216 protein-coding genes, 8 tRNA genes, 1 pseudogene, 3 riboswitches and 1 other annotated feature (1 of these 229 cut by a window edge) are annotated in these 230,686 nt (G+C 46.1%); of the genes and pseudogenes, 136 read left to right on the plus strand and 89 right to left on the minus strand.

What is annotated here, in order from left to right; all coding sequences use genetic code 11:
- Positions 1–312: 312 nt before the first annotated feature.
- The 3 genes from H8698_RS07805 to H8698_RS07815 all read right to left on the minus strand — a co-directional run bounded on the left by H8698_RS07805 (position 313) and on the right by H8698_RS07815 (position 3,112).
- The gene (locus tag H8698_RS07805) at positions 313–603 is read right to left on the minus strand and encodes a hypothetical protein (RefSeq protein ID WP_249312331.1); all 291 of its coding nucleotides are present in this window, start codon (positions 601–603) and stop codon (positions 313–315) included.
- 55 nt (positions 604–658) lie between these two features.
- The gene (locus H8698_RS07810) at positions 659–1,726 is read right to left on the minus strand and encodes a hypothetical protein (protein WP_249312342.1); all 1,068 of its coding nucleotides are present in this window, start codon (positions 1,724–1,726) and stop codon (positions 659–661) included.
- 564 nt (positions 1,727–2,290) lie between these two features.
- Positions 2,291–3,112: an ArsR/SmtB family transcription factor gene (locus H8698_RS07815; protein ID WP_249312347.1), complete on the minus strand. Its 822-nt coding sequence runs from the start codon at positions 3,110–3,112 to the stop codon at positions 2,291–2,293.
- A 439-nt stretch (positions 3,113–3,551) separates the two neighbouring features.
- Between H8698_RS07815 and H8698_RS07820 the strand changes: the two genes are divergently transcribed.
- Genes H8698_RS07820 through H8698_RS07840 form a run of 5 tightly spaced genes read left to right on the plus strand, consistent with a single transcriptional unit; the run spans position 3,552 to position 8,288 of the window.
- Positions 3,552–4,346, plus strand: coding sequence for a hypothetical protein (locus H8698_RS07820; protein ID WP_177678582.1), 795 nt, complete (start codon positions 3,552–3,554; stop codon positions 4,344–4,346).
- Entirely contained in the window at positions 4,339–5,061 is a 723-nt protein-coding gene (locus tag H8698_RS07825; RefSeq protein WP_249312353.1) for an HPr-rel-A system PqqD family peptide chaperone, read from the plus strand. The genes H8698_RS07820 and H8698_RS07825 overlap by 8 nt, the downstream gene beginning before the upstream one ends.
- Positions 5,058–6,077: a radical SAM/SPASM domain-containing protein gene (locus tag H8698_RS07830; RefSeq protein WP_249312361.1), complete on the plus strand. Its 1,020-nt coding sequence runs from the start codon at positions 5,058–5,060 to the stop codon at positions 6,075–6,077. Before H8698_RS07825 ends, H8698_RS07830 begins: the two co-directional genes overlap by 4 nt.
- Positions 6,074–7,261 carry an HAD-IIIC family phosphatase gene (locus H8698_RS07835; protein ID WP_249312369.1) on the plus strand — a complete coding sequence of 396 codons (1,188 nt, stop codon included), beginning with the start codon at positions 6,074–6,076 and terminating at the stop codon, positions 7,259–7,261. Before H8698_RS07830 ends, H8698_RS07835 begins: the two co-directional genes overlap by 4 nt.
- Positions 7,251–8,288 (plus strand): nucleotidyltransferase family protein, encoded by a 1,038-nt coding sequence (locus tag H8698_RS07840; RefSeq protein ID WP_249312377.1) that lies wholly within the window; start codon positions 7,251–7,253, stop codon positions 8,286–8,288. Before H8698_RS07835 ends, H8698_RS07840 begins: the two co-directional genes overlap by 11 nt.
- Positions 8,289–8,331: 43 nt before the next feature.
- Here H8698_RS07840 and H8698_RS07845 read toward each other — a convergent pair.
- A tRNA-Glu gene (locus tag H8698_RS07845) sits at positions 8,332–8,406 on the minus strand.
- A 168-nt stretch (positions 8,407–8,574) separates the two neighbouring features.
- On the opposite strand from H8698_RS07845, the gene H8698_RS07850 reads away from it, so the two are divergent.
- The 3 genes from H8698_RS07850 (at position 8,575) to H8698_RS07860 (ending at position 11,275) form a co-directional block, all read left to right on the plus strand.
- Complete coding sequence (locus H8698_RS07850) at positions 8,575–9,477, plus strand: dihydrodipicolinate synthase family protein (RefSeq protein ID WP_249312384.1); 903 nt, start codon at positions 8,575–8,577, stop codon at positions 9,475–9,477.
- 15 nt (positions 9,478–9,492) lie between these two features.
- The gene (locus H8698_RS07855; RefSeq protein WP_249312398.1) at positions 9,493–10,848 is read left to right on the plus strand and encodes a sialidase family protein; all 1,356 of its coding nucleotides are present in this window, start codon (positions 9,493–9,495) and stop codon (positions 10,846–10,848) included.
- Between the two features lie 121 nt (positions 10,849–10,969).
- On the plus strand, positions 10,970–11,275 hold the full coding sequence (locus H8698_RS07860; protein ID WP_249312406.1) for a DUF6809 family protein: 306 nt from the start codon (positions 10,970–10,972) through the stop codon (positions 11,273–11,275).
- A 44-nt stretch (positions 11,276–11,319) separates the two neighbouring features.
- On the opposite strand, the gene H8698_RS07865 is transcribed toward H8698_RS07860, so the two are convergent.
- A complete protein-coding gene (locus H8698_RS07865; protein WP_249312413.1) occupies positions 11,320–12,675 on the minus strand; it encodes a GH39 family glycosyl hydrolase in 1,356 nt (451 codons plus the stop codon).
- Between the two features lie 144 nt (positions 12,676–12,819).
- On the opposite strand from H8698_RS07865, the gene H8698_RS07870 reads away from it, so the two are divergent.
- The 6 genes from H8698_RS07870 (at position 12,820) to H8698_RS07895 (ending at position 25,209) form a co-directional block, all read left to right on the plus strand.
- Positions 12,820–13,617 (plus strand): AraC family transcriptional regulator, encoded by a 798-nt coding sequence (locus tag H8698_RS07870; protein ID WP_249312421.1) that lies wholly within the window; start codon positions 12,820–12,822, stop codon positions 13,615–13,617.
- A gap of 183 nt (positions 13,618–13,800) precedes the next feature.
- Entirely contained in the window at positions 13,801–14,646 is an 846-nt protein-coding gene (locus H8698_RS07875; protein WP_249312426.1) for a sugar phosphate isomerase/epimerase family protein, read from the plus strand.
- A gap of 53 nt (positions 14,647–14,699) precedes the next feature.
- A complete protein-coding gene (locus tag H8698_RS07880) occupies positions 14,700–18,332 on the plus strand; it encodes a right-handed parallel beta-helix repeat-containing protein (RefSeq protein WP_249312432.1) in 3,633 nt (1,210 codons plus the stop codon).
- Between the two features lie 20 nt (positions 18,333–18,352).
- Entirely contained in the window at positions 18,353–20,152 is a 1,800-nt protein-coding gene (locus H8698_RS07885; protein ID WP_249312442.1) for a discoidin domain-containing protein, read from the plus strand.
- 30 nt (positions 20,153–20,182) lie between these two features.
- A complete protein-coding gene (locus tag H8698_RS07890) occupies positions 20,183–21,955 on the plus strand; it encodes an S-layer homology domain-containing protein (protein ID WP_249312447.1) in 1,773 nt (590 codons plus the stop codon).
- Positions 21,952–25,209 (plus strand): S-layer homology domain-containing protein, encoded by a 3,258-nt coding sequence (locus H8698_RS07895; RefSeq protein ID WP_249312453.1) that lies wholly within the window; start codon positions 21,952–21,954, stop codon positions 25,207–25,209. Before H8698_RS07890 ends, H8698_RS07895 begins: the two co-directional genes overlap by 4 nt.
- Before the next feature lie 99 nt (positions 25,210–25,308).
- Here H8698_RS07895 and H8698_RS07900 read toward each other — a convergent pair whose 3' ends face one another.
- Positions 25,309–26,691, minus strand: a complete 1,383-nt coding sequence (locus H8698_RS07900) for an MATE family efflux transporter (protein ID WP_249312457.1) — start codon at positions 26,689–26,691, stop codon at positions 25,309–25,311.
- Positions 26,692–26,914: 223 nt separating this feature from the next.
- On the opposite strand from H8698_RS07900, the gene H8698_RS07905 reads away from it, so the two are divergent.
- Entirely contained in the window at positions 26,915–27,610 is a 696-nt protein-coding gene (locus H8698_RS07905; protein ID WP_249312467.1) for an MgtC/SapB family protein, read from the plus strand.
- Between the two features lie 35 nt (positions 27,611–27,645).
- Here H8698_RS07905 and H8698_RS07910 read toward each other — a convergent pair whose 3' ends face one another.
- Positions 27,646–30,525, minus strand: a complete 2,880-nt coding sequence (locus H8698_RS07910; protein WP_249312468.1) for a glycoside hydrolase family 2 TIM barrel-domain containing protein — start codon at positions 30,523–30,525, stop codon at positions 27,646–27,648.
- Between the two features lie 93 nt (positions 30,526–30,618).
- Entirely contained in the window at positions 30,619–31,413 is a 795-nt protein-coding gene (locus H8698_RS07915; protein ID WP_249312472.1) for an AraC family transcriptional regulator, read from the minus strand.
- A gap of 120 nt (positions 31,414–31,533) precedes the next feature.
- Here H8698_RS07915 and H8698_RS07920 point away from each other — a divergent pair, with 120 nt between their 5' ends.
- The 3 genes from H8698_RS07920 (at position 31,534) to scfB (ending at position 34,845) form a co-directional block, all read left to right on the plus strand.
- On the plus strand, positions 31,534–33,195 hold the full coding sequence (locus H8698_RS07920; protein ID WP_249312479.1) for an amylo-alpha-1,6-glucosidase: 1,662 nt from the start codon (positions 31,534–31,536) through the stop codon (positions 33,193–33,195).
- Positions 33,196–33,260: 65 nt separating this feature from the next.
- Positions 33,261–33,413, plus strand: a complete 153-nt coding sequence (gene scfA, locus H8698_RS07925; protein ID WP_177677513.1) for a six-cysteine ranthipeptide SCIFF — start codon at positions 33,261–33,263, stop codon at positions 33,411–33,413.
- A gap of 58 nt (positions 33,414–33,471) precedes the next feature.
- Complete coding sequence (gene scfB / locus H8698_RS07930) at positions 33,472–34,845, plus strand: thioether cross-link-forming SCIFF peptide maturase (RefSeq protein WP_249312480.1); 1,374 nt, start codon at positions 33,472–33,474, stop codon at positions 34,843–34,845.
- A 44-nt stretch (positions 34,846–34,889) separates the two neighbouring features.
- Here scfB and H8698_RS07935 read toward each other — a convergent pair whose 3' ends face one another.
- The 6 genes from H8698_RS07935 to H8698_RS07960 form a co-directional block, all read right to left on the minus strand.
- Positions 34,890–35,303, minus strand: a complete 414-nt coding sequence (locus tag H8698_RS07935) for a GNAT family N-acetyltransferase (RefSeq protein WP_249312481.1) — start codon at positions 35,301–35,303, stop codon at positions 34,890–34,892.
- The gene (locus H8698_RS07940; RefSeq protein WP_249312482.1) at positions 35,300–36,046 is read right to left on the minus strand and encodes a class I SAM-dependent methyltransferase; all 747 of its coding nucleotides are present in this window, start codon (positions 36,044–36,046) and stop codon (positions 35,300–35,302) included. The genes H8698_RS07935 and H8698_RS07940 overlap by 4 nt, the downstream gene beginning before the upstream one ends.
- Positions 36,047–36,068: 22 nt before the next feature.
- Positions 36,069–37,343 carry a methionine gamma-lyase family protein gene (locus H8698_RS07945; RefSeq protein WP_249312483.1) on the minus strand — a complete coding sequence of 425 codons (1,275 nt, stop codon included), beginning with the start codon at positions 37,341–37,343 and terminating at the stop codon, positions 36,069–36,071.
- Between the two features lie 16 nt (positions 37,344–37,359).
- Positions 37,360–37,923 (minus strand): indolepyruvate oxidoreductase subunit beta, encoded by a 564-nt coding sequence (locus tag H8698_RS07950; RefSeq protein WP_249312490.1) that lies wholly within the window; start codon positions 37,921–37,923, stop codon positions 37,360–37,362.
- A 19-nt stretch (positions 37,924–37,942) separates the two neighbouring features.
- Entirely contained in the window at positions 37,943–39,673 is a 1,731-nt protein-coding gene (gene iorA, locus H8698_RS07955) for an indolepyruvate ferredoxin oxidoreductase subunit alpha (RefSeq protein ID WP_249312500.1), read from the minus strand.
- A gap of 150 nt (positions 39,674–39,823) precedes the next feature.
- Entirely contained in the window at positions 39,824–40,543 is a 720-nt protein-coding gene (locus H8698_RS07960; protein ID WP_249312505.1) for an SDR family NAD(P)-dependent oxidoreductase, read from the minus strand.
- 155 nt (positions 40,544–40,698) lie between these two features.
- On the opposite strand from H8698_RS07960, the gene H8698_RS07965 reads away from it, so the two are divergent.
- Positions 40,699–41,442 (plus strand): helix-turn-helix domain-containing protein, encoded by a 744-nt coding sequence (locus H8698_RS07965; RefSeq protein ID WP_249312520.1) that lies wholly within the window; start codon positions 40,699–40,701, stop codon positions 41,440–41,442.
- Between the two features lie 13 nt (positions 41,443–41,455).
- On the opposite strand, the gene H8698_RS07970 is transcribed toward H8698_RS07965, so the two are convergent.
- Genes H8698_RS07970 through H8698_RS07980 form a run of 3 tightly spaced genes read right to left on the minus strand, consistent with a single transcriptional unit; the run spans position 41,456 to position 47,222 of the window.
- On the minus strand, positions 41,456–43,090 hold the full coding sequence (locus tag H8698_RS07970) for a ribulokinase (RefSeq protein ID WP_249312536.1): 1,635 nt from the start codon (positions 43,088–43,090) through the stop codon (positions 41,456–41,458).
- Positions 43,091–43,102: 12 nt separating this feature from the next.
- The gene (locus H8698_RS07975) at positions 43,103–43,960 is read right to left on the minus strand and encodes a type 1 periplasmic-binding domain-containing protein (RefSeq protein WP_177680520.1); all 858 of its coding nucleotides are present in this window, start codon (positions 43,958–43,960) and stop codon (positions 43,103–43,105) included.
- A 40-nt stretch (positions 43,961–44,000) separates the two neighbouring features.
- Entirely contained in the window at positions 44,001–47,222 is a 3,222-nt protein-coding gene (locus tag H8698_RS07980) for a UvrD-helicase domain-containing protein (RefSeq protein ID WP_249312539.1), read from the minus strand.
- Between the two features lie 109 nt (positions 47,223–47,331).
- On the opposite strand from H8698_RS07980, the gene H8698_RS07985 reads away from it, so the two are divergent.
- Together H8698_RS07985 and H8698_RS07990 are read left to right on the plus strand one after the other, a co-directional pair.
- A complete protein-coding gene (locus H8698_RS07985; protein WP_249312545.1) occupies positions 47,332–48,612 on the plus strand; it encodes a glycoside hydrolase family 140 protein in 1,281 nt (426 codons plus the stop codon).
- 22 nt (positions 48,613–48,634) lie between these two features.
- Positions 48,635–49,168: a flavin reductase family protein gene (locus H8698_RS07990; RefSeq protein ID WP_249312552.1), complete on the plus strand. Its 534-nt coding sequence runs from the start codon at positions 48,635–48,637 to the stop codon at positions 49,166–49,168.
- Between the two features lie 262 nt (positions 49,169–49,430).
- On the opposite strand, the gene H8698_RS07995 is transcribed toward H8698_RS07990, so the two are convergent.
- From H8698_RS07995 to H8698_RS08010, 4 genes are all read right to left on the minus strand, one after another.
- Positions 49,431–49,625 (minus strand): hypothetical protein, encoded by a 195-nt coding sequence (locus H8698_RS07995; protein ID WP_249312558.1) that lies wholly within the window; start codon positions 49,623–49,625, stop codon positions 49,431–49,433.
- A gap of 99 nt (positions 49,626–49,724) precedes the next feature.
- A complete protein-coding gene (locus H8698_RS08000; RefSeq protein ID WP_249312566.1) occupies positions 49,725–50,105 on the minus strand; it encodes a hypothetical protein in 381 nt (126 codons plus the stop codon).
- Positions 50,105–50,362, minus strand: coding sequence for a hypothetical protein (locus tag H8698_RS08005; protein ID WP_249312570.1), 258 nt, complete (start codon positions 50,360–50,362; stop codon positions 50,105–50,107). The genes H8698_RS08000 and H8698_RS08005 overlap by 1 nt, the downstream gene beginning before the upstream one ends.
- 132 nt (positions 50,363–50,494) lie before the next feature.
- Positions 50,495–50,770 carry a hypothetical protein gene (locus tag H8698_RS08010; protein WP_249312574.1) on the minus strand — a complete coding sequence of 92 codons (276 nt, stop codon included), beginning with the start codon at positions 50,768–50,770 and terminating at the stop codon, positions 50,495–50,497.
- A 233-nt stretch (positions 50,771–51,003) separates the two neighbouring features.
- On the opposite strand from H8698_RS08010, the gene H8698_RS08015 reads away from it, so the two are divergent.
- From H8698_RS08015 to H8698_RS08030, 4 genes are all read left to right on the plus strand, one after another.
- Positions 51,004–51,183 carry an antitoxin gene (locus H8698_RS08015; protein WP_249312581.1) on the plus strand — a complete coding sequence of 60 codons (180 nt, stop codon included), beginning with the start codon at positions 51,004–51,006 and terminating at the stop codon, positions 51,181–51,183.
- Positions 51,184–51,234: 51 nt separating this feature from the next.
- Positions 51,235–52,008 (plus strand): Fic family protein, encoded by a 774-nt coding sequence (locus H8698_RS08020; RefSeq protein ID WP_249312588.1) that lies wholly within the window; start codon positions 51,235–51,237, stop codon positions 52,006–52,008.
- A gap of 163 nt (positions 52,009–52,171) precedes the next feature.
- Positions 52,172–52,393: a type II toxin-antitoxin system HicA family toxin gene (locus H8698_RS08025; protein ID WP_249312592.1), complete on the plus strand. Its 222-nt coding sequence runs from the start codon at positions 52,172–52,174 to the stop codon at positions 52,391–52,393.
- A 12-nt stretch (positions 52,394–52,405) separates the two neighbouring features.
- Positions 52,406–52,750 (plus strand): toxin-antitoxin system HicB family antitoxin, encoded by a 345-nt coding sequence (locus tag H8698_RS08030; RefSeq protein WP_249312598.1) that lies wholly within the window; start codon positions 52,406–52,408, stop codon positions 52,748–52,750.
- A gap of 1,123 nt (positions 52,751–53,873) precedes the next feature.
- Here H8698_RS08030 and H8698_RS08035 read toward each other — a convergent pair.
- From H8698_RS08035 to H8698_RS08055, 5 genes are all read right to left on the minus strand, one after another.
- Positions 53,874–54,629 carry a sigma-70 family RNA polymerase sigma factor gene (locus H8698_RS08035; protein WP_249312613.1) on the minus strand — a complete coding sequence of 252 codons (756 nt, stop codon included), beginning with the start codon at positions 54,627–54,629 and terminating at the stop codon, positions 53,874–53,876.
- 105 nt (positions 54,630–54,734) lie between these two features.
- Positions 54,735–55,511 carry an ATP-binding protein gene (locus H8698_RS08040; protein WP_249312623.1) on the minus strand — a complete coding sequence of 259 codons (777 nt, stop codon included), beginning with the start codon at positions 55,509–55,511 and terminating at the stop codon, positions 54,735–54,737.
- Between the two features lie 21 nt (positions 55,512–55,532).
- Positions 55,533–56,339 carry a phage replisome organizer N-terminal domain-containing protein gene (locus H8698_RS08045; RefSeq protein ID WP_249312626.1) on the minus strand — a complete coding sequence of 269 codons (807 nt, stop codon included), beginning with the start codon at positions 56,337–56,339 and terminating at the stop codon, positions 55,533–55,535.
- Positions 56,340–56,352: 13 nt separating this feature from the next.
- On the minus strand, positions 56,353–56,595 hold the full coding sequence (locus H8698_RS08050) for a helix-turn-helix domain-containing protein (protein ID WP_249312628.1): 243 nt from the start codon (positions 56,593–56,595) through the stop codon (positions 56,353–56,355).
- Positions 56,592–56,777 (minus strand): hypothetical protein, encoded by a 186-nt coding sequence (locus H8698_RS08055; protein ID WP_249312639.1) that lies wholly within the window; start codon positions 56,775–56,777, stop codon positions 56,592–56,594. Before H8698_RS08055 ends, H8698_RS08050 begins: the two co-directional genes overlap by 4 nt.
- A gap of 146 nt (positions 56,778–56,923) precedes the next feature.
- Here H8698_RS08055 and H8698_RS08060 point away from each other — a divergent pair, with 146 nt between their 5' ends.
- Positions 56,924–57,541 (plus strand): helix-turn-helix domain-containing protein, encoded by a 618-nt coding sequence (locus H8698_RS08060; RefSeq protein WP_249312641.1) that lies wholly within the window; start codon positions 56,924–56,926, stop codon positions 57,539–57,541.
- Positions 57,516–58,901 carry a tyrosine-type recombinase/integrase gene (locus H8698_RS08065; RefSeq protein WP_249312643.1) on the plus strand — a complete coding sequence of 462 codons (1,386 nt, stop codon included), beginning with the start codon at positions 57,516–57,518 and terminating at the stop codon, positions 58,899–58,901. The genes H8698_RS08060 and H8698_RS08065 overlap by 26 nt, the downstream gene beginning before the upstream one ends.
- Before the next feature lie 105 nt (positions 58,902–59,006).
- Here H8698_RS08065 and H8698_RS08070 read toward each other — a convergent pair.
- Both H8698_RS08070 and H8698_RS08075 read right to left on the minus strand, forming a co-directional pair.
- Positions 59,007–59,083: transfer RNA gene (locus H8698_RS08070), tRNA-Arg, on the minus strand.
- 80 nt (positions 59,084–59,163) lie between these two features.
- Positions 59,164–60,966 (minus strand): glycoside hydrolase family 127 protein, encoded by a 1,803-nt coding sequence (locus H8698_RS08075; protein ID WP_249312647.1) that lies wholly within the window; start codon positions 60,964–60,966, stop codon positions 59,164–59,166.
- 101 nt (positions 60,967–61,067) lie between these two features.
- Between H8698_RS08075 and H8698_RS08080 the strand changes: the two genes are divergently transcribed.
- Positions 61,068–61,844: a helix-turn-helix domain-containing protein gene (locus H8698_RS08080; protein ID WP_249312653.1), complete on the plus strand. Its 777-nt coding sequence runs from the start codon at positions 61,068–61,070 to the stop codon at positions 61,842–61,844.
- On the opposite strand, the gene H8698_RS08085 is transcribed toward H8698_RS08080, so the two are convergent.
- Entirely contained in the window at positions 61,841–62,695 is an 855-nt protein-coding gene (locus tag H8698_RS08085; protein ID WP_249312663.1) for a polysaccharide deacetylase family protein, read from the minus strand. The two genes, H8698_RS08080 and H8698_RS08085, sit on opposite strands and share 4 nt — an antisense overlap.
- 95 nt (positions 62,696–62,790) lie before the next feature.
- Between H8698_RS08085 and H8698_RS08090 the strand changes: the two genes are divergently transcribed.
- The 17 genes from H8698_RS08090 to H8698_RS08170 all read left to right on the plus strand — a co-directional run bounded on the left by H8698_RS08090 (position 62,791) and on the right by H8698_RS08170 (position 86,388).
- The gene (locus H8698_RS08090) at positions 62,791–63,837 is read left to right on the plus strand and encodes a M23 family metallopeptidase (RefSeq protein ID WP_249312675.1); all 1,047 of its coding nucleotides are present in this window, start codon (positions 62,791–62,793) and stop codon (positions 63,835–63,837) included.
- A gap of 73 nt (positions 63,838–63,910) precedes the next feature.
- On the plus strand, positions 63,911–65,197 hold the full coding sequence (locus H8698_RS08095; RefSeq protein ID WP_249312684.1) for a glycosyltransferase: 1,287 nt from the start codon (positions 63,911–63,913) through the stop codon (positions 65,195–65,197).
- An 82-nt stretch (positions 65,198–65,279) separates the two neighbouring features.
- The gene (gene mnmG / locus H8698_RS08100) at positions 65,280–67,190 is read left to right on the plus strand and encodes a tRNA uridine-5-carboxymethylaminomethyl(34) synthesis enzyme MnmG (protein ID WP_249312692.1); all 1,911 of its coding nucleotides are present in this window, start codon (positions 65,280–65,282) and stop codon (positions 67,188–67,190) included.
- Positions 67,191–67,215: 25 nt separating this feature from the next.
- Complete coding sequence (locus tag H8698_RS08105; protein ID WP_249312698.1) at positions 67,216–68,094, plus strand: YicC/YloC family endoribonuclease; 879 nt, start codon at positions 67,216–67,218, stop codon at positions 68,092–68,094.
- Between the two features lie 18 nt (positions 68,095–68,112).
- Positions 68,113–68,397, plus strand: coding sequence for an extracellular matrix/biofilm regulator RemA (gene remA / locus H8698_RS08110; RefSeq protein WP_249312703.1), 285 nt, complete (start codon positions 68,113–68,115; stop codon positions 68,395–68,397).
- Positions 68,387–68,989, plus strand: a complete 603-nt coding sequence (gene gmk, locus H8698_RS08115; RefSeq protein ID WP_249312712.1) for a guanylate kinase — start codon at positions 68,387–68,389, stop codon at positions 68,987–68,989. Before remA ends, gmk begins: the two co-directional genes overlap by 11 nt.
- A 29-nt stretch (positions 68,990–69,018) precedes the next feature.
- Complete coding sequence (gene rpoZ, locus H8698_RS13510) at positions 69,019–69,342, plus strand: DNA-directed RNA polymerase subunit omega (RefSeq protein WP_249312717.1); 324 nt, start codon at positions 69,019–69,021, stop codon at positions 69,340–69,342.
- Positions 69,335–70,660: a 30S ribosomal protein S12 methylthiotransferase RimO gene (rimO, locus tag H8698_RS08125; protein WP_249312724.1), complete on the plus strand. Its 1,326-nt coding sequence runs from the start codon at positions 69,335–69,337 to the stop codon at positions 70,658–70,660. Before rpoZ ends, rimO begins: the two co-directional genes overlap by 8 nt.
- A 20-nt stretch (positions 70,661–70,680) precedes the next feature.
- Entirely contained in the window at positions 70,681–71,208 is a 528-nt protein-coding gene (gene pgsA, locus H8698_RS08130; protein WP_249312728.1) for a CDP-diacylglycerol--glycerol-3-phosphate 3-phosphatidyltransferase, read from the plus strand.
- Between the two features lie 74 nt (positions 71,209–71,282).
- On the plus strand, positions 71,283–71,573 hold the full coding sequence (locus H8698_RS08135) for a cupin domain-containing protein (protein WP_249312731.1): 291 nt from the start codon (positions 71,283–71,285) through the stop codon (positions 71,571–71,573).
- 41 nt (positions 71,574–71,614) lie between these two features.
- Entirely contained in the window at positions 71,615–72,979 is a 1,365-nt protein-coding gene (locus H8698_RS08140) for a citrate/2-methylcitrate synthase (protein WP_249312734.1), read from the plus strand.
- An 89-nt stretch (positions 72,980–73,068) separates the two neighbouring features.
- Complete coding sequence (locus H8698_RS08145; RefSeq protein ID WP_249312736.1) at positions 73,069–75,006, plus strand: aconitate hydratase; 1,938 nt, start codon at positions 73,069–73,071, stop codon at positions 75,004–75,006.
- Positions 75,007–75,029: 23 nt separating this feature from the next.
- Entirely contained in the window at positions 75,030–76,241 is a 1,212-nt protein-coding gene (locus H8698_RS08150; protein WP_249312741.1) for an NADP-dependent isocitrate dehydrogenase, read from the plus strand.
- A 142-nt stretch (positions 76,242–76,383) separates the two neighbouring features.
- On the plus strand, positions 76,384–77,007 hold the full coding sequence (yunB, locus tag H8698_RS08155; RefSeq protein WP_249312742.1) for a sporulation protein YunB: 624 nt from the start codon (positions 76,384–76,386) through the stop codon (positions 77,005–77,007).
- A gap of 193 nt (positions 77,008–77,200) precedes the next feature.
- On the plus strand, positions 77,201–81,211 hold the full coding sequence (locus H8698_RS08160) for a GDSL-type esterase/lipase family protein (protein WP_249312743.1): 4,011 nt from the start codon (positions 77,201–77,203) through the stop codon (positions 81,209–81,211).
- Between the two features lie 182 nt (positions 81,212–81,393).
- Positions 81,394–85,335, plus strand: a complete 3,942-nt coding sequence (locus H8698_RS08165) for a GDSL-type esterase/lipase family protein (protein ID WP_249312744.1) — start codon at positions 81,394–81,396, stop codon at positions 85,333–85,335.
- 126 nt (positions 85,336–85,461) lie between these two features.
- The gene (locus H8698_RS08170) at positions 85,462–86,388 is read left to right on the plus strand and encodes a glycosyltransferase (protein WP_249312745.1); all 927 of its coding nucleotides are present in this window, start codon (positions 85,462–85,464) and stop codon (positions 86,386–86,388) included.
- A 225-nt stretch (positions 86,389–86,613) separates the two neighbouring features.
- Here the strand turns inward: H8698_RS08170 and H8698_RS08175 are convergent, their stop codons facing one another.
- The 5 genes from H8698_RS08175 to H8698_RS08195 all read right to left on the minus strand — a co-directional run bounded on the left by H8698_RS08175 (position 86,614) and on the right by H8698_RS08195 (position 92,327).
- A complete protein-coding gene (locus H8698_RS08175) occupies positions 86,614–88,653 on the minus strand; it encodes a DUF6449 domain-containing protein (protein WP_249312746.1) in 2,040 nt (679 codons plus the stop codon).
- A complete protein-coding gene (locus H8698_RS08180) occupies positions 88,628–89,527 on the minus strand; it encodes an ABC transporter ATP-binding protein (protein ID WP_249312747.1) in 900 nt (299 codons plus the stop codon). Before H8698_RS08180 ends, H8698_RS08175 begins: the two co-directional genes overlap by 26 nt.
- The gene (locus H8698_RS08185; RefSeq protein ID WP_249312748.1) at positions 89,524–89,910 is read right to left on the minus strand and encodes a GntR family transcriptional regulator; all 387 of its coding nucleotides are present in this window, start codon (positions 89,908–89,910) and stop codon (positions 89,524–89,526) included. Before H8698_RS08185 ends, H8698_RS08180 begins: the two co-directional genes overlap by 4 nt.
- Positions 89,911–89,971: 61 nt before the next feature.
- The gene (locus tag H8698_RS08190; protein ID WP_249312749.1) at positions 89,972–91,534 is read right to left on the minus strand and encodes a B12-binding domain-containing radical SAM protein; all 1,563 of its coding nucleotides are present in this window, start codon (positions 91,532–91,534) and stop codon (positions 89,972–89,974) included.
- A gap of 196 nt (positions 91,535–91,730) precedes the next feature.
- Entirely contained in the window at positions 91,731–92,327 is a 597-nt protein-coding gene (locus H8698_RS08195) for a recombinase family protein (protein ID WP_249312750.1), read from the minus strand.
- A gap of 143 nt (positions 92,328–92,470) precedes the next feature.
- Between H8698_RS08195 and H8698_RS08200 the strand changes: the two genes are divergently transcribed.
- The 3 genes from H8698_RS08200 to H8698_RS08210 are packed head-to-tail and all read left to right on the plus strand — an operon-like array spanning position 92,471 to position 95,222.
- The gene (locus tag H8698_RS08200) at positions 92,471–93,250 is read left to right on the plus strand and encodes a DeoR/GlpR family DNA-binding transcription regulator (protein WP_249312751.1); all 780 of its coding nucleotides are present in this window, start codon (positions 92,471–92,473) and stop codon (positions 93,248–93,250) included.
- Complete coding sequence (locus tag H8698_RS08205) at positions 93,247–94,011, plus strand: alkaline phosphatase family protein (protein WP_249312752.1); 765 nt, start codon at positions 93,247–93,249, stop codon at positions 94,009–94,011. Before H8698_RS08200 ends, H8698_RS08205 begins: the two co-directional genes overlap by 4 nt.
- Positions 93,987–95,222 (plus strand): MFS transporter, encoded by a 1,236-nt coding sequence (locus H8698_RS08210; RefSeq protein ID WP_249312753.1) that lies wholly within the window; start codon positions 93,987–93,989, stop codon positions 95,220–95,222. The genes H8698_RS08205 and H8698_RS08210 overlap by 25 nt, the downstream gene beginning before the upstream one ends.
- Positions 95,223–95,270: 48 nt before the next feature.
- Here H8698_RS08210 and argH read toward each other — a convergent pair whose 3' ends face one another.
- Positions 95,271–96,641: an argininosuccinate lyase gene (gene argH, locus H8698_RS08215; protein ID WP_249312754.1), complete on the minus strand. Its 1,371-nt coding sequence runs from the start codon at positions 96,639–96,641 to the stop codon at positions 95,271–95,273.
- Positions 96,642–96,763: 122 nt separating this feature from the next.
- Between argH and ruvC the strand changes: the two genes are divergently transcribed.
- Genes ruvC through H8698_RS08245 form a run of 6 tightly spaced genes read left to right on the plus strand, consistent with a single transcriptional unit; the run spans position 96,764 to position 104,256 of the window.
- The gene (gene ruvC, locus H8698_RS08220) at positions 96,764–97,264 is read left to right on the plus strand and encodes a crossover junction endodeoxyribonuclease RuvC (RefSeq protein ID WP_249312755.1); all 501 of its coding nucleotides are present in this window, start codon (positions 96,764–96,766) and stop codon (positions 97,262–97,264) included.
- Between the two features lie 5 nt (positions 97,265–97,269).
- Positions 97,270–97,860, plus strand: coding sequence for a Holliday junction branch migration protein RuvA (gene ruvA, locus H8698_RS08225; RefSeq protein ID WP_249312756.1), 591 nt, complete (start codon positions 97,270–97,272; stop codon positions 97,858–97,860).
- An 11-nt stretch (positions 97,861–97,871) separates the two neighbouring features.
- Positions 97,872–98,933, plus strand: a complete 1,062-nt coding sequence (ruvB, locus tag H8698_RS08230) for a Holliday junction branch migration DNA helicase RuvB (protein ID WP_249312757.1) — start codon at positions 97,872–97,874, stop codon at positions 98,931–98,933.
- Positions 98,934–98,945: 12 nt separating this feature from the next.
- Positions 98,946–100,925, plus strand: coding sequence for a GTP-binding protein (locus tag H8698_RS08235; RefSeq protein WP_249312758.1), 1,980 nt, complete (start codon positions 98,946–98,948; stop codon positions 100,923–100,925).
- 18 nt (positions 100,926–100,943) lie between these two features.
- Complete coding sequence (locus H8698_RS08240) at positions 100,944–102,203, plus strand: hypothetical protein (RefSeq protein WP_249312759.1); 1,260 nt, start codon at positions 100,944–100,946, stop codon at positions 102,201–102,203.
- Positions 102,204–102,228: 25 nt separating this feature from the next.
- Positions 102,229–104,256, plus strand: a complete 2,028-nt coding sequence (locus tag H8698_RS08245) for a hypothetical protein (protein ID WP_249312760.1) — start codon at positions 102,229–102,231, stop codon at positions 104,254–104,256.
- A 144-nt stretch (positions 104,257–104,400) separates the two neighbouring features.
- Here H8698_RS08245 and H8698_RS08250 read toward each other — a convergent pair whose 3' ends face one another.
- A complete protein-coding gene (locus H8698_RS08250) occupies positions 104,401–106,044 on the minus strand; it encodes an L-lactate permease (protein WP_249312761.1) in 1,644 nt (547 codons plus the stop codon).
- A gap of 143 nt (positions 106,045–106,187) precedes the next feature.
- A complete protein-coding gene (locus H8698_RS08255) occupies positions 106,188–107,009 on the minus strand; it encodes an Mrp/NBP35 family ATP-binding protein (protein WP_177678784.1) in 822 nt (273 codons plus the stop codon).
- Between the two features lie 180 nt (positions 107,010–107,189).
- Between H8698_RS08255 and H8698_RS08260 the strand changes: the two genes are divergently transcribed.
- The 9 genes from H8698_RS08260 (at position 107,190) to H8698_RS08300 (ending at position 111,061) form a co-directional block, all read left to right on the plus strand.
- Complete coding sequence (locus H8698_RS08260; RefSeq protein WP_177678786.1) at positions 107,190–107,390, plus strand: cold-shock protein; 201 nt, start codon at positions 107,190–107,192, stop codon at positions 107,388–107,390.
- 139 nt (positions 107,391–107,529) lie between these two features.
- On the plus strand, positions 107,530–108,408 hold the full coding sequence (gene hslO, locus H8698_RS08265; protein ID WP_249312762.1) for an Hsp33 family molecular chaperone HslO: 879 nt from the start codon (positions 107,530–107,532) through the stop codon (positions 108,406–108,408).
- Between the two features lie 68 nt (positions 108,409–108,476).
- Positions 108,477–108,552, plus strand: a tRNA-Val gene (locus H8698_RS08270).
- Between the two features lie 179 nt (positions 108,553–108,731).
- The gene (locus tag H8698_RS08275; protein WP_177678125.1) at positions 108,732–109,016 is read left to right on the plus strand and encodes a hypothetical protein; all 285 of its coding nucleotides are present in this window, start codon (positions 108,732–108,734) and stop codon (positions 109,014–109,016) included.
- Between the two features lie 175 nt (positions 109,017–109,191).
- A tRNA-Asp gene (locus H8698_RS08280) sits at positions 109,192–109,268 on the plus strand.
- Between the two features lie 6 nt (positions 109,269–109,274).
- A tRNA-Phe gene (locus tag H8698_RS08285) sits at positions 109,275–109,350 on the plus strand.
- 26 nt (positions 109,351–109,376) lie between these two features.
- Positions 109,377–109,451: transfer RNA gene (locus tag H8698_RS08290), tRNA-Gly, on the plus strand.
- 59 nt (positions 109,452–109,510) lie between these two features.
- A tRNA-Cys gene (locus H8698_RS08295) sits at positions 109,511–109,585 on the plus strand.
- Positions 109,586–110,035: 450 nt separating this feature from the next.
- On the plus strand, positions 110,036–111,061 hold the full coding sequence (locus H8698_RS08300; RefSeq protein ID WP_249312763.1) for an NAD(P)H-dependent amine dehydrogenase family protein: 1,026 nt from the start codon (positions 110,036–110,038) through the stop codon (positions 111,059–111,061).
- A 165-nt stretch (positions 111,062–111,226) separates the two neighbouring features.
- Here the strand turns inward: H8698_RS08300 and H8698_RS08305 are convergent, their stop codons facing one another.
- The gene (locus H8698_RS08305; protein ID WP_177678129.1) at positions 111,227–111,664 is read right to left on the minus strand and encodes a DUF5684 domain-containing protein; all 438 of its coding nucleotides are present in this window, start codon (positions 111,662–111,664) and stop codon (positions 111,227–111,229) included.
- 148 nt (positions 111,665–111,812) lie between these two features.
- On the opposite strand from H8698_RS08305, the gene H8698_RS08310 reads away from it, so the two are divergent.
- The 3 genes from H8698_RS08310 (at position 111,813) to H8698_RS08320 (ending at position 113,610) form a co-directional block, all read left to right on the plus strand.
- The gene (locus tag H8698_RS08310) at positions 111,813–112,220 is read left to right on the plus strand and encodes a cytidine deaminase family protein (RefSeq protein WP_249312764.1); all 408 of its coding nucleotides are present in this window, start codon (positions 111,813–111,815) and stop codon (positions 112,218–112,220) included.
- Between the two features lie 221 nt (positions 112,221–112,441).
- Positions 112,442–113,128 carry a nucleotidyltransferase domain-containing protein gene (locus H8698_RS08315; RefSeq protein ID WP_249312765.1) on the plus strand — a complete coding sequence of 229 codons (687 nt, stop codon included), beginning with the start codon at positions 112,442–112,444 and terminating at the stop codon, positions 113,126–113,128.
- On the plus strand, positions 113,125–113,610 hold the full coding sequence (locus H8698_RS08320; protein ID WP_249312767.1) for a GNAT family N-acetyltransferase: 486 nt from the start codon (positions 113,125–113,127) through the stop codon (positions 113,608–113,610). The genes H8698_RS08315 and H8698_RS08320 overlap by 4 nt, the downstream gene beginning before the upstream one ends.
- Before the next feature lie 38 nt (positions 113,611–113,648).
- Here the strand turns inward: H8698_RS08320 and H8698_RS08325 are convergent, their stop codons facing one another.
- A complete protein-coding gene (locus tag H8698_RS08325) occupies positions 113,649–114,401 on the minus strand; it encodes a YetF domain-containing protein (protein ID WP_249312772.1) in 753 nt (250 codons plus the stop codon).
- A gap of 173 nt (positions 114,402–114,574) precedes the next feature.
- Between H8698_RS08325 and H8698_RS08330 the strand changes: the two genes are divergently transcribed.
- Together H8698_RS08330 and H8698_RS08335 are read left to right on the plus strand one after the other, a co-directional pair.
- Complete coding sequence (locus tag H8698_RS08330) at positions 114,575–115,756, plus strand: Gfo/Idh/MocA family protein (protein ID WP_177678140.1); 1,182 nt, start codon at positions 114,575–114,577, stop codon at positions 115,754–115,756.
- A gap of 5 nt (positions 115,757–115,761) precedes the next feature.
- On the plus strand, positions 115,762–116,592 hold the full coding sequence (locus H8698_RS08335; protein ID WP_249312773.1) for a sugar phosphate isomerase/epimerase family protein: 831 nt from the start codon (positions 115,762–115,764) through the stop codon (positions 116,590–116,592).
- A gap of 36 nt (positions 116,593–116,628) precedes the next feature.
- Here the strand turns inward: H8698_RS08335 and H8698_RS08340 are convergent, their stop codons facing one another.
- The 7 genes from H8698_RS08340 to melA all read right to left on the minus strand — a co-directional run bounded on the left by H8698_RS08340 (position 116,629) and on the right by melA (position 126,150).
- A complete protein-coding gene (locus H8698_RS08340; protein WP_249312774.1) occupies positions 116,629–118,008 on the minus strand; it encodes an FtsW/RodA/SpoVE family cell cycle protein in 1,380 nt (459 codons plus the stop codon).
- Positions 118,001–118,366 carry a PadR family transcriptional regulator gene (locus tag H8698_RS08345; protein WP_249312775.1) on the minus strand — a complete coding sequence of 122 codons (366 nt, stop codon included), beginning with the start codon at positions 118,364–118,366 and terminating at the stop codon, positions 118,001–118,003. The genes H8698_RS08340 and H8698_RS08345 overlap by 8 nt, the downstream gene beginning before the upstream one ends.
- A 131-nt stretch (positions 118,367–118,497) precedes the next feature.
- A complete protein-coding gene (gene fucO / locus H8698_RS08350) occupies positions 118,498–119,646 on the minus strand; it encodes a lactaldehyde reductase (RefSeq protein ID WP_249312776.1) in 1,149 nt (382 codons plus the stop codon).
- A gap of 86 nt (positions 119,647–119,732) precedes the next feature.
- The gene (locus H8698_RS08355) at positions 119,733–121,187 is read right to left on the minus strand and encodes a polysaccharide deacetylase family protein (protein WP_249312777.1); all 1,455 of its coding nucleotides are present in this window, start codon (positions 121,185–121,187) and stop codon (positions 119,733–119,735) included.
- Between the two features lie 187 nt (positions 121,188–121,374).
- On the minus strand, positions 121,375–122,637 hold the full coding sequence (locus H8698_RS08360) for a purine-cytosine permease family protein (RefSeq protein ID WP_249312778.1): 1,263 nt from the start codon (positions 122,635–122,637) through the stop codon (positions 121,375–121,377).
- Positions 122,638–122,653: 16 nt separating this feature from the next.
- On the minus strand, positions 122,654–124,465 hold the full coding sequence (locus H8698_RS08365; RefSeq protein ID WP_249312779.1) for a transporter substrate-binding domain-containing diguanylate cyclase: 1,812 nt from the start codon (positions 124,463–124,465) through the stop codon (positions 122,654–122,656).
- 362 nt (positions 124,466–124,827) lie between these two features.
- The gene (gene melA / locus H8698_RS08370; RefSeq protein WP_249312780.1) at positions 124,828–126,150 is read right to left on the minus strand and encodes an alpha-galactosidase; all 1,323 of its coding nucleotides are present in this window, start codon (positions 126,148–126,150) and stop codon (positions 124,828–124,830) included.
- A 125-nt stretch (positions 126,151–126,275) separates the two neighbouring features.
- Between melA and H8698_RS08375 the strand changes: the two genes are divergently transcribed.
- Entirely contained in the window at positions 126,276–127,109 is an 834-nt protein-coding gene (locus tag H8698_RS08375) for a helix-turn-helix domain-containing protein (RefSeq protein ID WP_249312781.1), read from the plus strand.
- A 39-nt stretch (positions 127,110–127,148) separates the two neighbouring features.
- On the opposite strand, the gene H8698_RS08380 is transcribed toward H8698_RS08375, so the two are convergent.
- The 3 genes from H8698_RS08380 to H8698_RS08390 form a co-directional block, all read right to left on the minus strand.
- A complete protein-coding gene (locus tag H8698_RS08380; protein ID WP_249312782.1) occupies positions 127,149–127,484 on the minus strand; it encodes a hypothetical protein in 336 nt (111 codons plus the stop codon).
- 15 nt (positions 127,485–127,499) lie between these two features.
- On the minus strand, positions 127,500–128,249 hold the full coding sequence (locus tag H8698_RS08385; protein ID WP_249312783.1) for a polysaccharide deacetylase family protein: 750 nt from the start codon (positions 128,247–128,249) through the stop codon (positions 127,500–127,502).
- 123 nt (positions 128,250–128,372) lie between these two features.
- Complete coding sequence (locus tag H8698_RS08390) at positions 128,373–129,596, minus strand: argininosuccinate synthase (RefSeq protein ID WP_177677360.1); 1,224 nt, start codon at positions 129,594–129,596, stop codon at positions 128,373–128,375.
- Between the two features lie 275 nt (positions 129,597–129,871).
- Here H8698_RS08390 and H8698_RS08395 point away from each other — a divergent pair, with 275 nt between their 5' ends.
- The 3 genes from H8698_RS08395 to H8698_RS08405 are packed head-to-tail and all read left to right on the plus strand — an operon-like array spanning position 129,872 to position 133,310.
- Positions 129,872–131,653, plus strand: a complete 1,782-nt coding sequence (locus tag H8698_RS08395) for a serpin family protein (RefSeq protein WP_249312784.1) — start codon at positions 129,872–129,874, stop codon at positions 131,651–131,653.
- Positions 131,654–131,680: 27 nt separating this feature from the next.
- Positions 131,681–132,496, plus strand: coding sequence for an AraC family transcriptional regulator (locus H8698_RS08400; protein WP_249312785.1), 816 nt, complete (start codon positions 131,681–131,683; stop codon positions 132,494–132,496).
- Positions 132,497–132,509: 13 nt separating this feature from the next.
- Complete coding sequence (locus H8698_RS08405; RefSeq protein ID WP_249312786.1) at positions 132,510–133,310, plus strand: Cof-type HAD-IIB family hydrolase; 801 nt, start codon at positions 132,510–132,512, stop codon at positions 133,308–133,310.
- Between the two features lie 32 nt (positions 133,311–133,342).
- Here the strand turns inward: H8698_RS08405 and H8698_RS08410 are convergent, their stop codons facing one another.
- The 3 genes from H8698_RS08410 to H8698_RS08420 are packed head-to-tail and all read right to left on the minus strand — an operon-like array spanning position 133,343 to position 135,969.
- Positions 133,343–134,695 carry a hypothetical protein gene (locus tag H8698_RS08410; protein ID WP_249312787.1) on the minus strand — a complete coding sequence of 451 codons (1,353 nt, stop codon included), beginning with the start codon at positions 134,693–134,695 and terminating at the stop codon, positions 133,343–133,345.
- 12 nt (positions 134,696–134,707) lie between these two features.
- Positions 134,708–135,187 (minus strand): 23S rRNA (pseudouridine(1915)-N(3))-methyltransferase RlmH, encoded by a 480-nt coding sequence (rlmH, locus tag H8698_RS08415; RefSeq protein ID WP_249312788.1) that lies wholly within the window; start codon positions 135,185–135,187, stop codon positions 134,708–134,710.
- Entirely contained in the window at positions 135,184–135,969 is a 786-nt protein-coding gene (locus H8698_RS08420; RefSeq protein ID WP_249312789.1) for an MBL fold metallo-hydrolase, read from the minus strand. The genes rlmH and H8698_RS08420 overlap by 4 nt, the downstream gene beginning before the upstream one ends.
- 217 nt (positions 135,970–136,186) lie before the next feature.
- On the opposite strand from H8698_RS08420, the gene H8698_RS08425 reads away from it, so the two are divergent.
- Together H8698_RS08425 and H8698_RS08430 are read left to right on the plus strand one after the other, a co-directional pair.
- The gene (locus H8698_RS08425) at positions 136,187–136,678 is read left to right on the plus strand and encodes a CarD family transcriptional regulator (RefSeq protein ID WP_177680170.1); all 492 of its coding nucleotides are present in this window, start codon (positions 136,187–136,189) and stop codon (positions 136,676–136,678) included.
- A gap of 22 nt (positions 136,679–136,700) precedes the next feature.
- Positions 136,701–137,060: a cell division protein ZapA gene (locus H8698_RS08430; RefSeq protein WP_177680169.1), complete on the plus strand. Its 360-nt coding sequence runs from the start codon at positions 136,701–136,703 to the stop codon at positions 137,058–137,060.
- A gap of 98 nt (positions 137,061–137,158) precedes the next feature.
- On the opposite strand, the gene H8698_RS08435 is transcribed toward H8698_RS08430, so the two are convergent.
- On the minus strand, positions 137,159–137,446 hold the full coding sequence (locus H8698_RS08435) for a DUF6809 family protein (protein WP_249312790.1): 288 nt from the start codon (positions 137,444–137,446) through the stop codon (positions 137,159–137,161).
- Positions 137,447–137,635: 189 nt separating this feature from the next.
- On the opposite strand from H8698_RS08435, the gene H8698_RS13405 reads away from it, so the two are divergent.
- Together H8698_RS13405 and H8698_RS08445 are read left to right on the plus strand one after the other, a co-directional pair.
- Positions 137,636–137,866, plus strand: a complete 231-nt coding sequence (locus H8698_RS13405) for a helix-turn-helix domain-containing protein (RefSeq protein ID WP_249312791.1) — start codon at positions 137,636–137,638, stop codon at positions 137,864–137,866.
- Positions 137,867–137,930: 64 nt separating this feature from the next.
- On the plus strand, positions 137,931–138,125 hold the full coding sequence (locus H8698_RS08445) for a helix-turn-helix domain-containing protein (protein WP_249312792.1): 195 nt from the start codon (positions 137,931–137,933) through the stop codon (positions 138,123–138,125).
- Positions 138,126–138,162: 37 nt separating this feature from the next.
- On the opposite strand, the gene dapB is transcribed toward H8698_RS08445, so the two are convergent.
- From dapB to H8698_RS08460, 3 genes are read right to left on the minus strand one after another with little or no spacing between them, the layout of a single operon-like run.
- Complete coding sequence (dapB, locus tag H8698_RS08450; RefSeq protein WP_249312793.1) at positions 138,163–138,921, minus strand: 4-hydroxy-tetrahydrodipicolinate reductase; 759 nt, start codon at positions 138,919–138,921, stop codon at positions 138,163–138,165.
- Positions 138,922–138,933: 12 nt separating this feature from the next.
- Positions 138,934–139,818: a 4-hydroxy-tetrahydrodipicolinate synthase gene (gene dapA / locus H8698_RS08455; protein WP_249312794.1), complete on the minus strand. Its 885-nt coding sequence runs from the start codon at positions 139,816–139,818 to the stop codon at positions 138,934–138,936.
- A gap of 19 nt (positions 139,819–139,837) precedes the next feature.
- On the minus strand, positions 139,838–140,842 hold the full coding sequence (locus H8698_RS08460; RefSeq protein ID WP_249312795.1) for an aspartate-semialdehyde dehydrogenase: 1,005 nt from the start codon (positions 140,840–140,842) through the stop codon (positions 139,838–139,840).
- A gap of 95 nt (positions 140,843–140,937) precedes the next feature.
- Positions 140,938–141,119: riboswitch (Lysine riboswitch) on the minus strand.
- 153 nt (positions 141,120–141,272) lie between these two features.
- Here H8698_RS08460 and yajC point away from each other — a divergent pair.
- From yajC to H8698_RS08490, 6 genes are all read left to right on the plus strand, one after another.
- Positions 141,273–141,650, plus strand: a complete 378-nt coding sequence (gene yajC, locus H8698_RS08465; protein ID WP_249312796.1) for a preprotein translocase subunit YajC — start codon at positions 141,273–141,275, stop codon at positions 141,648–141,650.
- Positions 141,651–141,803: 153 nt separating this feature from the next.
- Complete coding sequence (locus H8698_RS08470) at positions 141,804–142,238, plus strand: TIGR04086 family membrane protein (protein ID WP_249312797.1); 435 nt, start codon at positions 141,804–141,806, stop codon at positions 142,236–142,238.
- A gap of 104 nt (positions 142,239–142,342) precedes the next feature.
- The gene (cmk, locus tag H8698_RS08475; RefSeq protein WP_249312798.1) at positions 142,343–143,014 is read left to right on the plus strand and encodes a (d)CMP kinase; all 672 of its coding nucleotides are present in this window, start codon (positions 142,343–142,345) and stop codon (positions 143,012–143,014) included.
- 19 nt (positions 143,015–143,033) lie between these two features.
- Positions 143,034–143,609: a lysophospholipid acyltransferase family protein gene (locus H8698_RS08480; RefSeq protein ID WP_249312799.1), complete on the plus strand. Its 576-nt coding sequence runs from the start codon at positions 143,034–143,036 to the stop codon at positions 143,607–143,609.
- A 5-nt stretch (positions 143,610–143,614) separates the two neighbouring features.
- Entirely contained in the window at positions 143,615–145,624 is a 2,010-nt protein-coding gene (locus H8698_RS08485) for a bifunctional 4-hydroxy-3-methylbut-2-enyl diphosphate reductase/30S ribosomal protein S1 (RefSeq protein ID WP_249312800.1), read from the plus strand.
- A 79-nt stretch (positions 145,625–145,703) separates the two neighbouring features.
- The gene (locus tag H8698_RS08490) at positions 145,704–147,857 is read left to right on the plus strand and encodes a hypothetical protein (RefSeq protein ID WP_249312801.1); all 2,154 of its coding nucleotides are present in this window, start codon (positions 145,704–145,706) and stop codon (positions 147,855–147,857) included.
- Positions 147,858–147,882: 25 nt separating this feature from the next.
- On the opposite strand, the gene mscL is transcribed toward H8698_RS08490, so the two are convergent.
- The 5 genes from mscL to prfA form a co-directional block, all read right to left on the minus strand.
- Positions 147,883–148,329, minus strand: coding sequence for a large-conductance mechanosensitive channel protein MscL (gene mscL / locus H8698_RS08495; RefSeq protein WP_249312802.1), 447 nt, complete (start codon positions 148,327–148,329; stop codon positions 147,883–147,885).
- 33 nt (positions 148,330–148,362) lie between these two features.
- Complete coding sequence (locus H8698_RS08500) at positions 148,363–149,085, minus strand: DUF5131 family protein (RefSeq protein ID WP_249312803.1); 723 nt, start codon at positions 149,083–149,085, stop codon at positions 148,363–148,365.
- A gap of 1 nt (position 149,086) precedes the next feature.
- The gene (locus H8698_RS08505) at positions 149,087–149,470 is read right to left on the minus strand and encodes a VOC family protein (protein ID WP_249312804.1); all 384 of its coding nucleotides are present in this window, start codon (positions 149,468–149,470) and stop codon (positions 149,087–149,089) included.
- Positions 149,471–149,538: 68 nt separating this feature from the next.
- Positions 149,539–150,093 (minus strand): ECF transporter S component, encoded by a 555-nt coding sequence (locus tag H8698_RS08510; protein ID WP_249312805.1) that lies wholly within the window; start codon positions 150,091–150,093, stop codon positions 149,539–149,541.
- Between the two features lie 73 nt (positions 150,094–150,166).
- Positions 150,167–150,340: riboswitch (FMN riboswitch) on the minus strand.
- Positions 150,341–150,391: 51 nt separating this feature from the next.
- Positions 150,392–151,468, minus strand: a complete 1,077-nt coding sequence (gene prfA / locus H8698_RS08515) for a peptide chain release factor 1 (protein WP_249312806.1) — start codon at positions 151,466–151,468, stop codon at positions 150,392–150,394.
- 262 nt (positions 151,469–151,730) lie between these two features.
- Here prfA and H8698_RS08520 point away from each other — a divergent pair, with 262 nt between their 5' ends.
- Complete coding sequence (locus H8698_RS08520) at positions 151,731–154,904, plus strand: carbohydrate-binding protein (protein WP_249312807.1); 3,174 nt, start codon at positions 151,731–151,733, stop codon at positions 154,902–154,904.
- Positions 154,905–154,961: 57 nt separating this feature from the next.
- Here the strand turns inward: H8698_RS08520 and H8698_RS08525 are convergent, their stop codons facing one another.
- Genes H8698_RS08525 through H8698_RS08535 form a run of 3 tightly spaced genes read right to left on the minus strand, consistent with a single transcriptional unit; the run spans position 154,962 to position 157,456 of the window.
- Positions 154,962–155,774, minus strand: coding sequence for a sugar phosphate isomerase/epimerase family protein (locus tag H8698_RS08525; RefSeq protein ID WP_249312808.1), 813 nt, complete (start codon positions 155,772–155,774; stop codon positions 154,962–154,964).
- A gap of 16 nt (positions 155,775–155,790) precedes the next feature.
- Complete coding sequence (locus H8698_RS08530) at positions 155,791–156,729, minus strand: 6-phosphogluconolactonase (RefSeq protein WP_249312809.1); 939 nt, start codon at positions 156,727–156,729, stop codon at positions 155,791–155,793.
- Between the two features lie 22 nt (positions 156,730–156,751).
- Positions 156,752–157,456 (minus strand): PIG-L deacetylase family protein, encoded by a 705-nt coding sequence (locus tag H8698_RS08535; RefSeq protein ID WP_249312810.1) that lies wholly within the window; start codon positions 157,454–157,456, stop codon positions 156,752–156,754.
- Positions 157,457–157,583: 127 nt separating this feature from the next.
- Here H8698_RS08535 and H8698_RS08540 point away from each other — a divergent pair, with 127 nt between their 5' ends.
- The 3 genes from H8698_RS08540 (at position 157,584) to H8698_RS08550 (ending at position 161,613) form a co-directional block, all read left to right on the plus strand.
- A complete protein-coding gene (locus H8698_RS08540) occupies positions 157,584–158,465 on the plus strand; it encodes an AraC family transcriptional regulator (protein ID WP_249312811.1) in 882 nt (293 codons plus the stop codon).
- Positions 158,466–158,564: 99 nt separating this feature from the next.
- The gene (locus H8698_RS08545) at positions 158,565–159,575 is read left to right on the plus strand and encodes a Gfo/Idh/MocA family protein (protein WP_249312812.1); all 1,011 of its coding nucleotides are present in this window, start codon (positions 158,565–158,567) and stop codon (positions 159,573–159,575) included.
- A gap of 58 nt (positions 159,576–159,633) precedes the next feature.
- Positions 159,634–159,906: a binding site (T-box leader), on the plus strand.
- A gap of 54 nt (positions 159,907–159,960) precedes the next feature.
- A complete protein-coding gene (locus H8698_RS08550; protein WP_249312813.1) occupies positions 159,961–161,613 on the plus strand; it encodes an AMP-binding protein in 1,653 nt (550 codons plus the stop codon).
- A gap of 33 nt (positions 161,614–161,646) precedes the next feature.
- Here H8698_RS08550 and H8698_RS08555 read toward each other — a convergent pair whose 3' ends face one another.
- From H8698_RS08555 to pflB, 4 genes are all read right to left on the minus strand, one after another.
- Positions 161,647–162,225, minus strand: a complete 579-nt coding sequence (locus H8698_RS08555) for an acyltransferase (protein WP_249313416.1) — start codon at positions 162,223–162,225, stop codon at positions 161,647–161,649.
- On the minus strand, positions 162,222–163,442 hold the full coding sequence (locus H8698_RS08560) for a TolB-like translocation protein (RefSeq protein WP_249312814.1): 1,221 nt from the start codon (positions 163,440–163,442) through the stop codon (positions 162,222–162,224). Before H8698_RS08560 ends, H8698_RS08555 begins: the two co-directional genes overlap by 4 nt.
- Before the next feature lie 113 nt (positions 163,443–163,555).
- A complete protein-coding gene (gene pflA / locus H8698_RS08565; protein WP_249312815.1) occupies positions 163,556–164,263 on the minus strand; it encodes a pyruvate formate-lyase-activating protein in 708 nt (235 codons plus the stop codon).
- A 16-nt stretch (positions 164,264–164,279) separates the two neighbouring features.
- Positions 164,280–166,508: a formate C-acetyltransferase gene (gene pflB / locus H8698_RS08570; protein WP_249312816.1), complete on the minus strand. Its 2,229-nt coding sequence runs from the start codon at positions 166,506–166,508 to the stop codon at positions 164,280–164,282.
- A 47-nt stretch (positions 166,509–166,555) separates the two neighbouring features.
- A riboswitch (ZMP/ZTP riboswitch) is annotated at positions 166,556–166,639 on the minus strand.
- A 160-nt stretch (positions 166,640–166,799) separates the two neighbouring features.
- Between pflB and H8698_RS08575 the strand changes: the two genes are divergently transcribed.
- The 22 genes and pseudogenes from H8698_RS08575 to H8698_RS08675 all read left to right on the plus strand — a co-directional run bounded on the left by H8698_RS08575 (position 166,800) and on the right by H8698_RS08675 (position 185,172).
- A tRNA-Ser gene (locus H8698_RS08575) sits at positions 166,800–166,891 on the plus strand.
- Positions 166,892–166,965: 74 nt separating this feature from the next.
- On the plus strand, positions 166,966–167,982 hold the full coding sequence (locus H8698_RS08580; RefSeq protein ID WP_249312817.1) for an alpha-L-fucosidase: 1,017 nt from the start codon (positions 166,966–166,968) through the stop codon (positions 167,980–167,982).
- Between the two features lie 45 nt (positions 167,983–168,027).
- On the plus strand, positions 168,028–169,539 hold the full coding sequence (locus H8698_RS08585) for a tannase/feruloyl esterase family alpha/beta hydrolase (RefSeq protein WP_249312818.1): 1,512 nt from the start codon (positions 168,028–168,030) through the stop codon (positions 169,537–169,539).
- Between the two features lie 43 nt (positions 169,540–169,582).
- Complete coding sequence (locus H8698_RS08590; protein WP_249312819.1) at positions 169,583–170,722, plus strand: DUF2264 domain-containing protein; 1,140 nt, start codon at positions 169,583–169,585, stop codon at positions 170,720–170,722.
- Positions 170,723–171,090: 368 nt separating this feature from the next.
- Positions 171,091–171,336: pseudogene (locus H8698_RS13560) on the plus strand (replication initiator protein A).
- Positions 171,337–171,474: 138 nt separating this feature from the next.
- Complete coding sequence (locus H8698_RS08600) at positions 171,475–172,365, plus strand: LysR family transcriptional regulator (protein ID WP_177680132.1); 891 nt, start codon at positions 171,475–171,477, stop codon at positions 172,363–172,365.
- Positions 172,366–172,460: 95 nt separating this feature from the next.
- Positions 172,461–172,814, plus strand: a complete 354-nt coding sequence (locus H8698_RS08605) for a MerR family transcriptional regulator (RefSeq protein WP_249312820.1) — start codon at positions 172,461–172,463, stop codon at positions 172,812–172,814.
- Positions 172,815–172,840: 26 nt separating this feature from the next.
- Entirely contained in the window at positions 172,841–172,978 is a 138-nt protein-coding gene (locus H8698_RS08610; protein ID WP_249312821.1) for a hypothetical protein, read from the plus strand.
- 23 nt (positions 172,979–173,001) lie between these two features.
- Positions 173,002–173,661 carry a flavodoxin gene (locus H8698_RS08615; RefSeq protein WP_249312822.1) on the plus strand — a complete coding sequence of 220 codons (660 nt, stop codon included), beginning with the start codon at positions 173,002–173,004 and terminating at the stop codon, positions 173,659–173,661.
- An 11-nt stretch (positions 173,662–173,672) separates the two neighbouring features.
- Positions 173,673–173,987 carry a hypothetical protein gene (locus H8698_RS08620; RefSeq protein WP_249312823.1) on the plus strand — a complete coding sequence of 105 codons (315 nt, stop codon included), beginning with the start codon at positions 173,673–173,675 and terminating at the stop codon, positions 173,985–173,987.
- Positions 173,988–174,004: 17 nt separating this feature from the next.
- Positions 174,005–174,217 (plus strand): tautomerase family protein, encoded by a 213-nt coding sequence (locus H8698_RS08625; protein ID WP_249312824.1) that lies wholly within the window; start codon positions 174,005–174,007, stop codon positions 174,215–174,217.
- Positions 174,218–174,247: 30 nt separating this feature from the next.
- Positions 174,248–175,411 (plus strand): iron-containing alcohol dehydrogenase, encoded by a 1,164-nt coding sequence (locus H8698_RS08630; RefSeq protein ID WP_177680127.1) that lies wholly within the window; start codon positions 174,248–174,250, stop codon positions 175,409–175,411.
- A 25-nt stretch (positions 175,412–175,436) separates the two neighbouring features.
- The gene (locus tag H8698_RS08635; RefSeq protein WP_249312825.1) at positions 175,437–176,852 is read left to right on the plus strand and encodes a flavodoxin; all 1,416 of its coding nucleotides are present in this window, start codon (positions 175,437–175,439) and stop codon (positions 176,850–176,852) included.
- Positions 176,853–176,864: 12 nt separating this feature from the next.
- Entirely contained in the window at positions 176,865–178,058 is a 1,194-nt protein-coding gene (locus H8698_RS08640) for a flavodoxin (RefSeq protein ID WP_249312826.1), read from the plus strand.
- Between the two features lie 94 nt (positions 178,059–178,152).
- Entirely contained in the window at positions 178,153–179,193 is a 1,041-nt protein-coding gene (locus H8698_RS08645) for an aldo/keto reductase (RefSeq protein ID WP_249312827.1), read from the plus strand.
- 184 nt (positions 179,194–179,377) lie between these two features.
- Positions 179,378–180,079, plus strand: a complete 702-nt coding sequence (locus H8698_RS08650; RefSeq protein ID WP_249312828.1) for a carboxymuconolactone decarboxylase family protein — start codon at positions 179,378–179,380, stop codon at positions 180,077–180,079.
- Positions 180,079–180,486 carry a cupin domain-containing protein gene (locus tag H8698_RS08655; RefSeq protein ID WP_249312829.1) on the plus strand — a complete coding sequence of 136 codons (408 nt, stop codon included), beginning with the start codon at positions 180,079–180,081 and terminating at the stop codon, positions 180,484–180,486. Before H8698_RS08650 ends, H8698_RS08655 begins: the two co-directional genes overlap by 1 nt.
- A 16-nt stretch (positions 180,487–180,502) precedes the next feature.
- The gene (locus H8698_RS08660; RefSeq protein ID WP_249312830.1) at positions 180,503–181,207 is read left to right on the plus strand and encodes a DUF4405 domain-containing protein; all 705 of its coding nucleotides are present in this window, start codon (positions 180,503–180,505) and stop codon (positions 181,205–181,207) included.
- Positions 181,208–181,221: 14 nt separating this feature from the next.
- Complete coding sequence (locus H8698_RS08665) at positions 181,222–183,021, plus strand: flavodoxin (protein ID WP_249312831.1); 1,800 nt, start codon at positions 181,222–181,224, stop codon at positions 183,019–183,021.
- Between the two features lie 252 nt (positions 183,022–183,273).
- On the plus strand, positions 183,274–183,516 hold the full coding sequence (locus tag H8698_RS13515; RefSeq protein WP_430393576.1) for a helix-turn-helix domain-containing protein: 243 nt from the start codon (positions 183,274–183,276) through the stop codon (positions 183,514–183,516).
- 191 nt (positions 183,517–183,707) lie between these two features.
- Positions 183,708–184,130, plus strand: a complete 423-nt coding sequence (locus tag H8698_RS08670; protein WP_249312832.1) for a helix-turn-helix domain-containing protein — start codon at positions 183,708–183,710, stop codon at positions 184,128–184,130.
- Positions 184,131–184,203: 73 nt separating this feature from the next.
- The gene (locus tag H8698_RS08675) at positions 184,204–185,172 is read left to right on the plus strand and encodes a glycoside hydrolase family protein (protein ID WP_249312833.1); all 969 of its coding nucleotides are present in this window, start codon (positions 184,204–184,206) and stop codon (positions 185,170–185,172) included.
- Positions 185,173–185,247: 75 nt separating this feature from the next.
- Here H8698_RS08675 and H8698_RS08680 read toward each other — a convergent pair whose 3' ends face one another.
- Positions 185,248–186,156, minus strand: a complete 909-nt coding sequence (locus H8698_RS08680) for a M14 family metallopeptidase (RefSeq protein WP_249312834.1) — start codon at positions 186,154–186,156, stop codon at positions 185,248–185,250.
- Between the two features lie 77 nt (positions 186,157–186,233).
- Here H8698_RS08680 and H8698_RS08685 point away from each other — a divergent pair, with 77 nt between their 5' ends.
- Positions 186,234–187,001 carry a M23 family metallopeptidase gene (locus tag H8698_RS08685; protein WP_249312835.1) on the plus strand — a complete coding sequence of 256 codons (768 nt, stop codon included), beginning with the start codon at positions 186,234–186,236 and terminating at the stop codon, positions 186,999–187,001.
- Positions 187,002–187,092: 91 nt separating this feature from the next.
- On the opposite strand, the gene H8698_RS08690 is transcribed toward H8698_RS08685, so the two are convergent.
- On the minus strand, positions 187,093–187,326 hold the full coding sequence (locus H8698_RS08690) for an HPr family phosphocarrier protein (RefSeq protein ID WP_177680114.1): 234 nt from the start codon (positions 187,324–187,326) through the stop codon (positions 187,093–187,095).
- A 157-nt stretch (positions 187,327–187,483) separates the two neighbouring features.
- Here H8698_RS08690 and H8698_RS08695 point away from each other — a divergent pair, with 157 nt between their 5' ends.
- The 12 genes from H8698_RS08695 (at position 187,484) to H8698_RS08750 (ending at position 195,973) form a co-directional block, all read left to right on the plus strand.
- Complete coding sequence (locus H8698_RS08695; RefSeq protein WP_249312836.1) at positions 187,484–188,116, plus strand: hypothetical protein; 633 nt, start codon at positions 187,484–187,486, stop codon at positions 188,114–188,116.
- A gap of 364 nt (positions 188,117–188,480) precedes the next feature.
- The gene (locus tag H8698_RS08700; RefSeq protein ID WP_177680112.1) at positions 188,481–188,801 is read left to right on the plus strand and encodes a helix-turn-helix domain-containing protein; all 321 of its coding nucleotides are present in this window, start codon (positions 188,481–188,483) and stop codon (positions 188,799–188,801) included.
- Positions 188,802–188,809: 8 nt separating this feature from the next.
- Complete coding sequence (locus H8698_RS08705; RefSeq protein ID WP_177680111.1) at positions 188,810–189,031, plus strand: helix-turn-helix domain-containing protein; 222 nt, start codon at positions 188,810–188,812, stop codon at positions 189,029–189,031.
- Positions 189,032–189,044: 13 nt separating this feature from the next.
- Positions 189,045–189,266, plus strand: coding sequence for a helix-turn-helix domain-containing protein (locus H8698_RS08710; protein WP_177680110.1), 222 nt, complete (start codon positions 189,045–189,047; stop codon positions 189,264–189,266).
- Between the two features lie 11 nt (positions 189,267–189,277).
- Positions 189,278–189,502: a helix-turn-helix domain-containing protein gene (locus tag H8698_RS08715; RefSeq protein WP_177680109.1), complete on the plus strand. Its 225-nt coding sequence runs from the start codon at positions 189,278–189,280 to the stop codon at positions 189,500–189,502.
- Between the two features lie 160 nt (positions 189,503–189,662).
- Complete coding sequence (gene tgt, locus H8698_RS08720) at positions 189,663–190,787, plus strand: tRNA guanosine(34) transglycosylase Tgt (protein WP_249312837.1); 1,125 nt, start codon at positions 189,663–189,665, stop codon at positions 190,785–190,787.
- An 18-nt stretch (positions 190,788–190,805) separates the two neighbouring features.
- Positions 190,806–191,459, plus strand: a complete 654-nt coding sequence (gene epsC / locus H8698_RS08725; protein ID WP_249312838.1) for a serine O-acetyltransferase EpsC — start codon at positions 190,806–190,808, stop codon at positions 191,457–191,459.
- Positions 191,460–192,863, plus strand: a complete 1,404-nt coding sequence (gene cysS / locus H8698_RS08730) for a cysteine--tRNA ligase (RefSeq protein ID WP_249312839.1) — start codon at positions 191,460–191,462, stop codon at positions 192,861–192,863.
- An 8-nt stretch (positions 192,864–192,871) separates the two neighbouring features.
- Positions 192,872–193,288 carry a Mini-ribonuclease 3 gene (locus tag H8698_RS08735; RefSeq protein WP_249312840.1) on the plus strand — a complete coding sequence of 139 codons (417 nt, stop codon included), beginning with the start codon at positions 192,872–192,874 and terminating at the stop codon, positions 193,286–193,288.
- 19 nt (positions 193,289–193,307) lie between these two features.
- Positions 193,308–194,168, plus strand: a complete 861-nt coding sequence (locus H8698_RS08740) for a YitT family protein (protein WP_249312841.1) — start codon at positions 193,308–193,310, stop codon at positions 194,166–194,168.
- Between the two features lie 18 nt (positions 194,169–194,186).
- Complete coding sequence (locus H8698_RS08745; RefSeq protein ID WP_249312843.1) at positions 194,187–195,035, plus strand: transketolase; 849 nt, start codon at positions 194,187–194,189, stop codon at positions 195,033–195,035.
- Positions 195,036–195,037: 2 nt separating this feature from the next.
- On the plus strand, positions 195,038–195,973 hold the full coding sequence (locus H8698_RS08750) for a transketolase family protein (protein ID WP_249312845.1): 936 nt from the start codon (positions 195,038–195,040) through the stop codon (positions 195,971–195,973).
- 30 nt (positions 195,974–196,003) lie between these two features.
- Here the strand turns inward: H8698_RS08750 and H8698_RS08755 are convergent, their stop codons facing one another.
- The 7 genes from H8698_RS08755 to H8698_RS08785 all read right to left on the minus strand — a co-directional run bounded on the left by H8698_RS08755 (position 196,004) and on the right by H8698_RS08785 (position 203,666).
- Complete coding sequence (locus tag H8698_RS08755) at positions 196,004–196,471, minus strand: hypothetical protein (RefSeq protein ID WP_249312847.1); 468 nt, start codon at positions 196,469–196,471, stop codon at positions 196,004–196,006.
- Positions 196,472–196,497: 26 nt separating this feature from the next.
- The gene (locus H8698_RS08760) at positions 196,498–197,772 is read right to left on the minus strand and encodes a family 43 glycosylhydrolase (RefSeq protein WP_249312849.1); all 1,275 of its coding nucleotides are present in this window, start codon (positions 197,770–197,772) and stop codon (positions 196,498–196,500) included.
- 32 nt (positions 197,773–197,804) lie between these two features.
- The gene (locus tag H8698_RS08765; protein WP_249312851.1) at positions 197,805–198,641 is read right to left on the minus strand and encodes a YitT family protein; all 837 of its coding nucleotides are present in this window, start codon (positions 198,639–198,641) and stop codon (positions 197,805–197,807) included.
- 189 nt (positions 198,642–198,830) lie between these two features.
- Complete coding sequence (spo0A, locus tag H8698_RS08770) at positions 198,831–199,637, minus strand: sporulation transcription factor Spo0A (RefSeq protein ID WP_249312853.1); 807 nt, start codon at positions 199,635–199,637, stop codon at positions 198,831–198,833.
- A 255-nt stretch (positions 199,638–199,892) separates the two neighbouring features.
- On the minus strand, positions 199,893–201,011 hold the full coding sequence (gene rpoD, locus H8698_RS08775) for an RNA polymerase sigma factor RpoD (RefSeq protein WP_249312854.1): 1,119 nt from the start codon (positions 201,009–201,011) through the stop codon (positions 199,893–199,895).
- On the minus strand, positions 201,004–202,782 hold the full coding sequence (dnaG, locus tag H8698_RS08780) for a DNA primase (RefSeq protein ID WP_249312856.1): 1,779 nt from the start codon (positions 202,780–202,782) through the stop codon (positions 201,004–201,006). The genes rpoD and dnaG overlap by 8 nt, the downstream gene beginning before the upstream one ends.
- An 80-nt stretch (positions 202,783–202,862) precedes the next feature.
- Positions 202,863–203,666: an AraC family transcriptional regulator gene (locus H8698_RS08785; protein WP_249312857.1), complete on the minus strand. Its 804-nt coding sequence runs from the start codon at positions 203,664–203,666 to the stop codon at positions 202,863–202,865.
- A gap of 153 nt (positions 203,667–203,819) precedes the next feature.
- On the opposite strand from H8698_RS08785, the gene H8698_RS08790 reads away from it, so the two are divergent.
- The 5 genes from H8698_RS08790 to H8698_RS08810 all read left to right on the plus strand — a co-directional run bounded on the left by H8698_RS08790 (position 203,820) and on the right by H8698_RS08810 (position 210,709).
- The gene (locus tag H8698_RS08790; RefSeq protein ID WP_249312859.1) at positions 203,820–204,497 is read left to right on the plus strand and encodes an RraA family protein; all 678 of its coding nucleotides are present in this window, start codon (positions 203,820–203,822) and stop codon (positions 204,495–204,497) included.
- A 24-nt stretch (positions 204,498–204,521) separates the two neighbouring features.
- Positions 204,522–205,220, plus strand: a complete 699-nt coding sequence (locus H8698_RS08795) for an SDR family oxidoreductase (protein WP_249312861.1) — start codon at positions 204,522–204,524, stop codon at positions 205,218–205,220.
- A 15-nt stretch (positions 205,221–205,235) separates the two neighbouring features.
- Positions 205,236–206,297 carry a glycoside hydrolase family 88 protein gene (locus H8698_RS08800; protein WP_249312864.1) on the plus strand — a complete coding sequence of 354 codons (1,062 nt, stop codon included), beginning with the start codon at positions 205,236–205,238 and terminating at the stop codon, positions 206,295–206,297.
- Positions 206,298–208,295 carry a hypothetical protein gene (locus H8698_RS08805; protein WP_249312867.1) on the plus strand — a complete coding sequence of 666 codons (1,998 nt, stop codon included), beginning with the start codon at positions 206,298–206,300 and terminating at the stop codon, positions 208,293–208,295.
- 206 nt (positions 208,296–208,501) lie between these two features.
- Positions 208,502–210,709, plus strand: a complete 2,208-nt coding sequence (locus H8698_RS08810) for a carbohydrate binding domain-containing protein (RefSeq protein WP_249312869.1) — start codon at positions 208,502–208,504, stop codon at positions 210,707–210,709.
- 28 nt (positions 210,710–210,737) lie between these two features.
- Here H8698_RS08810 and H8698_RS08815 read toward each other — a convergent pair whose 3' ends face one another.
- Positions 210,738–210,977 (minus strand): hypothetical protein, encoded by a 240-nt coding sequence (locus H8698_RS08815; protein WP_249312871.1) that lies wholly within the window; start codon positions 210,975–210,977, stop codon positions 210,738–210,740.
- A gap of 263 nt (positions 210,978–211,240) precedes the next feature.
- On the opposite strand from H8698_RS08815, the gene H8698_RS08820 reads away from it, so the two are divergent.
- The 6 genes from H8698_RS08820 to H8698_RS08845 all read left to right on the plus strand — a co-directional run bounded on the left by H8698_RS08820 (position 211,241) and on the right by H8698_RS08845 (position 215,669).
- The gene (locus H8698_RS08820; RefSeq protein ID WP_177678733.1) at positions 211,241–211,471 is read left to right on the plus strand and encodes a helix-turn-helix domain-containing protein; all 231 of its coding nucleotides are present in this window, start codon (positions 211,241–211,243) and stop codon (positions 211,469–211,471) included.
- An 11-nt stretch (positions 211,472–211,482) separates the two neighbouring features.
- Positions 211,483–211,713, plus strand: coding sequence for a helix-turn-helix domain-containing protein (locus H8698_RS08825; RefSeq protein ID WP_177678731.1), 231 nt, complete (start codon positions 211,483–211,485; stop codon positions 211,711–211,713).
- Between the two features lie 14 nt (positions 211,714–211,727).
- Positions 211,728–211,943 (plus strand): helix-turn-helix domain-containing protein, encoded by a 216-nt coding sequence (locus H8698_RS08830; protein WP_249312874.1) that lies wholly within the window; start codon positions 211,728–211,730, stop codon positions 211,941–211,943.
- A gap of 18 nt (positions 211,944–211,961) precedes the next feature.
- Positions 211,962–212,189, plus strand: coding sequence for a helix-turn-helix domain-containing protein (locus H8698_RS08835; protein ID WP_249312877.1), 228 nt, complete (start codon positions 211,962–211,964; stop codon positions 212,187–212,189).
- Between the two features lie 134 nt (positions 212,190–212,323).
- Positions 212,324–212,842 carry a manganese efflux pump MntP gene (locus H8698_RS08840; protein ID WP_346726841.1) on the plus strand — a complete coding sequence of 173 codons (519 nt, stop codon included), beginning with the start codon at positions 212,324–212,326 and terminating at the stop codon, positions 212,840–212,842.
- 187 nt (positions 212,843–213,029) lie between these two features.
- Positions 213,030–215,669 carry a cation-translocating P-type ATPase gene (locus H8698_RS08845; protein ID WP_249312880.1) on the plus strand — a complete coding sequence of 880 codons (2,640 nt, stop codon included), beginning with the start codon at positions 213,030–213,032 and terminating at the stop codon, positions 215,667–215,669.
- Between the two features lie 39 nt (positions 215,670–215,708).
- Here the strand turns inward: H8698_RS08845 and H8698_RS08850 are convergent, their stop codons facing one another.
- The 8 genes from H8698_RS08850 to dgoD form a co-directional block, all read right to left on the minus strand.
- Entirely contained in the window at positions 215,709–217,568 is a 1,860-nt protein-coding gene (locus tag H8698_RS08850; RefSeq protein ID WP_249312882.1) for a M56 family metallopeptidase, read from the minus strand.
- An 18-nt stretch (positions 217,569–217,586) separates the two neighbouring features.
- Complete coding sequence (locus H8698_RS08855) at positions 217,587–217,952, minus strand: BlaI/MecI/CopY family transcriptional regulator (protein ID WP_249312885.1); 366 nt, start codon at positions 217,950–217,952, stop codon at positions 217,587–217,589.
- Positions 217,953–218,085: 133 nt separating this feature from the next.
- Entirely contained in the window at positions 218,086–218,682 is a 597-nt protein-coding gene (locus H8698_RS08860) for a GNAT family N-acetyltransferase (protein WP_249312888.1), read from the minus strand.
- On the minus strand, positions 218,682–220,016 hold the full coding sequence (locus H8698_RS08865; RefSeq protein WP_177678717.1) for a Na+/H+ antiporter NhaC family protein: 1,335 nt from the start codon (positions 220,014–220,016) through the stop codon (positions 218,682–218,684). The genes H8698_RS08860 and H8698_RS08865 overlap by 1 nt, the downstream gene beginning before the upstream one ends.
- A 159-nt stretch (positions 220,017–220,175) precedes the next feature.
- Entirely contained in the window at positions 220,176–221,945 is a 1,770-nt protein-coding gene (locus tag H8698_RS08870) for a glycosyl hydrolase family 95 catalytic domain-containing protein (protein WP_249312892.1), read from the minus strand.
- Positions 221,946–222,045: 100 nt separating this feature from the next.
- Positions 222,046–222,231: a hypothetical protein gene (locus tag H8698_RS08875; protein WP_249312894.1), complete on the minus strand. Its 186-nt coding sequence runs from the start codon at positions 222,229–222,231 to the stop codon at positions 222,046–222,048.
- A gap of 29 nt (positions 222,232–222,260) precedes the next feature.
- Positions 222,261–223,037: an SDR family NAD(P)-dependent oxidoreductase gene (locus tag H8698_RS08880; RefSeq protein ID WP_249312897.1), complete on the minus strand. Its 777-nt coding sequence runs from the start codon at positions 223,035–223,037 to the stop codon at positions 222,261–222,263.
- Between the two features lie 21 nt (positions 223,038–223,058).
- Positions 223,059–224,219: a galactonate dehydratase gene (gene dgoD, locus H8698_RS08885; protein WP_249312900.1), complete on the minus strand. Its 1,161-nt coding sequence runs from the start codon at positions 224,217–224,219 to the stop codon at positions 223,059–223,061.
- Positions 224,220–224,355: 136 nt separating this feature from the next.
- Between dgoD and H8698_RS08890 the strand changes: the two genes are divergently transcribed.
- Positions 224,356–225,111 carry a helix-turn-helix domain-containing protein gene (locus H8698_RS08890; RefSeq protein ID WP_249312903.1) on the plus strand — a complete coding sequence of 252 codons (756 nt, stop codon included), beginning with the start codon at positions 224,356–224,358 and terminating at the stop codon, positions 225,109–225,111.
- 185 nt (positions 225,112–225,296) lie between these two features.
- Here the strand turns inward: H8698_RS08890 and ftsX are convergent, their stop codons facing one another.
- The 3 genes from ftsX to H8698_RS08905 all read right to left on the minus strand — a co-directional run bounded on the left by ftsX (position 225,297) and on the right by H8698_RS08905 (position 228,022).
- The gene (gene ftsX, locus H8698_RS08895; RefSeq protein WP_249312906.1) at positions 225,297–226,184 is read right to left on the minus strand and encodes a permease-like cell division protein FtsX; all 888 of its coding nucleotides are present in this window, start codon (positions 226,182–226,184) and stop codon (positions 225,297–225,299) included.
- Entirely contained in the window at positions 226,174–226,860 is a 687-nt protein-coding gene (gene ftsE, locus H8698_RS08900; RefSeq protein ID WP_177678063.1) for a cell division ATP-binding protein FtsE, read from the minus strand. The genes ftsX and ftsE overlap by 11 nt, the downstream gene beginning before the upstream one ends.
- 85 nt (positions 226,861–226,945) lie before the next feature.
- Positions 226,946–228,022, minus strand: a complete 1,077-nt coding sequence (locus tag H8698_RS08905) for a PucR family transcriptional regulator (protein ID WP_177678061.1) — start codon at positions 228,020–228,022, stop codon at positions 226,946–226,948.
- 240 nt (positions 228,023–228,262) lie between these two features.
- On the opposite strand from H8698_RS08905, the gene H8698_RS08910 reads away from it, so the two are divergent.
- The 3 genes in view from H8698_RS08910 to H8698_RS08920 are tightly spaced (at most 22 nt apart) and all read left to right on the plus strand, a layout consistent with a single transcriptional unit that may run on beyond the window.
- On the plus strand, positions 228,263–229,447 hold the full coding sequence (locus tag H8698_RS08910; protein ID WP_249312909.1) for an aspartate aminotransferase family protein: 1,185 nt from the start codon (positions 228,263–228,265) through the stop codon (positions 229,445–229,447).
- Positions 229,448–229,462: 15 nt separating this feature from the next.
- Positions 229,463–230,389: an ornithine carbamoyltransferase gene (gene argF, locus H8698_RS08915; RefSeq protein ID WP_249312913.1), complete on the plus strand. Its 927-nt coding sequence runs from the start codon at positions 229,463–229,465 to the stop codon at positions 230,387–230,389.
- 22 nt (positions 230,390–230,411) lie between these two features.
- Positions 230,412–230,686 carry the 5' portion of a GNAT family N-acetyltransferase gene (locus tag H8698_RS08920; protein ID WP_249312915.1) on the plus strand. The gene runs 190 nt beyond the window's last position, so 275 of the gene's 465 nt are visible here — the first part of the coding sequence; it begins with the start codon at positions 230,412–230,414; the stop codon falls past the right edge of the window.

A 230,686-nucleotide genomic window follows, 5' to 3' on the forward strand; every position in this document is an offset into this window, starting at 1 on the left:
CAAAAAGTAACGTGGCGCCTACGCTGTTCGCTTGTAAACGCGCTCACGACGCTTTGGCTTGCTAACAACTTTTTGCGGGTGCGCCTGCGGCGTAAAAGATATCTAAATTGTTCACTATTCCCACGTCGGAGCAAAGTACGCTTTGCTCCGTTTTTCTTTGCAAGAAAAACATCCGTCCGCTTCCTTGCTCCTCCTTTTCCGCAAAAAGTCACGTGGCGCCTACGCTGTTCGCTTGTAAACGCGCTTACGACGCTTCGGCTTGCTAACAACTTTTTGCGGGTGCGCCTGCGTCGCAAAAGATATCTAAATTGTTCACTCTTCCCACGTCGCGGCAAGTCTTTTTGGCTTGCCGCTTTTTTGCATGAAAAAGCGGCTTCGCATTTCGGACTGCCGCTCCTTTTCCCAAAAGGTCACGCTTGCACAGGCTTGCTCCCTTGTAAACGCGGGCATAACGCCTCTACTGTCGCTACCAACCTTTTGGGAGCCCTTCGGCTGCCGGATGGAATATCTATATTGTTCACTTTTACAAAAAGAGAGCACGTCATATGACGTGTTCTTTCGTTTTTTAATATTCAGATTAGCGAGAAATTGCGTGTCCTCCATCGAAATAGCCCCCCGTTGCCAACTTTAGGCGATGGGGGGAGTTAAGTTATAAATTTTAAGAAACTCGTTCAATCAGCTCGGTGCAAAGCGAAATATCCATTTGTTTCAGGCCAAGCAATAAATTTTTAATCCGTTCAACGTTTTCTTTTCGATAGGTAAAACCAAATTTTAAATATAGGTTAAAGCACATGGTAGCATAATCCACACATTCGCCTGCAGGCGCAAGCAATGGCTCTAACTTAAAATTTTGTTCTTTAATTAAATATTGAATTCGTTTCTGCATGGTAAGCTTGTGGTCATAAAGAAACGTAAAAATCCGGTCGTCAATTCTGTTTTCATTGATATAATTTGGTTTATATAGAATTTTGTCTAAATATGCTTCAATAATATCATAAATTTCAAGTCCGTAGCAAAACGCGTCCTTCCGAAACGGCGTGTTACGGATTTTCGCCAAAAATCCTGTTCCCGGGTCGGAATTTAAATAATCTTTTAAAAACTGTGAAAACAAGCCGCAGTCGAATTCATAATGAAAATCTTTCGGTTTAATCAAATATATAGAATTTTCCTCCATTTGGTGGTCTTTATCAAAGAGCGGAATAAATTCGTCGGCCTCTAAAAAGGCATGGTTTAAATCGTCAAAGCGCATTGTAAAATGCTGAAAGCGGCCGTTGTCAATGTGGTCGGCCAAATAAACCTCCTGCAAATCACGGTCAAACCCGGTTATGTAGGCCTTGTGAGAATAGTTTCTGCCGCGGATTTTCGTCTGGCTGAACGTAGCGTCAATGAAATAGCCTTGCGAAACAAAGTCTGTTACAAAATCGCAAAACGTTGGGTAGCTGGTTTTCACAATTTCACGGTTTAAGGTGTTTTTGTCGACGAACGGGCACAAATCCCACACATTGCACAAAAATTGGGATGTTGTAGGAATGCATGACGGGTGAAATAAAACAGAGGGAGGTGCGTTGTCATCTTCTGTTTTCGCAACGCCCAGCGTGTTCACATAAAAATTCATATACCAGTGATAGGCGGTTTCCTTCGGCAAAATGGTGGAAATAAAAAAATTGTCGGAAGACCAAGTTTTAAACTGTGGTTCGTGAAACTGCAATGTAAATCTGTTTTCCATAAAAAACCTCCGTTCTTTTGAAAATATAGCACAAATTGGCTGCCATGTCAAGGCCCGCTTAGAAAGAGAACAGCGCAAAGTACCCAACTGGCGCTTTGCGCTGCTTGCTAATTTTAGCCATAACTTGAATGCGATGCGTTTCATCTTGTGTGTGTTTAAAAATATAATAATCCCTTTTACCCCTTTAAAAAAAGATAATAATCCTCTTGCAACGCTTTCAAGTTATACTAAAATTATTCTAACAAAACGCATTATATCACAAAGTTTTCCATTTTGCAATACCATAATGTCATATTTTTTAAAAATTTTTGAATTTTTTCTCATAAAATATCTAATTTACGATAAATGTGATAATATGCGCGTGTGAGATTTGGGCAAAACAAAAACCGCAGCAAACCAAATTGTTCACCACGATTTTTGCAATGCAAATTAACGGTAGAACCCAAAACTGCAGCCGGAACGGGCTGCCGCCAGAATGTGCATTGACAATTTGTCTGCTGTTAAGGTTAAGCAAGCAGGCTTTTTCCATGTCTTTTTCATGATGAAATTCCCCCCTTTTCTTTTTCATTTGTTTGAAAATTTACTTAAAACGCCGATAACGGCGTCGAAGTACTTTCTGTTGAGGCTGTAAAGAATGGTTTTTCCTTCATTTCTCGTCTTTACAATGCCAATTCTCATCATCATGGTAATATGATGATATGCTGTGGAGCCGGAGAAGCTGAAAATCTTTTCTAAGTCCTTGCAGGTAACTTCTTCCCGTTCCAATAATAGCTGCAAAATTTTAACGCGGCTTTCTTCACACAATGCGTTGCCCAAATCCAGTAGGTTTACATCCTTTCTGTTTCTTGCTACATCAATAACAGAAAGATAGTCATATCCGAGAAGATATACCGCACCCTCCTCAATGCCAAAGAAATTAATAGTAAATTTAGTTAAAAGACAATAAGAAACGTATAATGATTGGTTGTTTTTTTTGAGAAAGCTTAGGTCCCTTAAACCTTTCATATTCTCGTTTAAAATCTCAAAGGTTGTTTGATTAAAAACCTCAAGAATTTTTTGATAGTTCTTTTCATAATATTGCGTAAGCATAATTTCCTTTGTCATCAGCTCATAGCGAAGCGTTTGGATGTAAGGATCGGGGTCAATAAAAAATTCATACAGCTTGCTTTTTTCCTCGCCGGAATAGCTTGATTTTTTAATGTGTGAAAACAGCGGTGTGTTAGACCTCATGCACGCTTCCACCTCTTCATCCGGCAGGTCGTAAAAATAGAACCGAATCAGGCTTTCTTTTAACCGTTCCTTGTCAGCCAGTTCATTCAGCAAAAACTTAAAATTAAACGTCGTCGTAAATTGTTCCTTATACGGATTGTAATATTGCGTAGTCATAAAACAACGACCGTTTTCGATTATATGAAAAAAAACATATAAATCCTCTGGGATGTCAGCAAACTGTTCAATCACATCATTATAGAACTTTATGTTTTCAGACAGTTTATCATCAACTTTGAGATCATTTAAACGAAGCTTTGTGTTAAACCTGAGGATAAAAATAAAAAACAAATCGTATATATATCCTGGTTCTTTTAATAAACGAATTTGGGGCATAACGTCACCTCCACAACTTACTGTAAATAAATTATATCATAGAAGTTTTGAAAAATCAAGAGTTATTATATCATATAAGTAAAAAATATGCAATATAATTAGTTATATTTTCCAAAAATTCGAAATTTGTCTGATTTTACTTTTAAGTTGCATGTAAAAAGTTGATTTATTATAGAAAGTATTATATACTATAATAAATTGACGAAAAAGGAATGACATCATGGAACAAGTAACACTAAATCTGCCATTTCAAACTTCATTTCAAATTTCAACCAACAGCAAAGAGCTTGTTGGCATGCTGAAATTAAAATATGGCAAATATGTAACAACAACCGCCGCCGAAAACGCAAAACACATTTCGGCTTTCAAAAAAGACGGCATTTATCAGGTTGCATTTGAAGACACGAACGTAACAGACGAAAGCGGCGCCTTTGCCATTGACGAAATTGTGGCAAACAACACCGTTTACGACGAGGCCGTTTTCGCTCTCCACGGCGCCGCTGTGGAGCACCGCGGCAAAGCATATTTGTTTTTAGCCTCAACCACCAGCGGAAAAAGCACCCTCACCAGCTTTTTAACCACCAACGGCTTCGGCTATTTAACCGACGACTGCATTTTGCTGGACAGGACAAGCTTTTGCGTCTATCCGTTTACCACCCCAATCCACCTGCGGGAGGGCGGTCTGAACGTTCTAAAACGCCTGAATTCTGCACCAAAATCCTTTGAAGTGATTGACGACGAGAAATTTGAACGGTTTGTTTATACGCCGTCAAACTGCGTAACCCGCCCGGCGGAGCTTGACAAAATCTTTTTCATTGCCCGAACGGAGCAGGAAAACAGCCTGAACCAAATGGACACCATTTCCCGCATGACGGCGCTGATGAAAGCGCCCATAACGCCCTATCCCGTTACGCCGGACTATTTAAAATTTATCTCAAAGCTTGCGGCAAAAAACTGTTTTGCGCTCAACTATTGCGACATGGCGTTTGCGGCGGAGGTGATTCAAAATGGATAGCGCCCTTTTAAACCGGCTTTTGTTCGCGCAGACAGCCTCCGGCAAAGAGGTGGATATTTCTGTTGTTGGCGTTAGCATGAACCCCACGTTTTATGAAAACGACACCATAACGGTGAAAAAGTTCGACGATTATGAAATCGGCGACGTTTTGGTGTTCACCTATAAATTGGGCGAACTTTTGGTGCACCGCCTGCTGGACAAAAAAGAAGGGCTATACTTTTGCAAGGGCGACAATTCGTTCCGGCTGGAGGACATTTCAAAAAACCAAATTGCCGGCAGGGTTATCCGGCTGAACCACAGGCCCCTTGCGCCTTGCTCTAAGCAGCTTATCACGCTTTCTTACCAGGTAAACCGCGCATTTGTAAACTGCCGGTATGACATAGAAAAAACAAAACAGACAGACGTTTATCAGCTTTATAAAACGACATTTTTAAGAAAGAGGGACACAATTATGACTTACAAAAAAAATGAAGCGATGGATTACATTCAAACCGACGAAACATCTCTTGCCGTTTTCGATCCGGAAACCGGCGACACCCATTTCTTTGACGAAACGGGAATTGACATTCTAAACATTTTAAATGAACCCTGCGATTTAGAGCAGCTGCTTTCAAAATTAAGCGAGCTTTACGATGTGGCGCCGGAGGTTATGAAAGCGGACGTAGAAGAATTTCTGGCCGACACAACAGAAAAAAAGGTTGTTGAAGTGCTATGAATGTAAAATCTGTTTATGTTGAAACCACAAATATTTGCAATTTAAATTGCAAAACCTGTTACAACCGCTCGGGGCTGAACAAAGAAAGGAAAGAAATTTCAAAGGCCCAGCTAGAAGAAATTATTAAGCTGTTTTTACCGTTCGGGCTGTCCCGCTTTTTAATTTCCGGCGGCGAACCGGCCCTGCACACAGAGTTTGATAAAATTTTAGATTTGGTTGACGCTTATCCCAATCTGTCCTTTGGCATTGTGACAAACGGCACGGTTCACAGCCAAAAGCTCATTGAATTTTTAAACACCCGTGAAAACTTTACCCTGCAAATCAGCTTAGACGGGTCAACCGAAGAGCAAAACAGCAAAACCCGCGGCGCTGGGCACTTTGCAAAGGTTTTGGAGTTTGCAAAGCAAATTCACAGCAAATCTGCCAGCCCGCTTTTGAAAATGGTCATTTCCCAAAACAATTACGACGACATTGAAAGCTTTTATAAGCTGGCGGTTTCGCTGAACTTTACGCCGGAATTTGCGTTTATTTTTCGCTCCGGCAACGGCGCGTCCGGCTGGGAAGATAAGGCGGTTTCGCCCCAGCAGAAAATTAAGGCCCTAAACCTCATTGACGGGCTGAACAAAACCTATGGCGTGAACGCGGTTTTGCCGTTTTGCACCGGAAAATGCCCGTTTACGAAGGGTGACAGCAACCTTTCCCTCTGCATAAAGACAGACGGATCGGTTCAGCCCTGCCAAATGCTTTATCAGGAACAATTCACCCTGGCAAACGCGCTTTCTTTCGACTTAGGTGCATTTCAAGCCGGGCTTTCCCGCATTGTTCAAATTGCGCAGGAGAGGCTTGCGCTGGATTACGGCTGCAAAAAATGCATGCTGAACAAATATTGCGGAAAGGGCTGTGTGGGCGCGGCCGCTAACTTAAACGGCGACCCCTTAACAACAGATGGCGACTGCGAGTTTAGAAAACTGCAATTGCTGTCACATCAAATGCGGGGAGTGATGAAAAGGCCATGAACGAACAGACAATTTATAAAATTTTAAGTGTTGTTACAGAAAAAAGCGAAGAAGCTTTAATGGCGTTTTCAAAAGACCAAAGCCTTTTGGATTTAGGGCTGGATTCCATTAAATTCATTCAATTCATTGTTGCGGTGGAGGAGGCGTTTCAAATTGAAATTCGCGACAGCGATTTGCTGTTTTCCAAATTTGAAACCATTGAAAAACTGTTTTCCACCCTTTCCGGCTATTTGGAAAGCACGCCCCTGAAAAAAGTTTTGGTCTGCGACTGCGACAATGTGTTATGGCGCGGCGTGGCGGGGGAAGAGGCGGTTTCGCTGGACATTGACACGCTTTCTTTGCAGCAGGAAATTGTAAATTTATGTAACCGGGGCGTATTGGTCTGTCTGTGCAGCAAAAACGACCGGGCCAATTTTGAGCAGGCATTTGAAAACCCTGATATGGTGTTAAAAAACGAACATATTGCAATTGCTAAAATTAATTTTCGCGACAAAGCAGCCAATTTAAAAGAAATTGCGGCGGAGCTGAACGTTTCGCTGAACAGCTTTGTTTTTTTAGACGACAGCGACTATGAGCTGGGGCTGATTTCCGCCCTGCTGCCGGAGGTTTGCGTTGTTAAGGCGGATTATCACGATTTATCTTTTATAAAAACGGTGAGCGGCCTATTTTCGCAAAGCGCCTCTACCATGAACAGAACTGCGTTATATAAAGAACAAAAAGAGCGCGAGAAGGAAAAGCTTCATTTTAAAACGGTTGATGAATATAACAACTCGCTGGAAACAAAAGCCGTTTTCTGCCCGGCAGACAGCGGCTCCGCCGGGCGCATTGCAGAGCTTTCTCAGAGAACAAACCAGTTTAATCTGTCTGGCAGGCGATATGCGGAGCAAGAAGTTTTAGACATGCTTGCGCAAAAGAAGTATCACATTCGAACCCTTTCCGTATCGGACAAATACGGCGATATGGGTTTGGTCGGCGCTGTGATTTACGAAGAAAAAGCAGACTGCATTGTGCTGCATTCGTTTTATCTTTCCTGCCGCGCCTTTGGCAGAGGGTTTGAAACCCTGATGATAAACGAAATGAAAGCCATGGGAAAGCCCCTTTTTGGCGTTTACAACGAAACGGATAAAAACCGGAAGCACAAATCCTTTTACAACGACAACGGAGTTGGCCTGTATGAATTATGATGAATTTTTAAACAATATTCGCATGCTGAGCCGCGGGGAAACGCCCGGGCAAGACATGACAGAGCTTTTGCAAACACACAATTGCGGCTGTTTGCTCAGCCAGGAAAAGCGCGATTTAACGGCAGACACCTTAAACAAAATTTGCATTGGCGAGCGTTTTCGGGCCTGCAAAGCTGTTTTTGCGGCTTTTGAAGAAAATAACATTCCCTATGCCGTCATCAAAGGCGCAGTTTTGTCTGAAATGGCATATGGCGACGCGTTTTGCAGGCGGTCCGGCGACATTGACCTGCTATTGCTGCGGGAAAATATCGACATGGCAAAGCAAATTATGCTCAATTGCGGCTTTGTTCAGGGCCGGGTGACGGACGAGGGAATTGTGCCGTTTAACAGGAGGGAGCTGTTGTTTCAAATCTCGGCGAGCCACCAGACGGCGCCGTTTATTAAGAAAACGGCAAATCCTGTTTGCCCCTATGTGAACGTTGATGTGAATTTGGATATTTTCTGGGGAGAAAGTGATGTAAAAGCAGACATGCCCTTTGTGTTAGAGCACACCGAATGTGCAGAAATCAACGGCCTAAAACTGAAAAAGCTAACGCCGGAGCTGGAATTCATTGCGCTGTGCCTGCACCATTATAAAGACGCAAATTCCATTTATTTATTATGGCAAAAAGGTTTAAGCCTGTCGCTGTTTTGCGACATATATTTCTATTTGAAAAATAACAGGTTGAATCTGCAGAGCTTAAAAGCAGCCTGCCGGCATTTGCAGGCCGAAGACTTTGTTTATTACTGCGTTTATTACTGCAACGAAATTTTTAACGACGGTTTGCTTGCGCCCTGTTTAGAGGCTTTGAAAACAGAAACCTCTGAACGAAATTTAAACGCGTTCGGACTGGAAAAAGCAGAAAGAAAGCCATGGAACATCAGCTTTGCGGAACGGCTGTTTTCAGGCTGTTTAAAACAATATTTTGAAAAGGTTTTAAGCCCGGAAGACCTGCAAAAAATTAAAATCAACAGTGAATTGATGTAAATGAAAACCCCCGAAATGATTTCATTTCGGGGGTTTTTGAAGCTGGTGACCCGTAGGGGACTCGAACCCCTGTTTTCGCCGTGAGAGGGCGACGTCTTAACCGCTTGACCAACAGGCCACACCAATAACAAATATATTATAGCACAGATTTTTTTAAAATGCAAGAAAAATTTTAAATATTTTAACGGAAAAATGAAAATGTCCGATTGGGATAAAAAAATGTCTGCTTCGGATATTTCTTGCTGATTTAAAAATTGATATAATAACGGTGAAAAGGAGTGAAACCATGAACAAAATAAAAAAAGGCGCATGGGTGACTATGATAACGCCCTACACGCCCGACGGAAAAATTGATTATGCGGCCTGCGGGCGGCTGGTGGAGTGGTATGTAGAATCGGGCTTAGCGGGTATTTTTGCCGTTTGCCAGTCCAGCGAAATGTTTTTTTTAACCCGTGAGGAACGGCTCGCGCTGGCACGGTTTGTCATTCAAAAAGCGGCTGGGAGAATTTCTGTTGTGGTGTCTGGCCATGTGTCAGACACGGTGGAGGAACAAACAGAGGAACTTTGCCAAATGGCAGAGCTTGGCCCCGATGCGGTGGTGCTCATCAGCAACCGGTTAGTTGCCGGCGGCGAAAAGAATTTTATTTCAAACTGCGAAACCATTGTTCGGGCAATGCCAAAACACATGCCGCTGGGCATGTATGAGTGCCCGTTTCCGGAAAAACGGCTTTTAAAGCACGATGAAATTTCATATTTAAACAGCACAGGCCGCTTTCTTTTTGTAAAAGATACCTGCTGTGACATAGACGAAATGCGGGCGCGGGCAAAACTGATTTCGAACGACTTTATGTTTTTTAACGCCAACAGCGCCACGCTTTACGAGAGCCTAAAGGCCGGTTTTGCGGGTTACTGCGGCGTAATGGCAAACTTCCATCCGCGGCTCTATGCCTGGCTTTGCGCGCACATTGAGGAGGAAAAGGCATATTTTATCAGCCGCGTTTTAGGCGTTATGTCGGTGATTGAAGCGCGGGATTATCCCGTCTGTGCAAAACGGTATTTAAAAAATCAGCTTGGCTTTCCTGTTACGGAATTGTCACGGTCGAAGCGGGCAAACTTTGTTCCGGCAATCGACCAGGAATTAGAGGGCATAAAGACGCTGACGAACTATGCTGAAAGCCTGATAAAATAAGGAGGAGCTTTAACTATGAAAGGCATTGCCAATTGGAATGAAACACCCTACATCCCGGCCAATGAGCGGGCAAAAAGTAAAAACAAACCCTATGTGTGCCGCCTGGCGCCGGAAAAAAACGGTGTAAGCGGAGAGTGGATTTATCCGGGAAACAGCAAGGTGGGCGGCAGGCACACCCTTTTTGTACGCAAACAGGGGGAGAATAAATGGCAAACCGCCCCGGCGGAAAACGGGCAGTTTTCACTGGGCGGTCTGGCGGAAGGCTGCGAATATGAGCTGTATATCCAAGCCGAAAACGGCGGGAAAAGCCGCACGCGGCTGTTTGCCACCGGCGCCTATCCCGGAACCTGTGTAACCTATCATCACCCGGAAGACACACAGTATGATTGTTCGGGGCGATATACCTGCAGCCCGTCAATGGTGCGGGTGCCCAGCGGCGCGCTGGTTGCCTCCTGCGATTTGTTTCTTGCCGCCGGCCCGCAAAATCTGCAAATTTTGTTCCGTTCGGAGAACGACGGCAAAACCTGGCGCTATGTAACCGAGCTTATGCCCAGCTTTTGGGGCAGGCTGTTCGTTCATCGGGGCGAGCTTTACATGCTTTCCGTGTCGAAAGAATATGGCGATGTGCTCATAGGAAAGTCTGAAGACGAGGGTAAAACGTGGAAAACGCCCACCGTAATCGCCCGGGGGTCGTCGCTGTTTTCCTGCGACGGATGGCACCGCGCTCCCATGGCAATGGTGCCCTTTGGCGGGCGGCTGTGGAGCGGCATTGAGTTTGGCTCGTGGCACAATCTGCGGTTTGGAAATTCGCTGATTTCAGCAGACGAAACAGCCGATTTGCTAAACCCCGAAAGCTGGTGCATTACAGAGGTGCTCACCGACATTCCCGCTCAAAGTGACGGAACAACCGCTCCGGCCATTGAGGGCAACGCGGTTATCTCGCCGGACGGCAGACTTTACGATTTTCTGCGTGTGGGCAGCAGAGAGGGAGGCGGCACGGCCCTGATTTTGGAGGGCGACCCGCAAAAGCCGGAAAAAATGCTGGAGTTTGCCCGCTACGTGAAGTTCCCCATGGGACACACAAAATTTGAGCTTATGGCCCATGCAGGAGCATATTATGCGGTTGGGAACGACAACGCGCCCCACAGAAATGTGCTTTCGCTCTACTGTTCGAAAAATTTGGACGATTGGGAGCTGGTGAAGCACTTAATTGATTTTAAAGACTGCGACCCGGAATATACGGCGTTTCAATATCCCGCCGCGTTTATTGAGGAGAACACACTCTATGTGCTGTCACGAACAGCGCTGAACGGCGCCCACAATTTTCACGACGCAAACTACATTACGTTTCACAAGTTTCCGCTGAAATAAAAAGAAACCCGGCAGGCTTTGCGGCTTGCCGGATTTTTTTAAAATACACTGCGTCACAATTGCGTCAATGTTATCATCTTCAAATTTTATTTGTTATAATACCAATTGGAGGTGAAAAAAAATGGAAACAATATTAAAAAAGCTCTATTCAGGAGAATTGGACCCAACAAAATTTTATGAACCGGAAAGCGCAGAATATTGGAAAGAGGACGCAAAAGTGAATGCCATTTTAACCAAATGGGCCAACAAACTGGGAAGTGACGACAACCTCGAGTTTTTTGACGAAATGTTTTCCATCTATGTTGAAATGGTGGGATTGGAACGGGAAGAAATTTTTCAGTATGGCTTTAACCTGGCAGTGAAGCTCATGAGCGAAGCTTATTCCGCCAAATTGTCCGAAGAGATGTATCCTCACCAGCGCAATTAAACACGCCCCGTTACGAGCTCGTAACGGGGCGTGTTTTTTTCTGTTTAAAAGTTTTTCAGCAAAATCACCTGATTTTGTTTTAACACAAAGCTTGCCGGGTTTTGGTCTGTTTCGGTTAAAAAATGTTCCTGGTCGAGCAAAAATCCTTTCATAGCGGGGGAGAGGTTGGTGGAAAGCACCGCGTCTTTTTCCGAAATGTTCGCAATCAGGGCGGCATGTTTGCCGCCGTCCGCCGCAGCCAATGCATAAACCCCCTGCTGCGCGCCGCTTACCCCTGCCTGGCTTCCCAAACGGTAAAGCTCGCCGAAGGCGGCAAATGCATAATAGGTGCAAAAGGGCTCATAGGTAATGGGGTTAAACAGCCCGCCGTAAACCGACTGGCCAATCCGCGCGTCGTAATAGCACAAAATGTCTGTCTTTTTGTTCTGCATGGCGCACATCATGGCCGCCGCGTTGGCCGAAGCAAAAGATGTGCCGCGCAGCTCTTTTTTCGGCGCGTTGTTCCACTCGTTCAGCTGCGTTTCCAAATGGCCGAAGCCAAAATCACACAGGCAGCGGTCAACAAAATCTGCAATCTGTTCGACCTCAGCCACCGAGTCGTAGCTGTGCCAGGAGAAAAAGTCTATGGGTGAGCCGTGCTGTTTCATGTAATCGAAAAACGCAAAGAAAAAGGTGAGCATGTGCTTCGCCCGGGGAGATTTTGCATATTCGCGCATTTCTTCACTTAATTCATTGGAACTGGCCTTTTCCGGAACGCCAAATTTTAGCGGCTCATTAAAAATGCTGTAAAATCCGGAGGAAGCAAATCCCCCTACCTTAATGCTACTGCCAAAGCACTTCTTTAAGTGTTTTGCCGTTACGTCGTAAAGCGCAAAATATTCTTTGTCCGTGCCGGTCCACATCTGATTTTCCCCGGGAAGGCCGTTGTCCGGCTCATTCCAAATCTCCCAGTAAACAATGCCAAAATGAAAACCGTTTGCCCAGCCCTCGTTATAGTGGCGAATAATGTGTTCACAAATCCGTGCCCATTTGCCAAAATCTTTTGGCGGATGAATGTGGTAAGCGCGGATGTAACACTGGTTTTCAATGGTAACGCCCAAACGGAAAATGGGCGGGCAGCCGTAATCCATTAAAGCGGAAACCAGCGTGTCGGTAAATGCAAAATCATATGAGGCGGGGTCGGTTTCATCTGCGTTAAAATCCCGAAAAATATTTGGTATGTCCACAAACCGTCCGCCGCCATAGGCTCCGCCCACGTCGTGCAGCCGGGTGAACGGAACCGCCGCCTCTTTCAAATAGGAAAAATAAGAATAGTCAACTCCCAAAAAGGGCGGCTGGCCAACGCCGTGCATGGGCTTTATGCGGCCTGTTTTCTGATTAAAATTAAACTGAATGTTCATGCTCACCACTCCAATCTTGCTTTTATCATACAACGAAAACCAAAAAAGTCAATAAAAAAGGCAACGAAAAATTTTCGTTTTTTCTTATTTTAAATTGAATTACAATATGTTATAATAAAACTTATCAGATGAGGAGATGGTAATATGCTTTCAGATAAACTGAATATTACAGATATTTATTGCGTATGGCCATTTTATTCAAAAAGCCATATTGTTGGAACCAGACAATATTATGCAAATACGCACCGCTATTACGAACTGAGCTATGTGTTAGACGGCGAGAGCTTGAGCACATACAATGGAAAAACGGTGCGGAACAGCCCCGGAACGGTGCAGTTTTTGCCCAAGAAAACGGCAGAAAACAAGCATTATATTGATTTTATCTCTAAATATAGCTGCATTACATTCTTTTTCGACAGCGACGTTCCTCTTTCCAATGAGATTATGACATTTGATTTATCGAACAATTCTAAGGTAAAAGCAATTTTTGAAAAGGCGCTTCACATTTGGAGCAGAGGGGAAACGGGACATTACCACCAATGCGCCTCGCTTTTATACCGGGTGTTGTATGAAGTTGAAAAGAGCTGCTGCGCCGACTACATGGCCTCAAGTGCAGAAAAAAGGATTGAGCCTGCGGTGGAATATATTCACAATTACTATTGCGACAGGGATTTTTCCTATGAGTGTCTGCCTGCGCTGTGCGGCCTGAAATATTCCTATTTTTTCAGGCTGTTTGTGAAGCGGTTTGGCATTTCGCCCTCGCAGTATGTTAAAAAAATGAAGATAGAAAAAGCTTGTCAATTGCTTTGGATTAACAAGTTTTCCGTTACGCAGATTGCGGAAATGCTGGGGTACAGCGACGTATATTACTTTAGCCGGCAGTTTAAAGACCAGATGGGCGTTGCCCCGTCGCACTATGTGTCTTCCATACCGCAGTTATAATGCATCTATCAAAAAATATCCCCCCAAGATTAACCTTGGGGGGATATTTTTTTTGTAAAAACAAAATTTTTAGTACAACAAAATACAAATAACAATCATATTCCATTGTAATGCAAAAATGGCTCTGGTATAATTTCATCAAAATTTACAAAGCAAATAACCAATAAAAAGGATGATGAAGCCATGAAAATGGGGATTACGATTGTACACTTCCCGCACCGCAGTGTTTGTGAAAACATAAAGTTTTTTGCAGAAAACGGATTTGACGCCATTGGATTTCACGGGCCGCAATTTTATGACGACGTGAAAGATTCAACAACTGGAAAAGTGCTGGCGGAAACCATAGAAAAATGCGGCGTAGCCGCCACGGTACATCATATGATACCCAAGCCGGAGGACAAAGAAGCGTGTGAAAACTTTTATGATGAGATGAAGGCAATGAAACAATGGCAGGAAGAATATGGCTTGTTGCATGTTTTATCCTTTGACGTTTGGATTTTGGATAAGTCCAAAGTTGCCCAAATGATGCAGCATGCCATTGATACGTTTGCCGGCACCGGAACAAAAATAGCGTTTGAGGATTTTCCGCTGAATACTTACGAGCTGATGCAATCGGGCTTAAATTTTTCAGATGAATCCGGCATTTTAATGGACTTTGGCCACACAAATGCACGCCTTAGCACGGTGGGAACAAACCAAAACTGTTTTTTGGCAAATAGGGGCGAGGGCGCGCCGCTCATGCCCGGCGACAACAGCGTAGAGGCGTTCCGCATGGCGTTTTTGAAAAAGCCCCTGCCGGTTTTTGAGCTTCACCTTCATAACAATAACGGAATAGACGACCAGCACGACTTTATTGAAAACGGCACGGCAGATTTTCGTGGAATTGCAAAAATGCTAAAGGAAGTGGGATTTAAGGGCATTGCCTCTTTTGAAGCGGGGCCGGCTCTGCACGGCAAAACAGGCGAGGAAGCGGACAAAGCGACGATTGAAAGCCTGAAAAATTGGAAAAAGTGGCTAAGTGAAGATTAAACAACTTGTGCAAATGGGAAACCCCAACAATCAATCAAGAAAGGAAGGAACGTATGAAAAAGATTATTGCATTGCTTATGGCAATGGCACTTTTGCCGAGTTTCACCGCATTTGCTGAAAACAGCCGTGTCATTCAAAGCGAGCTGTTTGTATCCCCAAGCGCAAGCATTGACGGCGACGGCACAAAGGAACGCCCGTATAAAACCATAGAGCAGGCGCAGGAAGCAGTCCGCACTATGAACACGCAAATGACGGGAGACATCGTGGTAAACCTGCTTCCCGGGCGGTATGAGCTTACGGACACGTTAGAGTTCACAGCAAAAGACTCCGGCTCGAACCACTACGATGTAATCTACCGCGGCAGCGGCGACGACACAACCCTATCCGGCGGAAAAGCGGTCAGCGGCTGGAAACAGGGCGAAAACGGAATCTGGACGGTACCGGTGGAAGCAGATTTCGTGCGCGAGCTTTATGTGAACGAAACCCCTGCAAGCCGGGCGTCCAGCAGCAAGCGCGTCGCTGGGATTGCAAACTACCAGGCCCCCGACTCTTACTATAAAAACTACGGCTCCGACGGGTTCTACGCCAACAAATCGGAAATCGGGCTTTATCAAAACCCCGGCGACATTCAGCTCATGTGGAACGTGAGCTGGCGCGTTTATTATATGAACGTGGAAGACATCACAGCAGACCCGGAAAACGAAAGCCGGGTCATTGTAAAAATGGAACAGCCGGCGTGGGGCGCCATGTACGCCACAACGGCCTATACCAGCCCGCGTTTTCACTACGGCTTTACGGTGGAAAACGCCAAAGAGGTGTTAGACGAGCCGGGCGAGTTTTATTTCGACAAACAGGAAAAGCTTCTATATTATAAGCCCCGTGAGGGACAGGATATGACAAAAGCCGAAACCATTGTTCCGGCAATCGACCGGCTGGTGATGTTCCGCGGCAAACACTGTCAGACCTGCGACGGCAACCTGCGGGTAAAAAATATCCGGTTTGAAAACGTGCGCTTTGCCCACTCTACTTGGGGCGCGGTAGACGGGCTGGGCTTCACCACCCGCCAGGCGGAGGTAATGAACATTCCGGCGTCCCGGGGAAAACACGTGCCCGGCGCGGTACAGCTTGAATATACCGACGAAGTAGACATTGAAAACTGTACCTTTTTCGGCATCGGCGCCGCGGCGCTGTCGTTAAGCGAAAGCGTGAAAAAGGGCGAGTATAACAAAAACGTATTTTCCGACATCGGGGCAAGCGCCTTAGTGGCGGGAAAAGAGTGGCACTCGAAATACTTTGAGCCGCAAAACCCGAAGGCGGCGGCCAACGTAGCCTTCCGAAAACCCTTAATCGGCTCTTACCAATATGTAACCGGACAAATGGAAAACTATTGCCTTTCCATGTTCTCGTCCTACCACGAACAATTCTACGACGAGTTCTACACCGCCCTCGGCAGCACCTGGCAGGGGGAGCCCTGGGCCAAAGACAAAGGCATAAAGCCCTGGCTGATGATAGACCTGGAGGAGGCCTACACCATCGACAGCTTGAAGCTGGGCTTTGCGGAGGGTGTCACCGAGGAGCAGAGAAGAAACATAGAAATTTTAGGCTCCAACGACCCCAAATTTGAAACCTACATCACCTTTGCCACATTTGACAAGCCCGCGGCAAACCTGCAAACCGTTCCGGGCAATAAAACGGAAAAAGTGCGCTATCTGATGATACGCAAAACCGTTCCCGAAGCCTTCGGCATTTCCCAGCTTTGGGCCTACAGCTACGATGAAGCGCCCAAAGGCTCAACGGGAATCTGCGTAGACAACACCTTTTCCAATAACTACATAACGAAAACCGGCAAGTTCAACATGGGAGCTCCGGCAATCCACGCGCTTTATACCAATGGGCTAAACCTGTCCCACAACGAGATTAACGACGTGTCCTACACGGCCGTCTCCTTAGGCTGGGGCTGGGAGGCCATCGATTCCGCCGAAACGGGCAACAACACCGTAGCTTACAACAAATTAACCAACTATAACCAAATGTGCTTCGACGGCGCCGCCATATACACCTTAGGCGACCAGCCCGGCACAAAAATCAATCATAACTATATGTCCGGCCAGAATCTGGGGCAGGCAATCTATTTCGACCAGGGCACGCAGTTTATCGTGGCGGACAACAACGCCATGACCGACGTAAACCAAAGCGTGTTCATCTGGCACCCAACGGTTATGAACAACAAGGTCTATCACACCTATTCCGCGTCGGGCCTGTTTACAAAGAACAACCCCAACAACGTGCTGAACGAAATTCAGACGTTCCCGGCAGGCTCGCCCCCGGCGGAGGCCTATAAAATCCAGCGGGAAGCGGGAATTGAGCCTGCGGTGCGCGAGGCTGTCGTAAGCCGCGTTCCCGATACGCCCGACCCATACCTTCGCGGCCGCGAGGCATTCGAGGGCGTGGCCCGAACGGTGAATAACAATCCTGCCCACCCGGATTCGGAGTCCTTGCAGGAAATGACAGAGATTTTTTTAGCCGACCCCACCCTGGGCAAAGTTCCGGGAAAAAGCGCCTATGAAGAAATTTATGAGATAAAGGAGCTTTATAACCGGTGCGTGACCTCTGAATTTGGTCTTGATGAAAGCCTTGCGTTAAAAGAAAAGCTGCTGGCGGCGGCGGAGGGTATCACCCATAAATCCCTTAATGAAATGCTTGCGTTCTGCAAGGAGGCGCTTTTAAAAGCCACAGTGGGCAAAACGCTGAACGCCTATCCCCGGGAGGCGGTGGACGCTCTCACAGAAGCCGTAAACGGCATAACCGCTTCCGACCGGGCGGACGAATTTGCAGAATACGCGGCGGTGCTGCGCTTAGAAACCGCATATGCCGCATTTGAAGCGGCAAAATACGCCGCAGACGTGGAATATGCCTATGTTCCGGGCGGAACCACCGAAATCAATCAGGAAACAAAGAGCATTACCATCACCATTCCCCAGGCGGCGGATTTTGCCGCCGTGAAACCGGAATTTGTGGTGTCGCCCGGCGCAGAGCTGGCGCAAGACCCCAGCGCAAAGCAGGACTATTCCAAAGAAACGGTGGTTCCGGTTTACCAGCCGGAGCTAAAACGGTATGTATATTGGAAACTGAACGTGGTAAAGAAAAACGAACCCGTCCTATCTGAAAAAACTGTTTCGGCAGAACGTTCGCAATGGAAATCGCTCAACAAAAACATCGCACCGCAAAGCGATAACGGCGTGCTGACACTGTTTGCCAACTACCAGCCCTATCTGTATCAAAAAGGCAGATTCGACAAGGAAGTAAACGTGAGCTTATGTGCGGAAACGAAAGACGCAAACAACGAAATCAGCCTGATTTTCGCCGCAGGCAATCCGAACATGGAAAGCCTGAATCAAACAGGCGCAGAAAATAACCATTACCGCATTGCGCTTTCCGGCAGCGCCGCGCGGCTTTACAGAGTGAAAGACGGGCAGGCGCAAATGGTTTCGGAAACGCAGAATAACGGCTTTTCCTACGGCGAATGGAACAATATCCAAATCAAGGCCGCGCAGGACGGCAATTACGACAACATAACCGTGTATATCAACGGCGCGGCGGTACTGAATGCCAACAGCATAGAGAGGCTTGGAACGGTTGGATATTTCGGAATTCGCAGTAACAGTCAAAAAATAAAAATAAAATAACGTAACAGGAGGAAAATTTTATGAAAAAGTTTTTATGTGTTCTGTTGTCCCTGGGCATGCTGCTAACAGCTGCAAACGTATGTGCAGCGCCGGGAGACGTGGTAAACGTGGCCTTAGACAAACCGGCTTTTGCAAACCAGCAGTACGGCGCACTTACGCCGAGCAATGCCACAGACGGAAGTGCATTAACCTGCTATGCCGGCACATGGGGCGCGGCAGGCACCAACGTAACGTTTTACGTAGACTTGGGCGAGACGTATCCTATCCACAGCTTAAAGCTGCTTTTAGGCGGAACCGACCAGGAAGCGCAGCGGAAAAACTTCAATATTTACCTTACCAATGAGCGCCCCGTTTGGACAGCGGCAGGGGAGCGCGTTCTGGTTCATGAACAGGCAGAAGACCCCGGCGACGATGTGGAATTAAACGTCTCCGTGCCCGACGAGGCGAAAGCCGAAGCATACCGCTACGTTGTAGTGGAGAAACAGGACCAAGCCACGGGCCTTGCGATTCGTGAAATTGAGGTTTACGCTCCCGCAGACAGCGTTCCGGAAAAGCCGTCTTACATGGTGGAAATCGGAAGAAACAAAACGGCGCTGTCAAACGATAACTTCGACACCTCTGCCAGCTATATGCTAAACGACGGAAACGCCGCCACCATCGTGGCAGGCGAAACCAGCGGAACTTCAGAAACGGGCGCCCTGCGCTATAAAGCGTGGATTGATTTAGGCGCGGCCTTCCCCATTGAAGGCGTGAATATTTCCATTACCAAAGGCAACGACACCTGGTTTTTCATCTACGGCTCAAACGACCCGACCTTCGCCGAAAGAGACACCCTCTACACCGGAGAGGGAACCCCCTTAGGGCAGGATTTTAAATTCCTTGAAACGCCGGAAGAAATGAAAGCCACGCCGTATCAGTATATCATGGTAGAGCGCAACAACGGGAAAGCCATGGCAATCAGCGAGCTTGAGGTTTACACCACCAACACCGCCGCGGAAGAAACGGAAGTTTCAGAGCAAAACGGCCGTGTCATTGAAGTCGGCCGGGGGAAAAAGGTTGTTTCCAACAGCTTTGCAGGTTCTTATGTGGCGGAGAACATTAACGACGGTGTAGATTCAAGCTTTTGGCAGGCAAACTGGCCCACAACGGAAGAACACTATGCGTTTATCGACATGGAAAAACCAATTTCCGTTGCAAGGGTAACCACCTTCGGTGTACAAACGGTGGCAGCGGGCAGAACCGACGCAGATTTAAAAATCGTAGCCACCAACGACCCGAACCTGGCGCCTGAAAACTGGGACACCTTAGCCACCTGGGAGGCAAACAAAACAACCCTTCCCCGCAGGGAAATGATGTTCACCCCGGCGGCGGAGTTTGCGAAAAACACCTACCGCTTTGTGGGAATCAGTACCATTTTGGGAACCGGAACAAACGGCATGCAGGAGCAGCGCGTGGCGGAGCTTAAGGTTTATACCTACGCACAGGATTTTAAAGAAACCATCAATCCCATTGCGGCCGCATGGAACAGCGAAACGAAAACGGCGGAAATCTCATCGGTTATGGTAACCAATGCAAACACGCCTTACAACATGATTGCGGCGGCATATCAAACAGACGAGGACGGAAACAACCAGATGATTGGCGTAAGGATTCAGGAAATTTCCGGCCTGGTGCAGGGAGCTTATCAGCCCGTCTCCATGACGGCGGACCTTTCCGGCGTGGAGGGGATTGAAAACGTCACGAGAATCCGCGTAATTTTGGTCGATACCTTAGACCGTATGTGCCCGAAAATGACGGCCTATGACATTTCCCTATCTTAAACAATAGGGGAAAACCGAAGGAGTGAAAACATGATACGAAAAAGGCTTGCTCGGCTTTTATTAGCTGCAATGATGGCATTTTCCGCCTTTTCCGTTTCAGCTGAGGGTGATAACAGCAGTTTAACGGCCAAACTTTCAGATTCCTCAGTTGAAATTGCAGGAACAACCAGCGCAGGCTATGTGCAAATTGTTGTAATGAAGCCCCTGCGGGATTTTTCTGAAATCACGGCGGAAAACTTTAAAGAAATTGTCTATTACACAGACACCCTTGCAGTGACCGGCGGAGGTTTTTTGTGCAAAATATCGCTGCCCGAAGATGCAGAAAACGGAAGATATGCGGTAAAAGCCATTTTTAATGAGGAATCTGGCTGTGCGGAAATGAAAACCAGCTTTTTTAAAACTTCAAACGAATATACAAAAGAAATGACAGCAGCCTACTTATCTGCAGATAAAAGCAATTTTCGCAAGGTTTTTGAAACCTATGGCGAGGTTTATGACGAAACAGATTTGTTTGCAAAAGAAATTGGCGGGCTGCTCATTGAACACGAAGAAGCAGTTTCCGAGTGCTTCATCATTGCAAAAAACGGCATGGTGAACCACACGTTTACCGAAACGCCCGAAACGGTGACGGCGCTGGGCGACATCACCAACATGCTTAAGTGCACGCTCATGCTGTATCATATGAGCTATTCCGACGACTTTGAAGCGTATGTGGAGCTATATCGCGAAACAATGCCCCTTGTGTTTGACGAAAATTACGACAAAACAGAGTTTTCCCACATATTTAAAATGGTTCGGGAAAAAGATGTGCAAAACATAGACAAAACGTTTGTAAATGCAGTTCGGAAAACCATAGGACTTTCCTTAATTCTAAACGGCAGCAATGCCGACAAGGCAAAGGCGCTGGAGCGCTTCAGCAGTGAGCTTGGCATAGCAAAGAAGACGCTGGAAAACAGCGGCTTTGCCCTTTTGGAAATTGCCAAATATCTTGAAAATGATGAAGCAGCGGTGAAAGAATATGCAGGCGGCATGGAAAGCGCCGTAAAAGACGCAATTGACGCCCTTGAGAAAAAGAATAACAGCGGCGGCTCGGGTTCTGCCGGCGGTTCGGGCTCCGGTTCCGGTTCCGGCTCCGGCAGTTCCGGCGGACGGGGCAATTCCTCTATTTCGGTTGGAAACCGGGAACCTGCAGGCACTCCCGACCCATCGACACCGCCGGACACGCCGGAACCCAACCCGCCTTTTTGCGACCTGGACGGCGTTTTGTGGGCAAAAGACGCAATTTTAAATTTATATCAGAAAAAAATCATCAGCGGAAAGGAAAACGGACGTTTTGCCCCGCAGGACAACCTGTCCCGCGAGGAGGCGGTTAAAATTCTGGTCGGCGCATTTGGTCTTTTTGAAAAGCAGGAGGACCTGCACTTTTCAGACTGTAACGTGGAGGATTGGTATTATCCATATGTAAGCATTGCAGTGAAAAGCGGCATTGTGCGGGGTATTTCCGAAACCCTTTTCGGAACCGGAACAAATATCAACCGGCAGGATTTTGCGGTGATGCTCAGCAGAACACTTACAGCCGCCGGCTGTAAATTAAACGGGGAAAAGGCAGTTTCCTTTGCAGACGGCGAAGCGATTTCAGAATATGCCCGGGCAGACGTTGACGCGCTCAGCGCGAACGGCCTTTTTGTGGGCGACGAGAGTCAGCGGTTTTACCCACAAAACAGCATTACAAGGGCAGAAGCCGCCGTGGCAATTGAACGGGCGGTTAACTTTACCGAAAGCAGTCAGGAGGTGCAGCCATGAAAAAATTAATCAGTTTGCTAATGGCGGTGCTTGTGTTTTCCAGCATTTTATGTGTGCCGGCAGCCGCCCTTGAAAACGTGGCGCTGAACAAGCCCACGGCAGCCTCCTCTGTTTATGCGGCAGGCACAACCGGCCCTGCCAATATAAACGACGGCAACAGAAGCAACTATTTTGCCAGCGGAGGCGCGGTTTTAGAGGGAACCGTAAACGGAAACCAGTTTGTCAGAATTGACCTTCAGGAACCCTGTGAAATCGACTCGGTTGTTCTCTATACCCGTGTGGATGTAGACGACGGCAGATACCGCAAAAATTTAGCGGTAGAGTTTTCCAACACCGTTGATTTTGCAGAAAAAGAAAGCGTGCAGGCGGTGGGAAACGAACCGGTGGGCTTTAAAGAATCCATTGCGGTGGATTTAAACTTAAAGCGTCCATACCGATATGTGCGCGTTGTGCAGTCGGCGGGAGACAGCCTGCTGGTGTTAGCTGAGGTAGAAGTGTTCGGCGAAGCCGCGGCATTAACGGATGAGGATAACAACACCGTCCCGGCGGAATATGCCGACGCCGCGGCAAGTGAATATGCCGGCCCCATCCGCCTTTTGCAGGTGATGGGCGTGATGTCGGGAATAGACGAAACCGCCTTCGGCGTGAACAAAATCGTGTCGCGGGCACAGGCGGCCGACGCCATTGTGAAAGCCGCCAACCCCGACTATCCCAAAGCAGAAAAACAGCCGTTTTCTGATGTAGACAGCGCGTTCTGGGCGGCAGACACCATAAGCAGGGCATGGGATTTGGGAATCATTAAAGGCGATGGCAACGGTGACTTTCGGCCGAACGACCCGGTGAGCGAGCTTGAGGCCATTACCATGATGCTGCGCGCACTGGGCTATGGAGCGTTTTTAGAGGCTAGAAACAGCGTTTCACAAACCATTTCCGCCGCAAAACAGGCCGGGCTGGTGAAAAGCTTTCAGGCGGACAAAAACGAATATATCGGCCGCGGCAAGTTTGCCCAAATGCTTTACCGCATGCTGCGGAGCAATGTGGCGGTTGTAAAGGAAATCAACGGCGACGGCCTTCGTTATGAAACAAGAAAATGTCTGCTGGAAGACTTGCATGGCATTTTGCTGGAAGAAGGGCTGGTAAAGCAAAACCGATATTCCCATTTGAGCTGGCCGAAACAGTCTTCCGGAAACAATGCCGTAATCGGCACTGAAAATTTGCTCGACTCCCGGGGAATTTTAGACAGCCTTTTGGGTTACAACGTAACGTATGCAACACAGAAGGACCAACCCGAACAAATTTATATCGCATGGCCCGAAGACAATGAAACCGTAACCATAAAAGCCGAAGAGTTAGACAGCACCAAAGAGGAAATAAAAAAAGGAAGCGTTCGGGTTCTGCGTGCGGACGGCAAAAAAGAGCATTACACCCTTTCTGCGGCGAAAGACATTGTGATAAACGGCGTGTCCTATCCTGAGGCACTGCCGGAGGATTTATTGATTTCAGCGGGAACCGTTACGCTGATTGACAACGACAGCGACGGAAGCTACGACGTGGCAGACGTACAGTCCTACGAGGTGATGGAGCTTTTGCTGGTCGCCGACAAGGGCGAGGAGCTTATGGTTACCGACTCTTTTGGAAAAACAGAAACCTTAGTCAAAGAGAATACCGCCGTTTTTTATGTGAACGGGTCGGAAGCAAAAACGGGAAAAATAAAAACAGGCCGGGTTATCCGCCTGTATCAATCGAAAAACGGACAGAAAAGCAAGGTTGTTTTGCTGGATAACACCATATCCGGCATGGCAGAAAACATTGCCCAAGGAATAAGCGTTACGGTTGGCGGAACGGTTTATCCATATGCCGCCGGACTGAAAAGCAGCGAACACCAGGAGGAATTTGCCCCCGGCGATGTTATTACCCTTTATTTAGACGAAGAAAATAAGGTGGAATGGATTTTAAAAGACGCAGAACTACAGAGCGGTGACTGGATTATCGGATTTTCACAAAAGGTAAACCTGGCAAAAAGCATGAGCGACAAAACCCAGTTCCGCATTTATAATCAAGACGGGGCGTTTGAAACACTGTTTGTTGCGGACAAGGTTTTTGTTGACGGCAAAAGAATGTCCCACGACGAACTGACGGAAACGGTAAGAAAAAATCCGGAAAATTATGTGCTGGAGTTTGTCCGTTACCAAAGGAATGACAGCGGAGAAATTTTTCGTCTTGACACCATGTATGAGGGGGAGCGGGAGGACGGCGAAACCATGAGCTTTTACCGAAAAAGCACCGGCGGCAGCATGGTGACGGAGGTAAACGCTATTTATAACGGGCAAACCTATGTTATGCCCGCAAAGGGTGACGCGCTCACCTTTGTGATTCCGCAGATAGACGGAGAATTCACCGACGACGAGGAATATGACTATGTATATGACATCAAACAGCTTTCCCACGTCATTTACAATCATAACGACAACGGTGACACTACTGTTTCCTCCTACATGCTGGGGGAAGACGGATTTCCAAAGTTCTTTGCAAATATAAAAAATTATAAGGGCGGCTCCGGCCTGAATGTGCGCCTGGTTTCGGACACGGCAAACATGCCGGTTTTGCTGGTTGAACGTGTAAACGCAGCAATGAAAGACGACATAACCGGCTACACCATTCACGTTAGAAACCTGAAGAACGGCAAAACAGAGCAATATTTTGTGGAAGACCAGATAAAGCTGTTTGAAACGGGAAAGGTGTTTCAGGAAAAGCAGGAGTGGTTAGACGCCAACATGTGGCTGGACGAAAGCAAAATTTTCAGTGCGGATCCGGCTGTTTTGCAAAATTATGTCAGCGGTTTTTCTGATTTGTCCTTTGGGGACATCATTGGGTGCGAATTGGCGTCAGACAGGGTAACGGCCATTGAGCGCCTTTACCGGTATGACAAAACAACAGCGCCGGAACTGTTAAACAGCGTTTGGTATTCCGGCGGGCAGCACCCAAAATGGTTTTTCTCGCGAAACAGGCTGCAGCTTGGAACGGTTGATCAAACCGACAAGATTTCGGTCACCTTTCAGACCAAGGAAGGGGCGCAGGAACGCTTTTACCTATCCTCATTTTTCAGCACGCTGTATGTCTGCGATAACACTCGGGAGAAAATTACAACCGAAAACGGCGCCAACATCAGCGCATACTTAACCGATCAGACGAAGTTTATGTATCTGTGTTCCTCGGGAACGCCGGTTTGCATCGTTGCATATACCTTTGATTAGACACGATAATTTGATAAATTGTTCTCTCTCTCCTTAGGCTGTGCGCAAAATTGCGGCCTAAACGGAAAATGCCTGTAGAACGCTACAGGCATTTTTACGTTATTCAATTGCTTGCACATTTTCCGTGTCCACTGAGTGAATAATCAGCTTTTTCCACCGTCCCGTTAAGAAGAAGCCCAGGCCAAAAACCATGGCGGCGGCAGATGCAATGGGTCCGCCCAGACCAACGCCCAACAGCCCCATATTGAGCACCATGCCGAATATGTAAGATGCGGGGATTCGGAACAAGAGAGACGACATAATGCCGTTAATCAGCGAAAAGTTGGTGTGCCCCGCACCGATAAACAAACCGTTAAAGCAAAAGCACAGAGGAGCTACCAAATAGTCATATTTAAACGCTTTTATGTATGCAACGCCGTTTGCAATGAACTCAGGGTCGTTTCCGAACAGGCGCATACAGCTTTCCGGGAACACGCCTACGATAAAGAATATCACAATGCTGATGGCCATGGAAATTGCCATGCCAACCAGCATGGTTTTGGCAGCCCTGTCATACTTTTTCGCGCCGATGTTTTGGGCACTCATGGCGGAAACCGAGGTGCTCATGGCAATGCCGGGTAAAATAGCAAATCCGTTCAGCTTGCCAACTGCGCCCACCGCGGCAGAGGCCATAACGCCAATGGAGTTTACCAGCGCCGTTAAAAACAGAAACGACGCGCTTGTGGCAACATTCTGAATAGACGTGGGAATGCCAATTTTCAAAATCAGCTTTAGCTGCTTTTTTGTTGCGCCTTTAAACGAGTCTAAGCTAAAGTCGAAAATAAAGTTGTTTTTTCTAAGGTAAAGAATGCACAAAATCATGCTGATGGCCTGGGACATAATCGTCGCCAAAGCAGCTCCGGCTGCGCCCATATGAAACACTGCGACAAACAAAAGGTCGAGCACAATGTTCACGCCGCAGGCAATTGCCACAAAAATAAGGGGATTACGGCTGTCGCCCAAACCGCGCATAACCGCGCTTAAGGCATTGTAGCCAAAAATGAAAATCGTGCCCAGCATGCTGATGAAAAAGTATATCCTTGCCTCGGAGAAAGACTCTGCCGGCGTTTGAATGAGCCGAAGCAGCGGTTCCTGCAGCGCCAGCATGGCCACAGTGATGATCACAGCGGCAACGGTGAGCGACACAAACAGCGTTGCAATGGTTTCGTGCATGGAATTCCTATCGTCTGCCCCCATATACTGCCCGATTAAAACCGTTGCGCCGACGGCCAGACCAAACACCATGTTGGTGATTAAAAACGAAACCTGCCCGCCGATATTTACGCCGGACATTGCCACCTCTCCTGCAAACTGGCCCACCACCAGCATGTCAACCGTGCTGTAAAGGGACTGGATTAAGTTCGAAATTAGAACAGGAAGCGAGAACAAAACAAGCTGTTTTACCACGTTCCCTTCTGATAAATTGTTTTCAAATTTTGCCATTTTTAAGTAAATACCTCGCTATTTTATGGTGATAATTTCATATTTATTGTACCATTTTTTTTTAAAACGGGCAAGGGCTTTTTGCTTGATTCTGCGCTTTTTGTCAAATGTTATCAGAAAAAATTTTTAAATCTTTCGATTGTTTGTAACTATTTTTTTCCTTGACGGGGATAAAACATTGCTGTATAATATATAATATTTTAATAGAGGAGAGAGGAAATAAATGGAGTTCATTTTTTCAAACGGAGTTTCGCAGCTCGACTGCATTGCAAGAATTGTGGCAGCCTGCCTGTGCGGCGCGCTGATAGGGTTCGAGCGCAGCCGGCGGCAAAAGGAGGCCGGCATCAGAACGCACATCATTGTGGCATTAGGCTCGTCTTTGATGATGATTGTGTCGAAATATGGTTTTTTTGACATGGTGGACATTCACAGCGGAGTGTTCACCGGCGACAGAATTGCCGCTAACATCATAACCGGCGTGTCGTTTTTAGGCGCGGGCATGATATTTTTCCGCGGCAGCTCGGTGAAAGGCCTAACCACCGCGGCGGGCATCTGGTCTACCGCAGGGGTGGGGCTTGCCGTCGGGGCAGGGCTTTACATCATTGCTGGAACGGCCACGGTGCTGATTTTAATTATTCAAATCATTTTCCACAAATGGCAAATTAGCGCAGACACCCAGGTGTTCGGAAAAATTGTGGTGGTTTTGGAAAACGACGAGGCCAAAATTGATTTCATTGCAGGCACATTAAAAAATGAGGGGATTGAAATTGTTTCCAGCCGGTTTGAAAAACTTGGCGACGACAAGGCAAAAATTACCTATGCAGTGCGCTCCGACAATGAGGTTTCTGCCAAACAGTCTGCAAGACTTTCGCGGATTATTCCCGAAATGGTGTCGTTAGAGGTGCACAGCAACACATAAAAAGAGCGGAACCAAGCGGTTCCGCTCTTTTTATTTTATTCTTTTGTAAGCCCAAAAGAAAATGCAAACTCAATTTGCTTCTCTTTCAGCCGATACCGCTCAAGCAGCGCCGGCCCGCAGGAATTCGAGCCAATTCCGGAAACCTTGTAGTCAATCCGCACGTTCACGGCGCCGTTCTTTTTAAGCTCGTCAATGTGCCCTGCCCGGGAGAGATCTAAGCTGTCAAACTCCGACACGTTACATTCAAACCCATATCCTGTAAACGTAAGCCCGTTATTAAATGCAAGCTCCTTTGTGTTGGTGTGGTTGCCGTGCTCTTGGGGTTTTACATAATTCACATACTCGTCTGCTGCCGAGCTGTGAAACAGCCCCATGCGGGCAAAGGCGCGCATGTCGGCGTAATTTTCGTCCGGCCCCATGCCAAAATACGAAAAGCGGCTGTTTTCTAAAAGGGTTTTAAACTCAAAGCCCAGCCGCGGCAGCCACACGCAGTCCTCCCGCACAGAGCCTGAGAGGGAAACGTCCACCGTGCCGTCGGTGAAAAACGCATAGACTGCGGTATAGCGGAAAAACGGTTTTCTGGAAATGCCGGCAAGGGAGCCTGTTACCGTAATCACGTTGTTGTCTGTGCGGCAGTCATAAACCTTTGAAAACACCTTGTTAAAGTTCTCGCCGGACTGGTTGTCGCTGTCAGACCATTCCCATTTTTTCCGGATATGCCTGTCGTTGTCTGTGGGCGCCCGCCAAACAGAAAGCTTGGTGGGGGAAACCAGCTGTTCTTTGCCGTTTCGTTTTATCGAAACAAACCCGCCCAAAAGCTTTGAAAATTCATAAACAAAGCCATCTCCCCGGGCGATAATGGTTTTTTCGGTTTCCGTCAGCGCCAGGGCCTCGCGCGGGGCCTCGTGCGATTGTTTTGGAACAGAAAGCTCGTGCTGAACGAAGGCGACCTCGTGGCCGTTTTTGTCAGTAAACGATGCGTTTAAATATGCCCCCAAACGGCAGCCGGTAACGTTTCCAATTAACGCGGCCACGTTCAGCTCGCGGCTTTCTTTGGGACGCACATCAAGCGTATAATCCCCCTCCGCCACAGTTTCGCCGTCCGCCATTACGGAGAGCTTTAACGAAAACTCCGAAAGATTGGTAAAGTCATAAAGGTTTGTTATGGTTAAATCCGTGCCGTTCAGCGAAGCTGAAATGTTTTGATAGGCGGCCTTAATTTCCTTCGAGCCGGCTTTCAGCCGGCGGTCGTGGGTCACCATTCCGTCACAACAGAAGTTGTGGTCGTGGGTGCCCTCGCAAAAATCGCCGCCATATTTAGGTACGCCGTCAATCACAACGGTGTGGTCAGCCCACTCCCAAACACAGCCTCCGATAAAGGCGGGATAGCGGTAACAAAAATCCATATATTCCAAAACCGTTCCGGGGCCGTTGCCCATTGCGTGAGCAAACTCGCATAAAAACAAAGGCTGTTTATTTTCCGGGTTTGTTAAATACCCCTCAACCGTCCGGTTGTTTTGCTCTTTGGAATAGGCCTCGTTTTTATACACTTCAGGATACATAATCGAATACACGTCAGCGTGGTCTAAATATCCCAAACGGGACGCGTCCTCACAGTGAACGAGCGCACCCGGCCTGCGTGCGCGGAGCCATTTCACCATTTCATAGTGGTTTGGCCCGTGGCCGCTTTCGTTTCCGGTGGACCACATAATGATGGACGGGTGGTTTTTGTCCCGCTCGAAGGCGCGTTCCATGCGCTCAACATAGCTTTTCGTCCACTCTTTTTTGTTGCCCGGCCAGTCGGAATTGTCGTTGTCATAGCCATAGCCGCAGACGCGGGTAACAAAACCGTGGGTTTCCAAATCGGTTTCCAGCACCACATAAAGCCCAAGCTCGTCGCACAAATTCAAAAACTTCGGCGGGGGCGGGTAGTGGGACGTTCTCACGGTGTTAATGTTTAACGACTTCATCAATAAAAGGTCGTTTAAAATTGCTTCGTCTGTCTGATACCAGCCGGTGTAGGGGTCGGTGTCGTGGTGGTTCACGCCTTTTAACTTCACCGGCACGCCGTTTATGATAAGGGCGCAGTCCGGGCCGATTTCCACAGTTTTAAACCCGGTTTTGATTGTAATGACTTCGCCGGCTGCCTCAAATTTCAAGGTGTATAAATAGGGCTTTTCGGCGTTCCAAAAAACAGGATTTTCAACGGCAAAGGAAACCCCGTCCTGCCCGGTTTTTGTTTCTAACACACGGCCCTCGCCGTCGCACAGTGTGACGTTGGCGCTGCCGCTGAATTTTGCAGTTATCGCACATTTTTCTGCCAGCACCTCAATGTCCGTCAAATGCCCCTGGGGGCGGGACAGCATATAAACGTCTCTGAAAATGCCGTTAAAACGGAAAAAGTCCTGGTCTTCCAAATAGCTTCCTGAGCACCACTTCAGCACCTTTGCGCGCAGGGTGTTAACACCTTTTTTTACAAAAGGCGTCACGTCAAACTCCGCCTGCAAATGGCTTCCCTGGCTGTAGCCTGCAAATTCGCCGTTTATGTATAAAAACACACAGGAGGAAACGCCCTCAAACACAATATAGGTTTGGTTGCCGGCGTTTTCTACGTTAAACTCCCGCTCATAAATCCCGGCAGGGTTTCTGTCGGGCACAAAAGGCGGGTCAACCGGATAAGGGTAGTTCACGTTGGTGTAGTTGGGGTCTTCATAGCCCAAAGTCTGCCAGCAGGACGGAACGCTGATTTCGTCCCAGCCGGAGATAGAATCAGTCACGTCTGCCTCACTGTCAAAGTAATGAAACCTCCAACGGCCGTTTAAAAGCGTATATGCCCCCTCGTTTTCCGGAATGTAATAGCTCCGCTGAGGGAGGCGGTTTATAGCAATGTTATCTAAATCTTCATAAAAACGCATGGTCAAAACTCCTTTCTATCCTGCATTATATCGTCAGGCAGACCAAAAGTCAATATAATTTTCATGCAGTTTTATATGAAAATATTCCACGCCCTACGGCTGGTACATCAGCTTTTTATATTTGTGGGGAGTGCTGCCGGTGAACGCCTTAAAAACGCGGTTAAAGTAGTTGGGGGAAGAAAAGCCGCACGCAGAAGAAATTTCCGTCATAGTCAAATCGGTTTGCTCCATCAGCACAATGGCGCGGGAAATCCGTACCCGGGTAAGATACACAATGGGCGAAAGCCCCGTAATCTCTTTAAACAGCCGGGAAAAATGAAACTTGCTTAAATTCACATGGTCGGCAAGCTCCTCTACCGTGATGTCAGACGAAAAGTTTTTTAAAATAAATTCCGCCGCCTTTTTCACCGCAGCATTGTGCTTCAGTTCGCCGGTCAGCGCAAAAATCCGGCAGATATAAATGTTTAAAAGAGAAAGCAGCGCGCGGATTGCGGCGGATTGATAGGCGTGCTCCACGCTGTATTCTTTATATACTAAAGTGAGCAGCTGGCTTAACTCCGCATTTTTTCCGATAACCGGATTGTAATCTGCCATGAGAAACGACAAGTCCGGCGCGCTGCCGTTCCATTCTGAGGCGGGAACCACCAATGCCCGCAGCATGCAGCCGTTTTCTGAATGGCCTGCGTGAAAAAGACCGGAATGAATAAACACAATGTCGCCCCGGGAAACCGGATAAGACGTTTGCCCCACAGTAATTGTCATGGCGCCCTCTAAAATTTCAATATATTCAAAATAAGAGTGCCAATGGGGACAAATCAGCTGTCCCGGCCCGCTTTGCAGTGTAATCCGAATGGGCTTTGCGCCAAATTCCTCTTTTTTTTCCAGCATTCCGTGCACGAAATCCACCTCGTTTCGCAATATTTTACAATATTATAGCATTATTTCTATAGAAACAGCAAGATTTATATGTTAAAATACAGCTATATTTTGTGCGAAAGGGGAATTTTTATGCAATTACCAAATATTTGGGGCCAGGGCGCCCTGTTTGCCTATTCGGGACTTGAGGGGGAGTGTACGCTGAAAAACAGCTTTACCTGCACCCTCTTAGGCGACAATTTAGGACTGCGTTTGCATACGGACAAGGCCTGCGACCTTTATGTTACCACTGAGGAAGTCTGCGACATACGCTATCAAATTGTGGCGTCCGACATAATCTCTGCCGAAATCGAAACCCGCGGCGCAGTTTACGAAACCTTGTTTTTATTCTATAACCAAAACACCATAATCGGAAAATGCCGGAAAGGGAGCGTTCAGCTCCGCATGGTAAACAACGCAGACCGGCCGCCGTATTTTTATGAAACCAGCACGGAAACAGAAACCTGTTTTTCCGTTTCCACCCAGCAGGAAACAGCGGTTACGCCGGAAATGGTCGCACAAACCGCGGCAAAAAAGCTGGCGTTTTACGAAGCCCTTCCCGACGTTGGCCTGAAAGACAAGGCAATCGAAAAAGCCTTTTATAAGGCTGTATCTGTTATGAAATCCCAGGTCTATTCAAAAGAAGGACAGTTCAAACGGAACTGGACAACGCCGGACAGACTGCCCCATAAGGCGCTCTGGCTGTGGGACAGCGTGTTCCACAGCTTCGGAAACCGCTTTATTTCCGAAGCACTGGCAAAAGACAGCATTCTTGCTGTGCTGGACGCTCAAAGACAAGACGGCTTTATTGCCCACATGGCTACGCCGGATTCTATTTCCGACGTTACCCAGCCGCCGGTGCTGGCCTGGGGCATTATGAGGCTTTTTAACAGAACCAAAGACATCGCTTTGCTCGAGGAAACTTATCCGAAACTGCGCGGCTACTTAACGTGGAATATGGAAAACAGAACAGACAAACACGGCCTTTATGTTTGGCATGTGGACACAACCAGCGTAGACTGCCGGTGTGACGAAAGCGGAATGGACAATTGCTCCCGCTTTGACGGTGTGAAAGACATGGAATGTATCGATTTTTCCTGTTTCATGGTCATGGAGGCCGAAGCCATGGCGTCTATGTGTGAGATTCTTCAAAACGGCGAAGGTCCGTTTTGGAAAGCGTTTGCGGAGGAGTTAAAGGAAAAAATCAACACCCGCCTGTGGGATGAGGCAGATGGCTTTTATTACGACAGAATTGTGGCAAACGACAGCTTTCACAAGGTAAAATCCAACGCCTCGTTTTTGCCCATGCTTGCCGGCGTGTGCAGCACAGACCAGGCGGCAAAGCTTGTGGCGCACCTAGATAACCCCGACACATTTAAAGAAGCCGTCGGCGTACCCGGCATTGCCAAAGAAGACCCCACATACGGTACAGACATGTGGCGCGGCCCCGTTTGGCTGAACTATAACTATCTTGTGCTGGAGGGCCTGAAGAAATACGGCTATATTGAGCGTTACGAAACGTTTGTGAAAGGCCTTGTGAAAGAAGTGACAAAATGGTATCTGTCAGACGGGGTGCTCTACGAGTTTTACGACCCCTCCGGCGCCACGCCCCCAAGCAGACTGATGCGCAAGGGGCCGGTTATCGAGCCATATAATTTTAATATCCGCTACCAGGCCATACGCGACTACGGCTGGACTTGCTCTATGTTTGCATGCATCATTTTAGAAAATAAACACCTGTTTGAAAGCACTTGACAACAACCGCCGCCTGTGGTATAATTTCTTTTATACAATTGTACATAAAAAAGGAGCGAATTAAAATGACGAGAATTCAAACACTTGAAACAAAAGATTTGAAAAAAAGCTTAGAAAACGGCGGCTGCGGCGAATGTCAGACCTCATGCCAGTCGGCCTGCAAAACTTCCTGCGGCGTTGCCAACCAGCAGTGCGAAAACTGCGGGGAAAACAAGTAATAAACGGATTAGTAAGCGGGGCTGTTTTTAGCAGTCCCGTTTTTTTACGGAGGAATTTATGATACACCAATACAAACTGGGCGGCTATAACCTGGTTTTAGACATGGCAAGCGGCAGCGTCCACTCGGTGGACGACGTGGCCTACGACGCAATCGCCATGTTTAAAACCCACAGCCGCAAAGATTTAATAACAGCGTTGCAAACCAAATATGAAGAAGACCCCACCGTGAATGAGACAGAGCTTGCGGCACTCATTTCCGACATCGAGGCGCTGGAAAAAGACGGAAAGCTTTTTTCAAAGGATATTTATGAAAATAAAGCCTTCGACTTAAAAAACCGCCACACAGAAATTAAGGCCCTATGCCTGCACATTGCCCACACCTGCAATTTAACCTGCGACTACTGCTTTGCCAGCCAGGGGAACTTTTGCGGCGAGCGGGCGCTTATGTCCTTTGACGTGGGCAAGCGTGCCATCGACTTTTTGGTGGAGCATTCGGGAACGCGAAAAAATTTAGAGGTAGATTTTTTCGGCGGCGAACCGCTGATGAATTTTGGCGTGGTAAAGCAAATTGTTGCCTATGCCCGGTCCATTGAAAAAGAACACAACAAAAACTTTCGCTTTACCTTAACCACCAACGGAATGTTAATTGACGACGACGTGATTGACTTTGCCAACCGCGAGTGCCACAACGTTGTGCTGTCGTTAGACGGGCGGCGGGAAGTCCACGACCTTCTGCGCAAAACCGCCGGCGGAACGGGAAGCTACGACATCATTGTTCCCAAGTTTCAAAAACTGGTGGAAAAACGCGGCGGCAAGGGCTATTACATAAGGGGAACGTTCACCCACAACAATCCCGACTTTACCAACGACCTGTTTCATATGCTGGATTTAGGCTTTACGGAGCTTTCCATGGAGCCGGTGGTGTGCGCGCCAAACGACCCCTATGCCTTAACGGACGAAGATATTGAAACGGTCTGCCGGCAGTATGAAATTTTGGCGGAGGAAATGATAAAGCGCGAAAAGCAGGGAAAAGGCTTTACGTTTTACCACTATATGATTGATTTAACCGGCGGACCGTGCATATATAAACGGATTTCCGGCTGCGGCTCCGGCACGGAATATTTTGCCGTAACGCCCTGGGGCGAGCTGTTCCCCTGCCATCAGTTTGTGGGAGATGAAGCCTACAGCATGGGCGACATCTGGAAAGGCGTTACAAATGCGGAAAAGCAGGAACAGTTTAAGCTGTGCAACGCTTATGCCAGAGAAGAATGCCGTGACTGCTGGGCAAAGCTCTACTGCAGCGGCGGCTGCGCCGCTAACGCATACCACGCCGCAGGCTCTATATCCGGCGTATATGAGCAGGGGTGCAAGCTGTTTAAAAAGCGCATGGAATGCGCCATTATGGTTCAGGCCGCAAAAGCTGGTCTGTAAAATAAAAAGAACACAAAGCTTTTCGCTTTGTGTTCTTTTTTTGTTTATAGCGTTTTTAGATAAATTAACTCTTGCGCTTCCTGTTCCGGCGGAAAAAACGCGCCGGTTTTTGTATATCCAAGCGTTTCATAAAAGAACTTTGCCGTTTCGTCCTCCTGGGTGGAGGTGAGGCAGTGGCAAAATCCCTCCTGTTTCATCTGGGCTTCCCAAAACGCCATAAAAGTGCGGCCAAACCCCTGCCTTTGAAAGGCCGGGTCAATAGAAATCAGGTCTAAAAAGGGAAGACTTTCCCAAAACAGGCTGTAGCGCAGCACGCCAAAAATTTGGCCGCTATTTTCCAAAACAAACGCCCGGCCGGCTGAAATCACAGTTTTAAGCCGTTCCGGCGCAATGTGTTTATCCAATTTTAAAAAGCCGTCTATATCGGAAAGTTCTGCTTTGCGGATAGATACGTTCATGCTTTTTTCCTCGCCTGAACAATTAAAAAGCTTGGTTTTATAAATTCTTTTGCAATCGCCGGAAGTTTTTTCACAGCCCAATCCTTTGGCGTTGGCTCGCAAACCACTTCAATGGTAAAGCCCGCGCGGGCAACTGCCGTTAACAGTTCGCCCATGGGGCGGTGAAATTTCACCACGCCGTCAATAAACCAGTGAATTTCCCGCTTGCCGCTCTGACTGTAGTTGGAAAACGTGTAAGAAACAGGGATACCGTTTTCATCTTTATTATAATGGCCCAAACCGTCTATTGTGGCGGTGGGAATGGGGTGCTCCTGGGAAAACAGCAGCATTCCGTTTGGCGCAAGCAGATTGTAAATATCGGTCATCAGTTTAGAGAAATCCTCAACGTAGTGAAACGCAAGGGAACTGTAAACAAAATCAAATGTTTCGTCCATGGAAGCAATATCGGTCATGCTCATATTTCGATATTGAATTTCCGGAGCGGCAGATTTATCTTTTGCAACAGACAGCATTTTTTCTGAAATGTCAACGCCAACGACACGTTTTGCGCCGCGGCAAACAAAGTCTTTACAGTTTTGGCCGAAGCCGCAGCCCAAATCCAGCACAGCTTTGCCCGAAAGATTTGGCAAAAGCTCAGCCATAGCAGGCTGTTCAAGCAGGTCGTTATAATTGATGTCCTGGTTTCTTAGGGCAAAATATCCGTCAAAAAAGTCCTGATTATCGTATAAAATTTGACGATTCATCTCTGTCCCTCCCCCTGAATCGTTACAGCTTCATCAAATTGTCTGCCGCGCAGAGCACAGAGAGCTTTCCGCTCTCATAGGTCAGGCCGCCCTGCATATAGGCGGCATAGGGCGGACGAATCGGCCCGTCGGCAGAAATTTCAATGCTGGCGCCGGACACAAACGCACCGGCAGCCATAATCACCTGATTTTCATAGCCGGGCATGTCCCACGGCTCCGGCACAACAAAGGAGTCGATGGGTGCGCCCCGCTGAATGCCGCGGCAAAAAGCGCAAAGCTTTTCACTGCTGCCGAATTTCACAGACTGAATAATGTCACCGCGTTTGTCTTCGGCCTTGGGGGAAACGTCATACCCCAGTTTTTCAAACACCTTTGCCGTGAGCACTGCAGTTTTTAACGCTTGCGCCACAGTGTGGGGAGCCATGAAAAAGCCCTGATACATGTGCCGGTTCATGCCGAGGGACGCGCCAACCTCCGCGCCGATTCCGGGGGAGGTAAGCCGGTAACTGATTTGTTCCACCAGCCCGCGCTTTCCTGCCAGATATCCGCCAGTTAAAGCCAGCCCACCGCCGGGGTTTTTGATGAGCGACCCGGCAATTAAGTCCGCACCGATTTGCGGCGGCTCAAGGCTTTCAACAAACTCGCCGTAGCAGTTGTCCACCATCACAAAAACGTCGGGGCGTTTCTGTTTAATCAGCGCAATGGCGTCCTCCATGTCAGAAAGCGTGTAGGAGGGGCGCCAGGCATAGCCTTTTGAGCGCTGAAGCTCCACCAAACGCACGCTTTTGTCGGCCAAAGCTTCTCCAAGGGCGGTTAAATTAATTTTTCCGTCTTTTAATAGCGGCACTTCGCGGTAGCCAATGCCCCATTCTTTTAAACTTCCGCCTCCCGAGCCGCGTTTTCCAATAATTTCTTCCAGTGTGTCATAGGGCGCACCGGTGGCAGAAAGCAGCGTATCCCCCGGGCGCAAAACGCCAAACAGGCAGGAACAAATCGCGTGGGTGCCGGAAACAATGCTGCTGCGCACCAAAGCGCTTTCTGTTCCAAACACATCGGCATAAATTTTTTCCAAGGTGTCACGGCCCAAATCGTCATAGCCGTATCCGGTGGAATAGCCCAAGTGCGCCTCCGAAACTTTGTGTTCAGAAAACGCCTTTAACACCTTAATCTGATTCAGCTCCGCCGTTTTGTCAATTTCAGCAAACTGCGGGCGCACCTCCTCCTCCGCCCGGGCGCAAAGCGCAAAGGTTTCGGGGGAGATGCCATATTCCGATTGAATAAAATCTTTTATCTCCATGAATAAACGTCCTTAATTAAAGTTCGTAGCCAAGTTCAAAGGCTTTTAAATTCGCCTCTAAAAATTTCGGCGGAACGGTGGCGTTCACAGCATTTAGCCAATCATCTTTGGAAATGGAGGAGTGCTTTGCCAAAACGCCGATTAAAACCACGTTAACAGACTTAACGTTCCCCGCCTCTTTTGCCAGGGAAAGCGCGTCGCAGGCAATGATGTTTATGCCCATCTGCTCAATCTTTTCCAAAATATTTTCAGGATATTCCGCCGTGCCGCAGATAACGGGCATGGGGTCTGTTTTCTGGGTGTTCACAATCATTGTGCCGCCCTGCTTTAAATAGGGCAGATAGCGGTAGGCCTCAAGCTGTTCAAAGGCCAAAATAATGTCCGCCCCGCCCTTTTCAATGATGGGGGACGAAATCTTTTCGCCATACCGCACATAGGTCACCACGCTTCCCCCGCGCTGGCTCATGCCATGAACCTCGGAAAGCTTTACGTCCATACCAATGTTTTGTGCCGCCGCGCCCAAAATCCTGCTTGCTAAAAGCGTTCCCTGGCCGCCGACACCAACTATCATAATATTCATATCGTTTTTGTCCTTTCCCTTAATTCACTTTTTCAATGGCGCCAAATTTGCACACATTGGGACACAGCCCGCAGCCAACGCAAAGCGTGTCGTTAATTTTCGGGCCGTTTTCCGTAATGGAAATTGCGGGGCAGCCCAGCTTCATGCACATTTTGCAGTTTTTACACTTGTCGTTAATCACGAAAGTTCCGGAATATCCTGCCTTTTTCAACAGCGCGCAGGGGCGTTGTGCGATAATTACAGAAGGCTCGTCTGCCGCCACTTCTTCTTTCACAACTTTTTCCAAAAGGTCTAAATCAAAGGGGTCAACCACTTTCACACGGTCAACGCCAACCGCTTCGGCAAGCTTTACCAAATCTACCTGGCGGGTCGGCTCGTTCCGAATGGTAAAGCCTGTTGATGGGTTTTGCTGGTGCCCTGTCATGCCGGTGATGGAGTTATCCAGAATAATTACCGTTGAAGTGCCTTTGTTGTAAACAATATCAATCAAGCCCGTAATGCCGGAATGGATAAAGGTAGAGTCGCCCAAAACCGCCACCGTCTTTTTCGCAAAATCGCGCCCTGCCGCCTTTTCCATGCCGTGGGCCGCCGAAACGCTGGCGCCCATGCAAATGATGCTGTCGATAGAGGAAAGGGGAGCGGCACATCCCAAGGAATAGCAGCCAATGTCGCCGGACACGTTAAGCCCAAGCTTGTGTAGCACATAGAACACGCCGCGGTGGGAACACCCGGGGCACATTACCGGCGGGCGCACGGGAACGGCTTCGGCTGCCGAAACAGTGTCGGCAGCTTTTTCGCCTAAAATCTTGCTGCGAAGAAGCGCAGCGGAATATTCGTCCACCTTGGGGAACAGCTCTTTTCCGATTACAGAAATGCCCATGGCGCGAATATTCTGTTCTAAAAACGGGTCGAGTTCTTCAATTACATAGCAGGTTTTCACCTTCGCGGCAAAATCGCGGATTAAGTTTTCCGGCAGGGGCCAAACCATGCCCAGCTTTAAAACAGAAGCGTTTGGCAAAGCCTCCTCCACATATTGATAGGAGATACCGGCGGTGATAATGCCAATTTCGGTGTCCCGCATGATAACTTTGTTGAGATCCGAAGTCTCCGAAAATGCAGAAAGCTGTTCCGTTCTTGCCTCTACAGCCGGGTGCTTTGGACGGGCGTTTGCCGGAACCATAACATTTTTTGCAATGTTCTTCTCATAAGGTTTTAAGGGCAAATCCTCGCGCTCGCACACCTCAACCAGGCTCTGGGAATGGGCGACACGGGTGGTCAGGCGCATAAGCACCGGCGTGTCAAACTTTTCGCTTAAACAAAACGCCTTTTTCATAAAGTCTTTACATTCGCCGCTGTCTGCCGGCTCTAACATGGGAATTTTAGAAGCTAACGCATAGTTTCTGGAATCCTGCTCGTTCTGGGAGCTGTGCATGCCGGGGTCGTCCGCCACGCAAAGCACCAAACCTGCGTTCACGCCGATATACGACATGGTAAATAACGGGTCTGCGGCAACGTTTAAGCCAACGTGCTTCATGGCAGAAACCGCCCGGCCACCTGCAAGGGAAGCGCCGGAAGCCGTTTCAACCGCCACTTTTTCGTTGGGCGCCCACTCGCAGTAAATTTCGTCATATTTTGCCATAAATTCTGTGATTTCGGTACTGGGCGTACCGGGATAGGAGGAAACCACGCGAACCCCGGCTTCATAAGCGCCGCGGGCAATGGCCTCGTTTCCAAGCATTAACTTTTTCATATCGAAACAATCCTTTCAGTTTGTTAATTTCCTTAAAAGGGGTTAAATTATATTTTACCTTATATAGCGGAAAAAGTCAAGTTTTGCAGAAGATTATCCGGTACGAATCCGCAAAACGGAGCAGAACTGCGGCGTTCTGCTCCGTTTTGGTTACATTTTTTTGCGGCAGCCGTCAACCAAGTAGTTCTGGCCGGAAACATAAGAGGCTTCGTCAGAGGCCAAAAACAATACGACGTTGGCGCATTCCTCCGGTGTTCCGGCCCGGCCCGTAAAGGAATGCTCCGGCATGTCTTCTCCGCTTACCGATATGCTGCCCGGAGAAACCGCGTTCACCGTAACGCCAAACGGCGCCGTTTCCTTTGCCAGGGACTTTGTAAAGGCAATTACAGCCCCTTTGGTCATTGCATAGTCCGTCATGTTCGGAATTCCATATACGCCGGCAACCGAGCCAATGTTCACAATTCGTCCGTATCGGTTTGCAATCATGTGGTTTAGCACGGCTTGTGTGGGATACATGGTGCCCAAAATGTTCACTTCAATTTTTTTCTTCCAGTCAACAGAATTTGAGTTTTGAAACAAACCAAATGTATTGTAAATGCCGGCGTTGTTAATTAAAATATCAATTTTGCCAAACCGGAGGATGGCCTTATCCATCACAGCATGAACTGCCGCCTCATCAGACACATCTAATCCACAGATTTCAACCTGCGCACCAAGCTCATTGACCGCTTTTGCCGTTTCTTTCAGCCCTGCTTTGTCAATGTCACAAAGAAAAAGCGCGGCATTATTTTTTGCCAGTCCAAGGGCAATGGCCCTGCCAATGCCGTGAGAAACACCTGTAACAAATGCTGCTTTACCTGAAAAATCCATAAAAATACACATCCTTTTATATATGATAGTTGAAATTATACAGCTGTGCTCTTTAAAAAGCAATGATTAAAACGCTTATTTTTTAGCCAAAACCATACACTTGATGTTGACAGAATTTCAATATCATGATACGCTGAAAAAAAGGGGGCAGGAAAATGAATAAAAATTATTGTATTACAGAATTTATTTCCGCGCTGAATGTGCACGACGAAGAGGGAAAACTGCTAACAATGAAAAACCGATACAGCGCCAGCTTGGTTTTCCCGCTTTCGGGAGCAATTTCGTTTTCGGCCGGAAAAAACCGGGTAATTGCAGATAACAACCACCCGGTTTATATCCCTCAGGGAATAAATTATTTTAACAGATGCCTCCGCGAGGCGGACAGCATTCTGTTTAACTTTTATGATATGAATGGATTTGGCGAATTAACCTCTTTGCCGCCTGTGCCGACGGAGACAGTTTTGGAGTGTTTTGAACGGATAAAAACGCCTGCCGAAGCTGTTCAAACTAGCCGGTTTTATATCTTATCACAGCTTTACAGCCTTTTGCATAAACTCGAAAACAACGAAATGCAAAACAAAAACCCAATCCTTGTTTCTGCGGCACTATTTATAAAGCAAAATTTTCATGTAACAGGACTTTCCCTAAGCGACATCGCCAATGCCGCATGTGTCAGTAAGGTATATTTGGGAAAGGTTTTTGTGAAGGAGCTGCAAATAACTCCGTTTCAATATCTTACAAAAATACGCATGGAACAGGCTGTTACTTATTTGCAGGAATTTCGCAGAGTTGGCGAAGTTTCCGCCAGCGTCGGATATGGTGACGTTTATCAGTTCAGCCGCGCGTTTAAAAAATATTACGGTTGTTCTCCAAAAGCTTATTGTCGCCGCCTGCTTTAAAACGATAACAATTTCACACTTTTTTCAGCCGCTTCATCACATGGTTTTTTTTGGCGAAATATTCACACAAAGTCACATACTCATCATAAAGCTTGTTGTAAACTGCGGAGTTCTCTGCAACCGGTTGATATGAAAAATCCTTTAAGCGTGCTAAAACACCTGCCGCCTGTTCCATGTTTTGAAAATAGCCCGATGCCACGGCGGCAAACATGGCGCTGCCCAAGGCACCGGCCTGGGCGCTTCCTGCCACTTGAATTTCGCGGCCGCAAACATCTGCATAAATCTGCATGGCCAGCGGGTCCTTTTCCGCAATTCCGCCGGAGGCACAAAGGGAACGAATGTTCACGCCGTGCTGTTCGTAGGTGTCGATAATGCGCTTCGTGCCAAAGGCCGTGGCTTCAATCAGCGCGCGGTAAATCTCCTCAGGACGGGTTTTCAGCGTCATTCCCAGAATCAGCCCTGACAAATCGGCGTCTACATAAGGGGTGCGGCTGCCGTTCCACCAGTCCAGCGCCAAAAGCCCGCTTTCGCCGGGAGCGAGCAGCGCCGCCTTTTCCCGCATGAGCGCATAAACCGATTTTCCCTCTGCCGCCGCCTGCGTTAAAAACCGCTCCGGCAGGCAGTTTTCCATAAACCATGCAAAGTGGTCGCCCACGCAGGCCTGCCCGGCCTCGTAGGCAAAATATCCGGGAAGAACGCCGTCTTTCACCACGCCGCAAATGCCCGGAACCTCTTTTTCCTCGCCGTTCATCAAAATGTGGCAAGTGGAAGTGCCCATAATCATCATCAGCGTGCCGGGGCCGGTAATTCCTGCCGCAGGCAGCGCCGCATGGGCGTCTATCACGGGGACAGACACCGCCGTGCCCGCACAAAGTCCCAGATTTTCTGCGGCAGGTTTTGTCAGCCCGCCGGCAAGGGTTCCTGCCGGCATAACTTTGGTGCTGATTTTGGTGCCCGCTAAACCGTGCAAACGCGGGTCCAGGGCGGTTAAAAACGAGTCGGAGGGATATCCGGATTCAAAGTGCCAGGTGCCCTTGTAGCCCGCCATGCACGAGCTGTGCACCTCGCGCCCTGTAAGGTTCCACACAAGCCAGTCACCGGCCTCAACAAACCGCTGGGCGGCAGAAAAAACCATTGGGCTTTTATGAAGCGTTTCCAGCACCTTGGGCAGCAGCCACTCTGACGAAACCTTCCCGCCGTAGCGCGCAAGCCAGCTTTCTTTCCGCTCCTCGGCCAGGACGGTGATTTCGTCCGCCTCCTGCTGGGCGGAATGGTGCTTCCACAGCTTCACATAGGCGTGGGGGTCGCTTGAAAACTCGTCCAGCACGCACAGGGGCGTGCCGTCTTCCAATACAGGCAAAACCGTGCAGGAGGTAAAATCAATCCCCAGTCCCACAATGTCTTCGGGGCAAACGCCGGACTGGGCAACAACCGTTTTCACAGTGTGGTTTAACACGTCGAGATAGTCTTGCGGGTGCTGAAACGCGGCGCCGTTTTCCAGCCTTTCGCCGGAGGGAAGCGTTCTGTCCATCACCCCGTGGGGATATTCCATCACGCAGGACGCAATTTCCTCCCCGTCTTCCAGCGAAACCAACAAAGCCCGGCCGGAAAGCGTTCCGAAATCCACCCCAATTGCATATTTGGTCATCCGTAATCCTCCTTATTTATCGCCAAATGCAGCCTGGTTTTGATTGGGACTGCTTCTTTTTTGTATTTTTGCCGCCCGGGCCGATAGCGCCGCCCGGGAGATTTCAATGTCTTCTAAAGCCTCGCGCTCGTTTAAGCACCCCACGGTAACCATGTCGCAGTCCCGAATGGTGGCCCAGGAGAAATTCAGCCCCACAAAAGGGGTGCATCTGCCTGCGGCCATGGGCTTAATGGTCATTACGGGCTTTTTGGCGTGCTGAATAATTTGGTTCACCGTTTCAATTTCCACCTGCATTAAAAAGCCCATACAGTTATAAATTTGAATATACGTTTCCACGTCATAGTGGTTTAAGTCGCTGTAAACAATCAGCTCCGGCATGTGGGCGGAAAGGCCGGGAATCAGCCCCGCGTCGCGAATCATTTTGGTGTAGTCGTCAATTCGTTCAATGCTTCTTTTCCCTTTGTTCACCAGTTGTTCCGCGGCGGAGTGGTGAATCAGGCAAAAGGCGGCGCCAAGTTCTTTGCTCTGCTTTATCATGGCTTCTGCCTCCCGGCGGCCCGCCGCACTGTCTTCTGTGTTAATGGCGGGGGTGTCGATGATAATAATTTTTTTGCCTAATTTTTCTTCGGCTTCCCGCACGGCTTTTGTGATGACGGGCGTGAGGCTAAAGCTGCCCATAATGGCGTCTATGCCGTTGTTCACAAATGCCTCCAGCATGGGCACAATAGAACTGCTTTCTGCGTGGCGTTCTTTAATCATGCAGTCCGCCGCAGGGGAGCGGTGGCTCCAGCCGGCCATCCAGTTGGTGCCGATTAACATGCGCGGCAGAGAAATGCCGGCAACCGTGGTTCTCGGAAAAAGTTCCTCCATGATCACACACATCCTTTTTTCATTTTTTATTTTGTTTTATTTAAAACAGGGACATCTGCCGCCCAATAGGCTTTGCAGGCGTATTTTGTTCTGCTTTTTCAGTGAAATTCTCCGGAATGTCTGCTAAAAATGCAGAGGGCTTGCCGAAGGAACTTAAAATCAACTCGTCCATTGCCCGGGTCATTCCCACATAAAACAGGCGGCGCTCCTCGGCAATATCCGCCGCGCCGGAGGCGGCTTCCAGCGGAATGGTGCCGTCGTTTACACCGCACAGGAATACCACAGGGAACTCAAGCCCCTTGCTGCCGTGGAGCGTGGAAAGCGTCACCGCGTCGGAACTGTAGGCCGTGCCGGAGGCGCGCTGAATGTCCCGCTCCTCACCGAGCACAACCGACTGCAAAAACGCGGAAATTCCGTCATACATCACTGCGGTATGAATCAGCTTTTTCACGTTTTCGTCCGTATCTTTCCCCAAATTCTCTGCCAAATGCGTGATAAAATTTGAGGGGGATTCTGTGCTGAACAAAGACAGCAGTTTTTCCGCCAATAACGCAAAGGAACACAAGGGTGTTTGTTCTTCTTTTAGAATAGCAAGAATGTTTTCCGCTCCGCGCACTTCTTTTTTCTCTAACTCCGCCAAACAGCGTTTTGCCACAGGGGCGGAACAGTCGAACAGCAATTTCAGCGCCTGGGCCAGGGCATTTTGATTCTCCGGTTCCGTTAAAAACCGCAGAAAGGCCAAAATTCCACGAACACAGCCGTCCTGCAAAAAGTCCTCCCGTCCGGCAACGGTATAGGGAATGGATTCCTGCCGGAAACATTTTTCCAAAATCCGGGCCTGCCGGTGGGTGCGGTAGAGCACCGCAATGTCGGAAAAGCCCCGCACCCTGTGGGCGTCGTCAAGCTGTTTCGCACTATCGGTATCTAACATTTCAATGCCGCCAACCATTTGGTTAATCTGCTTGGCAACAAAAATCCCCTCAGCCAGCGGACTTGTGGCAGCGTGCAGCTTCACGCCTGCGCCTCCTGTTCTGTTGGCGGCCAGTGCCCGCTCTTTTTTTCCGCCCTCAGTAATCACGGAAACTGCGGCATTTAATATCTTCGGTGCACAGCGGTAGTTTTGCATAAGTGTAATTTCTTTTCTGTCAGGGAAATCCTCCCGCAGCCGGTCAAAACATTTCGCGTCGGAGCCGCGGAAGCCGTATATGGCCTGGTCGGTGTCGCCAATCACAAACAGCCCCTTTGCGTTCTGCGACCATGCCTGCACCAGCCGGTATTGCACCGGGTTAATGTCCTGAAACTCGTCCACAGAAAGGTGTGCAAACCGGCGCTTTTGCTTCGGGAGAAATTCGCCAGCATCCCACTTCTTCAAAACCATCAGCAGCAAATCGTCCAAATCAACCACCCGGTTCTTTTCAAGCTGCGCGCAATAGGCGTAAAAAAGCTCGTCGCTGAGCTGCCCCTCTGCGGTTACGCCGTTCTTCCGTTTTGAAACCTCCTGCAAAAGATCTACCGGGCCAATTTTGGCGTTTTCTTCCAGAATAGCTTCCTTTGCCAAATCCAGCGCCGTTTCCCTGTCAATAATGGCGGGGGAAAGGCCAAGATCTGTTAAAAGCCCCAAACACACAGCGTGAAACGTGCCAATGGTCATTTGCTTTGCCGCCCGTTTTCCAATTTGTTTTTCCAAGCGCTGGCGCATTTCGCCTGCGGCTTTGTTGGTGAACGTAACTGCCGTAATTTCCTGTGGTTTTACGCCCTGCGAAATGAGGTGCACAATACGGGAAACCAGCGTTTTCGTTTTGCCTGTTCCCGGGCCTGCCGAAACCAAAACCACCGGCGCGCCGGACGCGGCGGCCTCTTCCTGCTCCGCGTTCAGCGCATCGTTCGCTTTCATCTGTTTTGCTTCGGTATCTGATGACTCCTGCACGCTCTGTGCCGGCGGGGCAGGATTTTTTTTCTTAGCAATTTCCGCTGCGTCGGGAAGCAGTGAGAGTTCTGTCAGCATGGTCTGGCCGCTGAAAAGGCTGATTTCACTGTCCTCCAATAGGCGGATTTTTCCATATTCTCCGTCAAACCCCGGCGTGCGTTTCACCTCGCCCGCCCGCAGGCGGCGAATACCCTCGGCCACGCAAACACCGCCCACAGCGCGGATTTCCTCAATGGGCGCCTGGCGGAGAATGTAAAACTCCGGGCCGATTTTTTGAAGCATCTCCTCATAGAGTTTTGCAGTTTTTTTGCTGGCTGCGGAAAGGGAAAGGGAGGCCCCAATCACCTCAGGCAGGGGCACCAGACTTTCAAAGGGCAGCATATCGGGGAGTACAAAATCCTCCGGCCGGTCGGCAAGCTGTGTAACGCGGTTCAAAACGCCGATTGTGATTTTCTTTCCGCACACCGGGCATTTGCCGCCATATTTTAAGGTTTCGTCAGGCGTTAAGCATAAATTACAGTTCCTGTGGCCGTCTAAATGATATTTTCCCTCCTCAGGGAAGAATTCCACCGTTCCTAAAAACCCTTCTCTGGTTTGAATTGCGTTGTAAAGCCCGGTGTAGGAACGGTCAATATCCAAAAGGTTTGCCTCGCGCCCCAGCTTGGCAGGGGAGTGGGCGTCGGAATTGGAAACTAAGGTATAGCGGTCTAGGGCGGAAAGCCGCCGGCACATGACCGGGTCTGCGGAAAGGCCGGTTTCTAAGGCGTGAATGTGGGGCGTTAAATCCTCAAAACACTCCTCTATGGTGTCAAATCCGGAAAAGGCGCCGAACAGGGAAAAGTGCGGCGTCCAGATGTGGGCGGGAATGAAAATCGCCTCCGGGCACACGTCTAAGGTCAACTCCAACAAATCCCGGCTGTCCAGCCCCAAAATGGGCCGTCCGTCGGAATGAATGTTTCCAATCAGCGCAAGCTTTGCCGAAAGCAGATCCGCTGCCTCAAAACCGGGCAGCAAAATTACGTTATGCACCTTTCTTACCCTGCCGTTCTTTTTATAAATGGAACTGATTTCGCCGGACAGCACAAACCGCGGCGCGTTGTCTTCTGAAAAATTGTCTGGATCGGCACAATACTCTTTTTTCAGGCGAAAAAGCCCATCCTCCGCAGAAATCAGCTTTTCCTTCAGCTCGCCGCGCCAGGCGGCATGGGTAAAGTCCCCCGTGCCCAAAAGGCCTATGCCCTTGCGCCGCGCCCAAAAGTCTAACTGTTCGGGCGTGCAGTCCCGGCTGGTGGCCCGCGAATATTTAGAATGAATATGCAAATCAGCAATGATCATAATGTCAACTCCCCCATTGTAATGATATGTTTAGTATATCGCGTTTAAAATGGATTTGCAATCCTAATTTTTGTGTGTTATACTAAAAAATAAAAAAGGGGGACGGAGAATGAAAAAGTTAAAAGTTTACGGAACCGGGCAGTATCTTATGTGGGAGGACGAAAAACCATTTTTTTACCTGGGAGATACGGTCTGGGAGCTGTTTCACAGGCTGACGCGGGAGGAGATGGTGGAATATTTCGCGGTTCGCGCAAAGCAGGGCTTTAACGCAGTTCAGGCGGTGGCCCTGGCAGAATTTGAGGGCGTCACTGTGCCAAACAAATATGGCAGACTTCCGCTGACGTTCACAAACGGCCTGCCAGACCCGGAAAAGCCCGACACAGACGGGGAATACAGCTATTGGGACCATGTGGAGTATGCAATTGCGCTTGCTGCTGAAAAGAATATGTTCATTACCCTTCTTCCCACCTGGGGCGACAAGTTTAACCGGCTTTGGGGAACAGGGCCGGAAATATTTACGCCGGAAAATGCGTATGCTTACGGAAAGTGGATTGCAAAACGGTTTCAAAAGCATTGGAACATCATTTGGATGCTGGGCGGCGACCGGCCGCTGAGCACGCACCTGCACCGGATGGTGGTTGACGAAATGGGCAGGGGCATTGCAGAAACAGACCCAGACCATTTAATCACGTTCCACCCCTGTGGCGCTGCGTCGTCTGTTGATGCGGTCAGCTCAAAATCTTATATCGATTTCCACACGGTGCAATCTGGTCACGGCTTTGAAGGGTATGAGAGCTTTTCTTTGCTCCGCAGAACAAAAGAGGCAGAGGGAAACAAGCCGTTTATGGACTCGGAGCCGCGGTATGAAGATCACCCAGCCTGCTTTAAAGCGGAATATGGCTGTTACTGGAGCACCCAGGACGTGCGGAACAACGCCTATTGGGACATGTGCGAGGGCGCCTGCGGCCACACCTATGGAAACCACTGTATTTGGGGATTTACCACAAAACCGGAACCTTATTTTCCCTTTGTGTGGCAAGAAGCCCTGCACCACGAGGGGGCGAACCAGATCAGGTTTTTAAAAGAGCTGCGCTTAAAACGGGATTTTTATTCTTTCCGTCCGGCGCCGGAGCTTGCGGAGGACGATGATGCCATCGGCGGGCACATTGCTGCCGGCAGGGGAGAAAAGTATGCTTATATCTATACGCCCCAGGGGCAGCCAATCCGGGCAAACTTAAATTTGATGGGCGGCAATATCATTCGTGCAAGCTGGTTTAATCCGAGAACAGGGAAAGAAACATTTTATAAACTGTTCCCGCCCAAAACTGCGCTGTTTGCTGCTCCGACCCACGGGGAAGACTGGGTGCTGGTGTTGGAAATTATGGAATAATGATAAATTGGAGGAGTTTAACATGAAACGGGAAATTAACGTTTTTAACCATGCAGCAGAAATTATGAACGCGGTCAAAAACGGTGTTTTAATCACCACAAAATCAGGGGACAAGGTTAATTCCATGACCATTTCCTGGGGGATGCTGGGCATAGAATGGAACAGGCCTGTTTTTATCACCTTTGTGCGGGAAAGCCGGTTTACAAAAGAAATGTTAGATGAAAGCATGAATTTCACGGTGAACATTCCTTTCGGCGAATTTGACAAAAGAATCGTGAGCTTTTGCGGCGCACATTCCGGCAGGGATGTTGACAAGGCAAAAGCACTGAATTTGACAATGCTCCCGTCAGACAGCATTCCGTCGCCCGCCGTAGCGGAACTGCCGCTTACCTTAGAATGCAATGTGATATACCGCCAGATGCAGGATAAAAATGCAATACCCACATCTGTTAAAGCAGATTTTTATCCCGCAGGCGAAGACCGCCATGCGCACGATAATCAGGATTTCCACATTGCATATTATGGCGAAATTGTAAAGGCATATATCATAGAATAAATGATTAATACAGACATAAAAAAGGGACGCATTATGCGTCCCTTTTTTGGCGCGCCATGAGAGATTCGAACTCCCGACCTTTTGGTTCGTAGTTGAGTTTCGTTCTTTTTGTAACGTGTAGTAATATCTTGAAAACCGCTATATTATCGCATTTTTGCAAAATGGTATTTATTAACATATTGCTGTTTATGGCGATTTTAAGTAGCAAATAAGTAGCAAAATTTAGCCCAAAAAAGGAGCTGCGAAAGCTCCGATTTTTGAATTAAAACCCTCTATAGTCCCGGTTTAAATATCTATGTATTGCTTTTGCTGTTTGAGAAGCTGTTTTAGGCGCAAAACCTACCTTGTACATCTTTTTAAAATCAATAGCGGGAAATTTATCTACATTGAGGCCGACAATATTTAACGTGCCTTTTAAGCTTTTATTTACTTCCTGTATCCATGTTCTATAAGTCATTATAATTTCAATCCTTTCTATTTTGTTACTGCAATACATACACAGTCCAACAAATCGCAGCCATAACGACCATGCAAAACGTTCCGAAATCAAACTTATTCATGCTACTTCGTCCTTTCCGTCCAAACCCTCTAAATATTTGCCGATTGCTTCGACTTCAGAACCTTCTGCTTTACTGAGTGAGGGGGCGTTCGCGTCAGAAGCTTCCGCTATCTCCTTGGGACTGCCGAGTATCTCTTTAAGCGACATGGCAAGTTCAATCCCCTGCGCAATTCCGCACTGGTGAGCGCTGAATGCTAAATCAAGGGCCATACTTTCCAATGCGAATAATGCCTCTTTGAGTTCCGGGCCAACCGTTTTAGATATTTCCGACACAGAACCCTTGAATAATGCTTCCAGCTTCTTTTTGCGTGTAGTTTCATAGAGTTCCATATTATCAGCGTAAACAATGCTGTCATATATTTTTGTTGTGGTTTTCATTATCTTTCGTCCTTTCTATGTTTTTTCAGTTCTTCAAGGTCTTTTGCTCGCGATAGCGCCGTTAATGTATAGTCGCCTACAATATCACATAAAACTTTTGCATGGCGAAAATCTAATACTATGCCGTCACGCTGTGTTTTGGGGTCAAGTGCGAAAAATTCATCCAGTTGCCCATAAATAAACAAGGCCTTTTTCAAATCTTCATTAATATCGCATATTGTGTCAATCGTTCTTGCCGTTATTACATTGTCTGTCATTTTTTATTCTCCTTTCGTTAATTTATTCTTGACAATTTCGGACGGCTACCGTATAATTAAATTGTAACCATCCTTTCAACTGATGGGTGTTACACTGCCTTTACAAATCGTGACTTTGTAAGGGCTTTTTCTTTACGCGATTGTGAATCGTGTTGTGATGTTGTCCTTTACAAATGCAGAGTATAAATCCTTGTGTGCTTCCTTAAATGCCTTTGTGTCGAACCGGCTTGATTTTACCGTTTTATAGCGGATTTTATATTCACCGGTTATAATTTCATCTGTCCCCCTTTCTGACATTTCAGCCTTGATTTTGTCCTTGATAGCTTCCATTTCAGCTGCTATTTCCTCGGACATACGTTGCAGTTCCTTAAAATCTTTAATGTTCTTTTCAATGTTCATTGTTGACATTGTAGTCAACCTCCTTTTAAATTAATTTTGTTGTTCTCCTTGTCTGTGATTACATTATAACATCTAACGTTAGATATGTCAATTGGTAAATATGCATAATCTTACGGTAGATATTTTGTGCAATCTTACGGTAGATTTTTGTTGAGAAACATGTTATAATTATATTAAATATGGTAAAGCAAAAACTTTGGATTTAAACGCCGCTAATATTAATAAAATAGGAGATGATTATAATGATTAAAAATTCAACGGATTACAAAAGAAAATTTAATGCCGAAAAATATGATAGATTGGAAATAACTGTCCCCAAAGGCAAAAAGGCTGTAATAAAAGACTTTGCAGAAAAGCAGAATAAGTCTGTGAATGGATTTGTTAATGAGGCGATAGACGAAAAAATGGAACGGGATAATTAATGGACGAACTTCGTTATGTAAAAGTTCTCATACTCGAAAGGAAATGATGGCATGGATTTAGCTATACTGAAACAGAAAAAGGAATTTGTAAATGCAAATATGCATACACTCTCGCAGGCGGCGCAGGAAAACTATGCTACAGCTTTTGACATAGAATATACGCACAATTCAACCGCTATTGAAGGGAACACCCTTACGTTAATGGAAACCAAACTGCTGATTGAAGATAAATTGTCGGTTGGCGGTAAAGATTTAAGAGAAATTTATGAAGTAGTCAACCATAATAAGGCTTTTTCATACATTTCAAAAAAGGTTTTGAAAAAAGACCCTCTTGATGAGAAAATAATTAAAGATATACATGCTTTGCTTATGGAAAATATCATAGTAGGCGGCGTTTACAGAAACGTTGAGGTATATATCAGCGGTGCGCAGCACACACCGCCGGCGCCGCTTGAAATGTACGGACAAATTAAAAACTTTTATATGGATTTGGCGCAAAAAAAAGATATTGAACCGATTGAACTTGCCGCGTGGACACATGCAGAGTTTGTTAAAATTCATCCTTTTATCGACGGCAACGGGCGCACGTCAAGACTGATTATGAATTATCAGCTTATGTCCGGCGGCTATTTGCCTGTGTCTATTCCAAAAGAGGAACGTCTTAAGTATTTTGAGTGCTTAGAAAGTTATGCTTTAAAAGGCGATTTAAACATGTTTATCTCTTTGATAGCGGAACTTGAAGAAAAAAGACTTGATACTTACATCGAAGCCATTAAAAACAGCACCGGAATAGATTTTTGTGTAAATTCACAACTGAACACATAAAAAAACAAATTCAAAGCGACTTTTGCTAATGAGGTTTTGGCGAGGTTCCTGTTGAGGTTTGTTAAGGTTGTCTTTATTTTTAGTTTTTCGCGATAATAGATTTAGATGGCTATTGACAAATGGTACTAAATATGGTACTATAAATGTGTAAGGCGGTGAGAGAATGGCGACAGTGGAGAAAATCATTGAAAAAATGAAGCGACAGCCAAACGGCATCAGGGTATCGGAATTGGACAGGGTGCTGAACGCTTACGGGTACCGGTTAGACCGTCAAAAAGGCTCTCACAGACAATATATCAATCAAATAGGTGATGTAATAACAATTAAGGACGAAACGCCATTAAAGGCCGTATATGTCAAAGACGTTTTGCGTAGAATAGAATAGGAGCGTGATTTTATGACCGTAAAAGACTATTTAGAGTTGCCATACAATATCGTTATCAAAAAAATAAAAGATGAAAGCGGAACATATTACCATGCTGCCGTTCTGGAGCTTGACGGCTGTCAAAGCACCGGAGATACTTATGGCGAAGCATACAGCGGTATTTTAGAGGCTATGGAGGGTTATATTGAAACAAAGCTCGAAAATGGTTTTGATGTACCTGTGCCATTAGATACGGATAAATATAGCGGTAAGTTTGTCGTGCGAATGCCGAAGTCGCTCCATCAACGTTTAGCCATGGAGGCATCTCAAGAGGGTGTGTCTTTGAACCAGTATGCACTTTATAAACTCAGTCATTAATCAGAGCGCTTCGGCGCTCTTTTTTTGACTTGATAACGATTCGTAATGGAGTTTGTCATCTGCAACAATTAAGAAATTAAATCTTAACAATTCCTAACATTTGAAAACACGCAAACATGATAATATATTACCGTGTTCAGGTTTTTTCAGGTTCTGTTCTCCGCTATATAGCGGTCTGTATAGTTTTTTATAAGTCCGCAAAATATGTCCGGGGAGTTTACAATATTATATTGATTTCTCAAACATTTAAAACATGTCAAAATGTTGTATATTTTAAGGCTTTGAACATAGAAATGGGGGTACTGTTTCGGTGTGTAGAGATTTTAGAGGCCCTAAAAGGGTGACTGACTGTAAAAAGTAATCCGGAGATTTCGGAGGCCCTAAAAAGAAAAGTATTGCGAGATTTGCGAGGCCCTAAAAAGGGGTCGCAAAACTGGACGCCCTTGGTAAGGTTTTGGTAATGTGAAAAGCTGGCGTCGCATTTTGCTACTCCATCAAAAAGCATATTTTCGGTAATAACCAAATCGGTTAGCACTGAATACAGAAAAAGCCGAAGTCAAAGCGACTTCCGCTAATTAGATTTTGGTAAGGATGGGGTAACGAAACAGTACCCCATCAAAAGCGGACAAAACAATGGAGAGATAGTTCCTGATATAAGACACCGTTCTGTTCATGGTTTCACCTTCATTTTGTAAATATCTTTTTTTATTTACACTTTCAAAAACGGCTCAAACCCTTGCTACATAAGGCTTTGCGGGTTTTTATCTTTTGTAAACGTAAATAACTTTGCTTAAGAGTATATTTTTTCATTTTTGAAAGTCTATATATATTTACATATTTACACTTTAAGATATTGTTAGTAATAATAAGGGTTTAGGCCGTAAATTACGGTGTAAATAAGTGTAAACAAGTATTGTTTTTATGCAACCCATAGTTACATTAATACGGCAGCCCGTTTTTTGTAGACTTGGGGAAAATACTCGGAATAATGAATGCAACCCAATACCTGGGTTTTATAGCGGTCTATTTGCTCTGTTTTTAGTACTTATTTGCGTTTTTGCAGAAAACTAATAAGGTTTAGCATATCAAAGAAAAATCGAATATGGGCAAAAATAGAGCGGTTTTAAATGGTTGTGTCTTTTCTGTGGATTCTGTCGTAAAAATGATTGTTTTCTTTTTGCTCCATTTTCAGAACCGCCCATTCAACGCTGCTGGTGTTGGTATGCTTGAATTCAGTGAATCCGCTATGGTATATGGAGCGGTCAATGACGTATTCGCGATACGAGTGCAGTTTTTTATGTTTGGGGTTTCTTAAATGTCTAAGGGCCTTCACTCTTATCTGCCGTATTCTCTCTCCGTTTACGCTGTATTTTCGGCCTATTTCAGCCAAAGTCTTTTCCGCAACAAAAACATCACACAGAATATCATACATCATATCGCCGTTGTTTTCGCCCTTCAGCGCGTCTTTTACAAGCCCGAACACTTTGTTCATGTCAGCGTTATAAATTGTGCTGTCCTCAAATTCTGCCGCTTCGTCCGGGAGCATGTCGGCCTTTGTGGTTTCACCGTCTTCATCTATGGGAGAATCCAGCACGCACAGGTCACGGCGGTTTTTATCACGCTTGACATATCTTGAAAAGTGCCATTTCAAAGAATTGGAAAGGTATGTAACAAACTGATAGCCGCTATCTTCCTTGTAGCTGTCAACGGCCTTTAAAAGCACAAAATAAGCCTCCTGCATAAGGTCGTCTGTTTCATACCCCAACCGCTCAAACGGCCGGCAATTACGGAAAATAATGCCGCTGTTCTGCGTGTAAAGCTGCTCGATAGCGGATAGGTCCCCCTTTTTGGCTGAAATTACAAGCTGTTCGTTTGTCAATATAAAGCCCCCTAACTACTTGCAAAAACCATTTGACTGTGGTAAACTGATTATGTTGGCTGGGGGCTTGGGCTTGACTGCGGTATTTGTTTACTGTGGCAGGCCTTAGCTCTTTTCTTTTCCGCGGTGACTTTCGCCGGTGATTATCACAGGCAATTTACACATGTCTTTTATTCTGTCATATGTACGTTCTCCAAATGCGGATTTTAATTCTTCAACGCTCAAATTTGTAGAAATTACAGTTGGTTTTTCGTTTATGTATCTATGGTCTAAAATTCTGTAAAATAAATCCTGATTCCATTCAGTGGTTCTTGTTACGCCGAAATCATCTAAAATCAGGACGGCTGTATTTTTGCAAATTGTTTCAAAATCTGTAGCCGTATTATCGACCATTCTTTCTTTTACTCCGGCGATTAAGTCTGTACACCTTATATATTTGCACGGCGGCGTAATGTTACCAAAACCGCCTAACGGGACAAATTGACGCGCGATATTCTCATCAATCGCACAATTATCTATCATTCTGTTGATAATAGCGGCCGATATATGTGTTTTCCCTGTTCCGACAGTTCCAGCCATCACAAACCACAGACCGGTATTGCTATAGTCCTTGTCTGCAAATTCGGTGCTTAAGCTTTTGCATATTGCTTCGTCATTGTTTCGCGGCTCAAAGTTGTCAAACGTTTTTTCAATATAACCAATTGGGAGACCGCTTAATTTACGCATGTGTTCCCGCGCTCTAATTGTACCGGTTGCAAGCTCCTTTTCTTTTTGCTCGTAATAACATACGCATGTTCTTTGAATTACTTTGCAAATAGGCGTAGGCTGAAAGTATTCCAATTGTCTGCCGCAGTTCGGGCAATATTCTACATTTCCGTTCATGTTAACATCTCCTTAAAACGGTTAAACCCATTCTCTTGTTTTAAATTTATCATATTGGGTGTGTCCCTGTTCCGGCTTAACAGATGTTCCTTTGTCCTGTGCCTTTGATAACCACGCTGTAATAAATGCGCTGATGCCGCGGTTTGTTTTGCGCTTTTTGGGATTGCTTTCAAGCCAGCCCTGCATTTTCCGTAATTCTTGCAAAACATCTACTGCCGGATACAGTTCTTTCCAGTGGTCTATTTGTGGTTGGCTGATGTGATGAAAAGATTTGTCATTTAACACCAAAGAAAGGACCGGCGAAGGCTCCGGCTTGGAGCCTGCACAAGCAGCTCCGAGCAATATGTTTTCTCTATTCTCTTTCTTATCTTCTTCTATATCTTTATCTGGGGTGTTTACGTTTTGTTTACGTAAATGTTTACGTGAATCATTACACTCTGCAAGTTGCTTCTGTTTGGCTCTATATTCGCGTTGATATAGCTTCGAATATTCTTTTCGCGCTTCAATCTGTTCGATACTTTGATGTTTTCCCCAGTTTGGAATTGTAATAACGCCGTCAACAATTTCAATCATTCCAAATTCTTCAAATGTTTTTAGTGCCAGTTTAACAGTAGATTCTTTTCTTCTGAAGATTGTTGCCAGCATTTTGTCTGTACACGCAATTTGGTTTGACATCATGAACACGCCGCTGTTGTTTTGTTTTCCTGCAAGACATAACAGCTTAAACCAAATTACAATAATGCTGTCAGCGTCCGGCAAACTTTCAATCAAAAGTATTTTTTCATCGTCAAAAATATCCGTGACAATTTTTATCCATTTTACACCCATGTGCGTCACCTCACTAAACCACGCGCCGGATTGGGCTTTTGTCAAAACATGTATTGATATCGGCTTTTGGTTCGCTTAGAAACTCAAGGAATTTATCGAAGTTTATCAGCGTTTTATTTCCGGCCTTTACAAAGACAATCTGGCCGCTGTTTACCAAATCCCGCAAATAATATTCTGTAATAGCGGTTTGCGGGTCAATGTGCTTTAGTTCCGCTATGGTTTCTTTAATCGTCCTCATTCTGGGCGGTGTGCTCATGCCTCTTCACGCTCCTTTACTAAATCCGCTATAATTTGCCTTACTTTTGCTTTTTGTTCCGGTGTGAACTCGCGGCGAAGCTTCTTACTGAATGTTACATCATTGCACCCGAAGCGCTCCGCTATTTGCCAAAGCTTTAGATTTGCGGCCTTCACTTCTTCTCTGATGTCCAAATTTTTCATTTTTTTCCTCTCCTTTTTTATTATTCTTATTGACTTTAAATATCAATTATGTTATGATTCAATTATACCATAACAATAATAAACAATCAAGTGTTTTGTTATGATTTTATTTTCGAATAACAAATTCGTTAAACTGGAGGGGCGAAATGAGTGATAATATAAAAAAAATGATTGGCGAAAGAATTGGACTTGCCTTGAAAAATGCTGACAAAAAACAAAAAGAATTGGCTCAATATTTAAATATTTCAGATAACACAGTATCTTATTTTGTAAACGGCAGTAGGACACCGAATACGGAACAGATTATAAAAATAGCGGATTTTCTTAATGTTTCTGCTGATTATTTATTGTGCCGGACGAACGTAGCAAAAGCAGATATGATACTGCAAACTATAGCGAAGGAAACAGGACTAAGTGAAAGAGCAATTGAACGTATATTAGAATTGAAGCAAGATAAAAATGATACATTAAATTTGTTTCTTTCCTGTGGTTTAACACATGAATTTTTTGAAGAATTTAAAGAACTAATTATAGTCCAAAAGATGTTGAATACCAGACGGACAGTAAAATTTTTTGAAGTTTCAGAAGAAGAATTCGAAACAAATTTTCATGAAAACAATGATTACAATTATTCAATTATAAACATGGAAGATAAGCTAAATCTGAAGTTGTTTAATATGCAAAATATTTTACTTGAAATTACAAATTATATTCTTGACGAGGTGGTGGAAGGTATAAATGGCCAGCATAACGAAACGGAATAACACATATACCATTCGCGTGTCGCTGGGCTATGACGGCCTGGGAAAACAGATACAGCGGTTTAAAACATGGAAACCCGAACCAAACATGACACCAAAGCAGATTGAAAAAGAACTGGAACGGCAAAAGGTTTTGTTTGAAGAGCAATGCAATAGCGGTTCGTTTATGGGCGGCAATATGAAATTTTCTGACTTTGCCGACTATTGGCTGAAAGAATACGCGGAGAAAGAACTGCGGCCAAAAACCATTACGGATTATAAGATATTATTAAAACGTATTAACACAGCAATCGGCCATATTCGGCTTGATAAGCTTCAGCCGCACCATATTATGAAGTTTTACAATAATCTTCGGGATGGAAATATCAGAGAGGACGTAACCTATAAAGCAAAAATTGACGCGTTGCCGCTATTAAAGAAAAAGAAATTAACCCAAGCTGCACTTGCGGAAAAATCAGGCATTTCTATTAATACGGTTCAGAATTATGTACACGGTGTTTGCGTGTCTGAACAATCCGCCTTAAAAATAGCAGCCGCTTTGAAAATGCCGCATGAAAAAATATTTATAGCATCAGAAAACAAAAATAAACCACTCGCGCCAAAAACGATATCCAATTATCACAGGTTAATTTCCGCTATACTGGAAAAGGCCGTTAAATGGCAAATATTGATGTATAACCCTTGCAGACGCGTAGAAGCGCCAAAGGTGCCGAGAAAAGAAACAAACTACCTTGATGAAGTGCAGGCAAGTAAATTGTTAAACTGTTTGGAGAGCGAACCGCTTCAATACAAAGCAATGATAACAACGCTTCTTTACTCTGGTATGCGGCGCGGCGAACTTTGTGGGCTGGAATGGGCGGATATAGACTTTGATAATAATTTGATTGATATAAACAAATCATCGTTATATTTAACCAACAGAGGGATTTTTGACGATACGACAAAGACAGAGAGTTCAAAACGTGTCATTAAAGTGCCGCAATATGCAATTGATATATTAAAGCGTCACAGCGGCGAACAATCATTACAACGGTTAAAACTGGGCGATAAATGGATAAATTCCGGCAAGGTGTTTACACAGTGGAACGGAAAGCCGATTCACCCGGACACAATATCCGGCTGGTTCGGAAAATTTTTAAAACGGCATAATTTGCCGCATATTTCCATTCATAGCTTGCGGCACACAAACGCAACGCTTTTAATAGCGGGCGGCGCAGATTTAAGAACAGTTTCAAAAAGGCTGGGACATGCCGACATGACAACAACGGCCAATATCTATACGCACGCAATCCAAAGCGCAGACGAAAGAGCGGCGCAGGTTTTAGACGCAATGCTTCCGGTTAACAATGCCAAAGCAAACTAATTTTTTTATGCCGTAAGTAGCAAATAAGTAGCAAACAGGAACAATTTACAATACTTCCATAAAAAGTAAAAACCCCACAAGTCTTGCGGCTGTGGGGTTTCTTTTTGGCGCGCCATGAGAGATTCGAACTCCCGACCTTTTGGTTCGTAGCCAAACACTCTATCCAGCTGAGCTAATGGCGCACGCGCTATTTAAAATCTGCTTTTGAAAATCAGCAAATACTATTATAGCACGTTTGTTTTAAAATTGCAAGAATTTTTTTTTAATTTATTTCTTTCACCTTGAAATAAACCAACATGTCAGACTCACCGCGGTTTGCAAAGCCAAAATAGGGAATGAATTTAATCCGTGTTTTTTCAAAAAAGTTTTCTGAATAAGGGCGGTAGAGCGCAGTAGAATTCTGAAGTTTGCGAAAGCCGTCTGTTTCAATTACGTTGGCGCCGAAAAACGGGTCAAAGGTGACTTTGGCATTTAAATTTTGGTTCACATAAAGGGCATGCAGATTTTCGCCGTTGTCAACGCTTTCGGCGCAGTAAACCAAAGGCCCAAACATCAGGGCCGCCCTGCCAATGTTGTTCTGCACGTTCAGGTTTGCCTCCACTAAGACCGGATCCATATGAAACTCTAACAAAACGGTTCCCGGATGATGAAACCGCGCATAACCGTTTTCCATGGTATATGGCGAGCTGGCTGTAAAGTTGCTGCACCAATCGGGAACACGCACACAAAGAAATTCTGCTCCCCGGTACACAATTTTTGCTTTTCCGTCTAACGGATAATTTGTGTGCGTTTCCACGTGCGCTGTGCCGTCGTCAAAGGTGCTTTCGGCCAAAATGTGCACATAGACGGACTCGCCCTCCCTGTCGTACAAAAAGCTCTCATATTCTTCAATGAAACGGTTGATATTGGGCGGACAGCAGGAGCAGTCGAACACTTCTTTGCGTTGTGTGGCAGCGTGGCGTTCTGTGCCGGCCGCATCTATGAGCCGGTTGTTTGTTTTTACATTGATTTCTAAGGGATTTTCATAGAAAAACGCCTTGCCGTCTATTGAGAGTCCGGATAAAATCCCGTTAAAAAGCGTACGCTCCAAAATATCGGCATAGACAGACTTTTTCTCTAAATCCAGCAGATTGCGGCAAAAGTAGGCCAGCGATATGGCGGCGCAGGTTTCCGCATATGCGCCCCTGTTGGGCAAGTCAAATTTTCGGGTAAAGCCTTCATACAGATTTGTGGAACCGACGCCGCCTGTAATATATAATTTATGGGAATATATATCAAAAAAGATATCCTGGCACCGCCGGGCGAGTTCGCTGTCGCCCAGCTCTTTTGCTAGGGCGCTGACGGCCGTGTATAAATAAAGGCAGCGCACACTGTGTCCGGTGGCGGTTCGCTGGGAACGAATGGGAAAATCCTGAGAGGAAGGGCAGTGGCCGTCTTTCTCGTTTGCACCGCGCTGTTCTATAAAAAACTTTGACAAAGCAAGATAGCGCGGCTCGTTTGTAGCCTGATACAGGCGAATCAGGGCGAGTTCAATTTCCTCATGGCCGGGCGTGGTGAAGGCGGCGCTGTTTTTAATGTGAAACGTTTGATCAATCAAATCTGCATAGCGCATCACAAGTTTTAAAAAACGGTCTTTTCCCGTTGCTTCATAGTAAGCCACAGCGGCCTCAATGAAGTGTCCGGCGCAGTAAAGCTCGTGATTTTCCCGCTTTGTGAACCGCATTCCCGGCTCGCACACGGTATAATAAATATTAAAATATCCGTCAGGCTGCTGGTTCGTTTCAAATTTGTCAATTAAAGACTCAATTTTTGCCTCAAGCTCCTTGTCCCTGGTTTTTGCCAAAATATAAGACGCGCCCTCCATCCATTTTGCCACATCAGAATCCCAAAAAATGTGTGGTTTTTGCTCCATCCCCTCTTCCCAGTCACAGGAAAAGGCGCCAATCCGGCCTGTGTTTTCAAATTGCTTCCAAACAGCGTGAATTGTGATTTTCCGATTCAGCTCCTGCTTTTCCCGCAGAAGTCCGCCCAATAAATTTACATTTTTATATGCGCTGTAATTCATAGCGTTCTCTCCTTTTCTTGACAACTTAACTGCTATTATCGTATAATAAACTGCAAGCACAGTCAATAGAAAAAAGCAGATGAAAGGTGTGAAAATCAGATATGTTAAAAACCGAAACCGGCAACCTTGCCTATTGCGGCGGCGGACTGTTTTTAACCGAGGTGGAATGGATTCATCCAAAGAGGGAAGAAAAAACCTATGAAATTATCTACATGGTGCGCGGTACTGCCTTTATGGAGGAGGGCGGGACGGAATTTACCCTGCAGAAAGGCGACCTGAAAATTTTGCGCCCCGGCATTGTACACAGCGGGGTTTGTAAATCGGTTACGCCCACCTCATTTTACTGGCACCACTTTAAAATATCAGGAAATATCAGCGAATTTTTGCCTGAGCGTTCTCTGTTTCAAAGCTTTTCCGGCGGCAGAATCTTTCCAGAAATTCTGCACCTGGAAAACCTGTGCGGAAAACAGGCGGCAGAGCCTGCCCTCCTGCACCTGCTTAATATTCTGAAAATTACCGTCCCTGGCCAAACCGGAAGCGAGCGGCTAGCCAACCGGGTTTATGAATATGTGCGTATCAACGCAAGCGTCCAGCTTACTGCTCAAAAAACAGCCGCTTATTTTGGCTACCACCCGGAATATCTTTCTAAAGTTGTAAAGCAAAAATTTGGAGTCGGACTAAAAAGTGTTATAGATAAATTTATTATTAATCGCGCAAATGAACTTTTAGACAACTCTGTTTATTCTGTAAAGGAAATTGCGGCAATGCTGGAATTTCGCGAGGCGAATTTGTTCATAAATTTTTATAAATATCATGAAAACACCACCCCGACGAAGTATCGCAGCAGGAACTTTAAAACCCACATGAACGCGCGCTAATTTTTGCCCTCCAAAATTTTTTCCACCGGCCGTTTGTGTTCCCGGTTAAACCGTTCCAGCTTAAAGAGGGAGGAGTCACGGCTGATTTTATTAATGCCCTCCGAGCAGGAGAGGCTCATTTTAAAGCCCATTTTTTTAATTTCCTCCTCAGACTCGCCGCAGAGGAAGCCAAAGGGATAGGTAAAACAGTCCGCATTTTTCCCCGTGTTCTGGTAAATCAAATCGCGCATCTTTTTCACATCTTCCGTGAACACCTTCTGATAGTGTTCCGTTTTCTCCCCGCGCATTTTCGAACAGCCGTTCCTGCCGCCGGAAATTTTGTGCATGTCGTAAGTATGGTTTTGAATTTCCGTGTGCGTGCTGTTGCTTAACTGATTTACATCGTCCCAGTTTAAATGGGCGTAGGAAACACACCTGTCGTTGATTTTAGAATACTCGTCCGTGTAAGAGCCAACAATGGAAACAACGGCTTTCATATCATACTTTTCCAAAAGGGGAACGGCATATTCTAAATAAGAAAGATATCCGTCGTCGAAGGTAATCATAACAGGCTTATCGGGAAGCGGCTCGCCGTCTTCGTGGTAGCGAATCAGCGTGTCTGCTGTGATGGCCGTGTAGCCGTTCTTTTTTAAATATTTTAAATCAGCTTCAAATTCGTCGGGGGAAACAACAAATTTTCCCTGCTTGCTTTTTTCTTTTAAAATGTGGTGATACATAATAATGGGCAGTTCATATTCCGCCCCGCGGGTTTCCTCCGCCAAGCAGCAGATATATGCCCCGGCGTGGAACACGCCAAATATTAAGGCAATACAAGCTGCAAATACAACAAAACGGAATAAAATTCGTTTCATGTCTGTCTTCCTTTCTTTTTTGCAAAACAAGTTATGTTTTAAATTATATTCATGCCAGGCTTGTATCAATCATATATTTCACCGAGGTGAGAATTTTGTTTGAAAAATTAAAAAGCGCAAAGCATTTTTATATCTTTTGCGGTTTGGTTACGGCGGTGTCGCTGCTCACTGCCGGATTTGTGATGGCAAACCCGCCGGAAACGATTGCAGTAGAGCAAAACCAGGAAGGCAAAGACTTTATAAAATGGGTGGATTTTAACGTGTGTTACACCGCCCTGTCAGACTGCTTAAAATATGATGTGGGCACCTACGGCACGGAAAAGCACACAAGCTGGCTGGACCTTTTGGCCTGTCTGGCGTCGAAAAACGGCGGGACGTTTTCCAGCTATAAATCGTCGGACTTAAAAAAAATTACCGACGAGCTGGAAAAGGGAACCCCGCTTACCGATATAACTGGAAAACTTAAGGCGTTTCCCTATTACCGCGAGGCCTACGAAGGAGTGTTAGGCGGTTTTGTGGGGGAATTTGAAATTGAAAAGGACGACGGAAACGGCGGTAAGGTCGTGGAGCGAAAATATGGCTTAAAAGCGTTTTCTCCCATTGCAAAGGGATACAGCTACTCCGATTTTGACGATTTCGGCTCGTCCCGTTCCTATGGTTTTAAACGAAAGCACTTGGGCCACGACATGATGGGCAGCGTGGGAACGCCGGTCATTGCAGTGGAATCCGGCTATGTGGAGTGCGTTGGCTGGAACCAATACGGCGGCTGGCGCATTGGAATCAGAAGCTTTGACAAAAAGCGGTATTATTACTACGCCCATCTGCGCAAAGACCACCCCTACAACGACATGTATGAGGGAAAAATTGTCACTGCCGGCGAGGTAATCGGCTATCTGGGTATGACGGGCTACAGCACAAAAGAAAACGTAAACAACATTAACACGCCCCACCTGCATTGGGGAATGCAGCTTATTTTTGACGAATCCCAGAAGGATGCCTTAGCAGAAATTTGGATAGATATTTACGCTATTACAAAGTTGTTAGACCAAAACAAATCGGCAGTTTACAGGCCAGAGGGCGAAAAAGAATTTTACCGCAAATACCAGATGTATGAGCCGAATATCGAGGTGTTCGCCGATTGACAAACCGGCTTTCGTTTAGTATAATAAACACAAATGATAAAGGGCGCACACAGGCGCTAAGGCGGTTTTAAAGTTGAAAGTTCTTCAAATCAACGTTTCAAATAGCGGCAGTACGGGAGCAATCGCAAACAGTATCCACAGGCGGCTGCTGCGGGACGGGGCGGAGTCCCGGTTTTTGTATGCCCGCGGCCCGAAAACGACGGAGCCGGCAGCCCCGACGCAGGCAATGGCCCCGACGCAGTCGGTGCAGACCGCGCCGGAGCGGTATGTAAACGCACTTTTGTCCCGGCTTTCCGGCCGCGTAGGCTGCTTTGGAAAAAAAAGCACGGACAGGATCTTAGAAAAAATGGAAACCTTTCACCCCGATGTGGTGCACCTGCATAACCTGCACGGATACTATGCAGACATTTTCCGCCTGCTTGAATTCTTAAAAGAACGGAAAATAAAAACGGTTCTCACGCTCCATGACGAGTTTTTGTTCACGGGCCGGTGCGCCTTTTCGGGGGACTGTGAAAAATGGCGCGTAAACAGCCCCGGCGGCATTCGCCGCTTTGAGAGCAGCAAGGCCGCTTTAAAAGAGGTTTTGCCCCCCAGCGCAGCATACAGCCCCGGCGCAGCCGGCGGCTGCGGCAATTGTCCGCGCATGGGCGAATACCCCGCCGCGCTTTTGGACAAGTCCCGCGCGCTCTGGCTGTTAAAACAACAGGTGTTTTCAGAGTTTCATACCTTAACGGTTGTTTCCCCCTCCCGGTGGCTGGCGGACAGGGCAAAAGAAAGTATTTTGTCCGGCCACCCCATTTGCGTTATCCCCAACGGCATTGAGCCGGGCACGTTCTACCCCGGGGAAAACAGCGTAAGGGACGAATATGAAATAAAAGAGGAACGCGTGGTTCTGGCGGCGGCGCAGAACATTATGAGCGGCCGCAAGGGCGGAGAATATGTGCTGAAGCTGGCGGAAACCATGCCCAAAACCCGGTTTTTAATTGTAGGCGCACAGGAAGAGGTTTTGTGCCCGCCCAACGTTACGTTGATTCCGGGAAAACAGAGCCCGGAAGAAATGGCCAACCTCTACCGCGGGGCAGATGTGTTTTTAATCACCAGCCGGGAGGATAATTTTCCTACCGTTTGCCTGGAGGCCGCGGCCTGCGGCACGCCTGTGGCAGGCTTTGCAAGCGGCGGCGCGCCGGAAACGGTTTCGCCGAAAGTCTCAAATTTTGTGCCCTTTGGCGATGTTGCCGCTTTAAAATCGGCCGTAAAAGAGCTGTTCTTGCTGGATAATAAGGAACAAAACGCAAAGCAGTTTTCAGGCGCCGCAGAGGAAATGTATCAGGCGTACCGGAGGATATATCTGTTAAATTAAGAAAGTTTTAGTTGCGAAAACGCTTGATTTGTGATATAATAAATAAGATAAATTTACTTTAGAGAAACCGAAGGAGAGTTCCATGGAAGAAAACAGCGGTTTTCCGCAAATCCCGGAGAATGCGTGCTACCTTGCAGAAAGCTACGACGTTGTCGTTGTGGGCGCAGGGCACGCGGGCTGCGAGGCGGCATTGGCCTCAGCCAGGCTGGGCGCAAAAACGGCGGTGTTTGCCTTAAATTTAGACAGCGTGGCCAACATGCCCTGCAATCCGTCAATCGGCGGAACCGCCAAGGGCCACCTTGTGCGGGAAATCGACGCTTTGGGCGGCGAAATGGGCAAGGCGGCGGACAAAACCTTTTTGCAGTCGCGAATGCTAAACCGCGGCAAAGGGCCGGCTGTTTACTCCCTTCGAGTGCAGTCTGACAGGCGGGCATACCAGCAGGTAATGAAGCATACCCTTGAGCTGACTGAAAACTTAGACTTAAAACAGGCCGAGGTCACATCGCTTTTTATAGAAAATAATCAGGTTTTAGGCGTTGTAACCCACACGGGCGCGTTTTATCCGGCGAAGTGCGTCGTCATTGCCAGCGGCACCTATTTAAAGGGAAAAATTATCATCGGAGACACGGCTTACGCCGGCGGGCCGGACGGAACCAGGGCAGCGGAAGGGCTGTCTGCGTCTTTGCTTGCGTGCGGCGTGCAGCTTATGCGGTTTAAAACCGGCACCCCTGCCAGAGTGAACCGGAGTACCGTGGACTTTTCTAAAATGGAACGTCAGGACGGGGACGAAACCATCACGCCCTTTTCCTTTGAAACCGAAAATCCGGGAGAGAATAAAGAATCCTGTTATTTAACATATACAAATGCAGAAACGCATAAAATTATCATGGACAACCTGCACCGCTCACCGCTTTACAGCGGCAAAATCGAGGGCGTCGGCCCGCGGTATTGCCCTTCGATTGAAGATAAGGTCGTGCGGTTTCACGATAAAGAACGCCACCAGCTTTTTATCGAGCCGATGGGCGAAAATACCGAAGAAATGTACGTGCAGGGCATGTCGTCCAGCTTGCCGGAGGACGTGCAGATAAAAATGCTCAGAAGCATAAAGGGCTTAGAAAACGTAAAAATGATGCGCACAGCCTACGCCATTGAGTATGACTGTATCGACCCCACCCAGCTGGATTTAACGCTGGAATTTAAAGAAATCCGCGGCCTGTTCGGCGCAGGACAGTTTAATGGCAGCTCCGGCTATGAGGAGGCGGCGGCCCAGGGCTTAATTGCCGGGATTAACGCGGCAAGAAAAACCCAGGGAAAGCCCCCCGTGGCGCTGGACCGTTCCACCAGCTATATCGGAACGCTGATTGACGATTTGGTGACCAAAGGTACCCATGAGCCATACCGGATGATGACGTCGCGGTCGGAATACCGGCTTTTGCTCCGGCAGGACAATGCCGATGCAAGACTCACCCCCCTGGGCCATGAAATCGGCTTAATTTCAGACCGGCGGTATGCATTATTTTGTAAAAAGCAGGAAAGAATTGAAGGGGAAATAAAACGGCTTGAAAAAATAGTGCTTCCGCCGTCAGATGCAGTGCTGTCCTTTTTAAAGGAACACGGCTCAACCCCGATCTCTACCGGCGCAAAGTTCTGCGATTTGCTAAAACGCCCCGAGCTTGACTATAGGGGGCTAATCTCTCTGATTGGCGAAGAGCAGGGCCTTACCGGGCAGGAGGCCGAGGAAGTCGAAATTTTGATAAAATACGAGGGATACATTGCCCGGCAGCAAAAACAGGTGGAACAGTTTAAAAAGTTAGAAGAGCGCAGATTGCCGGAGGGGATTGACTATGAAAAAATTGACGGACTGCGGATTGAAGCAAGACAAAAGCTTGTGAAAATGCGCCCGTCCTCCATTGGCCAGGCGGGAAGAATTTCCGGGGTAAGCCCGGCGGACATCTCGGTTCTTTTGGTGTATTTAGAGCAGAACCGCCTGTAAAAAAGACAGGAAAGGAATTTTTCTTATGATAAAGAGCATGACAGGCTACGGCCGCTGCGAACACATTGACGAAAACAGAAAAATCGTGATAGACATTCGTTCTGTCAACTCCAGATACTGCGACATTTCCGTGAAAGTCCCCAGAGCCTACGGCTATCTGGAGGATAAAATTAAGGAAACCGTGTCCGGCGAAATATCCCGGGGCAAGGTTGAGGTTTTTGTTTACATAGAAAACTATACCAATGAGGATAAGGTCGTCAGCTTAGACCATGTTTTAGCTGAAAACTATTATAATGTTTTAAAAGAGCTGAAAGAAACATATAATTTAAGAAACGACATCTGCCTGTCAGACCTTTCGCGCTTTTCCGATATCTTCATTACGCGCCAGCAGGAGGAGGATAAAGACAAGGTCTGGGAGATGGTGTCCGCCTGCTTAAACGGCGCAGTGGAGGACTTTGTTGCCATGCGGCTCCGGGAAGGCGGGCGCCTGCGGGAAAACCTGGTGTCGCGTGCGTCGGCAATTCAGGACTTAATTGCCGAAATTGAAACGCGCACGCCGCAGATTGTGGAGGAATATTCCAAAAAATTGAAAGAGAGAATGACCGAACTTCTGGGCAATTTTCAAATTGACGAGTCGCGTCTTTTAACTGAGGTGGGCATTATGGCCGACCGTGTCTGCATCGACGAAGAACTGGTCCGCTTAAAAAGCCATTTCAAAGAATTGGAAAAAATTCTTGCGCTGTCTGAGCCTGTGGGCCGGAAATTAGACTTCCTGGTGCAGGAGATTAACCGGGAAACCAACACCATCGGCTCAAAGGCGAACGACTTTGGAATTGCGAAACATGTTGTGGAGATAAAATCTGAAATAGAAAAGCTGCGGGAGCAAATTCAGAATATAGAGTAACGTTAGGAGAACAGTCACATGAAGCTTATCAATATCGGATTCGGTAACATTATTTCAGCAAACCGGCTGGTGGCCATTGTCAGCCCGGAATCGGCGCCGATTAAGCGCGTGATTCAGGACGCAAGAGACCGCGGCATGTTAATTGATGCAACGTATGGCAGACGCACCCGGGCCGTGATTATTATGGACAGCGACCATATCATTCTGTCTGCCGTTCAGCCCGGCACCGTGGCCCACAGGCTGGATGAAAACGCCGTGGTTGAAGAGCCGGAGGAATCGGGGGACGAAGACGATGAAGCCTAACCGCGGACTTTTGGTGGTGCTGTCGGGTCCTTCCGGCTCCGGCAAGGGAACGGTTCTTAAGCGGGCAATGCAAAAAAATGAACAGCTCGAATTATCCGTTTCCGTCACCACAAGGGCGCCCAGAGAGGGCGAAATTGACGGCGTAAATTATTATTTTTTAACGCCCGAAGCGTTTCAGAATTTGCTGGTGGAAGACGGGCTTTTGGAGTGGGCCGAATTTTGCGGAAATTTCTACGGCACACCCCGTGAGAAAATTGAACAGCGGTTAAACGAGGGAAAAGATGTGGTGCTGGAAATTGAAGTGCAGGGTGCGATGAAGGTGCGTGCGGCGTTCCCCGACGCGGTGCTGATTTTTAATCTGCCCCCGTCTTTGGAGGAGCTGAAAAACAGGCTTATCGGAAGACAAACAGAACCGCCGGAGGTTGTGGAAAAGCGGATGAACACCGCGGTTTGGGAGCTTTCCCAGGCAGAAAATTATGACTATGTGATTGTAAACGACAATGTGGAGGACGCGGCGAATGCGTTTCTTTCCATTTTAAGCAGTGAAAAATGTAAAACAGCGAGAAACAAGGCGTTGCTTGCGCATTTTTAAGATAAAAAATTGAAAGGATTGATTTTGTTATGATGCTATACCCGTCTATTGTAGACCTTTTGGAGAAAGCGGGCAGTAAATACAGCTTGGTGATCGCGGCTTCTAAGCGCGCGCGGGAAATCTGCGAGGAAGGGGAGGAAGAAGGCGAACCCTTAGACGGCGCAAGGGGAATTTCCCAGGCGGCGGAAGAAATTGCCGACGGCACGCTTTCCATCATCAATTACGAGGGCACAGATGGCATTATCGAAAAGGTGCTGCACAACACAGAAGAACTCTATGCAGAAGCCGGCAAAGAAACGGAGAATAACGCTGAAGGGGAAGCTGCGCCGGAAGACGAACAGGAAAATGACTAACATCGGAATTGTGTCCCTGGGCTGCCCGAAAAACAGGGTAGACACGGAGAACATGCTGGGAATTTTGGGAAACGAGGGCTTCGGCATTGTGGCAAACCCGGAGGAAGCCGACATTATCATTGTCAACACCTGCGGTTTTATCGACGCGGCAAAAGAGGAGTCGATTGCCACCGTTTTGGAAATGGCCGAATTTAAAAAGAAAAAGTGCAAACTGTTGATTATGGCAGGATGCCTGGCGGAACGCTATTCCGGCGATATTTTAGCCGAGCTTCCGGAGGTAGACGCGGTGGTTGGCACCGGAGACTACCACAAAATTGCAGAGGTTATTAAAAAAGCGCAGTCCGGCGAAAAGCCGGTGCTGTCGGGCCATATTGACGACGAAATCCCCGAGGGCCTGCCCCGGATTTTAAGCACCGGGAGCGCAAGCGCATATTTAAAAATTGCCGATGGGTGCGACAACAAATGCACCTACTGCGTTATCCCAAAGCTAAGAGGAAAATACAGAAGCCGCCCCATGGAAGATATCTTGTCGGAAGCGGAGGCGCTGGCAAAAGAGGGCGTGCGGGAGCTGATTGTCATTGCGCAGGACACCACGCGCTACGGCTATGACCTCTATGGGGAAGAAAAACTTTCCGCGCTCCTTACGCGGCTGTGCCAAATCGAGGCTGTCCATTGGGTGCGGGTGCACTATATGTACCCCGAATCCATAACGGACAGCATGATAGAGGTTTTTGCGGCCAACGAAAAGCTCGTGAACTATATGGATATTCCCATTCAGCATATTAATGACCGTATCTTAAAGCTCATGGGCAGAAAAACCACAAAGGAACAGATAACGAACTTAATTGAAAAACTTCGGAGCAGAATCCCGGATTTAACCCTTCGTACCTCGCTCATTGCGGGCTTCCCGTCGGAAACGGAGGAAGAGTTTTCAGAGCTTTTGGAATTTATTAAAAGTACAAAGTTTGAACGGCTGGGCGTTTTTGCGTATTCACAGGAAGAAAACACCGCCGCCGCCCGCCTTCCGGAACAACTTGAAGAAAGCGTGAAGATTGCACGGCAGGAGCGGGCAATGGAAGCGCAGAACGAAATTTCGGCGGCGCACCAAAGAAGCAAAATCGGCAAAACCGTGGAGGTGCTGACGGAAGGGTACGACGAAGAGAACCTAATGTATTTCGGAAGATGCGCCGCGGATTCTATCGAGGTGGATACCACTACGTTTTTTGCTGCGGAAGACGAAGTTTTAATTGGCAGCTTTGTAAAAGTGAAAATTTTAGACGCCGACAGCTACGACTGCACTGGTGTGCAGGTAGAGTGAGCGTAAAAGGGGACATGATATTGAACACACCAAATAAATTAACGCTGCTAAGGGTCATAATGATTCCGCTTTTCATTGTGTTTTTTCTTTATGATTTTGTTCCATATTCCAATATAATTGCCATTGTGCTGTTCGCGGCCGCATTTTTTACCGACTGGCTGGACGGCCGCCTGGCAAGAAAAAACAACCAGGTAACAAACTTTGGAAAAATAATGGACCCCCTGGCGGACAAAGTTTTGGTTTCCGCCGCCATGGTGTGCTTAACCTGGACAAAAATCGTGAATCCCTGGATTACGATTGTGATTTTGGCGCGGGAATTTACGGTTTCGGGCATCCGCATAGCGGCGGCGGCCGAGGGCAACGTGGTTGCGGCCAGCATCTGGGGAAAACTGAAAACCTCCTGGCAGTTTATTGCCATAACAACCGCCCTGATTTTTATGCAAAAGGTTCTCATTGTGGATATCTGCATGTGGATAAACCTGATATTAACGCTGTTTTCCGGCGTTGATTACGTGGTGAAAAATAAAAAATACTTGTCTTATAAATAGCCTGCGGCTGCCCGCGAAAGCGGACAGCTGTTTTTTAACCGTGCACGTTGTGCATTCGGAAAGGAAGTGTTATTGTGAACTTGTTCGATTTTCCGAAAGAAGCTTTTCCGGAGGAAATTACAACCGTTTTAGAGGAAAACGAAACTATACGAATTGAAAAAATTGTTTCCTGCGGACAGACCTCCGGCTGGTACGACCAGGAGGAAAACGAGTGGGTTCTGCTTTTAAAAGGTGAGGCGGAGCTGGAGTTTGAAACACACAAAACACGCCTCGCCCCAGGAGAATATCTTGTCATTCCCAAACACACCAGACACAGAGTTTTAAAAACAACCCAGTGTATCTGGCTGTGCATATTTTATAGATAACTTTTAAAGCCGCAATGCATGCGGCAGATAGGAGGATTTTTATGGCATTAAAAAACTATTCGGCGGTCACACCGGAAATTACGGCTCTTTCCGAACTGTGTACAAAAAACAATCACATCACACCGGAGCTTTATGAAAAACACCAGGTAAAAAGAGGCCTCAGGGACTTAGACGGAAAAGGCGTTGTCACGGGGCTGACCGAAATTTCAAAAATTGTTTCATCGAAACAGGAAAACGGCAAAACCGTGCCCTGCGAGGGCGAGCTTTACTACCGCGGCATCAATGTAAAAGACTTGGTCGGCGGCTTTTTGGCGGAAGACCGGTTTGGGTTTGAAGAAACCGTTTACCTGCTGCTGTTTGGCGAGCTGCCGGACGGCGAAACCTTAAACGATTTCTGCAAGCTTTTAAGCGACGCGCGGACGCTTCCGAAAAACTTTGTCCGCGATGTCATTATGAAAGCGCCCAACCAGGATATTATGAATTCCCTGGCAAAAAGCGTTCTTCAGCTTTATTCTTACGATAAAAATGCCAATGACATATCCATTCCCAACGTGCTCCGGCAGTGCCTGCACTTAATTGCGAACTTTCCGCTTCTGTCGGTTTACGCCTACCGCGCCTACCGGCACTATATCAAGGGCAAGGGGCTGATTATCCATAACCCCGACCCGAAGCTTTCCACCGCGGAAAACATTTTAAGGCTGCTTCGGGCGGACAAGTCGTTCACCCAGCTGGAGGCGCGGCTGTTAGATTTGTCCTTAGTGCTTCACGCAGAACACGGCGGCGGCAACAACTCCACCTTTACCAACCACGTTGTAACCTCGTCGGGAACCGACACATACTCTGCCATGGCGGCGTCTTTGTGTTCTTTAAAAGGCCCGAAACACGGCGGCGCAAACATTAAGGTCACCCACATGTTTGCAGACATTAAAAAGCATGTGTCCGACTGGAATGACGACGAGGAAATTAAAGCATACCTTTTAAAAATATTGAACAAAGAGGCTTTCGACCGCTCCGGCCTGATTTACGGCATGGGCCACGCGGTTTATTCTGTTTCCGACCCCCGTGCAGGCGTGTTTCGCGGCTTGGTGGGCAAGCTTTCTGAGGAAAAGGGCAAAACAAAGGAATTTGCGCTTTACAACAACGTGGCGCGGCTGGCCACGGAAGTGATTGCCGAAAAAAGGAAAATTTATAAAGGCGTCAGCCCGAATATTGACTTTTACAGCGGCTTTGCCTATTCTATGATGGAACTGCCGGAAGAGCTTTACACCCCCATTTTCGCGGTGGCAAGAGTGGCAGGCTGGAGCGCCCACAGAATCGAAGAGCTGATTAACGCGGGCAAAATTATCCGCCCTGCATATACCTCAGTGTCTGCCGACCGCCCCTATGTGAAGCTTGCAGACAGATAAACTGCAAAGACGCCGTCCGTTGACACAAAGGGCGGGCTGTGTTATACTAAAAAGGAACGATAAATGATACAAAGAAAGGATTTTAAAAGATGGGACTTACGCTTACGGAAAAAATTCTCAAAAACCATATTGTGGACGGCGAGTTTAAAAAAGGTACGGAAATCGGAATTAGAATCGACCAGACGCTGACGCAGGACGCAACGGGCACCATGGCCTATTTGGAATTTGAGGCAATGGGAATTCCCCGGGTGAAAACAGAGCGGTCTGTAGCATATATCGACCACAACACCCTGCAATCTGGCTTTGAAAACGCCGACGACCACCGGTTTATCGGCTCGGTGGCAAAAAAGCACGGTATCTATTTTTCGCGCCCGGGTAACGGTATTTGCCATCAGGTGCATTTAGAGCGGTTCGGCGTTCCGGGAAAAACCTTAATCGGGTCTGACAGCCACACCCCCACCGGCGGCGGTATCGGCATGCTGGCCATCGGCGCAGGAGGCTTAGACGTGGCCGTTGCCATGGGCGGCGGCGCGTATTACATAACCTATCCCAACATAGTGAAGGTGAACCTAACCGGAAAACTTTCCCCCTGGACAGCGGCGAAAGACGTTATTTTAGAAGTTTTAAAACGCATGTCTGTCAAAGGCGGCGTGGGCAAGGTGATTGAATATTGCGGCGAGGGCGTAAAAACCCTTTCCGTTCCCGAACGCGCAACGATTACCAACATGGGCGCAGAGCTGGGCGCAACCACTTCTGTTTTCCCGTCTGACGAAATTACAAAAGCGTTTTTAAAGGCGCAGAAAAGGGAAGACGTTTGGGTTCCGCTGTCGGCGGATGACGACGCTGTTTACGACGAGGTCATCGACATCGACTTGTCGCAGGTTGAGCCTTACGCCGCCTGCCCCCACATGCCGGACAATGTAAAACCCATATCGGAGCTGGGAGATATGAAAATCGACCAGGTGTGCATTGGCTCCTGCACCAACAGCTCCTATCAGGACATGATGAAGGTTGCCTATATTTTAAAAGGAAAAACCGTGCACCCCGACGTGTCCCTTTCCATTGCCCCCGGCTCAAAACAGGTGCTGAATATGCTGGCGGAAAACGGCGCGCTGGGAGATATGATTGACGCCGGCGCAAGAATTTTAGAGAGCGCCTGCGGCCCGTGTATCGGTATGGGACAGTCGCCCAATTCCGGCGGTATTTCGCTTCGGACGTTTAACCGAAACTTTGAAGGGCGTTCCGGCACAAAAGACGGACAAATTTATCTCGTGTCCCCTGAAACCGCTGCGGTCTCCGCCATCAGCGGCGTGCTGACAGACCCCAGAACCTTAGGGGAAATGCCGGAAATTAAAATGCCGGACGAATTTAAAATTAACGATAATATGATAGAGCCTCCCGCCCCTGTGGAGGAAATGGACAGTGTGGAAATTCTCCGCGGCCCCAACATTAAGCCCTATCCGGAAACGGCGCCGCTGCAGGACGAATTGGAATGTCCCTGCTCTTTAAAGGTGGGCGACAACATCACAACCGACCACATTATGCCAGCCGGCGCGAAGATTTTGCCCCTGCGCTCGAACATTCCGAAAATTTCTGAGCATTGCTTTACCGTGTGCGACGAAACGTTCCCGAAACGGGCAAAAGAGCTGGGCCAAAGCATTATCGTGGGCGGTGCAAACTACGGCCAGGGCTCGTCCCGGGAGCATGCGGCTTTAGCGCCTTTGTACCTGGGCGTAAAAATTGTGCTGGTAAAATCCTTTGCCAGAATTCACCGCTCTAATTTAATCAACGCCGGAATTTTGCCGTTAACGTTTGCAAACGAGGCCGACTACGACAAAATTTCCCAGGGGGATATCCTCTGCGCAAGCGGCTTAATTGAAGCGGTGAAAAACGGAGAAGACATTGTAATTGAAAACAAAACCACAGGCGATAAAATTAAATGCAGGAGCGACTTAAGCGGCCGCGCAAAAGAAATTATGCTGGCAGGAGGCCTGCTCGATTTTACCCGGGAAGCGCTTGCAAAATAACCACAGAAAGGCAGGAAACAACTATGTCAAAAATTCAGATGAAAACCCCGCTGGTTGAGATGGACGGGGACGAAATGACCAGAATTATCTGGAAAATGATTAAGGATATTCTGCTTACGCCTTATATAGACTTAAAAACAGAGTATTACGATTTAGGACTTACGCACCGAAACGAAACGGACGACCAGGTTACGGTGGACTCTGCCGAGGCCACAAAAAAATACGGCGTTGCGGTAAAGTGCGCGACGATTACGCCCAACGCTGCAAGAATGCCGGAATATAATTTAAAAGAGATGTGGAAGTCGCCCAACGGAACAATCCGCGCGATTTTAGACGGAACGGTGTTCCGCGCGCCGATTCTGGTGAAGGGCATTACCCCCTATATCCCAACCTGGACGAAGCCCATCACCATTGCCCGCCACGCTTACGGCGACGTGTATAAAAACACGGAAATGCAGGTGGCAGAGGGCAGCCGGTGCGAGCTGGTGTGCACGGATAAAGACGGAAACGAAACCAGGGAACTGATTCATGAAATGAACGGCACCTCCGGTATTATCCAGGGGATTCACAACACGGACAAATCCATTGCAAGCTTTGCAAGAAGCTGCTTTAACTTTGCGCTGGACACCAAGCAGGACATTTGGTTTGCCACCAAAGATACCATCTCGAAAAAATATGACCACCGGTTTAAAGATATTTTTGCAGAAATTTTTGAAACGGAATATAAAGAAAAATTTGCCGGTGCCGGAATTGAATATTTCTATACGCTGATTGACGACGCGGTGGCAAGGGTAATCCGCTCTGAGGGCGGCTATATCTGGGCCTGCAAAAACTACGACGGCGACGTGATGAGCGACATGGTGGCAACGGCCTACGGCAGCCTTGCCATGATGACCTCGGTTTTGGTTTCGCCCGACGGCGTTTATGAATATGAGGCGGCTCACGGCACGGTGCAGCGCCACTATTATAAGCACTTAAAGGGAGAGGCAACCTCTACCAACAGCGTAGCAACCCTGTTTGCGTGGACGGGAGCTTTAAGAAAACGCGGAGAGCTTGACGGCCTTTCGGATTTGTGCGAATTTGCAGACAAATTGGAACGCGCCACCATAAAGACCATTGAAGACGGCGTAATGACCGGCGACCTCTACCTGCTGTCTTCCCTTCCGAATAAGCAGAAGGTAGACACAGAAGGCTTTTTGCTTGAAGTAGACAAACGCTTAAAACAAATGATGTAAGTTTATTTTTTCACCTCTTTTCGTGTACTGCATATCATGTAGTATGTGAAAAGAGGTGTTTTTATTGCGTCTTGGTCCGAAACGATACATATATGCACGTGCGTCCGCCAAAAAAAAGGCGGCCCGGTGGGGGGCGCTGACGGTGTGCGTCCTATTTCTTCTTTGCTCGGCGGTATATATGCTTTCCGTCATGCGCCCGGCCTTTGCCGCTTTGGCGGAAAACCGCGCAAAAGAGCTTGCCGTGCGAACGATTAACGAGGCAATTTCACAAAAGTTTTCTCAGGAAATGAAATACAGCGACATTGTGGAGTTTGAGCGCACCAGCGATAATAAAATCAATGCGGTGAAGTCAAATCTTGCGGGTGTGAACAAACTCAAATCTGATTTGAGCTTAGATATTCTGCAAAAAATTTCCGCGCTGAACCAAGACCAGCTGAAGGTTCCGCTGGGAAGCCTTATGGGGAACGACATTTTTGCAGGCTGCGGGCCGGAACTCTCTTTTCAGGTGAAGCCATATGGCAACGTAGTGACCGACATTCAAACCAACTTCACCGAGGCGGGCATCAATCAGACAAAATGCGACGTAACCGTCAGCGTGAAAGCGGATATGTCCATCCTCATGCCTGCCATGAACAAAAAGAGCACCGTTGAAACCACCGTGCCGATTATCCAAACCGTTATCGTCGGCGATATTCCCGAAAGCTACACCAATGTTGACCGGGACGGCTACCAGTTTGAAGACGATGTGCTTCAGCTTGCCGAATAGCGGTAAAAATATCTTATAAACGATGTGTGTCATTAAGGCCACAGCAATTTGTTTGCTGCGGCCTTTTTTGTTTAACTTGTATAAAAAATATATTTTTTTATTTTTAAATTATATTGATTATAGTAAATACATTTGTTATAATGAAGCCAATGGGAATAGGTATATCAAAAATTATATAAGGAGGACGAGAACTATGAAAAAATTAGTGTCTTTGACGCTGTCGGTTCTAATGGTGCTGACTGCGACCGGAATGGTGCGGGCAGGCGCGGCAGAAGTGGCAACGTCGTTTAAAGATGACACGGGCTTTCATTTTTCGTTTGAAAATGAAAGCGACTTTGCATATCCCGATATGCAGCTTGACAGCATCGGGCTGTCGCAATTTAAAACTCCGGGCGTAACGCGCTACTGCGAGGGCGCCTATGGTTCAAAAGGCGCGGTGGCCGTGGCTGTTGAAACCGCTTCCGGAAACGGAAATGTTAACGACGGCGTGTCGGGCATTAAAATGTTCCCCGGGAAAGAGTATGACCTGACAATGGATTTAAAGCTCTTTTCACCGGAGAATTTTGCGAACCTGCCCAATGTGAACCTGTTTTTTATGACACAGGGGGTTCAGATGTATGAAGATACTGATTGTACCAAACCGCTTTCAGTTTCATCATCAGACTTTCAGCTGTTTTCCATTCCTGGCAGCAGCGTGTTCCAATTTGAGGAAGACGGAAAAACCGTTTCTGGTGACTGGAGCAGTTTTCATCAAAAGATAACCTTAACCAATTCATTCAGCGGAAAATTTGTTAAATCAGACGAGCCGGTAAACGTAAAACTGTTTATCCGTATGGGCGCAAATGCCCATGCGTTAACGGGAACGTCAGATTTTACTCCGGAATTTGTGGCCCAGTGTGGAACGGTGTCGGAAACAGACACACGGGCAGCCCTTTGGATGGAATATGCCATCGACAACATTGGCCTTTGGCCGGCTTCTATTATACCGGAAGAACCGGCAGAAGAGGACACTGCGCTTTGGAGAGGGTCTTTTGAAGACAATGGCTGGGCCAGCGAAACCCACGGCGTAACCTTTGAGGGCAACTATGCAAAAGCATTGATTACCTCTGATGTTCCAGCTGATATTCAAGACCGTTCCAAAGGCGCTTTGGAGCTTACATACACCGGCAACACGGACAATAGCGGTTATTTGGACTTTAACACAGTGGCGGCAACAAACGAAATGCGGCTTCAATATAACCGTGTTTATGAAATTTCGTTCTGGGCCAAAGGCTCTTCTGCGGTAGAGGATTTTTATAAGTCGTCTGGCAGGAAGACTGCGCTCATTCCTGAGCGGAATAATGCCACACGTTTAGACCGCACGTTCCCCATGTGGACCAGTTACACAGTAAACGAACCGATTACAACAGAATGGACGAAATATACCTATCTGTTCTATGAGGAAATGCCAATGGCCCTGGGCCGCGACGGCGATAACGTTTCAACATTGCGGTTTCATGTTCGGTATTCGTGTGTGCCGAACACAAAAACAAATAATTTAACGGCGGAGGTTGGCGGCGAAACCATCAATTATGCTTATCAAAGCAAGAGCGGAGAATATTATAAATTAGAAGATTTTAAAATTTATCTTGACGATTTCACCGTGACACCGTTAGACATAGCATATAACGGCGATTTTGCTGTAAAAGATGAAAGCCAGTCGAATTACACGGTTGTTTGGTATAGCGGCGGAACCAACACATACCGGGTGGCACAGCCTGGGAACGACGTTCTTTCGCCTGGTGTGTTCCACAACGGCGTAATTGAAACCATTTCCGATTTCCCCGGCGCAGACAGCAAAAATGTGCTGAAGGTAACCAAAGACGGCGGCGCTCCGTATCAGGGAGCTGACATTGAAAACGGCAAAAAATATCAAATTTCGTTCTGGGCAAAGGCTGACGATGCAGAATCTGTAGGCCGGCCCATCAATTTGGTTTTAGACCGTGACATTCAGGGGCAGATTTTAGATAATACCGAGCCAACCTATACGAACGTTCCAAAGTGGGCCGGTTACCGCCTTGATACAAGCGTCACCAAAGACATCACGTTAAACAAAGAGCACTACGACGGCTACGGCGCTCCCAAAAATTTTGGAATAAATGAGGAACCGGAATTTAGAACCGGCAGCGTTCCGTTTTACATGTATGGCGGAACCATTGCAAATGCATATCACAAGCCGGGCGAGCTGACCCCTACAAACTATGAGGAAACGCTGGTTTATGACGACTATTACGATAGAATGTTCGCGAAAAACACCCAGCTTGGAAATGAGCCTACAGCCTGGGCCTACCAGTATTATGACGGAACAGCATGGGCAGGCACCAACGACAAAGCGGAAATTACGTCCGACAAGACTCTAAGCGGGGACTGGACGCTCTATACCATGGAATATGAGTGGAACTATCCCGGCAAGCACTACAGGGTGCCGAATCTCACCTTTTTAGATAACGCAAGCTATAGCCTGGCAGACATTAAAATTGAAGCGTTAGAGGGAGAAGACCCCAATGCTAAGCCGGCATTTCACATTGAAAACCTTGCGGCAACTGCCGACAAAGAAATTTTATCAACATCAGACAGCATTCGCCTCACCTGGAATTTTGTTTCTACAGGCGCGGCAGACGCAAAGGAGGCAGCAGGCGGCTCTCTTGTTAAGGTTTATGCAGACAACAACGGGAAACTGGCCCTGATTGGCACAACAAGGGCGGACCAGGCGGGTGCAGCAGAAATTAAGGCAGGCGCGGCGCTGTTTGGCAAAAGCCTTGTGTTTGAAGTGATTCCCGCAGATACCAATGGCAATTATGGCATCGGAGCAACAGCCGCTTTTTCCGGCCGGGTTGCAACCGCAATGGAATCGGAACTGGCAGTGAATCCCGATCAGAACTCGGCAGACTGGTCTGTTACCATAGCCGCTGACAACATCAGCGGCACGGCGGATATATATGTTGCAACATATAATCAAAACAACAAATTAATCAGCATTTCACAGGAGCAATTAGCATATGCATCCGGTGAAAACAACAAAACGGGAAACATCGCATTTTCTGCAAATGCAGATAAAGTAAAATTGTTTGTTTGGGACGGTGAGTTAAAACCAATGTGCACGGAAAAAGAAATAACTTTTATGCCTGTGAACAACGACCCCTTTGCGGGAGACAATGAGATTAACGTTGTGTTCTTGGGCGGCTCCATAACGGAGGGCGCCGGCGCGTCCGCACCGGCAAAGTGTTATGCCAACCTGACCGGAGAATGGTTTAAAAAGACCTATGGTACAACAAGCAGAACAGTGAATTATTATAACAAGGGCGTAGGCGGAACGCCGTCGGATTATGGCCTGTTAAGATTTACCCGAGATGTTGTAAACCTTAACCCTGACGTGGTGTTCATTGAGTTTGCCGTAAACGACGGCGGGCGCGATACGAGAATGTACATGGAAAGCATGGTAAGAACGCTCCTGTCGTTGCCCACCAGTCCGTATGTCGTTTTCTTGTACACAACCAATGAAACCTATTCAACGCCGACAGCTTTCCACGAGCAAGTGGCAGAGTATTACGGCATACCGCAAATCAGCTTAAAAGACGCGCTTAAGCGAGAGTTAAACGGCGCAAACGCAAGGGACGCGGGATATTTAAAAGACAGCGTTCATCCTTCCGACCAGGGTTACCAGGTTTATTTTAACGAAATTACAAAATGCCTGGAAACAGGAAGGTTCTACCAAAGACCCATCCCGCAGAAGGAAAAACTGGTAGCGGCAAGCGGCGCAGTGGAAACGGAATTTATTCCAATTTCCAACGATAGAATTACAAAGTCTGGTAACGACTGGACAACGGGCGGCACCGGCAACCGGCAGTGGGGAAAGACTACAACCATAGGCGCTACATTAAAATTCTCTTTCGACGGAACCATTTTGGCTGTTGAGCATGGCCTGCTCAGTGCAAGCGGCATGTATGAAATTTATGTGGACGGCGAAAAGAAAGGCACGGGCGACCCTTACTACGGCGACCGCGCATTGACCGATTCACCGCAGCTGGTTATGGGCTATGCAAACTATGCCCTTCCTGACGGCCATCACGATGTGGAAATAAAAACGATTCAGAGCACCAATTCCAACAGTGAAGGAGACAATGTGTTCCTCTACAACATCATTACCGGCAGTCCGGTAAAGTAATAAATTCTTATACAAAATGCAATCCCCTTAAAGCAAACGCTTTAAGGGGATTATTTTATATATGTTTCATAAGAAAATGTATTTCATTTATAAAAAATATATTGAATATGGCAAAAAAATGTGATATACTATTTAAATAATGGTATATATCCATATGATTTTAATTAAGGAGGAAGAGAAACATGAAAAAAATGATGTCTTTACTGTTGTCGCTTGCAATGATTTTGTCTGCAGCCGGCATGATTACCGCAGGCGCGGCAGAAGTGACAACCTCGTTTAAAGACGAAACAGGCTTTAATTTTTCTTTTGAAAATGAAAGCGATTTTACGCACCCCGATATGGTGCTGGATTCGTCGGGTTCATCCACGTTTAAAACCCCTGGTGTTACGCGTTACTGCGAAGGCGCCTATGGTTCAAAAGGTGCGGTGGCGGCACATATTGAGATTACTGCCGGAGGCGACGGCATCGCAAATGAGGGTGTGTCCAACATTGAGCTTATTCCGGGTCAGGAATATGAATTATCTATGGACCTAAAGCTGTTCTCGCCGGAAAACTTTGCAAAGCTTCCCAATGTCAATGTGTTTTTTATGATTCATGATAAAAATTCCATGTATGCAGACCCCGAGGGAACGACACCTGCCACAGCAAGCTACTATTACCAGGTACATAAAATTTCCGGTGCGGATGTGTTTCGCTTCAATGAGGATGGAACAACCGTTTCGGGCGACTGGGCACACTTAAACTATAAATTTACCGCAACCAACAAATATAGCTCCGGCTATGTGAAAAATGGTGAAGCGGCAAAGGTTTATATGTTTGTGCGTTTTGGAACCAGTGAACACGGAATTGTAAACAACTCTAATGATTTTACACAGGAATTTAGAGATTCCTGCGAAACAATTAATGCGCCGGGTCAAAAACATGACGGTAAAAAGGCACTTTGGATTGAATATGCCATTGACAACGTTGGCCTGCGCCCGGCTTCTATCGAGCCTGAGGAACCGGTAGAAAAGGACTCTGCTCTCTGGAGAGCATCTTTTGAAAACGAAAGCTGGACAAATGAAACAGAAGGTGTTTCGCTGCACGCCTCTTACGCGAAAACGGCCTTGTCAACGGACGTTCCCAGCGAAATTGCGGACACATCAAAATCTTCTCTGGAACTGACTTATACCGGCTGGACCGGAAACGGCGGTTACACAGAAATTGTGGCTAATGTAACAGACAACAATAAAAAAATGTGGTATAACCGCGCCTATGAGGTTTCGTTTTGGGCTAAGGGTTCACAGGCCGTGGCGGATTATTACAATGAACATGCAAAAGATGGCCAAAAGTTAATGTTTATTCCGGAAAGAAACAATGGCAGCCGTCTTGACCGAACAAAGCCCATGTGGAACGACTTTAAGTTAAATGACCCCATCACCACGGAATGGACAAAATATACATACCTCTATTACGAAGAGCTGCCAATGTCCTTGGGCAGAGACGGTGAAAATGCCTGGGAAACAAAGTTTGATTTGCGTTTCTCCTGCGTTCCCAGTTTAGCGGCAAACGCTCCGGAGGCAGCCGATTATAAAATTTATTTGGACGATTTCACTGTGACCCCCTTAGACATTGTTCACAACGGCGATTTGGCCATAGCAGATGCCAGCCAGTCTGACTACAGCTATGCTTGGTATGACGGCGCAGCAAACGCAACGACCGTCGGCCTGGCGGGGGAAGACACAAAGACCCCGGCAATTTTCCACAACGGCACCATTGAATCTGTAACCGACTTTAACGGGGCGGACAGCAAAAATGTGCTGAAAGTAACGAAAGACGGCGGAGCGCCTTACCAGGGCGTAGACATTGAAAACGGAAAAACATATCAAATTTCGTTCTGGGCAAAAGCTGATGATGCAGAATCCGTAGACCAGCCCATCAATTTGGTTTTGGATCGCGACATTCAGGGTCAGATTTTGGATGCTACTGAACCTACCTATACAGATGTTCCAAAGTGGGCAAGCTACAGAATTGATACAACCGATAAAAAAGATATTACCTTAAATACGGAGCATTACGACGGTTATGGCGCACCAACAGAAGCAACAGGCAGCATTCCGTTTTATCTGTATGGTGGTGTAATTGCAAATTCATATCATAAGCCGGGTGAGCTGACCCCCACAAACTATGAGGAAACTCTGGTTTATGACGACTATTACGACAGAATGTTGTCTAAAAACACCCAGCTTGGAAATGAGCCTACAGCCTGGGCCTATCAGTATTATGATGGAACAGAGTGGGTTGGCACCAACGATAAAGCGGAAATTACATCCGGCGAGACCCTGGGTGAGGACTGGACGCTTTACACTGTGGAATATCAGTGGAACTATCCCGGCAAACATTACAGAATGCCGAAACTCACATTTTTAGACAATGCAAACTATAGCTTAACCGACATTAAAATTGAAGAGGTGGAAGGCACAGACCCCAATGCAAAACCGGAATTCCACATTGAAAACCTTACGGCAACCAGCGACAAAACAATTTTAAATTCAACAGACAGCATTCTTCTTACCTGGAATTTTGTTTCCACAGGAGAAGTAGAAGCCGTTGAGGGTGACGGCAAGTCTTTGGTTAAGGTTTACGCAGACAACGGCGGTGATTTGGCCTTAATCGGCACAACACGTGCCGACAATGCAGGCAGAACTGAAATTAAGGCAAGCGCAGATTTGTTTGGTAAGAATCTCGTGTTTGAAGTAATTCCAGTAGACTCCAAAGGAAACTACGGCGTAGGAGCACAAGCTGCATTTGCCGGAAGAATTGCACTTTCTGCAAGCTCAGAACTGAAATTAAATCTTGATAAAACATCGGCAGATTGGTCCGCCAATATCTTAACAGACAACGTCAGCGGCACGGCAAGCGTTTATGTGGCAACGTATAACCAGAACAACAAGTTAATCGCGGTTTCAGAAGAACCGTTTGCATATGCTTCAGGTGAAAACACAAAAACGGGCACCGTTCAAATTTCGTCCGCGGCAACGACAGTAAAATTGTTTGTCTGGGACGAAAACTTAAAGCCAATGCTTGCAGAAAAGAAGATTTCTTTAATGCCGGTAAACAATAACCCGTTCGCAGGCGACAACAACATTAACGTTGTGTTCTTAGGCGACTCTATCTATGCGGGCGCAGGGGCAGAGCCACAGTCGGAAAGATGGGTAAATAAGGTTGGAGCCTGGTTTACAAACACCTACGCGAAAAATGGCGTAACCGTAACACCGCACTATAAGGGCGTTGGCGGTACGACAACAGACTACAGCTTAGTCAGAGTGATGCGCGACGTTGTAGATTTGGATCCTGATATTGTATTTTTCAGCCATACGTGCAACGACGGCAACCGTGACACAAGACGTAATATGGAAAGCGTTGTTCGCACCTTAGCTGCACTGGACAATCCGCCATATATCGTGTTTACACGCACAACAAACAGAAGTTACAGCGAATCGAACGGTTACGGCAACCAAGTGGCAGAGTTCTACGGCCTTCCTCTGATTGACGATTTAGAGGCATTTAAAGCGGCAACAAACGGTACGGGTGTATCAATGTCAGACCTCTTTATCTCAGACGGCGTGCATCCCAGCAATGCCGGATATCAGGTAATTGCGGATGAAATTATTAGATGCATGGAAACAGGACGGTATTATCAAAAAGCAATTGACCGTGCAGACAAACTCATAGAAAACAGCGGGGCCATAGCGGAAGCAACCTGGTTCTCAAGCACCGACACAAGTAAAGTCACGAGAAGTACCGGTTGGACAGCAGGCAGTAATTATGTGCAGTCAAGCGCGGCAGGCGACACATTGGAGTTCTCTTTCACCGGCAATATTTTGGCGTTTGAGTATGGCTTGCATAAGGATTCCGGGCTGATAGAAGTTTGGGTAGACGACAAGCTGGAAGTAACCTGTAATCCGCGCTATAACGATTCAATTACAAGTTATCAGCTAGTGTGCAAAGGAGATTCCATTTTGCTTGATTTAGAATATGGTACGCATAAGGTTGTGATGAAAACGGTGCAAAACCCGCAAGTTACGGGCAGTCAGGTAGACCGTATATTCGGTATCATGACCGGCGCATGGGTGCAGGAATAATTCCAATAAACAAAAGCTCCTCAGACGAAAGTCTGAGGAGCTTTCTTGTGCGTAAGAGACTTGAAATAAAGTGAAAAATGTGGTAAACTATTCATAAACCTTATGCAAACAAAGGAGAAACGCTCAATGTGCGGAAAACTGGTTACGGTAATTTTGCCCGCCTATAACGAGGAAGACAACATACAGCGCGCCTCGCAGACCATTGCGGCTGTTTTGGAGCAGGAAAACATCAACTATGAGCTGCTGTTTGTAAACGACGGCTCAAAGGACGGCACCTGGGAAAAAATTTTGGCAGAGTCAAGCAAAAACAGCAGGGTGCGGGGCGTGAGCTTTTCAAAAAACTTTGGCAAAGAGTCCGCTATTTTTGCAGGACTCTCTGAGGCCAGAGGCGACTGCTGTGCGGTGATGGACACGGACCTGCAGCACCCACCGGAAAAACTCGTGGAGATGTACCGGCTCTGGCAGCAGGGAGCCGAGGTGGTGGAAGGTGTGAAGGCCAGCCGGGGCAAAGAGTCTGCCGCCCATTCTTTTGCGGCGAAATGCTTTTATAGGTTAATCAGCCGTGCGGTAGGAATTGACATGTCGAGAGCATCTGACTTTAAGCTGTTAGACCGGAAAGCCGTAAATGTGCTGCTCACCATGCGCGAAAAGCACGTGTTTTTCCGGGCCTTGTCCTCTTGGATTGGCTTTAAAACTGCCGAGGTGGAGTTCGAGGTAGCCGACCGCGCGGCGGGAACGACAAAATGGTCCACCTGGTCGTTGGTGAAATATGCGGTGCGCAATATTGCGTCGTTTACGTCGCTGCCGCTGCAAATCATCACGTTTTTGGGTATTTTGGTGCTAATTGTGTCCGTTGTTTTAGGCTCCATTGCGCTGTATCAAAAGGCGGTTCACACCGCATTGGATGGGTTTACCACCGTGATTGTGGTGCTTTTGTTCATCGGTTCCATCATTATGATCAGCCTGGGCTGCATTGGATATTACATTGCGAAAATTTACGACGAAATTAAAGGCAGGCCAAGATACATTATTTCAGAAAAATGTGGGAAATAAATAAAAGTGCGCAGCGAAATGGCTGCGCACTTATTTTAATATAAAGCAATTGGCAAACCGGAAAGCGTTCATCTGCGGTAAAGGCAGGGGTTACGCCGGCATGTGGTTTTTTGTCTTAGGGATATTCATGCAAAATGAAATTTATAAATTTTTGGAGTTGTTTTTTATCAATTAAAATTTTGCCGTCTGCCGGTTTGTAAATCGCTTTATGTAAAATGGAGGGGCTTATTCAAAAAGCTTTGCCAATGACTGGGGCATGCTCACATCATTCTTTGAGCGGATTACCGTAAATTCCTGCTGTGTGTTGGACTGAAACGTCAGGGTAATGGCATTTCCGAACTCTGTTTCTAAATAGGCGTTGCGTTTTAACTTCGGCTGTGTTGTAGTAACATAGTTATAAATTTCTTCAATTTGTGCCGGATCGGTAACAACCACGTCGGGTTTGCGCGCATCTCCCGTAATGCTTGTGCGCCAAACCTCAACGGATTGATATTCCGAAGCCGCAGGCAGTGCGTCATAAAAGCCCAGCTCAGTTAAAAGCGCAATCGTGTTTTTGTAAGACGGGCGAACGTAGTAGGTGTTGGTGTCACTGAAGGTGCGCTGCGCATCCAAATCCGTCACTAAAATATCAGTTCCCTCATAAACAAGGGGAATTTCATAATTGATTTCAATATAGGTGGGCAGGGCAATCTCGTCAATAAATTCTTCATAGGTTACCTGCGACAAGTCGGCTTTTAGGGCGTCAATCAGCCTGTTTGCAATTTCAGTGTCGGTATCCTTCTGCATGAAGTAAGAATTAAAAGGCCTGCTCAGCCGTGCGTCTGCTATAGAAATTGATGTGAGGTCTTCTGTGGATTTCTCTAAAACAGGGAAACGGTCTTTTAAGTTTTCTTCTGTTTCCATAATCGGCTTTAAGAAATCCTTGTCGTCGTCATAGTCTACAATATAGCGGCGAATCATTGTTTTGCCGTCTTTTAATTGATAGTTTACATACAAATAGTCTGTATTGTCGCTTTCCTCGGTGTGCTCAACGGTTTTGTGGCTGTGGAACTTCAAAACAGCTTCAATGTCCTGCTGTTTCGTCATGTTGGGCACATAAACATCTTTCGGAATCACCATTCTGCCATTCATTGAGCTAACAAATCTCCGCGAGTCCGGCGGACGGCGGGTAACGCTTACGCTTTCAATTTTAGCCGCATCGGGTACCCGTTTTTCAAAGCCCGTAATGTCGAAGTGGAACAGGCAAAACAGAGCAGAAACGGAAACTACCAGGGCAACCGTGGGCTTTAAAATACCCTTAATGGTAAACGACTTTTTCGCCAGCATATTTGCAATGACAAGGCCCAATAGCCCAAAGGGCAGCGCCAGAAACAGGTTGTTTACATTTATAATTTCTGCCAGATAAAAGTAACCCGCCACGCCAAAGCACATAGAAACGCCATAGACGAATATCGGCTTTAATTTTGGAAATGCCACCACTTCGCTGCTGTTTTCTAAGTTTCTGATTTTATAAATCAAGTAACCAATTAAGAAGAACACCAGTGCATAGGCCATATAAAGAAGAAACCACGTTGGCTCAGTCAGCTTGTCAATGGAAAAATAGAGATATTTTGCAACTGCCATATTTGTGTCGTTCATTACATAGCCGTAGAGATTTAAATACATAATATATTTCAAACCGGCCTCAACCAGGAACGGTAAAACAGCAAAGATATAGGTAAACACCAAATGTGCAACGCTGTTACCCGTAAACATGCCGATGAGCACAGAGAAGGCAAAGCCAACAACGGCATATGCAATCTGTGTGGAAATCCAGGCTCCGATGTGGCTCATGGAAATTACCTGGGCAATGTTCGGGTTAGAACGCATAATTACCAAAATTCCGCCGTTGATTAAGATGGGAACAATTAATGCAATAAGCCCGAACACAATGTGGGTAATGTAAAGGGTTTTGCGCTTCACCGGCACTGCGTGCATGGTGGCAACCGCACTTTTTGAGTTTAAATAGGAAAACAAAAGCACAGAAATTCCAACGGTAAGAATCCCCAAAATAATGTACGGCACAGGGCTGCACTGGAATAAGGCAGAGTTTATGTACTGTTCACTTGCCCCGCCGAACAGGCCGATTGCCTCGTGATAGTCAATGTAAAACGGCAAAAGGCACAGCAAAAATATGGAAAGCGTATGAAGCGCGGGAACCCACCAAAGACGCTTTACATCTGAACGGAAAACCGCAGAATTAAAGCAGGATGTTCGCAGATTCATATCCAATACCTCCTAATTCGTAAATAAAAACTTCTTCTAAGGTAAGCGGCAAAATATCGCAAAGCAGCGGGGAGTAAGCCGCAATTTTGTTTTTAATCTCGCCGCTGTCGCCTTTAATAATTAAGCTGTAAACCGAGCCGAACTGCTCAGAGTGGAGCACGTTCAGTTCCTGCGTCAGCTCGTCGGGCATAAAGCCGGAAAACGCCGCCTGCACCTTGTGAATGTTGCCCTTAGCGTCGTCTAACGATTTTTCCAGCACAATTTTGCCGCCAAACATAATGCCCACATGGTCGCACACGTCCTCAAGCTCCCGCAGGTTATGGCTGGAAACAAGAACGGTAATGTCGCGCTCCGCCACATCTTGCAGCATCAGCTTCCATACGTTGCGGCGCATTACAGGGTCTAAGCCGTCCACCGGCTCGTCTAAAATCATCACGTCCGGCTTTGTGCAAATGCCCAGCCAAAAGGCCACCTGTTTCTGCATACCCTTCGAAAGCTTGCGCACCCGGCGTTTCGTGTCAATTTTAAACACTTCTTTCAGGCTTTCATAGCGCACCCAGTCCCAATCGGGATATAGGCCAGCGTAAAACTTTGCCATGTCGGCAATGGTATATGTGGGGAAAAAATATAAGTCATCCCCAATGCAAATAGTTTTATTTTTTAGCTTTATATTCTCATAAACGTTGTTTCCGTCAATCAAAACTTCCCCGGCGTCTTGCTTATACACCCCGGTCAGATGCTTGATAATGGTTGTTTTTCCGGCACCGTTGGGGCCGATAAGGCCGTAAACCGTGCCCTTTTTCACATGCAGGCAAAGGTTATCCAAAGCTTTTGTATCTTCAAAAACCTTTGTCACATTTTTAACTTCAATCATCTTCCTCCATCCCTTCTCATTGTATCATAAACCTTCATAATTTCAGCTGTAACGGTTTCCGGGCTTTCACCGCGGTAAAACAACTCGCCGGCAGCTTCGGTCAAATCTTTATACAGCGCTTTCACATAGGCGGTTTCCTGCGTCTGCTGCACCGGTGCAATAAAACTGCCCTTTGCCCGCTGGGAGTAGATATACCCCTCTTCCTCCAGTTCCTTATAGGCCCGCTGAATGGTGTTGGGATTAATAGCAAGAATGGAAGCCAGCTCGCGCACCGAAGGAATTTTGTCCTGCTCCTTCATGGCACCTGTGAAAATCAGCTCCTTAAACTTTTCTTTAATCTGCTCATACAGCGGTCTGCGGTCGCTAAAATCAAGTTGAATCATGGTTTTCCTCCTTTCCCTAACTGTGTTATCTGTACTAATACATATAATACAGTTAATACAGTTATTTGTCAAGAGGTTTTTCAAAAATTTTTTTATTTTTTTCCAAAAAGGACGATAAACCGCTTAAGAACCGCATCTTTAGGCTCTTTAAAATCATGCGCGTCTTCTTATAAACATAGCGGAGTTTTAACAGCTTCATTCCGAACCGATACAGTTTACCAATGGCGTATTGGTTTTTTTGGATGTTTTTAGAAAGCCTAACCGCCCGTTTGCGAAGCAGGGAAAACTGCAAAAGAAAAATCAGCCGGTACCAAATTTGGGCCTCAGAATTGTCTGCGCCGCACCAATAGGCCGCAAACTGCTCCTCCATGGGAGCGTTCACGATTTTTTTTAATTCTTCTTTTGTCAAAACTCCGTTTTCAATGGCAAGGGGAATAATGTCCGTGCCGGGCAAGAAATTCAGGCCGTGAAGCTGAAGTTCAAAGGGCGGCTGAAAGCGGCGCACCAAATGAAAGGTCTGTTTTAAATCGTCTAACGATTCAAAGGGGTGGTTTAACATAAAGTCGTAGCTTGCCCAAAACACGCCGGAGCGTTTTATTTTTTTCACAGACGAAAGAATTTCCCCGTTTGTTTCATAGCGGTGAAAAATGTCCCTGCGAATGTGGGCCGAGCCGGACTGCACACCGCAAATCACCTCGCAAAGCCCCACGGAAACCAGCTTTTTCAAAACGTCCCCGTCAACCATTTTCGGATGGGACCAAATGGTGAAGGGCAAATGAATGTGCCTGTCATACAGAGAAACAAACTCGTCTACCCAACCGGGCAGATTGGGAAAGATTTCATCGTAAAAGTGCACAAAAACCAGGTTTTTCAGCTCCCGCTTGGCAATCAGCAGCTCGTCGATCACACTTTGCACAGACCGGGTGCGCACTTTTTTGGTCCCCTTTGGCAAAAGGCGGCCTAAATTTGAACAGCAGCAGTAGGAGCACGTAAAGGGGCATCCCCTGGAGGCAATCACCTCATAGCTCATTGCAGAGAGTTGCGGGTCGCCCGGCTTTACCGTGTTGTTTTCAATAAAATAAGCATGTTCACACTTAACCGACGGAATTCCATATCCATCTATGTCGTTTAACACACCGTCCACCGAGTTAAAAACAGGCTTGCCGCCTTTTTTATAACACAGGGAGGGAACGTTTTTAAAATCCCTTCCGCAGCGCAGTGCGTCGGCCAGCGCGCACATAGCGATTTCCCCGTCAGACCGTAACACAAAATCAGCACCGGCGTCTAACATCCGTTCCGGAAACATGGTGGCATATGCCCCGCCGCAAACCACCGGCAGGCCGCATTTTTTCACAGAGCCTAACACTGCGTTTACCGTGTCCATATACATAGAGCTCATAACCGAAAGACCAATGATAAACGCGCCCGATGCGCGAATGGTTTCAACAAGCAAATCCAGCTCTAAAATTGTGGCCGGGGTGGGACCGCGGCTGTTAAACGCTTTAAAAAAGATCGTTACAACGTTGTAGCCGTGCCGTTTTAGGTAGCTATCTAAATACCGCACGCCCAGTGCCTTTACATTATAAAATGCAATTAATACAACGGTCTTTTTTTTCTTGTCCATTCTAACAGCGCCTTTCATATGAAAGAAAAAGCAGACTTTTTCTCGCAAAGATGCTATAATGGTTTTAAGCGAAAAAAATCCTGCATTTTGTAGCTGTATTGTTATGTATTACTAAATATATTCAGAAATCAACAGAAAGAGAAAGTCTACCTTTGAACGGAAAAGTCTACAATTTTTTGCAAAAATCTGTTTTTTCTTACGCCCGTTCTTTTGCCCACTTTAAAAAGGTAAACTGTGAAACACTTAAAAGTTCTGCCGCCTGCCGGGAGTTGAGCTTTTTTTCCCGCCATTTTGAAGCAATTGCGTCAAATGAGTCGGGAACCGGAATGGCTTTCCGGCCAAACTGAACGCCCCGCAGCTTTGCCGCGGCAATTCCCTCCTTTTGCCGCTGACGGATAAACTCCCGCTCTGTCTGCGCCACATAGGAAAGCAACTGCAAAACAATGTCGCAAATTAAGTGTCCGGTTAAATCGTTATCCCGCCGGGTGTCAAGCAAGGGCATGTCCAAAACGACAATGGCCGCCTTTTTTTCTTTGGTTAAAAGCCTCCAGTGTTCTAAAATTTCATCATAGTTCCGGCCTAAGCGGTCAATGCTTTTTACAACAAGAATATCTCCCTCTTTCAGGCGGGACAAAAGCTTTAAATATCCCGGCCGGTTAAAGTCCTTGCCGGACTGCTTGTCACAAAATATATTTTTTTTCTTCACGCCAAAGGCACGCAGGGCCAAAATCTGCCGCTGTTCATTCTGGTCCCTTCCGGAAACTCTGGCATATCCATATGTGGTTTCTTTCATGGTCATTCCTCCATATTCATATTCTATATTATATCATTTTAGAAGAATGATTCTTTTATGCAAGCAAAAATGTGTTGACAAACGAACGGCTGTGTAATATAATATGTTGCATAAAGTTGGATTTAGATTGGAGAAAGTAGGATATGCTTGCAAATGCACGGAGAAACAGAATCTGTAAATTGCTGCAGACCCAGTCCGCCGTAACAACGGCGGCGCTTGCCAAAAAGTTTAATGTTTCCATTGAAACAATTCGAAAAGATTTACTGAGCCTTGAAAAAAACAACGAGCTGGTGCGGGTGCATGGCGGCGCGGTGTTAAAGGCTTCGGCGCGGCCCTATTGGGAGCTTTCCAAACGGCTGGACGACAAGCGCCCGGAGAAGACCGAAGTTTCCCGCCTGGCGGCAAACTATATTAAAAACGGTGACAGCATCGCAATTGACACAGGCAGCACGGCAATTGAATTTATTGAAACGCTCATGGAGCGGTTTGACACCTTAACCATTGTCACCCATTCCATGGATGTGTTTCAAAAAGCACATGACTTTAAAAACTTTAACATTCTATTGTGCGGCGGCTATTTTTTAAACCGCGAAAATTCCTTTTACGGAACCTTTGCCAAAGATATGTTAGAGAGAATCCACGTAAGCAAGGTTTTTATCTTTCCCTGGGCCGTGTCGTTAAGCAACGGCATATGCGACAGCCAGCCTCAGCTGGCGGAAATGCAGCAAAAACTGCTCTCCGTGGGCGATAAGGTCATTGTTCTGGCCGACAGCAGCAAATATGAAAAGAGCGCGCTTATCAAGGTGGCAGACATGAATCCGGGCTACATCTATATCGCAGACTCCCGGCTGCCCGACGAAGTGAAAGAGGTTTATAAAAATAACAATATTACAATTATAACAGGGGAGGAAGACATAAAATGAAGGTTTTGTTAATTTTAAGTGACGGTATGCGGCCAGACAGTTTAGAGGGGCATCCGGTGATTGAAACGCTGAAGAAAAAAAGCACCTATTGCATGAACGCCCGAACGGTTGAACCGTCGGTGACCCTGCCGTGCCATATGTCGCTGTTTCACAGCGTAGATCCGTCGCGGCACGGAACCACTACAAACACCTATGCGCCGCAGGTAAGACCCATTTCCGGCCTGTTTGAGCAGCTGAAGCAAAAAGAGAAAAGATGTGCTATGTTTTATAACTGGGAGGAGCTGCGCGACCTCTCCCGACCGGACTCCCTGAGCCACAGCGAATATTGTTCCGGTCATGTCTATGGATTTGAGGAAACGAACCGGCAGCTTTGCAGAAAAGCAACCCAATTTTTAACGGACAATGACGTTGATTTCACGTTTTTATACCTTGGCTGGGTTGACGAGGCAGGCCATGCCTTTGGCTGGATGAGCGAAGAATATCTGCATGCGGTGCGGGAAACCTGCAACATGGTCGGCAGTCTGATTGATACGTTGGGAGACGAATATACCATCATTATAACAGCAGACCACGGCGGACATGACAGAATACATGGAACCAATTTAAAAGAGGACATGACCATTCCCATGTTTTTCTGCGGCGCACCGTTTACACAAAATAAGCAAATTGACGGCGTCAGCATAAAAGACATTGCGCCTACGGTGGCAAGCCTGCTTGGGGCGGAGCCGGCCAAAGAATGGGAAGGCAGCGTTATCAGATGAACAAAATAACGGAAAAACATGCGGTGAACCGCATGATTTTGTTGTTTACAGCGCTTTACTTAATCAGCTATGTGACAAGAATTAATTATGGCGCGGTGATAGCAGAGCTGGTCAGCGCAGAAGAAATTCAGAAATCCCTTGCCTCCCTTGCGCTGACGGCCAGCGCGGTAACCTATGGGGCAGGGCAGCTTATAAGCGGTTTTTTAGGAGACAGAATTGAACCCAAAAAACTAATTTTTTCGGGGCTTTTGGTAACCATTTTCATGAATCTGCTTATTCCCTTTTGCCGCACGCCCTATCAAATGACAGCGGTGTGGGGAATTAACGGTATGGCCCAGGCCTTTATGTGGCCGCCGCTGGTAAAGATTATGACGGTGCTGTTCACAGAAGAAACCTATAAAAAGGCCTGCGTAATTGTTTCCTGGGGCAGCTCCTGCGGCACAATTTTGGTATATCTGCTTTCACCGGTGTGTATCTATTTTGCGGGCTGGAGGGCTATTTTTGTTCTGTCTGCGCTGTGTGCGGCAGTTATGGCGGCAATTTGGCTAAAAAAATGTCCCGGCGTGAAAGAATTTTCCGGCACAGCCACGGCTGAAACACAGGAGCGCAAGCCGCTTACCAGGAACATAATTTTCCTGCTGCCGGGCATTATGCTTGCAATTGCACTGCAGGGCATGCTTCGCGACGGCGTTACCACCTGGATGCCGTCTTACATATCTGAAACCTTTCACTTAAGCAGCAAAATTTCTATTTTAACCGGCGTAGTACTGCCGGTGTTCAGCATTGTAACCTTTCAGGTTACGTCGCTGATTTACCGAAAAAAAGTGCGCAACGAACTGCTTTTAAGTGGAATGCTTTATTTGACGGGCTTTACCGCGGCGCTGGTGCTGGCGCTGACAAACGGCGCAAACGCAGGTTTATCTGTGTTTTTAACGGCGCTGTTGACAGGAAGCATGCACGGCGTGAACCTGATTTTGGTCTGCATGGTTCCGCCCTATTTTAAGCGGTTCGGACGCATATCCTTTGCTTCGGGCATGCTGAACTTCTGCACCTATGTGGGAAGCGCGGTATCCACCTTCGGAATGGCAGTTTTTTCCGAGCGTTTTGGCTGGAACAGTACGGTTTTTTTGTGGAGCGCAATTGCGCTGTTCGGCGGCGGAGCCTGTCTTGCGATTTCAAAGGGCTGGGGCCGGTTTGCAAAAGAAGCATAAAAATAAGGGGCTGCAGCCTTTTGCTGCAGCCCCTTTTTATTTTACAGTTTATTTTAATTGTTCATATCCCTTATCAATTTCTTTTTGTACCTGTTCTTTTGCAGGGCCGCCGGTAATATTACGCTCTGCAACGCAGGTTGCAACGTCAATGGCGTTGTAAATGTCCTCCTCAATTAAATCGGAAAACTCCTGAAATTCCGAAAGGGAAAATTCGTCTAAATCCCGGTTGGTTTCCACCGCCCGCGCGACCATTTTTCCCACAATGGCGTGGGAGGAACGGAACGGAACGCCCTTTTTCACCAGATAGTCTGCAATGTCTGTGGCGTTGGTAAAGCCGCCCTTTGCGCCTTGTTTCATCTTTTCGCCGTTTACTTTCATGGTGCGCACCATGTTGGTGAACACCGGCAGGCAAAGCTTCACGGTGTCCAAAGCGTCGAACGCCGCCTCTTTATCCTCCTGCATATCCTTGTTATAGGCCAAGGGAAGCCCTTTCATGGTGGTGAGAAGCGACATTAAATGACCGTAAACCCGCCCGGTTTTTCCACGGATTAACTCCGCCACGTCAGGATTTTTTTTCTGCGGCATGATGGAGGAGCCGGTGGAATAGCTGTCGTCCATCTCCACAAAGGCAAACTCGTGGCTGGACCAGAGCACCAATTCCTCGCAGAAGCGGGACAGGTGCATCATAATCATGGAGAGAACAGACAGAAATTCAATGACAAAATCCCGGTCGGAAACGCCGTCTAAGGAGTTTGAAGTAACGGCGTCAAATCCCAGCTTTTCCGCCACAAATTCCCGGTCTAAGGGATAGGTTGTGCCCGCTAAGGCGCCGGAGCCTAAGGGCATAACGTTCACTCTTCTGCGGCAGTCTGTTAGTCTTTCTAAATCCCTGGAAAACATTTGAAAATAAGCCATCACATGGTGGGCAAAGGTCACGGGCTGGGCTTTTTGCAAATGGGTGTAGCCCGGCATAATGGTGTCTACATGCGCTGAGGCCAAATCAAGCAAAACGGTCATGGTGTTTTTCAGCATTTCTATCAATTCGTCGCTTTCGTCTCTTAAATACATGCGCAAATCCAGGGTCACCTGGTCGTTGCGGCTCCTGCCGGTGTGCAGTTTTTTTCCCGCGTCGCCGATGCGCTCGGTTAAAATAGTTTCGATGTTCATATGAATGTCCTCGGCATCAATCGAAAATTCCACCTTGCCGTTTTCAATGTCTTTTAAAATTTCGCCCAGCGTTTTCACAATCAGCGCCGCGTCGTCTTTTGGAATAATGCCCTGCCTGCCCAGCATTTCGGCGTGGGCCATGCTCCCTTTTATGTCCTGCCTGTACATGCGCGCGTCAAACCGGATAGAAGAATTAAAATCGTCTACCAGCGCGTCTGTTGCCTTACTGAATCTACCGCCCCAAAGCTTCATTTGTGTCACCAAAACCTTTCTATTTTAATCCGTTGCATTTTATTTCGTGGTATGGTATAATAATTTATTATACATGATAATTAAGAAAATCTCAACTTTTTTTTGAAATTCGGGAGAAAACAATGATTATTTTAGGAATCGACCCCGGAATTGCCATTGTTGGCTATGGCGTGATTTTCTATGACGGGCTTGGGTTTCAGCCTGTGGAATACGGCGCAATTACAACGCCCGCCGGGGACAAGCTAACCGACCGCCTGCGGGATATTTATGAGAGCATAGGCGTGCTGATTGAAAAGCACAAGCCGGACGCATTTTCCATTGAAGAGCTGTTTTTTAACACCAATGTAAAAACCGCCATCACCGTGGCCCATGGCAGGGGTGTGTGTCTTTTGGCGCCGTCCATTTTAAACGTGCCCATTTTTGAATATACCCCCCTCCAGGTTAAACAGGCCATCTGCGGCTACGGCCGGGCGGACAAGGCCCAGGTGCAGAGAATGGTGACGTCGATGCTCAAGCTAAATGCTATTCCAAAGCCCGACGACGTGGCCGACGCTTTAGCCATTGCCATGTGCCACGGCTATTCGGCCAAATATCACAACCTGATAAAAGAAGAAGGAATTTAAAACATATGATAGCATTTGTAGACGGAACAGTGGAATATATTGAAGAAACCGCGGCGGTGATAAATGCCGGCGGCTTTGGCTGCCGCATTTTTATGACGCCTGCCGCCCTTTCCGCCCTGACCATAGGCGAACCAGTGCGGATACATACATACCTGCGGGTGGGGGAGGATATTTTCGCGCTTTACGGCTTTTTAACCCGGGAGGAGATGGATATGTTTAAAATGCTCCTTTCCGTAAACGGCGCGGGGCCGAAAGCGGCGCTGGCGGTTTTGTCCGCGCTGTCCCCCCAGGCGTTGACGCTGGCGGTGGTAACAGACGATTATAAATCCATCACCAAAGCCCAGGGGGTTGGCCCCAAGCTGGCGCAGAAAATTGTGCTGGAGCTTAAGGATAAATTTAAAGGAAAAGAAATTGCAGTTGGCGGCGCGGCGGCCGAGGCCTTTTCCCCGTCTTCCGGCGGAAACGACGCGGTGGAGGCGCTGGTGGTTTTGGGCTATTCCCGTGGGGAGGCCATGCTTGCCGTGTCGAAGGTTTCAAAGGATTTAAGCACGGAAGATACCATTAAGGCGGCCCTAATTCAGTTAATGAAACAGTAGGAGGATAGAACATGCCCATAGAACAGGGATTTGAAGATCGGATTGTCACGTCGAGAACCCTCGGCGAGGACACAGAAGTGGAATATAGCCTAAGGCCAAAAGCCTTAACGGAATATATCGGGCAGAACAAGGTGAAAGAGAACCTAACCGTTTACATTGAAGCGGCAAAGGCCAGAAAAGAGCCTTTAGACCATGTGCTGCTTTACGGCCCTCCGGGGCTTGGCAAAACCACCCTTGCGGGCATTATTGCCAACGAAATGGGCGTGAGCATTCGCGTAACCTCCGGCCCTGCCATTGAAAAGGCGGGAGATTTGGCGGCAATTCTCACCAGCCTGTCCCACGGCGACATTCTGTTTATTGATGAAATTCACCGGTTGTCCAGAAGCGTGGAGGAAATTTTATATCCCGCCATGGAGGACTATTCGTTAGACATTATTTTAGGCAAAGGCCCCGGCGCACACTCGGTGCGGCTGGATTTGCCCAGGTTTACGCTAATTGGCGCAACCACCAGAACGGGACTGCTCACTGCCCCGCTCAGGGACCGGTTCGGCGTTATCAGCCGCTTAGAGCTTTACACGCCGGAGGAGCTATCGGAAATTATTGTCCGCTCGGCGTCGATTTTAGGAACGGAAATTGACAGAAGCGGCGCGGTGGAAATTGCCCGCCGTTCCAGGGGAACGCCCAGAATCGCCAACCGGATGTTAAAGCGTGTGCGGGATTTTGCCGAGGTAAAAGGCAACGGCAAAATAACGGAAAAAATTGCAGATCAGGCCCTTTCCCGCATGGAGGTGGACAAGCTTGGGCTTGACATGATTGACCGCAAAATGATGATGTTCATCATTGAAAACTTCGGCGGCGGCCCTGTGGGGCTGGACACCTTAGCGGCCTCCATCGGCGAGGACTCCAACACCATTGAAGACGTATATGAGCCATATTTATTGCAGCTGGGCTTTTTAAACCGAACCCCCCGGGGCAGAATGGCCACAGTGAGGGCTTATGAGCATTTCGGTGTGAAATATGAGCGGGAAGAGACAAATTTGGCCCAGCAGTCGGTATTCGACATAGAAGATTAAAGGCGGTGTGCCATGAAAACATTCAATATCGGGCTATTGGCCCATGTAGACGCCGGCAAAACCACGCTGACGGAACAGCTTTTATATGCCGGCGGCGCGGTGCGAAATTTAGGCAGTGTGGACAGCGGCACCGCAAAAACCGATTTTTTGGAAATTGAAAAACAGCGTGGCATTTCTGTTGTGTCCTCTGCGGCGCGGATTGAGCTTCCGGAAAAAGATGTGGCGGTGAATTTAATCGACACCCCGGGCCATGCGGATTTTTCCGCCAGCGTGGAACGTGCTCTTTATATTTTAGACGCGGCGGTTTTGGTGGTTTCCGCCGTGGAAGGCATAGAGGCGCAGACGGAGCTGATTTTAGACGCGCTGAAAAAAACAAAAACCCCAACCATTGTGTTTATCAATAAAATCGACCGGGCGGGCAGCGACGTTGCAGGCGTTCTCAAAGCGCTGGAAAAGCAAGCCGGCGGCTGTCTGTTCATGTCGGAAGTGACGGATGAGGGAAGCCGGGAATGCAGCGCTCAAAACAGGAGCGGTGACGCCTTTTTTGAGGCGGTATGTGAATTTGTGGCAGACGCAGACGACGCGTTTGCATTGAAATATTTAGAAGAAAGCGTAACAGAGCGCCAGGCGTGGCTTTCTGTTACGCAATTGTTTTTAAAAGGCGAAGCCATGCCCGTTTTCTGCGGCAGCGCCCAATTGGGTATGGGCGTTTCACAGCTGCTTTCTTTTGTTGCTGAAACCGCTGACAGCAGCGGCGGCAAAGCCGCATTGGGCGGCGCTGTTCAAAATGCAGACGAGCCGATTCTTTCCGGCATTGTTTACAAGGTGACCCATGACAAAAGTATGGGCAAAATCGCCCATTTGCGCCTGTTTTCCGGCGAGGTGAAAAGCCGGGGAGAGATCACCGTTTCCTCTTTTCCTGAAAGGCAAAAGGTAACTCAGGTTCGGCGCTATGTTGGGGAAAAATTTACCGACATCGGCTTGCTTTCCGCCGGGGATGTGGGCGCTGTGTGCGGCCTGAGCCATGTGAAAGCGGGGGACACGGTGGGCAAGGCGTGGAAGGCACAAAACCTTGCTTTCAGCACGCCTTTTTTAAGCGTTCAGGCCTCTTTGACAGAAGAGGGGGACATTCGTCCCCTGATTGCGGCGTTTGAAGAGCTTTCCGACGAAGAGCCCAGCCTTTCCATGCAATATGAAAGCGGGGAGAAGGAGCTTATTATCAGCGTCGCTGGAAAAATTCAGCTGGAAATTCTCACTGCGGTGATAAAAGAACGGTTTGGGCTGAATGTTTTGTTCTCGCCGCCAACGGTGATTTATAAAGAAACCATTCAAAAAAGCGGAACGGGTTTTGACGCATATACCATGCCAAAACCCTGCTGGGCGGTGGTTTCGCTTGATTTTGAGCCGCTTCCCTTAGGGTCGGGCTTTGTGTATGACAAAGGTAACGTGCCCAACGACCAGATGTTTTACCGTTATCAGCGTCATGTGGAAACTGCGGTTAAAGAAACGCTTGCCCAGGGGCTTTACGGCTGGGAGGTAACAGACCTGAAGGTTACGCTTTCGGGCGGCGAACACCACACGGTGCATACCCACCCCCTTGACTTCTTTTTGTGCACCCCCATCGCGGTGATGAAAGGGCTTAAAAACTGCGGAACGCGGCTTTTGGAGCCCTATCAAAAGCTTGTGGTGTCTGTTCCGGAGGAATTTTCGGGCAAAATTATCGGCGATATTATTGCCATGCGCGGCATTTGTGAAAACCAGACCATTGCAGACGGGCGATTTTTGCTGGAGGCAACCGTGCCGGCAGCGGAGAGCTTAGACTACAGCACCGTGCTTTTGCATAAAACTGGCGGCAAGGGAACGCTAAGGGCAAGGTTTTGCGGATACCGTCCCTGCCCGGAAGGGTTTACTGCGGAAACAAAACGGCGGGGCGTAAACCCCTTAGACCGGGATAAATGGATTTTAACCAGGCGTTCGGCCATGGGAAAATAAAGAAAATGGAGGCCAGCAATGAAACAGCTATTTGACACGAAGTTAAAAAAAGGAATTGCCATAGCCGCAGCGGTGGCGGTGACAGCAGGAATTGCTGCAGTAATTTATATTGGCGCGGCCAGCCGCCGGGAGAAACGTTTGGCGGAGGACATAACGTTTGCGCCTTACCGCCAGCTGTATACGTTGAAAGCAACAAAGCTGAAAGACGTGGAAAATGTAAATTCCATTATTGGTTTAACAACCTTTTACAGTGAAAACGCCAGAATTGTGAACCAGGAGCAGGTTGCAGACGGCAACAAAAAGGGGCTTGTGTTTGAACTGGAAGAAACAAGAGCTTATCCCATACAAAGCAAAGAGTGCCGCCAGCAGGCAACGGTGCTTTTGGCGTTAATTCCAAAGCTGGATTTTGTGGAATATAAAATGAACGGCGAAGTCTACCGCCGGTATCAGCAGTATGGCGAGGAAAGCCGGGGCAAGGTGTTTGTGCTTGCAGATGACAAGGGCTTTTCTGCAACCTTAAAAAGCGGCTCAGACTTTGCCGTGTTTATGGATCAGGTTCGCCCGGCTTACGAGAGCCAGAGCGTTCATGAAGCTGCGGGCAAGGCAATTTTGGCTGAGCTGAACGGAAAATTTTCCGGCGGTGAGTTTGGAGCCGAGGGTCACACCATAATGAGTGCGGAAACAGTAAACGGAAAAACAAGGGCCTGCGCGGTTTTGGCTTTCGGCAGCTATCGGTTTATCAATGATAACTTTGTGAGAATCGAAGGCGAAACAATAACACCAGCTGTGCTTACATTTCAAGTAAACGACAAGGGAAATTATATGTTTGAACATGCAGAATTTGCGATTGAGGGCATGAAATATGAAGACGCTGTGAATGAAATGTTTGTGAAGGAAACTGCCGAACGCACATTGGCAAATCACGAAAGAATTTTACAGCAGCTTGAAAATGATGAAAAGCAGCAGGTGCAGAATTATTTAAAACAGCTGGGCAGAAACAGTAAAATTGGCAAATTTTCTGATTTTCCTGCAACATATCTCTCAAAAGTTGGCGTTTCAAGCGAGGCGGCCAACGCCATTTTAGAAAACGACAAGTTGCTGTCCTACCCCATGTGGGTGGGAACGCAGGAGTTTATAGAAGACGGAAAACGTTTTGTTTACGAAACAAGCTATGAAGAAGGCAACTCGTCGGTTGCGTTTAAAAAGTATGACTATGAAACGAAGCAAACCGTAGAGGAGTTTAAAGTTTCAGCCGCAGATGGGAATTTTTTGGGTTAAAGACGGTCTGATTGGAGGAATAAAATTGTTTATTGATAAAACTTTTCAGATATCTAAGGAAAAAGATCATGCGATTCTTTCTTTTGAAAACGCACAGCTCGAAACGATAAGCGGAGATGTGACGGAATTAACTCTGGAAAAGGAAGAAAGCGGCACAAGATCTTTTTGCGGAGAAGGGTTGCGCATTGCGGATAAAATTAAAGATTTGTCTGGCGGGTTGTTTCGCGTTACAAGAACCATATGTAATGCGTCGGACACATCAAAACAGTTTAAATCCATATTTACGGTGAAAACCTGTTTCGTACCGGAAAAGTATGTAATTCCCTGTGTGTTGTATAATGGAAATCAGTTTGGCGCCGGAGGATCGCCCGCAGGTCTGACAAAAGACGGCGCGTCCTGGATCTTTGCTTACGACAGGGAGGGCATACCATCCTGCACTGTGTCAGAAAACGAAAATTTCGGTGCCGCGCTGTTTGCGTCAGACTGCGACGCACATAGCTTAGAGAGCGCCTGCTCTCTCATAAAAAGAGACGACGGCACTTTTGTGCACAAGCTGTATCATCCGGTCACGGAAGCACCTGTGACTTATTCAGGAAAAAACAGGATGACAGAGCGATTTGATCAGTATTTTCACCTTGCACCCGGTGAAACGATTTGTCTTAATTTGTTTGTGTTTGTCTGTGTGCCTAAATGGAAAAACTTTGCCATGGCAAATTTGTTGGATAGAGTTTCTGATGTTTTTAAAAATAAAAAAACGCCGGATAAATCTCCTGAGCGCGTGTGGGAGTTAGGAATTGCATTTGCCCGTCAGCTCATGGGCGATTTCCACGGACACAAAATGATTTATACAAATTTTTCGCCGAAAACTTACAGCCTGCAGCATTCTGGCAAACTTTCAGACAGTGCGCTTGCAAAGCTTTTGCAGGACCCGGAAAATACGCGAATTCAGCGCTGGAATGAACGGTTTGAAATTGGCTGGGCAGATCAGGGATTGCTGAATGCGCGCATGCTCGCTCGGCACGGATACAAAACGGGGGACACAGAGCTTTTGAATAACGCGGTAAATGTGTTTGACAGCTGGGCAGAAAAACAACTGGAAAATGGGCTGGTGTATACGGAATTCCAGCACTATTACAACGGAGAGAAAGATGTTGTGGTTGACACGTGCAATTTAGGCTGGGCGCTGGCGGAATTTGCGCGGATGTATCAGTTCATGCAAAAAATTGGAACAGACAAGCCAAAGTATTTAAACTTCTGCATTCGCCTGGCAGACTTTTTCTGCACCCATTTTAATGAAGAAACAGGTTTCGGAAAGACCTGGACGATGAACGCAAAGCCTGTTTCAACAGTCGGCTCTATCGGCGGATTTGTGATAACCGGTCTGCTCGAGACCTATCTATTAACGCATAACGAAGCCTATCTAATCTGCGCGAAGCATGCTCATGCACTTTATACCAAACGTGATATAGACGAGTTTGTTTGTACGGCTGGGGCATTAGATTGCGCCTGTGTAGATAAGGAAACGGTGTATCCCTTTATCACGTCGTCATTAATGCTTTACGACATCAGCAAAGAGCCGCATTTTTTGGAAACAGCCCAAAAGGCGGCCTATTATTTCTGTTCATGGATGTTTGTTTACGATACGTTAAGCGCACCGGACAGTGATTTTAACCAATTTAACTATTACACCACGGGTGGGACGGCGGTCTCCGCAGAACACCCTGCGATAGATGCATGGGGGGCTGCCCCTGTGACAGAGTTTGTGCGGCTTGCAGAGCTAACGGGTGACAAAAAGTGGATCGACCGTGCCAAAGCCATGTGGTGCAATGCAATTTTGTGTATCACAGAGGATACGAAGCAGGAAATCCACGGTCAAACCCGGCCGTTGGGCGGCCAAAATGAGGGATTTTTTCAGTGCCGCTGGACGAAGTATCGTCCCACCTGCGAGGAACGGGGGCATTTTAACGACTGTCTCTCTGCCTGGTGCGGCGCCTACCGGATGATGACCATTGCAAATTTAGAAGGCTCGAACAGCCTTGATTTGCTTAGATAAAAAACACAACTGATTTGTGGGCAACGGATTTAAAACGAGCCTTTAAATAAGTGTTTTAAAATGCAATATTATTTTATGTTAGCCGGTTCTTATAAGAACCGGCTAACATACTTTTGTCGGAAATTTGTTTTCAACAAACAAATTTTACGGGTTGAACCCGACCGCAAACAGCAGGGCAAAAATGCCGATGATAACAACCGTATAAATGGCGGAGGGCAAAATGTTTGTTTTAATAATTTTTCCCTCCGCGCCGGAGGTGCCCACAGTGGCGCACACGGCTACGGCGTTGTTGATGCAGGTGACGTTGCCGATGGCGCCGCCGATTACCTGCATGGCCACCACCAGCACGGTGGACAGATTCAGCGCCTGGGCAGTTTCAAACTGCAGATTGGTAAACAAAAGGTTGGAGACGGCGTTTGAACCGGATATGAAAGAACCCAAAATGCCGATGATGGGAGACAGCACCACAAAAACAGACGCGCCGGCGTTTGAAATAAACTCCGCCATAATTACCATCATGTTGTGCAGACCGCTTTCGTTGATGTCGGAAAACTTCATCACCTGCACCAAGGCAATGCCGAAAATAATAGCCACCGCCGCACCGCCAATTTGTTTGAAGGTGTCAATCCAGGCAGTTTTCACCTCGTCTAAGCTCATTTTGTGCATGAAATGGGTTAAAATGGCTACAGGGATAAAGGGCAGAACACCGGGAATGTTGGCCCATTTTAATGAAAAATCTAACTGCTCTACGCCAAAAATATTGTTAAACTGAAAAACAAACGGGAAAGACGCATTGGTGTTGATGATGTTCTTTATGCCCAGCTCCGGAATTCTCGTAATAACCAAAATGGCCGCAATCAGCACGTAGGGCGCCCAGGCCAGCCACAAGGGCATATCGGAGGGCTTTGCCCGTTCCAGTTCTGTTTTCGAGCGCCAGTCTGGCTTCCACTCGGTTTCCGGTGCAAATCCCCAGGTGTTTTTTGGAACTAAAAATTTCTTCTTTGCGGCAAAAACGGTAACAATCAGGCCAATGAGCGCCGCTAAAAGTGCCGGAAACTCATAGCCAAACACCGCCGCTACAATCACATAGGGTACAGAAAACACAATGCCGGAGAAGAGGGCAAAGGGCAAAACGGCCAATGCTGGTTTTATGGACTTTTCTTTGCCGAACACCTTCGTCAGCACCGCAACCCCCAAAAAGGGAACAAAAATACCCATTACCGCGTGGGGCAAAGCGGTCCAAACAGAAAGCTTTCCTGCAAACTCCGGCCCCACGCTTGTGCCCAGCTGGGTTAAAGCGGTAGATACCGGCGTTCCCACCGCACCGAAGGAAACGGCGGTAGAATCAAAAATTAACGCCACAGTGGCTGCGGCCAGGGGCGGAAATCCCAGGCTTACCAAAAGCGGAGCTGCCAGCGCCGCGGGCGTGCCGAAACCTGCCGCGCCTTCAATAAACGAGCCGAACATCCAGCAAATGATAATGGCCTGAATCCGCTTGTCGGAACTGACGCGGGTGAAACCGTGATTGATGGCAGACATGGCGCCGGAGCATTTTAACGTGTTCATAATTAAAATTGCCCCGAAAATCACCAGCAGAACTTCAATGGAGCTTAAAAATCCATAAACCGTACAGGCGGCAACGGTGACAAAACGCATTTTCCACGCGAAGATACCTGCAATACACGCCACCAGCCACGCAATGGGCAGCGCACGTTTCGCAGACCAGTTCAGAACTGTCATTAAAATCAGCGTGATTAAAATTGGTGCAAAGGCAATTAACGCATACATAAAAACGCTCCATTCCGCCGCGGATTTTCCGCGGGAAACAGAGCGTTTCATTCCGGCGGCTGACTGCGGCTAAACAATGATAGTTTTCACAGCCAGCGGTTTTTTATGTTGCTTTTTCAAAATTTTTTTAATTGGCCTGCCGCCTACAGCAGATTTTCCACGGCGTCTGCCATTTCGTTCAGCCATTGAGCGCCCAAAAGCTCCACAATTCCCTTGTCGCAGGCAGAGGCAATTTCACCTGTAATGGGAAGCTTTGCAATGTTTTGAATTCCATATTTTGCGGCAATATCCTCAATGTGGCTTTCGCCGAATACCGCGTGTTTTTTCTTGCAGTCGGGACATTCAAAATAAGACATGTTCTCCACAATTCCCAAAACCGGCACATTCATCATTTCCGCCATTTTCACGGCCTTTTCCACTATCATGGAAACCAGCTGCTGGGGCGAGGTGACAACAATAATCCCGTCCACGGGGATAGACTGGAACACCGTCAGCGGCACGTCGCCCGTTCCCGGGGGCATGTCCACAAACATAAAGTCCACATCGTCCCAGATTACATCGGTCCAAAACTGCTTCACGGTTCCTGCAATCACCGGCCCGCGCCAAACCACCGGGTCTGTGTCGTTTTCCAGCAGCAAATTAATCGACATTACGTCAATGCCGGTTTTGGTCCGCACCGGCAAAATTCCCTCCTCGGTTCCGGCGGCCTTTTGCTTTAACCCAAAGGCCTTGGGGATAGACGGGCCGGTAACGTCTGCGTCTAAAATTGCGGTTTTAAACCCGTCCCTCCGGGTGAGCACCGCCAGCATGGAGGTGACGGAGGATTTTCCCACGCCGCCTTTGCCGCTGACTACGCCGATTACTTTTTTTATATGCGAAAGCCTGTGGGGTTCTTCCAAAAAGCTTGTTTTTCTTTCAGAACAATCCTGCCCGCAGGATTCGCAGTCGTGTGTACATTCACTCATTTGTTTTCTAACCTCCACGTTATATTTATTTTTAGTATACCATTTTTTCTGCGTTTTGTCCATTCACAAAATTAATTATTTAAATTTTTTGGAAAAAGGTTGACTTTAAAGCGCGCGTGTGCTATATTTAATGATGTGCAATATGTACAGATTTTATTTTTTTCAGGAGGAACATCTTAAATGCAGACAGGCAAAGTGAAATGGTTTAATGCACAGAAGGGTTTTGGCTTCATTGCTGCTGAAGACGGTACAGACGTATTCGTTCATTTCTCAGCGATCGCAATGGACGGCTTTAAAACACTTGACGAAGGTATGGACGTACAGTTCGAAGTTGTTGAAGGTGCAAAAGGTCCCCAGGCAGCAAATGTCACAAGGGCGTAATCTTCAGATTTTGGGCTTCATATATATATGCTAATTTAGTTTTTATATGTGACACTTAAATTCAATGCAACACATACCAATCAGCCCCGTAATCGAAAAGGTTATGGGGCTTTGCATTTTTTAGAAAGGTTTTAAAAACATGAGTGTGATAAAACGTGCAATTGATTCGGAAGGACTGGTGCGGGTAAGCTTTGTTGACAGCCGCGACATTGTGCAAAGAGCCTTTGAGATACATCAAACATCACCGGCTGCCACGGCGGCTTTGGGCAGAACCTTAACCATGACGGCGCTGATCGGCAGCGGAATGAAGTCGGAAGAGGACACGGTTTCGGCCATTATAAAAGGGGACGGGCCGCTGGGTTCCATTGTGTGCACGGCCGACGGACGGGGCGCCGTGAAAGGCTGTGTGGGGAATCCTGATGTAGACCTTCCGTTGAAAAAGAACGGTAAGTTAGACGTTGGCGGCGCAGTTGGCAAAGGGTCTTTGGCTGTCACCATGGATTTGGGGTTAAAGGAGCCCTATGTGGGGCAGGTGCCGCTGGTTTCGGGAGAGATTGCGGAGGACTTTACCTATTATTTCGCCAAGTCACAGCAAATTCCCACGGCTGTGTCTTTAGGCGTTTTGGTGGATACGGATTACAGCGTGAAGCAGGCGGGGGGACTGTTTGTTCAGCTCATGCCGGGCTGTGACGAGGAAACCGCCGCATTAATCGAAGAAAATGTAAAAGGGCTCGACTCTATAACCACTATGCTGGAAAATGGAGCTTCTGCCGATTTAATTATTACCAGCGTTTTTGCAGGCCTGTTTTTTAAATATTTAGACGAAGTGGAGTATGAATACCGATGCGACTGCAGCAGACAGAAAATTGAGCGGGCGCTCATTTCGCTGGGAGAAGAAGAACTGAAGAAAATGATGGAGGAAGACCACGGCGCCCAGGTAACATGCAGATTTTGCCCTGAAGTTTATGAATTTTCTGAATTTGAGTTGGACGCGCTTTTAAAAAAAGCAAAAAAATAAAAAATTTTGCTTGACATTCTTTTGTCTTTCGTGTATAATAATTTTTGTTGGTTTTAGAACCAACATGTGGGCGCTTAGCTCAGCTGGGAGAGCATCTGCCTTACAAGCAGAGGGTCACAGGTTCGAGCCCTGTAGCGCCCACCACATCGGAGTAAGCTTTGCTTGCTCCGATTTTTTTTGCAAAAAAAGATAGCAGTTCGCATTGTTGCGGCACGCCATTTGGCGTGCCGCTTTTTGATATAATGTATGTCACGAACGACAAAATATGACATATACTGATATTGGGATTTGTTCCCAATCAATTATCTTGGAGGTTTTATTTTATGTCTTGTTGTTCAGGATCAAACAATTTTAACAGAAACGAATTAGAGCGCGCAGTCCGCGCTGCTGAAAGGGCCGCCTGTATGGCAGAACGTGCTGAAAAGGCCGCATGTGAAGCTGCTTGCACAGCAAAAGAAGCCGCTTGTGCGGCTGAAGCTGCTGCTGCAAAAGCAGCAGAAAGCGCCTGTGAAGCACAGGAGGCACTTCGGGAAGTGCGCCGCATTGTTGAGGAAGCCGGCGACGACTCCTGCGGTGATTTCGACCACGGCGGCTGTTTCTGCCGGTAATCGTGTTTTCAAAAGCCGCCATACGGCGGCTTACATAGAATTCTGAAAAAATCATGGAATATCACTGCGGATTTCACATATATTATGATTGTGAGGCAAAAAATTAAAAAAACTCTTGACAGTGCCAGATGATTATGCTATAATAACAAAGTCGCAGGAAAATTTTATTGAATGCGGCTCGGTAGTTCAGTTGGTTAGAATGCCAGCCTGTCACGCTGGAGGTCGTGGGTTCGAACCCCATCCGAGTCGCCAATTTTTGCCTCTGTAGCTCAGTCGGTAGAGCAAGGGACTGAAAATCCCTGTGTCGGTGGTTCGATTCCGCCCGGAGGCACCACCGTGTTATTTTTTAGATGTTATTGTGCGGGAGTGGCTCAGTGGTAGAGCGTCACCTTGCCAAGGTGAACGTCGCGAGTTCGAATCTCGTCTTCCGCTCCAAAAACTAAAATCTTGCCTTAAAGTTAAGGCAAGATTTTAGTTTCAAAATTGAATGAAACGGCGCCATAGCCAAGTGGTAAGGCATGGGTCTGCAACACCCTGATTCCCCAGTTCAAATCTGGGTGGCGCCTCCACGTTGCGGCGAACCTTTTGGTTCGCCGCATTTTCATGCGAAAATACGGCTTCACTTGAACGGCTGCCGCTCCTCTTTCGCAAAAAGGCACGCTTATGCCTGTTCACTTGCAAGCTCGCTCGCAACGGCTTACAGTTACTGCCGCCTTTTCGCGAGTATGTGCCTGCGGCGCATAGGTATCTTTTTTGGAAGGGTTAAGCCATCTAATATATCCTTTTTCATATGTATTTACACAGCCAATCAATTTATATAGTCAATTGTTTGAAATATGACAGTTGGCTTTTTACAATTTACTTAATTGTAACTAAATGGTTCTTTTTCAGTGCTATATGTATATTTTATCAAATTTGGTACATCATAATGGCAAATAACTGTTATGGTACAGAATTTTCAGCAAAACCCGTAGTCGTGGGCTGTGCGGGCGCTGTTTAAGGAAAGAGGAGTATTATTTATGGAAAAAATTAAAGCTATTCAGTATGGATGCGGAAAAATGAGTAAATATACATTGCGATATATGTACGAGCACGGAGTACAAATTGTTGGTGCAATTGATATAAACCCTGAAGTGGTCGGAATGGATATTGGTGATTTTGCAGAGCTTGGTGTCAAAACGGGTGTGATTATCAATAGCAATGCCGACGAAATCTTGGACAACACCGATGCTGATATCGCAGTTGTTACACTTTTCAGTCTGGTTAGTGACTGCTACGAACACTTTGTTAAATGTCTGAGTCGTGGAATCAACGTCATCTCGACCTGCGAGGAGGCTACCTATTGTTGGACAACCGACCCTGTACGTGCTAATACTCTTGACGTTATTGCCAAAGAACATGGCTGCACATTTGTCGGAAGCGGAATGGAGGATACTTTCTGGATAAACATGGTCGGTATGATTGCTGGGAGTTGTAATAGTATCAAAAAAATTGAAGGCGCAGTAAGCTATAATGTTGAAGATTATGGTTTGGCCTTGGCAAAAGCTCATGGGGTAGGATTAAGTGCAGATGAATTTGAAAATCAAATTGCACATCCTGAAACTATAGAACCATGCTATGTATGGAACTCAAACGAAAGCCTTGCCGCAAAGCTTGGACTTACAATTAAAAGTCAGACGCAAAAGTGTGTTCCGTATTTTAAGGAAGATGATGTTTATTCCTCTACAATGCAACGAACAATCCCTAAAGGAGAGTGTATTGGAATGGCGGCTGTGGTAGAAACTGAAACATTTCAAGGTCCAATCATTGAAACCAGATGCATAGGCAAGGTATATGGTCCCGATGATGGCGATATGTGCGATTGGAAAATTATTGGCGAACCGAATACCGAATTTCATGTAGTCAAACCTGCTACAGTTGAGCATACATGCGCAACTATTGTCAATCGCATTCCGAGTGTATTAAATGCGCCGTCCGGTTTGGTAACTGTTGACGAATTAGATGAAATTTCGTATTTAGCCTATCCAATAGAATTCTACTGTTGATAAAAATAATTTAACCTTGTTTGATCATTAGAGAAACAACAGATTGTAAAAGATTTTCAATGTCTGAGACATTGAAAGAACAAGTTAGATGAACATTCCATGTTATGAAAAACACCCGCGCTTTGCGCGGGCGTTTTTCATAAACTTTTTGTCTGTTCATTTGTTTCAGTTATGCTCTGCATATGTAGAGCTTCCAAACCCAAGAATGAGCATAAAAATAGGGTTTAATAAAATTAATCCGATTGCAAATCCCACACCGTGCCCAAATGCTTTTGATAGCTTAAAATATTGGATAATGGAAATAACGGCAACAACAATATACAAAATGAGTGCGATAATGGCTGCCAAACTGTTTTGCATGCTGTTAAAGATTCCAGCAAGAATTGCTGCAACAACACATATCCAGAACATGGACGGTTTCCAGCATATCCGATACAGAACGTGCCCGTTCAGAATCGGGATAATTGATTTCCAGCCGGCTTCCCCGGCCTTGGTGAATATTTTCCACTGCGCAATTACTAAAAGAACATAGTAAACGATAGCAATTATGCTTATCGTTGCGAGTGAACCTAAAATAAACGCCATAATTTCAGAATCTGACATTTTAACCCCTCCTTTTTTTAATGGTATTATACTATATGAATAAAAATATGTCAATAATAATAAAAAAATAGGTAATTATGCACAAAAACATGTATGGAAAATTATGCAAAATTTTAGTAAAACGATGTTTAGAAAGGAATGAAACAGTATGAATGAAATTTGGAAACAATTATATAATGCGGCAAAACAAAAGCTGAACCCAAAGGTTATCTCGCCATTTGTGGAAAGCGGAGGCGTGGCAGCGGCTGTGCTGACAGAAAAGGGGAACATTTACACCGGCGTGTGCATTGACACGGCCTGCACTCTTGGAATGTGCGCCGAACGAAACGCCATTGCAAACATGATTACCAATGGTGAAAGCAAAATCATAAAACTGGTGTGTGTGATGGGAGACGGAACCTGTGGCTACCCCTGCGGCGCCTGCCGGGAGTTTTTCATGCAGCTTGGACGGGACAGCGCGAATATAGAAATTTTAACAGACCTAGACGGCCTAAAAACAATTACGTTGGGGGAACTTTTACCAAACTGGTGGGGTGATCATTTATGGGAGCATTAAAATGCAGAATAATAAAGAATCCCCATGGAAATGAGGCCAAATAGAACGATCAGTCCTAATAGGATTTTGTCTTTTCAAATTACCTCTACCAGGTCGCCGTCTTTTTTGCAGTAAGAAAGCACAAAACATAATAGGCCCAGGAAAAATAAAACGTATATAAAACAAGTTGCAGGAGGCGAAGGTTTATGGTATAGTATTGTTTATGAACGGAGGTGCCATTCATGGATCTGGAAAAATGGTTGAAAGAATATGAAGAGAAAATAAAAGGTCTGTTTCACAGCCGGATTTTGTTTTTGGGGCTTCAGGGAAGCTATTCCCGGGGCGAAGCGGACGAAAACAGCGACATTGACGTGGTTTTAATTTTAGACCAGGTTACGGCAGACGACTTGAAACAGTACCGCAAGGCCATTGACCATATGGATTATCGGGAAAAAATCTGCGGGTTTGTTGCGGGCGAGAAGGAGATTTCCGGCTGGGAAAGGGCAGATTTGTTCCAGTTTTATTACGACACGGTTCCGATCATTGGCTCTTTGGACTATTTTGTTCCGGCCCCCGGCCGGGAAGAGGCGGTGCGTGCGGTCGTTGCCGGCGCGTGCGGAATTTATCACGGTGCTTCCCATAACTTTTTGCACGGACAAAGCGGCGCGGTGCTGAACGGTTTATGCAAAACGGCGGCCTTTGTTATGCGGGCAAGGTTGTTTTGTGAAACAGGAACGTTTTTTAGAACGAGAGCGGAGCTTTACGCCGCTGCGGACAAAACAGAGCGGGAACTTTTAGACGCGGGACAGCGTTTAAAAAGTGATGAAACGCTTTTAAAAGCGGAGTTTGAAACCATAACGCAAACGCTTCTTTCGTGGACAAGCGAAATGGTTCAAAAATATTCAAAACAGGTTGGGAAATACATATGAACATTTCATTTTGCAAAGCGGATTATAAGGATTTAAAGAAGCTGCTGTCCCTGTGCAGGGAGGCGGTAAATGCGCCTTACAGCACTTGGAACGAGGACTATCCGAACGAGGAAATTTTAAAACAGGACATTGCCGCGGGCACGTTATATATCATTCAAATGGATTACCGGGACGCAGGATTGATTGCCGCAGGCGAAAACGGAGAGTTAAACTGCTTGCCCTGGGACGGGGCGGCCTGCCGCCCGTGCGAAATCGCCCGGTTCGGGCTGGTTTCACAAATGCGGGGCAAGGGCCTTAGCAGGCTGGTGCTCAAAGAGGCCATAGAGCTGTGCAAACAACAGGGGTTTGACACCATTCGCCTCATTGCAAGCTGCGGCCAGCCGGTGGTAAAACGGCTGTATGAGGGTGAGGGGTTTCAAAGCTTTGGCACGGCACGTTTGTTTGAGCACGATTTTGTGTGCTATCAAAAAAGGATTGTCTGATAAAAAACAAACCGCGGGGTGATTCGCGGTTTGTTTTTTTATAAATCGAACATGTCTTTTTTGTCTTTGCGGTCTTGCTTTTCATATACATAAAAATCACCGTTTTTGCTGCATACGGCAAGATAAATGTCTTTAATATGCGAAATGTTTTGTTTTTTCAGCTCTTTATTCAGCCAGTCTTCGTTATAGCCCGCATTTTGCAGGTTGCCGGAAAGCACCTTGCCGTCTAAAATCACGTTGGTGTATAAGGTGTCTTCTGCTGGCGTTAATTTTAGGTCCTGGGTTTTAACAGGCCGCGCCGCAGTGGTTGGCAGAATACTGATTTTTCCGTTGGACTCCTGCACAGCGGTTTTTATGTCGTTCAAATTGAAATATCCCAGCAGCCGGCACTGCATTAAAAATTCGTTGATGTCAATTTTTGCCTTGTCAAAGTTTTTGTTATAAATCTTTCCGTTTTTCATTAAAATGATCGTACGCCCCTCCACGAACCGGCGAAACCCCAAGGATTTGCAGGAAATTTGGGCAAACACAATCACCGCAATGGCATAAATCACCATAGCCACCAGCGGGTCTAACATATTTTCAACGTCTGACGTAGCAAGCTCCGCCGCAATGGAACCGATGGTGATGCTGTTCACATAATCGAATAGATTCATTTGTGAAATTGCCCGGTTTCCAATGAGCTTTGCCAAAATAAACATAACGGCAACGGAAAGCAAGGCGGTTAGGGTTACGCTTAAAATTTCCACAGGTATCATTTCCTTTTCTTTGTTTTTGATTAGTTTAACCACTTTTTGCACCTTCATGCGGGGGCAAAATTTTTTTGAATTTTTTATGTTTACTCTTGACTTTTCAGTGGGAATTTGGTAATATGAAAGGCGGTATAGATGGTGGTTTCTTTTATCATGAAAACGATTACCAATTGTCTATTATTTTATATTTCAATAAGGAAGGATGAAAAAACATGGCAGGAGAAAATTTAGACGCATTCAAAAATACCGCCAGCGGTAACAAAGAAATTGACGCCAGCAAAAAGGTGAAAGTTGGTATCATCGGAACAGGTTGGATTGCCGGTGCGCACATTCAGCAGTATCTTCAGATGCCCGACGTTGAAATTATCGCGGGCGCAGACTTAATTCCCGGAAAAGCAGAGGCGTTTTTTAAAGAGAACGGCGTTACCGGCGCACGCTGCTATCCCGACCACGTTTCCATGCTCGATGCAGAGCCCGAGCTGGACGCTGTCAGCATTTGTACATACAACAAAACCCACGCAGAGTGCGCAATTTATGCACTGAAAAAAGGCGTTAACGTTTTGCTTGAAAAACCCATGTGCGTAACAACTGAAGAAGCATTGGAAATTATGAAAGCAGAAAAGGAAAGCGGCAAAATTATTTCCATCGGCTTCCAGCCCCGTCTTGACCCCAATATGCAGAAAATTAAAGCAATTGTGGACAGCGGTGTGCTTGGCAAAATTTATTATATTCAGACAGGCGGCGGCAGACGTCACGGTATTCCTACGCCGTTCGGCACAACCTTTATTCAGGAGGACACCGGCGTTATCGGCGCAATGGGCGACATTGGCTGCTATTCGTTAGATATGGTGTTAAACGCAATTGGCTATCCGAAGCCGTTAACCGTTACGGGCTACACCTCAAACTTCTTCGGTAAAGACCCTCACTATTTTGAAATGGACGGCAAGCCGGCTGAATATGCTGATCTTTTCGGCGTTGAAGATTTTGCGGCAGGTTTTGTTCGTTTAGAGGGCGGCATTATTTTAGACTTCAGAATTGCATGGGCAATGCACTTAGACACACCGGGAGACACCATTATCATGGGTTCAAAGGCATCTTTGCGCATTCCTTCGACAGAGTGCTGGAACGGCGAGTTAGATAAGCCGATGGTAATTTACACAGAGGTGGCAGGCTCGCAGCTTGAAACAGTTGTTCCCAAAATCTTTGTAGACCCCAACGACCCGACCCAGTCCTGCTTCTACAAAAAGGTTCGCTCTTTCTTAGACGCTGTAAAAGAAGGCGGAAAAGCGCCTGTTCCCACAAGCCAGATTCTTTACAACCAGGCAATTATCGATGGTATTGTAAAATCTGCTAAAATTGGCAAGGAAATTGCAATTGAACTTCCGGAGGTTTGATTGATATGGGAAACTTAAAAATTGGTTTGCAGCTGTATTCTGTGCGCGACGACATGGCGCAGGATATGTATGCCGCATTGAAAAAGGTTAAGGAAATCGGTTACGACTATGTTGAGTTTGCCGGCTACTTCGACCACAGCGCAGAGGAAGTAAGATCTATGCTGGACGAAATCGGCCTCACATGTGTTTCCGTTCACCAGGCTTATAACCTGTTTTTAGAAGAGGGACAAAAGGCTGCCGACTATTTAAAAACCATTGGTGCAGACTATGCCGCAATTCCGTGGATGGCGGCGGAAGACCACAAGGGCTGCGACCACTATGACAACGTAATAGCAGACATCACAAAAGTGGGCCGGCTGTTAAAGGACAACGGCATTCAGCTTCTTTACCACAACCACGATTTTGAATTCCAGAAGTTTGAAGATAAATTTTTGTTAGACTGGCTCTATGAGTCTGTTCCTTCAGATTTACTCCAAACCGAGGTTGATACCTGCTGGGTGAAATATGCCGGCTACGACCCCTGTGAATATTTGAAGAAATATACCGGCAGAAGCCCGGTAGTGCATTTGAAGGACTTTACCTGCAAACGGTTTGCAGGCGGCCCTGCCTATGCGCTGATTGACGAAAACGGCAAGGAAATTAAAACCACAAGGGAAGACAATGGGTTTGAGTTCCGTCCCGTTGGCATGGGCCTGCAGGACTTCCCGGCGATCTTAAAAGCCGCCGAAGAAGCAGGAGCTGCCTATGCGATCGTTGAGCAGGATGCGTCGGTTGACCGTCCGCCAATGGAAGCAGCAAAGCTCAGCCGTGAATATTTAAAGAAAATCGGATATTAAAAACAGAACCGCCGGGCAATTAGCCCGGCGGTTTTTTTACTTCTTTTTGAAATCAATAATCAGCTTCCCGTCATGAAAGGATAAAAATTTGTTTTTCTCTTTCATCTGCCCGGTTTTTCTTTTTCCGGCAGGCACAATGTTGTTTCTGCGCCATACGCTGAGGATGATGCCGATGAGAGCCATTGTTACACAATAGTCCGCACCGCCGTAGGAAATGAGCGGAACAGAAAGGTCTGCAAAAGGAAACAAATTAAAATTCATTAAAATGCTGAACACAAATTTAATCGTCAGCACCAGGCAGGCGGAGAGGGAAAGGAAAAAACCAAACCTGTTTTTTACTTTGCTCACCGTTAAAAACAGCCGGACCAAAAACACGATTACCACAGCAACCAGAAAAAGTCCCGCAATCCAACCGAATTTTGTAATAATGTTTACCAATACATATTCATTTGCGGCATTGGGCATAGTTCGGTCGATGGGCGCGCCTAAAATATCGAAATTTGTGGCGCCGATTGGCTTTGATGCCATGAGCCACTTCTGGGCCGTCATGGGCAGATATCCTGCGCCCAGCGGGTCGGCGTTATAGTCGATAAATGCCCGGAGTTTTGCCCTTAAATATTCCGGCATGAGAAAGAATCCAATCACTGCGGCAAGAAGCAGAAACAGACAGCAGATAAGGATATATTGCTTTTTGTTTTGCAGCGTATTGCTTTTTAAAACCGCCACAGCTGCCGACACAAGGAGCATTACCGCAAAAATTAAAATGTTAATCATGGATGGATATAGGGCGGTGAGCACCATTGGAAAAGCGGCAAGCAAAAAAAGCTTGATAAAATCAGACCATCGCTCTGCCCGGCACAGCCACACAGACAGTGGAATAATGGTGAAGTGCAGAAGCCCCGCAGGCGAAAAACCATATCCTGCAAAATATACGACTCTGTGTGAGCCGTTTATCCGGGCGCCGAACAAGCCCAAAATCAATATAAGGTTAACGGCGGCATAGAAAAACCAGGATAATTTGAAAAGCTTTGTGTAGTCGAACATGGTAACGGAAAGAAGCACGGCTAAGCCCACACCGGAAAAGAATAAATAGCGGGGAAATTGAATTTGCCCGGAATCTTGACCGATGAAATACATGGCTGCCCCGCCGAAAAGCGCAATGAGAACCGTCAGCAGCAAAAGCGACCACTCAATTTGCGGACGGTGCTGTTTGTCCAGCCGCGTGCCGATTACATCTGCATCCCCCATGGCGGCAATGGCTTTGTTTAAAGCTTCGTCTTCGTTCAAGCCCTCAGACAGATAGGTGTCTTTTAATTCGTCAATATGCTCGGAAAGCTCCTGCCGGACTTCGCTGTGCACCGCCTTGCAGGAAATATGTAGACAGATTTGGTCTAAAAAGGCGCTTATTTTATTCATAGCAGGCCCCCCTAAACGCGGTTATGCTGGAAACAGAGCCAATTATGGTGTTTACTGCATTGGAATAGGTTTTCCACTCTCTTTTTTTCTCAATTAACAGCTTTTTGCCCAGCGGCGTAATCTGATAATATTTTCTGCGCTTGCCGTTGTCTGCGTCAAACCAATAAGAGGCAATGGCGCTTTCATTTTCCAGACCGTGCAGCATGGGGTAGAGCGTGCCCTCCTTAAGCTCAAAAATGTTTTCCGACTGCTTTTTCAGCTCTTGGGTTATCTGGTAGCCATACATATCCCTTTTCTCCAACAGCGACAAAATTAAAATGGAGGTGCTGCCTTTCATCAGTTCCTTGTTGATTTTCATGTGATCACTCCTATACATATAAATTCTATATACATAGATATTCTATGTATTAAGTATAGCAGGAAAAAGATTCTTTGTCAAGAGAAAAATAAAAAAACTCCGGGCATATATGCCCGGAGTTTTTTTGGCGCTTACAGTAATGACTCATACAGTTTTATAATATCTTCCACACAGGTGTCCCTGGGGTTTCCCGGACGGCAAGCATCTTCAAATGCAGACTGGGCCAGGAATGGAATGTCTTTGGGATTTACAATTTCTTTTAAATCAGCAGGAATGCCTACGTCTTTAGATAGCTGTTTCACTGCGTCAATTGCCGCTTTGCGATATTCCGAAGCGTCCATGGAATCCACGTTTTTCACACCCATAGCCCGGGCAATTTCCCGATATTTCTCGCCGGCGGCCTCTGCATTATATTCCATAACCGTAGGTAAAATGATAGCGTTCGCCACACCATGAGGCGTATCATACAGCGCGCCTAAGGGGTGCGCCATGGAATGAACAATGCCAAGCCCAACGTTGGAAAAGCCCATTCCGGCCACATACTGTCCCAGCGCCATGCCTTCCCGTCCCTCGGAGGTGTTTTCAACCGCTCCCCTTAAAGAGCGGGAAATGATTTCAATAGCCTTTAAGTGGAACATGTCGGAGAGCTCCCAGGCTCCCAAGGTGATGTAGCCCTCAATTGCGTGGGTAAGGGCATCCATGCCGGTAGCCGCGGTGAGGCCTTTCGGCATGGACTCCATCATGTCAGAGTCCACAAAGGCAACCACCGGAATATCGTGGGGGTCAACACAGACCATTTTACGGTTTTTTTCTGCATCAGTGATTACATAGTTAATGGTAACTTCAGCCGCTGTGCCCGCTGTGGTGGGAACGGCAAAAATGGGAATACATTTGTTCTTAGTGGGGGCAACCCCTTCCAGACTTCTCACGTCTGAAAATTCGGGGTTGGTAATAATAATGCCGATGGCCTTAGCCGTATCCATTGAGGAACCGCCGCCAATGGCAATGATATAGTCGGCCTGTGCTGCCTGAAATGCCTTAACTCCGTGCTGCACATTTTCAATGGTGGGGTTGGGCTTTATATCGCTGTAAACCTCATATGCGAGGCCTGCGCCCTCCAGAACATTCAGCACCTTTTTTGTCACGCCAAATTTGATAAGGTCCGGGTCGGAACATACAAAAGCCTTGTGAAATCCGCGGCCTTTGGCTTCTTGGGCAATTTCGTTAATTGCACCGGCGCCGTGATAGGATGTTTCGTTTAAAATAAATCTGTTTGCCATTTCACATTACTCCTTTATTATTTTATTGATAGTATATGCAGCTTTTCTGTTTCCAACCATATAGAGCCTGTGCTGTAAAGTTTTTCTTATGATACTGTGTTTTTCACAGGCCGCGTTATGTCTAAAATTTTGCTGACGTCAAACAAATCCTCCAGCTTGTCCGCGCTGTAATAAAGCTCATTGCCACCGATTACCCGCCGGCCCTGGCGGAGATAGTCATTCCCCATGGTCACGCTGGACTGGTTTGAATTTGCCGGACAGAATATGTTAAACCCTTTTGTTTTTAAGTATTTAAACTTTTCGTTATCCTCTTTATATTCGCCGCTTTTCACAATGTCTGTCCCGCCGGCATATATTAAAATATTTGTGCTGCCCACAATAGGTTCAACCTCGGTTTCCCAGCGGTCGGTGTCGGTTTTCAGCCTTTCCAAGCTGTTGTTGGCATATGATGTGTAGGCCCAGCTGTTGCTGGCAAAGGTATAGCCCAGCTCCTTTAACCGGTTGGCCACGGTTTTTGCTTTCTCGATATCGCCTTCTTGATACCCCTCGCCATTTGGATTGGTGCGGTAGCCCAAAACGCCGTCATATCCAGTAACGGCCAGGGTTGCCCGGGCACCTTGATAAGAAAAGTCCGGATGTTTATTGATAAAGCTTTCTAAAATCGGCACCAAATCGAAAGCACCGGTGGTAACAGTGCCGTTTTCGTCTGTATATTCGCAGGCCGGAAGCCCGTCTTCGCCGATAACGATTTTTGACGCAAACCCATCACCTTTTAAACTGGTGTAGTAAGAAACGTCTTCCTGAGAAAGAACAAGGGGCTTTTTGCCCTCGGGCAGATAGATATCGCAAAATTCAAAGCCGTCGCTGCTGCTTTTGGCGATGTCGTTTAAGTCCACCAAAACATATCCCCGGCTGTATAGACTGTCTAACATTTTCGAAAACTCCGTAACGGTAACCATATTGCGGTCATATTTATCCGCGCTTTCGTCTTTGTCGAAGGCTTTCGACGTGTCATAAACAAGCGTGCGGAACGAAATGTGTGGAATTTTGGTGTTGTCTTCAAACTTTACCAGCTTTGCTTTCCCATCCTCATATTTTAAAATCGCAGCCTTTAGTTCTTTCTTTTTTTCATATTTCTCGCCGTAGGATTGGATAATGTCAATGGCCTTGTCATAGTCGTAGCCCGCGGCGGCAAGGTCCGCGCTGGAAACAAGCTGGGCAATGTCCGGCTTGTCCTTTTTGCCGCCGCCAAACAAACCGGCGATGCCCCGCACCGCGGCGACAATACCTGTAATGACAAGTGTCAGCACAAGCAGAAAAGCCACAATGACAATGGAAAGGCGGGTGATAATCCGCTTTTTTCTGGCCTTACGCCGTTGAGCGGCAAGAGCGCGGCTACGCTCCGATTCACGGTTGGCGGTTTTTAAAATTCCCGCAATATCATCGTTATATTTTGTTTCTTTATATTTATCATCAAAGTCGTAAATACCTGTGTTGTTTAAATTTTCACCTTTGTTGTTTTCATCGAATGGTTCAGACATGGTTTAAGCCTCCCAAAATTTATCTTAAACTTTATTATATCAGAGGAAAGGGCAAAAAGCAACAAAGTGTGACGAAAAAAGGCGGAACATTGTAAAAGTGCTGTAACGGCTTGAGAGGACTTCATGAAAAAGCCTTGATAAAACAAGAGGTTATCTTATATTTGAGTAAAAATTGTTGCATATTATATTATTTTATATACCGGATGCGCAGCAGGATATAGAAAATTACTGTGGGGATCACAGGAATGGTCCAGATTTGCAGTCCTTTCAAATACCATATGAGACATCCGCCGGCAATGCCTGACAGCCACGCGATAAAGGGAATGGTGCTTTTAGGCGGCTCCAGTTTCTTGCGGAGGAGCACTTCTGCGATTGCCAGTCCCGCCAATAGCATGACGCTTAACACCAGCGAACGGGTAAAATGCGATAAATAATTCGACATTCTTGCCACACCAACGAGAATGGCCAGCCCTCCCATGAAAAACACCACTGTTTTATGGGAAAGGTTTCCTCCCAAAAAGGTTCTTTTTACGAGACTCTGCAATGCAAGGCTGCCAGTATATAAATTTACGATCTGAGTAGTGTACGAACATAATGCCAGCCAGATGATACTCGGAATTGCCATTTGCAAAAGTAAGATTCCATAGGTCAGGTTCTGCGCATCCATTGCACGGGCAATAAAAATACCGTACAGATTACCAAGTATAAGCGTAGCTGCATAGGCCAACACACACAATATAACGGAACGTCTGCTTTTCGCAAAACGGCAGATATCCGGCATAGTGGTGGCGGACATACAGAAATTTCCGACAATCAGCGTACATGCGGCGCCAAAAGACAGCTGAGCTTCCGGCTGGCCGTGCAGCAAAAAGCCAAAGCCGCCTTTTATTGTTCCGAGATGTATGATATTGTATATGGTCAAAACGATGATAATCGGGACAGAGATACCGCTGACAATAACCATGCCTTTCCAGCCGTTGCACGCTAAAAATATACTGATTGATAGGATGAATAGGGTAGTAATCACAGCCGGGAACGGCCAGCTTGGGAAAAGGACAATGAAAATATTTGCCAGCCATTCCCCGTTTATGCCAACCCAGATAATCATTGCAAGTATAATCAATACGGAAAATACAGAAGCAACTTTACCGCCCAATATTTTTTGTATCAGATTTACGCTGGTATAACCTGACTCGTAACCGGCCATGCCCCAAAAAGCAGCAATAATGCATAAAACTACATTTCCGGTCAGGGAGGCAGCAATCGCATTCCAAAACGGCATGGCACTGCCCAGCTGAACGCCGATTGTCATCCCGGAGGTAGAAAGCGCAAAGCCGAACAGAATAAGCGCAAGCTTTGCGGTAGCTTTTCTTTTTTCTGAAGGAACAGGAGAAAAAGCATATTCATATGTTTCATTAAAAAAAGAAGTGATATTCTGAAATCCTTTCATATTTTACCTTCTCCCGTCATTCTGTTATGATCTGAATAGCATCTCTTCCTTGCTCTTTCACTGTATAAAGCGCCTTATCTGCCAATTGGAACGTTTCCTCGACAGACCGGCTTCCGATGATTGCGCCTCCGATACTGAGTGTAGCAGGCAGAGAAACGTTTTCATAGCTGCATTCTTTCATTGCTGTCTGCAAGGCCTCACATTTCTGCTCGATGGATTCCATATTTTCGGCAGCGTTTATGATATACAGCATAAATTCGTCGCCACCCCAACGGCAGAGAATGTCTTCTTCATAAAAAATACGTTTTAAATGGTATCCCATACACTTTAACACAGCATCGCCGCACTGATGTCCGTAAACATCATTGAAATGCTTAAAATGATCTACGTCTATCATCAGCAGCAAGTCGTTTGTGATGTCTGTTCCGGGCGCAAGCCGTTTCTTTATTTCCGACTCTGCACCGGCCCTGTTATAAAGCCCGGTGATATTGTCATACATGCCCAGCTTAATCAGCTGCTCTTTTTCCTGATATGCTTTTTCCGCATTGGTAAGAAAACCAAGTAAGCTAATCGGTCTGTGATAGGATTCTGCAGTAGAAACCACGGAGAAAGTCAAACGGAAGTGCTGCCATTTTCCGTTGTTGAGCTTACAGGTCAATTCGACGTCATAGGCTTTCTGCTCCAGCCCATCGGAGAGCATTTTTTCAAATTGCTGATTGGTTAAGGATATTTCTTTGTCCGGTCTTTCCAAATAAGCGCTGAAATTGCTGATTTCAGAAGGCATGGCCAGTTTGTTTGCAGATTTACCGAACAGCGACAATTTGTCTGTCATATAGTCATATTTAAAGCCTGCCTCGCCTACGGTATCGGCAAACATTTGATAGCTTGCGGCGTATCCCTGTATGGAAACACTCTGACGGTTTTTAATCCGCATATAGATAACAATGCTCATAATTGTCAGAACAGAAATCGTTATAAGCACACAGATAATTTCAAAGGGGTAGGAATAAACAAAATCCCCCAGGCTTTTGACGGAAATGGTTCGGTTATACGTCAGGCTTTCGTTGATATCATTTCTGTTGATGCCTGCAATAGTCCGGTTCAGCAGCGGTTTTAATACTGCACTTTCATTTGTGCAAATTCCAAACCTTAGCTGCACGCTGACATTGATGGGGATAGACACAAGTTCCCGGTTTGTATATCTCTGAGTATAACTGAGACCGGTATAAATATTGCAATACATAGCATCAACCTGTCCTGCACGGATCGCCGCCAGACATTCTGCCGGTGTGTGAAAGGACTTATGTATAATGGAAGGATTTTGAGAAAGAATGGGATAGCCTTCTATTTCCGCTACTGTATATTTCGCTGCATCGCTCAAATCTGTATTTTTGCTGCGCAGCATCATCATTCCGGATTCTAAATAGGCGTCGGAAAGCTCTAACTGATAGGTGTTTTGTTCATCGGAATAGACTGCTGCTAAAACCGCAATATCAGCTTGGCCGTTTTCTGCCATTTTTATGGCGTGCATGTAGTCTTTTGCCTCAATATATTCTACTGTTAGGCCTGTTTCTTTCTCAAATCGTCTTATAATATCAACGGCAAGTCCCCGCGGCGCACCATATTTGCCGTCTAACGACGAAATGGGCTGCCAATCGTCTATCACAGCGGCCTTTACGGTTTTTTTCCGGGTAATATAGTCCTGTTCCTCCGGTGTAAAAGCTTCTCCGGCAATTCCATGCGCGTAGGTAATATTGCCTGCAAGTAAAACAACAAGTGCTGTCCAAACAGAAAGTATTTTTATTGTATCATATATTTTTCTGTTCATAACACCATCTGCCTTTCGCGATTGTTATTTGCAATAAGGTAGCCGTACGCAAAACGTATCTCTTTTTATTATCAACATGAAGCATATGATAATTTTTATCCGCAGCATATTGAAGTATTGTAATTATATCACTCATTTGTGCAAAAAGCAAGATTGTTATTTTTTCGTTTTGCAGGTAAGGCGAAATAATATAATTGCAGAATAGATTACTGTGATAATAATTTTTATTGGAATTATTAGAGTTCATATTTAGATAGATTTATAAAATGGCATATAAATGAAAATTAAAAAATGTCTGAAAAAGCATTTTTCAGACATTTTTCATTGATTGGCAAAACAGATTATTCCGCCTGTAACATATTTTATTGATAGTCGCCCAAATAAGTTTTGTTTGCTTCAAACAGTTTGTCTGTCATCTGCTTAATTTCATCTAACGAGCACACGGCGCTTGTTAAAGGATCCATGCAAACCGCCTGAAAAACCTTGCGCCTGTTTTTCTCCATTGCAGCTTCAACTACCAGGTTTTCCAAACGGGCGGTGGTGTTCACCAAAATTGCCAGATGGGCCGGAAGATTGCCCACATAAGTTTTGTGGTAGCCGGCCCGGTCAGCAAGCACAGGAATTTCCACACACGCGTCGCTTGGAAGGTTGGGAATGCAGCCGTCGTTTATCACGTTTCCGTTAAATAGAAAAGGCGTGTGGTCGCCGATTCTGGCGTTAAAAATGTTTGCTGCATATTCTTCGCTTTTCTCCAATGAAATCTGATCCACCGGGTTCTCTTCAAGCCACTGGTCAATCTCGTCACGCCAGTGGCCCTCGCGCTCTAAGCGCAAATTTAGCGAAAAGGCATAAAGCCCGGGATTCCAGTTGGTGCTGTGGGTGCAATATGTTTCAATGAGATCCGGGCGCTTTCTAAACCATGGATTATATTCCGAGTTGTGGCCGGAGGATTCGGTTACATAATAATCTAAGTTTAAAAACATGTTATTTCTAACGATTTCCTTATTATAAAATTCTGTATTCTTTAATTTTTCACGCAGAAGCGGGTAAAGGTCTTTGCCGCCTCTTTGTAGCTTTAAGTAAAAGGCCTGGTGGTTCACACCGGCGCACAGATAGTCAATTTCCTCTTTCGGAACCTCAAGCCATTCGGCCAGCATTTTCACCGTGCCCTGCACACTGTGGCACAGACCGGTAACCTCCACGTCTGTGTAGGTCTGCATGGCCTTGCACAGCATAGACATGGGATTTGTGTAGTTTAAAAACACTGCGTTGGGACAATATTTTTTTATATCCCCGCAAATTTCCAGCATTAAGGGAATGTTTCTTAGCGCTCTGAAAATTCCGGAAACGCTTCGGGTGTCGCCCACGTTGATGTCCACCCCATATTTTTTGGGAATTTCAATGTCGTGCCGCCAAATGTCAATGCCGCCGTTAAACACGGTGCACAAAACACCGTCTGCTCCGGTTAACGCCTCTTCTCTGGATAAAGTTGTCGTAAGTTTTGCCGGTTTGTTCGATGCCGTTACAATTCTTTGGCAGCACTCACAAATTGCCTTAAGTCGCGCAGAGTCTGTGTCCATCAGGCAAAACTCCGCATCATGAAACGCCGGAAAGGTTAGAAGGTCGCGCACGATATTCCTTGTAAAAACAAAGCTTCCGGCGCCGATAAATGCAAATTTTTTCATGGTCGTCACCCCTTTTTTTATTTAACTGCATCATATCACAGGAAGATGAAAAAAACAATGGAGCATTTTGCTAAATACCTGGACAATTATGCTAAAATGATGTATACTGACCCTGAGGTGGTTTTATGGCAGACGAAAAACTTTATATTGGCGAACAGCAAGATAAATTTAACCAGACATCCTCTGAATATCTTCATGTAAACAGCTGCGGCATTCAGCGGACAATGGGTGCTCCATACCGGGTAATACGCAAAAACGGGCGGGTAGACTATCACATTTTATATCTTGTGACGGGAGAATGCCGCGCCTGTTACGGCGAAAAAATTTATGTGCTTTCCCCCGGCGGCTTTGTTTTCTACGAGCCGGGGCACAAACAAGATTATCAGTTTGGAAAGGGCATTGACACAACCTCGTTCTGGGTGCACTTTCATGGCACAGGGGCACCCTCTGCCGTTGCAGACTGCGGCATTTCGCCCGGCCCTCATTTGAGGGCCAAAAACAGCAGTGCGGAACACTTTTTTCAGCTGATGGTGAAAACGTTTTATCCCGGCGGCGAAATTTTTAAAACACGCCTGAACGGACTGCTGTTAATGCTGCTGTCTGAGCTGGGGGAAACAAAGAAGCAAGCCGCTGTTTTGGACAAAATTGCAGAGGCGGTAAGCTTTATCCATTTAAACTACTATCTTCCGATTGACATAAACATGCTAGCAAAAATGAGCAATTTGAGCCGTAGCAGGTTTTTGCATGTATTTAAAGAGCAAATGGGCACATCGCCGCTTCAGTATCAACAACGGTTTAAAATGGAAAAGGCCAAGGAGCTTCTTTCGGTTGGCAGCCTGTCCGTTTCCCAGGTGTCTGCCATGGTGGGATTTGATGACCCTTTTTATTTCAGCAGGGCGTTTAAAAACTGTGTCGGCATGCCCCCGTCTGCATTTCGGAAGAAACACGGTGAGAAATAAAAAAAAGCCGGAGCAAATCAGCTCCGGCAGAGGAAGGGGTTATCTTAAAATCGTTTGTGTTCTTCTGCCCGGCGCGTTTAATGACGGGCTGATGGTTTGGCCGCTTTGATTTGTGTTGGGAAACCCAGCATTTTGAGGAGCAGTTTGCATCTCGCTCTCTAAAACGGCTTCTCTTGCGTGCATAGGGTCTTTAAAAACGCGGATAAACAAAATGTTGTCAATGCACCCGGCGGTTAAATCACCGTTTACTTCTAAAACGATTGCATTTTCTGCAATTCCCACAATTTCGCCGATAACTTTTTCTTTCAGTCCTAAATTCGAGAAAATAATTTCTGCCGTACTGCCTACATTGCCACTTAAAAATCTGCGCATCACAATTTCCTTTCCTGGTTAATTTAGAATTTGTTTGCCTGAATGGTCTATGGTGTAATTGTCTTTATAAATCAGGTCTGAAGCTTTTACAAAGGTAAACCCATCGGCCTGAAGCTTTTCAATCACCTGCGGCAAAGCCTCCGGCGTGTTTTTTGCTCCGTTGTGAAACAGCATAATAGATCCGGGCTTCACCCGGTTGGTAACGCGGGCGGTGATGTCTGCCGCAGATAGATTTTTCCAGTCTAAACTGTCAACGTCCCACTGAAGCACAAACATGCTTTGGTTTTGCGCCTCTTTAATCACTGCGTTGTTATACTCGCCATAAGGTCCGCGGAACAAAATGGGGCGCGTGCCGGTTAAATTTTCTATTTTGTCATTGCATTTTGAAATTTCTTCTTTTATTTTTGTGTCGGAAAGCTGGTCAATGTGGGGGTGCGTGTCTGAATGGTTCATAATTTCGTGCCCCGCGTCATGAAATTTTTTTACTGATTCGGGATATTTTTCCACCCAGCTGCCCACCATGAAAAACGTAGCCGGCACGTTATATTTTTTTAAAATGTTAATTAAAACATCAGTATCGGCGTCGTCCCACGCGGCGTCGAAGGTGAGGGCACAAACCTTTTCGTTCCCTTTTTCCACACTGTAAATGGGCAAAAGCTTATCCCCGCCGTCATTCCACACGTCGGCGCTCTGCAGAGTGCCGATGGTAAGAATGCACACGGCGCAAAAAATCAGCGCCAGGTAAGACACCGCTCTTTTTTTGTTCATAACAAAAACTTTCATTTCTTCACACACCTTTTTTGAAAAGTAAAATAAAAATGTGCCATCAAATGACAGCACATTTTATCATTCGTATAGTTCATTTCTATTCGGTGCGGAAATGAATTATGCTTAATATTCTATTTTTCTTCCTGCCCTTTTGTCAAGCTTTGCTTTCACTGCAATGGGAAGGCCAAACAGGTTGATAAAGCCGGCAGAGTCCGCCTGGTTATAATCTTCGTCCTCGCCGAAGGAGGCCGTCAGCTCATCATAAAGCGTGTAGGGGCTTGTAACGCCTGCGTTTATGATGTTGCCCTTGTAAAGCTTTAGCTTTACATCGCCGGTAACGGTTTTCTGGGTTTCGTCAACAAAGGCGCAAATCGCCTTGCAAAGAGGCGTGAACCACTGGCCGTTGTAAACAATGTCCGCCATCTTCTGGCTTACCATTGCCTTAAAGTGCGTGGTTTCCTTGTCTAAGCAAATGGTTTCCAGCACTTCATGGGCGTGGTAAAGAATGGTGCCGCCTGGTGTTTCATACACGCCGCGGCTCTTCATGCCCACAAGCCTGTTTTCCACCACGTCGAAAATGCCAATGCCGTTTTTTCCGCCCAGTTCGTTCAACTTTTTAATCATTGAAACGCCGTCTAAGGCTTCGCCGTTTAACTTCACCGGAATGCCCTGTTCAAACGAAATGGTAACATAGGTGGGTTCGTCCGGCGCCTTTTCGGGGGAAACGCCCATCTCTAAAATTTTATCAAACATGGGCTCGTTGGCGGGGTCTTCTAAATCCAGCCCCTCGTGGGAGAGGTGCCAAAGGTTTTTATCCTTGGAATAGTTGGTTTCCCGGGTGATTTTTAAGGGAATATTGTGCGCCTCAGCATAATCAATTTCGTCATCACGGGATTTAATATCCCAAATACGCCAGGGGGCGATGATGTCTAAATCCGGGTCGAACGCTTTTATGCCCAGCTCAAAACGCACCTGGTCGTTGCCCTTACCGGTGCAGCCGTGGCAAATGGCGTCTGCGCCCTCTTTGTGGGCGATTTCTACCAGCCTTTTTGCAATGATGGGGCGGGCAAAAGACGTTCCCAAAAGATATCCCTCATATTTTGCGCCGGCCTTTAACGTGGGCCAGATAAAATCTTCTACAAATTCTTTATTTAAATCCTCTATGTAAAGTTTGCTAGCGCCGGTTTTTATGGCCTTTTCCTGCAATCCGTCCAGTTCGGTACCCTGTCCCACATCCGCTGCCACGGCAATTACTTCGCAGCCATAGTTTTCTTTCAGCCACGGAATAATAATTGAGGTGTCCAGTCCGCCGGAATATGCCAAAACCACTTTGTTGTATTGTTTCATTTTTTTTATTCTTCCTTTCAAGTTAAAAATCATTTTCTATTTATTATTATACAGTTTAAATTCAAATTGTCAAGGCTTTTTCCTGAGAAAATTGTATTTTTATGCATAATAACATGAATAATATGCATTTAAATTTACTGCTTGTGCATTTTTATGCAAATAATCATTCAGTTGCGTCTTTTTTTCTTTTGTGATAAAATAGTAATAATTTGGAACTTATTTTATTTCGTTTCGTCTAAATTAGAGTAATGAAAAAAATTTGGAGGTACATAAAAATGAAAAAGTTATTTGCTTTGTGTTTGGCAGCCGTTTTGCTGCTGTCGTTGAGCATCCCTTGTTTAGCGGCAGAAACCATGCTTGCCCGCGGGGAAATCCCGCCTTTAACAGTGAACAGCGTAGAGGCGGCGGGTTTAAAAACTTTGGGTATTTTAAAGGGAACGGATAGTGGTATGGAGTTAGATCGCAATGTAACCCGGGCGGAAGCGGTGATGTTGATTTGGCGAACCACAGGCACAGCGTTTAACGACATTGGCTATCTAGAGCCGTCTTTTTCCGACATTAGCGGCCACTGGGCGGAGGACGCAATTGAAAAGTTTTACCATGCTGGATTTGTAGACGGCACCAGTGAAACAACCTTTGAGCCGGACCGGTTTGTGACGGGTCAGGAGTTTGTGAAAATTCTGCTCACGGTGATGGGCTATGAGGGCGTAACGCTGGAAAACGCTTATGAAAAGGGCAAGGAAATAGACTTTTTATTAAACAACTTTACAAAAAGCGTGGTTTTTAACAACGAAACGCTTTTGCGCGGCGACACGGCCCGGCTGTGCTTCAATGCCCTTACAGCAAAATTGCCGGAGGGGAAAATGCTTTACAAAAAGCTCATTGAAAACGGGCTGTATGAAGAAAGTGATTTTGTAGGTGTGCTCCACGGCGGAAGCCCGGCGGCATATCAGGAAAATTTCGTGGATAAGCTAAACGCTCAAATGCCGAAGGACAAAAATTACATGTTTTCTCCCTTGTCAATTAAGATGGCTTTCGCTATGGCGGCAAACGGCGCAGGCGGAGAAACAAAATCGCAGATTTTAAACACCCTGGAAATTGATGACTTAAACGCTTATAACCAGAAATCAAAAGAACTGATTGCACACTACAATCAATCGGAGCTTTTAAAATTTAACGTGGCAAATTCTATTTGGATTAACAAAGACAGAATGTCCCTTGACTTTACCGAAACCTTTAAAAAAACGGTTCAGGAGTTTTATAACGCCGAGGCAAATTCGGTGACAAACGACACGGCGTTAGCGGCCATTAACGGCTGGGTGGACCAGCAGACCAACGGAAAAATTAAAGAGATTATTACAACGAACGAAATTGAAGCACTTTTGTTAAATGCAATTTATTTTAAAGGCACCTGGGAAAATGAATTTCATGAAAACGCTACGAAAAAAGATACATTTACCGACCGGAACGGACAGCAGTCCCAACTTGATTTTATGAACCGGACGGGCTATATGAAGTATTATAAAAACGATGATGTGGAGATTGTTGAACTGCCGTATAAAAACAGCGCGGCGCATTTAGATGAAAACGGCGAATATACAGGGGTTGACCGGTATGATTTTGACGTTTCCATGTATGCCGTAAAGGGAACTTACCGAGATGGGATACTGAAAGACTTAGCGGAAAACGAAAAGCTGAAATCGGAATTCGTAGCTTTAAGCATTCCCAAATTCAAAATTGAGTATGAAACAGAATTAAACAACTGCATGCAAAATTTGGGCATTAAAGACGCTTTTATTTATAAAACCGCCGATTTTGATCCAATGATTGAAAATGGTATGGGTGAATATTTTATTAAGGATTCTCTTCACAAAACCTATATTGAAATAGATGAAAAGGGTACCGAGGCCGCGGCGGTAACATCAATTGGAATGGCAGGATCTTCACTTCCACCGCAGCCGATCGACGTTAAATTCAACGAGCCATTCACCTTTGTAATTCGTGATAACATCAGCGGTGAAGTTTTGTTTTTGGGCGAATTCTCCTTTGCAAAATAAAGCCTATTTGAGAAAAGCGGTGGTTTCATGGAATTATTCCATCTGTTAGACATTTCAAAAAGCATCTCTGTTATGGAGGTGGGGAGACAGGAGTGTCCGCCGGGGCACGCTTGGTCGCTTTATCTGTTAGACCGCACGGTAATTCACTACGTTGAAAGCGGCAAGGGCACCTATGTTTGCAGCGGCAAGACCTTTCACCTAAAAAAAGGCGACGCATTTTACATCCCCACCCACACCCGGGGGCGCTATCAGGCGGATGAAGCCGACCCGTGGCGCTACACTTGGATTTATTTCGGCGGCAATACCGGCGATAAATTTTATGAGGATTTGGGACTATCAAAAGCAGCGCCCATTTACACTAGTAGCAATCCCGAGCTGGTGAATGAATCCATTGGCCGATTGGAGCAGCAGGCAGCGGCCGGCGGCACCTACGCCGTTATGAGCGGCCTATACAGCGTTCTGGACGCAATGACGGTACATAATAGCAATCAGGCGTTGGGTAAAAGGAAAAGCGGGGAGGAATATGTCGCTGCCTGCAAAAGCTACATTATGTCCAAAAGCTGTGAAAAAATAACTGTAAGTGATTTGTGCGGTCTGGTGAAAATTGATAGAACGTATCTTTACCGTTTGTTTCAAGAACACTTTAAAATGGGGCCGAAGGAATATATTTTAAAAACAAAACTGGATATGGCCAGCCAGCTGCTGACGGAAAGCCCGCTTTCTGTTTCCGAAGTGGCGGGATTGGTGGGATATGAAGACCCCTTTGCGTTTTCTAAACAGTTTAAACAGCATTTTGGGGTTTCGCCGAAAGAGTATGGCGCAAAACATAAAAATTTAAAATAAAGGAAGGTAACACATGAAACGGTTTGAGGGACTTGTGCTGTGCAGCGATGTAGACGGCACGCTGATTGACGAACATAACAGCGTTCCAAAAGAAAATTTAGAGGCAATTCAATATTTCAGGGCCCACGGAGGGAAATTTATCCTTGCCACAGGCCGAATTCCTGAGGCGGTTACGCCGGTTTTGCACGGAATTACGCTGGACTTCCCCTGCATCTGCCATAATGGGTGCAGCATCTACGATTTTTACACAAACCGTTATATCGACACGGTGGAGCTTCCGAAGGAGGCACATAAAGCCGCAGAGCAAGTTATGGAGCTGTCGCCGGACAGCGGCGTTGAGGTTATAACGCCTGAGGGCATTTTTGTGGTGAAGCAAACCTTCGCCACCGACAGGCACATTGCCTTTGAAAAAATTACAGCCCGGAGGGCGAACAGCTTAGAGGCGGTTCCCGCTCCATGGCTGAAAATTTTGTTTGCTCAGGAGCCGGACCAAACAGACCGTTTGAACGAACAAATGCGCAGCTCGGCCTATCATGCAAACTATACCATCATTAAAACGCACCAGTATTATTACGAAATATATCATAAAAACGCCAGCAAGGGAAACGCGCTTGAAACACTGTGCGCACGCTTTAACATCGACTTAAAAAATGTGGCGGCCATCGGCGACAATGAAAACGACCTCTCTATGCTTTTAAAAGCCGGCATTAGCGCCGCTGCCGGCAACGCTCCGGGCAGCGTTAAAACGAAGGCTGGAATTGTGACCTGCGCCAACAGCCAGGGTGCTGTGGCGGATTTCATTTCAAAATTATAAAAGAAGCCTGCCGCATTGGCAGGCTTCTTTGTTTATTCCACATATACCCTTTTTATCATTCCATACCCCGTGCCGCCTTTGGGCGTGGTTTTGGGATAATCGGGATTTACTTTCATGTGAACCTCGCGGGTGAGCAGATTCAAATCGGTTATAGCTGTCCCCGCAAAACGGATATTTTTTAAATAAATTTCGTCCGCCGAGCAAACTGCATCGGGGTCGAACACCTCGCCCCAGTCGTCAGGATTGTCAGACCCGTTTTTCCACACGGCAGAAAGCGGCCCTACGTTCATCAGCCGCAAATCAAGCTGCTCGCACTGTTGAACGGTGTTTTGAACGAAAATATCTTCTAAAAACAAATACCTGCAGTCGGCGCAAACTTCAAACAGCCCCTTAACAGGCAAGCCGTGAAATCCGGCAGATGTTGCCTTTGCAAAAGTAATGTTTTGAAACAACACGTTTTCAACTTTTCCCACAGAGCCGGACACGTCATTAGCCCCTGTTTCAGCATTGGCAATGTTGGGCTGGGCATAGAGCTTAAAGGTATAAATGCCGGAAAGGTTTTCAATTACGCAGTTTCGAATGTCGCAGTCTGCCGCAGTTCCGTCATCAAACAGCTTTTGCCCGGGCAGAAGGCGAAACTCGTTGCCGCTGCCTGCCACATCTTCCACCACCAAATGTTCAATGGTGCCGAAGGTTATGGCCGACGTGTTCCAGTCCCATGCATTTAAGGCCACCATGTCGTCGCCCATTTTTTCGCCGCGGATGCGGCGGATACAGCCAAACGCAGCCGGACCGTTTACATGCACGCCGTCTCTATGATTATCGTTAAAGTCAATATTTTCAATCATAAAATTTTTGCAGTTGCTTATCTGAATTCCATAGCTCGAATCGGTCAACCCTGCCGGGCCGCACAATTCAGAGTCGCAAATTACCATGTTTTTCAGCGCAATTTGCTCTACGCCGCAAAGAATGATTGCACCAATGGCGCCTTTTACTGACTCTTCCCTGTCGGTGTAACACTGCTGGTTTGTTCGAATGTGCCAAATACCGCCTTCAATGCTAATGTTTTTGTCGCGGCCGTTTTGGTCTGCCGGGCCATTTGCGCCGTCTTTTATGTGCTCGTTCCGCACAAGGCACATGTTTGATGTAGGACCTTGCAAAAAGACCTGTCGGCTATCCGCTTTCAAATGATTATTAGAGGAGAGCACAATGGGTTCGTCTAAAATAATGGGCTTGCCCAAATAGGGGATGGACACGTTGCAGTATTTATTTAGCGCTTGCTGAATGGCGTTCGCCGTAACTTCGCCGGAAACCTCGTGCCAGCCGCCGGTGATGCAGGGTTGTTCAATGCGGTTTAAAATTTCATTTTTTAAGATTCGGTTCATTTTTTAGTCCCCCTATTTATGATAGCTTTCGTTGTGATTAATTTTAAAGGCGCGGAAAATTTGCTCCAGCAAAATGACCCGCATCAGTTGGTGAGGAAAGGTCATTTTCGAAAACGATAGCTTTAAATTGCTTTTTGCCTTAATGTCGTGCATAAGCCCCAGGCTTCCGCCAATGACAAAGGTGAAGGTGGAGGCACCGCCGATACAGGCGTGGTTAAACGTTTCAGCAAATTCTTCGCTTGAGAGCTGCTTTCCCTCCACACAGAGTGAGATGAGCATGTCGGTGTTTTTCATCGCCGCCAAAATCCGCCCGCCCTCTTTTTTTAGAACCGCTTCGCGCTCGCTTTCTGAGGGCCTGTCGCTCATGGGTTCGTCAGGCACTTCAATAATATTTAGTTTGCAAAAGCGGGAAAGCCGTTTTTCAAATTCGGCGCAGGCTTTTTTTAAAAAGTCCTCTTTTATTTTTCCCACCGCAATGATGTTAATGTTCATATTGTCGCCTCAATCCAAAATTTTGGAATTACGTTTAAGGATACGTCGCACCCAACGGTAATGCCATTTTCCGCCAAAACGCGGCTTACGCAGGAATATGCCAAATCGGGCAGGTTGTTTTTATCGGACAAATGCCCCAGCCAAAAAGCCCTGGTGCCGCACTTAGCCAAAGCGGCGCAGAGCTGGCCGCACATATCGTTGGAAAGGTGCCCGCCCTCGCCTAAAATCCGCTTTTTTAACGGGTAGGGATATGGCCCGCGCCGGAGCATATCCACATCGTGGTTCGACTCCACAATCACCGTGTCGCAGCCGGTGAGGTTTTGCATAATCTCGTCGGTGATAATGCCCGAGTCGGTAGCAATTCCAAATTTCGATTCTCCGTCTGTTACGGTGTAGCTCACCGCCCCGTCTGCATCGTGGGGGATAGAAAAGGCGTGAACGGTCAGCGTATTAACGGTTATATCGTCACCCGGGGTAATTTCCCGGAGGTTGTGCTCGCGCACCATGCCGATTTGCCGCGCACCCTTTGCAAACGTTTCGGCAGTGGCATATAGCGGCAGGCCAAATTTTCTGGACAATGTCCCAGCTGCGGCAATGTGGTCGATATGGGCGTGGGTAATGAAAATACCGGAAAGGTGCGTGCCGTCGGTTCCGAGCCGGGAAAGGCACTTTTCAATGTAGCCTTTGGTCGCGCCGCAGTCGATTAATATATTTGTATGGTCGTCGGTGATAAACGTTGAATTGCCCGACGAGCTGCTTAAAAAAGATTGAAATTTAACCATTTTGACTCCATTTCTTTAAAATTTAACTCAATTTCTATTATACAGCGTTCCTAACTTCCTTGCAAGACAAAATACGCAGTTTTCCGACTTTTTTGCCAAGCTGGGCCATTTAAACCTTGACAGAATAGTAAAATTGTACTAAAATATAAGTAAGGGATATTATTTTTTTTTGCCAGAGGCTTTTTTTAAAAAAAGCCAAATGGGGAGGGTTTTTAAAATGGAATATAATATAGGGGATAAAATTGTTTATCCTATGCATGGCGCCGGTGTAATCGAGGCGATTGAAGACAGGGAGATCATGGGCGCAAAGCAGACATACTATATTATGCGTATGCCAATTGGGGATATGAAAGTTATGATACCCACCTGCAACGCGGACGAAATCGGAATTCGCGACGTGATTGACAAGGACGAGGCGGACAAGGTGATTGCAAGCTTTCGCTCCTGTTCAACCGAGATGGACTCTAACTGGAATAAACGCTACCGCGAAAACGTGGCGCGGATTAAAAGCGGCAACATTTATGAGGTTGTCCGCGTTGTGAAAAATTTGATGTTTCGGGAAAAAAGCCGCGGGCTTTCCACTGGGGAACGGAAAATGTTAAACGGCGCAAAACAGATTTTGGTCAGCGAGCTGGTGGTGGCGAAAGCCATTAAACAGAGCGAAGTTGAAAACATTATGAACGAAATTGTAAACGCAGAACTTACATAAAAACAGAATTTGGAGGGGCTGTATGGCGAACAAATTGCAGGTTAAAATTTGCGGACAGGAATACACCTTGGTTTCAGACGACAGCCGGGAATATATGCTGGAAATGGCGGACTATGTTGACCGGAAAATGGTTGCGGTGAAAAACCAGAACAACCGCCTGAGCACTTCTATGGCGGCTATTTTGGTCGCCCTAAACGTGGCGGACGACATGAAGCATGCCGAGGCCAAAGCCAAAGAAGCCTTAAACAGCCAGGCGGCGGAAATTGCCCTTTTAAAAAAGAAGCTGGACGAGTCTGCAAAGAAACTCGCAGAGCTGCAAACAAATTTGTCCGGCACGGCGGGTGCCCCGCGGCAGCAGCCAAGACAAGGCTCCAAAAAATAACAATTGGATATTTGACGCATCTGAAACGCGCGGCTTTCCCTTATAATAAATTTGTGCGCGTTTCGGGTGTCTTTTTTTTATTTGTCAGCCTTGTGTGACTACGACTTTTTTTCTGTGTGCAGACGGACACAATGTGCCTCCTCCATAATGGAGACCGCTAAGGAGAACCCATAGCGGAAGGCTTCTTGCTTTTCAAAGCGTGCCATGTGCAGGCAGACCACCATCATATCCCAATAAAAATCTACAAATTCTTTGCCCAAAGTTTCTGCCCATTGATTGAGCATTTCATCTACCAGCTTGTCCTTTTTCCAATATTCTATGTCGTGCGGTTCAATGTTGTGGGCTGGGTCTAAGTCTCCGTTGAACAGTTGTTCTAAAATATTCAATAAAAATCACCCTTTGTTGACAAGGTTTTCCCCAAATGGTATAATGAAGTCACCACAACCAATTTTATCATTCGGGGACGTTTAACCCTTTTTACAATTATATTATATTCGCCTTTGTACGAAAAGTCAAGTAAAATTTCGCCGTTCGGCGAAATTTGGCAATTTAACCAAAAAAGGAGTTGAATAATTGTGTATGATGCACAAATATGTCTTAAAAGAATTCAAGTTATGCGGAACAAAAAGGGATTTCGTTTTAATGATGCTATGTTGAAAGATGCAAATATGAGCCCAACTGCAATTGATAATATTCGACGCGGGAAAACACCATCAATTGAAAAACTGATGTGTCTTGCTAAATATTTTAATTGCTCAATAGATTATTTAGTTGGGCTGACAGATAATCCTGAGGTTAACCGTTAATATAAAGGAGATAAGAAGTATCAAAATGTATAGTGCACAAGTTTGTCTGGAAAGAATTCGTATTATGCAGAAAAAGAAAGGATTTCGCTATGTTAGCACAATGCTGAGAGATGCAGATATTCCCGTTTCGACAATTGATAATATTAAGCAGGGGAAAAGACCGTCAATTGACAGAATAATGGAACTCGCTGATTATTTTGATTGCTCCATTGATTACCTGGTAGGGCGGACGGACAATCCTGATATGAACCGTAAATAAAAAAGCAGGGCACAAGCCCTGCTTTTTTTTATTTCAACTATACTAAATCAGAAAACAAATCGTCCATAGAATAGAATCCAACGGATTTTTTGCTTAAGAATTTTGCCGCGCGCACCGCGCCCTGTGCAAACACATCTCTCGACTGGGCGCTGTGGGAGAGGCTAATCACCTCGTCAGGCCCGGCAAACAACACTTCATGCTCGCCGACAATTGTGCCGCCGCGCACCGCGTGCAGGCCAATTTCCTGCTTTTCCCGCGGCTTTCTTACGCTGTGCCGCTCATAAACATATTCCGGCTTGTTCGAAAGGCTTTCCGCAATTCCGTCGGCAATGGCAAGCGCCGTGCCACTGGGCGCGTCAATCTTTTTGTTGTGGTGCTTTTCAATAATTTCAATGTCAAAGCTGCCTTCTAAAATTTTCGCGGCCTGCTTCGCCAGCCGAATTAACAAATTAATTCCTAACGACATGTTGGCCGAGAAAAACACCGGAATAATTTTTGAAGCGTCAGAAAGCTCCTTTTTCTGGTCTTCGGTCAGCCCTGTGGTTGCCACAACAATGGGCAGGTCGTTTCTTTTGGCAAAGCTTAACAGCTTATTTAAGTTCGCCGGGTGGGAAAAATCAATAATCACATCAGCGTCAACCGACACCGAAGCATAGTCGCTGTAAACAGGATAGCCGCAGTCGCCGCCGGCAATATCGAAGCCGCAGACAATCTCCGCATCCTCTGTTTCCGCCACAATGGCGGATATGGCCTTTCCCATACGGCCCATACAGCCGCTTAAAATAATTTTCGCCATTCGCCGCGCCTCCTAAATTAAGCCGCGGTCTGCCATAGCAGATTTCAGCTTTACAAGGTTTGCGTCGTCCATTTCGCACAGCGGCAGGCGCAGCGGGCCGGCGTTAAAGCCCATCAGGTTCATTGCGGTTTTTACCGGAATGGGGTTCACTTCGCAGAATAGCGCGTGAATTAAGTCTAAATATTCCATTTGCAGCGCTAAGCTGCCTTTCATGTCGCCGTCAAAAAATTTCTGGCACAGGTCGTGGGTTTCTTTCGGCGCAATGTTCGACAAAACGGAAATAACGCCCTTACCGCCTAAAGAAAGCAGGGGAACAACCATGTCGTCGTTGCCGGAATAAACGTCTAACTCGGGGCAGGTGTGCACCAAATCGGTTAAATATTCAATTGAGCCGCTGGCTTCTTTTACACCAACAATCCGTTCGTCTTTTGCAAGCTCTTTTAATGTGTCCAACTTGAACTGCATGCCTGTCCTGCCGGGGATATTATACAAAATAATCGGCAGGTTCACTTTTTCCAACACCTTGTCAAAGTGCATCATCAGGCCTTTTTGTGTACATTTGTTGTAGTAGGGCGTTACGATTAAAAGCCCGTCGGCACCTAAATTTTGAGCCTCCTGGCTCAGCTCCACGCAATGCGCCGTGTCGTTGCTGCCCGTTCCTGCAATAATTGGAATTCTGCCGGCTGTTTTTTTCACGGCAAATTCAATCACGCTCAGGTGCTCTTTGTCCGGCATGGTGGCCGCTTCGCCTGTGGTGCCGCAAATAATGAGCGCGTCAACGCTGTTTTCAATTTGAAATTCTATAATATTGCCCAGTGCATCAAAGTTCACGCCGTTTTCCGTAAACGGGGTAATCAGCGCGGTGCCGGCACCGGTAAAAAGTGTTTTTTTGCTCATATGAACCCTCCTAAACGAATTAAAGCTCGCCGTTTGCTTCCATTTCAATAAATTTCTGGGCGATTTGAACCGCATTGGTTGCCGCGCCCTTTCTGATATTGTCGGCAACAACCCAAAGGTTTACGCCGTTATCAATGCTTTCGTCCCGGCGAATTCTGCCCACATAGGTTTCGTTTGTGCCTGCTGCCGTGCATGCCATAGGATAAATACAGTTGTCTATATCGTCCTGCACCACTAAACCCGGAGCGGCCTCTAAGCACGCTCTTAACTCTTCTAAATCAAAGGGCTTTTTCAGTTCCACGTTAATGGCTTCGCTGTGACAGTCGAACACAGGAACGCGGACGGTGGTAGCCGTAATTTTCATTTCGTCGTCGCCCAAAATCTTTCTGGTTTCGTTCACCATTTTCATTTCCTCTTTGGTATAGCCGTTGGGCAGGAACACGTCAATCTGCGGCAGGCAGTTTGAGAAAATGGGGTGGTTAAACTTTTGCGGAGGCTCGCCGTTAATGCCGTTTTTTAAATCGTTATAGCCGCCGAGACCAGCGCCGGAAACGGCCTGATAGGTAGAATATACAATCCGCTTAATGCCATATTTCAACTGAAGCGGACGCAGCGCCACCATTGCCTGAATGGTGGAGCAGTTGGGGTTTGCAATGATTCCCTTATGTTTTTTAATATCTTCAGGATTTACCTCAGGCACAACCAGGGGCACCTCAGGGTCCATGCGCCACGCGCTGGAGTTATCTATCACCAAACATCCTTTTGAAGCCGCAATGGGCGCAAATTTTTCGCTGGTGGCGCCGCCTGCGGAAAACAGTGCAATGTCCATTCCATCAAAGGAATTTTCGTTCAATTCTTTCACTTCATATTCTTTGCCCATGAGGGTAAGCTTTTTGCCTGCGCTGCGTTTCGAAGCGTACAGCGTATAGCTTTCGGCGGGGAGCTTCACTTCTTCCAAAACCTTCAAAAACGTTCTTCCAACCATGCCCGTTGCGCCGACAACGGCAATGTTATACTTTTTCATTATATTAAAAACCTCCTGTAAAAAATTCGTGCTTTACTATAAAAAAACCAAACTTCAAAATAGAAGTCTGGCGTTATCAACATTAAATCAATTTTAATGCAGATAGCACTCCACCGCGTAATCACACGGTGACAGTTGCATGGCTGTTCGCCATACACCCAAAAACGGCCCTGCGAACAAACCGCTTTTTCGGCACTTTTTCCTTTCGACCCGAATTCACAGAAAAATTCGCGTTCTCCCTCGGGCTACTGATAAAAAGTGCACCTCTATCAACATACTCATAGTATCATTAATTTCAGCCGTTGTCAACAGCATTTTAAATAAATTATGAAATTTTTTCAAAAACACCTTGATTAAAGCACAAATAGCATGTATAATTATATAGAAATATCAAAAACATATTGGTAAATATTGAAAGGAGAATTATTTCATGGAGAACGCTGGTATGGGTGGATGGATGGGAACCATCCTTTGGCTCGTTATCATGATTGGTCTTTTTTATTTTATGCTGATTAGACCGCAGAAGAAAAAGGAAAAGGAAACAAAGGCAATGCTGGAGGCCGTTAAGGTGGGCGACAGTGTTACTACAATCGGCGGTATTGTCGGCAAAATTTTAAAAATTAAGGATGATAAGGTTTGCATCGAAATCGGTGACAGAACGCACAAGCACCCAATGACGATTAAGCGTGAAGCAATCGCAACGGTTGTGCCCTGCACAAAAAGTCCTAAAAAACAAAAGATAGAAGAAATTCCGGAAGACATTGACGATGCAGATGATACGGAAACAGAAACCAATTCGGAAGAATAATTTTTTTTCATAATTTTTCTTTCGGAATTGATTTTTTGAAGGAAAGAAAAGTTGCACGATAAATAATCGATTTGCTTTCTTTGGAAATTTATCGTATAAATCGCCCGCCTGCCGAATATGCTTTAACAAGATAAATCGGCAGGAGGTTTGTTTATGTATAGTGAAAACATTAAAACAATGGATACCGCAGGTGGGCTTCGGGCCGCTGCGGGCGGATTTGCGCGGGGTATTATCACAGCGGCGGTGTTCACACTCGTTGTGTTTGCACTGTTTGCATGTATTTTGGCATACACCGCGGTTTCAGAGAGCGCAATTCCCATTATTTCGACGGCAGTTCAAGCGGCAGGCGCGCTGATTGCGGGCTTTTGCACGGCGAAAAGGTCAGGCAGCCGCGGCTTTTTGTCAGGTTTAGCGGCAGGGCTTGGATATATATTAATTATCTGGTTCATTGCATCGCTGGCCGGCGACGGATTTTATGTGGGAAAACACTTTTTGTCCATGCTGGGGTTTTCTGCCTTAGGCGGCGCTGTTGGCGGCGTTATGGGCGTGAACTTAAAAAGCGGCAGGAGCAACAAGCGCAAACGGTAATGTTTTTTATACGAATGATACAATGTGAAATTTGTATTGGGCGGAGCTGTGCGTAACTTACGGCTCCGCCCCTGTTTTTATCCATATCGGGAAGGAAGTAACACATGTTTAAGGTTGCAATCGACGGCCCCGGCGGCGCCGGAAAAAGCACAATTTCAAAGGCCGCAGCAAAGCAAAAAGGGTTTGTTTATATCGACACCGGCGCAATGTACCGCGCGGCGGCGCTTTTTTGCATGCGGCAGGGTATTGATATTCAAAACAATCCCGAACGGGCAGCGGCAGCGGTTGACACAATTTCAATTGACATTGACTATCAGCAGGACGGGCAGCATATCTATTTAAACGGTGAGGACGTATCGGAACAAATCCGCACGCCCGAGGTTTCCATGGGTGCGTCTGAGGTTTCGGCAATCGGCAAAGTTCGCGAGCGGCTGGTGGCCTTTCAGCAGGAGCTGGCAGCATCGAAAAACGTGATTATGGACGGCCGGGACATCGGAACAAAAGTGCTTCCCGACGCGCAGGTGAAAATTTTTCTCACCGCTTCGGCCGAGGTCCGCGCAAAACGGCGCTATGACGAGCTTGTGGCAAAGGGTGATGACGTGTCGTTTCACGAGGTGCTGAAAGACATTGAAAAGCGGGACAGAAACGACGAAACCAGGGCGGTTTCGCCGCTGAAGCCTGCGGAAGACAGCGTTTTGCTCGACACCAGCGCGCTAAGCTTTGCGGAGTCTTTACAAGCGGTTGTTGACATCATTGATAAAAAATTAAAGAATTAACTGAAAGGATGTTTTATTGTTGTTATCCTTTTTAAAATTTTTGGTACATATTTTTTGCCAGGTTGTTTTTTTCGTAAAGCTTATCGGAAAAGAAAACCTGCCCAGTGAAGGACCTGTTATTCTGGCGGTGAACCACACCAGTCTGTGGGACCCGCCGGTGCTGATTGCATCGGTTCCGCGCCACATGCGTGTAATGGCGAAAAAAGAGTTGTTCGACCATAAAATGCTCAGCCCCATTTTAAAAATAGCGGACGCATTTCCGGTATCCCGGGGGTCAAACGACATCGGTGCGATTAAAACCGCGCTGCAAACGCTGAAAGAAGGCGACATGTTCACCATTTTCCCCTCTGGAAAACGAGTGCTGGCAAATGAATCGTCTGAGGCAAAGGCAGGCGTTGCGCTGATTGCGGCGCGCAGTGGTGCACCGGTTATTCCCGTGGCTATGCGGGGGGGGTATAAGCCGTTTCATCAGGTGAAAATATATTTCGGCCAGCCAGTCACCATGAAGCCTGTCAACGGCAAAAAACCGACTGGGGACGAGCTGAAAGCCTTTGCAGATGAGATTATGGAGAAAATTGAGTCCTTGGGAGTGTGATAAAAATGGAACTTCGGGTAGCCAAAACAGCGGGCTTTTGCTTTGGCGTTGCCAGAGCGCTGGATATGGTGGAGGCCTGTGCGGCGGAGCCGGATAAAACATATCACACCTTAGGTCCCATCATTCACAACAAACACGTTGTGGACGAGCTGGCGCAGCGGGGAATTTCCCCTGTTGACGCGGTGGACATGGTGGGCCAAAGCGAAAACCTCATTGTCCGCACCCACGGCGTGGGCAAATCGGTTTACGATGAAATGGAAAGCCGCGGCATTGGCGTTGTGGACGTGACGTGTCCTTTTGTTAAAAAAATTCACAATATTGTAGAGAAACACCATCGGGAAGGGTATGCCATTGTAATTGTCGGCGACAAGAATCACCCCGAGGTGCGGGGGATTAACGGCTGGTGTGAAAACGCTGCGGTAATTTTAGCCACCGAAGAGGAGGCAAAAAAAGCAAAATTTGGTGAAAAACCGGTTTGCGTGGTGTCGCAAACCACATTTGTACAAAATATTTTCAAAAAAATTGTATTTTTTTTAAAAAAAACTTGCAATGATATAGTGATATTTGATACAATATGTAGTGCGACTGAAGAAAGGCAAAAGGAAGCTTATGAGCTGGCAAAAGCCTCGGACGTGATGTTGGTCCTGGGCGGGCGCAACAGTTCAAATACCCAGAAGCTTTACTCCATATGCAAAAGTGTGTGTGATAATACGTTTCTATTAGAGCATATCGGAGAGCTGGATTCAGCCTGCAATTTTGACTCAAAGAAAGTCGGAATTACTGCGGGGGCGTCCACTCCCGCGGTCATAATAAAGGAGGCAATTTGTAAGATGGAAAATTTTGAAAGCTTTGAATCCCTGGTTGAGGAGTCTTTAAAGACTTTAAATACCGGTGACGTCGTGAAAGGAACGGTCATTGAAGTTCGGCCAAACGAGGTTATCGTAGACTTGGGCGCAAAGCAAGACGGATTTATTCCCGCTGCCGAAATTTCTGACGACCCTATGGTAACGACATCTGATGTTGTAAAACCCGGCGATGAAATTGAGGTATTCGTTGTCCGCGTGAACGATGCGGACGGCAATATCATTCTTTCTAAAAGAAAGCTTGATTCAGCAAAAACTTGGGAAAATGTGAAGAAAGCATTTGAAGACGGAACCGTTTTGGAAGGCAAAGTTACCGAAACAGTGAACAAGGGCATGATTGTGGTTTACAAAGGCTACAAGGTGTTTGTTCCCGAATCTCAGGCAAGCGAACGCCGCATGTCTGACCTTTCCGGCTTCGTTGGCAAGGTTGTTGCTTTCAAAATCATTGATATAAATGACAGGAGGAAACGCTTGGTCGGCTCTGTGAGGGCTGTTTTAGAGGCACAGAGAAAAGAACTGGAAGAAAAGTTCTGGGCAGATGCGGCTGTTGGCAACATTTACACCGGTGTGGTGAAATCTTTAACCAACTTCGGTGCGTTTGTGGACATTGGCGGCGTTGACGGCTTGGTACATATCTCTGAGCTGAGCTGGTCGCACATTAAGCATCCGTCTGAGGTGCTTTCCGAAGGCGATTCCATTCAGGTTTATATCAAGGATATTAACGAAGAAACAAAGAAAATTTCTTTAGGCTTTAAAAAAGCTGAGGACAACCCCTGGGAAATTGTGAAGTCTAAAATCGAAGTGGGCGGCACAACCACAGTGAAAATTGTGAGAATTATGCCTTATGGCGCATTTGCGGAAATCATTCCCGGCGTTGACGGTTTGATTCACATTTCTCAAATTGCAAACCGCAGAATCGACAAGCCCCAGGACGAGCTCTCTTTAGGTCAGGAAGTTGAAGTGAAAGTTACGGACATTGACTGGGATAACAAAAAAATTGCCCTTTCTATCCGTGCGCTTATCCAGCCTGAAGAAGAACAGGCGGAAGCCTCAGTTTCTGCTGTGTCGGCAGAAGAACCGGCGGCGGAGCTGGAGGCTGAAGAAGCTCCTGTGGAAGAAGTTCCTGCTGAAGAAACGGCAACAGAAGAATAAGAATACGAAATTAGCAGCGCAAATTTATTTTGCGCTGCTTTGTTTTTGGGAAAGTTTGTGAAATAGGAGTGCGTGAAATATGAAAAATGAATTGAATTTTAATCATATCCACCCTTTTATGGCGGTCCGCCGGGAACAGTTTGCTGATTTGCAGAAAAAAGCGGAACAATCTCCTTGGAAGGAAATGAAACAGGATGCGCGAAAGCGGTTATATGAGTTGCAGTTTAACCCAGACGATTGTTTCATTCTTCGCTGTAACAGTGTGTGCGATATAGCAGACGCTGCGGCACTTCTTTATATCTTGGAACCACCGTTGAGAAAGCAATGCGTTCAAAAGCTGCTGGATATCATTGGGTTTTGGCAGCCGGAGGTTCCGGGCAATCTTTATGACGAGATGTATCACTCCGCCGGAGACCACTGGATTGGAGCAATTCCTCCAGGGGCGGCGTTTGTAAACTGCCTCTTGGCGCTGGACATTATTTATGACGACCTTACAAAAGAACAGCGTTTATTTTGTGAACAGACGTTAGAAACCATTGCGGAAAATTATATTCAAAACGATGAAAACCATATGGTGGCAATTTTAGGCGTCAGAGGGTTATGGGCGCTGTATCAAGGGCAAAAAGAGCAGCTGTTTCAGGCGTGGGAATCTTGGAAAGAGCTGTTTATGGGCTACATCACAGAAGACGGCGCAGGCGTAATGAGCATAGACTATTCGGTTGACCGCTTTGTTCGGGGAAATCGTGTTTCAAAAATTATTTTGCCTATTGTAATGGACTTTACAGGACTGGACAAGTCCTTTTACCAAAACCAGAAAGTAATTCACTTCACCGAATGGGCGTTGGGCTATACCTATACTCCAGCGAAAAACATGTGGTTGATTGGGGATACATTGTTAACAACCGGAGTAAAAGAGGCAGAATCACTATTTTTGGTTTACGGTGCAGCAAAGTATTCAAAAAAAGCAGCAGAGTTTGCAGCATGGCTTATGAAGGGCAGGCCTCCTCAGGGAAAGCTGTTAAATTACCTTTTGCTAAAAGATGATTTTGAAAAAAAACGCGCGCCGAAAAGCCAAATTTTAAAAGACGGCGGTGCATGGTTTTATGAAGATATAGAGAATAAAGATTCCCTGGCGGGAGTTTTATGGAACAGCACAATTTTTGACGGACACGGACATAAAGAAATAAATTCTGTCAACCTTGCGGCCTATGGTCACCGTCTATACGTCAATGCCGGTTACAGTGGCTGGGGCAGCGGCGCAGAAGGTTTTACTTGGAATTATATTAACCAGCGTGCGCTTTCCGCAAACACTGTTTTGGTGGATTACGACTATCGCATTGTGTTTGATCCTGAAGAAAAAAATGACCATCAGTTAAAGAGCGGTGCGGGTATTGTTGAAGGCTTTTCCTCTGAGAAGCTGTGCTATGCTTTGGGTGATTCAGGCAGTGCACTGCCCAATGCAGTTCACAGACGTGGTTTTGTTATGGTGGCCGGTGAAAATGACGCATCTGGATATTTCCTTTTGTTGGACAGCGTCGATGCGGGAAATAAAATGACTGTAGTGCACCGCCCCTTTTCAGATGCGTACAAAATAGAAAAGAAGGACACAGAATATGTATGGAAAGTAGAAAATGCTGGTCTTTCTGTTTTTCTTGCTACACCGCCCTCTGACACAGAAATGATTGACGGAATTGTTGCAGACCGTATTTCCATATTGAACAAGAATTTTCAGCAGCAGCATATCGGTTTTAAAATAAAAAGCCTGCTGGCAAGCTATTCCGCCGGAACAATGGCGGCGACAGTCTTATTTCCTTTTGATGAGACGCATAAAAAGCCCATTCTGCAAAGAACAAAAGCGGGAGCAAAATTAATTTATTCCCATCAGGAGGATTTATTGCTGACAACAAATTGCGGTGATGGAGAAACAAGATTTAACGGCGCAGCGGCGATTGTCCGCAGAACAGGCAGCGGCTGTAAGTGGTTTTTTGCGCAGCATGCGACAGATTTTAACTGCATGGGGAGTGGATTTCATTCCACCCGCCCGGTGTCTGTATTTTTTGACGGAACAGCAGGAATGTATACGGCGCAAGCCGATACGGAATTTACATTGTTTGTAAATTCAGGTGAAAGGGTTCTTATTGGTGCAAAACAGTCAAAAGTATTGGAAAAGGATAGTGGAAAAATTTCATTTTTGTTGCCTGCTGGCACAAATTCTATAAGAATCGTAAAATAAAAAAGCGGGTTTTGTACCCGCTTTTTTATGATTCATCTATACTTGTTTCCTCAGTTAGAGGCATTTCCTGCTCTTTTTCTTTTAGTAAATCACGAATTTGTGTAAGCAGTTCTTCCGTGGTTGGTCCTTTTTCGATTTCTTCGATAATTTCCTGCTTTCTTTCCAGTTTCTTTCTTGCGGTATTAATCAGTTTGACAAACAGAAAAATAGAGAACGCGATGATTAAAAAATCGAGAATGTTTTGAAGGAACATGCCGTAGTTAATGGAGTTAACCGTGCCGTCTGCCGCAGTGGACAGAACAAACTTTAAATCTTTTAAATCAATTCCAGAGGTAAGCATTCCGATTACTGGCGTGATGACGTCGCCCACCAGCGAGGTGACAATTTTTCCGAAAGCGCCGCCAATGACAACACCAACGGCCATGTCGATGACGTTTCCCTTAAATGCGAACTCTTTAAATTCTTTCCACATGTTTTATCCCCTCCGTTTTCGTTCAATATGCAGTTATCTTTCTCCTGAATATTCTAAATTTGCGCGGCGCGCCTGAGCGTGTTGAAATTTGCGTTTAATTTTATAAAGCTTGCCGTCTTTTTTTAGCCGTGCCCCGGTTTGCTGAAAGTGAAAGGGTACACCTGCCTCTATGCACTGACGCCGTATGTCCAGCACCCAGTCGAAATCGCACACCCGGGCGTTTTCGCCGGATTCGCCGCCCACGGCAACCTGTTTTATCCCATTTAAGTAAGGCGTTAAGTCCATTGCAGAAAGCAGCGGCGAACAAATAATCAGCTTTCGCTGAATGGGCAGATTGGTAAAAATTTCAAGGCGCTTTTTTGCCTGTTCCGCGTTTTCCACCGAACATCCCACGGTGACATTTTTGTAGCCTTCGCCCCAGTCTGGGGGAATACAGTCTAAAAACCGGTGGGGACGTTTGGTAAAAAACATGAAGTGAAGGTCTTGCCTTTGCCGCATCATGTCCCAAGCCTGAGGACGCCAAACATCTGCTGCGTCCAATAAAAAGTCTGACGTAAAGCAGGTGTAAACCAATTCGCCGGGCGCAACTTTATAGCTTCCGTCCCGTTTCTTTTTTACAGGCAAATCAAAGCTGGCGGTTTGTTTTACCTCTGATGCGTCCCGGTCATATTTTGCATCGGAACGGTAAACGTAACAGTTTTCACAGCCTGCACTTACTTTTTTGCACCCGTGCCAAAGGTTCCAATTAACCGACATATCAAAGGGGCGTAGGTCTGAAAATCAAATGGAAAATGTTGCCCTCGATGTCGCGGAAGAAAAAGGTTTTAATGCCCTTGGGCGAAACCGCAACATCGGTAACAACCTCCACTTTTTCCACTTTTAATTTTTCCACCATTTCGTCAAAGCCGTCTTCTGTAACAGACAGGGCAAAGTGGCGAATTCCCCATTCTTTCGGTTCTGTGGGGCGGCAGTCGCCGCTGCATGCGATTATCTCCAGCATCGAACCGTCGGCAGCCTTTACAAAATAAGTGCCTTTGCCGTTGTCATAAACAATTTCAAATCCAAACAGCTTAACATACCAGTCGGTTAAGGCTTTTGAGTCTTTTGCCAAAACCGCAATGTGTTCAATTCCTGTTATCATTTGATCTCCTTCCTTTCGTCATAATTTAACAAAATACATTATATAATTATTTAAGGAAGTTGTCAAACCTATTTATGCAGAATTGGGGATATTTTTTTGTATAAAAGGAGTGTTAAAACCGAAAGCACAACACCTTTCACCAAATTAAACGGCAAAATGGTAAACAACACAAGATTCATCTTTACGCTAAACGGCGCGCTGGGCATGTAGAGCGGGAGCATGATGAACAAATTGGCTAAAACGCCTGCCGCCGCCAAAGCCAGCGTTGCAAAAATTAAGGACAGTACGGCGCCCTGAAACGTTTTGTTGTGTTTATAAACCATTCCGGCAACGAAACAAAGGGTGCCGGTCATCACAAAATTTGCCAGCTCTCCCACCAGGCCGGTGGAGGTCATGGTGCAGTGAAGCAGGTTTTTAATCAATTCAGTGAGCACGCCTGCCAGAGGGCCGTAGGCAAATGCAATAATCAGCGCAGGCAGGTCTGAAATTTCCACGTCTAAAAATCCGCCAACTTTCAGGCCTGTCAATGTGCCGATGACCTGCAGCAGGAATGCCGCGGCGGAAAATACACCTACAAAGGCATAAAGACGGGTTTTGTTTGTTTTTGTGTTTTGTTGTAACATGTTTCTTCGACCTTTCATAAAAAAATAAGCGCCCTGAAAACAGGGCGCGAAAAAACGCAATAAAAGAATGGTTTTTTTGCTTCTTCCATCCGGACTTGCAACTGAAAAAGCGCATGCATATGCGCCGTTGCTTACCGTCGGCTTCGGAATCGCACCGATATCAACAACCAGTTCTGGTTGCTCGCGGGCTAAGCGCAAATGCGCCATTACCGCCGGTCGGGAATTTCACCCTGCCCTGAAGTACGTTTTTTATTATACTACATCTTTTTTTAAAATGCAACTAGTGCACAAAATTTTTTTATTCTTCTTTTTCCCCTCTTAACAACTCGCTTTGGCGGGTGGTGATCAGCGCGTTAATAATTTCATCCAAATCGCCGTTTAACACCGCGTCTAACCTGTGGAGCGTCAGACCAATCCGGTGGTCGGTCACCCTGCCTTGTGGGTAGTTATAGGTTCTGATTCTCTCGCTTCTGTCACCCGTGCCAACCTGGCTTTTGCGTTCCTGAGCAATTTGTTCGTGCTGTTGGCTTTGCACCAGATCGTAAAGCCTGGAGCGGAGAATTTTCATTGCCTTGTCTTTGTTTTTGTGCTGGGACTTTTCGTCCTGACAGGAAACCACCAGCCCGGTGGAAAGGTGTGTTATGCGCACCGCAGAGTCGGTTGTGTTAACGCACTGGCCGCCGGGGCCGCCTGCACGGAATACGTCGATTCTAAGGTCGTTTGCGTCGATGTTCACTTCCACGTCCTCAACCTCAGGCAGCACCGCTACCGTAACCGTGGAGGTGTGAATTCTGCCGCCGGACTCTGTGGAGGGAATTCTTTGCACTCGGTGAACGCCGCTTTCAAATTTTAATTTTGAATATGCGCCCGCTCCGTCTATGCTGAAAGAGATTTCTTTAAAGCCGCCAATGTCGGTTGGGTTCGAGCTTAAAATTTCTGTTTTCCAGCGGTTCGCTTCGGCATACATGGAATACATTCTGAAGAGGTCACCTGCAAACAACGCCGCCTCCTCGCCGCCGGCGCCGCCGCGGATTTCAACAATAACGCTTTTGTCGTCGTTGGGATCTTTGGGCAGAAGCAGAATTTTCAGCTCTTCGTTAATTGCTTCAATTTTTTGTTTGCTTTCTTTAATTTCTTCTTCGGCAAGTTCTTTCAGTTCCTTGTCCATCTCGGAGTCTGAAATGAGCTCTTCGTTTTCTTGAATCGTTTCATTCAAAGCTTTAAATTCCCGGTATTTTTCTACAATGGGACTAATGTCCGACTGTTCTTTGCAAAGTTTGGCAAAGACTGCCTGGTCGGAAATAACGTCCGGGTCTGCAATTTTTTTGCTCAGTTCGTCGTAGCGGTCTTCTATAAACGACAATTTTTCTAACATAAATGCACCTCAAATTAATTTATACCATTATTATATAACAATATCCAGAAAAATGCAACGTTTATAATACGGGAGTTTTGATTTGTATAAAGTTCCTAAATTTTAAATTATTTCCTTGACATTTTTAAATAATTTCTATATAATTATAATGATAATGGCAAAGGGGTATACCCCTTTGTTGTATGTATAATATACATACAACAACTTAACTCTAGCCGGGAAATAATTTATCATAAAATTTTAAATCAGGAGGGAGAAAAAAATGAAGCAAACAAAAAAAATGGTTTCCTTATGTTTGTCGTTGGTGTTCTTAGCGATCAGCATGTGCATGCCGCTAAGTGTCGGCGCCGAAAACACTTATACGACAGAAACAGGCGGAACCCTGACAAGACTTATTCCAACGACAAAGTCTTTTGAAGCCAACGAAACAAAAACGTTCGACTTTACGGTGGACACCACCGCAGAGTATGCGCTGTTTATGGATTCGACAGACAGCAACAAAGTCGGAACGGCAACCACCTTTGCAATCACGGAAAAGGACAGCAGCACGGCAGTTCCGTTCACTGTTCGCGAAAAAGATTCTGATGCAAGTGTAATGACTTCGGTTGAAAGCTACAGCTATGTTCATCCTTCACGCTACGGCAATACAGAAGGCTTTCAGTATGAAAGGGTAGGCAATATCTCTGAACTAAAAGCAACACTTACAGCAGGTACAAACTACACGCTGTCAGTTTCAAGAGAAGCGACACTTTCGACTTTAAATTATGTTGACCTTAGGTGTTTAACCATTCCCATTACCGGCGGAAAACAGGCAATTGCCTCGGAGGATGCAACGGTCTTTACTACCACAACGCCGGCGCATGTAAACGAGCAGCTTAATTATGGCAATACTGCCTTGCCCGAGGGTTATTCCTTAATTGGCGACTACACTGATAAGAGCGTGTTTGCGTCCTCAAATCGCAATGTGCCAAGGTATATTCATATTTCAAAAGATACTTATGCAGAATATAAGCTGGACATTCAAAAAGAAGGCTGGTATCGCGTCTACTACAACACAAGCACGTGGGTAGACACAAAAACTGTCACAGCAGGCGATAAATATTCATTTAAAGTTCCGTTCTCGGTAGACGGCGAAGAGAAGGAAACCTTAGTCTGGAGCTTCACGGCCACGGCAGACGGACAAAGTCCTGAAACACGTCTTTTAAAGACTTTACCGGTTCAATTTAACAAAGGAGAGCATACCATAAAATTCGGGAATGCAACAGCAGGCTCTTACGCATATCATATTTTAATGGAAGAGTTGCCGGATTATGACCCAGAAGAAGACGCAACAGTTGTAATGGACACTGTTCCGGTAAAAGTGGACAGCACCCTCTCCCGTTTTGAGCCGGAAACGCCCATTACTCTGTCTTCCACAGGAAAAAGCTATGTGTTTACCTTTACTCCGGAGGCAACGGGCGAATATGCGTTTTTCTATAATAATACGGGCTCTGCTGGAAGCCAGCCCATGACGATTTCGGTTAGCGAAGCAGGTGGCGATAAGGTTTTTGAGAACACCTGCAATACCAAGGGAGTTGTGTTTGAACGGTTTGGTGACAATTCATATCAGGCAGCGCCTATGGAAGCAGGCAAGACCTATACCATTACGCTGACCGGCACCGGCACTGCCATTACAATGGAATATTTTGATTTGAGGTGTGTTAATCCGCTGACGACCCCGGCTGAAGGAAAATTTGCTATCTCCCCTTCAGACTATGTGGTAACGTCCATCGGAAGCTCCCACATGAGCCAACAGTTTACATCGCAAAACTATAAAAATACGGAGTATCCCATGATAGGCGATTATTACAGCGATAAGCTTGCATCTCCAAGGGACAGGGTAACCGCAATTCACAACGGAAATGGTTCGTATATTACCTATGCGCTTAATGTAACAACTGCGGGATATTTTACCCTGACACTCCCAAATGTTGTAACCTATCCGGGGGATGCAAAAGCAGAATCTATTCGCCTCAGCGTTAATGGAGAAGTTTATGACGAACAGGGCTGGACGGGCACCGCAACAGACCTTACCTTTAAGCCTTTTTACCTGTATGCAGGTGTGAACCGCATTACCTTGACCAATTTGACTGTTCCGTTTGACAAGGGCGACGGCACACAAAGTGAAGGCAAAGAGGTGGGCGCTTATATTAAGTCGTTGTTGTTCGACCAAGTGCCGGGCAAGCCCGAACCAACTGCAATTTCCGGTGACACAAAGGTTGATTCAAAAATTCCCTTGAATTCAATGGAAACATCAACGGGCAGCGTTACAAAAAATGATGCAGACGGCAGCTATTCATTTAAAGCAGGTGCTTCTGTGGAATACAAGGTAAACGTAAACGAAGCGGGAACCTATGTGGTTTATATTGACGGCAAAGCACCCCAGAACGGCGTTGACGTGCTTGTTGACGGCACCTCAAAGCTTGGCGCAACCTATAAAACCACGGGCCAGAAAGAAACGGTAAATGCAAGCTTCTCTAGCAGACAGGTGAAAAAGCTTTCTGTTCCTGTTGAACTGGAAGCGGGCGAACACACCATTACGCTGAACTTTGCAAACGGCAGTAAATGGGACGAGACTGAAAACAAGGCGGTTGACATTACAGAAGCCGACGACTATACCATGGTTGTATATTCAGCATGGATGAGAAGAGTTGATCTCACAGCAAGTGCAAGTGAAGAAATGTTCCTGCGCTCTTGGGATTTTACGGCCGTAAGCTTCCTCCAAGAAGATAAAGGCAGCAGCAGCTCTGCCGGTTGGTGCTTCCCCCATCAGTATGGACAGGGCGGCCCCTACACAGTTGGCAGCTTCACCGATTGCCGCAGCGTGGTATTCATTAACGGTGTGGATGTAACCTATAAAGTGAACATTCCCGCAGATGGTTACTACAATTTCTCAACCTTTATTAACTGTTCCGCGGCAACCAATACTTGCACCATGAACCTTAACGGAGGCACGTATTCCTGTGACGTTACTACAGACGGAAGCGGGCCAGTTAAATCAACCTTTGAACCTGTGTTCTTAACCGCAGGCGTCTATGATGTGAACTTTAAAGCGCCAGCAAGCCCGACAGGAACAATGCGGTTATACGGCATGAGTGTTACTGCGAAAGAAATGGGCGATTATGTAGCCGTGGGTGCTGACAGTGCGTCTGTAAGCGTTGCCTTTGATAAAGCTTATACGGGCAGCGTTATCACGGCATTCTACAGCGCTTCTAACGAGCTTGTGGGCATTCAGACAGATGTAATTACAGATGCTGCAAGCTACCGTGCAGACATTGCGCTCACCGACACGCCGGTTACGGCAAAAGTGTTTGTTTGGGGCGACTTGACAAACGTTATTCCGCTTAGAACATCTATTGATTTTGCCGCAGGCACCGATTCTTGGATTGTAAAATAAAATTTAATTAAGCAGTAAAAAACCCTTCGGAAATTTTTCCGAAGGGTTTTTATTTTCTTAAATTAATTTTTCTAAAAATGCTTTTGCTTCTAAAATATCTTTTATCTGTTCCGGGCCTGAAATTTCCCGCTCAATAGTCAGTGCGCCGCTGTAGCCAAGTTCTTTTAGTCTGTCGATCAGCGCAGGAAAGTCAACTTTTCCCTGGCCGATGGGTACCTCTTCACCTAAGTTTTGTCCGTCAGTAGGATAGAGGCCGTCTTTTGCGTGAACACCTCGCACAAATTTGCCGAACACGTCCAGCGCGTCCACCGGGTTTGCCTTGCCGTATAAAATTAGATTTGCAGAATCTAAGTTGATGCCTAAGTTTCCGGTTCCCACCGCCTCAATTACCCGGCGCAGGGCCACAGGCGTTTCCTGCCCGGTTTCAAACAGGAGATACTGTCCGTTCGATTTCATATACTCCGCCACTGCGCGAATAGCGGCAACAACCTCATGAAACTCTGTTGTACCGGGATTTTCCGGTAAAAACCCCATATGGGTTGCAATGTCGGTTACGCCGATTTTCTTTGCAAAATCAGACCCTAACATTAAATTTTTCATTCGTGTGAAGCGGAACGCTGCGGGCACAAGGCCTAAGGTAAGCGGTCCTTCAGAAAAATTCCACTTTGCTGGTCCTTCCCAGCCACACCATAAAGCGGTAATTTCAATTTGGTGGTTTTTCTTTGCCTGGTTTACCAGTTCTGCCATTTCATCGGTTTTCAGCCGGTCGTCCCACACGCTGAGCTGGCAGGTTGAAAACCCGTTTTCACGCAGACGGCAGAATTCTGTGTCGATGTCTGCGCTTAACGTAACAAAAACGCCTAATTTCATGCTGGTTCCTCCTTTGTCAATTACATTCCGGTGTCAGCGGCCCGGCCAGGTCTTTTAAATAAAACAGCTTTCCGGGAAGCGTGGGCATAAAGGTTGATGGAATGTGAATGTCCGGCCCATAGTGCAAAGTGGTTAAAAAGCTCATGCCCTGCCAGCCCATACCGCGGCCTAATACGCCGTCAGCGCCGCCGATGCAAAAGTCCGCCTGTAAAAACAGACCCGGCCCAATGGTGTTGGCCCGGCAGGGAACTAATGTGGTGCGGCTTTTAAAGCTGGTAATTGCATTTTGTTCAATGGTCAGCGGATGAAGCTTAGCCCCCAATCGGTGGGTGGCCTGTTTCCAGCCGTCCTCGTCGGCAAAGTCTGCGGCAAAGTGAGGCTCCCAAAAGGCAATGTGACACATGCGCCCGATTCCATACACCAATATTAGTTTCGCACCCTCACCTTTCAGCGCTGCAATTTTTTGCGCATAGGCAGGAAGGTTATCTTTCGTAGCAAAATTGCGCTGCGTTTCCGGTACGGTAAGCTCGCCTAAGGGCGTGAAAAACGCCTCTTTCATGGCATATTCAAACGAGGCCGGATTATCAGAAGGCAGGGTATTGCCGTCGCCGTCTGCCCACTCGTCCATGTTGAAAGTGAAAACATGGGAGCAGGAGACCTGCCATGCCTTTAAAAAATATACCGCCCAGCGATACATTCCCATGGGACCCACGGGCAAGATCAGGGCAATTTTTTCATTTCTGTCCCGTGCTTCCTTAATTTTTAGTGCAATTTCATGACCCATAAAGGTGTCAAATTCATAAATATCGCGGCATTCCACCGGCGTAAAATCCGGATTCCAAAAAGATTCTTCTGTAGCGCCCTTTTCACAGCAGGCGTCAATTTTTTTAAAGTCCCAGCCTTCCGGGTAAAAGTTTTCTAACAGAGAGCCTTTCACAGTGCTTAAAAAGTCCATTTTTTCATCCTCCTAAAATCGTTTACGGTAAATAACGTTTTGTTGTAAGCTTGGGCCAGGCCAGGCATTGGGTAAAACCCTCTGCGAATTGCACGCCGCACTGAAGCCCACGGTAGCGTGCACAGGTTTTCACAAATTCAGCAAAGTCAATGCCGTCGTGTTCCCGCATCCATTTCATCTGGCTTACATGACATTCCAGCATGTTCATTTTCAGCTCAATGAAGTCTGAAACATCTACATATTCTGTAGGGATAAAGTTCACCCCGGCCAAATTGTCCATATAAAAAATAGGCGTAACGTTTGCCTTGCCGGCTGCAGCTGTTTGATAGTGGGGTACGCTGGCGGCAAAGGCAGCGTCAAACACCAAGCGGCTCACCGCCACGTGGTCAGGCATATAGTCGCTGGGCGCGTGGGTAATGATAAAGTCGGGGTTGGTCGTGCGGATTACGTCTGTCACTAAATCCCGCTGCTGCTTGCTTCCTTCATAAACCATCAAGTCACCTACGTCGCAGGTAACTACGCGAATGCCGGCCAAACCGCCTGCTTTTTCCGCCTCCAGCTTCCGCATATCCCTCAGCTCGTCAGGTGCTATCACCTCGTGACCAAGGTTTCCGTTGGCAACGTGGCAAACCGTTACCGTGTCGCCCCTGGCTGCACATTTCGCCAGGGTTCCTGCACAGCCGATTTCTATATCGTCCGGATGGCAGCCAATTGCAAGCACATTCATTTTATATTCCTTCTTTCATTGCGTTTTTTATTTCTTTATGTTATACTAATTAAAAAAGAATCGCAATACATTTTTTTATGCCAAACATACACTTTTGTATCTTGATTTTAAAGGATGTGTACATTTTATGAAAGCAGTTTATGTAAAACACCAAATTGCAAACCTGATTCCCATCAGCAAAATTGTAACCATTCACTATTTTGAATTTGAAAAGGACTTTGTGTCATCAGGCGAGAGCCACGACTTTTGGGAGTTTGTTTATATTGACAAAGGCGAAGCCATTGTAACGGAGGGAAAGCAAAAGCTCATTTTAAAGCAGGGAGAGGGATATTTTCACAAGCCAAACGAGTTTCATCAGTTAAGTGCAAATTCCGTCACAGCGCTCAATGTGTTTATTGTGTCTTTTGTCTGCAACGTAAAAAGCATGGACTTTTTTAAATCGAAAAAAATAAAAGTTCAGCAAAAGTGGAAGGGGTTCATCACCGCTATCATTGAAGAGGGCAGAAAAACCTTCGACCTTCCCTTCAACAATCCGGATTTAAAGGGCCTTACTCTGCGGGAGAACGCGGTTATCGGCGGTCAGCAAATGATTCGGACATATTTAGAACAGTTTTTAATTTCTGTTCTAAGAAGCGAAACAAAAGAGGCTGAGACAAGAATTTTTCCCACCAGGGAAACCATGGAAAACCATCTTGTCTGCGAAATTATAAAAATTATAGAAGGCGCGCTTTACACCCAGCTTTCTGTGACGGACATCTGTGAAAAGCTCTCCTACAGCAAGGCCTATCTTTCTAAAATTTTTAAAGCTTACTGCGGATATTCCATGGGTGAATATCTGATTCTGCTGAAAATAGAAAAGGCAAAGCAGCTCATTCGGGAAAAGGAATTTAACTTTACCCAAATATCCGACATGCTGGCATTTTCCAATCCACTGTATTTTTCGAGGGTATTTAGACGTGTTACAGGGATGTCCCCCAGGGAGTATTTAAATTCTGTAAAAATAAATTAAAATACAAAAATATATGTTTTTGATACGATATGATATTCTAAAAAAGCGCAGCTTGCTGTAAAGTAAAAGAAAACTTGAAATTACGGAGGCGTTTTTACAATGTTAAAAATAGGATTAATCGGCTGCGGCGGCATGGGGAGCGTTCATGCCAACAGCTGGATTGCGTTAGGCGATAAGGTGCAGCTTGCGGCAATTGCAGACCCTCAGCCGGAGAAAGCCAAAGAATTCTGCGAAAAAACTGGTGCGAAGCTTTATCCCGACGGAGAAGCCCTTTTGGCGAACGAGCAGCAGTTAGACATTATTGATGTTTGCGTACCTACGTTTTTGCACACACGTTATGCGGTGGCTGCCATGGAAAAGGGCATGAACGTGTTCTGTGAAAAGCCCCTTTGCTTAAACCGGGAAGAGGCCGAGCTGCTGCTTGAAACAAAGGAGAAAACCGGCATGAAGTTCCAGGTGGGACAGGTTATCCGCTTTTGGGACGAATATTGTTATGTAAAACATGCGGCGGAAAGCGGCGAATTTGGCAAGGTGCTGTCCGGCGTGTTTACAAGGCTTTCCCCCAATCCCAAGTGGTCTTGGGAGAACTGGTTTAACGACTACACCAGAAGCGGAACCATGGCGTTAGACCTTCATGTTCACGATGTAGACTTTATCCGTTATCTGATGGGCAGAGAGCCGGACGGTTTTCACACCGACTGCACAAGGGACGCTGACGGCGTAATTCAGCAGATTTTTACATGCTTTCAATATGGCGACGCGGTTTTCACGGCGGAAGGCTGCTGGGATTACCCGGATTGTTTCCCGTTTTCCATGGCGTTCCGCGTGAAGTTTGAAAAGGCCACTGTTACTTATAAAAGCGACGAAAAGCTGATGGTGTATCCCGTGGCTGGTGAAGCTTATGAGCCGGAGCTTGATAAAATGAAAGCGGAAGGCAAAGAAAGCGGCATAAACGTGTCTAACCAGGGGGCATACACAAACGAATTGCGCTTTTTTGCGGACTTTGTATCAACAGGCGCGAAGCAGGAAATTGCGCCGCTGTCTGAAGGCGTCAAATCCGTTCTTTTAGCCCTAAAAGAAATCGATGCTGCAGGCGGAGCAAAAATTTGAAAAAAGTGTTGACAAGTGTAAAATTTAGTGCTATAATTTAGTAGAATAAATTGAATAAATAAAGACAAGGAAGAGAAGGAGTAAATTTCTTTATCTGTGCATAGAGAGAAGCGGACGGTGGAAGCGCTTTCACAGAGGGATTTTGAAGTAGTCTCGGAGTTGCGGACTGAACAAAGCGAACGGAACGTGGTTGCTTTTATTAGGCTCCGACGGAACAGTTTCCGCCGTAAAAAGGGAAAGCGGCATCGCGTTTGTTTGCTGTGTCGGTTGAGGTATAGTTGTAACGCTTCTATACGAAATTAGGTGGTATCACGAGTCATTCGTCCTAATGAAAGGATGAATGACTTTTTTTATTGGAATTTCACTTGTGAAGGAGATTATACATATGGAGCTTTTAGACAATTACATGCCGCAAACATCCTTTTCCAGCTATGAGGAGTTTGCGGAAAAATTCAAAATCAACGTGCCGGAAAACTTCGATTTTGCACGGGATATTGTAGATCAATGGGCACAGCTCGAACCGGAAAAGAAAGCCCTTGTTTACTGTGACGACAACGGTTTTGAACGTACGTTTACGTTCACCGAGGTTTCGGAGCGTTCTAAGCGCATGGCACAATATTTTGTATCATTGGGCATTGGGCCGGGTGACCGAGTAATTACCCTGCTGCGCCGCAGATGGGAATATTGGATTATTGCCGTGGCCCTGCACAGAATGGGAGCGGTGCTGGTGCCTGCCTCGATTCAGCTCACCACAAAGGACATCTCTTATCGCATTGACAGCGCCGAGGCAAAAATGCTTATCGCCATTGACGATGAGTTTGTCCGCGCACAGATTGCGCCTTTAAAAGATCAATGTGAAACGCTGCATCATATTTTAATCGTGGGCGACAGCCCGGTTACGGACTACCACGATTTTAACAACGAATATCCTGAATTTGATTTGTACGACCAGCCGGTGAACAGAACGAACGACGACGAAATGGTAATTTATTTTACCTCCGGCACGTCGGGATATCCGAAAATGGCCATTCACAACCGCACATACCCCTTAGGCCACATCACCACGGCAAAATATATGCAGCGCGTGTTAAACAACGGCCTGCATTTAACCCAGGCGGACAGCGGCTGGGCAAAATTCGGCTGGGGCAACATCTACGGACAGTGGATTTGCGGAACGGCAATTTTTGGCTACGACCCCATTCGGTTCGATGCAGGGCACTTTTTAGAAACCATTCAGAAACACAGGCCCACCACGATCTGCGTGCCGCCCACCATGTACCGTTTGATGCTGCATCACGGAATTGAGGCAAAACAGTTTGAATCTGTTACATGGTTTGCAACGGCGGGGGAGCCGCTGTCTGACGAAGTGAACAGGGAGTGGAAAAGCATAACAGGGCAGGACATTCACGTTGGGTTTGGCCAGAGCGAAGGCTCGCCCATCTGCTGCACCTTTGAATGGCTGGAGGTACGCCCCGGCTCCATGGGCAGGCCGTCGCCCCTTTATGATGTAAGAATTTTAGCCGCCGACGGCGGATATTGCGATGCCGGCGAGGAGGGCGAAATTGTTATCATTCCGGCAGAAAAACAGGTGGGGCTTCTGTCGAAATATTCTTTAAACAAGGAGCAATTCCAGCCCTTGCAGGGCGGCGTTTACCACACCGGTGACATTGCCTATAAGGACACAGACGGCTACTTTTACTATGTCTGCCGCAACGACGATATGATTAAATCCTCAGGCTACCGCATAGGGCCCTATGAAATTGAAAGCGTGTTAAACACCCATCCTGCGGTTAAGGAAAGCGCAATTGTTGGCGTGCCGGACGAAATCCGCGGCCAGTTAATTTGTGCCATTATTGTTCTGCACGATGGATTTGCCCCGTCGGCTGAACTGACAAAAGAGCTTCAGGCTCACGTTAAAAAGAATACCGCGCCTTATAAATATCCCCGCGTGGTGAAATATTTTCACGATATTCCCAAGACAACATCGGGAAAAATTATGCGGAAGGACTTAAAAAAGCTGGCAGAAAGCATTGATTAATCAAAAACACGGCACTTTTAAAGTGCCGTGTTTTTAAATCCTCATTTTTATCACTTTTGCAGGCACGCCTGCCGCCACGCTGTAAGGCGGAATGTCCTTCGTCACAACGGCGCCGGCGGCAATGACAGCGCCTTTTCCAATTGTGACGCCTGCGGTGATATTCACTCTGCCTGCAATCCACACGTCGTCATGAATGGTAATGGGAGCGGGCCGAATTCCCTGCTTGCAGATGGGTGTGTTTACATCATCAAACACGTGGTTCCCTGCAATCATCATGGCGTTTGCGGCAATGCGCACGTTGCTGCCGATGGTCACCTGTCCCTCTTTGCCATATCCCACAATGGTGCAGTTGGCGTTCACCGAGCTTCCGCAGCCAATGGAAACGTCCCCCTGAATTGCCGTGTTATAAGAAACCGAGGTGCCGGCGCCAATGGAAATTGTGCCGCCTTTTGGGTTGATTCTGCTTTCAGGGCTGATGCGGCAGGTTTTGTGAACCGTCACATTTTTGTGGCGCAGGGCCAAACGCCGCCCAAACCAGCAGCTTATTTTCTGACCTCTTGTTTTGTTCTGCTGGTATGACACGCCGCCGTCCAGCCAGATCCAAATGCTCATAGTTCCACGCTCCCCATGTCAAGCTCATAAAGCTGGGAGTTTTCACCGCACATCACGTTAAACAAAAGCTTTGAGCCGTCGGCGTTAAACACAGGGTGGTGGCAGATAAAATGGCGGTTGCGGCCTGGGGGCACCGCCTCGCGGTTTTTACAAGGGATGTGATAACATTTTTTTATTTCGTCGCTTCTTTTGTCAATAAACAAAAGCTGTCCCTGTCCGTCGGGCGTTTTGCGGCTGTCGGTCACAATCAAATTATAATCTGCTGGGCTGATGGACGGATGCCCGCCGGTTTGGACTTTGCTGATTTTTGTGTAGCCCGTGCCGTCATAGTTTACCATGGCAAGGCACATTTTCGTTTCGTCGCCGGGCACCGGGCCATATCCCAAAAGATGCTTCCCGTCCGGGTGCCAGCCCCAATGAACACCGGGGCGATTGTAGCTTAAATCCACCGCCATATGAAGTTCTGTAAAATCGCGGTTTGCAGTGAACACATAGCCAATGCGCGGCTCGCGCCGGACGTTTTTCACCGTGTGGTTGCCGAAGTAAAACAAACATTTGTCTCCCTGGCGGTTCCAGCGCAGGCAGTAACACATTAGGGTAAGCCCGTCGCTTTGGCCGTAGATCTGTTTCATTTCCCGGTCGGTTTCCAAAAGCCGGTTTTTGTGCACGTGGCTGTTTAACACATCATTCACCGATAAGATCAGCTTTCTGGTACCCTTGTCCATGTCATATTGAAACAAGCCGTGCTCATTCCGCGCCTGAAAGGGAAAGGGCGCGTCCTCCGGATGATATTCCAGCGTGCCATAGCCTGCGGCATACAACATTCCCATAAAGCCCGAAACAATTGGGCCGCCGTCAGTCGGGGCGCCCTCCATGTCGCCTGCTACGCGTGTTTCTAGTCCGGTGGAAAGCTCTCTGCGCACAATATACGGCACGGTGTTTGTACCGCTCTGGTAATATACAAACCGGCAGTCGGGACTCCAGGTCTGCCAAAAACCCGTGTGGAAAAAGCTGGACGAATATTTGTTTTCGCCGAAGCTGTCCACAACTTTGCCATCGTTATCGGCAATATAAACCTTGCCCGTTCCCGTTTCAAAGTCTGCCGCTGCAAAAAGCAGCCTGCCGGAGCCGTCCGGCGCATATGGATTCAGCGTATAATAACTGTGCACGCTCCACTTGTCTAACGTTACCCGCCGTTTCATTTCCCTGTAAAGCATATCAATCCCCACGCTTTCATTGATTTCATAACCTCATTATATTCAACCGATTTTTAAAATTATATCGAAATATTGTCTAAAATTTTTATTATCTTGCGAAAAACGGCGGACAACTACTTGCCGCCGTTTAAAACTTCATTTAATTTTTTCATTGTGTCTGTTTCCGGCTGATGATATGAAACAAATGGAAAAGGAATTCCCATAGTTTCATACTTTTGTGCGCACAGTTTGCGGAATGGCAAAAGTTCAACCTTTTGAACGCAGGTTTTGTCTGAAAGGAGCGATTTTAACCGCAAAATATTTTCTGCTGTGTCGTTTAAGCCGCCGACTACCACGTGACGGACCCAGCAGGGAATTTGCCGTTTTTCAAGCTCATCTAAAAATGAAAGGGGGGCGTTCATTCCGCAGCCGATGTGGGTGCGGTAAGAGTGGTCGTCGGTCATTTTTATGTCTAAAAGCACCAAGTCGCAGAAGTCAAGGAGTTTTAATGCCCCATCGGTTAAAATGCTGCCCGAGGTATCCAGTGCGGTGTGAATTCCGTTTTTCTTGCACAGTTTTAATAGCGCTGTCACAAATTCAGCCTGTAAAAGCGGCTCGCCGCCGGAAACGGTAACGCCGCCATTTTGGCCGAAATATGCTTTGCACCTTAAAATTTTTTCTAAAATCTCCTCCGGGGTGAACTCGTTAAAATCTCCCCGGCACACGTCAATATTGTGGCAATAGCCGCAGTGCAGATTGCAGCCGTGCAAAAATACCACAAACCGCACCCCCGGCCCGTCTAACGTGCCGAGGGACTGAAAGCTGTGAATTTTTCCGGTCATAGCTTGCCTCCGTAAGTTACAACGACATGTGGAACGTGCGGCTGATCACTTCTTTTTGCTGTTCCCGGGAAAGCTTGTGAAAGTTTACCGCATAGCCTGACACACGAATCGTCATATTCGGATAGGCAGCCGGGTCGTTATACGCCTCTATCAGCTGTTCCTTTGTCATTACATTTACGTTAATGTGGTGGGCGCGTTTTGCAAAATATCCCTTTAAAATGGAAACCAGGTTGCCGCAGCGTTCCTCATCGGTTTTGCCCAGCGAGTCGGGCACAATGGAAAAGGTGTTGGAGATTCCGTCGCGGCATGCTTCATAGGGCAGCTTGGCCACAGAGTTTAACGATGCCAGCGCACCGTTGGTTTCCCGGTTGTGCATAGGGTTCGCGCCGGGTGCGAACGGTTCGCCGCTTTTTCTGCCGTCAGGCGTTGCGGCGGTTTTTTTGCCATACACCACGTTAGACGTGATGGTGAGCACAGATAGGGTGTGAATTGCCCCGCGGTAGGCCGGGGTTTTGCGCAGCTCGGAAATGGTTTCTTCCACCATTTGTTTTGCAATGAAATCTACGCGGTCGTCGTCGTTTCCAAACTTGGGAAAATCGCCGGTAGTTTCAAAGTCTACAATATAGCCGTCTTCATTTCGAATCGGGCGCACCTTTGCATATTGAATGGCGCTCAGCGAGTCTGCCAAAACAGACAGACCGGCAACGCCAAAGGCCATAAAACGTTCCACATCGGTGTCGTGCAGGGCCATTTGAATTTTTTCGTAGGCATATTTGTCGTGCATGCAGTGAATGACGTTCATTGTGTTGACATAAAGCCTGCACAGCCATGCGCGGTAGCGGCGGAACCGCTCCATTACTTTATCATAGTCTAAGAATTCCTCGGGATAAACGTCTTCTTTCGGTCCTAAGGAAATGCCGCTCATGGGGTCTGTTCCTCCGTTTAAGCTTAAAAGCAGCAGCTTTGGCAGGTTGCACCGCGCCCCAAAAAACTGCATCTGCTTGCCGACTTTCATGGCGGAAACACAGCAGGCAATGGCGTAGTCGTCGCCATAAATGGGACGCATTACGTCGTCGTTTTCATATTGAATGGAATTGGTTTTTACAGACACCTTTGCGCAGAATTTCGAAAACCCTTCGGGCTGGCTGTTTGACCATAAAACCGTCAGGTTCGGTTCTGCCGACGGGCCTAAGTTAAACAGGGTGTTTAACATGCGAAAGCTGTTTTTGGTAACCAAAGTTCTGCCGTCTTCCCCCATGCCGCCCAAGCCTTCGGTAATCCACATGGGGTCGCCGCCGAACAGCTCGTTATAGGCGGGGGTTCTTAAGTGCCTTGCCATGCGCAGTTTCATAACAAAATCGTCCATCAATTCCTGGGCCTGTTCTTCGGTTAGAGAGCCGTTGTTTAAATCCCGTTCAATGTAAATATCTAAAAAGGTGCTTGTTCTGCCCAGGGACATTGCAGCGCCGTTTTGTTCTTTAATGGCGCCTAAGTATCCGAAATAGAGCCACTGAATGGCCTCTTTTGCAGTTTCAGCAGGACGGCTGATGTCAAACCCATAGGAGGCGGCCATGGTTTTTAAACGTTTTAAAAAGTCAATCTGGCGGAAAACTTCCTCCCGCAGTTTAATGGTGTCTTCCGTCATATCCTTTTGCGCCAAAAGGTTGTTATCCTTTTCTTTTTCTGAAATTAAACGGTCAACGCCGTAAAGCGCCACCCTCCGGTAGTCGCCGATAATTCTGCCACGGCCGTAGGCGTCGGGAAGACCGGTAATAACGCCGCTTTTTCTTGCACGGCGCATTTCGTCGGTGTACACGCGGAACACACCGTCGTTGTGGGTGGTTCTATATTGAAACTCAGTTTCAATTTTATCGGAAAGCTCATAGCCATAGCTTTTACAGGCCTCGCGGGACATGCGAATTCCACCGAACGGATTCACCGCGCGCTTTAAGGGCGCGTCGGTCTGAAGACCTACAATCAGCTCATTTTCCTTATCAAGATAGCCTGCGGCAAACGTGTCTAAAGACGACACGGTTTCTGTGTCTACATCTAAAACGCCGCCTTTTTCCCGTTCTTTTGCGAGCAAGTTATTTAATTTTTCGTTTAATTTTTTCGTTCTGTCTGTGGGGCCTGATAAAAAGTCTGCTCCGCCTGCATAAGGTGAATAGTTTTTCTGGATAAAATCACGCACGTCAATGGTGTCTTTCCAGTTTCCGGATTGAAAATTCCTCCATGCTTGAATCATGTTTGTTCCTCCTTTTTTAAGTAAACAAAAAACAGACTCACAAAATGTGAATCTGCCCAGACGGTCGGCTATTTTTTACTTTTGTGCTCCCCGTGGTAAACTCCACTCATCCGTCAGTCACACAAAAACTTGTATTACGCAGATTATGATACCATATATATTGTGCTTTGTCAAGGGATAGGCAAAAGATTTTTAGAAATACATATACAAAAACCAGAAGCACGCCAACAAATTTTTCTTGACATTTTCACAAAGATTTGCTATAATATTTTTTGTGTGATTAAAGCACATGGAGAGGTGGCTGAGCTGGCCTAAGGCGCACGATTGGAAATCGTGTGAACGTTAATAGCGTTCCGAGGGTTCGAATCCCTCCCTCTCCGCCAAATTGATTATGACCTTTTGACAAATTTGTCAAAAGGTCATTTTTGAATAGAACAAAATGAAGGAGTTGTGTGAAATGGATAATAAAGAATGGTTCCGCAAAGCAGAATTTGGAATGATGGTTCATTTTGGGCTGTATTCTGTATTGGGCGGCGAATACCGCGGAACACGGGTCAAAACGTATGCGGAGTGGATTCAGTCCTACTGCGCGATCCCCAACCGCGCGTATGACGAACTGACACGTGTATTCAATCCAATTTATTTTGATGCGGAGGAATGGATTCGTCTGGCAAAGGACTGCGGAATGCAATATTTTGTTATGACTTCGAAGCATCACGAGGGATTTGCCATGTATCACTCAAAAGCGGACAAGTTCAACGTGGTTGACGCCACGCCTTTTGGCCGGGACATTACGGCGGAGCTGGCGGAGGCCTGTTATAAGCACGGGCTGAAATTCGGCCTTTATTATTCCCAGGAGCTTGACTGGCATGAGCCAAACGGAGGCGGCTACACCAACCACGAGCCTTGCGCAGGCGTGTCGTGGGACAATTCATGGGATTTTAAAGATGCGGAAAAAAAGAATTTTGACCGTTGCTTTGCAGAGAAAATTAAGCCCCAGGTGGAAGAGATTTTAACGGGTTACGGAGATTTGTGTTTAATCTGGTTCGACGTGCCCCACACCATTTCGCCGGCGCAGAGCCTGGAATTAAACAACCTGGTAAAGCATTATCAGCCGAATTGCCTGATTAATTCCCGCATTGGCAACGGGGCTTATGACTATGTGTCTTTAGGGGACAACGAGATTCCTCAGGAGCCGCCGGAAGAGGCTCTGGAAAGCCAGAACATGAACGACCTTGCCGGCTATAAATTTTCGCCCTACGGCCTGTATGAAACAGCCGGAACCATGAACGACAGCTGGGGATTTCGGTATTACGACCAAAACTGGAAAACGCCTGAGGCCATAGCGGAAAACCGGAAAAAGCTGAACAGTTTGGGCGTGAATTACCTTTTGAACATGGGGCCGGACGGTTTGGGAAGAATGCCTTCAATGGCTGTGGAAAATTTAAGAAAAGCAGCGGAATTGATGCAATAAGACCGTTGCTGTTCCGCCATCATCGAGTAAAGAGAGAGGACGAAGATGGAAAAGTTAAAAATAAATGAACTTTTAAACATAAAGATTGAAAACTGCGAAATTACTGAAGCGGTGCAGACTGATCAAGGCACGGTAGTGCTGCCGGACGGCAGGACGTTTGAGCGGCTGCCAAAGCTGTGCGCTGTCCGCTTTGTCATGCGGCCGTCTCCCGTATCGTTTATCAGGGCTGAGCTTTGGCTGCCGGCAGAAAACTGGAACGGCAGATTTTTAGGCACGGGAAACGGCGGAAGCGCCGGGCGGATTTCTTATGAAGCGCTGGCAGACGGGGTACGGGAAGGCTATGCGGTGGCAAACACCGACATGGGCACTTCGCCAAATGTTGACGATTTAATCGGTGAGCCGGAACGCTGGGCGGATTTCGGACACCGCGCCACCCATTTGATGACGACCGTGTCAAAGGAACTTCTTGAGCGGTTTTATGGCAGATCTGCAGAATTTTCTTATTTTGTAGGCTGCTCCACAGGAGGCCAGCAGGCGTTATCATTAGCGCAGCGGTATCCGAACGACTATGACGGAATTGTCGCCGGGGTGCCGGCCAACAACCGCACGCTGCTGCATGCCTATTTTCTTTGGAACTATCAGGCAATGCACACAGCCGACGGCGGCGATATGTTTACGAAAGAGCAGGTTCAAAATTTAACGAAAACAGCAGTAGATTGGTTTCAAAAAAAGAAGGGCAGCGTGAAGCCAGACGCGTTTATACCAGACCCCCGTGCAGATGAGGCAGCCGCGGAAGAGATCATTTGCCTTGCAAGAAAAAACGATGCGTCGCTGACGGAAGAACAGGTCATGGCCCTGCGAAAGATTTATCAAGGCCCGATAAATCCAAGAACCGGTGAGCGCATTTATACGCCCATACCCTTTGGAAGCGAATTTACCGCTCCGGGAATTTTAAGCCAGCAAAGGTTAGAGGGTGCAGAGGGGCTGTTTTATGTGTTTCGGTGGGTGTTCGGAAAAGACTATGATTACATGAAGTTTGACTTTGACCGTGATATGGACGTCTATCAAAAGGCGCTGGCAAAGCATGTGAATGCCAACAATGCGGATTTGCGCGCCTTTCAAAATCGCGGCAGCAAGCTGATTATGTATTCGGGCTCGTCAGACCCGCTTGTGCCGTTTCAGGATGCAGTCAGCTATTATGAACGGGTGATTGAAAATCAAAATGGCTTGATGCAGACAATGGATTTCGCCCGGTATTTTTTAATTCCCGGTATGGGCCACGGCACAGAGGGGCCGGGGGCGCAATTTGTGAAGCATATGGAAGAAGGCGTGTTAAAAGCCCCCTTGGACGCTGTGGTCGCGTGGCGGGAGCAAGGCGCTGCGCCTGAGGTGCTGTATGCCGTTCGGCAAAACGGCGACGATAACGATTTTTGCCGCCCGGTTTATCCCTATCCACAAAAAACAGAAATCAGCAAGGAGAATTCGGACAACTATTTTGCAGCACCAGGGGAGCGGGACGGCGTGGAAAAAATTGCACTGCGCTATCTGGAAGAGTAAAAGCTAGCTCATATCAGATTATTTATGAAAGCAGGCGGAATTTATGGAAACAGTCAGGTCGTATTGGGTTGACACCATGCTGAAAATTGCAGGCCCGGTGATTTTCGCGCTGGAGAAGGATTCTTTGCGGAAACAGATGCCTGTGGAATGCAGGCAGGAAGATGACGGGCGCGGGCAATATACATATCTTGAAGCGTTGGGACGCACGCTTTGCGGCATTGCGCCGTGGCTTGCGTGCAAAGGGCTGACGTGCGGTGAGGAGCAAAAACGGCAAGGGCTTGCGGCCGCCGCAAGAACGGCAATTAAAAATGCCGTTACACCGGGCTGTTCTGATTTTATGAACTTTGAAACAGGCGCACAGCCTATTGTGGACGCGGCTTTTTTGTGCCACGGCCTTCTGCGGGCTCCAGAGGAATTGTTTGAACCGTTAGAGAAAGAGACAAAGAAAAATCTGATTTTACAGCTAAAAAAAACAAGAACCAGAAAACCGTACTACAATAACTGGCTGTTGTTTTCGGCAATGATTGAAGCATTTTTCTATTATGCAGGAGAAGCAGACTGGGATTCTATGCGCATTGACTTTGCCGTGAAACAGCACATGCAGTGGTATAAGGGCGACGGGGTTTATGGCGACGGAAACGAGTTTCATTTTGATTATTATAACAGTTTTGTCATTCAGCCCATGCTGGTGGATATTTTAAACACCGTGGGGCATGAGTATGAAGATTGGGCGGAGGTTACAGAAATCGTAAAAAAACGGTTTTCCCACCATGCTTCGGTTTTGGAGGGACTAATCGGCACAGACGGTTCTTACCCCGTAATCGGCCGGTCTTCCGCCTACCGGTTCGGGGCGTTTCAGGCGCTGTCACAGGCTGCTTTGCAAAATCTGTTAGAGCCTGACTTATCTTATGGACAGGTGCGCTGCGCCCTTACCGCTGTGATTCAAAAGGTGATGCAGTTTGAAAATTTTGACCATGAAGGATGGCTTAAAATCGGCGTTTGCGGCAGCCAGCCGGCGATTGGTGAACCCTATATTTCAACCGGAAGCCTGTATTTATGCACAACAGTGTTTTTGCCGCTGGGGCTTCCTGCGTCACACCCGTTTTGGACAGAGGCAGACAGTCCGTGGACAGCTAAGAAAATTTGGAGCGGTGAAAATTGTGTTTCGGTGCATTCAATATAAATTCGCAAAAAAAACAGTTAATGAGCTAAAAACATGATACTGTGGGATTCATCACAGATTTTTACATTAGATTTATTACTTATTTACTACATTTGCAGGAAAGAGCCTTGATATGACTGCCAAATTTCTGTGATAAACACACAAAAAACCAAATACGAAGACGATTAGACAGTCTTTGAAAAAAGGCTGTCTTTTGTTATATATAAGACTTTTTGAAAGGAGCCTTGATTGATGACTTTTGAATATTTTTACGGCAATGAAAGCGAACAATTTACTTTTTATCGCAACCCAAAAATTTTGTTTAAGGACAAGCGTTTCAAGAGCATATCCACAGTAGCAAAGGTGTTATATGGTCTATGCTGGATCGTATGAGCCTGTCTGTTAAAAACAGATGGTTTGATGATAACAACAGAGTATATATTATTTATACACTCGATGAAATTATTGATGATTTGAGGTATGCAAGATAAAAAGCGGCGAAGTTACTGGATGAATTGGATAATGAAATTGAGTTAATCGAGCAAAAGCGGCAAGGTCTTGGAAAACCGAATATTATACTGGTTAAAAGCTTTGTTAGCGAACAAGACACAGCCGATAAAACAGCGGATAATTAAGAATAGAAAAAACGTAAATACAGAAAATATATCTGAATGAAATGCATTGAAGTAATTGCATTTTTGTGTTATGATTATATCATAACAGCGTTTTTCTAAAGACGACAAAAAAATTTTATTTTTTGTGAGGTGAAGCGGATGGAGTTTCGGGTATTAAATTATTTTTTAGCGGTTGCAAGAGAAGAAAATATCACAAAGGCGGCACAAAACCTGCATGTGACGCAGCCGACGTTATCGCGGCAGATTGCGCAGCTTGAGGAAGAACTTGGCGTCAAGCTGTTCCAAAGGAGCAACCATCACATCATTTTAACCGAGGACGGCATGATATTAAAACGCAGGGCGCAGGAAATTATAGCGCTTGCCGAGAAAACAAAAGTTGACTTAAACCACGGCGAGCAGATGTTGACTGGAGAAATTGCAATAGGCAGCGGCGAATTTCAGGCAACGGCGTTTTTATCCGAGCTTATCAGCGCATTTCATAAAAGGCATCCGCTTGTAAAGTATTCCATTTACAGCGGTAACGCCTCCAACATCCATGATTATATTGAGCGCGGTCTTTTGGATATTGCACTCGTGTCAGAACCAATCAATATCGGTAAGTACGATTTTATTTCAATAAATCAAAAGGAAGTATGGGGCGCGCTCGTGCGCAGCGATTCAGATTTTGCGGCAAAAGAATTTTTAACACCGGAGGATTTGAAAGACTTTCCGATTATTATATCCTCAAGAGATCCGGTAAAAGAAATGTATGGCAAATGGCTCGGAACCAATGCCAATGATTTGAACATTGCTGCTGGAGGAAATCTATTATATAATATGTCGGCACTTGTATCAGCTGGAATGGGAGCTGCAATCTGTGTAAAACTTAACTGTACATATGATAACTGTAAGTTTATTCCTCTATCGCCGAAAATTGAATCGAGTTCGTTTATCATCAGAAAAAAGGATCAGGTATTCTCACGCGCAACAGCAGAGTTTATTGAGTTTGCAAAGACATGCTTAAAAGGCATTTCTAATAATAGTTTATAAGTATTAGACATTTCATAAAGATGGATATATAATATAGGTGTTCCGAAAAGGAGCGCCTATATTTTTTATGCATAACCAAAGGAAAGGTGATTGAAATGACGATGGATGAAGCAAGCAACCGTTACCATATTCCCATCAACATTCTAAAGGAATACGAAAGCTGGGGGCTGTGCGGCGAGGTGGAAAAGGTTATGGGAATGTGGAATTATGATGACAGCGATATAGAGCGCTTAAGCACCATTATGACGCTCCATGACATAGGCTTTACCAAGAACGAGGTCAGAAAATATATGGAGCTGCTGTATGCAGGCCCGTCTACAGAAAAAGAAAGATTAGATATGCTGAATACCAAGAGAACTGGAACGCTGGATGAAATTCATTTTCGAGAAAGGCAATTAGACCGTTTGGATTATCTGCGGTTTGAAATTCAAAGAAACCAGCAAAAATAGAAAGAGGGGAAAGAAACACGTATGATATGGAACGAAACAAAGCCTTAAAGGAAATGGGAACCACCGCGCTTTTTGAAAAAAATGAAAACATGATTGATATTTTGGAAAACAGCGGCCCATTTACCCAAGCAAGTACACAAATCCATTTGCGGATTATGAAATAAAATTTTTGAAAGGAGTTTTGAAAATGAGAAAACTATGTTCTTTTCTGATGATTTTTACAATGCTGCTCTCCGGTGCGGCTTGCAGCAGCAACACAACCAACAAAGAGGTTCCTTCGACGGAACCGCAAGAAAATACGCCAAGCCCTGTGCCTACGGAGAACCCGGAAAATCAAGAGGTTTCTGCTGAAACGACGGAGGGCATTTCCAAATCACTGGTTGTTTATTTCTCATGGTCGGGCAATACCGAAAATGTCGCGAAATCCATTCAAAACCAAACGGATGCAGATATATTTGAAATCATCCCGCAAACGCCATATAGCGATGATTATGACACGGTTGTGGATTTTGCGCAGGAGGAACAAAGAGCAGACGCCCGACCGGCCATTTCCGGCAGCATTGAAAACATCGCGCAGTATGATGTGGTTTATGTGGGTTTCCCGAATTGGTGGGGCGACATGCCGATGATACTTTACACCTTTTTTGACAGCTATGACCTATCGGGGAAAACGATCGCGCCATTCTGTACCAGCGGAGGCAGCGGGCTTTCCAATACGGTAAATGAAATAAAAAGCCTTGAATCGGGTGCGGCTGTAACAAAGGGGCTTCACATCGGCAGCAGTTCTTCGTCTAATCCTGAACATGCGGTCAAAGCATGGCTGGACGAGATTGGGCTTGCAAAATAGAGAGCTGCTTTATGAAAAAATATCTTTCGTTACTTCTCTCTTGCCTGCTCGTTTTTTCTTTTGCGGCATGTAATCAGGCAGAAAAAGCGTCTAATGCAGATACGCCTGTAACGAATGGGATGCAGGAGGCAGTGAATGTGCAATTTCCGGAAAATTTTGTTTTGATTGAAGGCGGCAGATTTGGGCAAAGCCTAACCGCAATTTCGAAACTGGTGCCAAGCGCTGCTATGAGGGACGCCTTGTCCGTTCATTATTCAGGCGGTTCCTCCCTCGCCCAAGATATCAGCAACTGGCTCAAAGAAAATTATATTGCAGGAAACGAGTAAAAAGGAGGTGGTGAGATATGCCACATATTGATATTACAATGATTCCCGGACGGGATGATACTGCGAAAAAAGAACTTGCAGTAAAAATACAAAGGTTTGCAGCCGATGAATTGGGCATTGATAAAAAATTTGTTTCTGTGTCTATTGAAGATATTGCAAAAGAAAATTGGAATGAACATATACAAAACATGTGTGACAAAAAAATGTTTCTTCATCCTATCAAAGCGTAGGATGGAAACGGTTTAAGGAGGAAATAAGCAATGAAACTGGACTTTTATTACCACAACCCAACCAAAATTTATTTTGGAAAGACGGCGCTGGAACACTTGCCGGCAGAACTTGCAAACTACGGCGATACGGTATTACTGGTTTATGGGAAGGGTTCTGTGAAGAAAAGCGGTCTTTATGATGAGATAACCGCTGTTTTACAAAAAGCAGGAAAAACCGTTGTCGAGCTTTCCGGCATCAAATCGAACCCGACCTATACACAAATGCTTGAGGGCGCAAGGCTCGTCCGCGAACACCAAGTTCATTTGATTTTGGCGGTTGGCGGCGGCTCGGTCATTGACTGTGCCAAAGGGATTTCTCTGTCCGCCTATTGCAAAGGCGACCCGTGGGAACGCTACTGGGTCAACTTTGAGGACGTGGATAACGAGATTGTGCCGGTGGGCGCTGTTTTAACCATGGCGGGAACCGGCTCGGAAATGAACGGCGGCTCGGTGATTACAAACGAGGAAAAAATGCTCAAAAACGGCAGGGTATATCCACCGGAAGTATATCCGAAGTTTTCCATTTTGAATCCCGAATACACCTATACCGTTCCGAAATATCAAATGGTAAGCGGTATTTTTGATACCATGTCTCATCTGATGGAACAGTATTTTTCCGGCACAGATGACAACACCACCGATTATCTCATCGAAGGGGTGATGCGCTCCCTGATACACAGCGCAAGGATTGCCCTGAAAAACCCGGAGGACTATGAGGCACGCAGCAACATTATGTGGTGTGCTGCGATTGGGCTCAATACTGTCACCGGCCTTGCCAAAGAGCAGGATTGGGAAGTACATATGATTGAGCACCAGCTTGGCGCATATACCGATTGCGCCCATGGCGCAGGGCTTGCGGCGATTTCCATACCGTATTATAAGTACATATCCCCATATGGATTGGACAAATTTGTCCGTTTTGCGAACAATGTGTGGGAGATTCCGACTGACACCATGACAAAAGAAGATGCAGCAAACGCAGGGATTGAGAAACTTACCGCATTTATTGAGGAGCTGGGTCTGCCGCAGACTTTGCGGGAACTTGGCGCAACAGAGGCAATGCTTCCCTTGATTGCAAACTCTACCGTACAGGGCGGCGGATATAAGCATATGACCGCCGATGATATTCTAAACGTCTTAAAGGCTTGTTATTAAATGATATTTTCAGGAGGTTACGAGGATGAAAAAATTTCTATCAGTTTTATTGGCATTATGCTGTGTTCTCAGTTTGTTTTCCATGACGAGCGGTGCAGCGGAAAATGTAACAGCAGAAGAAAATATCTCTGTTGTTTTGCAGATTGGAAATTCCATGATGACGGTAAATGGCAACACTTTGGAAATTGATCCCGGCAGAGGCACCGTGCCGGTTGTGGTAAACGACAGGACGCTCGTTCCCATTCGTGCAATTATCGAAGCAATGGGTGGAACCGTTTCTTGGGATGAAGCGGCGCAAACAGCAGTGCTTGGATATAACAATAACGAAATCAGGCTTACCATGGATCAACCCGTTGCCTATTTCAACAATGAAGCATATACCCTTGATGTCGCGCCTGCCACAATGAATGACCGTACGATGCTCCCCATTCGGTTTATTGCAGAACGATTTTCTTTTCATGTGGATTGGAACGGTGAGGAACAGCGCATTACGATTACGGGAGAGCTTTCAAACAGCGAACCCACAAAGGAGCCTGTAATTACACCGGAGCCGGAAGAACCACCTGCACCGGCAAACGCTCACGCACTGACCATCTGCTTTTCTGCAACCGGGAACACTGAAACATTGGCAGAAACGGTTGCGCAGGCAGCCGGAGCAGACTTGGCAAGAATTATCCCGGTAGAGCCATACACAAGTGCAGACTTGAATTACAATGACAATTCCTGCCGTGCAAATCAGGAACTTAATTCCGATGCGCGCCCTGCCATCGAGCCGCTGGAAGTAGACGTTTCGCAATATGATGTAATTTTGCTGGGCTATCCCATTTGGTGGGGGCAGTGTCCGCCGGTTGTGCGTACATTTTTAGACAGTTACGATTTGTCCGGTAAAACGATTCTGCCGTTTTGCACCAGCGGTGGCAGCGGGATTGGCGGCAGCTTGTCTAAAATTCGGGAATTAGCGCCGGACAGTACGGTGACAGACGGTTTTCGCGGAACGTCCTCCACGGGGACGGCACAGATTGACGAGTGGCTGCGTGACAACGGTTTTGTAAGGGAAACGGTAGGTGAACCGGAAAGGATGGCGGAAACCAAAGTGCGTCTTTCGTGGGATAATAACGAAGTGATCGTTGTGCTGGAGGACAATGCGACCACGCAGGATTTTTTATCCAAACTGCCCATGAATATAATGCTTGAGGATTATAATAATACGGAAAAAATCAGCTATTTGGAAGAAGCACTTGTGAAAGACGAAACGGCAGCAGGCTGTGATCCGATTCCCGGAACGGTTGCACTATATGCGCCTTGGGGAAATCTCTCTATTTTTTATAAAGATTGGAGTTATTCAAATGATTTAATTCCAATGGGGCAAATTGAAACGGGATTGGATGTGCTGACTGCTATGAACAGCGATGTTGCCGTTCATATAGACCGCGTGGAATAATTGGAGGTTGTGATGAAAATGCGAAAGTATGCTGCTTTATTGTTGCCGCTGCTTTTGATGTTGTGCAGTGTAAACTCATTCGTTGCAGCGGCAGAACCCGCATTGACTGTAACAAAATCAGCGGCATATGCAACTGATTGCCCTGCGAATTCAAATTTGATTGTTGCGTTATATCAAAACGAACGGCTCGTTGGAACTAAAATATATATCGGAACCGGAACCATTCAAGGCAATTATACACAGGATTTGGAAGAAGCGTTGACACACTCCGATTCCATCAAAACATTCCTATGGGACATATCTACTTTAACCCCGCTGATTCCGTGCTTTTCTTCCCGCATTGCCGACTTGCCGGAAGAACCGACAGAAAAACCGGAACGTGTATTAACATTGTTTTTTAGCTGTACGGGAAATACGCATACGCTTGCTGAAAAAATTCATACAGCCGCCGGAGGCGATATGGCTGAAATCATCCCGGCAGAGCCATACACAAGCGCGGACTTGAATTACAATGACAATTCCTGCCGTGCAAATCAGGAACTTAATTCTGATGCGCGCCCTGCCATCGAGCCGCTGGAAGTAGACGTTACGCAATATGATGTGATTTTGCTGGGCTATCCCATTTGGTGGGGACAGTGCCCGCCGGTCGTGCGTACATTTTTGGACAGTTACGATCTATCCGGCAAAACGATTCTGCCGTTTTGCACCAGCGGGTCCACAGGAATCAGCGGCAGCTTGTCTAAAATCCGGGAATTAGCGCCGGACAGTACGGTGACAGACGGTTTTCGCGGAACGTCCTCCACGGGGACGGCACAGATTGACGAGTGGCTGCGTGACAATCATTTTACGGAAGCGGTTTTTATGCGTATGAAGCTGGCTGCCGCAAACGGCGATATCATCGTTAAACTGGAACAGAATAATGCGGCAAAAAATCTTGCAGCTATGCTGCCGCTGGATTTGAACTTCAGCGATTACAACAACACAGAAAAGATTGCCTATCCGCCGGAGGAGATTGATATATCCAATACTACGCCTGGAACGGCTCCGAAGGCCGGTGATTTAACCATTTATGCACCCTGGGGAAATCTTGCGCTGTTTTACAAAGATTGGAGCTATTCGTCGTCGCTGATCCCGCTGGGCAGGATTGAATCGGGTGCGGAACGGATTCCGGCATTGGACGGTACGATACGGGCAGAGGCATATTAGAAGCAGGCGGCACAGGATATTCCGGATAATACCGTGGCATGCGGAAATCCCTGCCGGGGAAAACGCCGGATGGAAGAATTATGAGGTGAATGATATGCAATATACGAAATTAGGAAAATCAAACCTGACCGTATCCCGCATCTGCATGGGATGTATGGGGTTTGGCGACGCAGCAAACGGACAGCATACCTGGACGGTTGACGAAGCGCAGTCACGCATGATTATCAAACAAGGACTTTCTTTAGGCATTAACTTTTTTGACACAGCCCCTGCGTATCAAAACGGGACAAGCGAGCAGTATCTGGGCCGCGCCCTTTGGGATTTTGCGCCGAAACGGGACGAAGTGGTGATTGCAACCAAATTCTTGCCCCGCACAGCCGAGGAAATGAAAAAAGGGATTACCGGACAGCAGCATATTGAGCGCAGCTTAAACCGCAGTCTTGCCAATCTCGGCTTCGATTATGTGGATTTGTATATTTATCATATGTGGGATTATAACACGCCTGTTTATGACATTATGGAAGGACTGAACCGGGTTGTAAGGGCTGGAAAAGCGCGGTATATCGGCATTTCAAATTGCTTTCCTTCTCAGCTTGCAGCAGCAAACGCGGTTGCAGAAAAAGAGGGATTTGCGAAATTGATATCCATGCAGGGGCATTATAACCTGATTTTCCGCGAGGAAGAAAAAGAAATGAATCCCTATTGTCAAAAAGAACAAATCGCCCTGACGCCATACAGCCCCCTTGCGGGCGGGCGGCTTTCTAAATTCCCCGGCGAGACCTCCAAGCGGCTCATGGAGGACGAGTATGCGAAAGGCAAATATGACGCCGCTGCGGAGCGCGATATGGGGATTGTCCAACGTGTGGAGGAACTGGCATTTCACCATGGTGTTTCCATGACGGAAATTTCTCTTGCATGGCTTTTAACAAAAGTCACAGCGCCGGTTGTCGGCGCGACAAAAGCAAGCCATGTGCAAGGGGCGGTGAAAGCAACAGAATTGCGGTTGAGCAATGAGGAAATTAAGTATTTGGAAGAATTATATACGCCCCACGAGTTGGTCGGCGTAATGGCGCAGAACACAGAAACTGCCGCAAACCAGCCGCATGTTTGGTCGGCGGGGAATCAAGAACTGTAAGGCGTGTTTTAACGGGAAAGTTCCTTTCCCGTTAAGCCTCCGGCGGGTTGAATTGCCCGTGTGATTTTTTCCTTTCGGCAAACGCACATGGGCAAAAAGATCTCTTATCATTCCTTTGCCCTGCTGATAAGAGAAATTTAAAAACTATTTGTGCCGATGCAGGGCGGCGGAATGGAGATTTTTTATGGATATTTATGAGACCGACCCGGAATTTGCAGAACGGTTTGCGTATTTTTTGCAAAACGAGGTACTACAGGAACCGGGGCAACAGTTGGATTCCAAGACAAGATATATGATAATTTTAGCAGCGCTGATGGGCTGTCAGGCGGAGGGCGCCTACAGGGAAGTGTTAGCGGAGGCGCTGGACAGCGGTCTTTCCCCCATCGCAGTAAAAGAGACTGTCTATCAGGCGACAGACTATTTGGGATATGGCAAGATGCTGCCGTTTTTGCATAGAACCAATGAACTTTTATCAGAACGCGGCGTCCCTCTGCCGCTGAAAGGACAGGCAACCACGACATTGGATGACCGACTGGAAAAAGGTGTGCAGATACAAGCTGTTATTTTCGGTGAGCAGATGAAAGAAGCGTGGAAAGCCGGACCCATCAACCGCTGGCTGGCGGCAAATTGTTTTGGCGATTACTACACCCGGACAGGGCTATCCCTTGCACAAAGGGAACTGATTACCTTTTGTTTTCTGATGGCACAGGGCGGATGTGAGCCTCAGTTGACCGCCCACGCAAAGGGGAACATGAATATTGGCAACGACAAAGACTTTTTGATGCGCGTAATATCGCAATGTTTGCCGTATATCGGGTATCCGCGCAGCTTAAATGCGATTGCCTGTATCAATCGGGCAGAGAAAGAAATGCAGGAGGTAAAATAATGAATTTAAAAGAATCCCTTTTTCACACCGGCGCGCCGAATAAGGCGTTTGCACAGTATTTTGATGGGAAAAGCTACTTAAATATGCTGACCGATGATGGCGTGAAGATTGCTAATGTGACATTTGAGCCGGGCTGCCGCAACCATTGGCATATCCATAAAGCCGCCGAGGGCGGCGGGCAAATTTTGCTCTGCACGGACGGGACCGGCTGGTATCAGGCATGGGGCGAAAAGCCGCGAAAGCTGCATCCCGGTGATGTGGTGGTCATTCCTGCCGGCGTCAAGCATTGGCACGGCGCGGCAAAGGATAGCTGGTTTTCTCATTTGTCAGTTGAAATTCCAGGACGGGAAACTGCAAATGAATGGTTGGAGCCGATAGCGGAAAGCAGCTATGCCGCACTAAAATAGAAAGGCGGTTTGTGTTGTGAAGAAGAAAGCGGCTGTAAAAATAGGGTTAGATGTGAGCATGACTGTTTTGCTGCTTTTGTTAATGGGTTATCAGTTTTGGGGCGGCACAGTGCATGAATGGATGGGTGCCGGACTGTTTTTTCTGTTTATCCTCCATCATATGCTGAACTGCAATTGGTACAAAAATATAGGGAAAGGCAACAATACGCCATTGCGTATCGTTGGATTCATCATAGATGTTTTGTTGTTTGCCGATATGCTGATATTGATGTATAGCGGGCTTGTCATATCAAAAACCGTATTTGCTTTTTTACCAGTAGGCGGTGGGCTTGCTATGGCAAGACGGTTACACATTATAGGCTCTTACTGGGGATTTTTACTGATGAGTCTGCACATTGGATTTCATTGGGGTATGCTTTTTGGTCTTTTCCGAAAAGCGCTGCACCTTACCTCGAAAAAAGCAAATGTTGTATGCTTTGCTGCAGGGCTGATTACAGCAGGATATGGTGCGTTTGTTTTTGTAAAGCGGAACCTCCTGTCCTATCTTTTATTAAAAAGTGAATTTGTATTTATGGATTATGCTGAATCAAAGCTGCTATTTTACATAGACTATTTGGCACTCATGGGACTGTGCAGTTTCATTGCGCACGTTCTGTCAAAACTTTGCATACGCCTATATAAAATATCGCAGCAGAACACAATCGCGATAAGGAAAAAATGAAAGGAGTATCGTTTATGAAAAGAATATTATGTATGACGTTAAGCCTTATTCTGTGTTTTTCATGCTTTGCTGTTTTTGCAGCAGATGAAACGCAGGACTTATCCATTTTATTGCAAATTGACAATCCGCAGATGTTGGTAAACGGAGTGGAAAAAGAAATTGATTTCGGAAGGGGCACAGCGCCTATTTTGCAAAACAATAGAACGTTGCTCCCTGTCCGTGCGATTGTGGAAGAAATGGGCGGTACTGTCCTTTGGGACGGCGCAAGCCAAGAAGTTACCTTGTCCCTTGGCGCAAATGAAATCCGTCTTGTAATAGACAGTACCACTGCATATTTGAATGACACAGCACAAACGCTTGACGTTGCGCCGACAGTGTTAAATGACCGCACGATGCTCCCGATTCGCTTTATTGCAGAGAGTTTTAAATTTTCGGTAGATTGGAATGAAACAGAGCAAATGATTACGATTACCAAAACAGGCAATACAGATGTCAATATAGAAGCAACGGATGATTTTGTTTTAATAAACGGCGGTACTTTTCAAATGGGAAGCCCTGAAAACGAGCCGGAGCGTGATGCTGACGAACGACTGCACGAGGTGTCGGTTGACAGTTTCTATCTTGCAAAAACAGAACTGACGCAGCAGGATTATCAGGCAGTCACAGGGAGCAATCCCAGTGAGTTTCAAGGTGCGGGAAATCCTGTTGAAAACGTAACTTGGTATGATGCAATTCGATTCTGTAATACAAAAAGCGAAGTCGAGGGGCTTTCCCCGTGTTACACCATTTCTGGTACGACTGTTACATGGGACAAAAGCGCCAACGGCTACCGTTTGCCTACAGAAGCCGAATGGGAATATGCGGCAAGGGCAAACACGGATACGCCGTTTTCTTTTGGCAGCTATGTAAATGACGAGGACGCAAACTGTTATAATGCTTATGGTTATAACAACAATGCAAGCGGACAATGGGTAAACGGTTACTTAGAACATACCGTAAGCACCGACAGTTATCTGGCCAATGGCAACGGTTTATATAACATGCACGGCAATGTAGCTGAATGGGTGTGGGATTGGTATGGCAGTTACAGTGAGGAAGCATCGCTAAATCCAACAGGTATGCAGGCCGGCAATTATAAAATTGCCCGCGGCGGCGGTTGGAATGATTTTCCGAAACATATTCGCAGTGCATACCGCAGCGCTTACCCGGCAGATGTTCCCCTTTATAGTATCGGTATTCGTTTAGCCCGAAACGCAGTGGATATGACGGGTACTGTAACGAGCGAAAATCATGCAAATGCCGACGGCAGGAATAAAACGCTGATTGTCTATTTTTCGCAAACAGGCAATACAGACGGTTTTGCCAATATCATTGCCGAAATGACAGGTGCGGATATATTCCGGGTGGAACGGAAGACACCATATTCAGCTACGGGCAATTCCGTTAGTCTTTATGCAGAGGCTTTGACAGAATACAGAGAAAACGCAGTCCCGGACTTGAACGCATATCTTGAGGATGTCGGTCTCGACATCAATCAGTATGACACCATTTTATTGGGATATTGTAATTGGTGGGCTTCCATCCCTGCCCCTATACGCACATTTCTAACGCACTATGATTTTAGTGGCAAAACAATTATTCCGTTTTGCAGTATGGGCGGCGGGCGCTTTGGGCAAACCATCAGTGCGGTTGCTAAACTTGCCCCCAACAGCACCATTCAAAAAGGACTGGCTGTAACCTATTCTTCTTATAACAGAGATGAAATTGCCACATGGCTTGCAGAAAATCGAATTGAAATGGTAAATGCACAGTAAATTCTCTGACTTTTTATATAAGATTTTATTAGTAAGTGCCGGTAAATTATATATCCTTAACATTGCATGCTGAATGTTTTACGCAACAGTCTTGTACTTACGGTATGAGGCTGTTTTTATTACTTGTTCGTGAAAGCAATATCTAAGGTGCCTATGTTTTATCATTCTGTGGATTGTTTCAATCATGTTTATGAAAATTTGTAATTGCAGTTGGAATGACAGTAAAAATGGATTTTTGGGTATTGGGGGAAAATATACGAATTTGCCGAGAGTAAGGGTTTAACACAAGAAAAATTGGCAGAACTTTCGCATATTTTTGTAAAACATATTTTAAAAATCGAACTTGGTAAAGTTAATTTGAAAATGGAAACATTTGTAAATCTTGCTAATGCCTTAGATATGGCAACAAATACCCTTCTACGCAATTATGTTACACACAGCGAGAACATCTCTGTTATTGAAATAAAACTGGAAATGAAACACATTTATTCTTAGAAAAGCAGCATTTAACGGATCGAAGTGTGACAAAAAGTTTCAATGCGGCGAAATTTGTTTCATTTTACCTAATTTGCGAAAAAAGTCTTGATTTTATGCGAAATTCCTGTTATTCTATAATTAAAGTTCAAGTTTCTTGAACTTTTTGACATCTGTGGTTTAAAAATATGACAGAATGCGAGGAAAGCTTTATGAGCGAAAAAGAATTTGAGATTTTTGCAAAAAGGTTAAAAGAGTTACGCTCGGTGGAAGGTTTGACACAGGCCAAACTTGCCAAAAGATTAAATGTTTCCAGAAGCTGCCTTGCTAATTATGAATCGCACAAGAGAAAGCCTGATGAAGAAATGGTTCGGACAATTGCAAACTATTTCGGTGTCAGTGAAGCTTACCTAACAGGAAATAAAAAGACTTATTTTCCCATTGATGACAACCGCGGACACGACCTTGACATTGCAGAATTCTTGTCGTCTGACGGCCAGCTGGACATTTCTGGGGTTTCGCCCACGGCCAAAATTGCTTTGATTGAATTTTATAACTATTTGATGGATAGGTCCCAGCACGAAAAAAACGAGATGAATCCGCCGGAGAAAGCAAAAACCGGGAGCGATCAATAACTGATTGCATTGACTTTTTCTTCCGTTGAACGTATAATAAGGAAAGAGTACGAGCAAAGCGGAGGATGGTGCAATGAATTTTAAAAACAGAATGCTGCCTACAAAATTAAACTATCAATTCAGAGAAGAAGGATATCATGTCTGGTGCGGATCGGCGTTTCAGTTTCGGGGCAATTGTTATTTCATTTATTCGCGGTGGAAAAAAGATTTGGGATTTGCTGCGTGGGTAACAGATTCAGAAATTTGCCTTGCAAAAGCCGATCATATTTTTGGCGAGTTTCATCATGTAAAAACACTATTCGGAAAAGACGAAGACGATCGGTGGGACGCCTCCTGCAAACACAATCCCACAGTTTTAAAGTATGAGGACAAGATTTATTTATATTATATGGGCAACCGCGGCAACGGGGAATGGTGGAACCACCGCAACAACCAGCGGATTGGCTGTGCTGTAGCCTCTGACCCGGAGGGGGAGTGGCGGCGAAAAGAAGAGCCTGTGATTGATGTAAGCAGCCACGGCTTCGACTCGCTGATGACTTCAAACCCAACCGTGACGCAAATGCCTGACGGCAGGGTTCTGGCAGTTTATAAAGGCGTTTCTAAGGAGGGGGAGCTTCCCAAGGGCGGCCCGGTTATCTGCGGCGTAGCCATAGCAGAACATCCTGAGGGGCCCTTTATCAAAGAAAAAGAGCCTATTATGCAAAACCCCAACCACCCGTGGTCGGTGGAGGACCCGTTTATCTGGCGGGAGGACGGAAACTATTATTCCCTGGTGAAGGATTTTCACGGCTATTTTACAAAAACCAACGGCTATTCTGTGGCACTGTTTGAGTCCCGGGACGGAATTCATTGGGCGCCGTCAGACACGCCCCTGGCATTTACCCGGGAGCTTGTCTATGAAGACGGACAAATCCAAAAGGTTGCGCTGTTAGAGCGTCCCCAGCTTTATTTTGAGAACGGAACACCAAAGGCACTTCTTTGCGCCTGTGCGGCGGACGAAAATTGCACAGATACATTTCATGTCAGAATACCATTAAAATAAAATGTTACTAAAACAGCTATTTGAATCCAGTTATTTATGCTCTATGGAGAATTTCCCCATAGAGCATTTTTTCTCCTATAGACATAAAACCGCCTTTAAGTTGTCGCTGTAAATTTTATCAAACTGGGAGAGGGGCAGCGGGTTTTCCCCCTTACCTACCTCAATGGTATATGCGGGAATGTTGAAGTGTTCAATCACCCAGTCTTTATACCCGGAACAGTCGGTTAAGCCGTCGGCCTCAATGAGCTTATAGCCTGTGGCCCGGGCCAGGGTTTGGGCAATGTTAACCGCGCCCCGGGCGCATTTGCCGTTAAAGTTATAATAAATTTCTTCCCCCTGGGAGTGATAGGCAATAACAATGTCGGGGTTAATTTCTTTCGTCAGTCCTACAACGGCCTGGGTTTCCGGCTCGCTTTCCGGATATTCGCCGGAGTAGCGCCCTTTTCCCGGGCCGTAAACTCCTGCGGCAAATTCCATGGTGCGCCCTTTTTCAAACAGCGCGTCATAGTTGTGGTTTAAATCTACCCCACGGATGTTCGACTGCCAAAGCCCAACAAATTCGCGGCTTCCAGCGTTCATTCCAATCAGCCGCGACTGGGTAAAGGTTGGAATGTCCTCCGTCAGGCCGCGTATGCATAGGTTCACCCCGTCGGGATTTACCATGGGGATAAAATAAATGCTGCGCGTGTTAAAAAACTCAATCATATTCGTTTCCCCAAACCGTTTCCCCTCGCCGTACATGCGGCACAGCGCTTCAATCAGGGCCATGTTCAGCATGGCGGTGATCCATTCCTTGCCGTGGTGCGCCCCTGTGATGAGAATTTTTCTGCAGCCCCGTCCGAACCGGATAAACGGAATGCGTTTGCCCAAAACCGAATATCCTGCAGTGCCGCTTTCTAAAATGTTGTATTCCCCCATCAGACGAAAAAAGTCGTCCATGAAAACATCGTATGTATATTCCTTATCCGTGCTGATAATTTGCATATTCCATCACCTCAGTTCAATTTATGTATAAAAGTGAAAAAAATTACAAACAATAGCGGTGAAAGGAATGGTGAATTATGAAGAAAGCTTATGTAAAAGTGAAAAGTAAAAGTGCAACATCCATTTTAAAGCGGCCATACATAGCCGCAACCATTATTGGGGCTGCCATTTGTGCAATTGCTCTTTCTTTTGCCGTAAAACCGCCTGAAACGGACAAAACCGAAAAGGGAACAACGCTGTCTGCCGCTTCTAGCGTGCCGGAAGCTGAGGCGAGCAAAGCTCCGGAACCGCCAAAGGAAACCCCGCAAAAGCAGGCGCCCGCTGAGGTGACAGCACCGGCGCGCCAGGAGGTTACAAATCCCGATACAAACGAGGTGGCTGCCGTAGTACCGGAAGAAGACGCCAGCGTTTCTGTGGGTCTCTTTGGTAAGACGGCGGACGTAAAGTTTGTAAAACCGGTGGACGCGGAAATCATTAAGGCTTATTCCGGCACAAAGCCGGTAAAATCGAAAACACTTGGCGACTGGAGAATTCATTCAGGAATTGACATAAAAGCGGAAAAAGGCACAGAGGTGAAAGCCCCGGCAGACGGAAAAGTGATAAGCGCCGCCAAAGACGGTTTAACGGGATACACCATATCCATTGACCACGGAAATGGTATAATATCTACGGTGTATAACTTAGAAAGCACCGACAAGGTGACCGAGGGGCAGGAGGTTAAGGCCGGCGATGTGATCGGCACAGCCGGCACCAGCGCGGCATCTGAACTGTTGGACGACCCCCACATTCACTTTGAAGTAACGGTAAGCGGTGAGTTTGTCAACCCGGAAGAATATTTAAAATAAAAAAACAGCCCTCCGGCTGTGTGATGAGTTACGCAAAAAAAACAATATTAAACTAAGGGGGAACCGGCTGCGGTTCCCCTTTTCGTAACGCTTATTGGATATAAGCCTTGATCTCTTCAATAAATTTGTCTGCGTCTTCGCCTTCTGAATGAACGTCAACCTTGATAGGTTTGCTAAGATCGAGGCTGAAAATACCCATAATCGATTTTGCATCAACAACATATCTGCCGGATGTTAAGTCTACATCGAATTCATATTTGTTAACAATATTAACAAACGCCTTGATGTCGTTGATGGAGCTAAGTAAAATGTTGAATGTTTTCATTTTCATTCCTCCTTTTACCATAATTATAATACAAAAGCTTCCAATTGTCAATTTATTCTTTGTTAAATTTCAGTAATTTTTTTACAATTAATTTGACAATTTTTTTGATTTTGTTTATAATTGATTTAATATCGAATTAAAGGGGTCGCTGTGCGAAATGAAAAAGAATATGTCAAAGGGTTTTGTTTGGGCCGCGGTGCTTGCAGTTGCGCTGCTGTTTGCCGGCTGTTCAGACGGAACCAAAGAGGCGGAAAATGCCGCAAAAGCCTATTTAACCGCAGTTTCAGGGTTTAATTTAGACGTTATGGAAGCCTGTCTTTCCGAGGGGGAAAACGAAGATTTTGGAATTGACACCACTGTGATAGCCAAAGACCATGAACAGACAGATACATATAAAAAGGCCGTGGAGTCTATGTTTAAAGCGTTAAGCGGCACCGTGGAATATTCCATAGGCCAGTCGGAACAAAGGGACAAGAACACGGTGGTTGTCAACACCGAAATTCGGCATGCAGATGTGAACAAAGAAGCGGTTGACCAGTTTATGCAGCAGAAAATGGACGAATATGCTGACGCGCACCCGGAGCTTTCGCAAAAGACGGAAATTGAACAGAGCGACGTTGGCATTACGGTAATGGCAGACGCTTATAAAACATTTTTGCAGACGCAGAATAAAATTTCATCAGAAGTTGCCATTACGCTTGTCCGCGTGAGGGACCAATGGAAAATTTTAAATGGTGAAGAAAACCGGGAATTGAAGAACTTGTTGACGGAAATCTTCGGCACGTTTTAAACGAGGGTAACAAAAGCGCGGTAGAGAAATCCGCCGCGCTTTCGCCCCGCACCCTTAATTAAAATATCACACCACACGATATACACTCAATCAAGGAGCATAAAGGGGGATAAGGGAACGGTTTGGTCGTCCCCTTATCCGGGGGGATTATTAACAAACAAATAATTGACAGTAAATACCCGAAATGATATAATTATAATGTCACTCATAACTGAATCAAGGGAGTTGCTGTCTTTTTTTGTTTGTATTTTTATTATAATCTACAATAATGTAGATGTCAATACTTATATCTACAAATATGTAGAATTGGTTATATTATACAAAAGGGCAGATGTGAATTTGTAAAATATTTAGGAGGTGCAATATGTTTTGGGATACGTTTTATGACTTATGTAAGAAAAATAATACGACTCCAAATGCAGTTTGTGCAAGCGTTGGATTATCAACTGCTACATCTACCCATTGGAAAAACGGTGTAATTCCGAATTTGAAAACTGTATCTATGCTGGCAGAATATTTTGACGTTTCCATTGATTATCTTCTCGGGAAAGAAGAAATGACGGTTGAGCAATTTTTAATTGATGAGAATATGGTAGTGTATCGTCGGAATGGTAAAATTATCAAGGAAAAATTTACAGATGAACAAATGGAACGTGTTGTTAAATTTATTAAAACCATAAAGTAAGGGTTGTTATGTGCGAAATAGAGAGAATTTCGGAGCTTTTGAAAAAGCAGAATAAAACGCAAAAGGAGTTAACGGATTATCTTGGTGTGAGTAAAAATCTGTTTACAGAATGGAAAGCCGGTCGGAACCATTCTTATTGGAAATACTTAAAAGAAATTGCCGACTGCTTAGACTGTTCCATTGATTATCTGGTGGGCAGAACGGACATACCCGACGTAAACAAGGGATAGGTGTGAATAAAATATGGTAAACCTAAGCAATCTATTTCTACGAATGGAAGAATTAAATGTAACTTCAAAAAAGCTTTCGGATGCAACCGGAATATCCACTGGAAATATCGGTGATTGGAAATATGGCAGGAGTAAGCCGGGCGCTGAAAGCTTAATATTATTGGCCGATTGCCTTGATTGTTCGGTAGATTACCTTCTTGGAAGAACAGATGTGCCTGAAATGAACAGAAAATAGGTGATTATAATATGGCAGATATAAATAATTTATTTATTAGAATTGCTGAAAAAGGATTAACTGCTAAGATAGTTTCCAATGATACGGGCATTTCGACGGGGAACTTAAGTGACTGGAAAAAGGGGCGGTGTTTACCGGGAGCGGAAAACCTTGAACGATTGGCTGATTACCTTGACTGTTCCATCGACTATCTGGTGGGCCGAACAGACGTGCCCGAGGTAAACAGAAAAAAATAAATTGAAAGGACTGCGTTTGCAGTCTTTTTTTTATGCCTGCCCAATACAAAAGAAAGCGCCATTTCAGCCAGAAATTAGGAATTTTACATATTGAAACACGGCGAGGGGTGTGGTATAATATAAATAATTATGAGTATGGATTAATTTTGGAGCGTATACTATGTTTAAAATATTAAAAACAGAGGGCCGCGCCCGCAGGGGCGAGTTCCACACACCCCATGGCACTGTGCAGACGCCTGTGTTTATGAACGTCGGAACATCGGCGGCAATTAAAGGCGGCGTGTCGTCTGTAGACTTAAAAGATCTGAAATGTCAGGTGGAACTGTGCAACACCTATCATTTGCATCTGCGTCCCGGCGACGGGGTAGTGGCAGAGTTAGGCGGCCTGCACAAATTTATGAACTGGGACCGGCCAATTTTAACCGACAGCGGCGGCTTTCAGGTGTTTTCTCTGGCCTCTATCCGAAAGATTAAAGAAGAGGGTGTGTCTTTCCAGTCGCACATTGACGGGCAGAAAATTTTTATGGGCCCGGAGGAGAGCATGAGAATTCAGTCTAACCTGGCGTCAACCATTGCCATGGCCTTTGACGAATGTGCGGACTCAACGCTTCCGAAAGAATATTTTAAAGAGAGCGTTGCGCGGACAGAACGGTGGCTTGAACGCTGCAAAACCGAGCTTGCACGCTTAAACAAAACCGCAATTAACAAAGAGCAAATGCTGTTCGGCATTAACCAGGGCGGCGTTTATGACGATATTCGGATTGAAAACATGAAGAAAATTGCCAAGCTCGATTTGCCGGGCTACGCCATCGGCGGCCTGGCGGTGGGAGAAACGGCGGAGGAGATGTACCACATTTTAGACGTAACCCTGCCCTTTGCGCCGGAGAACAAACCGCGCTATTTAATGGGTGTGGGAACGCCCACCAATATTATTGAGGGCGTGGCACGGGGCATTGACTTTTTCGACTGCGTTATGCCCAGCAGAAACGCCCGTCACGGTCACCTTTTTACATCAAACGGCATAATTAATATAATGAACTTAAAATATCAGACCGACACAAGTCCAATTGACCCCAATTGCAGCTGCCCCACCTGCAGAAACCACAGTAGGGCCTATGTGCGGCACCTTTTAAAAGCCGGGGAAATGCTGGGCATGCGGCTGGCTGTCATTCACAACCTTTATTTTTATAATCAACTGACTGAAAATATCCGCACGGCGCTGGAAGAGGGCCGTTTTGAAGAATTCCGTAAAATCTATTCTCCGCTTCTTAGCAAGCGTATTTAATTTTATGAGGTATCAGCTATGTTTAAAAGATTGAGGGAAGACATTCAAACGATAAAAGAACGCGACCCTGCGGCACGAAACGCGTTTGAAATATTTTTTATGTATTCCGGGCTTCATGCCATCTGGTGGTATAGGGCGTCTCACTGGTGTTACCGCCACAAGCGGTTCAGCTTGGCGCGCTTTCTTTCCCAAAGCGGCAGATTCTGGACGGGAATTGAAATTCACCCCGGAGCGACCATCGGCAAGGGTCTGTTCATTGACCACGGCATGGGAGTTGTCATTGGCGAAACCACGGAAATTGGCGATAACGTTACCATTTATCAGGGCGTGACCCTAGGCGGCACAGGAAAAGACGTAGGCAAGCGCCACCCCACCATTGGAAACAATGTGTTAATCGGCTCGGGCGCAAAGGTTTTAGGGCCGTTCACCGTGGGGGACAATTCAAAAATTGCGGCAAACGCCGTGGTGCTTTCTGAAATTCCGCCAAACTCCACCTGCGTGGGTGTTCCGGCCCGGGTGGTGAAAATTGGAAACAAGCGGGTTTGCCCCGAGGATTTGGATCAGGTACATATTCCGGACCCCGTTTCCATGGAGCTTTGCAAGCTTTGCGCAAGGCTCGACAAACTGGAAAAAAAGCTGAAGGAAGAAACAACGCATGAGGAGGAAGCTTAATTGAAAATATATAATACGCTCACCAGGAAAAAGGAAGAGTTCGTTCCAATTACACCCGGAAAGGTGAAAATGTATTCCTGCGGGCCAACGGTGTATAATTATTTCCATATCGGCAACGCCCGCCCGTTTATCATTTTCGACACCCTGCGCCGGTATTTGGAGTATATCGGATATGACGTTACCTTTGTTCAGAATTTTACGGACATTGACGACAAAATGATTAAAAATGCCAACGAGCAGGGGATTACAGTAAAAGAGTTGGCGGATAAATTTATCGCAGAATATTTTAAAGACGCAAAGGGCTTGGGCATTAAAGAAGCAACAATCCACCCAAAGGCAACCGAAAACATGGACGCCATAATCAACACGGTAAACACGCTGGTAGATAAAGGATATGCCTATGAATCGAACGGGGACGTTTATTTTGAAACAAAGAAGTTTTCAGAATACGGCAAACTCTCCAAACAGCCGTTGGAGGACTTGGAAGCAGGCGCGCGCATTGACGTAACCGACGTGAAACGAAACCCTACCGATTTTGCCCTGTGGAAAGCAAAAAAAGAAGGGGAGCCAGCGTGGGAAAGCCCCTGGGGAGAGGGAAGGCCCGGCTGGCACATTGAGTGCTCTGCCATGGTAAACAAGTTCTTAGGCGATACCATTGACATTCATTCCGGCGGGCAGGACCTGATTTTCCCCCACCACGAAAACGAAATCGCCCAAAGCGAGTGCGCCAACGGAAAACCCTTCGCGCGGTATTGGATGCACAACGGCTATATCAATGTGGACAACGAAAAAATGTCTAAATCTAAGGGCAACTTTTTTACTGTCCGCGACGTGGCAAAAAAATATGACTATGAGGTAATCCGGTTCTTTATGCTCAGCGCCCACTACAGAAGCGTCATCAATTTTGCAGACGAACTGCTGGCTCAGTCGAAATCCGGTTTAGACCGTCTTTATAACTGCCTTTATAATTTGGAATTTTTAACGGAGAAATCGAAAAAACGACCGTTAACGCCTGAAGTGGAAACGGCAAAAACTGAAATCTTATCGTTTAAAGACAAGTTCTGCGCCGCGATGGACGACGATTTAAACACCGCAGATGCAATTGCCGCCTTATTCGATTTGGTAAAATATTTAAACAGCGCAAACAAAGAAGCTTGGCCAAAGGAGCTTTATGACGTATCAATTGGCCTTATGCGCGAGCTTGGCGGTGTTTTGGGAATATTTCACCGCCAACAGGAGGATACTATATCTGAGCGGGCAAAAGAACTGATTGAGCAGCGCAAAGAAGCCCGCGCTCAAAAAGACTGGGCAAAGGCTGATGAAATCCGTGATGAGCTGCTTTCGTTGGGAATTGAAGTTGCAGACACCCGTCAGGGCATGAAAATCAGAATTTTGGAAAAATAGAGGGAAACATGAATATTGAGTCAATTTTAAAAGAAACGAACGCGCCAGATGTGCGGGAACTGTCGCCCCTCACCTTAGCCTTTGTGGGCGACAGCGTTTACGAGTTATTTATCAGAACAAAAATCCTGTCCGCCGGCAGCCGCCCTGCCGGAGAGCTACATAAAATTGCCGTAGGCTATGTAAAGGCAAAAGCACAAAGCACAGCAATGCATGAACTGAAAAGTAGCCTTTCTGATGAAGAACTGGGCATTTACAAGCGCGGCAGAAACACCAATATTCACACCGTGCCGAAACATGCCGACATGAACGACTACCGCCAGGCAACAGGCCTTGAGGCACTGGTGGGGTATCTGTTCATTACAGGACAGGAGGAAAGGTTAAGCGAAGTTTTAGAATTTGCTTTTGCCGCAATTAGCCGGGCATAATAGCTCGGAGGAATGGAATTTGAAATTAAAAAAAACAGTTCGCACCATAAAAATCTATGCCGCAATTACAGCAGGCGTGTTTTTAGCGTCTTTAGGAATTAATCTATTTTTAGCGCCCCATGCCATTGTTTCCGGTGGCGCTTCCGGTATTGCGATTTTGGTAAACCGCTTAACCGGCTTTCCCATGGGAACGTTTATGCTGTTAATCAACATTCCGCTGTTTATTTTGGGCTCCATTTTTTTGGGTCATGGATTTGGAATTCGTTCCATTTACGGCACAATTCTGTTTTCTGTGTTCACAGACGTTACCGCCCTGCTGCCCGGCCTGACCGAAAACCTCATTATGGCGTCTGTTTTTGGCGGCGCATTACTCGGCATGGGATTTGGCATTGTGTTTTTAGCAGGCGCCACCAGCGGCGGAACAGACATTTTGGCCTCCTTGGGGCATAAGGCCATTCCTGCAGTTGACGTAGGAAAATGGATTTTTATTATCGACATTGTGATCATTTCTTCCGGCGCGTATCTGTTCCGCAACACCGAGTTGGTGCTGGCAGGTATTTTAACTCTGTTTATCAATTCGCTTTTGGTAGACTACATCATATCCGGCGCCAATGTGGCAAAAATTGTGTATATTATCTCGGACAAAAGCGAGGAAATTGCCAAAGAGATTATGGAAAAGGTGGAGCGGGGCGTTACGGGAATTTATACCCGCGGTATGTATATTAAAGAGGACCGCACCATGCTGATGTGCGTTGTAAAACGGTTTGAACTGATTCGGCTTGAACGGATTGTTGAAAGACATGACAAGCGTGCTTTTTTAGTTTATTCCCAAGCGCGCCAGGTTACGGGAGAAGGTTTTAAAATATATCCAATACATTAAGAAAGGAGCTGTAACTTCTTGGACAAACAAAGAATTACAGAACTAAAGGTTATTGCCGCAAACGTTAGGAAAGATGCGCTGACGGCTGTTCACGCAGCCGCATCGGGGCACCCGGGCGGGTCTCTTTCCATTGCAGATGTACTTACTATTTTATATTTTGAGGTAATGAACATAAACCCTGAAAATCCGAAAGACCCTGACCGCGACAGGTTTGTTCTTTCCAAAGGCCACTGTGCGCCGGCGCTTTACGGTGTGTTGGCAGAGCGCGGGTACTTCCCGCGGGAGGACATGGCAACATTCCGTAAAACCGGAAGTTACCTCCAGGGCCATCCTGACATGAAAAGCGTGCCCGGAATAGACATGTCCAGCGGTTCGCTGGGCCAGGGCGTTTGTGCCGCAAACGGCATGGCGCTGGCAGGGAAAATTGACAGCAAGCCCTACCGTGTTTATACGATTTTAGGCGACGGCGAGTTAGAAGAAGGCCAGGTTTGGGAAGCGGCCATGTATGCGCCGCACTATAAGCTGGACAACCTCACCGCCTTTGTGGATTTTAACGGACTGCAAATTGACGGGGATATAGCAGAAGTGATGTCTCCTCTGCCGATTGACGAAAAGTTCGCCGCCTTCGGCTGGCATGTAATTGTAAGCGACGCTCACGATTTTGAAGCTTTGCTTTCCGCAATCAACGAGGCGAAAGCAACAAAGGGCAAGCCGACGGTAATCATTTTAAAAAGCATTAAGGGCAAGGGAGTTTCGTTTATGGAGAACAACGCCGCATGGCATGGCGCGGCGCCCAATGACGAACAGTTCCAGCAGGCCATGGAAGAGCTGGACCAAGAGCTTGACCGTTTGAAAAAGGAGGCGTAATCATGGGAAAAGTTGCAACAAGAGAGGCATATGGACAGGCTTTGGCCGAGTTCGGTGAAAAATATGATATTGTGGTATTGGATGCGGATCTGTCGAAATCAACAAAAACCGATACCTTTAAAAAGAAGTTCCCCGACCGCTTTTTCAACACAGGGATTGCAGAGGCAAACATGATGTCCACCGCAGCAGGATTAGCCACATGCGGTAAAATCGTTTTTGCAAGCTCCTTTGCTATGTTTGCGGCAGGACGTGCATTCGAGCAAGTAAGAAACAGCATTTGCTACCCCAACCTGAACGTAAAAATCGGCGCGACCCACGCAGGCATTTCAGTGGGGGAGGACGGCGCAACCCACCAGTGTTTAGAAGACATTGGACTGATGCGCACCATTCCCAACATGGTAATTATCAACCCTGCGGACAAGGCGGAGTCTATCTTGGCAGTGGAGGCCGCAATCAAGCATAACGGCCCTGTTTACTTACGGTTCGGGCGCCTGGCAGTGCCGGAAATTTTCGACCGGGAAACATATAACTTTGAAATTGGAAAAGGCGTGGAGATAGCTAAGGGGTCAGACGTTTCTATCATTGCTACGGGCCTGATGGTGCCCACAGCGCTGGAAGCGGCAGAAGCACTGACAAAGGAAGGAATTTCGGCCCGCGTGATTAACATGGCTACCATCAAACCCATTGACAGCAACATTATCATCAAGGCGGCAAAGGAAACAGGCGCCATTGTCACGGCAGAGGAACACAACATCATTGGCGGGCTGGGAAGCGCGGTTGCCGAAGTTTTGTGTGAAAACTTCCCCGTTCCCATGAAGCGCGTGGGAACGAAAGATGTGTTCGGGCAGTCGGGCAAGCCCGCAGAGCTGTTTGAAATTTATGGCCTAACGGCAGAAAATATAGTGAAAAACGTAAAAGATGTTTTGAAAATGAAATAAAAATGCGGCAGATATTATCTGCCGCATTTTTTAATACCCCAATTCATTTAAAACTGCTTTCACGTCCTCTGCTTTTTCCTCCGGCACGTCGGCATAAATAAACGTGTTGCCGATGGAGGAGTTAACCATATACCGGCCTTCGGCAGTTAAGGAATATTTCACGTTATTGCCTGAACCGGTGGTTTCACCCGTGGCGCCGCCGGCAAAGTTTTCAAACTTTTTTTTGTTCTGGTCACACATGGCTTTTGCCTGCTTCTGTGTTTCCACCGCATAAAACGCAAGCTCAAAGTTTTCCTCCGGAATGCGAACGTAATAACATTTTGAAACGCCTACTTCGGGGTCAAACCGGTCTGTCACGTCCTGAATTTCATAGCCTTTTGCCTCAGCTGCGGCACGGAAACTTTCAGAATCTGTCTTTTTTTTATAAAAACAGCCAGACAGCCCAATGATTGTTATAACACACAGATAGGCGGCAAGACCGCGGTATATTTTTTTCATCTTCATTCCTCCTATATTATTTTAAATCACTGATAAAACCAAAATTTCTGAATTTGAAACAGGTCTTTTCCAGAACCTCTGAACACCAAGCAAAGCCCGTGTTTTCCGTTTGCTTTTTTAATTTTACAGGAAACCTCTGTCCATTGTTCTGGATTCTGCGCCGGGGGAATTTGGCAAACGCCCAAAAGTTCGCCGGCAATATGGTCCAGCCGAATTTCAATCTGACTGTTTCGTTTTGCGCCCCTTACAATGGCAGTAAAGCTGCTTTGGGCTCCGTCAAACGCATAATATTTGTATATGGCGCTGTCGCCGTCTGTTACAGCTTGAATATATTCATCTTTCCCGTCCCGCTGAATAAAAGCGTTCATACTGAGCTGGCATGCGCGGCCGGCATCCATTTTCATTTCCGGCTGTAAGGGGCCGTCAATACCCTGGGTTGTCATTTCCACCCTATTGATGGAGCCGTCTTCCTGAAAGGTGATTGGTTCAACGCATACTCTGCGGCTGAACTTGCTGTTATGGGTTTGGCGATGGTAAAACACATACCACTGGCCGTTAAATTCCGCAATGCTGCCGTGGTTGTTCCATACAGAAGGGTCGCAGCCGATGTTGTCTATGATGATCCCTTTCTGCTCAAAAGGCCCTAAAGGAGATTTGCCCATGGCATAAGAAAGCCGGGTTGGCGCGCCGCTGCTGTCGTCGGCATAAACCAAATAATAAGTATCGCCGCGTTTGCGCATGGAGGAACCTTCGTGGAACCCATGACTGTCCTCGTTGATGATATTGGTGTTTAATGTGGCTTCATCAATTTCGCGCATATTTTCTTTTAACCGCGCGCCCCGTAACCGAAACTGCCCCCAATACAGATATGCCGCACCGTCATCATCAATAAAAATTGCCGGGTCAATTGCGTCTTCGTTGGCAAGGGGAATTGGCCGAACCTCCTTAAAGCGACCCCAAGGATTATCACTGACAGCCATGCCCTCGCCGTTTGCCAATCCCTTTCCGTTTAAAACCGCCGTACAAAAATAAAGATAATACTTGCCGTTCTTTTCTATGCAGTCCGGCGCATAGAGAATGCTGCCGGCAAACACTCCCATTCCCTGCTGATCTGTTGAAAAGCTAATGCCATGGTCAGTCCAGTGTTTCATATCATCGGTGGAAAACACCTTGTATTGCTTGCTGCACCATCTGTCTTCGCCGCAGATATCCATAGAGCCGTATAAATACAGTCGGCCGTCCAAAAATTGGTGCGCCTCTACGTCAGGAATAAATTCGCTTAATGGCAAAATTGGATTCATATAAAACCTCCGTTCATGTTTGTGCCACAGCCCTATCTGTAAACGTGAAAACCGTTTCCCACAATTTGCTGGGACTCTGAGAAAATAGTAAAGGCGTGCGCATCTAATTCTTCAATTTTTTTCTGAAACGCTGGCATTTCCCGCTCTTTAATGGCACACATCAGCATGGTTTTTTTCTCGTTTGAATAGGCGCCGGTCACGTCGAACACCGTTACCCCGCGGGTAGAGGTGGAAATTAAATAGCGTGCCACATCATTTCCTTTATTCGTGATAACAAAGGCAAGTTTTGAAATGTTCAGCTTGCGGATTAAATAGTCAATCGCGAAAGATGATACCATCAGCGCCACAATACCAAACAAAATCAGCTCCATGTCACGGAACACAAAAAGTGACGTTAAAATAACTGTTCCGTCAATGATTAAAAGCAGCTTTCCAATTGGCATATGCGGAAAAAAGTGCTGGAACAGCCTGCCCAATATGTCGGTTCCGCCGGTGGAGGCATTTTGCGAAAATGCAAGGCCAATGCCAAACCCATACACCACGCCTCCAAAAACCGCCGCAAGAAGAATATTGTCTGTTATAGGAGGGAGCCAAGAGAATAGTTCAATAAAGCCCGATAAAATCATGGAACATACAAAGGATTTTAAAATAAACCCTTTTCCCAAAACCCAAATTCCAATGAGTGCCAGCAAAATGTTCACAGCCGCATATGTAACAGATGTGGGAATCCCTGCCGTATAAAACATGATGGTGGAAAGGCCGGAAACACCTCCGCTCACGATTTTATTCGGCACATAAAAAACGCTGACGGCAAACGCAACCATAACAACACCTGCTAACGCAGTCAGCGCGCTTGTTGCTTTTTTCATATCAACAACCTCCGTTTGCCAGTCAATTATACCATAAAGCGAATAAAAACACAACCAAAGAGGCTGTGTTTTTATCCTTTTGCATATAAATAATTTTTATAGTAGCGGCCTGCGCGCCTTAGGGGGAGGTTTGTATCATAAATCCTATGGTGCGCAGGCCGAAGGGTGGGGGCGTTTCTCAAGGCACCGTTACATTGCTTTTTTCATTTTCAGCTTAATGGAATCGGAAATCATGGCTATGAACTCGCCGTTTGTGGGTTTTCCCTTGTTGGTGTCGATGGTATAGCCGAAAATGTCTGTCAATACTTCCTCGCGGCCGCGGTTCCATGCCACTTCAATAGCGTGGCGGATAGCGCGTTCCACTCTGGAGGAGGTGGTGCTGAAGTTTTTTGCCACGGTGGGATATAACAGTTTTGTTATGGAGTTAATAAACTCATCATCATGGATACACAAGTCAATTGCGTTTCTTAAATAGTTGTAGCCTTTGATGTGGGCGGGAACGCCAATGTCGTGAATGATGTCTGTGATAACGCTTTCTAAATTGTTCTCATCAATGGGCATGTTCATATTTTTTGCAATTCCATTAGATTTTGAAATACTCTGAATGGATGCCGGAATATTCATAAAAGAATACAATTGACGGATTCGGTCTGCAATCACGGCATAGTCGTTGCAAGGCTTCATGATATAATAGTGTGCGCCCAATGAAATTGCCTTTTGTGTTACTTTATCGTTGCCAATGGCGCTGTACATAATATAGCAGGTATTTGCACAGGACTGGTTTTGCGCCAGCCGCTCCAATAACCCTAAACCGTCCAGCCTTGGCATTACAATATCTAAAATTGCCACATCGGGTTTTAAATTGCAAATTTGTTTATATCCTTCTTCTCCGTTTTCTGCAGTTCCAACCAGTTCTATGTCCGGCACATTTTGAAAATATTCTGTCAAACTATTTCGCACCTCTAAGTTGTCATCTACTAATACAATTCTTATCATGTCATATTCCTCCTGATGTCTTTTGAATTAATTGGTAATTATTTACATCTCCGTTATGAGACTATTATAACACGTTAATTTTTATAATTCAAGTACTTTTTACCAATTTTTGTAAATAATTTGGAATTAAATGGTAGATGTTTCGGGTTTCTACAGTATATTACGCTTTCTGTCAAAAATCGACGTGACAATATGACACGAAGAGTGACGTACAGGCAAAAAATAAAACGCGGGGCACATCCCGCGTTTTATTTTTTATTCTAAATAGTCTTTTAATTTTTTGCTTCTGCTAGGATGCCGCAGCTTTCTTAAAGCTTTTGCCTCAATTTGGCGGATCCGTTCGCGTGTTACGTCGAACTCCTTGCCGACTTCTTCCAGTGTTCTGGCGCGGCCGTCTTCCAAACCAAACCGCAGCTTTAAAACCATTGATTCTCTGGGAGAAAGCGTGTCTAACACGTTGCCCAGCTGTTCTTTCAGCAGCATAAACGATGCGGCTTCAGAAGGCGCCGGCGCGTCGTCGTCCGGGATAAAGTCTCCCAGGTGGCTGTCTTCCTCCTCGCCGATGGGGGTTTCCAATGACACAGGCTCCTGGGCAATTTTCATAATTTCGCGCACTTTGTCAATCGACATGTTCAGTTCTTTTGCAATTTCATTGGGGTGCGGGTCGCGGCCCAATTCCTGCACCAGCTGGCGGGAAACACGAATTAACTTGTTAATGGTTTCCACCATATGCACCGGAATTCGAATGGTTCTTGCCTGGTCGGCAATGGCGCGGGTAATGGACTGGCGAATCCACCAGGTGGCGTAGGTGCTGAATTTATAGCCCTTTGCATAGTCAAACTTTTCAACGGCCTTAATCAGACCTAAATTACCCTCCTGAATTAAATCCAAAAACAGCATGCCTCGGCCAACATAACGCTTTGCAATGGAGACAACTAAACGAAGGTTTGCCTCGGCCAAACGCTTTCTTGCAGTAACGTCGCCTTCCGACATGCGCTTTGCCAAATCCATTTCCTCTTCTGCGTCTAAAAGCGGAACCTTGCCGATTTCTTTTAAATACATCTTGACATGGTCATCAATGGAAACGCCTTCTGCCGACGAAATTTCCATTACCTCGGCGTTAATGTCCATATCCTCGGAGGGTTTAATTTCTTCAAATTCCTCCTCAATTTTTTCCATTTCCTTGTCAAGGTCAGAAACTACTTCGATGCCCTCGTGTTCTAAAACCTCGTATATATGTTCAATTTGCTCCGGCTCCATTTCAATTTCCGACAATGAATCCATAATCTCCTTGTAGGTTAAAATGCCGTTGGTGCGGCCTTTGGCAGTCAGTTTGGCAATGGCGTCTGATTTCTTTTGTTCAACTTCAGTCAATTTCGCTTCTCCTCTCGTTTTCCTTTTTGATAAGAGCGTTTATCTCATCAATTTTGCCCTCGGCGGCAAGCTTGTTAATCCGGTTATTCAAATTCTGCTTTTTAATTTTATTGATATTATCTTTCACAGCCGCAACAGAGTCCCCCATATATTCTTTATATAAAATATCCGCCGCCAAGGCTTTCATTTCCTCCGGCAGGGAGGACAAAAACACAGGTGCGTTGCAGCTGTCGTTACTTTCTTTAAATTTTATGATGGCCTGAAACAAATCCCTGTTTTTTAAATCGGTCAGCTCGTCAGGAGAAACTTCTGATTTTGCGGTGCGAAACGCGGAGTTGTTAAAAAACATTAAATTCAGCAGCATTCGCTCCGCTTTATAAACGGAGGTGGGCTGGGCCGTCTGCCCCCGCGGAAGCATGTCAGGTTTGTTAACGCTTTGCACCTTCCGCTCCTGCATTTTTAATTGCTTGCGGTTTTTGTTATAAATCAGTTTATTCACCTGGGCCGAAATTGATTCTACGGAAATATCGGTTTCGTGAGAAATTCGTTTCATGTAAATTTCGCGCTCCACCGCGTTGGGATTTTGCGCCAAAATTTCGGCGGCCTTTTCTAAAAACTCAACCGTTTGGTCTGATTCGACAAGATTATAGTTTTTCCTGGCCTTTAAAATTCTATACTCCGTGGCGGAAAGCGCTTTTGCAATTACCTGTTTAAAGCTTTCCACCCCTTTGGTTTTTAAAAACTCGTCCGGGTCTTTTGCGCCAGTATAGGACAAAACCTTTAACTTCACCCCGCCGGCACTTAAAATATCAATTGCCTTGTCTGCTGCTTTTTGCCCGGCCTCGTCGCTGTCATAGCAGACGTAAACTACGTTAGAATATCGCTTGAGCAAAGAGGCCTGTCCGTCGGTTAAAGCGGTGCCTAGGCCTGCCACGGCGTTTGGGAAACCGTAAACGTGCAGCGACACAGCGTCCATATAGCCCTCCACCAAAATCAGCCCGTCTTTTGCGCCGAACTGCTTGGCCACATTTAAGCCGAACACATTGTCCCCCTTGTGAAAAACAGGCGTTTCCGGCGAGTTCATATATTTTGCGGCGTCGTCCCCTAAAGCGCGGCCGCCAAATGCAATCACATTTCCCCGCACGTCAATGATGGGAAACATCAGACGGTTGCGGAACTTGTCGTAAACGTGGCCCTTGTCGTTTTTCACCGCCAGGCCGGCCATAACGATTTCGTCATTTTTATAACCGTGTCCGTTTAAAAATGAAGTCAGGTCCGACCAGGATTCCGGCGCAAACCCAATTCCATAGGTGGCAATAATTTCGCGGGTTAGCCCCCGTTTCGAAGCGTAGCCCCGGGCCGCTTTGGCAGCCTCGGTGGAAAGGTTTGCCACAAAATGCTTTGCGGCGAGCTTGTTCATTTTTAAAATCCGTTCCCGCATGTCATGCCTTTTCTGCACCGCAGGACTGTAAACCTCCTCCTCCAGCACAACGCCGGCGCGGTCGGCCAGAAACTTTATGCAATCCACAAAGTCCAGGTTTTCAATTTTCATGATAAAGTCAATTAAATTGCCGCCCGTTCCACAGCCAAAACAATAGAAAAGTTGCTTGTCAGCGCTGATGTGGAACGAGGGGGTTTTTTCGCGGTGAAAGGGGCACAAGCCTACATAATCGGAACCATTTCTGCGCAAAGAAACATAAGACGAAACAACCTCAACAATGTCACAGCGCCGAAGAACTTCATCAATGGAACTTTGCAAAAACCGCGCCAATTGAAAACCTCCTTTAAAAAACACGTAAACTTCCTTCTACCTATTATATTCGACAATAAACGCTTTTTTCCTTTTTTCTTTCAAAAAGATTTTTCCTGCCGCTGGGTGCGGAACGCGTTCGGAGCCAAGCCAAACGTTTTTTTAAAAAGGTCGCTGAAATAAAATACGTTTTTAAACCCGCATAGGCGCGCGGTTTCGCTGACGTTAAACTCATTGGCCGCCAAAAGGTCTTTTGCCTTGTTTAAACGCAGATATAATATATATTGTTTCGGAGACTTCCCATAATATGCAGTAAATAGCTTGCGAAAGTGAGAAAGTGAAAATCCGGCCTCGCCGGCTAAAAATTCAAGGGAAATATCTCCGGTAAAGTTTTCCTGAATATATTTTTTTGCAAAATCCAGCTGCCCATGGCCGGGCGCGGCGCTTTCCATTTTTGCAGAGAGTAAAGATATTAAAATTTCCTGCACAATTGTGCGGCTTTTCAAGCGGTAGAGCGGTTCTTTTCCTGCCCACACCTTTGAAAGAGTGAAAAACAAACGGCCCGCCTCGCCGGAAACCTTAGGCACATAAATCATGCTGCGGTTATAACCGGCTTTGCTTCTTTTATATAACGTAAGGTCAAAATTCACCGAAACAAAATGCCAGGGATGCAGTCTGTCGGCTTTTCCTGACCGGACATTGCCCGGCGGGAAAATGCAAACGTCGTTTGGCCCGGCAGAAATTTTTCTGCCGTCTGTTTCATAGGTCACAAAACCGTCGGCGGAAAACGCCATAACATAGTTTTGCTCAAAACATATATTTTTTACCGCCCAGCTTGCTGTGTGGGGCCGTTCCACCACATAGTTTACATCTGTTACCACAAAATCCATATTTTCATAGCCCATTTTCAAAATCTCCCTTGTTTGTGTTGATTTTATCATACCATTGGCGGTAAAAAAAGTAAAGCGTTTTCTATATGAAAAAATCGTTTCTTTAATGGAAATGCTTAAAAAAACGTGATAAAATAAAATCAAATACCAAATAAAAAGGGTGAGAAAATGGAACGAGTGATAAAACAGTTTCCCATTTTGGAGGCGGAGCTTTGCGCAAGATACATGGGCGTGACAACGCCCATGGTGAACGACGTGCTCCGAGCTATGGGAAAGCTTAGTCAAACGCTTCCTGAAACGATTATGCCGCTTAAAGACGAAATGAAAGTGGCGGGTATTGCGTTTTGCATCAGCGGTGAGAAAAGCACCGAGCAGGAGGGCGAAATGGAGGAGCGCGCCAAAATGCTGGAGGCAATCGGAAAAGACACGGTTTGCGTTTGGGCAACCGGCGGTGACAACAGCGCGGCCCAGTGGGGCGAAATCATGACCATGGCGGCAAAATCCCGGGGCTGCCGCGGCGCAATGGTTGACGGCGGCGTGCGTGACACAAACCGCGTGCTGGAACAAGGCTTCCCAGTGTTTTGCCGTTACAGAAGTTCAAGCGGCATGCTGGGCAGGTTCCGTTTAACGGGCTATCAAAAGCCGGTTACCATTGGCAAAGTTACCATCTGCCCGGGAGACGTGATGCTGGGGGACATTGACGGCTGTATCTGTATTCCCAGAGATATTGCCTATGAGGTTCTGGTGGAAGCAGAAAAGATAAGGGACAATGAAGTGGAAATTAAAAAAATGGTAGATGGGGGCATGAAGCCCTCTGAAGTGGTTCAAAACGGCGGATATTTTTAAAAGGAAGAAAGGATGGAAATAAACATGGATTTTAAAGGTAAAAACGTAATTGTAACGGGAGCAAGCGGCGGAATTGGCTGTGCGCTGTGTAAAAAGCTTTCAGAAAACGGCGCTTTTATTGCTGCGGCCAGCCACACAGAAGACGGGGCAAAGGCAATTGCATCGGAGCTTGGGGAAAATTGCTTTTCCATGAGCGTAGACGTAACCAAAGAAGCGGAAGTTATAAAATTTTATAAAGCCGCGGTGGAAAAGCAGAAAAAGTTTGATTATCTGGTAAACCTGGCCGGTCTGTCCATGCCTTGCAAATACGACGAGGCGGAGGAAAGCCTTTATGACACGGTGATGGATGTGAACGTGAAAGGCTCGTTTTTGATGAGCAAGCATTTTGCAGGATATGCAAACGACCCGGCCATGATTATTAACACCGGCAGCATGGCGGCCCGCAACACCAATGCCAACGCGCCGGTTTACTGCATGGCAAAAGGTGCGGTGAACAAGCTGTCTGAGGGACTGTTTTTGCAGTATGCCAAAAGGGGCATCCGCGTGACCACAGTAAATCCCGGCGGCGTGGACACACCTTTCTGGGGCGACCGCCCGGTAGACAGAACCGCGTTGATGACAGCGGAGAACGTGTCGGACATAATTTATTTTTTAATGACGACACCGTCCCATGTGCAAATCCACTCTATCGACTTTGAATGTACGGCAAAATTTAAAAAGTAAAGTGAGGAACGGAAAATGAAACCTCTTGACATGGCGCAAAACCTAGTTTTGAGAAATCAAAAAATGCACGTTCCGTCTCAATATTACGGTCTGTTGATGTTCTACGGCGCGGCGCAGGCCGCGGCGGAATTAGAAAGTCCCCGGTTTTTGAAGAAGGTAATTGGTTTTTTAGACGCCTATCCCGACAAAACGGGCCAAATGGTAGGCAATTTCGACAGCTACACCGCAGGAGGAAACGGGAAAGCATATTTCACCTATCTTGACAAAATTGGGAAGATTACCTTAGCAAAGGACGTAAAAGAGCGGTTTTATGCCGCAACCAGGGAATATGCAGACAAAACCTTGGCGGCTCCCAAAAGTGCGGACGGCATTTTGACTTCGGCAAAAGTGGGGCCGGACAAGGTGTGGATTGATGTTGTCACCTGTGTTACCCCCTTCATGCTGTTTGCCGGCCTGGCGCTTGACAACGAAGCGTATGTTGACTTTGGCGCAGAACAGTGCTTCTTGATGTATGAGCTGTTTTTAGACAAAGAAAACGGCCTTTTGCACCAGTGCCGGGGCTTTGTTACGGGAAAACCGGAGGCAATTTCAAAAGATCACTGGTCCAGAGGAAACGGCTGGGGATATGTTGGTTTTGCAGATTTAATTTCATATTTGCCAAAAACCTCCCGCCATTTTGAAAAAGCAAGAAACGAGTATGTGAAATTTACAGATGCGCTGTTAAAAGTTCAGACAGACGGCGGCATGTGGAACCAGGAGCTGACCGACAAAGACGCCTGGCATGAAACCTCCGGCACAGCATTAATTCTTTACGGCTTAGGCGCTGGAATTCGGCGGGGCATTTTAAAGGACGAACGCTATAAAAAAGCATTTCAAAAAGGCATAAATGCTCTTTTAGGCTTTATTGACAACGACTTTGCTACCTACAACTCCTGCCCGGGGTGCCTTTGCCCGAAGCGGACGGGTGAAATTGCAGAGTATTTGGCCCTGGTGCCGCCGAAAGACGAAGTGCACTCCTACGGCGCGTTTATTTTAGCGTTGACAGAAGCCCACAGGAACGGAATGGAGGAGATTTAAGTGATTCAGTTTATTCAGTCTGAGGAAATTAATACGTTTTTAAGCCAGCCGGAAGACAGCCATGTGAAAACCCTTTATAAAGAAGTGAAGAATCGGGCAAAACAGCATATTTTAGCAGACAGCTTCTCCCATTCTGGCGACGCCTGCGCGTGGTATCACGTGTGCTCAAGCCGCATGTCGGACGTGTGCGTGTTCTATCTTGCAGAAAAAGACGAGGAGGCGGCCAAGTGGATAAAAAACCGCGCGCTTGACATTGCGGCCCTCTCTGAGGAAGAATGGCTGGGGCCTTTTTACAGGCCGAAGCAAAAGCCCTGCATTGGGTCGCTGGAAACGGCGCACATTGCTGTGACGCTGTGCGACGCCTATGTGAACGGATATGCGCTGTTCCATCAAGAAGAAAAAAATAAAATAGAGGCGGCATTAAGAAATTATGGCCTGCACCTTTGTGAGCGGTATATTACCGAAGTACTGGCAGGAAACGCCTTTCAGGGGCGCATTATAAACTGGTTCATGGTGCTGTTAAACGGCTTTGGAACCTGCGCGGCGGTGCTGTCAGACGGCGCGGCCATGGAGCGAGCACTGACATATTGCAAAATGGCGGAAGAGGCGTTTAATTCAGACAGCTATGGGGAAAGCCTGCAATATTCCAGCTATGCGGCCCACAATCTGGCCCATTTTCACGAGGTGGCCGAACGGTTCGGCATAGACGAAGAAAAACTGAACACCGAAGTTTTTGCAAACCTTGCAGGCTGGTATGCCTCCAGCTATATTGGAAAGCATGTTGTTAACCGCATAGGCGGCAGCGTGCCGCAGTTTTTTAATTTTGGAGACAGCGCGCATATTTACAGGCCCTCTGGCGACCTTTTGGCGCGAATTGCGCGAAAGAGTAAAAACGAACGCAGCCGGGGCCTTGCAAAGTGGCTTTTAGAGGAACTTTATCAGGGGGAAAGCCTTTTGTCAGACGAACTTTCTGCATTTGGCTTTCACTATACGGGCAGCTACTGCGTTTTTCAATATCCCTACGAAACAGCGGCCGTTTCGCCCAAGCAGGCGTTGCTTCCGGAATTTAACGTGTTTGAAAACGGGCACATTTTCATGCGCGATGCGTGGGAAAACCCTGGCTCGGAGCTGGCAATTTCTGCGGGTTACAAACCGCTTGCAGCTACCGCCCACCGGCATTTTGACCAAAACAGCTTTCAGCTTCAGGTGTTTGGTGAGCGTTTTTTCCACGACCCCGGCCACTGCTGCTACCGCTTAAACGCCCACCAGCGCTCCCGTAATGCGGAAAGCCACAACTGTGCGCTCATCTTTAAAAATGGGCGGGAACTTGTGCAAAAGGAGGTTTCCGGTGATGTCCGCCACTACACAGAGCCGCTTAACAGCCTGGTTTGCGCGAGAGCAGCGGGGGATATGTATGTGGTGATTTCCGACGGCACAAAGCTCTACGGCGGCGAGGTGAAAAAATATGTTCGCGCCTTTTTTGTAAAGCTGCCCCACATGATGGCAGTTATAGATTTTGTGGAAGCAGACGAGCCTGTTTCACTTTGTGCAAATTTCACGCTGGATAACCGGGAAAACGATTTAAAGGTGCACATATATAATGAAGAACGAATTGTGTTCCGCAAAGGGCAAAGCGCCGTAAAGCTGTTTTCTATGTATGCGGCGGCTGACGGGGAAGTATGCGGCACAGACTTTTCATTTGGCTGGGGCTATGCCCACGACTACTATCACCCGGAACCGAATTTTCATGGGCAGGGCAAAGAGGGGAGCGGCCTTTGCTACCGCTGGAAGCCGCAGAAAGAGGGAAAAACCAATCTTCTGCTGCACACAATTTGCTTTGATAAAGAGGAACAAATCCGCGGCTGGCACGTAACAAAAAATGAAACCGAAATTCATTTGGAGTCGCCGGACAAAACCGACTATTTTGACCTTGAAATCAACGGCACTGATATGATTCTGACACAGCCAAATGGTCAAACTGACAAATTTACACTATGACACTCATGCAGAAATTGTGCATTATATGCAAAAAATGGCGGCGAAATTATGCATTTTGCTGAATTTTAAACAACCCCTTTGATTTTTATGAAAAGTATGATAAAATACAACTGTATTAATATAGACAAAGGGGTATACCCCTTTGTTGTATGTATAAAATACATACAACAAATAGTTTTCACTAAATAATGAAGGGGAGAGATAAAATGAAGAAATTATGTTCCTTGCTGCTGTCACTTACCATGGTGTTCAGCCTGGCGGCGACTTTTGGCATTTCGGCTAGCGCGGCGGATGTTTCAAACACGTTTTGGCGTGGGTTTGAAACAAACGTGAAGGACTACAGAGATGACCGCGGCGCCAAATCAGAATGGGTGGAAGAAGGCATTGGTGGGAGCCACGGCGCACTAAAAATTCAAAACGGTGCATCAGAAGTTTCTGAACCGCAATATGGCGGCGTAACCTGGGAAAAAATTGTAAATGTTCCTAATGACAAGAAGTATAATATTTCTATGTGCATTAAACCATTGGACATGGAAGACACAAATTTTGCTGGGAACAGGGCAATGTTTGTGTTCTATCACTATTATAAACAGGACGGTGGTTCAGAAAAATCGTTCCACGACATTGTGTATTTCAGCAAGGTAGAACAGCTGACAGACGGTTGGCTGAAGCTTTCGTATGACGGACATACTATGAGCTCTGGGGATGCCGGAAATGCGCAGACACCTACAGGAACCTATTCCGGTTATTCCAGGATAGAGTTCCGTGCCGGAAGAAAAACGGGAACCTATTTAATTGACGATTTACGGGTTGAGCCTGTTCCGGGAAACGAGCTTGTAACCGGCAATGATGAGACTCAGGGGCCGGTTTATCTGGTAAACGATACCAATGAAACCAGCAACACCGACATTGGCGGAGCAAATGGAACCGCAGGCTGCAGACTGGTGAAACCTACAGGTCAAACGGCAGACGGAGTCAGTTTTGGCAATTTAAAATTAAAACCCGGTCAGGCCTATAAGTTCTCATGGTGGGCTAAGGGCACCGCTAATGAAACGGATGCTTCGCTTTCCACAATCGGACTATATTTGTATGGATATGTAAACTCTTATTTTACGTTAAAAGACGGTGCACCAACCGTAACTTATAACATTATTATGAAAAATGACGACGCACTGACAGGTGACTGGCAGTATTATGAATGTATTTTTAAAACGCCTAATAAAACAGTTCCGGAGGAATGTTACGAGCAGGTAGTTTCGTTTTATCCGCGATTACACAGCGTGGCTGGTTCGCAGATGACAGGCGCTTTGGCTGAATTCGCCGGAAAATCTGGCATGGAATATTATATTGATGAAATAAAATTAGAACAGTTGGAAAGTGTTTACAATGGGAATTTTGAAGACTCGCTTGACATGCTAGTTTACGGTCACGAAAGACAACCGGGTTATAAACCGTGGATCACTGAAACAGGAACCACCGCAGTAAATGCTTCAGAAGCAGACAGAAATTTTGCCCGCGTAACCCAAACAGGCGCAGCAACCGACGGATTTTCTGCCTACGTTGCAATGGACCCGTCGGTAACTTACAAAATTAAGTTCGACGCGAAAAGCGACGTTGCCGGGGCAAAACTTGGTGCTTCCATTTACAAGGCAGAAGGCGACACTGCATCTTCAACCCAGGCAGAGTTAACCAGCGAATGGGCGTCTTATGAAGTAATTGTAAAAAACACCGACACGCTGATTACATCGCCGAAGCTTACCTTTACCATGACAGACGGCACCACTCCGCTGGCAGGAGATTTTGATATTGACAACGTAAGCTTTGAAGTTCTGCCGGAATTTGAATCTGCCATTTCCGCGACCAGCAAAGAGGTAGGCGGCGTGATTTCGGGCAGTGCAGAGTTCGACGGCAGTGCGGACTTTGGTTTCCAAAGGGTGTTTATTTCAAAAGACGGCAAAACATGGGGACAACTGGCAGAAGGGGATACCGGAGCAGGAGCTTCGTCTTCCTACACCATTACGGAAAAGGATGCAGGTAAATATATCCGGTTTCTATATACGCCCGGTTTAACAGCTGGAGCAGACTATATTTACACCCCGTCTTTGCGCACGGCAGTCCGTAAAATTGCGTTCACGGGCACATGGGGAACAGATTTAACCGCAGAAGTGAACATTGTTACAGACACGTTTGACACAGAAGAATTTGTAGCCATTGTTGCGCTGTATAACAGCGACGACGAAATGATTGGCGTTGAAACCTATAACGTAAACGAACTGATGAACAACACCTCAGGAACTTATTCTATTCCCTGCGGTGACACAACCGAAGCGGCATATGCGAAAGCGTATTTGTGGAACAACTTTGTTTCCATTGCGCCCTACTGTGTTTCTGACACAGCGCGCCCTGCGGAATAAAATAACAAAAAGCAAAACGCCGCAGACATTAGTCTGCGGCGCTTTTTTCGCGGCTTAAAACTCTTGCCAGAGAGTTTGCCGCTGTGCGAAAACCGTCGAGATAACCCTGCTCAAACGCGTTTTTGGAGACAACCATCTCCATCTCGCCGCAGATGTCAAAAACCTCGTCTTCAAAGCGTTCATATTCAGAAGTTGAAAAGGAATTTTTGCACAGGACTAACTTTTTCCTTAAAACTTCTTCCAGTTCAAGGAATTTTGTGTTTTCCAAAAGTGACTCACCTCTCCCGAAATGGGGGCGCGGAACGGCATGCCATTCCGCGCCGGGGGATTATTAGTGGTAATCATACGTTGACAAGGTCCGCCACAAAATGATATAATAAATCTGCTACGAACTATGTATATCTTTCCTATGGGGGACTCGTGCCTTTTTTGATTACAAACAGATTATATCACGTTATCCAGTGAATATCAAGATGAATCACTGTATAAAATGAAATTTGTGCAAAATACTGAAAAAGAGGTGCAAAATTTATGTATAATACACAAAAAATTGCTGAAAGAATTAAATTACAAGCAAAATTACGTGGTGTTACAATGCAAACGATGCTTTCAGAAATTGGTTTAGGAATAAACACAGTTTCACAATTAGCAAAAGGTCAGGTTATATCATCAATAAAACTTGCTCAAATTGCAGATTATCTTGATTGTTCTGTAGATTATCTCTTATGTAGAACGGATAATTCGAGAATTTTAAATAAGTAGGTGAAGATATAATGTGTTATTATACTGAGAAAATTGCAAACAGAATAAAAAAATGTGCTAGGGAACGTAGTGTAACTTTACAAAAAATGCTATCCGATTTGGGATTTGGCATTAACTTGATTTCTCAATTGGCTCATGGGCAAGAAATTTCGTCTATAAATCTTGCAAAGATTGCTGATTATTTAGGTTGCTCAGTAGACTATTTGTTAGGAAGAACGGACAATCCGAAAATAAATCATTAAGGAAGGTTCGGCGAATGTTTAAAGATATTTTAAATAAAAAACTAGAAGCAAACGATTTATCCGTATATCAGATTGCAAAAGAAACAAATATTCCAAAATCCACACTGTATGAATGGTCTTCGGGTGAGCGGGAACCTTTTTCTGAGTACCTTGTTCCATTGGCCGATTATTTGGGCTGTTCCGTAGACTATTTGTTAGGAAGAACAGACAATCCAAACATAAATAAGTGATAAAAGGATTGGAATTTTATGAAACATGAAAAGACAGCAAAAATTATTAAAGAATTATGTTATAAAAAAAATGTTTCCATTACCAAATTGTTAGATTCATGCGGTATAAGAAAAAGTTTAATATATGATTTGGAAAAACGACATTATACACCCTCAGCCGAATTGTTAGAAATAATTGCGGACTATTTCAATTGTTCCGTAGATTACCTGCTGGGCAGAACAGACAATCCAAGAATCAATGAGTAGTTATTCTATTGACATTTTTTCTATCATATGGTATAATAATCGTCTATATTCGGCGAGTATTTTTAAAAATAATTTTAAGTTGGTGGAACAATTTGGGATTAATCGAACTTTTTCTGATTGCGGTCAGCTTATCAATGGACGCATTCGCGGTTTCCGTCTGTAAGGGGCTGTCTGTCAGCAAAGTAAACTTAAAGCACGCGCTTACAGCAGGCCTTTATTTCGGCGGGTTTCAGGCGCTCATGCCGCTGATTGGCTTTTTTTTGGGAACGCAGTTTCGTTTTATGATTGAAAAATGTGACCATTGGATTGCGTTTGCGCTGCTCACCATTATTGGCATTAACATGATTCGGGAGTCGAGGGGCTCGGGCGACGAACTAAACAGCTCGTTTTCATTCCGCTCTATGCTGCCGCTGGCTTTGGCAACCAGCATCGACGCGCTGGCAGTTGGCGTAACGTTTGCATTTTTAAATGTGAACATTGTTCCTGCAGTTTGCTTTATCGGCTCAATCACATTCATTTTGTCCGCCGTCGGCGTGAAAATTGGGAATGTGTTTGGGTTAAAATATAAGTCCAGGGCAGAACTTGCCGGCGGAATTGTTTTAATTTTAATGGCGGTTAAAATTCTGCTGGAACACCTGGGCGTGTTTGCATAAGACAAAACTACATCATTATGAGGGAGTAATTCCGCGTAAAATTGACGCGGGATAGCACCAACATCATGGCGGCAAAGCCGCCTGGTCTATCCATAAAGAATGAGACTCATATACAAATCCTGCCGGAGGCGTATATGAGTCTTTCTTTTTCATAAACTAAAGGAAGTACACTTAGGAGGGAAACGGCTTGAAAGAGTATTTAACAGAAGTCAGCGAAGTGCTGAAGCAAAATCAGACGTCACAAAATGGTTTAACCTCTGCCAGCGCTGCCGAACGGTTTGCAAAGTTTGGGCCAAACAAGCTCAAAGAGGGGAAAAAGGTGTCGCTTGCTGCGCGGTTTTTAAAAGAACTGGCAGACCCCATGATTTTAATTTTAATTGCCGCCGCCGTTATTTCGGGCGTTACAGCAGTTTATGCAGGGGAATCTTTTGCCGACGTCATTATCATTATGATAGTTGTTTTAATTAACGCCGTGCTTGGCGTCGTGCAGGAGAGCAAGGCGGAAAAGGCCATTGCGGCATTGCAGGAAATAACAGCCGCCACCTCTAAGGTGATACGCGACGGACATCAAATCACAGTGAAAAGCGAGGAGTTAGTGCCGGGCGACATCATTGTGTTAGAAGCGGGAGACGCTGTTCCTGCCGACGCACGAATTATTGAAAGCGCCAGCATGAAAATTGAGGAAGCGGCCCTCACAGGGGAGTCTGTTCCGGTGAACAAAGCTGTTTCGGCATTGTCGCTGGGCGATGAAAAAGACGTGCCCTTAGGCGACCGCAAAAATATGGCCTACATGGGCAGCACGGTTGTTTATGGCAGAGGCCAGGCAGTTGTTACGGGAACGGGCATGAACACCGAAATGGGCAAGATTGCAGACGCGCTGTCCGCCGCCAAAGATGATGAAACGCCCCTGCAAAAAAAGCTCAACCAGCTGAGCAAAGTGTTAAGCTTTTTAGTCATTGGAATTTGCGTGTTTATCTTCGCGCTGGACGTGTTCCGTTCCTATCCCAACATAACGGGGCAGGGCATGCTCGATACCTTTATGGTTGCTGTGAGCCTGGCGGTTGCGGCCATCCCCGAGGGACTGGCGGCTGTGGTTACCATTGTGCTGTCTATTGGCGTTACCAACATGTCGAAACGCAATGCAGTGATAAGAAAGCTCACGGCGGTTGAAACGTTAGGCTGTACCCAGGTAATTTGTTCCGACAAAACCGGAACGCTTACCCAGAATAAAATGACGGTTGTGGAACACGCCGGGCCGGACATAGACTATCTTGCCACGGCAATGGCGTTAGCAAGCGACGCGGAGTTGGACGAAAATAACGACGCAGTGGGGGAGCCGACAGAATGTGCTTTGGTAAACGACGCATTCAAGCTTGGCTTTCATAAAACAGAATTAAAGCAAAAGTGCCCCAGAATTGGGGAAGCGCCGTTCGACTCCGGACGGAAGATGATGAGCACGGTGCATAAAACAGAAAACGGGGCCATTGTGCAGTTCACCAAGGGCGCGCCGGACGAGGTGTTAAAACGCTGTACCCATGTATGGGCAAACGGAGAAGCGGTGGAGCTGGACGACGAAACACGCAAAGCAATTTTAGAAAAAAACAAAAATATGGCAGACAGGGCGCTGCGCGTTCTTTGCGGCGCAATGAGAAGCTATGACGCGCCGCCTGAAAGCTTTGAAGCAGACACTTTGGAGCAGAACCTTTGCTTTTTAGGACTTTCCGGCATGATTGACCCCATCCGTCCCGAAGTGAAAGCCGCCATTGACGAGTGCAAGCAGGCGGGAATCCGTCCGGTGATGATAACGGGCGACCACAAAGACACCGCCGCCGCAATTGCAAAGGAACTGGGAATTTTATCGCCGGAGGGCGAAGCCATTACCGGCGCACAGCTTAATGATATGTCTGATGAGGAACTAAAACAAAATATAGAAACCTTTTCGGTTTATGCCCGGGTTCAGCCCGAGCACAAGGTTCGCATTGTGAAAGCATGGAAAGCCGAGGGAAAAGTGACAGCCATGACAGGCGACGGCGTAAACGACGCGCCGTCAATTAAAAACGCAGACATTGGCGTGGGCATGGGCATTACCGGAACCGACGTGACGAAAAACGTGGCCGACATGGTCTTAGCAGACGACAACTTTGCCACCATTGTTTCCGCAGTGGAGGAAGGCCGCCGGATTTACGACAATATCCGCAAAGCCATTCAGTTTTTGCTGGCGTCAAACCTTGCCGAGGTGCTGTCAATTTTCTTTGCAACCATTTTGGGGTTTGTGGTATTAAAGCCGGTGCACCTATTGTGGATTAACCTGATTACAGACTGTTTCCCGGCCCTGGCACTGGGCATGGAGAAAAGCGAGGGCGACATTATGCGCCGTTCGCCCAGAAATGCAAAAGACGGAATTTTCGCCGGCGGAATGGGAATAGACGTAGTTTTACAGGGCGTGATTGTAACAATTTTAACCCTTTCGGCATATTTTATCGGCCATTTCATTGAAGCCGGAAAATGGGAAATCGTAAACAGTGCAGACGGCATGACAATGGCGTTTTTAACCCTTTCCATGGTTGAAATTTTTCATTCGTTCAACATGCGGTCGCGGCGCAAATCGGTGTTTTCCTTAAAAAATCACAATAAATTTTTGTGGGGCGCAATGATACTGTCCTTCATTTTAACCACCGCGGTCATTTATGTGCCGTTTTTGTCAGACGCATTTGGCTTTGAGCATATCTCGCTTTTAGAATATGCCATAGCAATGGGGCTGGCTGTGGTAATTATCCCGATTATTGAGTTTGTGAAATTAGTTCAGAGAAAAGCAGGAAAAGAATAAAGCAAAAAGCCGCGAAGCTTAATTCGCGGCTTTCTTGTTTTAGTTTACAGTTTCAAATTCATGAATGCGGTAGGTTCCATCCTGCTGTTTTTCTAAAACCACCTGAAACGACCGTCTTCCGCCCCATACGGAAGAATGGACCGGGCGCTCACATTCCACCGTTACCTGAATGCGTTTTTCGGCACTCGCCGCACCAGTTGAAAAGGGAATGTTCATTGAAACGACAGACGCTTTCGTCATATCATAGACGTTTGCTAAAAATGGTCCGTCGTCTAAATAACGAAAATATTTGTCAATGCAGTTCTGCGTGCAAAAGAGCTTCATAGCCTCAAAATCGGAAACAGCAAAGGCTTCAAAAAAGCTGTTCATAACCGAGGAGGGATTTTTAAAATTAGTGCCGTTATATACAACCGTTTCTCCGTCCGCTTTTGAAGGAACAGATATACTTTCAACAACAGCCCCGTTTTTATTATATGCGATATAGCCCAAATCTCCCATTTGGTGGCTGAACATATAGTCAATATAGGAAAACGGAACGTAGGCTACGGAATCTTTTAAAACCGGCGCATTTTCCATTTTCTTTTCCGTCTTGGCACTTTCTGTTTCGGGATTTAACAAAAGTTGTGGCAATCCAATTTCCAGCCCGTAACGGTATAAAAATGTTGTCAGTTCCTCGTGGCCGCCGTCTGCGCCTGTTATCGTCGCCGGCACATCAATGGCTACACACAGAGCAATTTTTCCTTCGTTCCAGCTGATGTAGCTTTCTTCCTGCTGAAAAACTCCTGCTTTTTCAAAGGTTTCCCGTAAGGGCAGGTAGACCTCGCCGTTTTTCATAAATGGCTCGTTGGTTAAGTTCATTTTCGCGCCGTTCATCAAAAAATCAATCCGATAATCGGCGTTAACCGTGTTCTGCAAAAGGCCGCTTGCAAATGCTGTTGCCGACAGCATTACCGCCGCAACAAAAACCGAAACAGCTGCGGTGAGCCTGCTTTTCTTCTTTCTATTTTTCATCATTTCAAATCTCCTTTTTAAGGTTTTTTTGCTCCCTGCCATCTGTGTAGTCAGGGGCCTTGCCTTAAGCTTTGCGTTTGTCAGCATGTTTAAAATCATGCGCATATAGTCAATCTGTTCCTGTGCAGATAAATTCTGCGCAACACAGTAGTCACAGGAGACCTCGCATTCCTCCTCAATTTGCTTCGATACGGCATAAACCACCGGGTTAAACCAGTGCACGCTGCAAACGAGCGCTGCAAACCATTTATATAATAGGTCGCGCCGCCGCACGTGCGTCAGCTCGTGCAGCAGAATATAGCGCAGGTCTTCCTTGCCGCAGACGTTTTCCGGCAGAAACAAAACCGGGCAGAACACGCCGATAACAAGCGGCGCGTCTAACAGCTCCGTCCAGCGGACAGACAAGGCAGGAGGCAAGTTTTCAATCATGTCCGGCACGGTTTTGCCGCAGTCCGGAAATGAATTTTGATTTACCGCCCTCACAAACAGAGCGTAATGGATAATCTTATACAAAAAGGTGCCTATCGCGCCCAGCAGCCATAAAGCGGCAAACACAAGCCATGCAGCTTTTGCTGAATTAGTTTGCCTGCGAACGGGTGTCTCCTGCGCTTCAGCAGCAGGCACAGTATTTTCTGTGTTTCTTTTCAGTGCGTCATCAATCACCGTGTTTTGCGCTGTCTGTGTGGCGGCTTGCGCATCCGGCACTTTGGCAGGCAGAGAAAACGACACGGGAAAAACAAAAATTACCAAAACAACAAGCCAGATGTAAAATTGCCAGCTTGGAGAAAAAAACCGCTTTGTAATTGGTTTTATCAAAAGCAAAACCAGCCCCAAAACACCGCCGCAAACAGAGAGCAGGAGCACGCTTTTTGTAATTTGCGTCAACATAAAAGATTCCCCCTTTTTTTAAAGGTCAAACAGTCTTCTAATTTCTTCAATATCGTCTTTTGTCATGTCGTCGCTTTGAAAGAGAGAAACTGCAAGGGCTTTCGCAGAACCATTGTAGAGCTTTTGCACAAAGTTTTTTGTCTGCGCTTTTGTATATTCCTCTTTATCTAAAACCGGCGTGTAACAATTCGTTCTGCCGTCCTTTTGGCATATTACCGCGCCTTTTTCCTCTAATCTAAGAAGCAGGGTAGCCACGGTTTTATATTTCCATTTGCTGCCAGACAACGCATCGCACACGTCCTGCACTTTCATAGGGCAGTTCCCTTGCCACAGTGCTTTCATTACAGTAAGCTCCGCACCGCTGATTTCCTGATTTTGTGCCATTTCCAATAACCTCCTTGCATATTCTTACAGCTGTAATACAAATATATCTTACACCTGTAAGATATATTTGTCAAGCTTTTTTTATAAAAAAGACGGCACAGTTTTTACTGTGCCGTCATAGCAATCCAATTTATTACATGACATTTGCTTCGACAAAATGCTCCTGATATTTGTTCCAATATTCCATATAGGTTTGAGCGTTTTCGTCAAAGTTTCGCTGATACATCCGGAAGGTGACGGGTATATTTTTTGGCTGCCACTGCTCAAGATAGGAATATTTGTAGGTCATGCTCAGCTTTTTCATCACGGCCCCGCTTCTGGGATTATTCACGTCGTGGGTAGCGGTGATGTAAGGAAGTCCGGAATTTTTTAACCACTCCACAACCGTTTCGGCAGCTTCGGTGATAATGCCCTTGTGCCAAAATTCTTTTTTTAAACCATATCCAAAATCGTGATTTTCTGAATCACTGAGCCAGACATAGCCGATGGGAATGTTGTTTTCTTTCAAACAAACCGCATAGCGGCAGGCAAACGGTTTTTCGTAGTAGGTTAAAAATCTGTTTGTAAGAAAATCTGTTGCTTCCTGCTCTGTTTCCAACGGGAACCAGGGCAGAAAGGTGTTAACCTCTTTATCTTTCATAATTTCCCAAAAGGCTGGTAAATCATCTTTTGTAAATTTACGTAAAATGAGCCGCTGTGTTTCAAGAGTCGGCGTGTTTTCGTGTAACATTATGCGGGTTCCTTTCTTGTTCTTTTGCTTAGAAAAATATAAACCAATGAAGTTAACAGCAATAAAAACGGATAAAACATCCACGGAATAATGGACAGGGCAGATACCGAAAAGCCCAGTTCTGCTGCACAGGAAACGGCAATGAGCATCTGTGCGCCGTAAGGAATGAGGCCCTGCACAATACAGCTAAACGTGTCTAAAATAGACGCGGCGCGCTTCGGTTCAATTTCATATTCTGCAGCCATTTCCTTTGCTATGGGACCGGCTACCACAATGGCAACGGTGTTGTTTGCGGTGGCAATGTCCATAGCGCCTACCAACAGTCCCATGCCGAGCTGGCCGCCTTTATTGCCCCGGAACAGTTTTTTTATAAACGCCAGCAGAGCGTTAAAACCGCCGTGTTCTCTGATGAGCGCACACATGGCAGAAACCAGAACCGTTACAATAATGGTTTCAAACATGCCCTGCGCCCCTGCGCCGGCATTTGCCAAAAGTTCAATTGGGGCGGCTGAGCCGCTGATGAAAACAATGGCGGCTCCTGAAACAATTCCCACAAGCAAAACCACAAACACGTTAAGCCCAGCAATGCCGCCAATCAGCACCAGAACATAAGGTATCAATTCCACCAAATTATAAGATTCGCTTACGACATTGTTAATTTCAGTGCCGAAGGACAGGGCAATGATGACAATGAGTGTCAACACTGCTGCTGGCAGGGCAATTTTAAAGTTGGCCCGGAACTTGTCCCGCATGGGGCAGCCCTGGGTGCTGCAAGCGGCAATGGTAGTGTCGGAAATGAAAGACAGGTTGTCGCCGAACATGGCACCCCCCACCACCGAGGCAATGCACAGCGGCATGGAAAAGCCCGAAGCTGCGGAAACATTCACCGCAATGGGCACAATTATACTGATGGTTCCGGTAGACGTTCCCATGGCAGTGGATATGAAGCACGACACAAGAAATAAAATAGCCACGGAAAACTGCGCAGGAACAATGCTGAGCAAAAAATATGCGGCGCTTGCTGCGCTGCTGCGGCCCAAAACGCCAACAAAAATGCCTGCGGTTAAAAAGATTAAAATCATGGTCATAATGTTTTTGTCGCCCACGCCCTTTGCCATGACACTTAGCTTTTCGTCAAACTTTAGCCCTCTGTTTTGCAGGCAGGCCACCAAAATTGCCGCCATAAATGCAACGACAATGGGAATGCTGTAAAATCCCATATTGATTTTCATGACATATTCAAACAAAATTCCAAGTCCCAGATATAAAATTAAAAAAACTAGAATCGGAAGCAGCGCGATGGGGTTTGACGCGTTATTTAACTCTTTTTTCATTTTTACACTCCTTTTTACCACAGTTGTATAACCCGAGTATAGCAAAATTTGAATTTCCTGTCAAGCAAAAAGCGCAGGCTAACACTGACGGCTAATAAAGAATATCATCTGGCTTCAGGAGCGTAAAAGGGATATTTTTTTATGACGGTTGCCAATATATTACCGATATTTTTTCCCTTTAAAAAGTATATCAAAGTTCTTTGTTACATCTTCACCATTTGAAGTGATGCATAAATGTACAAGTTTTCTGTCTTTAATCTTCACCTCTGCAACTGCACCGCCTTTAATTGCAAGCTTGAAAGAGATATCTCCTTTTTCAAGCGGAAATGCCGGCAAAATATTCACTGTTTTTCCATCGCTTTGCAACAGCATTTCATTTACAGATGAAATAAACATTCCGCAAGCTGTGGTAAACCAAGGTTTTATTCTTACCGCAGGTTCGTTTATTTCAAACATTTCATGAAACACACCTGCCGATTCATAGCTTTCAGTCAAAGCATGATATGCTTTTTCCGGCATATTGGCTCTCGCGTAGCTAATTGCTTTCCAACACGCATACCAAGGCGAAATTTTTCTTCCCATAGGATACATATTACCGTATTTTTCACCGTGTTTTTCAAAATCTTCCCATGCGTTTAAGAGTTTTTTGTCGTTACTATCTATTATATGAAACGGAAACTTGCCTGCAAAAACAGCAATGCTTTTTTGGGTATAGCCCGTGTGAGGAACATACATATCATTTTCAACAGGCAAGCTTTTACGCAGCTCAGACGCAATAAACCTACACTCTTTGCGATAATCTTTATCAATCTCTAAAATTTCAGATGCTTTTGCGCAGCATTCGAGCAATTTAATCGCTCCGCAAGATGTCATAAATGGATTTTCAACTGCTGCTCCAAGACGCTCAAGGTCGGTACATTTACCAATGTAAAATCTTTCGCCGTCGCGGTAAACCATATAATTCGTAAAATACTTTGCACATGCACGAATCATTCTGTAACATTTTTTCAAAAAGTCCTTATCCCTTGTATACTCGTAGAATTCAAAGGCGCCCAAGCCAATTACGGGCATATGAAAAACATGGTCAAGCCATGTGCCTATGGGGGAAAGCTCAATGTCAGCTTTTTCTCCCGTTTCCCACAAGAACTTTGCCATTTCTTGCGTTTCTTCTCTTTTGTGGCAGTCGCTTCCGTATTGGATAGCAGTTTCAAGACAAACATCAGCACGAAATGTGGGCACTCGCTTTGCAAGCTCTAATCGATTTGCTCCAAGCAGTGCATAAAAGCTATAATACTCATCAAATGCAAAGTATCTTCCGTGCCAATACCCGTTGTTAAGACCTATAGGGATAGAGTATTTTGTTGTATAGCACTTTAAGTCATAAAGCGAGGTTTTGTAAATTTCGTTTAATTTTTTATCGGGAGTTTCAACATAACCAAGCGCAAAAAAGCTTTTGTAGTTTTCCTCGCATTCTGTTAAAAGTCCCTCATAACCGCGGCCGTCAATTTTCTTTTTTATCGTATTCAGCGCTTCTATATAATCGTCAGACTCAAGATTATCCTCAAGATAATAAAAAAGTGCAACGCTTTCACCATCTGACGCTTCAAACTCAAAACGCATTCCATTTGGAATCGGTTCTGTTTTATATTCTTTATTCATGCATAGACGGATTTCTCCTGAATAGATATCCATTCCGTAGATACGAAACCCGATACAAGCTTCATCTCTATCTTTTTTTGCATACAAAATGTTCGTAAGCTCATCAATTGCTTCGCTGTATCCTTCTAAAACAAAATCATAATAAAACTTTTTATTTTTACCTACATTTTCAAAGGTTTTATTTATGGCATAAAATATTGCGTTCGGGGTGGATAAAGCTCTTTGTAAAAATTTTTGCTCCATCTTTGTACGCACAGGTACTTTGAACATAACCTTTATCCTCTACAAGCTCCTGTGACCAATCTTCTATCTGACTTCCTTCGCTAAATACAAATTTTCCGAACGAAAACAGCTTCGATTGCCCCACACGTCAGTTATTGTTGCTTCTTCTGCCGCAGCGGACAACAATTCCGTCAAAAGCCGATAATCCTTTTTTTTCATATTGTTCGAATGAATAATTCAGCGTTCCCTCACAGTCAGGAGCTAATGAAATATCACCGTTTCCTAAAATAGGCGGAAAATAAGATTCCGCATTTGTTTTACCTTGATATAACATAATTTTACTTCCATTTCATTGGTATAATATTATTGATTGATTAAAGGGTAAAGCTGAATGGTGTTTCCTCCGTCTACAACGAGTTCTGCGCCTGTAGTATTTCTTGCATTCGCCGAAAAATACCAAACCGCATCGGCAACATCTTCCCCTGCTGCGACATCTCCGATAGGGGTAAATTTTGAGGGAACGTTTTCGTAAAACTCAGGATTTTTTTCCCATCTGTCTGTTCTTATCATGCCGGGCAGAACTGCATTTACACGAATGTTGTATTTACCGAGGTCTAAAGCCAATGCTCTCATTAAACTAAGCTGACCGCCTTTAGAAGCGATATACGCAATTCTATTTGGAATTGCGCGGTATGCGGTGTTGGAATTGATAAATATGATATTTCCGCCGCCGTTTTCTTTCATTCTTTTTGCAGCGCATTCTGCAATACAATAATCCCAAGCAATATTTGTGTTAAGGACTTTCATAAAATCAGTCAGAGGATTTTTGAATATTTCCATGTTAAGTCCTTGGTCAGCTGCATTCAGAACAAGCGTTTCCACAAATAATCCTTTGCGATCAAGATCTGAAAACAAATGATAAACAGCAGCTTCGTCTACTGTCTGTGCATTAATAAGAGAATTTATTTGATACCCGATTATTTTAACATTTGGAAATTTTTTCTGATACTCTTTTTCTTTTATTTGAACTGTTTCAGCATTTCTTCCTGTAAAAACAATATTCCAGCCTTCGCCGGCGAACTTTTCAACGATTGCAACGCCGGTATTAATACAAGCGCCCGTTACGAGAACTGTCTTCATTTTTATTTCCCCTTTCAGCAGTTAAAAGTAACACTCTGATTTTGGTGGTCTGATGTCTGTTAACGCCCCGGTATAATGTCTTAACGTATGAGGTTTATAAGGGTGCTTTAAACATGCTTCTTCATTTATTTCTATGCCTAGACCCGGCTTGTCGGGAATGGCAATATAACCATTTTTATATTCCAGGCTTTCGTTTGTAACATCTTTACGCCATTCTACATCGGAATACATAATTTCTAATATGCTGAAGTTCGGGCAGCATGCTGCGAGCTGAAGCGTAGCTGCATTTGCAACAGGGCCTGACGGGTTATGAGGTGCAAAGGGAATATATCTGCATTCTGCCGCTGCTGCAATCTTTTTTAGCTCCATAATGCCGCCTGCGTGTGAAATATCGGGCTGAATATAGTCCGCTGCCATTTTGTCGAACATATGCTTATAATCCCAACGAGTATAAAGCCGTTCGCCTGCAGCAATTGCCACAGGAGATTTATCTTTGACCGCTTTGAGGGCGTCAAGATTGTCGGGGGGAACAGGCTCTTCAAAGAACATTGGCTGAAACTGTTCCAGTTCTTTTGCAATTTTAATGCCTGTAGGGATATTAAATCTTCCGTGTCCCTCAATCAGTAAGTCTACATCATTCCCAACCGCTTCCCTGACTGCTCCGATACATTCAATCGCAATATTTAAATCCTTGTTGGATATATCAAGATAGCTTTTGCCGAACGGGTCCCATTTCATTGCAGTAACTCCTTTTTGAACAGCAACTTTTGCTTTTTCGCCAAATTCTTTTGGAGTTTTTGCTCCTGCAAACCATCCGTTTACATATATTCTGACTTTTTCGTTTATTTTCCCGCCCAATAGCTGATAAACAGGAACGTTAAGATATTTGCCAAGAATATCCCAGAGAGCCATTTCAACAGCAGACAAAGCCGACATTAAAACAGGACCGCCGCGCCAATAAGCATCACGGTAAATATCGTGCCAGTGCTTTTCAATATCCAGCGGGTTTTGGCCTGCCAAAGATTCTTTTATGTGTTCAACCGCACCCAAAAGAGCCTTTTCTTTATACTCAAGTGTTGCTTCCCCGATTCCGTCAATACCTTCATCGGTATATACCTTAACAAAAACCCAATTTGTTCGAAAACAATCAACAGTAAAACATTTTATATCTGTTATTTTCATTGCATTTCCTCTTTTCAAATTATAGATTGACAAAACATTTATTGTGTGTTTTAATTATTATATCAATAAAAATTGTTATATTATATCATGTTTTAATACAATTTTTTAGATATTTAACACAAAGGATTGTGGCGATATGATTTATAAACGAGAATATTATAAAAGCACCAATTATTTTAGCTGCGATATTACGCCGAAACGAGTGACACAATATTATGAATTAGAGATATATGATTATGGGACAGGGTGTGCTTCTATTGACAATATTCTTTATCCCCATAATCAGAATATGGTTATTTTTTCAAAACCATTTCAGGAGAGATTTACTATTGGCTCTTTTAATTGCTATGCAATTCATTTTACTTGCGAAGATAACGAAATTTGTCAAATATTAAGCAGTATTCCCGACTGCATCATTATAGATCCCTTAATAAAAAAACAGCTGTTAAACCTCTACGAATTAACAACTATAGAAAATAATTTAGAAACGATTGTTTCCATAGGAAGAATTCTTAACATAATTAAAAATTCTAATTATCACATTCATAACGAAATAACGCATAATTCCAAAATAGCTATGACTGTTAAAGAATACATAGATAATCATTATCAAAGTCCGATTCACATTTCTGGCTTTGAAAAAATGGTTCATTTAAGCGTTAATTACATAAGAAAATTATTTTTAGATTGTTATGGTGTTACGATTCATAAATATATTACAGAATTACGATTAAGTCATGTTAAAAAGCTTTTATTATCCACGGACCTGCCCATAATTGACATTGCCTATAAATCAGGCTTCAGCAGTCAAAGTCATATGAATTATATGTTTAAGTCTGTTTTTGGTATCAGTCCGTTAAAATATAAAAAAATGCAGATTGGTACTCAATAACTGATTGAAGCAACCCCAAATGTTGTATAAGTTCATAGAACATACAATCGCGTAGATTGACAGAAAACACAGGTGAAGTTTGCTAAAAGCTTGACAGTTGGGCATATAAAAGAAAATGGTGTAACTTCGTTTTGAAGTTACACCATTTTTTGTAAATTGTACTTTTTTTACCCGGTTTTCTTTTCTTAAACGTTTAGATGCTTTCTGACGGAGATAAAACTGCCCACGCCGCCAAGCACTGCGCCCAGCCCGAAGGAAGAGCCTAAAATCAGTGTTAAAAGCTCATTAAGCGGTTTTAAGGTGAAGAACATAATGTTGTTTTGCACCACGTCCACTAAGAAATTATAGCCCAACAGCACCAGAGCCACCGCCGCGCAGGAGCCGATAATTCCAATGATAATGCCCTCAATGATGAAAGGCCAGCGGATAAACCAGTCGGTTGCGCCCACAAATTTCATAATGTTAATTTCTTTGCGCCGGGTGTAAACCGTGAGCTTAATGGTGTTTGAAATGATGAACACCGAAACAACAGCCAGGGCAATGATAATCCAAAAGCTGAATGTTCGTATGTAATTTGCAATTTTCACCAGGTTGCCAATGGCATCTTCATTTTGAATGACCTTTTCCACACCGTCAATCTGTTCTAATTTTTCAACGGTTTCCGAAGTCCGCGTTAAATCGCTTAACGTAATCCGATACCAGTTTCTTAAGGGATTGTCATCTTTATACCGGTCTAAAAGCGAGGCGTTTTCGCCAAACTCTTTTTTTAAGTCCTCTAACCGGTCGGAGTTGCGGTCTAAGGTGGCGTCGGCCACGTTTTCTACCTTTAAAATTTGTTTTCCAATGGCAGAAATGCCCTCTTCAGTGGTTTTTTCGTCCATAACGACAATAATTTCATAGCTGCCCTCTAAGTCGCCCACAATGCTGTTCAGGTTAATGGACAAAATTAAAAACACGCCCAGAACCAAAAGACTGGCCATAACGGTGAAAATTGAGGCAATGGTCATCCAGCCGTTGGAAAAAATATTTTTAAACGCTTCTGTTAAAAAGTATCGAAATCCTCTAATCCTCATTGCCGTAACCACCTCTTGTTTCATCGCGTGCAATTTTTCCGTCTTCAATTGCAATCACGCGCTTTTTCATTCTGTCAACAATTTCTTTCGCGTGGGTTGCCATAATAACGGTTGTTCCGCGCTTGTTAATATCGTCTAACAGTTCCATAATTTCCATTGCCGCCTTGGGGTTTAAGTTACCCGTAGGCTCGTCCGCAATTAAAAACGCCGGGTTGTTTACCAGCGCCCGGGCCAGAGCAACCCTTTGCTGCTCGCCGCCAGAAAGCTCGTCCGGATATGATTTAGCCTTGTGGGAAAGTCCCACCAGGCTCAGTACGTTGGGCACTTGTTTTCTAATTTCTTTTCTGCTGGCGCCGATAATGTCCATGGCAAAGGCCACGTTTTCAAACACAGTCTTTTTGGGCAGCAGACGGAAATCCTGAAACACTACGCCCATAGACCGGCGCAGGTAAGGAATTTCGCGGCGCTTGAGCAGAGCCACATCGTCGTTATTTATAATTACCTGGCCGGAGGTCGCCACCTCCTCGTGCATTAACAGTTTGATCAGAGTCGATTTTCCCGAACCGCTGGGCCCCACGATAAAGACGAATTCGCCCCGTTCAATGAAAAAGCTGATGTCGTCTAAGGCCGTTGAGCCGTTAGGGTAAATCTTGGATACGTTGCTTAATAAAATCAATGGAACATCCAAGCCTTTCTGCCCACAAAGAATACATTTAAGCGCGCCTTATATGTGGGCATATAAGGCGCGGAAAATTTATTTTTTAAAATTTCGATGGGTTCGAGGTTAAGTATTTGCTGACAAGCACCGCAACCTTAAATACCACCGCGTCGTCAAATTTTCTTAAGTCCAGCCCTGTTAACCGCTCGATTTTGTCAAGACGGTAAACCAAGGTGTTCCTGTGCACAAACAGCTGACGGGAGGTTTCGCTGACGTTTAAGTTGTTTTCAAAGAACTTGTCAATGGTTTGAAGGGTTTCGTCGTCTAACACCTCTAAACCGTCCTTTTTAAAGATTTCGTCTAAAAACAGCTCGCAGAGCTTGCTGGGAAGCTGATAAATTAATCGGCCAATGCCCAGCTCGTCGTAGCTTAAAATATATTTTTCCCCTTCAAACACCCGGCCGATTTCAATTGCCAGGCGCGCTTCAGAATAGGAGCGGGCAATTTCGTTAATGGAGTCCACAGGCGTGCCGATGCCTACAAACACTTTCAGCATCAGCTCAGAGTTAATCATTTCCACAATGCTTTTTGCAGTTTTCTCCGCAAAATCGGAGGCATAGCCCGGGGAGAGCGCTTTAATTAAAACAATGTTTTTGTTGTCGATGTTAATAATGAAATCCTGTTCCGGGAACATGTTCTGCATAAGCTGAACAACGCCGGTTTCGTTGCCGGGAATTTGAACGATAAACACCAGACGGGAAACGTCTGCGTCAATTTGCAGTTCGCCGGAACGCAGGTAAATATCGCCGGGCAGCACGTTGCCCTGCAGTACGCTTTTTAAATAACTGGTTTTATCATACCTGTCAGCGCAGTGAATTTGCAAATTGGAAATGCTGATGGCAAGCAGGGCACACAGCTTTTGTTCTTCCGGATCCGTCCCTTTCACATAAACGACAAACTCCATTATGTTCCGGGTGCCGATTGCGACACAGGAATAGCCGTTTGAGATAAACGGGCGGCCGTTGCCCTGAACAGAGGATATCATGGAAAATGCTTCATCGTCGCCTACGGGTTCGCCCACATAGGAAACAAGAACGGAGGTGCTGTTGACAACGCCCATGGACTTATGCGTCACTCCGCGCATTTGGTCTAAAACAGGCTGGAAAACTTCGCTCAACATATTAAATCGCTCCTTTAATAGATTTCATTAACACTTTTTCTCTTATATCATACTAAATTTTTAATAAATTTGCAATAATTTTTTACGAATTTAACCGAAATTTAATTTTTTTTGCCATATTTTTTATCAAAAACACAGATTTTTCATTTGTACCTGTAAAAAAATAAAATTACTATTGCATATTTATTCAAATTATTGTATAATTATAAAAGTGATCAAATTGATTTGGAGGAACACGCCATGACAACCAGTGACATTGCGAATTTAGATAAACAAAATTATATGAACACCTTTGGGGAACGGATTCCGGTTTCGTTTTCAAAAGGAGAGGGAATTCATTTATACAGTGACAGCGGGGAAGTGTACACCGACTTTCTCGCGGGAATCGCGGTAAACGCGGTGGGGCACAGCCACCCAGCCTTTGTAAAGGCCATTTGTGAGCAGGCGCAAAATTTGCTTCATGTTTCTAACTATTATTATATGAAGCAACAGGCGCTTTTAGCAGAAAAAATTGTGTCCTTGAGCGCAGCGGACAAGGTGTTTTTTGCGAATTCCGGCGCCGAGGCAAACGAAGGTGCAATTAAGCTTGCCAAAATTTATCACTATAAAAAAGGCAATTCACAAAAATATGAAATTATTACATTAAAAAATTCGTTTCATGGACGGACGCTGGCAACCGTGGCCGCCACAGGGCAGGAAAAGTTCAGCGCGCCATATCACCCCCTTACGCCGGGGTTTTTATATGTTCCGGCAAACGATTTAACGGCGTTTGAAGCCGCCGTCAGCGACAAAACCTGCGCGGTAATGCTGGAAATGATTCAGGGGGAAAGCGGTGTGCACCCGCTGGATTTGGATTATGTAAAATCTGTATATGAAATTTGCAAAGAAAAGGATATTCTTTTTATTTGTGACGAAGTGCAGACAGGTATGGGCAGAACCGGCAAGCTGTTTGCCTATGAGCATTATGGCATAGAACCAGACATTTTCACCTTGGCAAAAGCCCTGGGCGGCGGTGTTCCCATTGGGGCGGTATGCGCGAAAGATTTTGCAGCCAGCGCTTTTGCCCCCGGCGACCACGGCTCCACTTTCGGAGGAAATCCGTTGGCTTGCGCGGCGGCACTTTCCGTGTTTGATATTTTTGAAAAAGAAAATTTGGTTGAAAACAGCCGCATTGTAGGCGAATATTTTGTGGAGCAATTAAAGGCCCTTGCAGAAAATGTGCCCTGCATTAAAGAAATCAGGGGCAAAGGATTGATGATTGGCATAGAATTTACCGAGCCAATTGCGGGGGACATGAAGCACAGGCTGTTTGAAAGGCATTACTTAACCGGCGCAACGGCAACCACCTTAAGAATTTTACCGCCGTTGATTGTGACAAAAAATGATGTAGATCAGTTTATGAAGATATTGAAAGAAATTTTATAATGGGAGATGACAGCAATGAAACATTTATTGACGCTGCACGACTGGAGCACAGAAGAAATTTTAGACACGCTGAATTTGGCGGACAAATTGAAATATGAACAAAAGCACGGAATTGAGCACCATTTGCTGAAAGGCAAAACACTGGGCATGATTTTTTCAAAATCCTCTACCCGCACAAGGGTTTCGTTTGAGGTGGGAATGTATCAGCTCGGCGGCTATGCGCTGTTTTTAAGCGCAAACGACATTCAGCTCGGCCGGGGCGAGTCGGTTTACGATACAGCAAACGTGCTTTCGCGGTTTTTAGACGGCATTATGATTCGTACCTTTAAACAGTCTGACGTAGAGGATTTGGCAAGGTTCGGCTCTATACCTGTGATTAACGGACTAACCGACCTAGTGCACCCCTGCCAGATTTTGGCCGATTTTCAGACAATCCGTGAGCACAAGGAGGGGCAGCTAAAGGGCTTAAAGCTTGCCTATATCGGTGATGGCAACAACATGGCGCACTCGCTGCTTTACGGCGGCGCAAAGGTGGGGATGGATATTTCCGTTGCAACACCGCCTGAATACACGTGTGATGCACAGGTGGTGAAAAACGCCCTGGAAGACGCAAAGGCCACCGGCGCGAAGCTTACGTTAACATGCGACCCGCAGGAAGCGATAAAAGGCGCAGACGTGGTTTATGCCGACACTTGGGTCAGCATGGGCCAGGAGGAAGAAAAAGAAGAAAAAATTAAAGTATTTTCAAACTATCAAATTAACAAAGAGCTGTTTTCCCAAGCGGACAAACACGCTATATTCCTGCACTGCCTGCCGGCATACCGGGGCTATGAGGTAACGGAAGACGTGATTGACGGGCCGCAGTCGGTGGTGTTTGACGAAGCGGAAAACCGCCTGCACGCACAGAAAGCCGTTATGGTGCGGCTTTTAGGAAAGCAATAAGTGATGCAAAGGAGAAAGCAAAATGTTTGAGGTTCGGCGGGCAACGCTTGAAGACGTTGACAGCATTGTTAAAATTACGCAGGAAGCATTTGAAAAATATATTAAGCTTGCAGACATAAAAGACACTCCCGCGCTGCATGAAACGCGGGAGCAGGTGATAAAAGACATCGACACCAAAATTGTTTATGTGGCCTATATTAACAACCAGGTGGTGGGGAGCATGCGGATTGAGCTGATAGACAAAGAAACCGCATATCTCTCCCGCTTCGGCGTGAACACAGAGTTTCAGAATTTGGG

Source organism: Congzhengia minquanensis (genome assembly GCF_014384785.1).
Taxonomy (GTDB): Bacteria; Bacillota; Clostridia; order UBA1381; family UBA9506; genus Congzhengia; species Congzhengia minquanensis.

Bases quoted from the DNA above. Each gene is read 5' to 3' on its own strand.
- H8698_RS07805 (WP_249312331.1), bottom strand. From the start codon at position 603: ATGGAGGACACGCAATTTCTCGCTAATCTGAATATTAAAAAACGAAAG.
- H8698_RS07810 (WP_249312342.1), bottom strand. From the start codon at position 1,726: ATGGAAAACAGATTTACATTGCAGTTTCACGAACCACAGTTTAAAACT.
- H8698_RS07815 (WP_249312347.1), bottom strand. From the start codon at position 3,112: ATGACTACGCAATATTACAATCCGTATAAGGAACAATTTACGACGACG.
- H8698_RS07820 (WP_177678582.1), top strand. From the start codon at position 3,552: ATGGAACAAGTAACACTAAATCTGCCATTTCAAACTTCATTTCAAATT.
- H8698_RS07825 (WP_249312353.1), top strand. From the start codon at position 4,339: ATGGATAGCGCCCTTTTAAACCGGCTTTTGTTCGCGCAGACAGCCTCC.
- H8698_RS07830 (WP_249312361.1), top strand. From the start codon at position 5,058: ATGAATGTAAAATCTGTTTATGTTGAAACCACAAATATTTGCAATTTA.
- H8698_RS07835 (WP_249312369.1), top strand. From the start codon at position 6,074: ATGAACGAACAGACAATTTATAAAATTTTAAGTGTTGTTACAGAAAAA.
- H8698_RS07840 (WP_249312377.1), top strand. From the start codon at position 7,251: ATGAATTATGATGAATTTTTAAACAATATTCGCATGCTGAGCCGCGGG.
- H8698_RS07850 (WP_249312384.1), top strand. From the start codon at position 8,575: ATGAACAAAATAAAAAAAGGCGCATGGGTGACTATGATAACGCCCTAC.
- H8698_RS07855 (WP_249312398.1), top strand. From the start codon at position 9,493: ATGAAAGGCATTGCCAATTGGAATGAAACACCCTACATCCCGGCCAAT.
- H8698_RS07860 (WP_249312406.1), top strand. From the start codon at position 10,970: ATGGAAACAATATTAAAAAAGCTCTATTCAGGAGAATTGGACCCAACA.
- H8698_RS07865 (WP_249312413.1), bottom strand. From the start codon at position 12,675: ATGAACATTCAGTTTAATTTTAATCAGAAAACAGGCCGCATAAAGCCC.
- H8698_RS07870 (WP_249312421.1), top strand. From the start codon at position 12,820: ATGCTTTCAGATAAACTGAATATTACAGATATTTATTGCGTATGGCCA.
- H8698_RS07875 (WP_249312426.1), top strand. From the start codon at position 13,801: ATGAAAATGGGGATTACGATTGTACACTTCCCGCACCGCAGTGTTTGT.
- H8698_RS07880 (WP_249312432.1), top strand. From the start codon at position 14,700: ATGAAAAAGATTATTGCATTGCTTATGGCAATGGCACTTTTGCCGAGT.
- H8698_RS07885 (WP_249312442.1), top strand. From the start codon at position 18,353: ATGAAAAAGTTTTTATGTGTTCTGTTGTCCCTGGGCATGCTGCTAACA.
- H8698_RS07890 (WP_249312447.1), top strand. From the start codon at position 20,183: ATGATACGAAAAAGGCTTGCTCGGCTTTTATTAGCTGCAATGATGGCA.
- H8698_RS07895 (WP_249312453.1), top strand. From the start codon at position 21,952: ATGAAAAAATTAATCAGTTTGCTAATGGCGGTGCTTGTGTTTTCCAGC.
- H8698_RS07900 (WP_249312457.1), bottom strand. From the start codon at position 26,691: ATGGCAAAATTTGAAAACAATTTATCAGAAGGGAACGTGGTAAAACAG.
- H8698_RS07905 (WP_249312467.1), top strand. From the start codon at position 26,915: ATGGAGTTCATTTTTTCAAACGGAGTTTCGCAGCTCGACTGCATTGCA.
- H8698_RS07910 (WP_249312468.1), bottom strand. From the start codon at position 30,525: ATGCGTTTTTATGAAGATTTAGATAACATTGCTATAAACCGCCTCCCT.
- H8698_RS07915 (WP_249312472.1), bottom strand. From the start codon at position 31,413: ATGCTGGAAAAAAAAGAGGAATTTGGCGCAAAGCCCATTCGGATTACA.
- H8698_RS07920 (WP_249312479.1), top strand. From the start codon at position 31,534: ATGCAATTACCAAATATTTGGGGCCAGGGCGCCCTGTTTGCCTATTCG.
- scfA (WP_177677513.1), top strand. From the start codon at position 33,261: ATGACGAGAATTCAAACACTTGAAACAAAAGATTTGAAAAAAAGCTTA.
- scfB (WP_249312480.1), top strand. From the start codon at position 33,472: ATGATACACCAATACAAACTGGGCGGCTATAACCTGGTTTTAGACATG.
- H8698_RS07935 (WP_249312481.1), bottom strand. From the start codon at position 35,303: ATGAACGTATCTATCCGCAAAGCAGAACTTTCCGATATAGACGGCTTT.
- H8698_RS07940 (WP_249312482.1), bottom strand. From the start codon at position 36,046: ATGAATCGTCAAATTTTATACGATAATCAGGACTTTTTTGACGGATAT.
- H8698_RS07945 (WP_249312483.1), bottom strand. From the start codon at position 37,343: ATGGAGATAAAAGATTTTATTCAATCGGAATATGGCATCTCCCCCGAA.
- H8698_RS07950 (WP_249312490.1), bottom strand. From the start codon at position 37,923: ATGAATATTATGATAGTTGGTGTCGGCGGCCAGGGAACGCTTTTAGCA.
- iorA (WP_249312500.1), bottom strand. From the start codon at position 39,673: ATGAAAAAGTTAATGCTTGGAAACGAGGCCATTGCCCGCGGCGCTTAT.
- H8698_RS07960 (WP_249312505.1), bottom strand. From the start codon at position 40,543: ATGGATTTTTCAGGTAAAGCAGCATTTGTTACAGGTGTTTCTCACGGC.
- H8698_RS07965 (WP_249312520.1), top strand. From the start codon at position 40,699: ATGAATAAAAATTATTGTATTACAGAATTTATTTCCGCGCTGAATGTG.
- H8698_RS07970 (WP_249312536.1), bottom strand. From the start codon at position 43,090: ATGACCAAATATGCAATTGGGGTGGATTTCGGAACGCTTTCCGGCCGG.
- H8698_RS07975 (WP_177680520.1), bottom strand. From the start codon at position 43,960: ATGGAGGAACTTTTTCCGAGAACCACGGTTGCCGGCATTTCTCTGCCG.
- H8698_RS07980 (WP_249312539.1), bottom strand. From the start codon at position 47,222: ATGATCATTGCTGATTTGCATATTCATTCTAAATATTCGCGGGCCACC.
- H8698_RS07985 (WP_249312545.1), top strand. From the start codon at position 47,332: ATGAAAAAGTTAAAAGTTTACGGAACCGGGCAGTATCTTATGTGGGAG.
- H8698_RS07990 (WP_249312552.1), top strand. From the start codon at position 48,635: ATGAAACGGGAAATTAACGTTTTTAACCATGCAGCAGAAATTATGAAC.
- H8698_RS07995 (WP_249312558.1), bottom strand. From the start codon at position 49,625: ATGACTTATAGAACATGGATACAGGAAGTAAATAAAAGCTTAAAAGGC.
- H8698_RS08000 (WP_249312566.1), bottom strand. From the start codon at position 50,105: ATGAAAACCACAACAAAAATATATGACAGCATTGTTTACGCTGATAAT.
- H8698_RS08005 (WP_249312570.1), bottom strand. From the start codon at position 50,362: ATGACAGACAATGTAATAACGGCAAGAACGATTGACACAATATGCGAT.
- H8698_RS08010 (WP_249312574.1), bottom strand. From the start codon at position 50,770: ATGTCAACAATGAACATTGAAAAGAACATTAAAGATTTTAAGGAACTG.
- H8698_RS08015 (WP_249312581.1), top strand. From the start codon at position 51,004: ATGATTAAAAATTCAACGGATTACAAAAGAAAATTTAATGCCGAAAAA.
- H8698_RS08020 (WP_249312588.1), top strand. From the start codon at position 51,235: ATGGATTTAGCTATACTGAAACAGAAAAAGGAATTTGTAAATGCAAAT.
- H8698_RS08025 (WP_249312592.1), top strand. From the start codon at position 52,172: ATGGCGACAGTGGAGAAAATCATTGAAAAAATGAAGCGACAGCCAAAC.
- H8698_RS08030 (WP_249312598.1), top strand. From the start codon at position 52,406: ATGACCGTAAAAGACTATTTAGAGTTGCCATACAATATCGTTATCAAA.
- H8698_RS08040 (WP_249312623.1), bottom strand. From the start codon at position 55,511: ATGAACGGAAATGTAGAATATTGCCCGAACTGCGGCAGACAATTGGAA.
- H8698_RS08045 (WP_249312626.1), bottom strand. From the start codon at position 56,339: ATGGGTGTAAAATGGATAAAAATTGTCACGGATATTTTTGACGATGAA.
- H8698_RS08050 (WP_249312628.1), bottom strand. From the start codon at position 56,595: ATGAGCACACCGCCCAGAATGAGGACGATTAAAGAAACCATAGCGGAA.
- H8698_RS08055 (WP_249312639.1), bottom strand. From the start codon at position 56,777: ATGAAAAATTTGGACATCAGAGAAGAAGTGAAGGCCGCAAATCTAAAG.
- H8698_RS08060 (WP_249312641.1), top strand. From the start codon at position 56,924: ATGAGTGATAATATAAAAAAAATGATTGGCGAAAGAATTGGACTTGCC.
- H8698_RS08065 (WP_249312643.1), top strand. From the start codon at position 57,516: ATGGCCAGCATAACGAAACGGAATAACACATATACCATTCGCGTGTCG.
- H8698_RS08075 (WP_249312647.1), bottom strand. From the start codon at position 60,966: ATGAATTACAGCGCATATAAAAATGTAAATTTATTGGGCGGACTTCTG.
- H8698_RS08080 (WP_249312653.1), top strand. From the start codon at position 61,068: ATGTTAAAAACCGAAACCGGCAACCTTGCCTATTGCGGCGGCGGACTG.
- H8698_RS08085 (WP_249312663.1), bottom strand. From the start codon at position 62,695: ATGAAACGAATTTTATTCCGTTTTGTTGTATTTGCAGCTTGTATTGCC.
- mnmG (WP_249312692.1), top strand. From the start codon at position 65,280: ATGGAAGAAAACAGCGGTTTTCCGCAAATCCCGGAGAATGCGTGCTAC.
- H8698_RS08105 (WP_249312698.1), top strand. From the start codon at position 67,216: ATGATAAAGAGCATGACAGGCTACGGCCGCTGCGAACACATTGACGAA.
- remA (WP_249312703.1), top strand. From the start codon at position 68,113: ATGAAGCTTATCAATATCGGATTCGGTAACATTATTTCAGCAAACCGG.
- gmk (WP_249312712.1), top strand. From the start codon at position 68,387: ATGAAGCCTAACCGCGGACTTTTGGTGGTGCTGTCGGGTCCTTCCGGC.
- rpoZ (WP_249312717.1), top strand. From the start codon at position 69,019: ATGATGCTATACCCGTCTATTGTAGACCTTTTGGAGAAAGCGGGCAGT.
- rimO (WP_249312724.1), top strand. From the start codon at position 69,335: ATGACTAACATCGGAATTGTGTCCCTGGGCTGCCCGAAAAACAGGGTA.
- H8698_RS08140 (WP_249312734.1), top strand. From the start codon at position 71,615: ATGGCATTAAAAAACTATTCGGCGGTCACACCGGAAATTACGGCTCTT.
- H8698_RS08145 (WP_249312736.1), top strand. From the start codon at position 73,069: ATGGGACTTACGCTTACGGAAAAAATTCTCAAAAACCATATTGTGGAC.
- H8698_RS08150 (WP_249312741.1), top strand. From the start codon at position 75,030: ATGTCAAAAATTCAGATGAAAACCCCGCTGGTTGAGATGGACGGGGAC.
- H8698_RS08160 (WP_249312743.1), top strand. From the start codon at position 77,201: ATGAAAAAATTAGTGTCTTTGACGCTGTCGGTTCTAATGGTGCTGACT.
- H8698_RS08165 (WP_249312744.1), top strand. From the start codon at position 81,394: ATGAAAAAAATGATGTCTTTACTGTTGTCGCTTGCAATGATTTTGTCT.
- H8698_RS08170 (WP_249312745.1), top strand. From the start codon at position 85,462: ATGTGCGGAAAACTGGTTACGGTAATTTTGCCCGCCTATAACGAGGAA.
- H8698_RS08175 (WP_249312746.1), bottom strand. From the start codon at position 88,653: ATGAATCTGCGAACATCCTGCTTTAATTCTGCGGTTTTCCGTTCAGAT.
- H8698_RS08180 (WP_249312747.1), bottom strand. From the start codon at position 89,527: ATGATTGAAGTTAAAAATGTGACAAAGGTTTTTGAAGATACAAAAGCT.
- H8698_RS08185 (WP_249312748.1), bottom strand. From the start codon at position 89,910: ATGATTCAACTTGATTTTAGCGACCGCAGACCGCTGTATGAGCAGATT.
- H8698_RS08190 (WP_249312749.1), bottom strand. From the start codon at position 91,534: ATGGACAAGAAAAAAAAGACCGTTGTATTAATTGCATTTTATAATGTA.
- H8698_RS08195 (WP_249312750.1), bottom strand. From the start codon at position 92,327: ATGAAAGAAACCACATATGGATATGCCAGAGTTTCCGGAAGGGACCAG.
- H8698_RS08200 (WP_249312751.1), top strand. From the start codon at position 92,471: ATGCTTGCAAATGCACGGAGAAACAGAATCTGTAAATTGCTGCAGACC.
- H8698_RS08205 (WP_249312752.1), top strand. From the start codon at position 93,247: ATGAAGGTTTTGTTAATTTTAAGTGACGGTATGCGGCCAGACAGTTTA.
- H8698_RS08210 (WP_249312753.1), top strand. From the start codon at position 93,987: ATGGGAAGGCAGCGTTATCAGATGAACAAAATAACGGAAAAACATGCG.
- argH (WP_249312754.1), bottom strand. From the start codon at position 96,641: ATGAAGCTTTGGGGCGGTAGATTCAGTAAGGCAACAGACGCGCTGGTA.
- ruvC (WP_249312755.1), top strand. From the start codon at position 96,764: ATGATTATTTTAGGAATCGACCCCGGAATTGCCATTGTTGGCTATGGC.
- ruvA (WP_249312756.1), top strand. From the start codon at position 97,270: ATGATAGCATTTGTAGACGGAACAGTGGAATATATTGAAGAAACCGCG.
- ruvB (WP_249312757.1), top strand. From the start codon at position 97,872: ATGCCCATAGAACAGGGATTTGAAGATCGGATTGTCACGTCGAGAACC.
- H8698_RS08235 (WP_249312758.1), top strand. From the start codon at position 98,946: ATGAAAACATTCAATATCGGGCTATTGGCCCATGTAGACGCCGGCAAA.
- H8698_RS08240 (WP_249312759.1), top strand. From the start codon at position 100,944: ATGAAACAGCTATTTGACACGAAGTTAAAAAAAGGAATTGCCATAGCC.
- H8698_RS08250 (WP_249312761.1), bottom strand. From the start codon at position 106,044: ATGTATGCGTTAATTGCCTTTGCACCAATTTTAATCACGCTGATTTTA.
- H8698_RS08255 (WP_177678784.1), bottom strand. From the start codon at position 107,009: ATGAGTGAATGTACACACGACTGCGAATCCTGCGGGCAGGATTGTTCT.
- H8698_RS08260 (WP_177678786.1), top strand. From the start codon at position 107,190: ATGCAGACAGGCAAAGTGAAATGGTTTAATGCACAGAAGGGTTTTGGC.
- hslO (WP_249312762.1), top strand. From the start codon at position 107,530: ATGAGTGTGATAAAACGTGCAATTGATTCGGAAGGACTGGTGCGGGTA.
- H8698_RS08275 (WP_177678125.1), top strand. From the start codon at position 108,732: ATGTCTTGTTGTTCAGGATCAAACAATTTTAACAGAAACGAATTAGAG.
- H8698_RS08300 (WP_249312763.1), top strand. From the start codon at position 110,036: ATGGAAAAAATTAAAGCTATTCAGTATGGATGCGGAAAAATGAGTAAA.
- H8698_RS08305 (WP_177678129.1), bottom strand. From the start codon at position 111,664: ATGTCAGATTCTGAAATTATGGCGTTTATTTTAGGTTCACTCGCAACG.
- H8698_RS08310 (WP_249312764.1), top strand. From the start codon at position 111,813: ATGAATGAAATTTGGAAACAATTATATAATGCGGCAAAACAAAAGCTG.
- H8698_RS08315 (WP_249312765.1), top strand. From the start codon at position 112,442: ATGGATCTGGAAAAATGGTTGAAAGAATATGAAGAGAAAATAAAAGGT.
- H8698_RS08320 (WP_249312767.1), top strand. From the start codon at position 113,125: ATGAACATTTCATTTTGCAAAGCGGATTATAAGGATTTAAAGAAGCTG.
- H8698_RS08330 (WP_177678140.1), top strand. From the start codon at position 114,575: ATGGCAGGAGAAAATTTAGACGCATTCAAAAATACCGCCAGCGGTAAC.
- H8698_RS08335 (WP_249312773.1), top strand. From the start codon at position 115,762: ATGGGAAACTTAAAAATTGGTTTGCAGCTGTATTCTGTGCGCGACGAC.
- H8698_RS08340 (WP_249312774.1), bottom strand. From the start codon at position 118,008: ATGAATAAAATAAGCGCCTTTTTAGACCAAATCTGTCTACATATTTCC.
- H8698_RS08345 (WP_249312775.1), bottom strand. From the start codon at position 118,366: ATGAAAATCAACAAGGAACTGATGAAAGGCAGCACCTCCATTTTAATT.
- fucO (WP_249312776.1), bottom strand. From the start codon at position 119,646: ATGGCAAACAGATTTATTTTAAACGAAACATCCTATCACGGCGCCGGT.
- H8698_RS08355 (WP_249312777.1), bottom strand. From the start codon at position 121,187: ATGTCTGAACCATTCGATGAAAACAACAAAGGTGAAAATTTAAACAAC.
- H8698_RS08360 (WP_249312778.1), bottom strand. From the start codon at position 122,637: ATGAAAGGATTTCAGAATATCACTTCTTTTTTTAATGAAACATATGAA.
- H8698_RS08365 (WP_249312779.1), bottom strand. From the start codon at position 124,465: ATGAACAGAAAAATATATGATACAATAAAAATACTTTCTGTTTGGACA.
- melA (WP_249312780.1), bottom strand. From the start codon at position 126,150: ATGAAAAAATTTGCATTTATCGGCGCCGGAAGCTTTGTTTTTACAAGG.
- H8698_RS08375 (WP_249312781.1), top strand. From the start codon at position 126,276: ATGGCAGACGAAAAACTTTATATTGGCGAACAGCAAGATAAATTTAAC.
- H8698_RS08385 (WP_249312783.1), bottom strand. From the start codon at position 128,249: ATGAACAAAAAAAGAGCGGTGTCTTACCTGGCGCTGATTTTTTGCGCC.
- H8698_RS08390 (WP_177677360.1), bottom strand. From the start codon at position 129,596: ATGAAACAATACAACAAAGTGGTTTTGGCATATTCCGGCGGACTGGAC.
- H8698_RS08395 (WP_249312784.1), top strand. From the start codon at position 129,872: ATGAAAAAGTTATTTGCTTTGTGTTTGGCAGCCGTTTTGCTGCTGTCG.
- H8698_RS08400 (WP_249312785.1), top strand. From the start codon at position 131,681: ATGGAATTATTCCATCTGTTAGACATTTCAAAAAGCATCTCTGTTATG.
- H8698_RS08405 (WP_249312786.1), top strand. From the start codon at position 132,510: ATGAAACGGTTTGAGGGACTTGTGCTGTGCAGCGATGTAGACGGCACG.
- H8698_RS08410 (WP_249312787.1), bottom strand. From the start codon at position 134,695: ATGAACCGAATCTTAAAAAATGAAATTTTAAACCGCATTGAACAACCC.
- rlmH (WP_249312788.1), bottom strand. From the start codon at position 135,187: ATGAACATTAACATCATTGCGGTGGGAAAAATAAAAGAGGACTTTTTA.
- H8698_RS08420 (WP_249312789.1), bottom strand. From the start codon at position 135,969: ATGGTTAAATTTCAATCTTTTTTAAGCAGCTCGTCGGGCAATTCAACG.
- H8698_RS08425 (WP_177680170.1), top strand. From the start codon at position 136,187: ATGGAATATAATATAGGGGATAAAATTGTTTATCCTATGCATGGCGCC.
- H8698_RS08430 (WP_177680169.1), top strand. From the start codon at position 136,701: ATGGCGAACAAATTGCAGGTTAAAATTTGCGGACAGGAATACACCTTG.
- H8698_RS08445 (WP_249312792.1), top strand. From the start codon at position 137,931: ATGCAGAAAAAGAAAGGATTTCGCTATGTTAGCACAATGCTGAGAGAT.
- dapB (WP_249312793.1), bottom strand. From the start codon at position 138,921: ATGGCGAAAATTATTTTAAGCGGCTGTATGGGCCGTATGGGAAAGGCC.
- dapA (WP_249312794.1), bottom strand. From the start codon at position 139,818: ATGAGCAAAAAAACACTTTTTACCGGTGCCGGCACCGCGCTGATTACC.
- H8698_RS08460 (WP_249312795.1), bottom strand. From the start codon at position 140,842: ATGAAAAAGTATAACATTGCCGTTGTCGGCGCAACGGGCATGGTTGGA.
- yajC (WP_249312796.1), top strand. From the start codon at position 141,273: ATGGAGAACGCTGGTATGGGTGGATGGATGGGAACCATCCTTTGGCTC.
- H8698_RS08470 (WP_249312797.1), top strand. From the start codon at position 141,804: ATGTATAGTGAAAACATTAAAACAATGGATACCGCAGGTGGGCTTCGG.
- cmk (WP_249312798.1), top strand. From the start codon at position 142,343: ATGTTTAAGGTTGCAATCGACGGCCCCGGCGGCGCCGGAAAAAGCACA.
- H8698_RS08485 (WP_249312800.1), top strand. From the start codon at position 143,615: ATGGAACTTCGGGTAGCCAAAACAGCGGGCTTTTGCTTTGGCGTTGCC.
- H8698_RS08490 (WP_249312801.1), top strand. From the start codon at position 145,704: ATGAAAAATGAATTGAATTTTAATCATATCCACCCTTTTATGGCGGTC.
- mscL (WP_249312802.1), bottom strand. From the start codon at position 148,329: ATGTGGAAAGAATTTAAAGAGTTCGCATTTAAGGGAAACGTCATCGAC.
- H8698_RS08500 (WP_249312803.1), bottom strand. From the start codon at position 149,085: ATGTCGGTTAATTGGAACCTTTGGCACGGGTGCAAAAAAGTAAGTGCA.
- H8698_RS08505 (WP_249312804.1), bottom strand. From the start codon at position 149,470: ATGATAACAGGAATTGAACACATTGCGGTTTTGGCAAAAGACTCAAAA.
- H8698_RS08510 (WP_249312805.1), bottom strand. From the start codon at position 150,093: ATGTTACAACAAAACACAAAAACAAACAAAACCCGTCTTTATGCCTTT.
- prfA (WP_249312806.1), bottom strand. From the start codon at position 151,468: ATGTTAGAAAAATTGTCGTTTATAGAAGACCGCTACGACGAACTGAGC.
- H8698_RS08520 (WP_249312807.1), top strand. From the start codon at position 151,731: ATGAAGCAAACAAAAAAAATGGTTTCCTTATGTTTGTCGTTGGTGTTC.
- H8698_RS08525 (WP_249312808.1), bottom strand. From the start codon at position 155,774: ATGAAATTAGGCGTTTTTGTTACGTTAAGCGCAGACATCGACACAGAA.
- H8698_RS08530 (WP_249312809.1), bottom strand. From the start codon at position 156,729: ATGGACTTTTTAAGCACTGTGAAAGGCTCTCTGTTAGAAAACTTTTAC.
- H8698_RS08535 (WP_249312810.1), bottom strand. From the start codon at position 157,456: ATGAATGTGCTTGCAATTGGCTGCCATCCGGACGATATAGAAATCGGC.
- H8698_RS08540 (WP_249312811.1), top strand. From the start codon at position 157,584: ATGAAAGCAGTTTATGTAAAACACCAAATTGCAAACCTGATTCCCATC.
- H8698_RS08545 (WP_249312812.1), top strand. From the start codon at position 158,565: ATGTTAAAAATAGGATTAATCGGCTGCGGCGGCATGGGGAGCGTTCAT.
- H8698_RS08550 (WP_249312813.1), top strand. From the start codon at position 159,961: ATGGAGCTTTTAGACAATTACATGCCGCAAACATCCTTTTCCAGCTAT.
- H8698_RS08555 (WP_249313416.1), bottom strand. From the start codon at position 162,225: ATGAGCATTTGGATCTGGCTGGACGGCGGCGTGTCATACCAGCAGAAC.
- H8698_RS08560 (WP_249312814.1), bottom strand. From the start codon at position 163,442: ATGCTTTACAGGGAAATGAAACGGCGGGTAACGTTAGACAAGTGGAGC.
- pflA (WP_249312815.1), bottom strand. From the start codon at position 164,263: ATGACCGGAAAAATTCACAGCTTTCAGTCCCTCGGCACGTTAGACGGG.
- pflB (WP_249312816.1), bottom strand. From the start codon at position 166,508: ATGATTCAAGCATGGAGGAATTTTCAATCCGGAAACTGGAAAGACACC.
- H8698_RS08580 (WP_249312817.1), top strand. From the start codon at position 166,966: ATGGATAATAAAGAATGGTTCCGCAAAGCAGAATTTGGAATGATGGTT.
- H8698_RS08585 (WP_249312818.1), top strand. From the start codon at position 168,028: ATGGAAAAGTTAAAAATAAATGAACTTTTAAACATAAAGATTGAAAAC.
- H8698_RS08590 (WP_249312819.1), top strand. From the start codon at position 169,583: ATGGAAACAGTCAGGTCGTATTGGGTTGACACCATGCTGAAAATTGCA.
- H8698_RS08600 (WP_177680132.1), top strand. From the start codon at position 171,475: ATGGAGTTTCGGGTATTAAATTATTTTTTAGCGGTTGCAAGAGAAGAA.
- H8698_RS08605 (WP_249312820.1), top strand. From the start codon at position 172,461: ATGACGATGGATGAAGCAAGCAACCGTTACCATATTCCCATCAACATT.
- H8698_RS08610 (WP_249312821.1), top strand. From the start codon at position 172,841: ATGGAACGAAACAAAGCCTTAAAGGAAATGGGAACCACCGCGCTTTTT.
- H8698_RS08615 (WP_249312822.1), top strand. From the start codon at position 173,002: ATGAGAAAACTATGTTCTTTTCTGATGATTTTTACAATGCTGCTCTCC.
- H8698_RS08620 (WP_249312823.1), top strand. From the start codon at position 173,673: ATGAAAAAATATCTTTCGTTACTTCTCTCTTGCCTGCTCGTTTTTTCT.
- H8698_RS08625 (WP_249312824.1), top strand. From the start codon at position 174,005: ATGCCACATATTGATATTACAATGATTCCCGGACGGGATGATACTGCG.
- H8698_RS08630 (WP_177680127.1), top strand. From the start codon at position 174,248: ATGAAACTGGACTTTTATTACCACAACCCAACCAAAATTTATTTTGGA.
- H8698_RS08635 (WP_249312825.1), top strand. From the start codon at position 175,437: ATGAAAAAATTTCTATCAGTTTTATTGGCATTATGCTGTGTTCTCAGT.
- H8698_RS08640 (WP_249312826.1), top strand. From the start codon at position 176,865: ATGAAAATGCGAAAGTATGCTGCTTTATTGTTGCCGCTGCTTTTGATG.
- H8698_RS08645 (WP_249312827.1), top strand. From the start codon at position 178,153: ATGCAATATACGAAATTAGGAAAATCAAACCTGACCGTATCCCGCATC.
- H8698_RS08650 (WP_249312828.1), top strand. From the start codon at position 179,378: ATGGATATTTATGAGACCGACCCGGAATTTGCAGAACGGTTTGCGTAT.
- H8698_RS08655 (WP_249312829.1), top strand. From the start codon at position 180,079: ATGAATTTAAAAGAATCCCTTTTTCACACCGGCGCGCCGAATAAGGCG.
- H8698_RS08665 (WP_249312831.1), top strand. From the start codon at position 181,222: ATGAAAAGAATATTATGTATGACGTTAAGCCTTATTCTGTGTTTTTCA.
- H8698_RS08670 (WP_249312832.1), top strand. From the start codon at position 183,708: ATGAGCGAAAAAGAATTTGAGATTTTTGCAAAAAGGTTAAAAGAGTTA.
- H8698_RS08675 (WP_249312833.1), top strand. From the start codon at position 184,204: ATGAATTTTAAAAACAGAATGCTGCCTACAAAATTAAACTATCAATTC.
- H8698_RS08680 (WP_249312834.1), bottom strand. From the start codon at position 186,156: ATGCAAATTATCAGCACGGATAAGGAATATACATACGATGTTTTCATG.
- H8698_RS08685 (WP_249312835.1), top strand. From the start codon at position 186,234: ATGAAGAAAGCTTATGTAAAAGTGAAAAGTAAAAGTGCAACATCCATT.
- H8698_RS08690 (WP_177680114.1), bottom strand. From the start codon at position 187,326: ATGAAAACATTCAACATTTTACTTAGCTCCATCAACGACATCAAGGCG.
- H8698_RS08695 (WP_249312836.1), top strand. From the start codon at position 187,484: ATGAAAAAGAATATGTCAAAGGGTTTTGTTTGGGCCGCGGTGCTTGCA.
- H8698_RS08700 (WP_177680112.1), top strand. From the start codon at position 188,481: ATGTTTTGGGATACGTTTTATGACTTATGTAAGAAAAATAATACGACT.
- H8698_RS08705 (WP_177680111.1), top strand. From the start codon at position 188,810: ATGTGCGAAATAGAGAGAATTTCGGAGCTTTTGAAAAAGCAGAATAAA.
- H8698_RS08710 (WP_177680110.1), top strand. From the start codon at position 189,045: ATGGTAAACCTAAGCAATCTATTTCTACGAATGGAAGAATTAAATGTA.
- H8698_RS08715 (WP_177680109.1), top strand. From the start codon at position 189,278: ATGGCAGATATAAATAATTTATTTATTAGAATTGCTGAAAAAGGATTA.
- tgt (WP_249312837.1), top strand. From the start codon at position 189,663: ATGTTTAAAATATTAAAAACAGAGGGCCGCGCCCGCAGGGGCGAGTTC.
- epsC (WP_249312838.1), top strand. From the start codon at position 190,806: ATGTTTAAAAGATTGAGGGAAGACATTCAAACGATAAAAGAACGCGAC.
- H8698_RS08735 (WP_249312840.1), top strand. From the start codon at position 192,872: ATGAATATTGAGTCAATTTTAAAAGAAACGAACGCGCCAGATGTGCGG.
- H8698_RS08750 (WP_249312845.1), top strand. From the start codon at position 195,038: ATGGGAAAAGTTGCAACAAGAGAGGCATATGGACAGGCTTTGGCCGAG.
- H8698_RS08755 (WP_249312847.1), bottom strand. From the start codon at position 196,471: ATGAAAAAAATATACCGCGGTCTTGCCGCCTATCTGTGTGTTATAACA.
- H8698_RS08760 (WP_249312849.1), bottom strand. From the start codon at position 197,772: ATGAATCCAATTTTGCCATTAAGCGAATTTATTCCTGACGTAGAGGCG.
- H8698_RS08765 (WP_249312851.1), bottom strand. From the start codon at position 198,641: ATGAAAAAAGCAACAAGCGCGCTGACTGCGTTAGCAGGTGTTGTTATG.
- spo0A (WP_249312853.1), bottom strand. From the start codon at position 199,637: ATGATAAGAATTGTATTAGTAGATGACAACTTAGAGGTGCGAAATAGT.
- H8698_RS08785 (WP_249312857.1), bottom strand. From the start codon at position 203,666: ATGGGCTATGAAAATATGGATTTTGTGGTAACAGATGTAAACTATGTG.
- H8698_RS08790 (WP_249312859.1), top strand. From the start codon at position 203,820: ATGGAACGAGTGATAAAACAGTTTCCCATTTTGGAGGCGGAGCTTTGC.
- H8698_RS08795 (WP_249312861.1), top strand. From the start codon at position 204,522: ATGGATTTTAAAGGTAAAAACGTAATTGTAACGGGAGCAAGCGGCGGA.
- H8698_RS08800 (WP_249312864.1), top strand. From the start codon at position 205,236: ATGAAACCTCTTGACATGGCGCAAAACCTAGTTTTGAGAAATCAAAAA.
- H8698_RS08810 (WP_249312869.1), top strand. From the start codon at position 208,502: ATGAAGAAATTATGTTCCTTGCTGCTGTCACTTACCATGGTGTTCAGC.
- H8698_RS08820 (WP_177678733.1), top strand. From the start codon at position 211,241: ATGTATAATACACAAAAAATTGCTGAAAGAATTAAATTACAAGCAAAA.
- H8698_RS08825 (WP_177678731.1), top strand. From the start codon at position 211,483: ATGTGTTATTATACTGAGAAAATTGCAAACAGAATAAAAAAATGTGCT.
- H8698_RS08830 (WP_249312874.1), top strand. From the start codon at position 211,728: ATGTTTAAAGATATTTTAAATAAAAAACTAGAAGCAAACGATTTATCC.
- H8698_RS08835 (WP_249312877.1), top strand. From the start codon at position 211,962: ATGAAACATGAAAAGACAGCAAAAATTATTAAAGAATTATGTTATAAA.
- H8698_RS08840 (WP_346726841.1), top strand. From the start codon at position 212,324: ATGGACGCATTCGCGGTTTCCGTCTGTAAGGGGCTGTCTGTCAGCAAA.
- H8698_RS08850 (WP_249312882.1), bottom strand. From the start codon at position 217,568: ATGTTGACGCAAATTACAAAAAGCGTGCTCCTGCTCTCTGTTTGCGGC.
- H8698_RS08855 (WP_249312885.1), bottom strand. From the start codon at position 217,952: ATGGCACAAAATCAGGAAATCAGCGGTGCGGAGCTTACTGTAATGAAA.
- H8698_RS08860 (WP_249312888.1), bottom strand. From the start codon at position 218,682: ATGTTACACGAAAACACGCCGACTCTTGAAACACAGCGGCTCATTTTA.
- H8698_RS08865 (WP_177678717.1), bottom strand. From the start codon at position 220,016: ATGAAAAAAGAGTTAAATAACGCGTCAAACCCCATCGCGCTGCTTCCG.
- H8698_RS08870 (WP_249312892.1), bottom strand. From the start codon at position 221,945: ATGTTCAAAGTACCTGTGCGTACAAAGATGGAGCAAAAATTTTTACAA.
- H8698_RS08875 (WP_249312894.1), bottom strand. From the start codon at position 222,231: ATGTTATATCAAGGTAAAACAAATGCGGAATCTTATTTTCCGCCTATT.
- H8698_RS08880 (WP_249312897.1), bottom strand. From the start codon at position 223,037: ATGAAGACAGTTCTCGTAACGGGCGCTTGTATTAATACCGGCGTTGCA.
- dgoD (WP_249312900.1), bottom strand. From the start codon at position 224,219: ATGAAAATAACAGATATAAAATGTTTTACTGTTGATTGTTTTCGAACA.
- H8698_RS08890 (WP_249312903.1), top strand. From the start codon at position 224,356: ATGATTTATAAACGAGAATATTATAAAAGCACCAATTATTTTAGCTGC.
- ftsX (WP_249312906.1), bottom strand. From the start codon at position 226,184: ATGAGGATTAGAGGATTTCGATACTTTTTAACAGAAGCGTTTAAAAAT.
- H8698_RS08905 (WP_177678061.1), bottom strand. From the start codon at position 228,022: ATGTTGAGCGAAGTTTTCCAGCCTGTTTTAGACCAAATGCGCGGAGTG.
- H8698_RS08910 (WP_249312909.1), top strand. From the start codon at position 228,263: ATGACAACCAGTGACATTGCGAATTTAGATAAACAAAATTATATGAAC.
- argF (WP_249312913.1), top strand. From the start codon at position 229,463: ATGAAACATTTATTGACGCTGCACGACTGGAGCACAGAAGAAATTTTA.